General features: G+C 73.7%; 192 protein-coding genes, 1 rRNA gene, 1 pseudogene and 1 riboswitch. Of the genes and pseudogenes, 67 read left to right on the top strand and 127 right to left on the bottom strand.

What is annotated here, in order from left to right; genetic code table 11:
- Both AB0O09_RS09195 and AB0O09_RS09190 read left to right on the top strand, forming a co-directional pair.
- A pseudogene (locus AB0O09_RS09195) lies at positions 1-333 on the top strand (dolichol-phosphate mannosyltransferase); the annotation flags it as partial.
- Positions 334-425: 92 nt separating this feature from the next.
- The gene (locus tag AB0O09_RS09190) at positions 426-1,469 is read left to right on the top strand and encodes a YhjD/YihY/BrkB family envelope integrity protein (protein ID WP_363540893.1); all 1,044 of its coding nucleotides are present in this window, start codon (positions 426-428) and stop codon (positions 1,467-1,469) included.
- A gap of 93 nt (positions 1,470-1,562) precedes the next feature.
- On the opposite strand, the gene AB0O09_RS09185 is transcribed toward AB0O09_RS09190, so the two are convergent.
- Entirely contained in the window at positions 1,563-4,124 is a 2,562-nt protein-coding gene (locus AB0O09_RS09185) for a hypothetical protein (RefSeq protein ID WP_363540892.1), read from the bottom strand.
- Positions 4,125-4,522: 398 nt separating this feature from the next.
- Between AB0O09_RS09185 and AB0O09_RS09180 the strand changes: the two genes are divergently transcribed.
- The 3 genes from AB0O09_RS09180 to AB0O09_RS09170 all read left to right on the top strand — a co-directional run bounded on the left by AB0O09_RS09180 (position 4,523) and on the right by AB0O09_RS09170 (position 6,677).
- Positions 4,523-5,251 (top strand): GPP34 family phosphoprotein, encoded by a 729-nt coding sequence (locus AB0O09_RS09180; protein ID WP_363540891.1) that lies wholly within the window; start codon positions 4,523-4,525, stop codon positions 5,249-5,251.
- A 356-nt stretch (positions 5,252-5,607) separates the two neighbouring features.
- Positions 5,608-6,471: a helix-turn-helix transcriptional regulator gene (locus tag AB0O09_RS09175; RefSeq protein ID WP_344626387.1), complete on the top strand. Its 864-nt coding sequence runs from the start codon at positions 5,608-5,610 to the stop codon at positions 6,469-6,471.
- On the top strand, positions 6,468-6,677 hold the full coding sequence (locus tag AB0O09_RS09170; RefSeq protein WP_344626388.1) for a DUF397 domain-containing protein: 210 nt from the start codon (positions 6,468-6,470) through the stop codon (positions 6,675-6,677). Before AB0O09_RS09175 ends, AB0O09_RS09170 begins: the two co-directional genes overlap by 4 nt.
- A gap of 32 nt (positions 6,678-6,709) precedes the next feature.
- Here the strand turns inward: AB0O09_RS09170 and AB0O09_RS09165 are convergent, their stop codons facing one another.
- Positions 6,710-7,807, bottom strand: a complete 1,098-nt coding sequence (locus tag AB0O09_RS09165; protein ID WP_363540890.1) for an ADP-ribosylglycohydrolase family protein — start codon at positions 7,805-7,807, stop codon at positions 6,710-6,712.
- A gap of 346 nt (positions 7,808-8,153) precedes the next feature.
- Between AB0O09_RS09165 and AB0O09_RS09160 the strand changes: the two genes are divergently transcribed.
- The 3 genes from AB0O09_RS09160 (at position 8,154) to AB0O09_RS09150 (ending at position 11,270) form a co-directional block, all read left to right on the top strand.
- Positions 8,154-9,377 carry a DUF2092 domain-containing protein gene (locus tag AB0O09_RS09160; RefSeq protein WP_363540889.1) on the top strand — a complete coding sequence of 408 codons (1,224 nt, stop codon included), beginning with the start codon at positions 8,154-8,156 and terminating at the stop codon, positions 9,375-9,377.
- Between the two features lie 98 nt (positions 9,378-9,475).
- A complete protein-coding gene (locus AB0O09_RS09155) occupies positions 9,476-10,402 on the top strand; it encodes an ABC transporter ATP-binding protein (protein ID WP_344626390.1) in 927 nt (308 codons plus the stop codon).
- A complete protein-coding gene (locus tag AB0O09_RS09150; RefSeq protein ID WP_363540887.1) occupies positions 10,389-11,270 on the top strand; it encodes an ABC transporter permease in 882 nt (293 codons plus the stop codon). Before AB0O09_RS09155 ends, AB0O09_RS09150 begins: the two co-directional genes overlap by 14 nt.
- A 36-nt stretch (positions 11,271-11,306) precedes the next feature.
- On the opposite strand, the gene AB0O09_RS09145 is transcribed toward AB0O09_RS09150, so the two are convergent.
- From AB0O09_RS09145 to AB0O09_RS09135, 3 genes are all read right to left on the bottom strand, one after another.
- Positions 11,307-11,747 carry a hypothetical protein gene (locus AB0O09_RS09145; RefSeq protein WP_363540886.1) on the bottom strand — a complete coding sequence of 147 codons (441 nt, stop codon included), beginning with the start codon at positions 11,745-11,747 and terminating at the stop codon, positions 11,307-11,309.
- Between the two features lie 177 nt (positions 11,748-11,924).
- Positions 11,925-12,932 (bottom strand): EamA family transporter RarD, encoded by a 1,008-nt coding sequence (gene rarD / locus AB0O09_RS09140; RefSeq protein ID WP_363540885.1) that lies wholly within the window; start codon positions 12,930-12,932, stop codon positions 11,925-11,927.
- Positions 12,933-13,030: 98 nt separating this feature from the next.
- Positions 13,031-13,831 (bottom strand): TetR/AcrR family transcriptional regulator, encoded by an 801-nt coding sequence (locus AB0O09_RS09135; RefSeq protein ID WP_363540884.1) that lies wholly within the window; start codon positions 13,829-13,831, stop codon positions 13,031-13,033.
- A gap of 69 nt (positions 13,832-13,900) precedes the next feature.
- Between AB0O09_RS09135 and AB0O09_RS09130 the strand changes: the two genes are divergently transcribed.
- The gene (locus AB0O09_RS09130; protein WP_363540883.1) at positions 13,901-14,557 is read left to right on the top strand and encodes a DUF5701 family protein; all 657 of its coding nucleotides are present in this window, start codon (positions 13,901-13,903) and stop codon (positions 14,555-14,557) included.
- A 61-nt stretch (positions 14,558-14,618) separates the two neighbouring features.
- Here the strand turns inward: AB0O09_RS09130 and AB0O09_RS09125 are convergent, their stop codons facing one another.
- From AB0O09_RS09125 to AB0O09_RS09040, 18 genes are all read right to left on the bottom strand, one after another.
- Complete coding sequence (locus AB0O09_RS09125; protein ID WP_363540882.1) at positions 14,619-15,662, bottom strand: 2-oxoacid:ferredoxin oxidoreductase subunit beta; 1,044 nt, start codon at positions 15,660-15,662, stop codon at positions 14,619-14,621.
- A complete protein-coding gene (locus AB0O09_RS09120) occupies positions 15,659-17,629 on the bottom strand; it encodes a 2-oxoacid:acceptor oxidoreductase subunit alpha (RefSeq protein ID WP_363540881.1) in 1,971 nt (656 codons plus the stop codon). Before AB0O09_RS09120 ends, AB0O09_RS09125 begins: the two co-directional genes overlap by 4 nt.
- A gap of 174 nt (positions 17,630-17,803) precedes the next feature.
- Entirely contained in the window at positions 17,804-18,463 is a 660-nt protein-coding gene (locus AB0O09_RS09115) for a response regulator transcription factor (protein WP_363540903.1), read from the bottom strand.
- A 64-nt stretch (positions 18,464-18,527) separates the two neighbouring features.
- Positions 18,528-19,541 (bottom strand): polyprenyl synthetase family protein, encoded by a 1,014-nt coding sequence (locus AB0O09_RS09110; protein WP_363540880.1) that lies wholly within the window; start codon positions 19,539-19,541, stop codon positions 18,528-18,530.
- 269 nt (positions 19,542-19,810) lie between these two features.
- Positions 19,811-21,448, bottom strand: coding sequence for an NADH-quinone oxidoreductase subunit NuoN (nuoN, locus tag AB0O09_RS09105; RefSeq protein ID WP_363540879.1), 1,638 nt, complete (start codon positions 21,446-21,448; stop codon positions 19,811-19,813).
- Positions 21,445-23,061 (bottom strand): NADH-quinone oxidoreductase subunit M, encoded by a 1,617-nt coding sequence (locus AB0O09_RS09100; RefSeq protein WP_363540878.1) that lies wholly within the window; start codon positions 23,059-23,061, stop codon positions 21,445-21,447. The genes nuoN and AB0O09_RS09100 overlap by 4 nt, the downstream gene beginning before the upstream one ends.
- A 46-nt stretch (positions 23,062-23,107) precedes the next feature.
- The gene (gene nuoL, locus AB0O09_RS09095) at positions 23,108-25,006 is read right to left on the bottom strand and encodes an NADH-quinone oxidoreductase subunit L (RefSeq protein ID WP_363540877.1); all 1,899 of its coding nucleotides are present in this window, start codon (positions 25,004-25,006) and stop codon (positions 23,108-23,110) included.
- A 14-nt stretch (positions 25,007-25,020) separates the two neighbouring features.
- Complete coding sequence (gene nuoK, locus AB0O09_RS09090; RefSeq protein WP_030268988.1) at positions 25,021-25,320, bottom strand: NADH-quinone oxidoreductase subunit NuoK; 300 nt, start codon at positions 25,318-25,320, stop codon at positions 25,021-25,023.
- Positions 25,317-26,171, bottom strand: a complete 855-nt coding sequence (locus AB0O09_RS09085) for an NADH-quinone oxidoreductase subunit J (protein ID WP_363540876.1) — start codon at positions 26,169-26,171, stop codon at positions 25,317-25,319. Before AB0O09_RS09085 ends, nuoK begins: the two co-directional genes overlap by 4 nt.
- Positions 26,168-26,770, bottom strand: coding sequence for an NADH-quinone oxidoreductase subunit NuoI (gene nuoI, locus AB0O09_RS09080; RefSeq protein WP_363540874.1), 603 nt, complete (start codon positions 26,768-26,770; stop codon positions 26,168-26,170). Before nuoI ends, AB0O09_RS09085 begins: the two co-directional genes overlap by 4 nt.
- A gap of 6 nt (positions 26,771-26,776) precedes the next feature.
- Positions 26,777-28,123, bottom strand: coding sequence for an NADH-quinone oxidoreductase subunit NuoH (gene nuoH, locus AB0O09_RS09075; protein WP_363540873.1), 1,347 nt, complete (start codon positions 28,121-28,123; stop codon positions 26,777-26,779).
- Positions 28,123-30,585, bottom strand: coding sequence for an NADH-quinone oxidoreductase subunit G (locus AB0O09_RS09070; RefSeq protein ID WP_363540872.1), 2,463 nt, complete (start codon positions 30,583-30,585; stop codon positions 28,123-28,125). Before AB0O09_RS09070 ends, nuoH begins: the two co-directional genes overlap by 1 nt.
- On the bottom strand, positions 30,582-31,940 hold the full coding sequence (gene nuoF / locus AB0O09_RS09065; RefSeq protein WP_344626407.1) for an NADH-quinone oxidoreductase subunit NuoF: 1,359 nt from the start codon (positions 31,938-31,940) through the stop codon (positions 30,582-30,584). Before nuoF ends, AB0O09_RS09070 begins: the two co-directional genes overlap by 4 nt.
- The gene (gene nuoE / locus AB0O09_RS09060; RefSeq protein ID WP_363540871.1) at positions 31,940-32,680 is read right to left on the bottom strand and encodes an NADH-quinone oxidoreductase subunit NuoE; all 741 of its coding nucleotides are present in this window, start codon (positions 32,678-32,680) and stop codon (positions 31,940-31,942) included. Before nuoE ends, nuoF begins: the two co-directional genes overlap by 1 nt.
- On the bottom strand, positions 32,677-34,008 hold the full coding sequence (locus AB0O09_RS09055) for an NADH-quinone oxidoreductase subunit D (protein ID WP_363540870.1): 1,332 nt from the start codon (positions 34,006-34,008) through the stop codon (positions 32,677-32,679). Before AB0O09_RS09055 ends, nuoE begins: the two co-directional genes overlap by 4 nt.
- A complete protein-coding gene (locus tag AB0O09_RS09050; RefSeq protein ID WP_363540869.1) occupies positions 34,008-34,712 on the bottom strand; it encodes an NADH-quinone oxidoreductase subunit C in 705 nt (234 codons plus the stop codon). Before AB0O09_RS09050 ends, AB0O09_RS09055 begins: the two co-directional genes overlap by 1 nt.
- On the bottom strand, positions 34,709-35,263 hold the full coding sequence (locus AB0O09_RS09045) for an NADH-quinone oxidoreductase subunit B (RefSeq protein WP_263104039.1): 555 nt from the start codon (positions 35,261-35,263) through the stop codon (positions 34,709-34,711). Before AB0O09_RS09045 ends, AB0O09_RS09050 begins: the two co-directional genes overlap by 4 nt.
- Before the next feature lie 60 nt (positions 35,264-35,323).
- Complete coding sequence (locus AB0O09_RS09040; protein WP_014137597.1) at positions 35,324-35,683, bottom strand: NADH-quinone oxidoreductase subunit A; 360 nt, start codon at positions 35,681-35,683, stop codon at positions 35,324-35,326.
- A gap of 492 nt (positions 35,684-36,175) precedes the next feature.
- Here AB0O09_RS09040 and AB0O09_RS09035 point away from each other — a divergent pair, with 492 nt between their 5' ends.
- Positions 36,176-36,904: a DUF2278 family protein gene (locus AB0O09_RS09035; RefSeq protein ID WP_363540868.1), complete on the top strand. Its 729-nt coding sequence runs from the start codon at positions 36,176-36,178 to the stop codon at positions 36,902-36,904.
- 73 nt (positions 36,905-36,977) lie between these two features.
- Complete coding sequence (locus tag AB0O09_RS09030) at positions 36,978-37,307, top strand: MazG-like family protein (RefSeq protein WP_363540867.1); 330 nt, start codon at positions 36,978-36,980, stop codon at positions 37,305-37,307.
- Between the two features lie 77 nt (positions 37,308-37,384).
- Here the strand turns inward: AB0O09_RS09030 and AB0O09_RS09025 are convergent, their stop codons facing one another.
- The 8 genes from AB0O09_RS09025 to AB0O09_RS08990 all read right to left on the bottom strand — a co-directional run bounded on the left by AB0O09_RS09025 (position 37,385) and on the right by AB0O09_RS08990 (position 45,454).
- The gene (locus AB0O09_RS09025; RefSeq protein WP_344626414.1) at positions 37,385-37,930 is read right to left on the bottom strand and encodes a DUF1707 and FHA domain-containing protein; all 546 of its coding nucleotides are present in this window, start codon (positions 37,928-37,930) and stop codon (positions 37,385-37,387) included.
- 59 nt (positions 37,931-37,989) lie between these two features.
- Positions 37,990-39,270, bottom strand: coding sequence for a geranylgeranyl reductase family protein (locus tag AB0O09_RS09020; RefSeq protein ID WP_363540902.1), 1,281 nt, complete (start codon positions 39,268-39,270; stop codon positions 37,990-37,992).
- 78 nt (positions 39,271-39,348) lie between these two features.
- The gene (locus tag AB0O09_RS09015; protein ID WP_030268961.1) at positions 39,349-40,041 is read right to left on the bottom strand and encodes a demethylmenaquinone methyltransferase; all 693 of its coding nucleotides are present in this window, start codon (positions 40,039-40,041) and stop codon (positions 39,349-39,351) included.
- A 139-nt stretch (positions 40,042-40,180) separates the two neighbouring features.
- On the bottom strand, positions 40,181-40,759 hold the full coding sequence (locus tag AB0O09_RS09010; RefSeq protein WP_363540866.1) for a hypothetical protein: 579 nt from the start codon (positions 40,757-40,759) through the stop codon (positions 40,181-40,183).
- 179 nt (positions 40,760-40,938) lie between these two features.
- Positions 40,939-41,547, bottom strand: a complete 609-nt coding sequence (locus tag AB0O09_RS09005; protein ID WP_363540865.1) for a hypothetical protein — start codon at positions 41,545-41,547, stop codon at positions 40,939-40,941.
- Positions 41,547-42,761 (bottom strand): cyclic dehypoxanthinyl futalosine synthase, encoded by a 1,215-nt coding sequence (gene mqnC, locus AB0O09_RS09000; RefSeq protein ID WP_363540864.1) that lies wholly within the window; start codon positions 42,759-42,761, stop codon positions 41,547-41,549. Before mqnC ends, AB0O09_RS09005 begins: the two co-directional genes overlap by 1 nt.
- A gap of 134 nt (positions 42,762-42,895) precedes the next feature.
- Positions 42,896-44,497 (bottom strand): serine/threonine-protein kinase, encoded by a 1,602-nt coding sequence (locus AB0O09_RS08995; RefSeq protein ID WP_363540863.1) that lies wholly within the window; start codon positions 44,495-44,497, stop codon positions 42,896-42,898.
- 72 nt (positions 44,498-44,569) lie between these two features.
- On the bottom strand, positions 44,570-45,454 hold the full coding sequence (locus AB0O09_RS08990; RefSeq protein WP_344622487.1) for a menaquinone biosynthesis protein: 885 nt from the start codon (positions 45,452-45,454) through the stop codon (positions 44,570-44,572).
- A 350-nt stretch (positions 45,455-45,804) separates the two neighbouring features.
- Between AB0O09_RS08990 and AB0O09_RS08985 the strand changes: the two genes are divergently transcribed.
- The gene (locus AB0O09_RS08985; protein WP_030268950.1) at positions 45,805-46,008 is read left to right on the top strand and encodes a cold-shock protein; all 204 of its coding nucleotides are present in this window, start codon (positions 45,805-45,807) and stop codon (positions 46,006-46,008) included.
- Positions 46,009-46,364: 356 nt separating this feature from the next.
- Positions 46,365-47,564, top strand: coding sequence for an Ig-like domain-containing protein (locus AB0O09_RS08980; RefSeq protein WP_363540862.1), 1,200 nt, complete (start codon positions 46,365-46,367; stop codon positions 47,562-47,564).
- A 92-nt stretch (positions 47,565-47,656) separates the two neighbouring features.
- Here AB0O09_RS08980 and AB0O09_RS08975 read toward each other — a convergent pair whose 3' ends face one another.
- A complete protein-coding gene (locus AB0O09_RS08975; protein ID WP_363540861.1) occupies positions 47,657-49,711 on the bottom strand; it encodes a glycosyl hydrolase family 28-related protein in 2,055 nt (684 codons plus the stop codon).
- A gap of 249 nt (positions 49,712-49,960) precedes the next feature.
- Positions 49,961-51,268: a dicarboxylate/amino acid:cation symporter gene (locus tag AB0O09_RS08970; RefSeq protein WP_363540860.1), complete on the bottom strand. Its 1,308-nt coding sequence runs from the start codon at positions 51,266-51,268 to the stop codon at positions 49,961-49,963.
- Positions 51,269-51,613: 345 nt separating this feature from the next.
- Here AB0O09_RS08970 and AB0O09_RS08965 point away from each other — a divergent pair, with 345 nt between their 5' ends.
- A complete protein-coding gene (locus AB0O09_RS08965; protein WP_344622491.1) occupies positions 51,614-52,822 on the top strand; it encodes an MFS transporter in 1,209 nt (402 codons plus the stop codon).
- A gap of 51 nt (positions 52,823-52,873) precedes the next feature.
- On the opposite strand, the gene AB0O09_RS08960 is transcribed toward AB0O09_RS08965, so the two are convergent.
- The 5 genes from AB0O09_RS08960 to AB0O09_RS08940 form a co-directional block, all read right to left on the bottom strand.
- Positions 52,874-53,872 carry a LacI family DNA-binding transcriptional regulator gene (locus AB0O09_RS08960; protein ID WP_363540859.1) on the bottom strand — a complete coding sequence of 333 codons (999 nt, stop codon included), beginning with the start codon at positions 53,870-53,872 and terminating at the stop codon, positions 52,874-52,876.
- Between the two features lie 2 nt (positions 53,873-53,874).
- Complete coding sequence (locus tag AB0O09_RS08955) at positions 53,875-54,204, bottom strand: DUF4229 domain-containing protein (RefSeq protein ID WP_363540858.1); 330 nt, start codon at positions 54,202-54,204, stop codon at positions 53,875-53,877.
- Between the two features lie 117 nt (positions 54,205-54,321).
- The gene (locus AB0O09_RS08950; protein WP_363540857.1) at positions 54,322-54,861 is read right to left on the bottom strand and encodes a GNAT family N-acetyltransferase; all 540 of its coding nucleotides are present in this window, start codon (positions 54,859-54,861) and stop codon (positions 54,322-54,324) included.
- A gap of 66 nt (positions 54,862-54,927) precedes the next feature.
- Positions 54,928-56,238 carry an MFS transporter gene (locus tag AB0O09_RS08945; protein ID WP_363540856.1) on the bottom strand — a complete coding sequence of 437 codons (1,311 nt, stop codon included), beginning with the start codon at positions 56,236-56,238 and terminating at the stop codon, positions 54,928-54,930.
- 96 nt (positions 56,239-56,334) lie between these two features.
- On the bottom strand, positions 56,335-57,588 hold the full coding sequence (locus tag AB0O09_RS08940) for an MFS transporter (RefSeq protein WP_363540855.1): 1,254 nt from the start codon (positions 57,586-57,588) through the stop codon (positions 56,335-56,337).
- 86 nt (positions 57,589-57,674) lie between these two features.
- Between AB0O09_RS08940 and AB0O09_RS08935 the strand changes: the two genes are divergently transcribed.
- Complete coding sequence (locus AB0O09_RS08935; protein WP_363540854.1) at positions 57,675-58,751, top strand: helix-turn-helix domain-containing protein; 1,077 nt, start codon at positions 57,675-57,677, stop codon at positions 58,749-58,751.
- A 296-nt stretch (positions 58,752-59,047) separates the two neighbouring features.
- Here AB0O09_RS08935 and AB0O09_RS08930 read toward each other — a convergent pair whose 3' ends face one another.
- Positions 59,048-59,521 carry an ATP-binding protein gene (locus AB0O09_RS08930; RefSeq protein ID WP_363540853.1) on the bottom strand — a complete coding sequence of 158 codons (474 nt, stop codon included), beginning with the start codon at positions 59,519-59,521 and terminating at the stop codon, positions 59,048-59,050.
- A gap of 581 nt (positions 59,522-60,102) precedes the next feature.
- On the opposite strand from AB0O09_RS08930, the gene AB0O09_RS08925 reads away from it, so the two are divergent.
- Together AB0O09_RS08925 and AB0O09_RS08920 are read left to right on the top strand one after the other, a co-directional pair.
- The gene (locus AB0O09_RS08925; protein WP_363540852.1) at positions 60,103-60,738 is read left to right on the top strand and encodes a sigma factor; all 636 of its coding nucleotides are present in this window, start codon (positions 60,103-60,105) and stop codon (positions 60,736-60,738) included.
- The gene (locus AB0O09_RS08920) at positions 60,735-61,847 is read left to right on the top strand and encodes a zf-HC2 domain-containing protein (RefSeq protein WP_363540851.1); all 1,113 of its coding nucleotides are present in this window, start codon (positions 60,735-60,737) and stop codon (positions 61,845-61,847) included. The genes AB0O09_RS08925 and AB0O09_RS08920 overlap by 4 nt, the downstream gene beginning before the upstream one ends.
- A gap of 37 nt (positions 61,848-61,884) precedes the next feature.
- Here the strand turns inward: AB0O09_RS08920 and purU are convergent, their stop codons facing one another.
- Together purU and AB0O09_RS08910 are read right to left on the bottom strand one after the other, a co-directional pair.
- Positions 61,885-62,751, bottom strand: coding sequence for a formyltetrahydrofolate deformylase (gene purU / locus AB0O09_RS08915; RefSeq protein ID WP_344622501.1), 867 nt, complete (start codon positions 62,749-62,751; stop codon positions 61,885-61,887).
- A 109-nt stretch (positions 62,752-62,860) separates the two neighbouring features.
- Positions 62,861-63,298 carry a hypothetical protein gene (locus AB0O09_RS08910; protein ID WP_344622502.1) on the bottom strand — a complete coding sequence of 146 codons (438 nt, stop codon included), beginning with the start codon at positions 63,296-63,298 and terminating at the stop codon, positions 62,861-62,863.
- Positions 63,299-63,562: 264 nt separating this feature from the next.
- On the opposite strand from AB0O09_RS08910, the gene AB0O09_RS08905 reads away from it, so the two are divergent.
- Positions 63,563-64,876 carry an ABC transporter substrate-binding protein gene (locus AB0O09_RS08905; protein WP_363540850.1) on the top strand — a complete coding sequence of 438 codons (1,314 nt, stop codon included), beginning with the start codon at positions 63,563-63,565 and terminating at the stop codon, positions 64,874-64,876.
- A gap of 100 nt (positions 64,877-64,976) precedes the next feature.
- Here the strand turns inward: AB0O09_RS08905 and AB0O09_RS08900 are convergent, their stop codons facing one another.
- The gene (locus tag AB0O09_RS08900) at positions 64,977-66,071 is read right to left on the bottom strand and encodes a hypothetical protein (RefSeq protein ID WP_363540849.1); all 1,095 of its coding nucleotides are present in this window, start codon (positions 66,069-66,071) and stop codon (positions 64,977-64,979) included.
- Positions 66,072-66,346: 275 nt separating this feature from the next.
- A complete protein-coding gene (locus AB0O09_RS08895; RefSeq protein ID WP_363540848.1) occupies positions 66,347-67,723 on the bottom strand; it encodes a transcriptional regulator in 1,377 nt (458 codons plus the stop codon).
- Between the two features lie 314 nt (positions 67,724-68,037).
- On the opposite strand from AB0O09_RS08895, the gene AB0O09_RS08890 reads away from it, so the two are divergent.
- A complete protein-coding gene (locus AB0O09_RS08890) occupies positions 68,038-68,739 on the top strand; it encodes a bifunctional DNA primase/polymerase (RefSeq protein ID WP_363540847.1) in 702 nt (233 codons plus the stop codon).
- Positions 68,740-69,305: 566 nt separating this feature from the next.
- On the opposite strand, the gene AB0O09_RS08885 is transcribed toward AB0O09_RS08890, so the two are convergent.
- Positions 69,306-69,995, bottom strand: a complete 690-nt coding sequence (locus AB0O09_RS08885; protein ID WP_030268918.1) for a metal-dependent transcriptional regulator — start codon at positions 69,993-69,995, stop codon at positions 69,306-69,308.
- Between the two features lie 191 nt (positions 69,996-70,186).
- Here AB0O09_RS08885 and AB0O09_RS08880 point away from each other — a divergent pair, with 191 nt between their 5' ends.
- From AB0O09_RS08880 to AB0O09_RS08870, 3 genes are all read left to right on the top strand, one after another.
- Positions 70,187-70,942 (top strand): SIS domain-containing protein, encoded by a 756-nt coding sequence (locus tag AB0O09_RS08880; RefSeq protein WP_363540901.1) that lies wholly within the window; start codon positions 70,187-70,189, stop codon positions 70,940-70,942.
- Between the two features lie 231 nt (positions 70,943-71,173).
- Positions 71,174-72,145, top strand: a complete 972-nt coding sequence (locus tag AB0O09_RS08875) for a DUF4231 domain-containing protein (protein ID WP_363540845.1) — start codon at positions 71,174-71,176, stop codon at positions 72,143-72,145.
- 14 nt (positions 72,146-72,159) lie between these two features.
- Positions 72,160-73,026 carry an alpha/beta fold hydrolase gene (locus tag AB0O09_RS08870; protein ID WP_363540844.1) on the top strand — a complete coding sequence of 289 codons (867 nt, stop codon included), beginning with the start codon at positions 72,160-72,162 and terminating at the stop codon, positions 73,024-73,026.
- On the opposite strand, the gene AB0O09_RS08865 is transcribed toward AB0O09_RS08870, so the two are convergent.
- The 11 genes from AB0O09_RS08865 to pdxH form a co-directional block, all read right to left on the bottom strand.
- Positions 72,992-73,984 (bottom strand): D-glycerate dehydrogenase, encoded by a 993-nt coding sequence (locus tag AB0O09_RS08865; protein ID WP_363540843.1) that lies wholly within the window; start codon positions 73,982-73,984, stop codon positions 72,992-72,994. The two genes, AB0O09_RS08870 and AB0O09_RS08865, sit on opposite strands and share 35 nt — an antisense overlap.
- 67 nt (positions 73,985-74,051) lie before the next feature.
- On the bottom strand, positions 74,052-77,927 hold the full coding sequence (gene fxsT / locus AB0O09_RS08860; protein ID WP_363540900.1) for an FxSxx-COOH system tetratricopeptide repeat protein: 3,876 nt from the start codon (positions 77,925-77,927) through the stop codon (positions 74,052-74,054).
- 134 nt (positions 77,928-78,061) lie between these two features.
- Complete coding sequence (locus AB0O09_RS08855) at positions 78,062-79,354, bottom strand: TIR-like protein FxsC (RefSeq protein WP_363540842.1); 1,293 nt, start codon at positions 79,352-79,354, stop codon at positions 78,062-78,064.
- A gap of 109 nt (positions 79,355-79,463) precedes the next feature.
- Complete coding sequence (locus AB0O09_RS08850) at positions 79,464-80,252, bottom strand: AAC(3) family N-acetyltransferase (RefSeq protein WP_363540840.1); 789 nt, start codon at positions 80,250-80,252, stop codon at positions 79,464-79,466.
- Positions 80,253-80,413: 161 nt separating this feature from the next.
- Entirely contained in the window at positions 80,414-83,041 is a 2,628-nt protein-coding gene (locus tag AB0O09_RS08845; protein WP_363540839.1) for an SAV_2336 N-terminal domain-related protein, read from the bottom strand.
- On the bottom strand, positions 83,038-84,003 hold the full coding sequence (locus AB0O09_RS08840; RefSeq protein ID WP_363540838.1) for a MoxR family ATPase: 966 nt from the start codon (positions 84,001-84,003) through the stop codon (positions 83,038-83,040). The genes AB0O09_RS08845 and AB0O09_RS08840 overlap by 4 nt, the downstream gene beginning before the upstream one ends.
- A gap of 78 nt (positions 84,004-84,081) precedes the next feature.
- Positions 84,082-86,034, bottom strand: a complete 1,953-nt coding sequence (locus AB0O09_RS08835) for a trypsin-like peptidase domain-containing protein (protein WP_363540899.1) — start codon at positions 86,032-86,034, stop codon at positions 84,082-84,084.
- A gap of 119 nt (positions 86,035-86,153) precedes the next feature.
- The gene (locus tag AB0O09_RS08830; protein ID WP_363540837.1) at positions 86,154-86,597 is read right to left on the bottom strand and encodes a CU044_2847 family protein; all 444 of its coding nucleotides are present in this window, start codon (positions 86,595-86,597) and stop codon (positions 86,154-86,156) included.
- An 84-nt stretch (positions 86,598-86,681) separates the two neighbouring features.
- Entirely contained in the window at positions 86,682-89,084 is a 2,403-nt protein-coding gene (locus AB0O09_RS08825; protein WP_363540836.1) for an FxsB family cyclophane-forming radical SAM/SPASM peptide maturase, read from the bottom strand.
- A gap of 34 nt (positions 89,085-89,118) precedes the next feature.
- On the bottom strand, positions 89,119-89,310 hold the full coding sequence (fxsA, locus tag AB0O09_RS08820; RefSeq protein ID WP_363540835.1) for an FxSxx-COOH cyclophane-containing RiPP peptide: 192 nt from the start codon (positions 89,308-89,310) through the stop codon (positions 89,119-89,121).
- A gap of 410 nt (positions 89,311-89,720) precedes the next feature.
- The gene (gene pdxH / locus AB0O09_RS08815) at positions 89,721-90,344 is read right to left on the bottom strand and encodes a pyridoxamine 5'-phosphate oxidase (RefSeq protein WP_363540898.1); all 624 of its coding nucleotides are present in this window, start codon (positions 90,342-90,344) and stop codon (positions 89,721-89,723) included.
- 399 nt (positions 90,345-90,743) lie between these two features.
- Here pdxH and AB0O09_RS08810 point away from each other — a divergent pair, with 399 nt between their 5' ends.
- Entirely contained in the window at positions 90,744-91,844 is a 1,101-nt protein-coding gene (locus AB0O09_RS08810; protein ID WP_344622513.1) for a citrate synthase 2, read from the top strand.
- Positions 91,845-91,963: 119 nt separating this feature from the next.
- Positions 91,964-93,082 (top strand): phosphoserine transaminase, encoded by a 1,119-nt coding sequence (serC, locus tag AB0O09_RS08805; protein WP_359978173.1) that lies wholly within the window; start codon positions 91,964-91,966, stop codon positions 93,080-93,082.
- A 178-nt stretch (positions 93,083-93,260) separates the two neighbouring features.
- On the opposite strand, the gene AB0O09_RS08800 is transcribed toward serC, so the two are convergent.
- A complete protein-coding gene (locus AB0O09_RS08800; protein WP_363540834.1) occupies positions 93,261-94,115 on the bottom strand; it encodes an AraC family transcriptional regulator in 855 nt (284 codons plus the stop codon).
- A 153-nt stretch (positions 94,116-94,268) separates the two neighbouring features.
- Here AB0O09_RS08800 and AB0O09_RS08795 point away from each other — a divergent pair, with 153 nt between their 5' ends.
- On the top strand, positions 94,269-96,044 hold the full coding sequence (locus AB0O09_RS08795) for a glycoside hydrolase family 35 protein (RefSeq protein ID WP_363540833.1): 1,776 nt from the start codon (positions 94,269-94,271) through the stop codon (positions 96,042-96,044).
- A 74-nt stretch (positions 96,045-96,118) separates the two neighbouring features.
- On the opposite strand, the gene thpR is transcribed toward AB0O09_RS08795, so the two are convergent.
- The 3 genes from thpR to AB0O09_RS08780 form a co-directional block, all read right to left on the bottom strand.
- Entirely contained in the window at positions 96,119-96,712 is a 594-nt protein-coding gene (gene thpR / locus AB0O09_RS08790; RefSeq protein WP_363540832.1) for an RNA 2',3'-cyclic phosphodiesterase, read from the bottom strand.
- A gap of 137 nt (positions 96,713-96,849) precedes the next feature.
- Positions 96,850-98,373: an MFS transporter gene (locus AB0O09_RS08785; RefSeq protein ID WP_363540831.1), complete on the bottom strand. Its 1,524-nt coding sequence runs from the start codon at positions 98,371-98,373 to the stop codon at positions 96,850-96,852.
- Positions 98,374-98,504: 131 nt separating this feature from the next.
- On the bottom strand, positions 98,505-98,939 hold the full coding sequence (locus AB0O09_RS08780) for a MarR family transcriptional regulator (protein ID WP_363540830.1): 435 nt from the start codon (positions 98,937-98,939) through the stop codon (positions 98,505-98,507).
- A 268-nt stretch (positions 98,940-99,207) separates the two neighbouring features.
- Here AB0O09_RS08780 and AB0O09_RS08775 point away from each other — a divergent pair, with 268 nt between their 5' ends.
- Positions 99,208-100,176 carry an MHYT domain-containing protein gene (locus AB0O09_RS08775; RefSeq protein ID WP_363540829.1) on the top strand — a complete coding sequence of 323 codons (969 nt, stop codon included), beginning with the start codon at positions 99,208-99,210 and terminating at the stop codon, positions 100,174-100,176.
- Positions 100,177-100,244: 68 nt separating this feature from the next.
- Here AB0O09_RS08775 and AB0O09_RS08770 read toward each other — a convergent pair whose 3' ends face one another.
- On the bottom strand, positions 100,245-101,936 hold the full coding sequence (locus tag AB0O09_RS08770; protein ID WP_363540828.1) for a hydrogenase maturation protein: 1,692 nt from the start codon (positions 101,934-101,936) through the stop codon (positions 100,245-100,247).
- 390 nt (positions 101,937-102,326) lie between these two features.
- Positions 102,327-103,793 carry an NCS2 family permease gene (locus AB0O09_RS08765; protein WP_363540827.1) on the bottom strand — a complete coding sequence of 489 codons (1,467 nt, stop codon included), beginning with the start codon at positions 103,791-103,793 and terminating at the stop codon, positions 102,327-102,329.
- A gap of 264 nt (positions 103,794-104,057) precedes the next feature.
- On the opposite strand from AB0O09_RS08765, the gene AB0O09_RS08760 reads away from it, so the two are divergent.
- Both AB0O09_RS08760 and AB0O09_RS08755 read left to right on the top strand, forming a co-directional pair.
- Positions 104,058-104,366 (top strand): DUF2530 domain-containing protein, encoded by a 309-nt coding sequence (locus AB0O09_RS08760; protein ID WP_363540826.1) that lies wholly within the window; start codon positions 104,058-104,060, stop codon positions 104,364-104,366.
- Positions 104,367-104,419: 53 nt separating this feature from the next.
- The gene (locus tag AB0O09_RS08755) at positions 104,420-106,849 is read left to right on the top strand and encodes an HAD-IC family P-type ATPase (protein ID WP_363540825.1); all 2,430 of its coding nucleotides are present in this window, start codon (positions 104,420-104,422) and stop codon (positions 106,847-106,849) included.
- A 54-nt stretch (positions 106,850-106,903) separates the two neighbouring features.
- Here AB0O09_RS08755 and AB0O09_RS08750 read toward each other — a convergent pair whose 3' ends face one another.
- Positions 106,904-110,194, bottom strand: a complete 3,291-nt coding sequence (locus AB0O09_RS08750) for a molecular chaperone Hsp90 (RefSeq protein ID WP_363540824.1) — start codon at positions 110,192-110,194, stop codon at positions 106,904-106,906.
- Positions 110,195-110,305: 111 nt separating this feature from the next.
- Complete coding sequence (locus AB0O09_RS08745; RefSeq protein ID WP_344622612.1) at positions 110,306-111,187, bottom strand: DUF3027 domain-containing protein; 882 nt, start codon at positions 111,185-111,187, stop codon at positions 110,306-110,308.
- 507 nt (positions 111,188-111,694) lie between these two features.
- Between AB0O09_RS08745 and AB0O09_RS08740 the strand changes: the two genes are divergently transcribed.
- The 4 genes from AB0O09_RS08740 to AB0O09_RS08725 are packed head-to-tail and all read left to right on the top strand — an operon-like array spanning position 111,695 to position 115,101.
- Positions 111,695-112,978, top strand: coding sequence for an MFS transporter (locus AB0O09_RS08740; RefSeq protein WP_363540823.1), 1,284 nt, complete (start codon positions 111,695-111,697; stop codon positions 112,976-112,978).
- A 60-nt stretch (positions 112,979-113,038) separates the two neighbouring features.
- Positions 113,039-113,557, top strand: a complete 519-nt coding sequence (locus tag AB0O09_RS08735) for a hypothetical protein (RefSeq protein ID WP_344622527.1) — start codon at positions 113,039-113,041, stop codon at positions 113,555-113,557.
- Positions 113,558-113,567: 10 nt separating this feature from the next.
- Positions 113,568-114,266, top strand: coding sequence for a futalosine hydrolase (locus AB0O09_RS08730; protein ID WP_363540822.1), 699 nt, complete (start codon positions 113,568-113,570; stop codon positions 114,264-114,266).
- A complete protein-coding gene (locus AB0O09_RS08725; protein ID WP_359978196.1) occupies positions 114,259-115,101 on the top strand; it encodes a 1,4-dihydroxy-6-naphthoate synthase in 843 nt (280 codons plus the stop codon). Before AB0O09_RS08730 ends, AB0O09_RS08725 begins: the two co-directional genes overlap by 8 nt.
- A 30-nt stretch (positions 115,102-115,131) precedes the next feature.
- Here the strand turns inward: AB0O09_RS08725 and AB0O09_RS08720 are convergent, their stop codons facing one another.
- Positions 115,132-115,515: a cold-shock protein gene (locus tag AB0O09_RS08720; RefSeq protein WP_363540821.1), complete on the bottom strand. Its 384-nt coding sequence runs from the start codon at positions 115,513-115,515 to the stop codon at positions 115,132-115,134.
- 375 nt (positions 115,516-115,890) lie between these two features.
- Between AB0O09_RS08720 and AB0O09_RS08715 the strand changes: the two genes are divergently transcribed.
- A complete protein-coding gene (locus AB0O09_RS08715) occupies positions 115,891-116,493 on the top strand; it encodes an HAD hydrolase-like protein (protein ID WP_363540820.1) in 603 nt (200 codons plus the stop codon).
- Positions 116,494-116,633: 140 nt separating this feature from the next.
- Here the strand turns inward: AB0O09_RS08715 and AB0O09_RS08710 are convergent, their stop codons facing one another.
- A complete protein-coding gene (locus AB0O09_RS08710) occupies positions 116,634-116,864 on the bottom strand; it encodes a hypothetical protein (protein WP_344622531.1) in 231 nt (76 codons plus the stop codon).
- A 157-nt stretch (positions 116,865-117,021) separates the two neighbouring features.
- Here AB0O09_RS08710 and AB0O09_RS08705 point away from each other — a divergent pair, with 157 nt between their 5' ends.
- Positions 117,022-118,155, top strand: a complete 1,134-nt coding sequence (locus AB0O09_RS08705; RefSeq protein ID WP_363540819.1) for an alpha/beta hydrolase-fold protein — start codon at positions 117,022-117,024, stop codon at positions 118,153-118,155.
- Positions 118,156-118,220: 65 nt separating this feature from the next.
- Complete coding sequence (locus AB0O09_RS08700) at positions 118,221-119,252, top strand: iron-siderophore ABC transporter substrate-binding protein (protein ID WP_363540818.1); 1,032 nt, start codon at positions 118,221-118,223, stop codon at positions 119,250-119,252.
- Positions 119,253-119,268: 16 nt separating this feature from the next.
- On the opposite strand, the gene AB0O09_RS08695 is transcribed toward AB0O09_RS08700, so the two are convergent.
- Positions 119,269-120,183: a hypothetical protein gene (locus tag AB0O09_RS08695; RefSeq protein WP_363540817.1), complete on the bottom strand. Its 915-nt coding sequence runs from the start codon at positions 120,181-120,183 to the stop codon at positions 119,269-119,271.
- Between the two features lie 182 nt (positions 120,184-120,365).
- Here AB0O09_RS08695 and AB0O09_RS08690 point away from each other — a divergent pair, with 182 nt between their 5' ends.
- Entirely contained in the window at positions 120,366-122,900 is a 2,535-nt protein-coding gene (locus AB0O09_RS08690) for a helicase C-terminal domain-containing protein (protein ID WP_363540816.1), read from the top strand.
- Positions 122,901-122,909: 9 nt separating this feature from the next.
- Here the strand turns inward: AB0O09_RS08690 and AB0O09_RS08685 are convergent, their stop codons facing one another.
- On the bottom strand, positions 122,910-123,182 hold the full coding sequence (locus AB0O09_RS08685; RefSeq protein WP_030268854.1) for a hypothetical protein: 273 nt from the start codon (positions 123,180-123,182) through the stop codon (positions 122,910-122,912).
- Positions 123,183-123,278: 96 nt separating this feature from the next.
- On the opposite strand from AB0O09_RS08685, the gene AB0O09_RS08680 reads away from it, so the two are divergent.
- Positions 123,279-124,913 carry a DNA repair helicase XPB gene (locus AB0O09_RS08680; RefSeq protein WP_363540815.1) on the top strand — a complete coding sequence of 545 codons (1,635 nt, stop codon included), beginning with the start codon at positions 123,279-123,281 and terminating at the stop codon, positions 124,911-124,913.
- A gap of 70 nt (positions 124,914-124,983) precedes the next feature.
- Here the strand turns inward: AB0O09_RS08680 and AB0O09_RS08675 are convergent, their stop codons facing one another.
- Positions 124,984-125,151, bottom strand: a complete 168-nt coding sequence (locus AB0O09_RS08675; RefSeq protein WP_344622538.1) for a hypothetical protein — start codon at positions 125,149-125,151, stop codon at positions 124,984-124,986.
- 342 nt (positions 125,152-125,493) lie between these two features.
- Here AB0O09_RS08675 and AB0O09_RS08670 point away from each other — a divergent pair, with 342 nt between their 5' ends.
- Positions 125,494-127,560: an AAA family ATPase gene (locus AB0O09_RS08670; RefSeq protein WP_363540814.1), complete on the top strand. Its 2,067-nt coding sequence runs from the start codon at positions 125,494-125,496 to the stop codon at positions 127,558-127,560.
- A 74-nt stretch (positions 127,561-127,634) separates the two neighbouring features.
- Here the strand turns inward: AB0O09_RS08670 and AB0O09_RS08665 are convergent, their stop codons facing one another.
- The 3 genes from AB0O09_RS08665 to AB0O09_RS08655 are packed head-to-tail and all read right to left on the bottom strand — an operon-like array spanning position 127,635 to position 129,670.
- Positions 127,635-128,321, bottom strand: coding sequence for a copper homeostasis protein CutC (locus tag AB0O09_RS08665; RefSeq protein WP_363540813.1), 687 nt, complete (start codon positions 128,319-128,321; stop codon positions 127,635-127,637).
- A gap of 54 nt (positions 128,322-128,375) precedes the next feature.
- Positions 128,376-129,314 (bottom strand): hypothetical protein, encoded by a 939-nt coding sequence (locus AB0O09_RS08660; RefSeq protein ID WP_363540812.1) that lies wholly within the window; start codon positions 129,312-129,314, stop codon positions 128,376-128,378.
- Entirely contained in the window at positions 129,311-129,670 is a 360-nt protein-coding gene (locus tag AB0O09_RS08655) for a PadR family transcriptional regulator (protein WP_363540811.1), read from the bottom strand. Before AB0O09_RS08655 ends, AB0O09_RS08660 begins: the two co-directional genes overlap by 4 nt.
- A 76-nt stretch (positions 129,671-129,746) precedes the next feature.
- Here AB0O09_RS08655 and AB0O09_RS08650 point away from each other — a divergent pair, with 76 nt between their 5' ends.
- Positions 129,747-130,376 (top strand): hypothetical protein, encoded by a 630-nt coding sequence (locus AB0O09_RS08650; protein WP_363540810.1) that lies wholly within the window; start codon positions 129,747-129,749, stop codon positions 130,374-130,376.
- On the opposite strand, the gene AB0O09_RS08645 is transcribed toward AB0O09_RS08650, so the two are convergent.
- From AB0O09_RS08645 to thrC, 7 genes are all read right to left on the bottom strand, one after another.
- A complete protein-coding gene (locus AB0O09_RS08645) occupies positions 130,357-130,626 on the bottom strand; it encodes a DUF4031 domain-containing protein (protein ID WP_363540809.1) in 270 nt (89 codons plus the stop codon). The genes AB0O09_RS08650 and AB0O09_RS08645 overlap by 20 nt on opposite strands.
- Positions 130,623-130,982, bottom strand: coding sequence for a hypothetical protein (locus AB0O09_RS08640; RefSeq protein WP_363540808.1), 360 nt, complete (start codon positions 130,980-130,982; stop codon positions 130,623-130,625). The genes AB0O09_RS08645 and AB0O09_RS08640 overlap by 4 nt, the downstream gene beginning before the upstream one ends.
- A gap of 19 nt (positions 130,983-131,001) precedes the next feature.
- Positions 131,002-131,574 (bottom strand): Uma2 family endonuclease, encoded by a 573-nt coding sequence (locus AB0O09_RS08635; protein WP_363540897.1) that lies wholly within the window; start codon positions 131,572-131,574, stop codon positions 131,002-131,004.
- Between the two features lie 198 nt (positions 131,575-131,772).
- The gene (gene groL / locus AB0O09_RS08630; RefSeq protein WP_363540807.1) at positions 131,773-133,395 is read right to left on the bottom strand and encodes a chaperonin GroEL; all 1,623 of its coding nucleotides are present in this window, start codon (positions 133,393-133,395) and stop codon (positions 131,773-131,775) included.
- 318 nt (positions 133,396-133,713) lie between these two features.
- On the bottom strand, positions 133,714-133,920 hold the full coding sequence (locus AB0O09_RS08625) for a cold-shock protein (RefSeq protein ID WP_030235075.1): 207 nt from the start codon (positions 133,918-133,920) through the stop codon (positions 133,714-133,716).
- Between the two features lie 619 nt (positions 133,921-134,539).
- Positions 134,540-134,818, bottom strand: coding sequence for a MoaD/ThiS family protein (locus tag AB0O09_RS08620; protein WP_095873584.1), 279 nt, complete (start codon positions 134,816-134,818; stop codon positions 134,540-134,542).
- A 30-nt stretch (positions 134,819-134,848) separates the two neighbouring features.
- Positions 134,849-136,126 carry a threonine synthase gene (gene thrC / locus AB0O09_RS08615; RefSeq protein ID WP_344622547.1) on the bottom strand — a complete coding sequence of 426 codons (1,278 nt, stop codon included), beginning with the start codon at positions 136,124-136,126 and terminating at the stop codon, positions 134,849-134,851.
- 17 nt (positions 136,127-136,143) lie between these two features.
- Positions 136,144-136,277: riboswitch (SAM riboswitch) on the bottom strand.
- A 137-nt stretch (positions 136,278-136,414) separates the two neighbouring features.
- Here thrC and AB0O09_RS08610 point away from each other — a divergent pair.
- The gene (locus tag AB0O09_RS08610) at positions 136,415-137,419 is read left to right on the top strand and encodes a glucosyl-3-phosphoglycerate synthase (protein WP_363540806.1); all 1,005 of its coding nucleotides are present in this window, start codon (positions 136,415-136,417) and stop codon (positions 137,417-137,419) included.
- Between the two features lie 60 nt (positions 137,420-137,479).
- Positions 137,480-138,949: a trehalose-6-phosphate synthase gene (locus AB0O09_RS08605; protein WP_363540805.1), complete on the top strand. Its 1,470-nt coding sequence runs from the start codon at positions 137,480-137,482 to the stop codon at positions 138,947-138,949.
- A 121-nt stretch (positions 138,950-139,070) separates the two neighbouring features.
- On the opposite strand, the gene otsB is transcribed toward AB0O09_RS08605, so the two are convergent.
- Both otsB and AB0O09_RS08595 read right to left on the bottom strand, forming a co-directional pair.
- Complete coding sequence (otsB, locus tag AB0O09_RS08600; RefSeq protein ID WP_363540804.1) at positions 139,071-139,922, bottom strand: trehalose-phosphatase; 852 nt, start codon at positions 139,920-139,922, stop codon at positions 139,071-139,073.
- A gap of 37 nt (positions 139,923-139,959) precedes the next feature.
- Positions 139,960-140,187 (bottom strand): DUF3263 domain-containing protein, encoded by a 228-nt coding sequence (locus tag AB0O09_RS08595; RefSeq protein ID WP_363540803.1) that lies wholly within the window; start codon positions 140,185-140,187, stop codon positions 139,960-139,962.
- A gap of 93 nt (positions 140,188-140,280) precedes the next feature.
- Here AB0O09_RS08595 and AB0O09_RS08590 point away from each other — a divergent pair, with 93 nt between their 5' ends.
- Positions 140,281-140,622 (top strand): cupin domain-containing protein, encoded by a 342-nt coding sequence (locus AB0O09_RS08590; protein ID WP_363540802.1) that lies wholly within the window; start codon positions 140,281-140,283, stop codon positions 140,620-140,622.
- 31 nt (positions 140,623-140,653) lie between these two features.
- On the opposite strand, the gene AB0O09_RS08585 is transcribed toward AB0O09_RS08590, so the two are convergent.
- Positions 140,654-141,946, bottom strand: a complete 1,293-nt coding sequence (locus tag AB0O09_RS08585; protein ID WP_363540801.1) for an extracellular solute-binding protein — start codon at positions 141,944-141,946, stop codon at positions 140,654-140,656.
- 154 nt (positions 141,947-142,100) lie between these two features.
- Entirely contained in the window at positions 142,101-142,895 is a 795-nt protein-coding gene (locus AB0O09_RS08580; RefSeq protein ID WP_344622553.1) for a DeoR/GlpR family DNA-binding transcription regulator, read from the bottom strand.
- Between the two features lie 234 nt (positions 142,896-143,129).
- On the opposite strand from AB0O09_RS08580, the gene AB0O09_RS08575 reads away from it, so the two are divergent.
- The 4 genes from AB0O09_RS08575 to AB0O09_RS08560 all read left to right on the top strand — a co-directional run bounded on the left by AB0O09_RS08575 (position 143,130) and on the right by AB0O09_RS08560 (position 147,227).
- Positions 143,130-144,062: a sugar isomerase gene (locus AB0O09_RS08575; protein WP_363540800.1), complete on the top strand. Its 933-nt coding sequence runs from the start codon at positions 143,130-143,132 to the stop codon at positions 144,060-144,062.
- Between the two features lie 132 nt (positions 144,063-144,194).
- Entirely contained in the window at positions 144,195-145,127 is a 933-nt protein-coding gene (locus tag AB0O09_RS08570; RefSeq protein WP_344622555.1) for an ROK family protein, read from the top strand.
- A complete protein-coding gene (nagA, locus tag AB0O09_RS08565; RefSeq protein WP_344622556.1) occupies positions 145,124-146,299 on the top strand; it encodes an N-acetylglucosamine-6-phosphate deacetylase in 1,176 nt (391 codons plus the stop codon). The genes AB0O09_RS08570 and nagA overlap by 4 nt, the downstream gene beginning before the upstream one ends.
- A gap of 64 nt (positions 146,300-146,363) precedes the next feature.
- Entirely contained in the window at positions 146,364-147,227 is an 864-nt protein-coding gene (locus tag AB0O09_RS08560) for a class II fructose-bisphosphate aldolase (protein ID WP_363540799.1), read from the top strand.
- On the opposite strand, the gene AB0O09_RS08555 is transcribed toward AB0O09_RS08560, so the two are convergent.
- Together AB0O09_RS08555 and AB0O09_RS08550 are read right to left on the bottom strand one after the other, a co-directional pair.
- On the bottom strand, positions 147,205-148,119 hold the full coding sequence (locus tag AB0O09_RS08555; RefSeq protein WP_363540798.1) for a hypothetical protein: 915 nt from the start codon (positions 148,117-148,119) through the stop codon (positions 147,205-147,207). The genes AB0O09_RS08560 and AB0O09_RS08555 overlap by 23 nt on opposite strands.
- Before the next feature lie 92 nt (positions 148,120-148,211).
- Complete coding sequence (locus AB0O09_RS08550) at positions 148,212-150,008, bottom strand: diguanylate cyclase (RefSeq protein WP_363540797.1); 1,797 nt, start codon at positions 150,006-150,008, stop codon at positions 148,212-148,214.
- A 280-nt stretch (positions 150,009-150,288) separates the two neighbouring features.
- Here AB0O09_RS08550 and AB0O09_RS08545 point away from each other — a divergent pair, with 280 nt between their 5' ends.
- A complete protein-coding gene (locus AB0O09_RS08545; RefSeq protein ID WP_363540796.1) occupies positions 150,289-150,816 on the top strand; it encodes a flavin reductase family protein in 528 nt (175 codons plus the stop codon).
- A gap of 36 nt (positions 150,817-150,852) precedes the next feature.
- Here AB0O09_RS08545 and arfB read toward each other — a convergent pair whose 3' ends face one another.
- Complete coding sequence (arfB, locus tag AB0O09_RS08540) at positions 150,853-151,287, bottom strand: alternative ribosome rescue aminoacyl-tRNA hydrolase ArfB (RefSeq protein ID WP_344622561.1); 435 nt, start codon at positions 151,285-151,287, stop codon at positions 150,853-150,855.
- A 149-nt stretch (positions 151,288-151,436) separates the two neighbouring features.
- On the opposite strand from arfB, the gene AB0O09_RS08535 reads away from it, so the two are divergent.
- Together AB0O09_RS08535 and AB0O09_RS08530 are read left to right on the top strand one after the other, a co-directional pair.
- Positions 151,437-151,925, top strand: coding sequence for a hypothetical protein (locus AB0O09_RS08535; RefSeq protein ID WP_363540795.1), 489 nt, complete (start codon positions 151,437-151,439; stop codon positions 151,923-151,925).
- 138 nt (positions 151,926-152,063) lie between these two features.
- Complete coding sequence (locus AB0O09_RS08530) at positions 152,064-152,639, top strand: TerD family protein (RefSeq protein ID WP_030268801.1); 576 nt, start codon at positions 152,064-152,066, stop codon at positions 152,637-152,639.
- A gap of 120 nt (positions 152,640-152,759) precedes the next feature.
- Here the strand turns inward: AB0O09_RS08530 and AB0O09_RS08525 are convergent, their stop codons facing one another.
- Positions 152,760-153,854, bottom strand: a complete 1,095-nt coding sequence (locus tag AB0O09_RS08525) for a hypothetical protein (protein ID WP_363540794.1) — start codon at positions 153,852-153,854, stop codon at positions 152,760-152,762.
- Positions 153,855-154,033: 179 nt separating this feature from the next.
- On the opposite strand from AB0O09_RS08525, the gene AB0O09_RS08520 reads away from it, so the two are divergent.
- Both AB0O09_RS08520 and AB0O09_RS08515 read left to right on the top strand, forming a co-directional pair.
- Entirely contained in the window at positions 154,034-154,303 is a 270-nt protein-coding gene (locus AB0O09_RS08520; RefSeq protein WP_363540793.1) for a hypothetical protein, read from the top strand.
- Position 154,304: 1 nt separating this feature from the next.
- Positions 154,305-155,861: an alpha/beta hydrolase gene (locus tag AB0O09_RS08515; RefSeq protein WP_363540792.1), complete on the top strand. Its 1,557-nt coding sequence runs from the start codon at positions 154,305-154,307 to the stop codon at positions 155,859-155,861.
- A 46-nt stretch (positions 155,862-155,907) separates the two neighbouring features.
- On the opposite strand, the gene AB0O09_RS08510 is transcribed toward AB0O09_RS08515, so the two are convergent.
- The 6 genes from AB0O09_RS08510 to AB0O09_RS08485 form a co-directional block, all read right to left on the bottom strand.
- Complete coding sequence (locus tag AB0O09_RS08510) at positions 155,908-156,402, bottom strand: DUF3180 domain-containing protein (protein WP_363540791.1); 495 nt, start codon at positions 156,400-156,402, stop codon at positions 155,908-155,910.
- 158 nt (positions 156,403-156,560) lie between these two features.
- A complete protein-coding gene (gene folK, locus AB0O09_RS08505; protein WP_363540790.1) occupies positions 156,561-157,160 on the bottom strand; it encodes a 2-amino-4-hydroxy-6-hydroxymethyldihydropteridine diphosphokinase in 600 nt (199 codons plus the stop codon).
- A 40-nt stretch (positions 157,161-157,200) separates the two neighbouring features.
- Positions 157,201-157,560, bottom strand: a complete 360-nt coding sequence (folB, locus tag AB0O09_RS08500; protein WP_095875504.1) for a dihydroneopterin aldolase — start codon at positions 157,558-157,560, stop codon at positions 157,201-157,203.
- A 206-nt stretch (positions 157,561-157,766) separates the two neighbouring features.
- Positions 157,767-158,243: a nuclear transport factor 2 family protein gene (locus AB0O09_RS08495; protein ID WP_344622615.1), complete on the bottom strand. Its 477-nt coding sequence runs from the start codon at positions 158,241-158,243 to the stop codon at positions 157,767-157,769.
- 73 nt (positions 158,244-158,316) lie between these two features.
- A complete protein-coding gene (gene folP / locus AB0O09_RS08490) occupies positions 158,317-159,171 on the bottom strand; it encodes a dihydropteroate synthase (RefSeq protein ID WP_363540789.1) in 855 nt (284 codons plus the stop codon).
- Positions 159,172-159,290: 119 nt separating this feature from the next.
- Complete coding sequence (locus AB0O09_RS08485; protein WP_363540788.1) at positions 159,291-161,147, bottom strand: phosphatidylglycerol lysyltransferase domain-containing protein; 1,857 nt, start codon at positions 161,145-161,147, stop codon at positions 159,291-159,293.
- A gap of 438 nt (positions 161,148-161,585) precedes the next feature.
- Between AB0O09_RS08485 and AB0O09_RS08480 the strand changes: the two genes are divergently transcribed.
- Entirely contained in the window at positions 161,586-162,770 is a 1,185-nt protein-coding gene (locus AB0O09_RS08480; protein ID WP_363540787.1) for an alpha/beta hydrolase-fold protein, read from the top strand.
- Between the two features lie 48 nt (positions 162,771-162,818).
- On the opposite strand, the gene folE is transcribed toward AB0O09_RS08480, so the two are convergent.
- The 6 genes from folE to dacB form a co-directional block, all read right to left on the bottom strand.
- Positions 162,819-163,424, bottom strand: a complete 606-nt coding sequence (gene folE / locus AB0O09_RS08475) for a GTP cyclohydrolase I FolE (protein ID WP_363540786.1) — start codon at positions 163,422-163,424, stop codon at positions 162,819-162,821.
- A gap of 126 nt (positions 163,425-163,550) precedes the next feature.
- Positions 163,551-165,593: an ATP-dependent zinc metalloprotease FtsH gene (ftsH, locus tag AB0O09_RS08470; protein ID WP_344622572.1), complete on the bottom strand. Its 2,043-nt coding sequence runs from the start codon at positions 165,591-165,593 to the stop codon at positions 163,551-163,553.
- A gap of 218 nt (positions 165,594-165,811) precedes the next feature.
- Entirely contained in the window at positions 165,812-166,366 is a 555-nt protein-coding gene (hpt, locus tag AB0O09_RS08465) for a hypoxanthine phosphoribosyltransferase (protein WP_030268775.1), read from the bottom strand.
- Between the two features lie 61 nt (positions 166,367-166,427).
- Complete coding sequence (gene tilS, locus AB0O09_RS08460) at positions 166,428-167,549, bottom strand: tRNA lysidine(34) synthetase TilS (protein ID WP_363540785.1); 1,122 nt, start codon at positions 167,547-167,549, stop codon at positions 166,428-166,430.
- A 235-nt stretch (positions 167,550-167,784) separates the two neighbouring features.
- Complete coding sequence (locus AB0O09_RS08455; RefSeq protein ID WP_363540784.1) at positions 167,785-168,951, bottom strand: zinc-dependent metalloprotease; 1,167 nt, start codon at positions 168,949-168,951, stop codon at positions 167,785-167,787.
- A 77-nt stretch (positions 168,952-169,028) separates the two neighbouring features.
- Positions 169,029-170,552 carry a D-alanyl-D-alanine carboxypeptidase/D-alanyl-D-alanine-endopeptidase gene (gene dacB, locus AB0O09_RS08450; protein ID WP_363540783.1) on the bottom strand — a complete coding sequence of 508 codons (1,524 nt, stop codon included), beginning with the start codon at positions 170,550-170,552 and terminating at the stop codon, positions 169,029-169,031.
- Between the two features lie 74 nt (positions 170,553-170,626).
- Here dacB and AB0O09_RS08445 point away from each other — a divergent pair, with 74 nt between their 5' ends.
- Positions 170,627-171,118, top strand: a complete 492-nt coding sequence (locus AB0O09_RS08445) for an inorganic diphosphatase (RefSeq protein ID WP_363540782.1) — start codon at positions 170,627-170,629, stop codon at positions 171,116-171,118.
- A gap of 95 nt (positions 171,119-171,213) precedes the next feature.
- Here AB0O09_RS08445 and AB0O09_RS08440 read toward each other — a convergent pair whose 3' ends face one another.
- From AB0O09_RS08440 to AB0O09_RS08430, 3 genes are all read right to left on the bottom strand, one after another.
- Positions 171,214-171,429 (bottom strand): dodecin, encoded by a 216-nt coding sequence (locus tag AB0O09_RS08440; RefSeq protein ID WP_263104140.1) that lies wholly within the window; start codon positions 171,427-171,429, stop codon positions 171,214-171,216.
- A gap of 197 nt (positions 171,430-171,626) precedes the next feature.
- Entirely contained in the window at positions 171,627-172,577 is a 951-nt protein-coding gene (locus AB0O09_RS08435; RefSeq protein ID WP_363540781.1) for an asparaginase, read from the bottom strand.
- A gap of 56 nt (positions 172,578-172,633) precedes the next feature.
- The gene (locus AB0O09_RS08430; protein ID WP_363540780.1) at positions 172,634-173,143 is read right to left on the bottom strand and encodes an ABC transporter substrate-binding protein; all 510 of its coding nucleotides are present in this window, start codon (positions 173,141-173,143) and stop codon (positions 172,634-172,636) included.
- Between the two features lie 336 nt (positions 173,144-173,479).
- Between AB0O09_RS08430 and dtd the strand changes: the two genes are divergently transcribed.
- Positions 173,480-173,911 carry a D-aminoacyl-tRNA deacylase gene (gene dtd / locus AB0O09_RS08425; protein WP_030268761.1) on the top strand — a complete coding sequence of 144 codons (432 nt, stop codon included), beginning with the start codon at positions 173,480-173,482 and terminating at the stop codon, positions 173,909-173,911.
- Between the two features lie 27 nt (positions 173,912-173,938).
- Here the strand turns inward: dtd and AB0O09_RS08420 are convergent, their stop codons facing one another.
- The 3 genes from AB0O09_RS08420 to AB0O09_RS08410 form a co-directional block, all read right to left on the bottom strand.
- A complete protein-coding gene (locus AB0O09_RS08420; protein ID WP_363540779.1) occupies positions 173,939-174,913 on the bottom strand; it encodes a folate-binding protein in 975 nt (324 codons plus the stop codon).
- A 10-nt stretch (positions 174,914-174,923) separates the two neighbouring features.
- Positions 174,924-175,373: a Fur family transcriptional regulator gene (locus AB0O09_RS08415; protein ID WP_344622580.1), complete on the bottom strand. Its 450-nt coding sequence runs from the start codon at positions 175,371-175,373 to the stop codon at positions 174,924-174,926.
- A 110-nt stretch (positions 175,374-175,483) separates the two neighbouring features.
- Positions 175,484-176,068, bottom strand: a complete 585-nt coding sequence (locus AB0O09_RS08410) for an FABP family protein (protein WP_363540778.1) — start codon at positions 176,066-176,068, stop codon at positions 175,484-175,486.
- Positions 176,069-176,347: 279 nt separating this feature from the next.
- Between AB0O09_RS08410 and AB0O09_RS08405 the strand changes: the two genes are divergently transcribed.
- The gene (locus tag AB0O09_RS08405; RefSeq protein ID WP_359979011.1) at positions 176,348-176,710 is read left to right on the top strand and encodes a DsrE family protein; all 363 of its coding nucleotides are present in this window, start codon (positions 176,348-176,350) and stop codon (positions 176,708-176,710) included.
- Here AB0O09_RS08405 and AB0O09_RS08400 read toward each other — a convergent pair.
- The 6 genes from AB0O09_RS08400 to AB0O09_RS08375 form a co-directional block, all read right to left on the bottom strand.
- Positions 176,704-176,976 carry a DUF3099 domain-containing protein gene (locus AB0O09_RS08400; protein ID WP_344622583.1) on the bottom strand — a complete coding sequence of 91 codons (273 nt, stop codon included), beginning with the start codon at positions 176,974-176,976 and terminating at the stop codon, positions 176,704-176,706. The two genes, AB0O09_RS08405 and AB0O09_RS08400, sit on opposite strands and share 7 nt — an antisense overlap.
- Before the next feature lie 62 nt (positions 176,977-177,038).
- On the bottom strand, positions 177,039-177,329 hold the full coding sequence (locus tag AB0O09_RS08395; RefSeq protein ID WP_030268750.1) for a DUF1416 domain-containing protein: 291 nt from the start codon (positions 177,327-177,329) through the stop codon (positions 177,039-177,041).
- A 35-nt stretch (positions 177,330-177,364) separates the two neighbouring features.
- A complete protein-coding gene (locus AB0O09_RS08390) occupies positions 177,365-178,201 on the bottom strand; it encodes a sulfurtransferase (protein ID WP_363540777.1) in 837 nt (278 codons plus the stop codon).
- Positions 178,202-178,416: 215 nt separating this feature from the next.
- Positions 178,417-178,497 (bottom strand): putative leader peptide, encoded by an 81-nt coding sequence (locus tag AB0O09_RS08385; RefSeq protein WP_350637490.1) that lies wholly within the window; start codon positions 178,495-178,497, stop codon positions 178,417-178,419.
- 241 nt (positions 178,498-178,738) lie between these two features.
- Positions 178,739-179,428, bottom strand: coding sequence for a DUF2993 domain-containing protein (locus AB0O09_RS08380; RefSeq protein ID WP_344622585.1), 690 nt, complete (start codon positions 179,426-179,428; stop codon positions 178,739-178,741).
- Positions 179,429-179,515: 87 nt separating this feature from the next.
- A complete protein-coding gene (locus tag AB0O09_RS08375) occupies positions 179,516-179,827 on the bottom strand; it encodes a MoaD/ThiS family protein (protein WP_344622586.1) in 312 nt (103 codons plus the stop codon).
- A gap of 658 nt (positions 179,828-180,485) precedes the next feature.
- Between AB0O09_RS08375 and AB0O09_RS08370 the strand changes: the two genes are divergently transcribed.
- The 5 genes from AB0O09_RS08370 to AB0O09_RS08350 all read left to right on the top strand — a co-directional run bounded on the left by AB0O09_RS08370 (position 180,486) and on the right by AB0O09_RS08350 (position 186,090).
- Positions 180,486-181,220, top strand: a complete 735-nt coding sequence (locus tag AB0O09_RS08370; protein WP_363540776.1) for a response regulator transcription factor — start codon at positions 180,486-180,488, stop codon at positions 181,218-181,220.
- 166 nt (positions 181,221-181,386) lie between these two features.
- On the top strand, positions 181,387-182,421 hold the full coding sequence (locus AB0O09_RS08365) for a LacI family DNA-binding transcriptional regulator (RefSeq protein WP_363540775.1): 1,035 nt from the start codon (positions 181,387-181,389) through the stop codon (positions 182,419-182,421).
- Between the two features lie 107 nt (positions 182,422-182,528).
- Entirely contained in the window at positions 182,529-183,716 is a 1,188-nt protein-coding gene (locus AB0O09_RS08360) for a trypsin-like peptidase domain-containing protein (RefSeq protein WP_363540774.1), read from the top strand.
- 92 nt (positions 183,717-183,808) lie between these two features.
- Positions 183,809-184,585 carry a response regulator transcription factor gene (locus AB0O09_RS08355; protein ID WP_344622590.1) on the top strand — a complete coding sequence of 259 codons (777 nt, stop codon included), beginning with the start codon at positions 183,809-183,811 and terminating at the stop codon, positions 184,583-184,585.
- Positions 184,586-184,644: 59 nt separating this feature from the next.
- Positions 184,645-186,090, top strand: a complete 1,446-nt coding sequence (locus AB0O09_RS08350) for a HAMP domain-containing sensor histidine kinase (protein WP_363540773.1) — start codon at positions 184,645-184,647, stop codon at positions 186,088-186,090.
- A gap of 79 nt (positions 186,091-186,169) precedes the next feature.
- On the opposite strand, the gene AB0O09_RS08345 is transcribed toward AB0O09_RS08350, so the two are convergent.
- Positions 186,170-187,975 carry a bifunctional metallophosphatase/5'-nucleotidase gene (locus tag AB0O09_RS08345; protein ID WP_363540772.1) on the bottom strand — a complete coding sequence of 602 codons (1,806 nt, stop codon included), beginning with the start codon at positions 187,973-187,975 and terminating at the stop codon, positions 186,170-186,172.
- A gap of 187 nt (positions 187,976-188,162) precedes the next feature.
- Between AB0O09_RS08345 and AB0O09_RS08340 the strand changes: the two genes are divergently transcribed.
- Positions 188,163-188,606 (top strand): hypothetical protein, encoded by a 444-nt coding sequence (locus AB0O09_RS08340; RefSeq protein ID WP_363540771.1) that lies wholly within the window; start codon positions 188,163-188,165, stop codon positions 188,604-188,606.
- Between the two features lie 27 nt (positions 188,607-188,633).
- Here AB0O09_RS08340 and AB0O09_RS08335 read toward each other — a convergent pair whose 3' ends face one another.
- The 5 genes from AB0O09_RS08335 to AB0O09_RS08315 form a co-directional block, all read right to left on the bottom strand.
- Positions 188,634-189,944 carry an ATP-binding protein gene (locus tag AB0O09_RS08335; protein WP_363540896.1) on the bottom strand — a complete coding sequence of 437 codons (1,311 nt, stop codon included), beginning with the start codon at positions 189,942-189,944 and terminating at the stop codon, positions 188,634-188,636.
- A gap of 49 nt (positions 189,945-189,993) precedes the next feature.
- The gene (locus tag AB0O09_RS08330) at positions 189,994-191,568 is read right to left on the bottom strand and encodes an SCO6880 family protein (protein ID WP_363540770.1); all 1,575 of its coding nucleotides are present in this window, start codon (positions 191,566-191,568) and stop codon (positions 189,994-189,996) included.
- A gap of 3 nt (positions 191,569-191,571) precedes the next feature.
- Positions 191,572-192,840, bottom strand: a complete 1,269-nt coding sequence (locus AB0O09_RS08325; RefSeq protein ID WP_363540769.1) for a hypothetical protein — start codon at positions 192,838-192,840, stop codon at positions 191,572-191,574.
- On the bottom strand, positions 192,830-193,654 hold the full coding sequence (locus AB0O09_RS08320; RefSeq protein ID WP_363540768.1) for a hypothetical protein: 825 nt from the start codon (positions 193,652-193,654) through the stop codon (positions 192,830-192,832). The genes AB0O09_RS08325 and AB0O09_RS08320 overlap by 11 nt, the downstream gene beginning before the upstream one ends.
- A gap of 112 nt (positions 193,655-193,766) precedes the next feature.
- Entirely contained in the window at positions 193,767-194,117 is a 351-nt protein-coding gene (locus AB0O09_RS08315) for a hypothetical protein (protein ID WP_263104159.1), read from the bottom strand.
- A 249-nt stretch (positions 194,118-194,366) separates the two neighbouring features.
- Here AB0O09_RS08315 and AB0O09_RS08310 point away from each other — a divergent pair, with 249 nt between their 5' ends.
- Both AB0O09_RS08310 and AB0O09_RS08305 read left to right on the top strand, forming a co-directional pair.
- A complete protein-coding gene (locus AB0O09_RS08310) occupies positions 194,367-195,416 on the top strand; it encodes a bifunctional lytic transglycosylase/C40 family peptidase (RefSeq protein WP_363540767.1) in 1,050 nt (349 codons plus the stop codon).
- Positions 195,417-195,616: 200 nt separating this feature from the next.
- The gene (locus AB0O09_RS08305; protein ID WP_363540766.1) at positions 195,617-196,330 is read left to right on the top strand and encodes a phosphatase PAP2 family protein; all 714 of its coding nucleotides are present in this window, start codon (positions 195,617-195,619) and stop codon (positions 196,328-196,330) included.
- Between the two features lie 27 nt (positions 196,331-196,357).
- On the opposite strand, the gene AB0O09_RS08300 is transcribed toward AB0O09_RS08305, so the two are convergent.
- Complete coding sequence (locus AB0O09_RS08300; protein WP_363540904.1) at positions 196,358-196,540, bottom strand: hypothetical protein; 183 nt, start codon at positions 196,538-196,540, stop codon at positions 196,358-196,360.
- 158 nt (positions 196,541-196,698) lie between these two features.
- On the opposite strand from AB0O09_RS08300, the gene AB0O09_RS08295 reads away from it, so the two are divergent.
- Both AB0O09_RS08295 and AB0O09_RS08290 read left to right on the top strand, forming a co-directional pair.
- Positions 196,699-197,541, top strand: coding sequence for a hypothetical protein (locus AB0O09_RS08295; protein ID WP_363540765.1), 843 nt, complete (start codon positions 196,699-196,701; stop codon positions 197,539-197,541).
- 161 nt (positions 197,542-197,702) lie between these two features.
- Positions 197,703-197,900, top strand: a complete 198-nt coding sequence (locus AB0O09_RS08290) for a hypothetical protein (protein ID WP_359979038.1) — start codon at positions 197,703-197,705, stop codon at positions 197,898-197,900.
- Between the two features lie 96 nt (positions 197,901-197,996).
- Here AB0O09_RS08290 and AB0O09_RS08285 read toward each other — a convergent pair whose 3' ends face one another.
- Entirely contained in the window at positions 197,997-198,404 is a 408-nt protein-coding gene (locus AB0O09_RS08285; RefSeq protein ID WP_363540764.1) for a metal-sensitive transcriptional regulator, read from the bottom strand.
- Positions 198,405-198,635: 231 nt separating this feature from the next.
- On the opposite strand from AB0O09_RS08285, the gene AB0O09_RS08280 reads away from it, so the two are divergent.
- Complete coding sequence (locus tag AB0O09_RS08280) at positions 198,636-199,256, top strand: DUF47 family protein (RefSeq protein ID WP_363540763.1); 621 nt, start codon at positions 198,636-198,638, stop codon at positions 199,254-199,256.
- A gap of 5 nt (positions 199,257-199,261) precedes the next feature.
- Positions 199,262-200,257: an inorganic phosphate transporter gene (locus tag AB0O09_RS08275; RefSeq protein WP_363540762.1), complete on the top strand. Its 996-nt coding sequence runs from the start codon at positions 199,262-199,264 to the stop codon at positions 200,255-200,257.
- 132 nt (positions 200,258-200,389) lie between these two features.
- Here AB0O09_RS08275 and pstB read toward each other — a convergent pair whose 3' ends face one another.
- From pstB to rrf, 9 genes are all read right to left on the bottom strand, one after another.
- Entirely contained in the window at positions 200,390-201,166 is a 777-nt protein-coding gene (pstB, locus tag AB0O09_RS08270) for a phosphate ABC transporter ATP-binding protein PstB (RefSeq protein WP_363540761.1), read from the bottom strand.
- Positions 201,167-201,202: 36 nt separating this feature from the next.
- Positions 201,203-202,276 (bottom strand): phosphate ABC transporter permease PstA, encoded by a 1,074-nt coding sequence (gene pstA, locus AB0O09_RS08265; RefSeq protein ID WP_363540760.1) that lies wholly within the window; start codon positions 202,274-202,276, stop codon positions 201,203-201,205.
- The gene (gene pstC / locus AB0O09_RS08260) at positions 202,273-203,256 is read right to left on the bottom strand and encodes a phosphate ABC transporter permease subunit PstC (RefSeq protein WP_363540759.1); all 984 of its coding nucleotides are present in this window, start codon (positions 203,254-203,256) and stop codon (positions 202,273-202,275) included. The genes pstA and pstC overlap by 4 nt, the downstream gene beginning before the upstream one ends.
- Positions 203,257-203,402: 146 nt before the next feature.
- Positions 203,403-204,539, bottom strand: a complete 1,137-nt coding sequence (gene pstS / locus AB0O09_RS08255; protein WP_363540758.1) for a phosphate ABC transporter substrate-binding protein PstS — start codon at positions 204,537-204,539, stop codon at positions 203,403-203,405.
- A 307-nt stretch (positions 204,540-204,846) separates the two neighbouring features.
- On the bottom strand, positions 204,847-205,302 hold the full coding sequence (locus AB0O09_RS08250; RefSeq protein WP_363540895.1) for an NUDIX hydrolase: 456 nt from the start codon (positions 205,300-205,302) through the stop codon (positions 204,847-204,849).
- Positions 205,303-205,379: 77 nt separating this feature from the next.
- Positions 205,380-206,429, bottom strand: a complete 1,050-nt coding sequence (locus AB0O09_RS08245; RefSeq protein WP_363540757.1) for a CHAD domain-containing protein — start codon at positions 206,427-206,429, stop codon at positions 205,380-205,382.
- Between the two features lie 95 nt (positions 206,430-206,524).
- Complete coding sequence (locus tag AB0O09_RS08240; RefSeq protein ID WP_363540756.1) at positions 206,525-208,951, bottom strand: RNA degradosome polyphosphate kinase; 2,427 nt, start codon at positions 208,949-208,951, stop codon at positions 206,525-206,527.
- Between the two features lie 264 nt (positions 208,952-209,215).
- Positions 209,216-210,130 (bottom strand): mycothiol synthase, encoded by a 915-nt coding sequence (gene mshD / locus AB0O09_RS08235; protein WP_363540894.1) that lies wholly within the window; start codon positions 210,128-210,130, stop codon positions 209,216-209,218.
- A gap of 143 nt (positions 210,131-210,273) precedes the next feature.
- A 5S ribosomal RNA gene (gene rrf / locus AB0O09_RS08230) occupies positions 210,274-210,349 on the bottom strand; the annotation flags it as partial.

Genomic DNA, 210,349 nt, shown 5'->3' with positions numbered 1-210,349 from the left:
GTCACCGGCGGCTACCGCGCCTTCCGCAAGGAGACCCTCCTCGGCCTCGGCATGGACGAGGTCGCCTCCGCCGGCTACTGCTTCCAGGTCGACCTCGCCTGGCGCGCCGTCCGCAACGGCTTCAAGGTCGCCGAGGTCCCCATCACCTTCGTCGAACGCGAACACGGCAACTCCAAGATGAGCCGCAACATCGTCGCCGAAGCCCTCTGGCGCGTCACCACCTGGGGCATCGGCTCCCGCATCGACAAGATCACCGGCGCGGTCTCCGGCGGAGCGAAGAACGCGGGCGGGAGCGCGGGCGGGAGCGCGCGCAGCAAGGCGGACGCGAACTAGGTTCCCGCCCGTCGGAGCGGGTGCGGGGCACCACCGGCGGGGCGAGCATGGGGCTGGGTCACGCAGGGTGCCCGCTCGCGGAGGGAGCCGGTGTGGCAGCGTCGCAGCAACCGGGGATGCGGGCCAGGGCGGCCGAGAAGGCCAGGTCGCTCAAGGCGGTACCCGACCGCGTGCCGCTGATCGGCCGCGCACTGCACCAGGTCGTCCGGGTCAATCTGCTGGACTGCGCCACCCGTCTGGCCGCACAGGCCTTCCTGAGTGCGCTGCCCGCGCTGATGGCACTGGCGGTGTTCGCCCCGGCCTCGATCAAGGAGGGCGTGGTCTCCTCGCTCCGCGAGCAGCTCGGCCTGAAGGGGGCGGCGCAGCAGCAGGTGGCGCAGTTCCTGGACACCGGGCACGACGACGGGGTCTCGCAGAGCTTCGGCGCGGTGGGCGTGATCATCACCCTGCTGTCCGCGACCGCGCTGAGCCGCGCCGTGCAGCGGGTGTGCGAACGCTGCTGGGAGCTGCCGAAGGCCTCGCACCGGATCACCGCCTGGCGCTGGCTGACCTGGCTGTTGGTGTGGCTGGTCGTGCTGGTGTTCCAGCACGCGCTGCACGACGGCTTCGGCGCGGGTCTGTGGTTGGGCATCCCGCTGACCTTCGTGATGGACGCCGCGCTCTGGTGGTGGACGCAGCACCTGCTGCTCGCCGGGCGGATCGCCTGGCGGCTGCTGCTGCCGGGCGCGCTGCTGTGCGGGGTGGCCGTGGTGGGGGTGAACGCGGCGGCCGCGGTGTACCTGCCGCACGCGGTGACGCAGAGCGTCAGCCGGTTCGGCCCGTACGGGGTGGTGTTCACGCTGCTGTCCTGGCTGATCGTGATGTTCACCGCGGTGACGTTCGCGATCGCGCTGGGCCGGGTGCTGACGCAGGAGCCGGGGGTGGCGGCGCTGCTGGGCGTCGAGCCGACCGCCCCGCCGGGGTCCCTGGCGGGCATCGGGACGGCGGGAGCACCGGCGGGCGCGGGGTCGGCCGGAGGGGCCGACACAACGGGTACGACGGGTACGGCGGGAACGGCCGGAGCCGGGCCGGGGGCCGCGGGGGAACAGAACGGCGGCTCCCCGCCGGGCTCCGCGGCGGGCCCGGCCCCCGGTTGAGGCGCCGGACACGACGAGGCCCCGCCGTTCCCGCCACGAGGGCGGGGACGGTGGGGCCTCGGTTCCGGTCCGCGGGTGTCCGGTCCGCAGGTGTCAGAGGATGCGGGTCAGCCTCGACAGGATGGACGGCGGGGCCAGGTCGCCCTGCAGGGTGACGGGCACCTCGATCCGGCCCTCGCCCTCGCCCGCGGAGAGGGTGCCGACCTGGGTGCCTGCCTTCACGGTGTGGCCGAGCTTGGTGGCGTCCAGGGTCAGCGTGGCGGTGATGCCTGACCAGCCGGCGACGGTGAGCTCCTTGGCCGCGACGATCGGCACCGAGCCGCCGAGGCCGTCCTCGACCCGGCCCACGACCTGGCCCTGCTTGGCGAGGGTCTCGCCCCGGAGGCCGTTCTGCACCGACTTGATGATCTTCAGGCTGGGCGCCTGGGCGACCTTGGCCAGGTCGACGCCGGCGACGGCCGGCTGCCGCAGGGTGACGCCGATGATCGTCCGCTTGGTGCCGCCGATCTCCTTGACCGCGGCCCACATCAGCGCGGACTGCGCCGCGGTGGAGGAGCCCGTCTTCACGCCGATGACGCTGCCGCGCTCGGTGAAGACCAGGTCGTTGGTGTTCGGGATGCGCACGTTGTTGTACCGCATCTCCGGCTCGGCGACGATCTGCCGGAAGACGTCGTCCTGCATGGCCTTCTCGGCCAGCTTGAGCTGGTCGGTCGCGGTGCTCTTGGTGTCGTCGTTGTATCCGGCCGGGTCGGCGTAGGTGGTGCTGCCCATGCCGAGCTTGGCGGCCTCGGCGTTCATCTTGGCGACGAAGGCCTCCTCCGAACCGGCGTCCCACCGCGCCAACAGCCGGGCGACGTTGTTGGCCGAGGGCAGCATCAGCAGCTCCAGCGCCTGGTACTGGCTGAGCTCCTGTCCCTCGGTCAGCTGGGCGCGCGACTGGTCCTTGTCGGTGGACTCGGTGGCGGCCGCCTTGTCGACCTTGATCTTCGGGCCGCTCTCGCCCTTCTTGAGCGGGTGCGCCTTGAGGATCAGGTAGGCGTTCATCACCTTGGTGACGCTGGCGATGGACACCGGCGTCTGCTCGCCGGAGGTGCCGACGGTGCCGACCCCGATCACCGCGGCGGCGGACTGGCCCTTGGCCGGCCAGTCCACGGCGAGCTGGTCGCCCTGGAAGGTGAAACCGGTGGGCAGGCCGAGCTTGGTCTCCGGGTCCGGGAGCGGGCGCAGCAGTTGGACGACCACCAGGATGCCGAGCACGAAGGCGAGGAAGACGCTCCAGATCGCCGTCCGCTTGGCGGCGCGGCGCAGCGGGCTGGCCGGGCGGGCGCTGAGGGTGGCGAGCACCTCCATCGCCTCGATGGTGTTCTCCGGCAGCGGGACGGGCGCCGGCGCGGGGGCCGGGTCCGGCGCGGACAGCGGAGGCGGCGGCGGGGGCGGGGTCGGGGTCGGCCGGGACTCCGGACGTGCCGGGGCGGGGCGGGGCTCCGGCTCGGCCGCAGGGGCCGGGGCCGGGGCCGGGCTGCCGGCCGGCTTGCGGGTGTCCTTGAGGGCGGCACCGGCCACCTCGCGGCTGTCCCGCATGGCGAGGCGCGGGTCGGTGGACTTCCCCGAGGGCTTGTCGGGGTCCTCGGCCGGGGCAGCGGGAGAGGCGCCGGCGGGCGTACGGGCCTCGGGAGGCAGGCGGAGCGCGCGGGTCGCGTTGTCGACGGGGAGGCGCAGCGCGCGGGTGGCGTTGTCGACGGGGGCGGCGGCCTCCGGGCCCTTCGCGGGCTCCTTCCCGCTCTCGCCCTCGGCCGCACCGGCGTCGGTGCCGGCCTTGGTGTCGGTGCCGGCCTCGGTGTTGGTGTCGCCGTCGGTGTCGGTGTCCTTGTCGGCGGCCGGGGCAGCGGGCTTCGCGGCGGCGGTCTTCTCGCCGGCGGTCTTCTCGCCGGTGGCCGGCACCGACGGGGCGTCGGCGGCCTTGCGGGCCTCGGCGGGGAGCCGGAGCACGGTGGTGGCGTCCGGGGCGGGCGTCGCCGCGGACGCCTTCCCGGCGGCGCTCTTCTCCGCACCGTTCTTGTCGGCGCCGTTCTTGTCGGCGCCGTTCTTGTCGGCGCCGCTCTTCTCGGCGGGCTTGCGGGTCGCGTCGGCGGGGAGCCTCAGCATGGTGGTCACGTCGCTCGGCGGCTGGTCACCGGCCCCGGCAACCTCGGCGGCCTTGGCGGAGCCGGCGGCGGGGGCGGGGGCCTTCCGGACCTCCGGGGGGAGACGCAGTGCGGTGGTGGCGTTGTCCACCGGCAGCCGGAGCGTGGTGGTGGCCTTGTCCCCGGCCGGGAGGCGGAGGTGGACGGTGGAGCCGCCCGCAGCGGCCGCCGCGACGGCGACCTCCTCGTCGGAGTCGGAGTCGGAGTCCGAGTCGGAGTCGGCGTCACTGTCCGCGTCGGTGTCCGCGTCCGCGTCGTCGGCGGTCGCGCCGGCGTCCTCTGCTTCCCCGTCGGACACCGCTTCCCCGTCGGACGCTTCGTCGCCCTCGGACGCTGCGTCGCCGTCCTCGTCCTCCGGCCGGTCGGCCGCGGCGTCACCGGCGTCCGGCTCCGCAGCCTCCGGCTCGGCGGTGGCCGCGGGCTCGGTCCGGTCCGCGGACTCGGGAGCCTTCGCCGGCTCGGTGCTGCGCACCGGTGCGGTCCCCTCCTTCGTCGCCGAACCCTCGGCCGCCCCGTCGCGCCGCTCTGTGTCGGGGGACTCGCCCACTGACCCTCTCCTCCTCGTCCGCCCGGCGGACCGGCTGCCCGCCTCGGCCGGCGGGCCGAGGGCCGCGCCGATCCTTCATTTTTTCCTACGGGTTCTCGTCCCGTCGGGATGTCTGTACAGTCTCCGCCACCGGTGGCGCGTCAGTCGCGCACACCCCGCCCGACCGGCCGTTTTTCTGCCCGTCCGGGCCCGTCCCCGGCTCAGACGCCGGGCCGCGGGGCACCGGTTCCAGCCTGCCGTGCCAAGGTCACGATTCGGAGGCGTACTCGACAAGCCTGTGTGAGAGGCGTCACGCTGTCTGTCATCCACGCGGGGAGGCTTGGATGGGCAGGAGCCGCAGAACAATTCCCGAGGAGCTGTTGCTGCTCGCACTGGACCCGGCCACGGGTACCACTGCGCAGCCCCAGACCCTCGACCTCGGACTCGCCGGGGCACAGCTGGTCGAGCTGTCCCTGGCCGGACGCATCGCCCCGGACGGGGACCGGATCGCCGTGGTTCTCGCACGGCCGACCGGTGATCCGACCCTCGACCACGCCCTGGAACTGCTGCGACGGCGCGGCAGTGCGGTCCGGGCGTCGCACTGGATCGGCGGGCCCCGGTTGGGCCTTCGGCAGACGTACCTGGCGCACCTGGAGCGCTGCGGCATGGTGACCGCCGTGCCGGGCCAGATGTGCGGAGTGCTGCCGACGACGCGTTACCAGGCGTCGGACGACTGCACCAACGCCGCGATCAAGCAGCGTCTGGACACCGCGATCCGCACCGGCGTGCCGCCGGACCCGCGGACGGCCGCGCTGGCCGCGCTGGCGCACGCGGTGGGTCTGGGCAAGCACCTCTATCCCGGCAACGAGGGCCGCTCCTCGCGGTCCCGGCTGCGGGACCTGATCCGCTACGACCCGCTCGGCGGGATGGTGGCGCACGCGGTGATGGACGTGCAGAACGGTCTGCCGGCCCAGCAGAACCGCGGTGCGGCCCCGGCGGCGGGCGGGCGTCCTGCGCCGGCGAGGCCGGCCGCGGGCGGGCACCCGGTCGCCACCCGGGTGGGCGCGCGTTGATCGGCCCGCGCCGTAGGTGAGTGCGTGAGGGGCGGCCCGTCCGGCAGTCTTCCTGCCGGACGGGCCGCCCCTCCGCGTGTCACCCGCCGTCCGGGCGTTCGGGGCGCCGTGGCGGGGTAGGAGTGCGGACACCGCGCGGGGGCGGGCTTTTACCGCGCGCGACGACCAAGTGCAAGGCATGCCATCCCGATTACACACTTTTCCGATGATCTGTTCTAGTCCGCTGGGAGGATTCGCCCGCATGGAGCAGAGACAAGATGGCATGCTCTCCACGTCAGGGGGGGTTGGTACCAATTTCCACACTGTTCCGAGGTGCAGCGCTGCCGTCTGTGCCAGAGGTCCGGCCGGAGGTCGATGTGTCCGCCAGCGTCAATCCCACCGTGCGCCGCCGCAGGCTCGGCGCCGAACTCCGGCGCCTGCGCGAGCTCAAGGGCATGACCGCGGAGGAGGTGGCGGGCCGCCTGATGGTCTCCCAGTCGAAGATCAGCCGGCTGGAGAACGGTCGGCGCAGCATCAGCCAACGTGACGTCAGGGACCTGTGCGACGTGTACGAGGTTGCCGACGAGCGGGTCCGCGCCGGGCTGATGGAGATGGCCCGCGAGTCCCGCCAGCGCGGCTGGTGGCACGAGTTCGGCGACATCCCGTACAGCGTCTACATCGGTCTGGAGGCGGAGGCCTCCTCGATCCGGGCGTACGAGTCCTCGTTCGTGCCGGGGCTGCTGCAGACCCGGGAGTACGCGGCGGCCGTGGTCGCCGGCACCTTCCCGGACTACGACGCCCAGGCGGTGCAGCGCCGGGTCGAGGTCCGGATGAAGCGTCAGCTGCGGATAGACGGCGACAGCGAGGACCGGCTCGGCAGCCTGTGGGTCGTCATAGACGAGGCGGTGCTGCGCCGCGAGGTCGGCAGCCGGGCGGTCATGGCGGACCAGCTGTGCCAGCTGCTGGCGCTCAGCGAGCGGCCGTACATCAACCTGCAGGTGATCCCGTTCAGCCACGGGGCGCATCCGGGCATGAGCGGCACATTCTCCCTGATGGAGTTCCCCGAGTCTGCCGATTCGACCGTTGTCTACTTCGAAGGGGTGACGAGCGATCTCTACCTGGAGAAGGAGGCCGACGTGCGCCGCTATACCAATCTGTATGACCACCTGCGGGCCGCGGCGCTCAGTGTCGCGGACAGTCGGTCACTGATGCACACCATTGCAGAGGGGTTCAAGCAATGACCACCACGTCCACGACCAATCTGACCTGGCGCAAGAGCAGCCACAGCGGCGGCAACGGCGCCTGTGTGGAGATCGCCGTCCCGGACACCCGCTCGATCGCGGTACGCGACTCCAAGGACCCGGAGGGCCCCCGACTGGAGTTCTCGAACGCCGCTTGGGCCGCCTTCACCACGGCCGTCGCGGCGGGTGCCTTCGGCGAGGTCTGACGGCGGTGCCGCGACGCGCTACCCGGCGGTCCTCACCCGACCGGGTAGCGCTCCGCCCAGCCCGCGGTGCCGTGCAGTTCGGGCCCGTGCACCAGTTCCAGCGCGAAGTCGTCCGCCATCTCCAGGATCGTGCCGCGTCCCTCCAGCTCCGCCACCAGATCGGCGGGCAGCGCCGTCTCCCCGTGCAGCGCGCCCAGCAGGTTCCCGCAGATCGACCCGGTGGAGTCGCTGTCTCCGGAGTGGTTGACGGCCAGCAGCAGCCCGGACCGCACGTCCTCCGCCACCAGCGCGCAGTAGACGCCGATGGCCAGTGCCTCCTCCGCGACCCAGCCCTCGCCGAGCGCCTCGACCCGCTCCGCGGTGGGCTCGCCGGCCCGGACGGCGTCCAGGGCGGCCCGCAGGGCCGCGGTGGTCTCCTCGTGCGCGGGCCGCTCGGAGAGCAGCGCCAGTGCGAGGTGCACGCCCTCCTCCGGGGTGCCGCCGCGGGCCACCGTGTGGACGATCACCGCGAAGGCGCCGGCCGCCAGGTAGCCGGTCGGGTGGCCGTGCGTCAGGACGGAGCACTCCACCGCGAGCTGGAAGACCAGTCCCGGGTCCCAGGCGGTCAGCAGGCCGAACGGCGCCGCCCGCATGACCGTGCCGCAGCCCTTGGAGTGCGGGTTGCGGGGCGCCTCGACGGTGCCCAGCCGCTCGGCGTCGGGCCCGGAGAGCCCGGTGAGGCAGGCCTGGCCGGGCGCCCGCTGGGCGTAGAGCCACTCCTGGCGGCCCAGCCAGCCGAGGTCTCCCCGGCGCTCGTCCGGGCCCCAGTCCTGCTGGGTGGCGTACCAGCGCCGGTAGGCCTTGTGGACGTCGGTCGGCGGGTGCCAGGTGCCGGCGTCCCGGCCGATGTGCGCGCGGATCAGGCCGTCCAGGGTGAACAGGCTCATCTGGGTGTCGTCGGTGACCGCGCCGCGCCGCCCGTACGCGGGCACGTAGCCGGTCACGCCGAGCGGTCCGTGCGCGGAGCGGATCTTCTCCAGGGAGTCGAACTCGACCCCGGCCCCGAGCGCGTCGCCGACCGCCCCGCCGAGCAGGCAGCCCCGGACCCGACTGCGGAAGTCCTGCTGCTGCGCACGTGACCACAGGGGCATCACGGGTCTTCGCCTTTCGTCCGGGGCGGGCCAGCGGCCGCGGCGGGCCGGGAGCCTGCACTGTATTCGAAGAACCGTACGGGCAGGCGCCGGGGTGGCGGACCTCCACGCCGCCGGCACCCGCAGCTTCCGGCCGTCCCGTGTCCGTCCCGCGGCCGCGCAGGGTCCCTGCCGCGCGCCACCGCGGACGGGCTACGACCGGGGACCGGTCCGACCCTGAGACCGCCTCAGGGTCGGGTGCGACGACGGGCGTACCCGGATCCAGCCCTGCGGGGCGATGCCCGGACGTCCCGCAGCGCCTCTAATGGAAGGGCAAGCAAGCGACGACTCGGAGGGGTTGAACGAGATGGCGGAGCAGGAGCAGGGGGCGCCGAACCGGTCCGGCCGCAGGACGCTGGTGCGGGTGGCCGTTCCGGTCGCGGTGGTGGCGGCGGTGGCCGCCGGTGTCGGCCTGGTGCCGGCGCTGGCCAGCGACTCCGGCCCGAACCTGCCGTCGGTGACGGCGGAGCAGCTGGTGGCGAAGGCGCTGGGTTCGGACACCGAGGCGCTCTCCGGCACCGTCCAGATGAAGGCCGACCTGGGGGTCCCGTCCCAGCTGCTCGGCGCGGCGGGCGGGTTCGCGCAGGGCGCGGGCGGCTCCGGTGCGCCCGGCGGTTCCTCGGGTTCCGGCGGCGCGCAGCCGCAGGCGAAGCTGGCGGAGCTGCTGGCCGGCCAGCACACCCTGCAGGTCGCGGTGGACGGCCCGGACCGGCAGCGGATCGGTCTGGTGGAGGACCTGGCCGGCTACGAGCTGGTGCACAACGGCACGGACGTCTGGGCGTGGGACAGCTCCTCCAACGAGGCCGTGCACCTGACGGCTCCGCAGGGCGCCGCCGGGAAGCGGTCCGAGCGGCCGTCGGTGGCTCCGGTGACCCCGCAGGACGCGGCGAAGCGGTTCCTGGCCTTCGCCTCGGGCAGCACGACGGTCGCGGTGGACGGCACCATGACGGTCGCCGGCCGGGACGCGTACCGGCTGACGCTGACCCCGAAGGGGCAGGGCTCGACGATCGCCCGGGTGCGGATCGCGGTGGACGCGGAGCACGGGGTGCCGCTCTCGGTGCAGGCGACGGCCGCCTCCGGCGGTCCGGTGCTGGACGTGCACTACAGCAAGGTGTCGTTCGACCGGCCGGCCGCCTCGGTCTTCGCCTTCACCCCGCCGAAGGGCGCCAAGGTGACGGAGCACCGGGCCGGCGACGGGCCGGCCGGGCACGGCCTGCCGGACGGCACGTCGCTCGGCAAGCCGTCCGGGAAGCCGGCCGGCGGCGCGCCGGACGTGCAGGTGACGGGCGAGGGCTGGACGACCGTGGTGTCGACCCGGCTGCCGCTCGACGAGGTGTCCGGGCAGGGCGGCCACGGCGCCAAGGGCGGGCCGCAGGGCGCGCTGTCCCTGGTGAAGGCGTTCGGCAAGCCGGTCGGCGGCGGCACGCTGATCGGCACCAAGGTGGTGAACGTCCTGGTGACGGACGACGGCCGGGTGTTCGCCGGCGCGGTGACGCTGCCGGTGCTGCAGCACGCGGCCGGGGTGAAGTAGCCGTGGCCGGCGCCCCTTCTGCGGAGCGGTCGGGCCCGGCGGAGCGGTCGGGGGGTCGGGCCTTCGCGGGCCCGGCCCCCGCCGGCGCGTCCGGGGACGTGATCCGCACCCGCGGCCTGACCAAGCGCTTCGGCGACCGGACGGCGGTGGACGGGCTGGACCTGGTGGTGCCGCGCGGCAGCGTGTTCGGCTTCCTCGGCCCGAACGGCTCCGGCAAGACGACGACGATCCGGATGCTGATGGGCCTGATCGCGCCGTCGGCGGGGTCGGCGTCGGTGCTGGGGGCGCCGATGCCGCAGTCGGTCGGCGCGGTGCTGCCCCGGGTGGGGGCGCTGATCGAGGGCCCGGCGCTGTACGGGTTCCTGTCCGGGCGGGCCAACCTGGTGCGCTTCGACGCGGCCGATCCGACCGCCGATCCGCGGACGAGGGAGCAGCGGGTGGCCTCCGCGCTGGAGCGGGTCGGGCTGTCGGCCGCGGCGGGCCGCAAGGCGCGCGGCTACTCGCTGGGGATGAAGCAGCGGCTCGGGCTGGCGGCGGCGCTGCTGCGGCCGCGGGAGCTGCTGGTGCTGGACGAGCCGACCAACGGCCTGGACCCGCAGGGCATGCGGGAGATCCGCGCACTGGTGCGGGAGCTGGCGGCGGACGGCACGACGGTGTTCCTCTCCTCGCACCTGCTGGACGAGATCGAGCAGGTCTGCACGCACGCCGCGGTGATGTCGCGCGGCCGGCTGGTGGTGCAGGGCACGGTGGCCGAGCTGGCCGCCCGGGCGCAGGGCCGCCTGGTCGTGCGGACGGCCGACGTCGAGGAGGCCGTCCGGGTGCTGAAGGAGCACGGGGTGACGGACCTGCGGCCGGCCGACGGGTCGGTGGACGGTCTCCCGCCGGAGGGCGAGGACGCGCTGCCGGCGGTGTGCGCGGCCCTCGTCGGTGCAGGGGTGCGGGTGCGCGGCTTCGCGGTGGAGCGGGGCACGCTGGAGGACGCCTTCGTGGCGCTGACCGGGGAGGGTTTCGATGTCGCGGGCTGAGACGGTGCCGCAGGGTGCCGCGGTGGCGGCGGGCCGGCCCCGGGCGGGAGCGGCGGGGTACGCGGCGCTGTTCACCAGTGAGCTGGCGATGACCTTCCGCCGGGCGCGGACGATCGCGATGCTGGGCGTCCTGGCGACGCTGCCGGTGCTGATCGGCGTCGTGGTGCGGGTGCACACCGGCGGCAGCCGCGGCGAGGGGCCGGCGTTCGTCGCCCAGGTGACCCAGAACGGGCTTTTCCTGGTCTTTACGGCCTTGGCCGTCACTTTGCCCGTCTTCCTGCCGATGACGGTGGGCGTGGTGGCGGGGGACGCGATCGCCGGCGAGGCGGCCACCGGGACGCTGCGCTACCTGCTGGTCGCGCCGGCCGGGCGGACGCGGCTGCTGGCGGCGAAGTTCACCGCGGCGCTGGTGTTCTGCCTGGCGGCCACCGGGGTGGTGGCCCTGTCGGCGCTGGCCACCGGGGCGGCGCTGTTCCCGCTGGGTGAGGTGACGCTGCTGTCGGGGGACGCGATCGGGGTCGGCGAGGCGCTGCTGCGGGCGGTGCTGGTGGCCGGGGTGGTCGCGCTGTCGCTGGCCGGGCTGGTGGCGGTCGGCCTGTTCGTGTCGACGCTGACGGGCAGTGGCATCGCCGCGATGGCGACCACGGTGGTGCTGGTCATCACGGTGCAGATCCTGGACGGCTTCCCGCAGTTGCACGCGGTGCAGCCGTTCCTGTTCACCCACCGGTGGCTGAGCTTCTCGGACCTGCTGCGCGAGCGCATGTACTGGGACGGCGTGCTGGAGAACCTGGGGCTGCAGGCGGTCTACGTGGCGGTGTTCGGCTCGGCGGCGTGGGCGCGCTTCACCGGGCGGGACGTCACGGTCTGATCCGGCCGGCCCGGCCGGATCGGGGCCGACGGCCCGTCAGCGGACGGGGACCATCCGGGAGGCGGCGGCCGCGCAGGCCAGCACCGGCAGCTGGGCGGGGGCGATCAGGAAGAGCGGCGACCACTCGGGGCAGACCAGGCGGACGCCGGCGGTCAGGCCGTACAGCCGGGCGCGGTGGGAGCCCTTGAGGTCGACCCGGTCGAGCCGGTACGGGCCGTCGAGGGTTATCGCGGGGCGGCCGTGGCGCTGCCACTCGATGCGGACGGTGCCGCCGCTGGGGGTGCCGGTGACCAGCAGGTCGCCGCTCTCGGCGGCGTCGAGCTCCCGTCGGACGGCGGGCAGGCGCAGGGCCGCGCCGCGGGCGAGGAGGTCGTCGGCGGCGTCGCGCAGCGTCTGGGCGGCGCGTCCTGGACCCGTGGCGACACGGCGGAACGGCCGGGCGAGCTGCCCTGTGAGTTGACCCGTGAGGTGGACCATCACAACCCTCCTGTGGCCGTGCGGGCGCCCGCACAGAACGGGGTTTCCGTCGGCCGGCGGCGGTGGCACCCCGGACGTTAGCAGTCCGAGACCTGGGTTGAGGAGATCCGGCGGGGACTTCTTCACAGCGGGATTCCCGGTGCGAACGACCCCTGCGCGGAGAGCGTTCGGGCGGTCTCAGCGGGTGACGGCCGAGGCCGTTCCGGGGGTGGTTCCGGGGGCCTCGGGGACGCCGTCCGCGGGCAGTGCGGCGGCTGCCGCGGCCGCTGCGGCGAGGGCGGCCCGGTCGGCCCGGATCCGGCGCAGCGCGTCGAAGGTGAGGACGGCGAGGGCGGCCCAGACGAGGGCGAAGCCGGCCCAGCGGGCGGGCGGCATCGACTCGTGGAAGACGGCGATCCCGATGAGGAACTGGAAGACCGGTGCGAGGTACTGCAGCAGGCCGAGGGTGGTGAGCGGGACGCGGACGGCGGCGGCGCCGAAGCACAGCAGCGGGACGGCGGTGATGAGGCCGCTGATCATGAGCAGCCCGGAGTGCGCCCAGGCGGAGCTGCCGTCGACGGCGTGGCCGAAGCTGCCCTCACCGCGCACCTGCAGCCAGATCAGGAAGCCGAGGGCGAAGGGGAACATCGCGGCGCTCTCGAGCGCGAAGCCCTCCATACCGCCGAGGGCGACCTTCTTCTTCAGCAGGCCGTAGGTGGCGAAGCTGAGGGCGAGGGTGAGGGCGATCCACGGGGGCCGGCCGTAGCCGACGGCGAGGACGACGACGGCGAGGACGCCGATCCCGACGGCGGCCCACTGGGCGCGGCGCAGCCGTTCGCGCAGCAGCAGGACGCCGAAGGCGATGGTGACGAGCGGGTTGATGAAGTAGCCGAGGCTGGTCTCGACGACGTGGCCGGAGTTGACGCCCCAGATGTAGACGCCCCAGTTGACGGAGACCACCGCGGCGGCCAGGCCGACCATGGCGAGGCGGCGGGGCTGGGCGAGCAGCGGGCGGATCCACGCCCAGCGGCGCTGGACGAGCAGCATCAGGAGCACGGCGGCGAGCGACCAGACCATCCGGTTGGCGAGGATGTCGACGGCTCCGGCGGGCTCCAGCAGGGGCCAGAAGAGCGGGAAGAGACCCCACATGCCGTAGGCGGCGGCGCCGTACCAGAATCCGCGGCCGGTGTCGTGCTCGTCCTTCATGCCGCTCCGTCCCTCACGCGCGCAAGTACCGGGTCGACGGTAGCGGCGGAAGCGGAAGATGTCACGCCCGTATCCACACTTTGGTCATGACAGTTGCCTTACGCACCCGGTTCCGGGCCGGGGCCTCCCCCGCGGCGGCCCGCGGGGTCGAGCGCGGCCAGCCCGTCGAGCACCCGTGGCAGGCCGAAGGCGTAGGCGTGGGCCGCGCTGGAGGCGGCGCCGTGGGCCTCGCCGGCCGCGGTGCCGATCCGGGCGGCGGTCGGGAAGCGCCCGGGGTCGAAGACCTTGGCGAGCAGGTCGGCGTTGCCGGCCCACCACTGCTCGTCGCTCATCGCGCTCTCCTGCTCGGCGGCCCGCTCGTCGGCGGCGGCCCGGGCACAGCTGTGCACGAAGCCGAGCACGAAGGAGAGGGCGGCGTCCGTCTCGACGTCGCCGAGGCCGAGCCCTTCGAGGGCGCACAGCTCGTACTCGTACTTGGCCATCAGGCCGGGGCCGAGCGGGGGGCGGCCGGTGGCGACCTCCGCGACCCAGGGGTGGGCGGCGAACAGGGCGGCGTTGTCGTCGGCGACGGCGGCCGTCCGGGCCCGCCAGCCGCCGTCGGCGGGGGTGCGGCGGGGCATGGCGGCGTAGACGGTGTCGAGCATGAGGTCGAGGAGTTCGGCCTTGCCCGGCACGTAGGTGTAGAGCGCCATCGGGGAGAGGCCGAGCCGCTGGGCGACGGCGCGCATGGTGACGGCGGCGACGCCCTCGGCGTCGGCGAGGGCGATCGCGGCGGCGGCGATCTCGGGCACCGTCCTGGCCTGCCGGGGGCCGCGGCGGCCGGGCCGCTCCTCACCCCCGCCCCAGAGCAGCGCGAGGGTGCGCGCCGGATCTCCTGCACTGCTGCGGTCGCTCGACATGGCCGGAATTCTCCCACCGCTTTTCTCCGTACTATGTATAGTGTACGCCGTACGGAGAATGGGAGGCGCATGACTGCGTTCGACGGAGAGTTCGACGGAGAGTTCGACGGCAGGGTCGACGGAGAGTTCGACCGACAGGTGCGGCGGCTGACCGCCCTGGGCTACCCGGCCCTGGCCGGACTGCCGGAGGAGGGCTTCACCGCCCTGCTGGAGCCGCTGCGCGCGGCCGCCGGCCCCGGCGCACCGCCGGAGGGCGGCCGGGTGCCGTTCGTCCTGGTGGTGACCGGGGAGGTGGTGCCGATCGAGGAGGTGGTACCGCTGACCACGCTCGCCGGCCGCACGCGCCCGGGGGTCGTGGACCGGCACTACCCCGAGGGCGACCTCGCCCGCTTCACCCCGACCGTGGCGCTGCCGAACGGCCGGGCCTACCTGCTGCTGGACGTCGACCGCGGCGAGGAGTTCTGCGGCGCCGTTCCGCGGGAGGCGATGGCCGTGGTCGCCGACCGCGGCCGCACCCCGCTGACGATCGAGGAGGGCCTCGCCCTGGTCGTCCAGTATCCGGAGCTGCTCGCCACCAACAAGTGCTTCTCGCTCGGCGCCTCGCGCTGCGGCGACCGCCGGGTGCCCGCGCTGTGGATCAGCAAGGGCGCCCCCAAGCTCGGCTGGTGCTGGGAGGGCAACCCGCACAGCTGGCTCGGCATGGCCTCCGCGGGCGGCCGGGCCTGAGGCCGGACGGGCGCACCGCGGGCCCCGGGGGTGCACCCCCGGGGCCCGCGCCGACGTGCGGTCAGACCACCGTCCAGGTGTCGTTGCCGGTGAGCAGGGCGCCCAGGTCGCCGGGGCCGCGGTCGGCGGCGGCCCGCTCCAGCTGTTCGGCCATCAGGTCGTCGTAGACCGGCCGCTCGACGGAGCGCAGCACCCCGATCGGGGTGTGGTGCAGGGTGTCGGCGTCGGCGAGCCGGGTGAGGGCGAAGGCGGTGGCGGGGCCGGGGGTGTGCGCGTCGTGGACGAGCACCTCGGCCTCGTTCTGGGGGGTGACGGTGCGGACGGCGAGTTCGCCGCCGGGGCCGCGGAAGACGCCCTGGTCGGTGCCGAAGCGGATCGGCCGGCCGTGTTCGAGGCGGATCAGCGCCTCGTCGCGGGTGCCGGGCTCCTTGAGGACCTCGAAGGCGCCGTCGTTGAAGATGTTGCAGTTCTGGTAGATCTCCACGAGGGCGGTGCCCTGGTGCTCGGCGGCGGCGCGCAGCACGGACTGCAGGTGCTGGCGGTCGGAGTCGATGGTGCGGGCGACGAAGGTGGCCTCGGCGCCGATCGCCAGCGAGAGCGGGTTGAACGGCGCGTCCAGGGAGCCCATCGGCGTGGACTTGGTGATCTTCCCGACCTCGCTGGTGGGCGAGTACTGGCCCTTGGTGAGGCCGTAGATCCGGTTGTTGAACAGCAGGATCTTCAGGTTGACGTTGCGCCGCAGGGCGTGGATCAGGTGGTTGCCGCCGATGGAGAGCGCGTCGCCGTCGCCGGTGACCACCCAGACGCTGAGGTCGCGCCGGGAGGTGGCGAGGCCGGTGGCGATCGCCGGCGCTCTGCCGTGGATGGAGTGCATCCCGTAGGTGTTCATGTAGTACGGGAAGCGCGAGGAGCAGCCGATGCCGGAGACGAAGACGGTGTTCTCGCGGCGGACGCCGAGTTCGGGCATGAAGGACTGGACGGCGGCGAGGATCGCGTAGTCGCCGCAGCCGGGGCACCAGCGGACTTCCTGGTCGGTCTTGAAGTCCTTGGCGCTCTGCGGGCCGTCGGCCTTGGGCACCAGGGAGAGCGATCGGAATTCGGTCATCGCTGGTCCTCCGCGTCGAGGGTGCCGATCGCCGCGTGCAGCACATCGGCCAACTGGGCGGCCTTGAAAGGAAGTCCGCGGACCTGGTTGTAGGACTGGGCGTCCACGAGGTACTTGGCGCGCAGCAGCAGCGCGAGCTGGCCGAGGTTCATCTCGGGGACGATGACCTTGTCGTAGCCGCGCAGCACCTGGCCCAGGTTGGCCGGGAAGGGGTTGAGGTGGCGCAGGTGGGCCTGGGCGATGCGGCCGCCGTCGGCGCGGACCCGGCGCACGGCGGCGGTGATCGGCCCGTAGGTGGAGCCCCAGCCGAGGACCAGGACCCGGGCGTCGCCGTGCGGGTCGTCGACGTCCAGCGGCGGGACCTCGATGCCGTCGATCTTGGCCTGCCGGGTGCGGACCATGAAGTCGTGGTTGGCCGGGTCGTAGGAGATGTTGCCGGTGCCGTCCTGCTTCTCGATGCCGCCGATCCGGTGCTCCAGGCCGGGGGTGCCGGGCACCGCCCAGGGGCGGGCCAGGGTGCGCGGGTCGCGCTTGTAGGGCCAGAAGGCGCGGCTGCCGTCGGGCAGTTCGTGGTTCGGCTCGGTGGCGAAGTCGACGGCGAGGTCGGGCAGTTCGTCGACGGCGGGGATGCGCCAGGGTTCGGAGCCGTTGGCGAGGTAGCCGTCGGAGAGCAGGAAGACCGGGGTGCGGTAGGTCAGCGCGATCCGGGCCGCCTCCAGGGCGGCGGTGAAGCACTCGGCGGGGGTGGCGGGGGCGACGACGGGCACGGGTGCCTCGCCGTTGCGGCCGAACATCGCCTGCAGCAGGTCGGCCTGCTCGGTCTTGGTGGGCAGGCCGGTGGACGGGCCGCCGCGCTGGATGTCCACGACCAGCAGCGGCAGTTCGAGGGAGACGGCCAGGCCGATGGTCTCCGACTTGAGGGCGACGCCGGGGCCGGAGGTGGTGGTGACGCCGAGCGCGCCGCCGAAGGCCGCGCCGAGGGCGGCGCCGATGCCGGCGATCTCGTCCTCGGCCTGGAAGGTCCGCACGCCGAAGTTCTTGTGCTTGGACAGCTCGTGCAGGATGTCCGAGGCCGGGGTGATCGGGTAGGACCCGAGGAACAGCGGCAGGCCGGAGCGTGTCGAGGCGGCGATCAGGCCGTAGGAGAGCGCCAGGTTGCCGGAGATGTTGCGGTAGGTGCCCGAGGGCAGTGCGGCCGGGGCGATCTCGTAGGAGACCGCGAAGTCCTCGGTGGTCTCGCCGAAGTTCCAGCCGGCGCGGAAGGCCAGGATGTTGGCCTCGGCGATGTCCGGTTTCTTGGCGAACTTCTGCCGCAGGAAGGTCTCGGTGCCCTTGGTCGGGCGGTGGTACATCCAGGAGAGCAGGCCGAGCGCGAACATGTTCTTGGCGCGTTCGGCGTCCTTGCGGGCCAGGCCGCTCTCCTTGAGCGCCTCCAGCGTCAGGGTGGTCAGCGGCACCTTGTGCAGCCGGAAGGCGTCCAGCGAGCCGTCGGCGAGCGGGTCGGCGGCGTAGCCGACCTTCGCCAGGGCGCGCTTGGTGAACTCGTCGGTGTTGACGATGATCTCGGCGCCGTGCGGCACGTCGGGCAGGTTGGCCTTGAGCGCGGCCGGGTTCATCGCCACCAGCACGTTGGGGGCGTCGCCGGGGGTCAGGATGTCGTGGTCGGCGAAGTGCAGTTGGAAGCTGGAGACGCCCGGCAGGGTGCCGGCGGGTGCCCGGATCTCGGCCGGGAAGTTCGGCAGGGTGGAGAGGTCGTTGCCGAAGGACGCCGTCTCCGAGGTGAAGCGGTCACCGGTGAGCTGCATGCCGTCGCCGGAGTCCCCGGCGAACCGGATGATCACCCGGTCGAGCCGCTGGGTGGGCTTGACGGGACGCCCCTGCCTGGCCGAGGGAGGCGCCGAGCCGGCCCGGCCCTCGCCCCCGTCCGAGCCGTCCACTGCCTCTGACTGATCGACCTGACTGGTCACTGCCGCGGACCTCCTCGTGGGCGCCAGCCGCGGGCGTGAGCCGTGTGCCCCGTCCGCCTGGTGCACCACTCGCATCCTAAGGCGGACCGGGATCACCGGACCGGAACTCGGGCACGTGGAGTCGCTCGATGCGCCATCTTCGATCGACGGGCAACCGGGAGCGGACGGGTGCGGTCAGGAGTTCAGGTAGGTGAGCACCGCGAGCACCCGGCGGTGGTCCTCGGGGCTCTGGCCGAGGCCGAGCTTGAGGAAGATGTTGCTGACGTGCTTCTCCACGGCGCCGTCGGAGACCACCAGCTTCCGGGCGATCGCCGCGTTGGTGCGGCCCTCGGCCATCAGCCCGAGCACCTCGCGCTCGCGCGGCGTGAGGCCCTCCAGGACGTCCCCGCGGCGGCTGCGGATGAGCAGCTGCTGGACGACCTCCGGGTCGAGCGCGGTGCCGCCGCCGGCCACCCGGACGACCGCGTCCACGAACTCACGGACCTCCGCGACCCGGTCCTTCAGCAGGTAGCCCACACCGCGGGTGGAACCGGCCAGCAGCTCGCCGGCGTACTGCTCCTCGACGTACTGGGACAGCACCAGCACACCCAGCCCCGGGTACAGCCCGCGCAGGGTGACGCAGGCGCGCACGCCCTCGTCGGTATGGGTGGGGGGCATCCGCACGTCGGCCACGACCACGTCCGGCAGGGCCTCGGCCTGCGCGAGGTCGTGGACGGTCTTCAGCAGCGCCTCGCCGTCGCCGACGCCGGCGACCACCTCCAGCCCCCGGTCGGTGAGCAGCCTGGTGAGGCCCTCCCGCAGCAGGACGGAATCCTCGGCGATCACGACGCGCAGCATTGGTGACGAGCCCCCTTCGACACGGTGGGCCGCCCCCGTGACCGGCCCTCCCACCCGAAACTCACATGGTACGGATCGCGACCGCGTCGCAGAGCCCCTGCAGGGCGGCCTTGGCCGGGCACTCCGGCAGCGGGTCGAGCAGCGCGCGGGCCTCCTCGGCGTACCGCAGGGTCTCCCGGCGGGCGCGCTCCAGGGCGGGGTGGCGGCGCAGCAGGCGCAGCGCCTCGCCGTGCAGCTCGTCGTCCTCGGCAAGGTCGCGGTCCAGGAGCTCGCGCAGCCGCAGGTCGGCGGGGTCGTCCTCGTCCACCGGGGTCTGCTTCAGCAGCAGCACCGGCAGGGTGGGGACGCCCTCGCGCAGGTCGGTGCCCGGGGTCTTGCCGGACTCGTGGCTGTCGCTGGCGATGTCGAGCACGTCGTCGGCGAGCTGGAAGGCGGTGCCCATGCGCTCGCCGTACTGGGTGAGGATGTCGACCATCCACGGCTCGGCGCCGGACATCAGGGCGCCGAAGCGGCAGGAGACGGCGACCAGCGAGCCGGTCTTGCCGGCGATGACGTCCAGGTAGTGCTGCAGCGGGTCGTCGGCCGGACGGGGGCCGGCGGTCTCCAGGATCTGGCCGGTGACGAGGCGCTCGAAGGCGTCGGCCTGGATCCGGACGGCCTCCGGGCCGAGGTCGGCGAGGACCTGGGAGGCCCGGGAGAAGAGGAAGTCGCCGGTGAGGATGGCGACCGAGTTGTCCCAGCGGGAGTTGGCGCTGGGGGCGCCGCGGCGGACGGGGGCCTCGTCCATGACGTCGTCGTGGTACAGCGTGGCGAGGTGGGTGAGCTCGACGACGACCGCGGCCGGCACCACGCCGGGCGCGTACGGGTCGCCGAACTGGGCGGCGAGCATGACCAGCAGCGGGCGGAAGCGCTTGCCGCCGGCCTCGATGAGGTGGCTGGCGGTGACGGTGATGAACGGAACCTCGCTCTTCACCGCCTCGGCGAGCGCGGTCTCGACCGCGTCCATCCCGGTCTGGACGTCACGGGTCAGATCGCGGTCCTGCACGCTCAGCCCGAAGGGCCCCACGACGGTCACGAAGACCACTCCTGTCCCTGGTCGTTCCCAGCGGCCTGGTCCCCCTGGTCGCCGCCTCTGCGCGTACTGCTGCACGCACTAGGCAGCGTATCCGGTCACGAGTGGATCACAGCACGGGCATGTCCCCAAGCAGCGCGTCGGGGTGCTGGGAAGGGCCGTCCGGAAGTCCGTCCGGGCGCCCGGACGAACGCGGGCGGGCACGGACGCGCCCGGCCCCCGCCGAGCGGCGGGGGCCGGGCGTCGGTTGCCGGGCGGAGGGGCCGGGCGGCCTAGCGGACGAAGAGCGAGGCCTTCGACGCCAGGTCGAGGAAGTACTGCGGCAGCAGGCCGAGGCCGAGGGTGACCAGCACGCCGACGCCGATGGCGGTGGCGGTGAGCGGGCTGGGCACGGCCACCGAGGGGCCCTGCGGCTGCGGGTCGGAGAAGAACATCAGCACGATGACGCGGATGTAGAAGAACGCCGCGACGGCCGAGCTGAGCACGCCGACGATCACCAGCGGGGTGGCGCCGCCGGCCGCCGCGGCCTGGAAGACCGCGAACTTGCCGGTGAAGCCGCTGGTCAGCGGGATGCCGGCGAAGGCCAGCAGGAACAGTGCGAAGACCGCCGCGACCAGCGGGGAGCGCCGGCCGAGGCCGGCCCAGCTGGACAGGTGGGTGGCCTCGCCCTTGGAGTCCCGCACCAGGGTGACCACGGCGAAGGCGCCGAGCGTCACGAAGGAGTAGGCCAGCAGGTAGAAGAGGACGGCGCTCAGGCCCTGCCGGTTGGTGGCGATCACGCCGGTGAGGATGAAGCCGGCGTGGGCGATCGAGGAGTAGGCGAGCAGCCGCTTCACGTCCTGCTGGGTGACCGCCAGGATCGCGCCCGCCACCATGGTGAGGATCGCGACGCCCCACATGACCGGCCGCCAGTCCCACTTCAGGCCGGGGAAGGCCACGTAGAAGAGGCGCAGGAACGCACCGAAGGCGGCGGTCTTGGTGGCCGCGGCCATGAAGCCGGTGACCGGGGTCGGGGCGCCCTGGTAGACGTCCGGGGTCCAGGCGTGGAACGGCACGGCGCCGACCTTGAACAGCAGGCCGACGGCCAGCATGGCCAGGCCGATCAGCAGCAGCGCGTCGTTCTGGGTGGTGACGGTGAGCGCCGGGGTGACCGGGGCGACCCCGGAGACCACGTCGGCGATGTCGCCGAGCTGGACGCTGCCCGCGTAGCCGTACAGCAGGGCGGTGCCGAAGAGGAAGAACGCCGAGGCGAAGGCACCGAGCAGGAAGTACTTGAGCGCCGCCTCCTGGGAGAGCAGCCGGCGCCGCCGGGCGAGACCGCACAGCAGGTAGAGCGGGAGGGAGAGCACCTCCAGCGCCACGAACATGGTCAGCAGGTCGTTGGCGGCGGGGAAGAGCAGCATGCCGCCGACGGCGAAGAGGGTGAGCGGGAAGACCTCGGTGGTGGTGAAGCCGGCCCGGGTGGCCTCGCGCTCCTGGTCGCCGCCGGGGACGGCGCCGCCCTGGGCGGTGAAGGAGTCGACGCCGTGCCCATTGAGGCGCGGCTCCAGCCGGCGCTCGGCGTAGGTGAGGACGGCCATCACCGCGGTCAGCAGGATGACGCCCTGCAGGAAGAGCGCCGGGCCGTCGATCGCGACGGAGCCCATCGCGAGCAGGCCGGCCTGCGTGGTCGCGTGGCCCTGGGCGGCCAGCACGACCACCGCGGCGAAGGCGCCGACGAGGCCGAGCAGCGAGACGCCGATCTGGACGCCGTAGCGGGCCCGGCGGGGCACGAAGGCCTCGGCGAGGATGCCCACGACCGCGGCGGCGAAGACGATCAGCATCGGGGAGAGCTGGCCGTACTCGATGTGCGGGGCGGGGATGCTCGCGCTGTTGCCGCCCGCGGCGGCGAGCCACAGGGTGGGGCTCATTCGTGCTCACCTCCGGTGGTGGCGGCGACCGGGTGGGCCGGTGCCGGGTCGGTCTGGTGGACCTGGGAGAGCGTGGCGTCCACGGCCGGGTTCACCATGTCGGTGAGCGGCTTGGGGTACACGCCGAGCAGCAGGGTGAGCGCCACCAGCGGTGCCACGACGGCGAGTTCGCGGACCTTGAGGTCCGGCATGCCCTCCATCCGGGGCTTCACCGGGCCGGTCATGGTGCGCTGGTACAGCAGCAGGGCGTACAGCGCGGCCAGCACGATGCCGAAGGTGGCGGCGATGCCGATGGCCGGGTACCGGCTGAACGTGCCGACCAGCACCAGGAACTCGCTGACGAACGGCGCCATGCCGGGCAGCGACAGGGTGGCGAGTCCGCCGATCAGGAAGGTGCCGGCGAGCACCGGGGCGACCTTCTGCACGCCGCCGTAGTCGGCGATCAGGCGCGAGCCGCGGCGGGAGATCAGGAAGCCGGCGACGAGCATCCACGCGGCGGTGGAGATGCCGTGGTTGACCATGTAGAGGGTGGCTCCGGTCTGGCCCTGGCTGGTCAGCGCGAAGATGCCCATGATGATGAAGCCGAAGTGCGAGATGGAGGCGTAGGCCACCAGCCGCTTGATGTCCTTCTGGCCGACGGCCACCAGGGCGCCGTAGACGATGCCGATCAGCGAGAGCACGAGGATCGCCGGGGCGAAGGTCTTGGAGGCGTCGGGGAAGAGGCCGAGGCAGTACCGCAGCATCGCGAAGGTGCCGACCTTGTCGACGACCGCGGTGATCAGGACGGCCGTTCCGGCGGTGGACTCGCCCATCGCGTTCGGCAGCCAGGTGTGCAGCGGCCAGAGCGGCGCCTTCACCGCGAAGGCGAAGAAGAAGCCGAGGAAGAGCGCCTTCTCCGCGGTCGGGTCGATGGCCAGCTTGCCGTCGGCGATCGCGCCCGTGAGCGTCGGCAGGTCGAAGGTGGCGAGGTCCTGGTCGGCGGCGACGACGTACAGCCCGATCACCGCGGCCAGCATGACCAGGCCGCCGAGCAGGTTGTACAGCAGGAACTTCACCGCGGCGTAGGAGCGCTGCTTCCCGGCGTCGGGCCCGCCGGCCCGGTCGCCGAAGCCGCCGATCAGGAAGTACATCGGGATCAGCATGGCTTCGAAGAAGACGTAGAAGACGAAGACGTCGGTGGCCAGGAAGGACACCAGCACCATCGCCTCGACCGCCAGGATCAGGGCGAAGAAGCCCTGGGTGCGGCGCTTGGCCTCGAAGCTGCCCTCGGGGGCGGGGGCCGGGTCGGGGTCGTGCCAGGAGGCGAGCATCACCAGCGGCACCAGGACGGCGGTGAGCAGGACGAGGACGGCGCCGATGCCGTCCACGCCGAGCGAGAAGGAGATGCCGAAGGAGCGGATCCAGCTGTGGGACTCGGTCAGCTGGTAGCGGGGGCCGCCCGGTTCGAACCGGGCGGCGACGACGGCGGTCAGCGCGAGGGTGGCCGCCGAGACGGCCAGGGCCACGGCCTTGGTGGTGCGCCGGCGGGCCTCGCTGTTGCCCGCCGGCAGCGCGGCGGTGACCACCGCGCCCGCGGCGGGCACGGCACAGGTCGCGGTCAGCAGGTAGCTCATGGCCGGCCTCCCCGCAGAGCCTCAGCAGTCATGGTGTGACCTTCCATCAGACCGACCTCATGAGCAGGGTGGTGGCGACCAGCACGAGCGTGCCGCCGAACATGGAGAGCGCGTACGTGCGGACGTAGCCCGTCTGCACCCGCCGCAGCCGGCTGGAGACGCCGCCGATGGTGGCGGCGAGGCCGTTGACGAAGCCGTCCAGGCCGCGGCTGTCGAACCAGACCAGGGTCGCGGCGAGCGCCGAGCCGGGACGGACCAGGACGGCGTGGTTGAAGTCGTCCTGGAGCAGGTCGCGGCGGGCGGCCCGGGTGAGCGCGGAGCCCACCGGCGGGGTGACCGGGATCCGGCTGCGGCCGTACATCGCGTAGGCCAGGCCGACGCCGGCCAGCATGCAGACGGTGGTGAGCACGGTGACGGCGGCCGCCGGGATCGGCGGGTGGCCCTCCTCGAAACCGGTGACCGGCTCCAGCCACTTCAGGAAGGCGTCGCCGTAGGTGAACAGCGCACCGGCGAAGACCGAGCCGACCGCGAGGACCACCATCGGCAGCGTCATGACCTTGGGCGACTCGTGCGGGTGCGGCTCCTCGCCGGTCTCCGGGTCGGCCTGCCAGCGCTTCTCGCCGAAGAAGGTCATCATCATCACCCGGGTCATGTAGAACGCGGTGACGGCCGCGCCGACCAGGGCGCACAGGCCGAGGATCCAGCCCTCCGTGCCGCCCTTGGAGAACGCCGCCTCGATGATCTTGTCCTTGGAGAAGAAGCCGGACAGGCCGGGGAAGCCGATGATCGCCAGGTAGCCGAGGCCGAAGGTGGCGAAGGTGATCGGCATGTACTTCCGCAGGCCCCCGTAGTGGCGCATGTTCACCTCGTCGTTCATGCCGTGCATGACCGATCCGGCGCCGAGGAAGAGCCCGGCCTTGAAGAAGCCGTGGGTGACCAGGTGCATGATCGCGAAGACGTAGCCGACCGGGCCGAGGCCCGCCGCCAGCACCATGTAGCCGATCTGCGACATCGTCGAGCCGGCCAGCGCCTTCTTGATGTCGTCCTTGGCGCAACCGACGATCGCACCGAAGAGCAGGGTGACCGCGCCGACGACCGTCACCACGAGCTGGGCGTCGGGCGCCAGGTTGAAGATGTCCGCCGAGCGCACGATCAGGTAGACGCCGGCGGTCACCATGGTCGCCGCGTGGATCAGTGCGGAGACCGGGGTCGGGCCCTCCATGGCGTCGCCGAGCCAGGACTGCAGCGGCACCTGGGCGGACTTGCCGCACGCGGCGAGCAGCAGCATCAGCGCGATCGCGGTGAGCTTGCCCTCGCTCGCGCCGTCGGCGGCCCCGAAGACCGGGCCGAAGGCGAAGGAGCCGAACTCGACGAACATCAGCATGATCGCGATCGACAGCCCGAGGTCGCCGACGCGGTTGACGATGAAGGCCTTCTTGGCGGCCGTCGCCGCGCTCGGCTTGTGCTGCCAGAAGCCGATCAGCAGGTACGAGGCGAGGCCCACGCCCTCCCAGCCGACGTACAGCAGCAGGTAGTTGTCGGCCAGCACCAGCAGCAGCATGGCGGCCAGGAACAGGTTGAGGTAGCCGAAGAACCGGCGGCGGCGCTCGTCGTGCGCCATGTAGCCCGTCGAGTACACGTGGATCAGCGTGCCGACGCCGGTGATCAGCAGGACGAAGGTCATGGACAACTGGTCGAGCTGGAAGGCGACGTCGGCCTGGAAGCCGTTCACCGGGATCCAGCTGTAGAGGAATTCGCGGACGGGGCGCTGGTCGGTGGGCCGGCCGAGCATCTCGGCGAAGAGGACCAGGCCGATCACGAAGGACGCGGCCGCCGCGAGGGTGCCGAGCCAGTGGCCGAACCGGTCGAGCGCGCGCCCGCCGAGCAGCAGCAGGGCGGCGCCGGCCAGCGGGACCGCGACCAGCAGCGGAATGAGTGAGTTCACCGTGGGCCCTCCGCCTACAGCTTCATCAGGTTGCTGTCGTCGACCGAGGCGGTGTGCCTGGTCCGGAAGATGCTCACGATGATGGCGAGGCCGACCACGACCTCCGCCGCCGCGACCACCATGGTGAAGAAGGCGATGATCTGGCCGTCCAGGTTGCCGTGCATCCGGGAGAAGGTGACCAGCGCCAGGTTCGAGGCGTTGAGCATCAGCTCGACGCACATGAACAGCACGATCGCGTTCCGCCGGATCAGCACACCGGACGCGCCGATGGTGAACAACAGGGCGGAGAGGTAGAGGTAGTTGACCGGGTTCACGCCTCGTCCTCCTTCTTCTCCTTCGTCGGCACCGTCTCCAGCGCGGCGCGCTGCTCGGGCGTCGCCGGGCGGGCGGAGGACGGGCGGCCCAGCCAGTCGGCGGTGGACTCCTCCAGCTCCGCCATCCGCTGCAGCATCTCCTGGCTGACGTCGCGGATCTGGCCGCGCTCGCGCAGGGTGCCCATCACCGAGTCCTCGGCGACGGTGCCGTCCGGCAGCAGGCCGGGGACGTCGACCGCGTTGTGCCGGGCGTAGACGCCGGGCGCGGGCATCGGCGGCACCTGCAGGTTGTCCTTGACCCGCTGGGCGGCCAGCTCGCGCTGGGTCTTCGGCTTCTGCACGTACTCGCGGTGGGTCAGCACCATCGCGCCGATCGCCGCGGTGATCAGCAGGGCGCCGGTGACCTCGAAGGCCCACACGTACTTGGTGAAGATCAGCCGGGCCAGGCCCTGCACGTTGCCCTCGGCGTTGGCCCCGGAGAGGCCGGTGAAGCTGTGCAGCTTCGCGTTGGCGAGGCCGGCGATCAGCAGCACGCCGAAGCCGAGCCCGCAGAGCACCGCGGCGAACCGCTGGCCCTTGAGCTGCTCCTTCAGCGAGTCCGCGCTGGTGACGCCGACCAGCATGACCACGAACAGGAAGAGCATCATGATCGCGCCGGTGTAGACGACGATCTGCACCACGCCCAGGAACACCGCGCCCTGGGCCATGTAGCAGACCGCCAGCGCCAGCATCGTCGCCGCCAGGCAGAGCGCGCTGTGCACCGCCTTCTTCATCAGCAGCATGCCGAGCGCACCGCCGACGGCGATCACCGCGAGGACCCAGAACTGGACGGCCTCTCCGGTGGAGGTCATGGCTGCACCTCCTTCTCGTGCTGGTGCCGCTCCTGCTGCACGGTGCCGGGCGCGGCCTGGGTGATCTCGCCCCGGTAGTAGGCCTGTTCGTCGGCCCCGGGGTAGATGGCGTGCGGACTGTCGACCATGCCCTCGGTGAGGCCGACGAGCAGCTGCTCCTTGGTGAAGATCAGGTCGGCCCGGGTGGAGTCGGCGAGCTCGTACTCGTTGGTCATGGTGAGCGCGCGGGTCGGGCAGGCCTCGATGCACAGCCCGCAGAGGATGCAGCGGGCGTAGTTGATCTGGTAGACCGCGCCGTACCGCTCGCCGGGCGAGTAGCGCTCGTCGTCCCGGTTGTCGGCGCCCTCGACGTAGATGGCGTCGGCCGGGCAGGCCCAGGCGCACAGCTCGCAGCCGACGCACTTCTCCAGGCCGTCGGGGTGCCGGTTCAGCTGGTGGCGGCCGTGGAAGCGCGGGGCGGTGGGCTTCTTCTGCTCCGGGTACTGCTCGGTGAGCCGCTTCTTGAACATGGCCTTGAAGGTCACGCCGAAGCCGGCGGCCGGGCCGAGGATCGACGGCCTGGCTGTCGCGTCGTGCCCTGAGGTGTCGTCGGATGACACGTCGGCTCAGCTCCCTTCGGTGTGGTCGGCCCCGTTGAGGGCGTCCTGGAGTTGCGGGGCGCGGCTGCGCCGACGCGGGACGGGCGGCAGTTCCTGGCCGGGCAGCGGAGGCACCGGGTAGCCGCCGGCCATCGGGTCGAACGCGGCGGGCGGGGCGGGCTCGGCCGCCGCGGGCTTCTTCCGCATCAGGTCCCAGACCAGGGCCAGCAGCAGGACTGCGGCGATCGGGGCTCCGACGTACAGCACCACGTTGGCGAAGTCGTAGCCCTCGTTGCGCAGCGCCCGGACGCTGGCCACCATCACCAGCCAGACCAGCGAGACCGGGATGAGGACCTTCCAGCCCAGCTTCATGAACTGGTCGTAGCGCAGGCGGGGCAGCGTGCCGCGGAGCCAGATGAAGAAGAAGAGCAGCAGCTGGATCTTGACGATGATCCAGAGCATCGGCCACCAGCCGTGGTTGGCCCCCTCCCAGAAGGTCGAGATCGGCCACGGGGCGCGCCAGCCGCCGAGGAAGAGCGTCGAGGCGACGGCCGAGACGGTCACCATGTTGACGTACTCGGCGAGCATGAACATCGCGAACTTCAGCGAGGAGTACTCGGTGTTGAAGCCGCCGACCAGCTCGCCCTCGGCCTCCGGGAGGTCGAACGGCGCCCGGTTGGTCTCGCCGACCATCGCGACGATGTAGACGATGAACGACACCGGCAGCAGCACCGCGAACCAGGTCGGCTGCTGGGACGCGACGATCTCCGAGGTCGACATCGAGCCCGAGTAGATGAAGACCGCGGCGAAGGACAGGCCCATCGCGATCTCGTAGCTGATCATCTGGGCGGAGGAGCGGATGCCGCCGAGCAGCGGGTAGGTCGAGCCGGAGGACCAGCCGGCCAGCACGATGCCGTAGATGCCGACGGAGGCGGTCGCCAGGATGTAGAGCAGGGCGATCGGCAGGTCGGTGAGCTGCAGCGGGGTGCGGGTGCCGAAGATCGACACCTGGTCGTCGGCCGGCCCGAAGGGGATCACCGCGAAGGCCATGAACGCCGGGATCGCGCTGACGATCGGGGCGAGGATGTAGACCGCCTTGTCCGCCCCGGTGACGACCAGGTCCTCCTTGAGGGCCAGCTTCACGCCGTCGGCGAGCGACTGGAGCATGCCCCAGGGGCCGTGCCGGTTGGGGCCGATCCGCAGCTGCATCCAGGCGACGACCTTGCGCTCCCACACGATCGCGATCAGCACGGTGCCGACCAGGAACGCGAAGACGAAGACCGCCTTGAGCAGCACCAGCCACCAGGGGTCGCGGCCGAAGAAGACGAGCGTGTCGTAGGCGGCGAGCATCTGGGGCTCGGCGAGGGTTCGCATCACGCCTCCTGTGCCGGTGCGATGGTGACCAGGTGGCCGACGGTGGTGCCCAGGGCGCGGTGCGCGCCGCCGGGGGTGGAGTTGAGGGGCAGCCAGACGGTGCGGTCGGGCATGTCCTCGGTGACCTCCAGCGGCAGGACGACCGAGCCGGCCGGTCCGGTGACCCGCAGCGCGGCTGCGGCGCCGATCTCGGCGGCGGTGGCCGCGGAGAGCCGGGCGACGGCCGGGTGCCGGGTGCCGGCGAGGTGCTCGTCGCCCTCCTGGAGGGTGCCGTTGTCGAGCAGCAACCGGTGGCCCGCCAGCACGGCCTGGCCGGTGGCCGGGCGGGGCAGCGGCGCCGGGTGCGCGGAGGGGGCGGCCGGGCGGTCGCCCGTCCACGGGGTGAAGCCGTCGAGCTCGCGGCGGGCCGCGGTGACGTCCGGCAGGCCGAGCGGCCGGCCGAGCGCGTCGGCCAGCATGTGCAGCACCCGCACGTCCGGGTGCAGGTGGCGCTGCATCAGCTGGTCGGCCTTGAGCGCGGGCTCGAACAGCCGGACCCGGCCCTCCCAGTCGAGGAAGGTGCCGGCCTTCTCGGCGACCGCGGCGACCGGCAGCACCACGTCGGCGTGCGCGGTGACGGCGGAGGGCCGCAGCTCCAGCGAGACCACGAACGCGGCCCGGGCGAGCGCCTCCTCGGCGAGCGCCGGGTCGGCGAGGTCCTCGACGCCGACGCCGCCGACCAGCAGCGCGTCCAGGTCGCCGGCCGCGGTGGCGGCGAGGATCTGGTCGGTGTCGCGGCCGAGCCGGGACGGCAGGTCGGGCACGCCCCACGCGGCGGCGGCCTCGGCGCGGGCGGCGAGCACGGTGACCGGGCGGCCGCCGGGCAGCAGGCCGGGCAGCGCGCCGGCCTCGACGGCGCCGCGCTCACCGGCCCGGCGCGGCACCCAGGCGAGCGAGGCTCCGGTGGCGTGCGCGAGCCGCAGGGCGGCGGTGAGGCCGCCGACGGTGGTGGCGAGCCGCTCGCCGACGAGGATCACCGAGCCGGGCGAGCGCAGCGCGTCGGCGGCCCGGCCGGCGTCGTCGGCGAGCACCTCGTCGCCGCCGAGGGCGGCCAGCCACTCGGCCTCGGTGCCGGGGGCGGCGGGCAGCAGCGCGCCGCGCAGCTTGCCGAGGCCGCGGGTGGCGTGCGAGGCGATCGCGTAGACGCGCTGGCCCTTGTCGCGGACGGCCTTGCGCAGCCGCAGGAAGACGATCGGCGACTCCTCCTCGGGCTCCAGGCCCGCGAGCAGGACGGCCGGGGCGTCCTCCAGCTGCCGGTAGGTGGGGCCGGTGCCGTCCAGGTCGGTGCCGCGGCCGGCGACGGCGGCGGCCAGGAAGTCCGCCTCCTCGCTGCTGTGCGGGCGGGCCCGGAAGTCCACGTCGTTGGTGCCGAGCACCAGGCGGGCGAACTTGGCGTAGGCGTAGGCGTCCTCGACGGTGACCCGGCCGCCGGCGAGCACGCCGGTGCGGGCGCCGCGCAGGCCCTCGGCGGCCCGGGCGAGCGCCTCGGGCCAGGAGGCGGGGGCGAGTTCGCCGTCCTCGCCGCGGACCAGCGGGGTGGCGATCCGGTCGCGCTGCTGGGCGTAGCGGAAGGCGAAGCGGCCCTTGTCGCAGCTCCACTCCTCGTTGACCTGCGGCTCCTCGCCGGCGAGGCGGCGCATGACCTTGCCGCGGCGGTGGTCGGTGCGCAGCGAGCAGCCGGAGGAGCAGTGTTCGCAGACGCTCGGTGAGGAGACCAGGTCGAACGGGCGGGAGCGGAAGCGGTAGGCGGCGGAGGTGAGTGCGCCGACCGGGCAGATCTGGATGGTGTTGCCGGAGAAGTAGGAGCGGAAGTCGTCGCCCTCGCCGGTGCCGACCTGCTGGAGGGCGCCGCGTTCGACGAGGTCGATGAAGGGGTCTCCGGCGATCTGCTGGGAGAAGCGGGTGCAGCGGGCGCAGAGCACGCAGCGTTCGCGGTCGAGCAGGACCTGGGTGGAGATCGGGACGGGCTTGGGGTACGTCCGCTTGACGCCGTCGAACCGGGTGTCGGCGTCGCCGGTGGACATCGCCTGGTTCTGCAGCGGGCACTCGCCGCCCTTGTCGCAGACCGGGCAGTCCAGCGGGTGGTTGATGAGCAGCAGCTCCATCACGCCGCGCTGCGCCTTCTCGGCGACGGGCGAGCTGAGCTGGGTGCGGACGACCATGCCCTCGGCGACGGGGATGGTGCAGGAGGCGACCGGCTTGCGCTGGCCCTCGATCTCGACGATGCACTGGCGGCAGGCGCCGGCCGGGTCGAGCAGCGGGTGGTCGCAGAAGCGCGGGATCTGGGTGCCGATCTGCTCGGCGGCGCGGATGACCAGGGTGCCCTTGGGCACCTGGACCTCGACGCCGTCGATGGTGAGCGTGACGAGGTCGGTGGCCGTGGACGAACCCGCGGCGGAGTCGCCGGTCGTTGCAGTGGTCACGCGTGCACCTCCCTCTCGGTGGCGGACTCGTGGGCGTGGTGCCGGCCTGCCCAGACGGTGGAGGCGGCGGGGTCGAGCGGGCAGCGCCGCTCGGTGAGGTGCTGCTCGTACTCCTCGCGGAAGTACTGGAGCGAGGAGACGATCGGGCTGGCGGCGCCGTCGCCGAGGGCGCAGAAGGACTTGCCGTTGATGTTGTCGGCGATGTCGAGGAGCTTCTCCAGGTCGCCGCTCTCGCCCTGGCCGGCCTCGATCCGCTTGAGCAGCTGGACGAGCCAGTAGGTGCCCTCGCGGCAGGGGGTGCACTTGCCGCAGGACTCGTGGGCGTAGAACTCCGTCCAGCGGGTGACGGCGCGCACCACGCAGGTGGTCTCGTCGAAGACCTGGAGGGCCTTGGTGCCGAGCATGGAGCCGGCGGCGCCGACGCCCTCGTAGTCGAGCGGGACGTCGAGGTGCTGGTCGGTGAACATCGGGGTGGAGGAGCCGCCCGGGGTCCAGAACTTGAGGCGGTGGCCGGCCCGGATGCCGCCGCTGATCTCCAGCAGCTGGCGCAGCGTGATGCCGAGCGGTGCCTCGTACTGGCCGGGGTTGGTGACGTGCCCGGACAGCGAGTAGAGGGTGAAGCCGGGGGACTTCTCGGTGCCGAGGCCCTTGAACCACTCCTTGCCGCGGCTGAGGATCGGCGGCACGGAGGCGATCGACTCGACGTTGTTCACCACGGTCGGGCAGGCGTAGAGGCCGGCGATCGCGGGGAACGGCGGACGGAGCCGGGGCTGGCCGCGGCGGCCCTCCAGGGAGTCGAGGAGGGCGGTCTCCTCGCCGCAGATGTAGGCGCCGGCGCCGGCGTGCACGGTGATGTCGAGGTCGATGCCGGAGCCGAGGACGTCCTTGCCGAGGTAGCCGGCCTCGTAGGCCTCGGCGACGGCGGCCTGCAGCCGGCGCAGCACCGGGACGACCTCGCCGCGCAGGTAGACGAAGGCGTGGCTGCAGCGGATCGCGTAGGAGGCGATCACCATGCCCTCGATCAGCGAGTGCGGGTTGGCGAAGAGCAGCGGGATGTCCTTGCAGGTGCCCGGCTCGGACTCGTCCGCGTTGACGACGAGGTAGTGCGGCTTGCCGTCGTTCTGCGGGATGAACTGCCACTTCATGCCGGTGGGGAAGCCGGCGCCGCCGCGGCCGCGCAGTCCGGCGTCCTTGACGAGGGCGATGACGTCGTCGGGCGGCATGGCGAGGGCGTTGCGCAGGCCGGTGTAGCCGTCGTGGCGGAGGTAGGTCTCCAGCGTCCACGGGCGGTCGTCGTCCCAGCTGGCGGAGAGGACCGGCGTCAGGAGCTTCTCGGCCGGTTCGGCGGAGGTCATCACGCTTCGGTCCCTTCGTGGCGGGGGGCGACCACCTTGGTGCCCGGGGTGCCGGGCAGTGCCTCGCCCTTGGCGAGCTTGAGGCCCGCGAGGGAGGGGGTGCCGCCGGCGCCGGACTCGTCGACGGCGCCGGGGCGCTCGTCGGGGAAGCCGGCGAGGATGCGGGCGGTCTCCTTGAAGGAGCAGAGCTTGGCGCCGCGGGTGGGGTGGACCTCCCGGCCGGCGCGCAGGTCGTCGACGAGCTGCTTGGCGCTCTCGGGGGTCTGGTTGTCGAAGAACTCCCAGTTGACCATCACCACGGGGGCGTAGTCGCAGGCGGCGTTGCACTCGATGTGCTCGATGGAGATCTTGCCGTCGTCGGTGGTCTGGTTGTTCTCGATGCCGAGGTGCTGCTTGAGCTCGTCGAAGATCTGGTCGCCGCCGAGGACGGCGCACAGGGTGTTGGTGCAGACGCCGACGTGGTGCTCGCCGGCCGGCCGGCGGCGGTACATGGTGTAGAAGGTGGCGACCGCGGTGACCTCCGCGGTGGTGAGGTCGAGCTGTTCGGCGCAGAAGCGGATGCCCGTCGGGGTGACGCAGCCCTCCTCGGCCTGGACGAGGTGGAGCAGCGGCAGCAGCGCGGAGCGGGCGACCGGGTAGCGGCCGATCAGTTCGCGGGCGTCGGCGGCGAGCCGCTCGTGGACGTCCTGCGGGTACGGCTTGGCCGGCAGTGCCGGCAGTCCGAGTTCGACGTTGGTCACCGGTCCACGCCTCCCATCACCGGGTCGATCCCGGCCACCGCGACGATGACGTCGGCGACCTGGCCGCCCTCGCACATCGCCGCCATCGTCTGCAGGTTGGTGAACGAGGGGTCGCGGAAGTGGACCCGGTAGGGCCGGGTGCCTCCGTCGCTGACCACGTGCACCCCGAGTTCACCCTTGGCCGACTCGACGGCCGCGTAGGCCTGGCCGACGGGCACCCGGAAGCCCTCGGTGACCAGCTTGAAGTGGTGGATCAGGGCCTCCATCGAGGTGCCCATGATCTTCCGGATGTGGTCGAGGGAGTTGCCCATGCCGTCGGGGCCGACGGCGAGCTGGGCGGGCCAGGCGATCTTCTTGTCGCCGACCATGACCGGGCCGGGCTTCAGCCGGTCGAGGCACTGCTCGACGATCCGCAGGGACTGCTTCATCTCCTCCAGCCGGATCAGGAACCGGCCGTAGGAGTCCGCGGTGTCGGCGGTGGCGACCTCGAAGTCGTAGTCCTCGTAGCCGCAGTAGGGGTCGGTCTTGCGCAGGTCGTGCGGCAGGCCGGTGGCGCGCAGGATCGGGCCGGTGGCGCCGAGGGCGAGGCAGCCGGCCAGGTCGAGGTGGCCGACGTCGACCAGGCGGGCCTTGAACACCGGGTTGGTGGTGGCGAGTTTGTCGTACTCGTGCATCCGGGAGCGGAACAGCGCGACCGCTTCGCGGATCTTGTCGACGGCGCCGGGCGGGAGGTCCTGGGCGAGGCCGCCGGGGCGGATGTAGGCGTGGTTCATCCGCAGGCCGGTGACCAGCTCGAAGACGTCCAGGATGAGTTCGCGGTCGCGGAAGCCGTAGATCATCAGCGTGGTGGAGCCGATCTCCATGCCGCCGGTGGCGAGCGCCACGAGGTGCGAGGAGATGCGGTTGAGCTCCATCATGAGGACACGGACCACGTTGGCGCGGTCGGGGACGTCGTCGGTGATGCCGAGCAGCTTCTCGACGGCCAGGCAGTAGGCGGTCTCGTTGAACAGCGGCGTCAGGTAGTCCATGCGGGTCACGAAGGTGGTGCCCTGGACCCAGGTCCTGAACTCCATGTTCTTCTCGATGCCGGTGTGGAGGTAGCCGATGCCGCAGCGGGCCTCCGTCACCGTCTCGCCGTCGATCTCCAGGATCAGCCGCAGCACGCCGTGGGTGGAGGGGTGCTGGGGGCCCATGTTGACGATGATCCGCTCGTCGTCGGCGCGGGCGACGGCCTCGACGACCTCGCCCCAGTCGCCGCCGGTGACGGTGAAGACGCGCCCTTCGGTGGTCTCGCGGGCGCCGGCCTCTTCGTAGTGGTGAGTGGTCATCAGCTGTACGACCTCCGCTGGTCGGGCGCCGGGATCTGGGCGCCCTTGTACTCGACGGGGATGCCGCCGAGCGGGTAGTCCTTGCGCTGCGGGTGGCCCAGCCAGTCGTCCGGCATCATGATCCGGGTGAGGGCGGGGTGGCCGTCGAAGACCAGGCCGAAGAAGTCGTAGGTCTCGCGCTCGTGCCAGTCGTTGGTCGGGTAGACGCTGACGACGGACGGGATGTGCGGGTCGGTGTCCGGTGCGGTGACCTCCAGCCGGATCAGCCGGGTGTGGGTGATCGACCGCAGGTGGTAGACGGCGTGCAGCTCGCGGCCCTTGTCGGCCGGGTAGTGGACGCCGCTCACGCCGAGGCAGAGCTCGAAGCGGAGCGCCGGGTCGTCGCGCAGGGTGCGGGCAGCCTTCAGCAGGTGCTCGCGGGCGACGTGGAAGGTGAGTTCGCCGCGGTCGACGACGGTCTTCTCGACCACCTCGGCCACGTCGAGGCCCTGCTCCTCCAGGGCGCCCTCGAACTCGTCGGCGACCTCGTCGAACCAGCCGCCGTAGGGGCGGGTGCTCGCGGGCGGCAGCGCGACGGGGCGGGTGAGGCCGCCGAAGCCGGAGGTGTCGCCGGTGCCCTGGGCGCCGAACATGCCCTGGCGCTTGCCGATCACCTCGACGGGGATCTCCTTGCGGGTGGCGGGCACGCCGTTCTGCTCGGTCATCGCAGCAGCCCCCGCATCTCGCTGACCGGGGTGGCCTGCAGCGCGACCTGCTCGGCCTGCTCCTCGGCGCGGCGGCGGTTCACGCCGAGCTTCTCGTGCTGGATCTTCTCGTGCAGCTTGAGGATCGCGTCCATCAGCATCTCCGGGCGGGGCGGGCAGCCCGGCAGGTAGATGTCGACCGGGACGATGTGGTCCACGCCCTGGACGATCGCGTAGTTGTTGAACATGCCGCCGGAGGAGGCGCACACGCCCATCGAGATGACCCACTTCGGGTTGGCCATCTGGTCGTAGACCTGGCGCAGCACCGGGGCCATCTTCTGGCTGACCCGGCCGGCCACGATCATCAGGTCGGCCTGCCGCGGGGAGCCGCGGAACACCTCCATGCCGAACCGGGCCAGGTCGTAGCGGCCGGCGCCGGTCGTCATCATCTCGATCGCGCAGCAGGCCAGGCCGAAGGTGGCGGGGAAGAGCGACGCCTTCCGCACCCACCCTGCGGCGGCCTCCACGCTGGTGAGCAGGAAGCCGCTCGGCAGCTTCTCCTCGATACCCATCAGATCCCTCTCAATGCCCTCGAGTCCGGTGGCTTGTCCGCCCGTTCACAAAGTCAGCGGTCAGTCCCACTCCAGACCGCCACGGCGCCAGACGTAGGCGTACGCGACGAAGACGGTGGCGATGAACAGGAGCATCTCGACCAGCCCGAAGATCCCGAGGGCGTCGAAGCTGACCGCCCACGGGTAGAGGAAGACGATCTCGATGTCGAAGACGATGAAGAGCATCGCCGTCAGGTAGTACTTGATCGGGAACCGCCCGCCGCCCACCGGCTGCGGGGTCGGCTCGATACCGCACTCGTACGCCTCCAACTTGGCCCGGTTGTAGCGCTTCGGGCCGGTGAGCGAGGCCATCACGACGGAGCCGACCGCGAACGCCGCCGCGATGGCACCGAGTACGAGGATCGGCGCGTAGGCATTCATAGCCCCCGCTCCCTCCGTCCAGTCGTCCTTGACTGCAGATAGGAACTGCCGGGTCACGCTGGGGTGATCCGGTGATCCGAACCATGAGATCAACCCCATGTGAGGCAGTTCACAAAGCCTGGATCGAGCGCATCCTATGCCCGTCGGCTTGTGATCTGCGACACGCGGTTCTGAACGATCTTTGTGATCTGCGCCACCTCGCAAACGACCATCAACCGACCGAAGCCACGGCCCATCCACGCAATGGAGGCAAATGGTCACAAACAGTCGCATTCACTTCTGAAGCGACTGGTCAGAGGCTTGCGCCTATATCAATCATGCTGCCGCCGGAGCAAATTTCTGAGCACTCCGTCGGGCGTGATATAGGCACCTCACCCGCCCGGGTGCGGGGGCGGTGCGGTCGATTGACCTTTCTTTCACAAGCTCACGAATGCCCGTCGCGCACCCGTTCAGCGGCTGGCCGCCCGGCCCGGCGCCCGCCACCCTTGGTCCATGCCCCTCCCCCGGTACGGCGTGGCCGCCGGCACCTTCCACGACTTCACCCGCGACCCCTCGCACGACTTCGGCCACTGGTACCACGGCCACCTCACCCTGACGACGCCCGAAGGCCCGTACCACGCGGCCCTCGACGTGGACTCGCCGGACGACAACGGGGTCGCCTACCGGGTCGTGGACGGCCTCACCACCGCCGACGTCGCGGCCGTCCGCGCCCTGCCCGACGGCTTCCACCCGCTCGCCTCCACCCCGGCCTCCGGCGCCCTCGACTACGTGCGCAGCCCGCAGCTGCAGGACGCCGCCTGGCTCGCCGCCCCCGCCGCACTCGCCCGCAGGCTGCGGCGGCTCGTCGCCCGCCCCGCCCCCGGGGCCGCCGCCTTCGGCCCCGACCTCCTCGACCGGCTCGCCGGACCGCTGCCCGGGCGGACCTTCCCCTGGGTGCCCAGCGACGGCGACAACGCGCTCGACGTGCTGCAGCCGTACCTCCACGCGGCGAGCCGGATCTACGTCTTCGGCCAGCGCTTCGACGGCGGCGCGGGCGGGCCCGGCGTGCACGACGTCCACCTCAACCAGGGCGACCCGTACGGCAGTCAGTGGTGGCCCGACAACGGCACCTGGCAGGACGGCGCCGTGGTCTGCGAGCACCCCTCGGGCACGGTCGCGGTCTGGCAGATCAAGTTCGACACCCAGGTCCTCACCACCGACGACGCCGGGCACCCCCGCTGAGGCCCTGCCCGGGGCGGCCGGGCTCCCGTACGGTGGAGGACCGTCCGTCCACCGCCGCACAGGAGCCGCCCGCATGGAGACCAGCAGCTGGGACAGCATCGACCGCCTGGTGGGCTGGCTGGACGGGGCGAGCACGCTGCCCGCCGGGGAGGAGAGGCTGCTGCGGCTGCTCAAGCTCACCGAGGAGGTCGGCGAGGTGGGGCAGGCGGTGATCGGCGCGACCGGGCAGAACCCGCGCAAGGGCGTCACGCACGGCTGGGAGGACGTCCAGGCCGAACTGTGCGACGTGGTGGTCAGCGCCCTGGTCGCCCTGCGCACCCTGACCCCGGACGCCCGCACCGTCTTCGAGGACCGCCTCGCCCGCATCGAGGCCCGCTCCCTGGCGGTTCACCGGGAGGGCTAGCGCCGCAGGGGCAGCAGGCCAGGGGCAGCAGGCCAGGGGCGGCACGCAAGGGGCAGTACCCCGGGGGCGCGTGGGGGTTACCCGCCGGTGAGGCGGAAGGCGGTGCGGCCGAAGCCGACCTGGTCGCCCGGGGAGACCCGGACCGGGCCGGTCACCCGGCGGCCGTTGACGAAGGTGCCGTTGGCCGAGCCGAGGTCGTGCAGCACCCAGCCGCCGTCCTGGTAGCGGAGTTCGGCGTGGGTGCGGGACACGGTCGAGTCCGACAGCCGCAGGCCGCTGCCGTGGTTGCGGCCGATCAGCAGCGGCTGCGGTCCGGGCTGCGGCAGGCCGAGTTCGGGCAGCTGCTGGTTGCGCCAGGTGCGCCGCAGCCGGACGTGGAAGGCGGAGACGCCGCCGACCGCGCGCAGCACGATGCGGGAGACCGGCCCGCCGGTGGGCAGGCCGGCCAGTGCCTGGTCGATCTCGGCGCGGGTGCGGGCGACCAGCACCAGCTCCATCCGCCGCATGAAGGTGTCGTGGGACAGCCGACCGTTGCCGACCCCGTCGCGCAGCGCTCCGAGCGCCCGCTCGCGGTCGGCCTCGGACGGCCGGGCCACCTCTGCCCCGAACTCTGCTGACGCCATGGAAGGGATTGTCCGACCAGCGGAAGTTCCCTGTCCAGCGGCGCTGCGCGGCCGGGCCGTCAGGCGCGGGGCGCGACCTTGGTGAGGCCGTTGATGATGCGGTCCATGGCGTCGCCGCCCTGCGGGTCCGTCAGGTTGGCGAGCAGCTTCAGCAGGAACTTCATCAGGACGGGGTGGGTGAGGCCGCGTTCGGCCGCGGTCTGCATGATCTTCGGGTGGCCGAGCAGCTTCACGAAGACCCGGCCCATCGAGTAGTAGCCGCCGTAGACCTCCTTGAGGATCTGCGGGTAGCGCTGCAGGGCGCGCTCGCGGCCGGCGTCGGTGACCCGGGCCGTCGCCTGGACGATGACGCCCGCGGCGATCTGGCCGGACTCCATGGCGTAGGCGATGCCCTCGCCGTTGAACGGGTTGACCATGCCGGCGGCGTCGCCGACCAGCAGCAGTCCGCGGGTGTAGTGCGGCTGCCGGTTGAAGGCCATCGGCAGGGCGGCACCGCGGATCGGGTCGGTCATGTTCTCGGGGGTGTAGCCCCACTCCTCGGGCATGCTCGCGCACCAGCTCTTCAGCACCTCGCGCCAGTTGAGGTCGCCGAAGGCGGGCGAGGAGTCGAGGATGCCGAGGCCGACGTTGCTGGTGCCGTCGCCCATGCCGAAGATCCAGCCGTAGCCGGGCAGCAGCTTGCGCTGGCCGTGCCGGGTGTCCCAGAGCTCCAGCCAGGACTCCAGGTAGTCGTCGTCGTGCCGGGGCGAGGTGAAGTACGTCCGGTAGGCGACGCCCATCGGGCGGTCCTCGCGGCGGTGCAGGCCCATCGCGACCGACAGCCGGGTGGAGTTGCCGTCCGCGGCGACGACCAGCGGGGCGCGGAAGACGACCGGGCGCTTCTCGTCGCCGAGCTTGGCGGTGACGCCGGTGATCCGGCCGGTGCGCTCGTCCAGCACCGGGCCGGTGACGTTGCAGTTCTCGTACAGCCGGGCGCCGGCCTTGGAGGCCTGACGGGCCAGCAGCTCGTCGAAGTCGGCGCGCTTGCGGACGAGGCCGTAGTCCGGGAAGGCGGAGAGCTCCGGCCAGTCGAGCTCCAGCCGGACGCCGCCGCCGATGATCCGCAGGCCCTTGTTGTGCAGCCAGCCGTTCCCGGTGGAGACGTCGATGCCCATGTCGACGAGCTGCTTGGTGGCGCGCGGGGTCAGGCCGTCGCCGCAGACCTTCTCCCGCGGGAACTCGGTCTTCTCCAGCAGCAGGACGTCCAGTCCGGCCTGCGCCAGGTAGTACGCGGTGGTGGAGCCGGCCGGGCCCGCGCCGACCACGATGACGTCGGCGGTGGCCTCGACGGTGCCGCTCAGGTCGATGGCGGTCTCGGACACGGGCACACTCCTGCGCTGGAACGACGGACGGCTGGCTGGACTGAGTGTAGCCAGCGCTTACGCGCGGAAACCCCGGTGCAGGGCCACGATGCCGCCGGTGAGGTTGCGCCAGGCGACCTTCGACCAGCCGGCCTGCTGCAGCTTGGCGGCCAGCTCGGGCTGGTCGGGCCAGGAGCGGATGGACTCGGCGAGGTAGACGTAGGCGTCCGGGTTGCTGCTGACGGCGGAGGCGACCGGCGGCAGGGCGCGCATCAGGTACTCGGTGTAGACCGTGCGGAAGGGCGTCCAGGTCGGCGTGGAGAACTCGCAGATGACGATCTTTCCGCCGGGCTTGGTGACCCGGTGCATCTCGCGCAGCGCCGCGTCGGTGTCCTGCACGTTGCGCAGCGCGAAGGAGATGGTGACGGCGTCGAAGGTGGCGTCGGCGAAGGGCAGCTTGGTCGCGTCGCCCGCGGTCATCGCCAGCTCCGGGTGGCGCTGCTTGCCCTCGGCGAGCATGCCGGTGGAGAAGTCGCAGGGCACCACCTTGGCGCCGGCCTCGGCGAACGGCAGCGAGGAGGTGCCGGTGCCGGCCCCCAGGTCGAGGACCAGCTGGCCGGGCTCGGCCGCGACCGCATCGGCGACCGCCCGCCGCCAGGCCCGGGCCTGGCCGAGCGAGAGCACGTCGTTGGTGCGGTCGTACTTGGCCGCGACGTCGTCGAACATGGCGGCGACTTCGTGGGGCTGCTTGTCCAGGGAGGCTCGGGTCACGCCCCCATTGTTCACCCTGGTGGCACCGGTCCGGGCAACGGGTGCACGTCGGAGTGCCGTGCCCCCGGCGGCGGCCGGGTGCTTCGCGGCGGAACGGACCGGCACGGGGCCCGCCGGGTGCCGTCGGCGCGCCTCGGGGTCACCCCTGGGGCCGGCCCCGGCGGCCGCCCTTGCGGCGGCGGCGGGACCGCTTGCCGTGGGTGAGGGCGGGCATGCCCTCGGCGGCCAGCACCACGGTGGTGCGGACCCGGGCGCCGCCCTCACGGGCCGGGCGGGTGCGGCGGTGGCGCAGGATGCGGACCAGGCACAGCCCGAGGAGGAGCAGGGCGACCGGCACGCTGGTGCGGGCCAGGGTGATGCCGACCGGCTGCGGGTAGCGGTTGCCGCAGACCCGGACGGCGGCCGGGTCGTCCGCGGCGTGCTCCAGGCAGACCCGGTCGCCGACCACGGCGCCCTCCGGCAGCCACAGGTCGGCGGCGCTGAGGCGGCGGCCCTCGGCGGTGTAGACGACCTCGCTGTAGCTGCCGCTGCCGCCGGGCAGCTGGGTGACGGTGCCCTGGACGCGGACGGGGTTGGCGGTGATCCGGTCGGCCTGGTCGGCCTGCCGCCATCCGAGCAGGCACATGCCGAGGGCGAGCACGGCGCTCAGCACGGCCCCGAGGTACCAGCCGCGGCCCAGCCGGGGGGCTGGCTGGTGGGGGGCGGTGGCGGGTCGCATCGGTCCTGTCCTGGCGGCCGGGGCCCGGTGGGGGCCCGGTGGTGAGGGGCGCCCCCGGGACGGTGCCTGAGGGGCTGTCCGGGATCGTAGCCGCTGGCGGTGCCTCAGGTCACGGCGGGATGTGTGCGGTTTGTACGACCTTTGCCGGGGCGTGGCACTGCGGGAGGGACGGCGGCGCGTCAGCGGCCGCGGTAGAGCAGCCGTCCGCCGAGCACGGTGGCCAGGCAGCAGCCGGCGCCGGAGCGTTCCAGTTCGGCGGCCGAGCCGGCGGCGAAGACGGCGAAGTCGGCCGGGCCGCCCGCCCGCAGCGGGCGGTGGACGGCCTCGGCGAGGCTGCGGCCGGCGAGCGGGTCGAGCCCGCCGTCGGCGCCGTCGCCGGGGACGGCGGCCAGCCCGGAGCGGGCCACCGCGGTGCGCACGGCGGGGTGGGCGAAGGGCCCCGCGACGGCGGTGGTGCCGTGGCCGAGCATCCGCTGCAGGCCGCGCCGGGCGGAGCCGCCGCGCCGTTCGTCGGACACGTCGAGGACGAGCGGCCCGGCACCGAGCTCCTCGCGCGGGTCGGGGTGGTAGCGCCGCTCCAGCTGGCAGGCCCCGTACGGGTTGAGCAGGCCGGGCACGAGCAGGCCCGGCCACTCGCGCTGCCGGGCGGCGGCGTCCGGCCGGTCGGCGTAGGGGCCGACCCAGGCGACCAGGGCGCCGTCGACCAGCACCGCGCCGTCGGCGGTCGCCGGGGCCGCGGGGGCGGCCGGGTCGGCGATCAGCAGGGCGGCGCGGTGCAGGGTCAGCATCAGTTGGCCGAGAGGATCTTCAGCTCGGGGTGGGCGGTGCCGCCCTCGATCGCGGTGGAGGCGATGTGCGAGGCGACCCGGGGGTCGACCGGGTCGTTCGCCGGGTCGTCGAGCACGCGCAGGTGCTGGTAGGTGGTGGAGCGCTGCGCGGGGGTGCGGCCGGCCGCCCGGATGAGGTGGATCAGCTCGGTGAGGTTGGAGCGGTGCTTGGCGCCGGCCGCGGAGACGACGTTCTCCTCCAGCATCACGGAGCCGAGGTCGTCGGCGCCGTAGTGCAGCGAGAGCTGGCCGGCCTCCTTGCCGGTGGTGAGCCAGGAGCCCTGGATGTGGGCGACGTTGTCGAGGAAGAGCCGGGCGACGGCGATCATCCGCAGGTACTCGAAGACGGTGGCCTGGGTGCGGCCCTTCAAGTGGTTGTTCTGCGGCTGGTAGGTGTACGGGATGAAGGCGCGGAAGCCGCCGGTGCGGTCCTGCACGTCGCGGATCATCCGCAGGTGCTCGATCCGCTCGGCGTTGGTCTCGCCGGTGCCCATCAGCATGGTGGAGGTGGACTCCACGCCGAGGCCGTGCGCGGCCTCCATGATCTCCAGCCAGCGCTCGCCGGACTCCTTGAGCGGGGCGATCGCCTTGCGGGGACGCTCCGGCAGCAGTTCGGCGCCGGCGCCGGCGAAGGAGTCCAGGCCCGCCCGGTGGATCCGGGTGATGGCCTCCTCGATCGTCACTCCGGAGATCCGGGCCATGTGCTCGACCTCGGAGGCGCCCAGCGAGTGGATGACCAGCTCGGGGAACTCGCCCTTGATCGCGGAGAAGGCCCGCTCGTAGTACTCCACGCCGTAGTCGGGGTGGTGGCCGCCCTGGAACATGATCTGGGTGCCGCCCAGCTCGACCGTCTCCGCGCAGCGGCGCAGGATCTCGTCGAGGTCGCGCGACCAGCCCCTGTCGCTCTTCGGCGGGACGTAGAAGGCGCAGAACTTGCAGGCCGTCACGCAGACGTTGGTGTAGTTGATGTTCCGTTCGATGATGTACGTCGCGATGTGCTCGACGCCGGCGTAGCGGCGGCGGCGCACGGCGTCCGCGGCGGCACCGAGGGCGTGCAGCGGCGCGGAGCGGTAGAGCTCCAGCGCCTCCTCGGGGGTGATCCGGCCGCCCGCGGCCGCACGGTCGAGGACGGCCTGCAGGTCGGCGGCGGGGGAGTCGAGGGTCTGCTCGGACACCTTGCGGGCCTACTTTCTTTCCAACGGCGGGCTGTCCGACGGCGGCACCGGCGGGCGGCGGGGCGTCTCCGGGACGGGAGGACGCCCGGACGGCAGGACCGAACCAGCCTACGCCAGCCCTTTTCTGCGGCCCGTCACCCCTGCTTGGCCAGGTCGCCGGAGGGGTCCATGCCGAGCGGCGCGCCGCTCACCTGCAGGTGCAGCGAACCGCCGCCCGCCGGGGTGTAGGTCTGCTTCTCGGGTTCGCCGGTGCACCGCGGGTCGTTGCCCACCGGGCGCTCCTGCAGCTCGATCCGGTCGGCGGAGGCCGTGAGCAGGGTGAGTTCGCCGCGGCAGACGGTGTCGCTGAAGGCGGACGCGTTGCTGGTGCGGCCGACCACCTCGCCGACCTTGCCCCGGCCGAACTCGACCCGGAAGGTGCTGGGCAGGCCGCCAACGCGGGTGGTGATGGTGCCCTGCCAGGTCCCGAGGTAGCCGGCCGGGAGGGTGCCGGAGCCGCTGGCCCAGGCGGCCGGGGAGGACGGCGCCCCGGCCGGGGAGGACGGCTGCCCGCCGCTCGCGCCGCCGGTGTCGGCGGGTCTGCTGGTGGCGGCGTCCTGGCTGCCGCGGTCCGGCTCCCGGGAGCCGGACCGCGCCGCCCACAGGCCGCCGCCCGCGGCGAGCACCGCCAGCACGGCGAGCGGCACCGCCCAGCGGCGGCGCGGGCGGGCGGCTGCGGGCCGGTCGAGGGTGGTCGGGGTGCGGTCGTAGGGCGGGCCGGGCGGGCCTGACGCGCCTGACGGCGGGCCGGGCGGGGGCCCGGGGGCGGGGGCCGCGGCGGGGGCGGCCGGCCCGTCCGGGTCGTGCGCCTCCAGGTCGAGCAGTTCGACGGCGCTGCGGGCGACGGCGGCGGAGACGGCGGGCGGCAGCCAGTCCCCGGCGGCGGGGGACGCGGCGGGGGCCAGCAGGGCGCGCAGCGCGGCCGGGGTGGGCCGGTCGGCGGCGTCCTTGCGGAGGCAGGCCAGGACGGCCTCGCGCAGCGGGCCGGTGATCCCGCCGAGGTCGGGCTCCTCGTGCAGGACGCGGTAGAGCAGGACGGCGGCGCTGACGCCCTCGCCGAAGGGGGCGGTGCCGGTGGCGGCGAAGGCGAGCACGGCGCCGAGCGAGAAGACGTCCCCGGCGGGGCCGGCCGCCTCGCCGGCGGCCTGTTCGGGCGAGAGGTAGCCGGGCGAGCCGACCACGTACCCGGAGCGGGTGAGGGCGGTGGCGGCGTCCAGGGCGCGGGCGATGCCGAAGTCGATCAGGCGCGGGCCGTCCAGGGCGAGCAGCACGTTGGACGGCTTGACGTCGCGGTGCACCAGGCCGAGGGCGTGCACCTGTTCCAGGGCCTCGGCGAGGGCGGCACCGAGGGTGTGCACGGCCGGGACGGGCAGCGGTCCGTGCCGGCGGACGGCGGCGTCCAGCGAGGGCCCGGCGACGTAGCCGCTGGCCACCCAGGGGTGGTCGCCCTCGGTGTCGGCGTCCAGCACCGGGGCCGTCCAGCGGCCGCCGACCAGCCGGGCGGCCGCGACCTCCTGGCGGAACCTGGCCCGGAACTCGGGGTCGTCGGCGAGTTCGCCGCGCACCACCTTGACCGCGACCGTCCGGCCGCCGGCCGTGCGGCCCAGGTAGACCCGTCCCATGCCGCCCGCGCCGAGCCGGCGCAGCAGCCGGTACGAGCCGACCCGTGCCGGGTCCGAAGCACCCAGTGGTTCCATCCGCCCCCGCCTCCCGTCGGGCCCGGTGGGCCCCGCCGGACAGTACCAACCGGGGCCACCGCACGCCCGGTGTTACCCGGCGGCGGGCACGGACTCCAGCAGGCGCACCGTCACGTCCGCGGCGAAGCCGCTGTCGTGGGCCACCCGGCGGGCGAACTCGGCGATGCCGGCGAGCTGGCGGCCGCCGAGCGAGTAGTCCAGGGCCTCGGTGAAGTACCGCTCCAGCAGCGGCGCTTCGAAGGACTCCCAGCGGGCGGCCTGCTCGGCGACCTTTCCGGCCTCGGTGAGGGAGAGGTCGCGGGACTCCAGGAAGGCGCGGTGCACGGCGGCGACGGTGCCGGGCTGCTGCTCGGCGTAGTCGCGGCGGGCGGCCCAGACGGCGAAGACGAAGGGCAGGCCCGTCCACTCCTTCCACATGGCGCCGAGGTCGTGGACGGCGAGGCCCTGGCTGGGGGCCTGTTCCAGGGAGGCGCGCAGGGCGGGGTCGCCGATGAGGACGGCGGCGTCGGCGCGGGCGAGCATCGCGTCGAGGTCGGGCGGGCTGGAGAAGTACTCGGGCCGGACGCCCTCGCGCTCCTCCAGCAGCAGACGGGCGAGCCGGACGGAGGTGCGGCTGGTGGAGCCGAGGGCGACCGGGCGGCCGTCGAGGTCGGCGAGCGGGACCTTGCTGACGATCACGCAGGACATCACCGGGCCGTCGCTGCCCACGGCGATGTCGGGCAGCACGACCAGGTCCTCGGCGTGCCGCAGGTATTCGACGCAGGTGATCGGGCCGATGTCGAGGTCGCCGGCGACCAGGCGGTCGCTGAGCTTCTCGGGGGTGTCCCTGGTGAGGTCGAGATCGAGGAGGTTGCCGGTCCGCGCGAGCCCCCAGTAGAGGGGCAAACAGTTGAGGAACTGAATATGTCCGACCCGGGGCCTTACCGCCGCCGAGCTGCCCGCTTCGCTACCGGTCACCGTGCGCTCCCTCTGATGTTCGTACTCTCCCCGCAGCGTATGCCTGCCGCGTTCAGGTCCCGACACCAGGCGGGCGACACACCGGCGCGCCCTTCGGTCACCCCTGGTCGGGGTCGCGCCCGCGTGCTAACGTCTCTTCCAGTTGCAGTTTGATTCCCCTTGCAGTACTTGAAGCCTGCGGAGCATGTAACCGCAGGCTTTTCGTAGTTTTTCAGCAGTTTCAGCGCAATTGAGCATTGATTGAGCACTGTGCGAAAAACTCCGGACCATACCGGAGGCAGGGCGATCAGCGCAGCGGACCGGAGGTCACACGGTGTGGCCTCCAATACGTCCCTCGCAAGGAGAACGGCATGGCTCAGGGAACCGTCAAGTGGTTCAACGCTGAGAAGGGCTTCGGCTTCATCGCCCAGGAGGGCGGCGGCCCCGACGTCTTCGTCCACTACTCCGCCATCAACTCGACCGGCTTCCGGTCGCTCGAGGAGAACCAGGCGGTCACCTTCGACGTCACCCAGGGCCCGAAGGGCCCGCAGGCGGAGAACGTCACCGCAGTCTGACGATCCTCTGATGATCTGATCGCTCCGGACCTCCGGGTCCGCCGGTGGCCACCCGGGCCGCCACACGAGCACGAAGCGCAGTACCAAGGGGGCCCGCCACGTCGTGGCGGGCCCCCTGCCTGTTCCGGCCCCGCTCCGCCCCGGCCCCGGCCGCGCGGTCCCGGGCGCCGGGACCCGCACGGACGGGCCCACCCGCCCGTGCGGGAGCACTGCTCCGTCAGCCACCGGGCATCGCTCGATCGGGTGATCCTCGCCACGCTGCCGGGGCTGTTGTCGATTCGTGACCGGACGGTCTCCGCGGTGCGAAACTGCCGGGGCCCTTCGCGCGTCTATCGAAGGGAACACGGCGAAGGGGTATGGCAGTGAAGCGGGCGGCAGGCAGGGTCGTGGCGGCAGCGGTGCTCGGTGGGGCTCTGGTGCTCACCACCGCGTGCAGCAGCAGCGGCGGTGGGGGCTCGTCCTCGGGCGCCGACAAGCAGGAGCAGAAGAAGTCCCAGGCCCAGCTGACCATCGAGCCGGCCAACGGCGCCACCAAGGTGAAGCCGTCCGGCGCGCTCAAGGTCGCGGTGGCGAACGGCAAGCTCACCACGGTCAAGGTGACGGGCAAGGACGGCAAGGAGGTCCCGGGCACGATCACCCCCGACGGCCTCGGCTGGACGCCCGCGCAGAACCTCGCCGTCTCCACCGAGTACAAGGTGACCGCCCAGGCCGCGGACGCCGCCGGCGTGGCCGCCACCTCGGAGAGCAGCTTCACCACCCTGACGCCCGCCAAGGGCGCCGGCCCGTACGACAACATCTCGGACAAGCAGACGTACGGCGTCGGCATGATCGTCTCGCTGAGCTTCAAGAAGGCCGTCGAGAACAAGGCGGCCGTCGAGAAGGCCGTCACCTTCGAGGCGTCCGACGGCACCGTGGTCAAGCCGCACTGGTTCGGCAACAACCGGGTGGACTTCCGCCCGGAGCAGTTCTGGAAGCCGCAGACCAAGGTCACCGTGCACTACCGGCTGAAGAGCGTCGAGACCTCCCCGGACGTGTACGGCGAGGTCGACAGCGACCAGAGCTTCACCATCGGCCGCTCCCGGGTCAGCGTCGCCGACGCCTCCACCCACCAGATGGTGGTCAAGGAGGACGGCAAGCCGGACGCCACCATCCCGATCAGCGCCGGCGCCAGCTCGCCCGCCTCGCAGAACACGTTCAACGGCACGATGGTGGTCATGGCCAAGGAGGGGACGACCGTCATGGACTCCTCCACCGTGGTCAACCACGAGGGCCCGGCCTACAAGGTCGAGATGCCGCACGCCCTGCGGCTCACCCCCACCGGCACCTACGTGCACGGCAAGTACGCCCCGGGCGTCTTCGGCCGCACCAACACCAGCCACGGCTGCATCGGCCTGGAGGACACCTCCGCCAAGGACGGCTCGCCGGGCTCGTCCGCCGGCCAGTTCTACGACGCCGCGATCGTCGGCGACCCGGTCACCGTGCAGAACTCGGTCGGCCAGCAGGTCCGGCCGGACAACGGCCTGAGCGGCTGGAACATCAGCTGGGACAAGTGGTGACGCGCTGACCCGAACGCCGTCGGGGCGTCCGTCCGGAGGGGGGATCCGGACGGGCGCCCCGATGTCGTCTCAGGGGTGGTTCCCGCGCTCCGTCACCAGGCGGACGGCGCCGGCGGGGCGACCACCGGCGGGCGGTCGTCGCAGGTGACGGTGTTGGGCAGCTCCCAGGGGGCGAGCCAGGCGCCGGTGGTGCCGCCGCCGTCGTTGCCGCCGAGGTCGGTCACCGAGAACTCGGAGCCGGCCGGGGTGAAGTGGAAGCTGCCGCAGTTGTTCACGCCGACCGCTCCGACGTTGCGGGCGTCCACGTTCTCGAAGTCGGCGGAGCCGGCCGCCCGGGCGCTGAGCACCGAGGTGCCGGTGCCGTCGACCCGGATGTCCTTGAAGTGCAGGCCGGTGACCTCGTAGAGGTCCTTGACCGGCCAGTCGGCCACCACCATCACCGCGTTGTAGGTGCTGTCGAGGAAGTGGTCGCCGGTCACCCGGACGTCCGCGGCGATGTCCTTCTCCAGCGCGTAGAACCAGATCGCGCCGAGGCCGATCTTCCAGTTCAGCTCGTGGGTGCCGGAGCGGACGGTGGTGTTGTCGGTGATCCACAGGTGCCCGGCGAACGGCTCGGCGCCGAACCGGGAGCCGACGTGGATCGCGCTGCCCTCGCGGACCGGGTCGGCGACCAGGTTCCCGGAGACGGTGTTGTCGATGCCGCCGTAGATCGCGATGCCGTTGGCCAGCACCGGCGACTGTACGGTGTTGTGGTCGAAGGTGTTGCGGGCGTCCGCGGTCTTCTCGGACCACATGGCGAGGCCGTCGTCGCCGGTGTTGCGGACGAGGTTGTGGGAGACCACCGAGTCGGTGACGCCGGTGTGGAAGTTCAGGCCGTCGGCGATCTGGTCGGTGATCACGTTGCGGGTCACCTCGATGTTCTTCATCGGCCCGTCGAACCAGAGGCCCACCTTGGTGTGGTGGATGTACAGGCCCTCGATCACCGAGTCGCTCATCGCGCCGCCGATGCCGTTCACCTGGTCGGTGTCGATCCGCTCGCGGACGTCGCCCTCGATCGCGAAGCCGGACAGGTGGACGTTGCGGCTGCCGCCCGCGGCGGCGTCCTTGCCGTAGAAGCCGACGCCGGTGTGCACGGAACCGTCCGCAGCCGGGGTCCCCAGCGAGACCTGGTGCCCCTTGACGATCGTGTACCAGCTGCCGGCGCCCTCGATCGTCACGTCGTCGACCACGATGTGCCGGTTGACCTGGTAGGTACCCGGCGGCAGGTAGACCGGCAGGTGGACCCGGCGGGCGAAGGCGATCGCCCGGTCCAGGGCGTCCGCGGAGTCGCGGCGGCCCGTCGGGTCGGCGCCGAAGGCGAGCACGTCGGCGGCGGCGAGGTTCACGTGCGGGGCGGCGACGAGCTCGGAGTCGAGCAGGTCGACCACCGTCCAGGCGGCCTTGCTGCCCTGCGGCACCGTCAGCCGCACGGTCTCGCCCGCCTTGTGGGTGCGGCCGAGCAGCAGGCGCTGCTCGTCGTAGAAGTGGGTGGGCCGGAAGGGCTCGGCGATCTCCGGGGCCGGGGTGGTGGCGCTCGGCACGCAGGAGCACTCGGTGATCCACCAGTCCGGGTGCAGCAGCCCGGCCTGCGGGTCGTTGCTGAACGGGTACTGGTTGTAGAGCCAGGAGTACTGCGAGGTCAGCGTCATGGTGCTGTGCTTGCGGCCGTTCACCGCGACGTCCAGCGGCGCGGTGGTGCCGCCGCCGCCCGGGGCGTCCGGGATGCTGTAGCGCACGGTGATCGCGTTGGCCGCGGCGGGCAGGGTGAACTCGACGTACTGGCCGGGCGTCAGCTTCACCGCGGACCGGCCCGAGGCCTCCGAGGGCAGGGTGTAGGCGGTGCGGTCCGGGCCGATCACCGTGCCGGTGCTCCGCGCGTTCTCGGCCTCCTGCTCGGCCGCGCCCAGGTCGGCGCCGCGGCCCGCGACCAGTGCGGGTGCCAGGCCCGCCCGCGTCACCACGGCCCCGGCGGCGGGCTTCCCGGTGTCGGCGGCGGCCGGCCCGGCGTAACCGACGGTGGCCGCGGTCACCGCCGCCAGCACGGCCGCGGCACGTCGCGACGGCCCGCCGGCCCGGCGCGTCGCAGCTCCTCTGATGCTCCGTGACATCGCTTGCTCGTTTCTCTCGGGGTGGTGGCGGCCGTGGTCGCCCGCGGCGGAGCGTAGGGCTGCGGCACTCCGCCCCACAAGAGGAGTGCAAGCAATTTTCGATGATCTGTTGATTTGATGCAGGACATGGGATCAATCCTTGCAACCTTGCGCGGCCGCACGAGCACGCCGAGAGGGCGCCCCGGGCAGGCCGAGGCCCCTCCCCCGGTGCGGGGAAGGGGCCTGGGCGAAGGCGGGCGGTGTTCGGCGTCAGGCCGCGGCGGCCACCGGCTCGGCGGACCGGGCGGGCTCCGGCTCGGTCAGCAGGTCACCGGTGGGGTTGTCGTACGCCGTGCGGTCCAGGGTCTTCTCGCGGGCCGCGACCAGGATCGGCACGACCGCCTGGCCGGCCACGTTGGTGGCGGTGCGGACCATGTCGAGGATCGGGTCGATCGCCAGCAGCAGTCCGACGCCCTCCAGCGGCAGGCCGACCGTCGACAGGGTGAGGGTCAGCATGACGATCGCGCCGGTCAGGCCGGCCGTCGCGGCGGAGCCGATCACCGAGACGAAGGCGATCAGCAGGTAGTCGCCGATGCCGAGGTGGATGCCGTACACCTGGGCCACGAAGATCGCGGCCAGCGAGGGGTAGATCGCGGCGCAGCCGTCCATCTTGGTCGTGGCCCCGAACGGAACGGCGAACGACGCGTACTCGCCCGGGACGCCGAGGCGCTCGGTGACCCGGCGGGTGACCGGCAGGGTGCCGACCGAGGAGCGGGAGACGAAGGCCAGCTGGATGGCCGGCCAGGCGCCGCGGAAGAAGTGCACCGGGTTGAGGCCGCCGGCGAAGCGCAGCAGCAGCGGGTACACGGCAAACAGCACGATCGCGCAGCCGATGTAGACGTCGGCGGTGAGCGTGGCGAACGGGGCGAGCAGGTCCCAGCCGTACTTGGCGACGGACTTGCCGATCAGGCCGAGGGTGCCGAGCGGCGCCAGTCTGATGACCCACCAGAGCGCGGTCTGGGTGAGGTCGAGGACGGACTCGGCGAGCCGGCGGACGGGCTCGGCCTTCTCGCCGATCTTCAGCACGGCGGCGCCGGTGACGACGCCGAGGAAGACGATCTGGAGGACGTTCACCTCGACGAACGAGGTGGCGATGTTCGTCGGGACGATGCCGGTGAGGAAGTCCACCCAGCTGCCGGCCTCCTCCGGGGCCTTGAGGCCCTCGGTGGAGAGTCCGGCGCCGCGGCCGGGGTCGGTGAGCAGGCCGAGGCCGAGGCCGACCGCGACCGCGATCAGCGAGGTGGCGAGGAACCAGAGGAGGGTGCGGACGGCGAGCCGGGCGGCGTTGGCGACGTTCCGCAGGTTGGCGACGCTGACCACGATGGCGGTGAAGACCAGCGGCGGGACGGCCAGCTTCAACAGCTGGACGAAGGTCCTGCCGATGGTGTCGAGGGTGGTGGTGAGCCAGGCGACGTCGCCGGCGCGGGCGATCCAGCCGAGCAGCAGGCCGAGGGCGAGGCCTCCGGCGATCTGCGCCCAGAAGGGCGTGCGGCGGACTGCGGACAGGGGTCCGGGCATGGGGATGCGACTCCGGGGGTCGGGCGGCAGACGGGGGAGGTCGGACACGGCGGCACGCACGGGGCCCGTCCGGGCGGGGGCCGCGGAGGAACCGTCAGGAGAGGCGTGCCGCCCCGGTACAGCCGCAGGCGCGGCGGGCGCGCGGGCAGGCGCAGCGGCGGACGGGCGGGGTGCCCGGTCCGTCCTGGAGTGCGCCTGCGGTGGTCATGGCCGGAACGTTAGCAGTAAACATTTGAGATGTTCAAAGTATTGGTTTGAGCTATGGCCACGAACCGGCCAGACCGGACGGGGGCCGGCCCCGCCACGGATTGACCGGGCGGAGCGGTTATACGTATAACTTCAGGTATGGGCTACATCGCGCTGCTCCGCGCCCCGCACGTCACCCGGCTGCTCCTCGGCACCCTGCTCGGCCGGCTCCCCGCCGGCATGACCGGCCTGGTGATCGCCCTCGCCCTGCGCGAGGCCGGCGCGCCGTACAGCCGGATCGGCCTCGCCACCGCCGCCTACGCCGTCTCCGCCGCGATCGGCGGCCCGGTGCTCGGACGGATCGTCGACCGCACCGGCCAGCCCCGGGTGCTGCTCACCACGGCCCTGGTCGCCGGCCTCGGCTACGCCCTGCTCGCCCTCGCCCCCGGCTCCGCGGTCGCCGCACCGGCCGGCGCCGCGCTCGCCGGGCTCGCCATGCCGCCGCTCGAACCCTGCCTGCGGGCCCTGTGGCCCTCCGTGGTGGAGGAGGAGCAGCTCGACACCGCGTACGCCTTCGACTCCGCCTCCCAGCAGATCCTCTACGTGGCCGGTCCGCTCGCGGTGGCCGGGATCGCCGCCGGCTTCGGTCCGTCCACGGCCCTGTGGACGGCGGCCGCGCTCGGCCTGCTCGGCTCGCTGGTCGTCGCCACCGCCGCACCCGCCCGGGCCTGGCGGGCGCCCGCCCGCAGCGCCTCCGCCGGGCTCCTCGGACCGCTGCGCTCCCCCGGCCTCGTCCTGCTGCTGATCGGCCTGGCCGGCGCCGGCTGGACGGTCGGCGCCCAGAGCGTGCTGTTCATCGCCTACGCCGAGCAGCACCCCGGCGCACTGCCCGGCGGGGCCGGCCTGATGCTGGCCCTCGCGGCCCTCGGCGGCCTGCTCGGCGCGCTCGGCTACGGCGCCGTCCGCTGGCGGAGCACCACCGCCACCCGCACCTGGGTGATCGCGCTGCTGATGGCGGCCTCCTACCTGCCGCTGCTCGCGCTGCCCGGGCCGTGGGCGATGGCCGGGCTGTCGCTGCTCTCCGGGATCGGTCTGGCGCCGCTGCTGGCGGCCGCGTTCGTGCTGATCGCCGAACTGGCGCCGACCGGGACGGTCACCGAGGCCTTCGCCTGGCTGATCACGCTGTTCGCGACCGGCAACGCGGCGGGCTACGCGGTGTCCGGCGCCCTGGTCGAGGGCTCGCTGCTGCGGGTCGCGGTGTGCGCGGCGGCCGGGATCGGGGTCGGCGGGGTGCTGCTGTTCGCCTGCCGCGGATGGTTCCGGCCTGCCGCGGCCGACGCCCCGGCCCGCACGGTCCTGGCGGCCTGACGGGCCCTCACGCCGCCCCGCCCGGTGCGGGTGCACCGGGCGGGGCGGCGGTCAGGCCGGGCGGGTGGAGGCGCGGACGACCAGGGTGGTGGGGAGCGGCGGGACGGCGCTGACCGGTTCGCCGGCGAGCAGCGCGGCGAGGGCGGCGACGCCGGTGCGGCCGAGTTCCTCGCCGGGCAGGTCGACGGTGGTGAGCGGCGGGACGAGCAGGCCGGCCACCGGGATGTTGTCGATGCCGACCACCGACACGTCCTCGGGGATCCGCAGGCCCAGTTCGGCGGCGGCCTGGTACAGGCCGGAGGCGACCACGTCGTCGTCGCAGATCACCGCGGCCGGCCGGTCGGGCCGCTCCAGCAGCGTACGGGCGACCGCGCGGGCGGCCTCGGCGCCCTCGTTCAGGCTGACCCCGGCCTCGACGACCTCCAGGTCCGCGGCGGCGGCCTCGAAGCCGGCCTGGCGGGTGCGGAAGGTGTGCGCGGACAGGGTGGAGCGCAGATGGCCGATCCGGCGGTGGCCGCGGGCGGCGAGGTGTTCCACCGCGGCCCGCATGCCGGCCGCGACGTCGAGCTCGACGGTCGGGCGGCCCGGGCTGCGGGCCGGGTCGGCGTCGAGGAAGACCGCGGGGGTGTCGGCGGGGAGTTCACCGAGCTGGCTGTCGTCCGGCGAGCAGATCAGCAGGCCGTCGAAGCGGCCGGCGGTGGCGGCCTCGGCGAGGGTGGCGCCGTCCCAGCCGGAGGAGACGACCACGGCGAGGCCGCGTCGGTGGGCCTCCTCGTGGACACCGGAGAGCACCCGGCCGAAGAAGGGGCCGAGCAGGTTGGGCACCGCGAGCATCACCATGCCGCTGCGGCCGAGCCGCAGTTGGCGGCCGGCGGCCTGCGGCTGGTAGCCGAGGGTGCGGGCGGCCTCGCGGACGCGCTCGCGGGTGGCGTCGGAGACGCGGTGGCCGCCGGCACCGGAGAACACCAGGGAGACGGTGGCCTGCGAGACGCCGGCCAGCCGGGCCACGTCCCGCCCGGTGGGGCGGCGCGGCGGCGCGGGTTCGGCCAAGGTCAGTCCCGGACGGCGGCGCGGGCAGCGTCGTCGGCCGCGTCCTCCTCGGCGTTCTGGTCGGCGATCCGCTGCGCGGTGCGGGTGCGCATGCCGCCGACCTTGTCGACGATCTGCTCGGACATCGCGTCGCGCTGCTTGCTGAGCACGACGTAGCTGATCGGGGCGGACGCCAGGAGCGCGAGCAGGATGAGGAAGACGACACCGCTGCTGCCGGCGACCGGGATCACGCCGAAGCGGCCGAGCAGCACGGCCACCAGCAGGCAGCCGAGGAAGATACTCGCCCGCAGGGAGGTGTAGCGGAGCGTGGCGTGCGGCTTGCGGCTGCTCACGGATGGCGTCCTTCGCGGCTGGGGTACGACGGGTGGCGCGGGCGGGCCGCCAGGGGCGGCCTTCGCCGGGTGCCGGTCTCCCAGTGAAGCATGCCGGACGCCGGCGCCCGCACGGGGTCAGCCGATGTCGGGGCGGAGGTCCAGCCACATGGTGACGTCGTCCCGGTCGTCGCCGGGCCCGACCCGGATCGCCCCGGGCACCCGGCCGACCTCCCGGTAGCCGGAGCGGCCGTAGAAGGCCTCCAGTCCCTGGCCGCCGCGCAGGGTGAGCCGGAGCCCGGCGAGGCCCTCGGCGCGGGCGGTGCGCTCGGCCTCGGCGAGCAGGTCGGCGCCGTAGCCGCGGCCCTGCAGCCCGGGGTGGACCATGACCCGCTGGAGCATCCGCCAGTGGTCCATGAGGTCGAAGCGCACGGAGGTGAGGAAGAGGGCGGCGGCGAGCCGGCCGGTCGTGCGCTCCCGGCCGATCAGCAGCCGGTCGGGCCCGGCCGGGCGGAGCCCGGCGAACTGCTCCTCCGCGGTGGGCCGCACCCGGTCGGCGGTGACCGGGGGGACGAAGCCGACCGCGCCTCCGGCGTTGCTGACGTCTGTCCACAGCGCCACGAGCTCGTCGCGCAGCCCGGGGGTGAGGGCGGGGTCCAGCGCGAAGGACAGCGTCATAGTCGAAGAGGCTATCCGCTCCTTACGGCTGCCGCTCCTCGCTCCTCACGACGGTCGGCCGCGTCCTCAGGCGGCCGCGGCGACCGGCGCACCGCCCGTCCGGGCACCGCCGCGCAGGGCCAGGCAGAGCACCACGGCGACGGCGCACAGCCCGCCCGCCGCGTACCAGGCGAGGTCGTAGTCGCCGAACCGGTCGCGGACGACGCCGGCCAGCCCGGCGACCACGGCGGCGCCGATCTGGTGGGCCGCGAGCACCCAGCCGAAGACGATCGGCGCGTCGGCCCCGAAGTGGCGGCGGCAGAGCGCCACGGTGGGCGGCACGGTGGCCACCCAGTCCAGCCCGTAGAAGATCACGAAGGCCAGGATCGGGGGCTGCAGGGAGTGGCCGAACAGCTGCGGCAGGAAGAGCAGCGACAGACCGCGCAGGCCGTAGTAGACGACCAGCAGCCGCCGGGAGTCGAAGCGGTCGGTGAACCAGCCGCTGGCGATGGTGCCGGCCACGTCGAAGACGCCGACCAGGGCGAGCAGGCTCGCGCCGGTGGTCACCGGCATCCCGTGGTCGTGCGCGGCCGGGATGAAGTGCGTGCCGACCAGGCCGGCGGTGGTCGCACCGCAGATCGCGAAGGAGCCGGCCAGCAGCCAGAAGGCCCGCGACCGGGCGGCCTCCCGCAGCACCCGCAGCGAGCGGGCCAACGCGCTGCCGTCGGTCACCGGCTCGGGCGGCTGCTCGGTGGCGCCGTACGGGAGCAGGCCGACGTCGGCCGGACGCTCGCGCATCAGCAGCAGGACGGGCACCGCGACGGCGGTCGCCGCCAGCGAGACCACGACGACCGCGGTGCGCCAGCCCTGGTGCTCGACCAGCGCGGCGAGCACCGGCATGAAGACCAGGTTGCCGGCCGCCCCGGCGGCGGTCAGCACACCGGTGACCAGTCCCTGCCGGGCCTGGAACCAGCGGCCGGTGACGGTGGTGGCGAAGGCACCGGCCATCGACCCGCTGCCGAGGCCGACCAGCACGCCCCAGCAGAGGATCAGCTGCCAGCTCTCCGTCATCAGGACGGTGAGGCCGGCGCCGGTGGCGATGGTCAGCAGGGCGCTGACCACGATCAGGCGGATGCCGAAGCGGTCCATCAGCGCCGCGGCGAACGGCGCGGTCAGGCCGTACAGCGTGAGGTTGACCGAGACGGCGCTGCCGATGGTGGCGTGCGACCAGCCGAACTCGGCGTTCAGGGCGTCCATCATCAGGCCGGGCGCGGAGCGGAAGCCGGCCGAGCCGAGCAGGACGACCAGGGCGACGCCGGCCACCACCCAGGCGTAGTGCAGGCGGGGCGGGCGGGCGCCGGCGGGGGCGGCGGGTCTGCGGGTGCTCAGATCGGTCACCGGACGAGTGTCCCGGGCGGGGACGGCCGCGAACGAGTGGCCTGACCGCCAGCTTTCGTCAGGATCGGGCCAAACGGCCGGCCGCCCCGCCCCGGCTCAGCGGTCGGCCACCCGGCGCAGGTTCCGGATCGGCCGGACGAGCAGCAGCGTGGCGACCACCAGCACCGCGACCGCCGCACCCGTGAACAGCACCGCCCGCGGGCCGAAGGCCCCGGAGGCGGGGCCGGCCAGGGCGGAGCCGACCGGCGCCATGCAGACCGACCCGGCGACCTCGTAGGCGTGGATCCGGTTGAGCACCTCGGCCGGCACCTGGGTCTGCACGCTGGTGGCCCACATGACGCTCCAGAAGGTGGCGCCGACGCCGGTGACCAGGAAGCACACCGCGAGCACCGGCACGGGCAGCCCGAGGGCGATGCCGAGCGGGGTGAGCGGGAAGGCCAGCATCGCCAGCGCCCCGCCGCGCAGCGGGTGCTGCGGCCGGACGCGGATGGCGAGCAGTCCGCCGAGCACGGTGCCGGCCCCGAAGACGGCGTTCAGCACGCCGTACGCCGTGGAGCCGTGCGCGGGGACGATCAGGCCGGCGGCGATCGGCTGCAGCGGGCCGAAGCAGATCGCGCTGTGGAAGAACCAGATCACGATGACGCCCCACATCCAGGTGCGGGCGCGGAACTCGTGCCAGCCCTCGACCAGGTTCCGCCAGAGGCTGTCGCCGGGCGGCGGCGCCGGCGCCGGGCCGAGCCGCAGGGCGAGCAGGCAGCCGGCGCTCAGGGCGTAGGCGCAGGCGGCGACCACCATCACCCAGCCGGTGGCGGCGGCCCCCGCCAGCAGGCCGGCCACCGCCGGACCGAGCAGGACGGTGAGTGCCTCGGAGGTGCGCAGCACCCCGTTGGCGCCGTGCACGTCGCGGGCGGTCAGCGGGACGGTGGAGGCGGCGCCGGGCTGGAACATCGCGGCGGCGGTGCCGGCCACCGCGAGCAGGGCGTACAGCTGCCAGAGCCGGTCGACGCCGGTGAAGAACAGCCAGGCCATCAGCACCCGGGTGGTCAGGTTGAGCAGGTCGGCGGCGATCATCAGCCGGCGCGCGGTGAAGCGGTCGGCGAGCACCCCGCCGATCAGCACCAGGCCGGCGAAGGGGGCCATCAGGAAGGCCATGGCGTAGCCGACGCTGCCGAGCGGGTGGCCGGCGCCGATCAGGCCGGCCGCGACGGCGACCGGGAGCATGGCGTCGCTGAGCAGGCCGGAGCTGCGGGCGGTGAAGTAGAGCCGGAAGTTGCGGGTCCAGATGGCCGGTCCGGCATCCGGTGCGGGGGCGGTGACGGCCGGGGCGGGCGCGGGTCTCAGTTCGGGCACGACAGCAGTTTTGGTCCAGACCACTTCCGCGGGCCAGTGGTTTCCGGGTCACAATGTGGCACCGCCCCGCGCGAAGGGAGACCAGGATGGCAGGGGCCGCGCGGCAGCACCGGGTTGCGGTGCTCGCACTGGACCGGGTGATCGCCTTCGAACTGGCCATCCCGGCAAGGATCTTCGAGTCGGCCAAGGGCCCGGACGGCCTCCCGCTGTACCGGGTGGCCACCTGCACCGTGGACGGCGGGCCGGTCGCCACCAGCACCGACTTCCGGGTCGCGGTCGACCACGGCCCCGAACTCCTCGCCGAGGCCGACACCGTGGTCGTCCCGGCGCAGCAGGACGGCCCCGGCGACGTGGTGAACGGTGTCCTCGACCCGCGGATCGCCGCCGCCCTGGCGGTGATCCGCCCCGGCACCCGGCTGGTGTCGATCTGCACCGGCGCCTTCGTGCTGGCCGCGGCCGGCCTGCTCGACGGCCGCCCGGCCACCACCCACTGGGCGTACACCGAGCGCTTCGCCCGGATGTTCCCGCGGGTGCGGCTGGACCCGGACGTGCTCTTCACCGACGACGGCGACGTGCTGACCTCCGGCGGGGTCGCCGCGGGCGTCGACGTCTGCCTGCACCTGGTGCGCCGCGACCACGGCAGCGCGGTCGCCAACGCGGTGGCCAGGACCTGCCTGGTGCCGCCGTGGCGGGAGGGCGGGCAGAAGCAGTACGTGGCGACGCCCGGGCCCGATCCGCTGCAGGGCGGGTCCGGCACGGCCGCCGTCCGCGCCTGGGCGCTGGAGCACCTGGACCGGCCGCTGCCGCTGGGCGAACTGGCCGCCCGGGCGGGCACCAGCGTGCGGACCTTCACCCGGCGCTTCCGCGAGGAGACCGGGAGCAGCCCGGGCGAGTGGCTGGCGCTGCAGCGCACCGACCTGGCCCGGCGGCTGCTGGAGGAGACCGACCTGTCGGTGGACCAGGTGGCCCGGCGGGCCGGGTTCGGCACCGCGGCCTCGATGAGGCTGCACCTGCGCGGCCGGCTCGACGTCGCGCCGAGCGCCTACCGGCGGACCTTCCGCACCACGGAACCCGCGCCGCGCCGCTCGCCGGACGGTGCCCCGCCGCGCACGCCCCGAGCACGGCACGCCGGGACACCGCCCGAGCGGACGCGCGAGCCCTGAACCCGCGCGCCTGCGCTCCGCACTCGCCGAGGAGGCCTGCGGGCGGTCGGCAGCCGGTCCCCCTGATGTGCTGGCACCACCCGGGCTCCCCTCGGCGTCCCCTCGCGACGGAGCTGCACCCAAGCGTGATCAGTCGGATACGTCACGTCAATGGCTTGTCGTAAATTCGGCGAGGTTGCGGCGCATCGGCCGGAATGCGGAGCACGGCCGGGCCGGTGCGGACGGCCCGTGCGCTCCGGGTGCACCGGTGCGCACGGCGGTCCCGGGCGGGGGCGCGGCCCGCGGACGCCGGGCGGTCAGAGCTGCCGGACGAGTGCGTCGAAGACGGGCACCGCGGCCGGGACGGGCGCCTCGGCGGCCGGGTCGATCTCGCACCAGACCCGCTTGCCGGAGCCCTCCGGGTACCAGCCCCAGCGCACGCAGAGCAGCTCGACCAGCTCCAGGCCGCGGCCGTTGGTGGCGTCCCGGCCGGCGTGCCTCGGGGCGGGCGCCGTCCGGCTGGCATCGGCGACCTCGACCCGCACCGGCGATGAGGCGGCGTCAGGCGACGCGGCGTCGGCCACCGGCATGGTGAGTCTCAGCACGGCCGGACAGCCGGTGTGCACCACGGCGTTGGTGACGAGTTCGGAGACGACCAGCACCAGGGTCTCGGCGATCGGCGCGTCCGGGTCGAGCCCGTGCCCCTGAAGCCTGGTCCGTACCCACCGGCGCGCCCTGCCGACCTCCGCCGGGTCCGCCTGGACCGCCAGCTGCACCTGAAGTACCTGCACCGCTCCACCACCCGCACTCGGTAATCGGCCACCCACACCCTGCCGCCCGGCCCGGGCGGCAGCGCCTTCATCACACCGGTCGGCCGGCCGCGCTCGGCCGGTCTGCCTGGTCGGATTACCCATGGCTTCGACACGAATACGCCTCAGGATGATTCGACCGGGTGGTCGCAGCAAGCGCTTCGGGCATATTCCAGCGATCGGGGGACAGCTCGGTGCATACTGTCCCGCTCACCCTGACGAGCGTCGCACCGACGATCGTCCGGCCGGGTCGGGGCCTGTGCACGAGCACAACGACGGTACCGCCAGAGCGGCCGTCCGGGGCGCCCGCCACGAGCGAACCACCCTTCCCACATCTGTCCGAACCGGCCGTCGCCGCCGGGGTACCGGCAGGATCTGACGGGGTGAAACTTCCCGTCCCCTCATTTCCGCATTTCACCCGGCGGGTGCGCGGTCTTGGATACCGTGGTCGCAGGCATGGCCCGTCGGCCGGCGTGCCCGGGCGGGCGCGGTGCGGCCGGCGCCGGCGACACGCCGGGGAGAGCGGGGAGGGACACCCTCGTGAGCAGAGAGCGCGGCACCGCATGAGCAGTTCCGACGAACGTCTCGCGCTCCGCCTCGTCCGCGGCGAGGAGACGGCGCTCGGCGAGCTGTACGACCGGTTCGCGCCGCTCGTGCACGGCCTCGCGCTGCGCGTCCTCGACGACCAGGACGCCGCCGAACAGCTCACCCGCGACGTCTTCGCCCAGGTCTGGACGGACCCGGACCGCTGGCACCCCGAACAGGGCACCCTGCGCTCCTGGCTGGGCCGGCTCACCCACCGCGGCGCGGTGGCGCGGCTGCGCGAGGGCTGCGGCGACGAGCACGAGATCGCCGCCCGGTCCGCCGCCGCCGGCGCCCACCACGCCGTCGCCTCGCTGCCCGACCCGCTGCGCGAGGCCATCGCCCCCGGCCACCACGAGGGCCGCACCTACCGGGACACCGCCCGCCGGCTCGGGATCGGCGAGAGCGCGGCCAAGCACCGGATGCGGCTCGGCCTGCAACTGGTGGCCGGCGAACTCGCGGCCTCCCACGACGTGGCCCGCGACGGCCGCCACGGCGGCGTCCGCGGCGGCGTCCGCGGCGCCGTCCGCACGGGCAGCCACGCGGACGCCCTGGACGGCGCCCGCCCGGAGCCGGTCCCGGAGCCCGTACCGGCGGCCGGACGGCCGGGGCCGTGACGGCGCCCGGGCGGCACGAGGCGCTGCGCTCCCTGCTGGGGGCGTGGGCGCTCGGGGCCTGCCCGCGGGAGGAGGCCGCCGAGGTCGACCGGCACCTCGCCGGCTGCCCGGAGTGCGCCGAGGAGGCGGCCCGGCTGAGCCGTGCCGCCGCCGAACTCACCCCCGACGAACCGCTCGACCTCTCGGCGACGCTGCGCCGCCAGGTGCTCGACTGGTGCCTGGCCCGCCGCCCGGCGGAGCTGCCGATCCCGGCCTGGGCGGCCCCGTACGCCGCGGAGAGCGCCAAGCTGGACGCCCTGCTGAGCGACCTCGGCCCGGCCGAGTGGCAGGAGGTCGCCGAACTGCCGTGGCACGGCGGGGTGCAGCGCTGGCGGGCGGCCGAGGTGATCTGCCACCTGACCGCGGTGGACGGCTACCTCGCCCGCACGGTCGGCCTGCCCGACCCGCTGGGCGGTGCCCGTCCGCCGATGGTCGGGCGGCGTCCGCCGACGCCCCGGGTGCCCGGGCAGGGCGGGCCCGCCGACGTGCTGGACCGCACCCTGGCCCTGATCACCGCGGCCGGCGGCGACGACCCGGAGCAGGTGCGCCTGCGCTGGCGGGGGCAGAGCCGGGAGCTGCTGCGGGCCGCCTCGGCGGGCGGCGGCGACGGCGGCGCTCCGGTGGACTACGGCTTCGCCGTGTTGCCGCTGCGCGACGCCTTCCTGGACCGCGCCTTCGAGTGCTGGATCCACGGCGACGACATCGCCCGCGCGGTGGACTACCCCTATCCGCCGCCCGCCCCGGCGCACCTGCACCGGCTGATCGACCTCGGGGCGCGGATACTCCCCCGGCTGTTCGCCGCCCGCCGGGCGCAGCCCGTCCCGGCCGGCTCGCCGGGACGCTCGCTGCGGCTGGTCATCGACGGGCCGGCGGCCGGCGAGTGGCTGATCCCGCTGGACGGGCGCGGCGGGGTCGCCGAACCGGTCGCGGAGATGGCGTTGGACGGCCTGGAGTTCTGCTACCTGGCTGCGGCCCACCGCGACCCGGACCTGATCCCGGTCGGGCGGGAGGGCGACCGGGAGGCGATCCGGCAGGTGCTGCACGCACTGCCGCTGCTCTCCCGGCCCTGACGGGCGCCGGGGCCGCGGGCCGGGCGCCCGGGCGGGCTCAGGCGAAGACGACCGTGCGGCTGCCGTTGAGCAGGACCCGCCGCTCGCTGTGCCACTTGACGGCCCGGGCGAGCGCCTGGCACTCGACGTCCCGGCCGATCGCGACGAGCTGCTCCGGGGTCACGTCGTGGGTCACCCGGGCCACCTCCTGCTCGATGATCGGGCCCTCGTCGAGGTCGGCGGTGACGTAGTGCGCGGTGGCGCCGATCAGCTTCACCCCGCGGGTGTGCGCCTGGTGGTACGGCTTGGCGCCCTTGAAGCTCGGCAGGAAGGAGTGGTGGATGTTGATCACCCGGCCGGAGAGCTCCTTGCAGAGGTCGTCCGAGAGCACCTGCATGTAGCGGGCGAGCACCACCAGGTCGACGTTCTCCTCGGCGACCAGGTCCAGCAGCCGGCGCTCGGCCTCGGCCTTGGTGTCCCGGGTGACCGGGACGTGGTGGAACGGGATCCCGTAGGACTCGGTGAGCTCGCGGAAGTCCGTGTGGTTGGAGACCACGGCGGCGATCTCCACCGGGAGGGCGCCGATCCGGGTGCGGAAGAGCAGGTCGTTCAGGCAGTGGCCGAACTTCGACACCATGAGCACGACACGCATCCGCTCGGCGGTCGAGTGGATGTGCCAGTCCATGTGGAAGGAGGCGCCCACGGCGGCGAAGCTGGCCCGCAGCTTCTCCGCGGTGACCTGCCCGGCGGCGGAGAAGTGCACCCGCATGAAGAACAGCCCGCTGTCGGCGTCGCCGAACTGCTGGCTGTCGATGATGTTGCACCCGGTCATGAAGAGGTAGCTGGAGACCGCGTGCACGATCCCCTGCTTGTCCGGACAGGACAGCGTGAGGACGTACTGGGCGCCGGCCTTCTGCTCTTCCACGTGCGGGTTCCTCCACTCGCTCACGACGGACGGCCAAGCGTGTCACATTCCGGACGCCCGGCGCGCCGCTGACCGGACTGCGGGACGCCGCCGCGCGCCGGGCGGCCGGTCAGGCCGCCTGCGTCATGATCCGCAGCACCTCCAGGCTGCGCGGCGGGGTGTCCGGGTCCTCGCCGTCGTTGACCGCGAACAGGACGTGGGCCTCCCGGGCGGCCGCGACCGCCTCGGGCCACAGCTGGTGCCCGAGGTAGGAGACGGCGGGGGCGTCCGCACCGACCTGGTGCAGCACCCGCAGGACCCGGAGCACCGCGGCGTCCAGGGCGGCGGCCTCGGCGGCGTCCCGGACGACGGTGCCGATGTACTTCTCGGCGGACCAGCGGTCCAGCCAGCTGTCCTCGACCAGGCGGTAGACGGCGTCGGTGACGTCGCCGTAGCCGTCCAGGCCGGCCAGCCAGGTGTGCTGCTGGAAGGACGGGTCGGAGAGCATGTGGAGCGCCGAGCGGATGCGGGCCCGCCAGCGCCACCACGGGAGATCGTTGAGCGGCATGCGGCCCATCGTGCTGGAGCGGCGGCCGCCGCGAGAAGAGGTGTTGGCGGACCGATACGAAGAATCTGTGGAGTCGGACATCGTGCCTCGATCGTACGTGCCGCCGCCGACCGCCGGGTCTACACGCGTCACCCCCCGGAGTTCCGCCCCCGTTGGCCTCGCGTTCGCTTTTCGTCCCTCTCGGCGTGCGAACCGAGGTCAAGGCTTGATTTCGGCCGAATCACAGTGCGGCCGTGGGTGTGTACCCGGGAGGGGAGAGTCACCATGAGGCGGAACGGATCGCCCGACGACCATCGGCCCGCCGGCCGGCAGAGCACCGGACTCCGGCGGACCCGCCGCAGAGCGGGCGTCCTGGCCGCGGCGGCGGCCCTCGTCCCCGCGGTCTTCGCCACCTCCGCCTGCGGCGGACCGGCGGACGCCGCCTCCGCCTCGGGCGACCTGACCGTGATGACCTGGGCGCCCTCCGGCACGGGCTCGGCGGACCGGCCCGGCATGACCGCGCTCGCCGAGGCGATCGGGCGCGAGATCAACGCCAAGGGGGGCCTGCACGGCCGCACGCTGCGCGTGCTGACCTGCAACGAGCACAACACCGCCGACGGCGTCACCGCCTGCGCCCGGCAGGCGATCGACGCGAAGGCCGTCGCGGTGGTCGGCTCCTACAGCCAGTACGGCGGCAGCTTCGTCTCCACGCTGGAGCAGGCCGGCATCCCCTACCTGGGCGGCTACGGCCTGTCGACGCCGGAGTTCAGCAGCCCGCTGTCCTACCCGGTGGCCGGTGGCACGCCCGCGCTGATCGCCGGCAGCGGCCGCCAGCTGGTCGAGGCGGGCTGCAAGTCGGTCGCGCTGATCCGCCCGGACACCCGGGCCGGCGACACCCTGGTCGGCTACCTGGACGCCGCGCTGCGGCCCGCCGGGATCCGGCTGACCGACGTCAAGGCGCCCGAGCGGTCCAACGACTACACGCCGATCGCCCAGAAGGCCATCGGCGACGACCGGAACGGCAACTGCGTCACGGTCGCGCTCGGCCCCGAGCCGACCTCCAACCTGCTCGACCCGTTCCGCCGGCTCGGCCCCAAGCACACCGTGCTGGCCTCGGTGATCGGCAGCTTCCAGCAGTCCGTGGTGGACTCCACCGGCGGCGACGGCGGGCCGCTCGGCGGCGCCTACGCCACCGGCTGGTTCCCGCCCGAGTCCTCGCCCGTGTGGGACGCGCTGCGCGGCACCGTCCGCAGCTACGGCAGCGGCGACACCGCGATCGACGTCGCCGACCCCGGCGTGCAGACCACCTGGGTCGCCTACGAGGTGCTGCGGGCCGCCGCCAACCGGGTCGAGGCCGGCAAGCCGCTCACCGCCAAGACGCTGCGCGGCGTGCTGGACGGCGGCGACCCGATCGAGACCAACGGCGCCACCCCGCCGCTCAGCTGGGGCATGACCAACATGCTCGCCAGCGCGGACTCGCCGCGGCTGGTGAACACCTCGGTCACCTTCCAGCACGTGCAGGGCGGCCGCCTGGTCGAGCAGCACAAGGGCTTCGTCGACGTCCGCTGGGTGCTCGCCGGGGGCAAGGCCCCGTCCTGACGGCGGCGGGCACCCCGGCGGACGGCGAGGGGCGGACGGGATCACTCCCGTCCGCCCCTCGGCGTTCTGCGGCCTGCGGCCTCCGGCCGCGGCCCGCGGCTCAGAGCTCCGTCTTGTCCTTGTTCGGCAGCCCGGCCTGGCCCGCGATCGCGTTCCACAGCGAGGAGGCCTTCTCCTTCGCCCCGGTCGCCGTGCCACTGGCCTCGGTGGCCGTCTTCAGGTGCTGATTGTTCTTGATCGCCGCCGGGTCGCAGCCCGCCGCGGCGTCGCCCGCCCAGGCCGCGTACTCGGTGTCCGCGGTGGCCGAGGCCTGCCAGGCCCGCTGCAGCTGGGAGGTCAGCTCCGCGCCGCCGGCCAGCTTGTCGACCTTCAGCGCGCCGAGCTTGGTCACCAGGCCCTGCCGCTGCGCGGCCGCGTCGGTCAGCGCCGCCCGCGACTCCGGCAGCTTGTCGCACCTGCCGACGGCCGCCACCGCGCCGACCACGGCCTGACGGCTGGCACTGGCGGTGCCCAGCAGGTCGGAGAGCGCCTTGGCCTGCTCCTTGGCCTCCGGGGTCATGCCACCGGTGCCGGCGGTCGCCGGGGCGCCGCTGGACGCCCTGGCCACCGGCGTCGTCCCGGTGCCGGACGGGTCGTCGTCGCCACCGCTCATCAGCACCGCGACGAGGATGCCCGCCGCCGCGCAGCCCGCGATCACACCACCGATGACGATCTTGTTGGACGGCCGGTCGGAGCGGGCGGCCGCCCGGCCGCCCGGCTCGCCGTGGCCGGGGACGGCCGGCGGCGCGGCCGGGGCCCCGGGGAAGGACTGGCCTCCGAAGGTCTGCTGGCCGCCGTAGCCGGGCTGCGGCACGGCCTGCTGCGGCTGCGCCTCCGCCGGGAAGCCCCCGCCGAAGGTCTGGCCGCCGTACGGCTGCTGCTGCCCGCCGAAGGCCTGCTGGCCGCCGTAGGACTGCCCGCCGTAGCCGGGCTGACCCGGCGTCGCCTGACCCGACGTCTGCGGGGCCCCGCCGACCGAGGGGTCCGTGGTCGGGTACGGCGGCAGGTACTGCGTCTCCGGCGCGTGCTCGACCGGGGCCGCGGGCTGGGCGGCGCCGGGCGGCGGCCCCCAGTACTCGGGGCCGCCCTGGCCCGGCACCGGCGGTGCGGCCTGCGGCACCGGCTGCTGGACGGGCGGCGCCTGCTGTGCGGGCACGCCCGGCTGACCCTGCTCCCCTCCGGACTCCGGCCTGAACAGATCGTCCAGATTGAAGTCGCTGGAGGAATGGGAGTGGGAGAAGCGGCGCTGGCTCAACGCGATTCCTCACCTGTGCCGCGCGCTCGCTGACGGCGGACCACAACTGCTCGACGACCTGGGTAACGCTGCATAGCACGCCCACGCTACCCGGTCACCTGCACGGGTGACTACGCAGGGAGGGCGTTCCTCACCCGCTCCTCACGAAGCGAGGGGGCCCGCCGCCCCCTCCGCCGCTACGCCGCCTCCCCCGCCAGCCTCGCCTGGAACTCCCGGACGACCCGGTGCTCCCGGTACGGCTCCAGCCTGCTGCGGAAGTCGTGCAGGTACTCCACCCCGCGGTTCGAGCGCAGACCGCTCAGCAGCCGCACGGCCTGCGTGCCCGTCTCGCAGGCCCGCTCGACCTCGCGCTGCTGCAACTGCGCCGTCGCCAGCAGGACGAGGTCCACCGCGCGCCGGCGCACCCGGCTCACCGGATGCAGTTCCAGCGCGGTGCGGGCGTACGCCTCCGCCTTCGCGCCCTGTTCGAGGTCCCGGTGGCAGTGCGCGAGCTCGTCGGCGAGGTAGGCCTCGTCGAAGTGCACGATCCAGTCCGGGTCGTCCGCCGGGTTGCGGTGCGTCATCGCCTCCTGGGCCTTGGCCGCCACCGCCTCGCAGGACCGGGCGTCGCCGAGCAGTGCGTGGCCGCGCGCCTCGGCGGCGTAGAACATCGCCATCGCGGTCGGGGTGGCGACCGCACGGGCGCCCTCCTGGGCGGCCCGGGCGAGCTGGGCGATCTCCCGCGGGTTGCCGAGGGTGGCCGCCAGGTGGCTCATGGAGGCGGCGAGCACGTAGCCGCCGTAGCCGCGGTCGTCGGCCGCCTGGGCCAGCCGCAGCGCCTGGATGTAGTAGCGCTGGGCCAGCCCCGGCTGACCGGTGTCGACCGCCATGTAGCCGGCCAGCTCGGTCAGCCGCGCGACGGCGGCGAAGAGCTGACGTCCCGTCTCGTCCCGGTAGCCGCCGGAGAGCAGGTTGGACACCACGCTGTTGAGGTAGTGCACCACGACCGGGCGGACGTGGCCGCTGCCGAAGCGGTGGTCCAGCTCGACCAGCATCTGGGTGGTGGCCCGGACGGCGGCGACGTCGGTCGGGCCGACCCGGGTGGCGCCGGCCCGGGCGACCACCGGGTCCGGCGGGGTGATCAGCCAGTCCCGGCTGGGCTCCACCAGGGCGGAGGCCGCCACCGCGGCCCCGGCCAGGAAGTCCCGCCGGCCGACGTCGCTGCGCCAGAGCTCGCAGACCTGCTCCAGCGCGGCGTTCAGGTTGGGTGCGAACTGCAGGCCCACGGCGGAGCTGAGGCCCTTGCCGTCGGCCATGCCGATCTCGTCCACGGTGACACCGCGGCCGAGCTTGCGGCCGAGCGCCTCGGCGATGACGGCGGGCGCCTGGCCGCGCGGCTGCTGGCCGCGGAGCCAGCGGGCCACCGAGGTCTTGTCGTAGCGCAGGTCCAGGCCGTGCTCCGCGCCGCAGAGGTTGACCCGGCGGGCCAGGCCCGCGTTCGAGCAGCCCGCCTCCTGGATCAGCTGCTGCAAGCGCTCGTTGGGCTCTCGTGCGACGAGTGGTCTCGCGGCCATGGACTTCGCCTCCCCAACGCCCCCGGCCCTGACCGCGGGGCGACGATTCTGCTGCTGGTGCGTGCGCCGGCGGCGGGAGCGCGACCTGCCCCCGGCCGGCAACCCGGCGACACCAGCGGAATACCCAGGGTGACGCATCCACTCCCCACGCGCCCTGATGAATGCCCCTGTGCGCCCCCATTGCGCCCGTTACCGCCCCCGGAACGGCGGTCGACACGACGGCCGGCTCACCGTCGAGGGTGACATCGGCGGCGCCCTGCTGACCACCCGCCGTCCGACCGTAACCGCCTTCACGCACGGTAGTTGAGCACCACGTGGACAACAGCCCAGGAGCCCGTGAGCAGGGTCCGCCCCCGCTCCTCATCGAAGCCGTCAGTTACGCGGAGGACCGCCACTGGGAGGTCGTCCCCGGCACGTGGCTGGTCGACGGCGACGGACCGGCGCACTGCTCGTGCGGCGACCTCCGGTGCGCGCTGCCGGGCGCCCACCCGGCGGAGGAGGACTGGCGCCGCCGGGCCAGCGCGGGCCCGGGCGTGGTGCGCCGCTGGTGGACGGAGCGCCCCGAGGCCTCCGTCCTGCTGCCCACCGGGAGCTCCTTCGACGTGCTGGACGTACCGGAGGTGGCGGGCTGCCTGGCGCTGGCCCGGATGGAGCGGATGGGGCTCCAGCTCGGCCCGGTGGTGGCCGTCCCGGCGGTGGCCGGGCGGGCCGGCCGCCGGCTGCACTTCCTGGTGCTGCCCGGGGTGGCGGCCAAGGTCCCGGAGATGCTCCGCAAGCTGGGCTGGGCACCCGGCCGGCTCGACCTGGTGGCCCGCGGCGAGGGCGACCACGTGGTGGCGCCGCCGTCCCGGATCGGCCCCTACGGCTTCGCCCAGTGGGCGCGCCCGCCGTCCGCGATGAACCGCTGGCTCCCGGACGCCGCCGAACTGATCAATCCGCTCGCCTACGCCTGCGGACGGGAGGCCCTGCAGCCGCTCCGGCCGCAGCCGGGGCCGGCCGTGGCGGCCGTCCGCTGAACCGGGCCTGACGGGAATTCACCCGTCCGCCGATCGCCGCCCTGCTCCTATCGGGTGAGGGCGGGAACCGCGCGACACCCTCGCGCGCATCCGGCGGGCCCCGCCCCTCACAGGGGGCGGGGCCCGCCTGACGCGTCTGCGCCCTGAGGCGGGGGTGTACCCGCTGGTCAGCGCGGCAAGCCTGCTCGTTCGGGTGACAACTCTCAAGGATTGGCGGGACCTGCCGAGGGGAGAAATTCCGGCGGGAGGACGCACGGCGGCAGCACGAGAGGGGGCACGGACCCGGGGGGCCGGGAGGGGCGTTCGGTCGGGGAAGCCGGACGCGGGGAAGGGGGATCGGGGGCTGCGGCACCGTCCCAGCTCGGGGTGGCCGGTGCCGTGGTCGTTCGGGGAACAGGGAGGGAGCAGGGAGGGAACCGAGGGGGACGGGTGGGGCGCGACAGGGGCCCGGTGCCGGGGAGCACCGGGCCCCTGACGCGGTGAGGAACCGCGGGCACGCCGAAGGCCGGCCCGGCGCACGGGGCGCGGCCGGGTCGCGGACCGGAGCCCGGGAACGGGCCCGGGGTCTAGGCCTGGGCGACGAAGACGTGGGCGGCGATGTCCTTGCCGAGTTCGGCCGCGCCCTCGCCGGCGCCGACCAGGACGCCGCCGGCGGCCGGGGCGACCTGGACGGTGGCGCCCGGACGGACACCGGCGCGGCGCAGGGTGCGCATCAGCTCCTCGTCGGTCTGGATCGGCTCGCCGATCCGGCGGACGACCACGCTGGCGCTGCCGCTGCCGGCCACCGAGTCGAGGGTGAGCAGGGCCGCGTCGAAGCCCTCCCCCTCGGCCTTGGTGTCGCCGAGCTCGTCCAGTCCGGGGATCGGGTTGCCGTACGGGGACTGGGTCGGGTGGCCGAGCATGGCGAGCACCTTGCGCTCGACCGTCTCGCTCATCACGTGCTCCCAGCGACAGGCCTCCTCGTGGACCTGCTCCCACTCCAGGCCGATCACGTCGACCAGCAGGCACTCGGCGATCCGGTGCTTGCGCATGACGCGGACGGCGAGCCGGCGGCCCTCCTCGGTGAGTTCCAGGTGGCGGTCGCCCGCGACCCGCAGGAGGCCGTCACGCTCCATCCGCCCGACGGTCTGGCTGACCGTGGGACCGCTCTGCTCCAGGCGCTCCGCGATGCGGGCGCGCATCGGGGTGATGCCCTCCTCCTCCAGTTCGAGGATGGTGCGGAGGTACATCTCCGTGGTGTCGATCAGGCCAGACATCGCCGCTGGTCTCCGTTCTTCGGTGTCCTCACCGCCAATTCTGGCGTACCGCAGTGTCAACAGGAGCCGGTCGTGGTACATGCCCGGCTCTTTTCATCGCTGTTGACAGCGGACCGCCGCAGGCAGCACCGTGCTCGCCGTATCTTCCTCCATGAGCGGTCTGGACCACCGGGCCCCGCACAGATTCGGAGATTTCGATGACCGACCTGGTCGGGCAGTACTTCGACGCCGCCGTGGCCCATCTGGAGCGGGTCCGCCGCGAGGAGGCGGCCTCGATCGGGGCCGCGGCCGAGCTGCTCGCCGACGCGGTCGCGGAGGGTCGCCGGATCTTCGCGTTCGGTGCCGGGCACTCCTCGCTGGCCGCCCAGGACGTGGTGTACCGGGCCGGCGGCCTGGTGGTGGTCAACCTGCTGAACGTGCCGGGGATGACCGGGGTGAACGTGATGCCGGCGCCGCTGGGCAGTGCGCTGGAGCGGGTCTCCGGGCTGGCCACCGCCACCCTGGACCTCACCCCGGCGACCGCCGGCGACCTGCTGTTCGTGATCTCGCTCTCCGGCCGTCAGGTGATGCCGGTCGAGCTGGCCCGGCACGCCCGCGAGCGCGGGATGAACGTGGTCGGGGTGACCTCGCTCGCCTACCCGGAGGCGGTCTCCTCCCACCACCCGTCCGGGACGTACCTCAAGGACAACTGCGACGTGGTGCTGGACAACAAGATCGCGGTCGGCGACGGGGAGCTGTCCTGCGCGGGGGCACGGACGAGCTTCGGCCCGGTCTCCACGATCGTGACCAGCGCGCTGATGCAGGCCGTCGTGGTCTCGGCGGTCGGCCGGCTGACCGAGCGGGGGATCACCCCGCCGCTGTTCCGGTCCGGCAACGTGGACGGCGGGACGGAGTGGAACGCCAAGGTCATGGCGGACAACCGGGAGCGCATCTACTACGCCTTCTGACGGCCCGTCGGCCCCGGTCCGGTGGTCGGACCGGGGCTGTCCGCGGCCGGTCCGCGGCCGGTCCGTGGCCGGTCCGGGCACGGCTTCTGTCCGAACTGTGCCTGTCCGTCCGGGACGGTCCGCACCCATACTGGCCGTTCCCCAGGCGTACCGCGTGGGCGGGCGGGGCAGAACAGCTGCTGCCGGGGGCTGTTCGGGCTGCTGGGGTTCGAGCGACGGTGGGGGGCCGACATGACGACGGGACCGGCACGTTCGATCGGCTGGGTGCGCGAGGAGGACCTGCTGCCCGAGCTGTTCTGGGCCGCCGACTCCTCCTCGTTGCAGGGCCAGCGGCGGGCCGTGCTGCTCGCCCGGTGGGAGCTGGTGCTGCTGGTCGGTGCCGCCGCGACCGGATCGGCCGACGGCACCGGATGGGCCTGGGTCGCCGCCGCCGCGTACCTGTGCACCGTGCTGATGGCCGCGCTGGTCAGCGTGCAGAACCCGCAGGGCCTCTGGTACGAGGGCCGGGCGGTCGCCGAGTCGGTGAAGACGCTGTCCTGGAAGTACGCGGTGCGCGCCGACTCCTACCGGCCGCCGCCCAAGAAGCTGCCGGACGCCGAGCGGCTCTACGCGATCCAGCTGGACGGCATCCTCGGCGAGTTCGAGACCGACCGGGTGATCCCGCAGATGGCCCGGGTCCGGACGGAGCTGCAGGGCTGGCGGGCGCCGGCCCGGCACCCGCAGATCACCGAGAAGATGGAGCAGCTGCGCGGGCAGCCGCTCACCGTGCGCCGGGACATCTACCTGCGCGAGCGGGTGCACGCCCAGCGCACCTGGTACCAGAACAAGGCCCGGCAGTGCGCCAACGCGGGCCGGTGGGCCGGGCGGCTGGGGATCGCCCTGCCGATGCTCGGCCTGGTGCTGGCGGTGCTGCGGGCGCTCGGCTGGTTCAGCTACGACGCGCTGGGCACGGTCTCCGCGGTGGCCGCCTCGGTGGCCGCCTGGGCCCAGCTGCGGCAGTACCGGCCGCAGGCGGCCGCCTATTCGCTGGCCGCGTCCGAACTCGTCCTGGTGGAGCGCCAGCTGGACCAGCTCCGGCCGGACTCCGAGGACGCCGAGGAGACCTGGGCCCGGCTGGCCCGGGACGCCGAGGACGCCATCTCACGGGAACACACCACCTGGCAGGCCCGCCGCGAGGTGCGCAGCCTGGACGTGCCCAACTGACCTGGAGGAACTGCGTGGTACGACGACTGGTCGAGGCCGAGGGGGGGCGGAGGCTGGCGGTCGAGACCACCGGTGATCCGTACGGGAAGCCGGTGTTCCTGCTGCACGGCACGCCGGGCAGCAGGGTGGGGCCCGTGCCGCGCAGCAGTGTGTTGGCACGGCTCGGGATGCGGCTGATCTCCTTCGACCGGCCGGGTTACGGCGAGTCGACCCGCCGGCCGGGCCGGCTGGTGGCCGCGGCGGCCGAGGACGTGGTGGCGATCGCGGACGCCTTCGGGCTGGACGGCTTCGCGGTGCTCGGCCGGTCCGGCGGCGGGCCGCACGCGCTGGCCTGCGCGGCGCTGCTGCCGGAGCGGGTGGCCCGGGTGGCCGCGCTGGTGAGCCTGGCGCCTCGGCACGCCGAGGGGCTGGACTGGTACGGCGGGATGACGGCGTCCAACGTGCGGGAGTACACGGACGTGGAGCGCGGCGAGGAGTACTTCGTCGACGCCTTCCAGGCCCGGTCGAAGCTGATCCGGGACAACCCGCACGAGCTGATCAACGGCCTGGTTCCGGAACTGCCGCCGACGGACCGGGTGCTGGTGACGGACGCGGGGATCCGGCGGATGCTGCTGGCGACCTATCAGGAGGCTTTCCGGCACGGCGCGGACGGCTGGATCGACGACGTACTGGCCTTCACCGCCCCGTGGGGCTTCGAGGTCTCCGAGATCCGGGTGCCGACCCGGCTCTGGCACGGCGCGGACGACCAGTTCTCGCCGGTCGACCACTCCCGCTGGCTGGCGGACCACATCCCCGGGGCCGACCTCTACCTGGAGCCGGGTGCGGCGCACTTCGGTGCGCTCAAGGTCATGACGGAGGCGCTGAAGTGGGCGGCGGGCTGACCCGGGTCGGCGGTTCGGCCCCGGCCAGCACGGCCAGCACGTTGTCGACGGCCAGGTCTCCCATGGCCTGCCGGGTGCGGACGGTGGCGCTGCCGAGGTGCGGGGCGAGCACGGCGCGCTCCTGGGCGAGCAGTGCGGCCGGGACGGCGGGCTCGTGCTCGAAGTTGTCGACGGCGGCGGCGAACAGGTGCCCGGAGGCGAGGGCCGCGGCCACCGCTTCCTCGTCGACCACCCCGGCGGTCATGCTGACCAGGACGGCTCCGGCGGGCATCCGCGCGATCCGCTCGGCGTCGACCAGGTGGCGGGTGGCGGCGGTCAGCGGGGCGGTGACCACCAGGACGGGGGAGCTCGCCAGCAGGTCGTCGAGCGGCAGGTGGCGGGCGCCCCGTTCGAGGTCGGCGGGGAGCCGGTTGCGGTTGTGGTAGCCGACCGGCATGCCGAAGCCGGCGGCCCGCCGGGCGACGGCCTGCCCGATCCGGCCCATGCCGAGGATGCCGAGCGGGGTGCCGGAGAGCTCCACGCCGAGCAGGAAGGTCGGCGCCCAGGCCCAGGGCCGGCCGGAGCGCAGCAGCCGCTCGCCCTCGCCGAGCCGGCGGGTGGCGGCGAGCAGCAGGGCCCAGGCCATGTCGGCGGTGGACTCGGTGAGCACGCCGGGGGTGTGGGAGACGGCGACGCCGCGGGCGGCGCAGGCGGCGTGGTCGATGTTGTGGGTGCCGACCGCGTGGTTCGCCACCAGCCGCAGGCCGGGGCCGGCCGCGTCGAGGAGCTCGGTGTCGACGGTGTCGTCGAGGGTGGTGAGCAGCGCGGTGCAGCCGGCCGCGGCGGCGAGCAGGTCGGCGCGGGGCAGCGGTTCCTCGCTGTCGTGGTGCACGACCTCGCAGGCGGCGGCGAGCCGGTCCAGTACGCCGGGGGCGAGCCGGCGGGTGACGAGGACCCTGGGTGCGGTGGTGTCGGTCATCAGGCCCGCAGGCTACACCGCGGTCGGCCCCGCCCCCGGGGACCGGCGGGGGCGGGTCGGCCTGCGGTCAGAGCGGCTGGGGTTCGAGGTCGCGGTTGATCCGCTGCCAGCCGCGGGCGGAGACGATCGTCGGGTGGTCGTCGCCGAACAGCTCGACCAGGGCGGAGATCGACTGCCGCCGCAGGGCTTCGGCCTCGTCCTGGCGGCCGGCGGCGCGCAGGGTGATGGCGAGGTTGAGCGAGCACACGACCGCGTCGGGGTGGTCGGGGCCGTAGCGGTTCTGCAGCCCGGCGTAGGCGGCGCGCCCGAGTTCTTCGGCCCTGGTGAGCTGGTGGTCGTCGCCGTAGGCGTTGGCGAGGTTGATGGTGGCGTTGAGGGTGTAGGGGTGGTCCGGGGCGAGGGACCGGGCGAGTCCGCTGACGGCCTCGTCGTTGTGCCGGATGGCGCCCGGCAGGTCGCCGCTGCCGCGGAGGTAGATGGCGAGGTTGTTCTGGCAGACCTGGGTGAAGGGGTGCTGGTCGCCCAGCTGCCGGCGGTAGCCCTCGTAGGCGGCGGCGGCGATGTCGCGGGCGGTCTCCTTGTCGCCCGCGGCGCTGTGGTCGGCGGCGAGGTTGAGCCGGCAGGCCAGGGCCTCGGCGTTCTCCTCGCCGTACCGCTCGACGTAGCGCTCGTAGGTCTGCTCGGTGAGCCGGCGGGCCTCGCGGACCTCGCCGGCGCGGCGGAGCGAGACGGCGAGCGACTTGGCGCAGCGCAGGTTCTCCGGGGCGTCGGGCTGGAGGATCGCGTCGAGGCTCTCGGTGACCTCGCGCAGCATGTCGACGGAGCCCTTGTAGTCGCCCATCTCGCGCAGGTCGCGGGCGAGGTTGGACTTGCTGGACAGCGTGTACGGGTGGTTCGGGCCGAGGACGGCGACCCGGCGGTCGTAGGTCTCCTGGTCGAGGTCGCGGGCGAACTGGGTGTTGCCGACGAGCCGGTGGTCGATGGCGAGGTTGTTGGCGGCGGTCAGGGTGCGCGGGTTGTCGTCGCCGAACAGGTCGCGGAACTGGTTGTGGGTGTCGGTGTCGAGGATCAGCGCCTCCTGGAAGCGTCCGAGGGCGCGCAGGTCGGCGGCGAGCGAACCGGCGGTCATCAGGGTGAAGGCGTTGTGGTCACCGAGCAGTTCCTTCTGGCCGGCCAGGGTGGCCCGGTCGAGCTCCAGGGCCTCGGCGAACGCTCCCTGGGAGCGCAGCACGTTGGCGAGCTGGAAGTTGAGGCTGAGGATCTGCCGGCGCAGGAAGCGCCGCTCGGCCGCGTTGGTCTCCACCTCGTAGCGGGCCGCCCAGGAGTCGCCGAGGGTCCGGGCGAGGGCCATGGCGCGGTCGAGGTCGACGCGCTTCCACAGGTAGCGGACGCGGTCGATGAGCATCTCGCGGGTTTCGCGCTCGCCACAGTCCTGGGCCCGGGAGGGCAGCAGGTGGGGCCAGATCTTCTCGAAGGCGGGCCAGTTGGCGGGGTCGTCGGTGTCGCCGAGGGCGGGCCGGGCGCTGACGAGGATGCGGTGCACGTCGTGCATGGCATCCTCCCGCTCGGCCTCGGTCATGCCGCTGCGGACGACGGCCTGGACGAGGCGGTGCACCTGGAAGCTGTTGCTGGCGGCGTCGGTCTTGGCGAGGGCGTAGCGGCTGACGGCCTGGATGACCTTGCCGAGCATGAAGCTGTCGGTGAGGTCCTCGTCGTAGGGGGCGAGGGACCTGGTCATCTGGTCGTTGTAGAAGAGGGTGAGCGAGATCGGCTCCGGCGCGAAGAAGGCGCAGAGCTGGAGGAGTCGGACGGCCGCCGGGGACTGCTCGCGCAGCCGGGCGATGGAGACGTTCCAGGTGGCGCCGACCGGGGTGGGGTAGTCGACCGGGGTGTCGCCGGCGGCGAGTGCCTTGGTGGCCTCGGCCTGCAGTTGGGCGACGTAGGTGTCGACCGGGGTGCGGGTGGTCTCCAGCCAGGCGGCGGCGACCTCGACGGCGAGCGGCAGGTCGCCGACGGCGTCGGCGACCCGGTCGGCGTCCTGCCGGGAGAGGCCGCGCACCCGGCGGCGCAGGTGGTCGATGCTCTCGCCGCGGGTGAAAACGTCGACGCCGAGCACCCCGGCCTGTCCGGACCAGCCCTGGTTGCGCGAGGTGATGAGGATGTGGCCGGAGCCGCCGGGGAAGTAGCGGCGGACCTCGGACGGCTCGTCGGCGTTGTCGAAGATCAGCAGCCAGCGGGCGGTGGGCGTGCCGCGGCGCAGCGCCTCGCGGGCGGCCTCGGCGGCCTCGTTGACGCTCTCGCCGACGCGCAGGCCCAGCCGGTCGGCCAGTTCGGCGAGGTCGTGCACGACGGACTCGGCCTGCTCCGCGTCGATCCACCAGACCAGGTCGTAGTGCGACATGTAGCGGTGGGCGTACTCCAGGGCGACCTGGGTCTTGCCGACGCCGCCGAGGCCGTAGAGGGTCTGCGGGGTGGGCAGCACGGCGGTGGGGCCGCCGACCAGCTGTTCGCGCAGGTCGTCGAGGACCTTGGCGCGCCCGGTGAACGAGGGGTTGCGCTGCGGCACCGACCAGTAGGTGGGGCGGGTGCCGGGGAAGCGCGGGCTGCCGGGGCTGCGTTCGGTGGGCACCGGATCGGTGTGGCCGACGGCGCGCAGCAGGGTGAGGGCGGCCTGGATCTCGTCGCGGCCGACGAGGTCGACGGGGTTGCGGTTGTTGAACGGCGCGGTGAGCCGGACGTCACCGACGCGGACGGGGATGACCTGGCGGCGGGTGCCGGCCGGGTCGCCGCCGACGGTGCGCTCCCACAGCGCCTGGGCCTGCGGCGAGACGAGGTAGGCGGAGGAGAGTACGGCGACCGTGCGGAAGGCCGAGTCGATGCCCTGCTCGGTGGAGGAGCGCGGGTCGGAGCCGACGCCGAGGTCGCGGGAGACGACCCGGAAGCCGGCGTCGGTGAGCACGGCAGCGATCCAGTCGGCCCAGACGCGGTCCTCGGCGACGTAGCTGAGGTACAGGTCGGCGGGGGCCGTGGGCCGTCGGCGGATGAACGCGTCGAGGTTGCGGAGCCGTTCGAGTTCGTCCATCGGCGGCAGGGCGGTGACCCGGTTGCGGGTGATGGCCGCGGTGAGCCGTTCGCAGGCGGAGAGCAGTGAGGCCGGCTGGCCGGGCGCGTCGCCGAACGGGGCGAGGATCTCCTCGTACGAGTAGAACGGGCGGTAGGGGATCTCCACGGAGGCCCAGTAGTGGGCGAGTTCGGGCTCGGCGAGGCCGGAGGGGAGGCCGGAGAAGCGGATCCGGGCGTGCGCGCGGCCGGCGTCGGCCTTCTCCTTCTCGTTCTCGTCGATGCGCATGGGCACCGGCAGGATGCGGATGCCGCGGTCGCCGAACCGTCCGTCGACGGTGTGCGCGATGCGGGCGGCGCCGTCGATGCTCTGGTCGCTCAGGGTGAAGCAGACGACCAGTTCGTCGGGCATCTCGACGGTGCAGATGTCCGCGGTGTCGGTGAGGCCGGTCCGGCTGTCGATCAGGACGTAGTCGTAGTGGTGCTTCATGTCCTGGCGCAGCGACTGCAGGAAGCGCTGGCCGTTGTAGCGCTCGTAGAAGTCGTCCCAGTCGATCCGGTTGGCGGAGTAGTCCCGGTTGACCTGGCCGGCCGGCACGTAGTCGAGGCCGCCGGTGCCGGGGAAGCTCCAGGAGAGCGAGATGGCGTGCGGGTGGATGCGGGCGAAGTCCTCGTGCCAGTCGAGGGCGCGCTCGACGGGGCGGCGGGCCTCGTCGTAGTAGTCCGCGAAGAGGTCCATCATGCCGGTGGTGCCGTCGACGGCGGCCTGGTCGAGGAAGGGGTGGAAGAACCGGCCGAGGCCGGGTGCCTCCAGGTCCCAGTCGACGGTGAGCACCCGGAAGCCGTTGGCGGCGAGTATCCAGGCGGTGTTGGCGAGCGCCATGGTGCGGCCGGTGCCGCCCTTGTACGAGTAGAACGTGATGATCCGGCCCTGGCGGCCCTCGTCCGTCCTCGGCTCCGCCGCGGCGTCGGGTGCCGTGTACCGATGGTGCGTGGCGGCCCGGGTCTGGCTGTCGGTCATGGCTGTCCTCCCCCTGGCGCGGCCCTTCCGGTGCCTCCGCCGTCCTCGGCGTGCTGTGCTGGCTCGGCCTGGTCCCGCAGGCTCGGTCTGCGCGGGCCCGGCGGGTGGGCGGCGGGCTCGTTGCGGCGGACGAAACCTTCGTTGGCGCGGACGAGGGCCCGTTGCAGGGCCTGCCGGAAGGCTTCCAGGGTGGTCGGGGGTCCGGCTCCGCGCAGGGTCGGCCGACCGCCGCCCAGTACCTCGTTGCTGAGCCGGGTGAGTTCGCCGTCGCGGGCCGCGGACTCCTCGTCCGCGCCGTTCCACGGTTCGAGGGTGCTGACCCAGGCGAGGCCGCGCCGGTCGAGCCGGGCCACCTTCTCCCGGCGGCGGTCGTCGTACAGGGCCCAGCGGTCGACCAGCACGACGGAGGGGGCGGTGGGTTCGGCTCCGCCGAGCAGCGCCGTTGCCTCGTTCTCGAATTCGTGGACGGTCGCCCGGAAGTCCATGTCCCGGGCGCACTCGACGGCGTCCTCGGCGAGGGGTCTGCGGGACTCCTGCCGGTAGGGCTGCCAGTCGGTGCGCAGCGCGCCGTAGTACTCGGCGCTGCGGCCGGGCGGCAGTTCGTCGCGCCGGTAGGAGTAGACCGCGATCCGTACCGCGTTCGGGCGTTCCTGCTCGCCGAAGGCGCTGGGTTGCGCCTCGAAGTCGGCCGGCCGCCCGACCGGGATGATCGTCTGCTCCGCGACGTCGACGATCCGCTGGGCGAGCCGGTGCACGGCGAGCTCGTACTGGGGCCGGTACGCGGTGAGCTTCATCAGCGCGTACAGCCCCTCGGTGGCGTAGTCGGGGCCGAAGCTCGCGTGGTTGAACTGGAGTTTGCTGGCGCAGCGGGGCAGCGTGTAGTGGCCCATCGCCACCCAGAGGACGGGGACGATGCCGCTGGTCTCCTCACTGTCCTGGCGTTTGCGGTAGACCGGGCGTTGGCTGAAAAGATGCCATTCCTGACCGCACGCATGGCTTTTGAAATACCTCGGCGAGTACAGCGGCACGAAGACCCGGCAGCTGGCGAGCTCCTTGGTGAGCCGGTCGGCCCAGAACTGCCCCTGGTGCATGGACTGGTCCATGAACCCGACGGGAACGCCGTCGGGCACGTCGGTCAGTTCGGTGATCGCCTCGCAGAGGTCCTCGAAGAGTTTGGCCACCCAGTGGTTGGGGTCACCGGCCCGGCTGGTGACGCGTGGTGTGTGTGCATAACTGAGGAAGAAGTACGGCCTTACGGCGGCCTCGCCCCGTCCCCCCAGGCCGTTCACATGTGCCTCCCCCGAGACCCGTCACCTGACCCCCGCACGGGATTGCCAGTCTAGGAAGGTGTTCTTCCCCATGGAATAGGGCCGCAACTCACGACACATCAGAACTCGGTCAACTCTGGCTCTTCAGCAGCCACTCGGTCGCCAGGTCGACGGTCTCGGCGATGGGCATCAGCACGCACCCGGCGTCCCCGAAGGGTCCCCGCTCCACGCCGGGGATGCCGTCGACGATCTCGGCGGCCATCCGCTCGAAGTGCGCGGTCTCCAGCCGGGGCGCCTCGAACCGCGCCCACGTGCGGCGCCCGTCCGCGCCGGTGACGACCGTGGCGTAGTGCTGCAGCGGCGGGTCGGGCCGGCGGTACTCGGCGAGGTGGAAGACCGTGCAGCAGGACCACGGCACGCTGATCAGCAGCACCCTGGCGCCCGCCTTGTAGAGGCGGTTCACCGGGGAGCGCTCGCCCAGGTGGCAGTCGAGGTCGTGGTCGGCGGTGAGCTCCTCGGCCATCGGGCCGACGGCGGTGAAGGAGGTCTGCGGGTGGTTGCTGCGGACGGCGCCCCGCAGCAGTCTGATCTCCTCGGCGACCCGGCCCATGGTGGGCGAGGCCGGGGTGCGCTCGCGGTCGAAGGCCTTCATGCCGTCGACGAACCGGCGCAGTTCGTCGCCGGAGAGCCCTGCCGTGGCCGCCTTGTGCAGCGGGGAGGTGCGCGAGTTCTCCGGTGTCGCGGTGTAGGCGACGAGGGTGCCGCCCTCGCCGAGCGCCTCGCGCAGGGCGGCGACGATCGTCCGGGTGCGGTCCCGGACCGGGCCGACGGCGCGGGCGGAGGACTGGACGAGCAGTACCTCCCCCTCGCGGACGCCGAGAGCGCGCAGATGTCCCGTCAGCTCCCGCTGGGAGTACAACCCGGTCTCCGTCCTCCGTGGCGAGTCACGGACCAAGGCTAGTGCTGATTCGGCGTCATAAACCCACTCGGAACGAAGGGATCACCACCGATCCCGCTTCGACCAGCCGCGTTCATCTCCGGATCCGGGAAAAGTCACCCGGACGGAAGCGTCCGTTCGGCTCACCCGTCGTCCTCCAGTTCGAGTACGGCGTTCCGCGCCCAGCGGGTGTACGGGTCGTCGTGACCGAGGACGCTCTCCAACTCCGGGAGCAGCTCCCGCAGCCGGCCCAGGCCCTCCTCCCGGTCGCCCAGGCGTGCCGTCCAGTAGGCGTGGTCGCCCCGGCAATTGAGGAAGGTCGGGTGCTCGGGAATCAGCCACCGGCCGAGTTCACCGAGCAGCTCGCCGAGCAGCTCGACCGCGCCCTCCGCGTCGCCCGACTCCCCCGTCCACTGCGCAAGTCGGCGCCGGAACTCGTAGGGCGTCTCGTGCGCGGGACCGAATGCGGCGGTGAGGCGCGGCAGGACGGCGGAGATCATGCGGAGCGCGGCGGCCGGGTCCCCGGCGACGCCCGTCCAATGGCCGATCTCCGCCTCGGTGGCCAGGGTGAGCTGGTCGTCGGGACCGAACGTCCGACGGACGGCGGGGAGCAGCTCCTGCCAGAGCCGCAGTGCCGTGTCGGTCCCACCGCTCCGGCCCGTCAGCGAGGCGAGGTTGGCCCGGGTGCGCAGCGTCTCCCGGTGATCCGCCCCGCGCACCCGCAGCTGTCGGGGCAGCAGGTCTGCGAACACGTCCACGGCCGCGTCCCAGGAGCCGCCGTGGGCGAGCCAGAATCCGATCCTGGCACGGCTGTGGAGGCAGTCCGGGTGGTCGCGGCCGAGCAGCCGCTCCTGGTCGGTCAGCAGCTCGCGGTAGCCGTCGGCGGCCTGCGTCCACTCCCCCGACCGGCCGGTCCATTCGGCGATCGCCGCCCGCAGGCGGAGCATCCGGGGATGGTCCGGGCCGAGGCGTCCGTCGAGGTCGGCGTGCAGCTGACGGAGGAGCCGCCGGGCGTTGTGCGGTGCCCCTGCCTCGCCGATCCACTCGGCGAGGTCGAACCGCCCGGCCAGCACCTCGGGACGGCCGGGGCCGTGGGCGGCGAGCAGCCGCTCCAGCACCTCCTCGCCGCGGGCCACCGCCTCGGACCACCGGCCGGCGGCGACGTCGGCGGCCAGCTGCGGGTCGTGCCCGGCCAGCGCGCCGAACGGCAGGTCGGCGACCGGTCCGCCGTCCGCCGCCGGCGCGAAGCGGGCGAGGAGCGGGGCGCCGGCCCCGGCGAACGCAACCGCGCCGGGCGGCAGCCCCCGGGTGCCGGCCGTGTCGGCGAGGAGCGCCGGCGCGTACCGGCCCTGCGGCTCCTGGTGGTGCATCACCTCGCCGACCAGCGCAGCGGTGTCCAGGGCGGCCCGGGCGGGCAGCGAGTCGAGCAGCAGCTCGCGCACACCGGCCCGGAAGTCGTACCGTCGCGGCCCGCCGGCCTCGTCCACCCCCTCCACCGGGCTGCGCCGCAGGAGGCCGCCGAGCATCACCTCGGCCAGCTGGGCGGGGGCCGCCCGGCCGCGCAGCACGGCGCGCTGCACCAGGCGCATCACCGGCAGGGTGAGCGGGCTCACCGCGGCCAGGTGGCCGGCCAGCAGGAACGCCTCCGGCGAGGCCGCGGCACGGAAGAGCGCCAGCCGGGCGGCCATGTCCGGGGCCGGCCCGGCAGCCTCGGGATGCGGCCCGGGGGGCGCGGCCACCCGGGGGGCGCCGGCCTCGGCGACCCTCAGCACCGCTGTGCCGCCGGCGACCAGGGCGGTCCAGGCCGCGAGGTGGGCGGGCCCGAGTTCCAGGACGGGCACCGGGACCCCGCCGGGCGGTGCCAGGTCGAGCGGCAGCAGCGGGTCCGTCGCCCGCCAGCCGGTGTTGGGGCCGCCGGGCCGGTCCGCCTGCAGCCGACGGGCGGAGGTGGGCAGTCCCGTTCCCGGCCACAGGCGCTGCGGCAGCGGCTGCAGGACGGCCGTGGGGCAGCTCCGGGCCCAGGCGGACAGCAGCGGGTCCATCCGCCCGTCCCGCCATGCGGTGCCAACGGTGTCGGACAGCACCAGGACCATGCCCCGGCCGTCGGCCGGCAGGCCGCTGCGGGGTGCCGCCAGGGCCGTGGAGCTGCCGAACGGACGGGGCTTCAGCCGCGGGCCGTCGGGATGGCGGGTGTCGAGGCCGTGGCAGCGCATCCGGCGGAAGAGCCCGGCTCCGGCGAACAGCGCCCGCAGCTCGCCGGCGAGATCCGTCCAGAGTTCCATCGACAGTCCGTCGTCGACGACCAGGGTGAGGTCGAGCCAGCGCTCCCGCCGGGGGCGCAGGGCCAGGTCGGGCCGTCCGGTCTCGGCGACGAGGTCGGCGGTGGCCTGCTCGTCCGGTTCCTCGTCCCGCAGCGACGGGACCGTTCTGCGCAGCGGCCGCAGGGCCCGGACGATCCGGCGCTGGCCGGGCAGGGCGCGGGCGGAGCGGACGAGGACGGGGGTCGCGGCCACGCCCGCGGCGACCGTTCCGGCGGCCGCGTAGACGTCGCTGCCGCTCGGCGGCGGTGCCGGCGGCTGTTCCCCGTCCGGTCCGGGCGGGGGCAGCCGGGACGGCGGCGGGGGCGGCACGTCCGACACGGCGGGCCGGGCGGCCGGCGGGCCGATCCGCTCGGCCAGCCACAGCACCTCGGCGAGCTCCCGGGCGGTCGCGTCGATGCCGGCCGCCGCGAGGGCTTCGCCGAGCCGGTCCGGGCCGGGGCGCCCGTTCATCCGGGCAGCCCGCCCTCGTCCAGCGAGCGCAGGACGGCGGCGTCGAGGTGCGCACGGTCGAGGTCGGCGCCGCCGAGCCTCAGGTGGACGGCGTTCAGGAGTTGGTCGGTGGCCAGCACGGCCCGGCCGGTGTTCCGGCGGTCGAGGAAGGACTCGATCAGGTCCTCGGCGACCGCCAGGCCCTCCGCCCCGAGGTGGGCGCCGACGATCTCGCGCAGCCGGTCGCCGGTCGGCGGCTTGAGGTCGAGCCTGATGCAGCGGCGCAGGAAGGCCGGCGGGAAGTCGCGCTCGCCGTTGCTGGTGAGCACCGTGACCGGGAACTCCGTGCAGGCCACCCTGCCGTGGCGGACGGTGTGCCGGTCGAGCGAGCCCTCCACCATGACCTGGACCTCCGCCCGGTCGGGCCCGAGCCGGGCGAGTTCGGGGATGTGGAACTCGCCCTCCTCGAACACCACCAGGAGGTCGTTGGGCAGGTCGATGTCCCCCTTGTCGAGCTCGTCGACCAGCAGCACGCGCGGGCGGCCCGGGACGCCGGTGGCCAGCGCGGTGCCGAGCGGCCCGAGCCGGACGTAGTCGCCGATGCCGGGGGCGTCCCCGGACCGGCCTGCGGTTCCGGCGTCCCGGAGCCGGCCGACCGCGTCATAGCGGTACAGCCCGTCGGCGAGCACCGTCCGGCTGTTGACGTCCCAGCGCAGCGGTGCGTCGAGGCCGAGCTCGTGGGCGACGGAGTGGGCGAGCGAGGACTTGCCGGTGCCGGGAGGGCCGGTGACCAGCAGCGGCCGCCGCAGGTGCAGGGCGGCGTTCACGACGTCCGCCTCCTCCGGGCCGATGTGGTACTCGGCACCGCGGGCCGCCGTGCCACCGCCGAAACGCCGCCACGGAGGGGGCGGCGGCAGGGTCGCGGAGCGGCGCACCCGGTCGCCGCGGTAGAGGCGCCAGTCGCTGGTCTCGTCGGTCATCATGGCCTTTCTTCCTGCTCGCGGGCGGTGGCACGGGTGTGGGCGGCGGATCGGCCGGGTGGCTTCGGGGCGGCGGCGGGCTCAGGCGGGGTCGCCGAGGGGCAGGACGGGGGGCAGGCCGTCGGGGCCGTCGTAGACCAGGGCGAGGTGCCGGCCCGGTCCTCCGTCGGTGGCCCCGAGCCGGGCCTCGTACACCGCGCGCGGCAGTTGGGCGGCCGTCAGCCCGGAGGCCAGCTCGCGCAGGAAGCGCGGTGCGTCCCGGCCGGCCGCGGGTCGCGGCCAGACCACGGCCGGCACGCCGACCGCGAGCGCTATGGCGCGCAGCACCGAGGTGTCCGCCGGGGGGCCGCACAGCGCCACACCGGCCACCGGCCTCGGCCTGCCGCGTTCCTGGACGGCCGGATCCCGTCGTTCCTGGGCGAGGACCGGGCCGGTGTGGCGGACCTGCCAGCGGTAGCGCAGTTCGGGCCAGTACTCGGGTCGGCGGAGCTCGGGGCAGCGCAGCACCACCTGGAAGTCCTCGCCGAGTACGCCCGGGAAGAGCTCGTCCGGCCGGTACACCCACCGGTCGACGTCCAGGTCCAGCTGGTCCCGCTGGACGAACACCTCGACGGTGGGCAGCGTGCCGGGGACGCTGCCCCGGACGGCCTCGGCGAGGAAGTCGGCGAGCAGCTCCTGAACGAGGGAACGGGCGACGGGTATGTCGTGGCAGATCCGGCGGCGGACGGTGCCGTCCGCGGCGCGTTCCTGGAGGATCGCGCCGAAGGCGTCCGCCGTGCCCGTCCGCCAGAGCTGGAGCTGCACGACCGGTGCCGGGCGGCCCCGCCCCGGCGACGCTGCCCGCGCGGTCTCGGCCGCCAGGGTGCGCCGCTCGGCGAGCGCGGCCGCCACGCCGAGCCTGGCGGCGACCGCGTCGTTCCAGTCGCGCAGGCCGTCCGCGGCGGGGCCTGCGGCCTCCCGGGCGGCGGCCTCGACCACCCGGAGGAGGCTCGGGAGCGACCCCTGCCGCGGGCGGTAGCCCTCGAGGTGGGCGACCAGGGCGGGCCAGTCGAGGTCCTCCCAGAGCGGGCCGAGCGGCAGGGCCCGGGCGGCCAGGGCGCTGGGGCGGCCGGGGTGGTCGGCGAGCAGTTCCAGCAGCTGGTGGTACTCCCGTGCCGTCAGCAGCTCGTCCGGGGCGGCCAGCACGGCCCGGGCCTGGAGCAGGGCCCGCTCCTCGGGGGCGGTGACCCAGGCGGCCAGGACGGCCGCCAGGGTGGCGGTGCCGTGGCTGTGGGCCGATGCCGTGCGGACGAACCACTCCGGGGCCGGCGCCCCGCCCTCCGGCCGCTGCCGCGAACCGAGTTCGCCGAGCAGTCCGGCGGCCGCGTCGAGGCGGGCGGCGGCCGTCGGGAGGATCCGCCGCACCGCGTCGAGCAGGTGGTCCCGGTGGGCGTCCGGCGGTGTCCGGTCGCCGGCGGAGGGTGCGGCGACGGCGAGCCAGGGGATCCGCGCGGTGATGGCCTGGGCCGGAATGGCGAAGGCCCGCTCGCCGCGGCGGCTCACCACGAGGCCGACGACGCGCTGCTGCTCGCGGTCCCACAGCGGGCTCCCGCTGAACCCCTCGATCAGGTTCTGTGAGGAGACGGGCGTGTCGAGGACGAGCCAGCGGTCGGTGACCCCCTGCACGAGGACGGCGGCGACGCTGCTCGCGGCTCCGCTGCCGAACCAGGCGAAGGCGGACGGGCCGAGCCGGTGGTCGCCCAGGCCGGGGCCGGTCGGGCCGTCGGGGACAGGATCGAGCAGTCGGAGCACGGCGAGGTCGTCGGCCCATTCGATGTCGCCCGCGACGGCGGGTTCGTCGGTACTGCGGCGGGGCGGGAACCAGTGTTCGAGCGCCACCCGCAGCCGGATCGGTGCCCCGCGGCCGGGCAGTGCGGCCTGCAGTCCCACCACGGCGCCGTCGGCCTCGTCGGGCAGCTGCTGCTCGAACGTGTGACGGTCGAGCGCCAGGTTGACCACGTGCGCGCAGGTGATGACGCGGTCGCCGGCCACCAGCAGGCCGCCGCCGCTCGCCTTGCGGCGGGCAGCGCTGTAGAGCGCGACGTGGGAACTCTTGACGGCCCTGTCCGGGTCGCCGCCCGGGGTGGGGGGCCAGACCGGACCGGCTGCTGCGGTCAGGACCCGGTTCCTTCCGGAGCGGCGGCGGGGAGTGCTTCGTCGGGCGCGGAGACCTGCGCGGGCACGGCGGCGGGCGACCCTCCCGTCTTCCAGGTGGCCCGGACGGTCAGGGCGGCCTCCGCCCCTGCGGACACGATCCCCAGGCGGAGGTCCTTGCTGAGCTTCACCCCGAACTCGACCTCGACCTCCTGGGGCGGCCGCGCCGCGGACCAGACGGCCCCGTGCACCAGGTCGAGCACACCGCCGAGCGGCTGCAACGCGTCGCGCAGCGCCTGGCCGGTGGTCCGGGTCGCGTCCCGGAAGCGCCCCACGGCGACGACCTCCCCGGCTCCGGCGGGCAGGTCGGCGTCTTCCGCGCCGGGGCCCTGCGGTTCCAGGTCGAAGACCTCCAGCAGGACGGAAGTGCCGTCCCCCAACACCACTTCAGTGAATCCGGCCATGCCCCTCACTGTGCCACCGGCCGCCCGCCGCGGCCGGTGGTTCCGGCATTTCTCCCCCGCCCGGGAGCAATCGCCGACCGGTAGTCAGGCCCTTTCGGGCGCGGCGGCCCTGGCCTCCCATGCGGTCAGGGCGGCGACGGCCTCGGCCCGGGCCGCGGCCTCGGCCGAGCTGCCGACCGCCACCTCCAGCCATGGTGCGACGGCACGCCGCATGCCGTCGGCGAGGCGCTCGCCGAGCTTCGTGAGCGAGCCGGAGGCGGCCAGGGTCTCGACCGCAGTGGCGGTGTGCGAGCGCCAGAGCGCGAACTGGAGCCGGGCCCGGTCTGCGGCCGCACCGGCCAGCCCGTCGTACGTCCGGACCCGGGTGCCCCAGAACTCGGTCACCGCGAGGTGTGCGTAGGTACCCTGCAGCAGCCCCTCCAGCGGCCGGGGGTCGGGCCGCCACGGAGCGTGGTAGAGCCGCACGTCCTCGGGGTCGAAGAGCTCGTGCCGGTCGAGCACGGCGCCCAGCTTGACGTGCTGGAACTCGTGGACGAGCAACAGCGCCAGGATCGGCGCGGTGGTCGGGCGGGCGATGCCGACTGCACCGAACGCCTGTCGGGCTGCGGCGCTGACGTCCCCGCCGTCCGGACCGGGACGCAGCGGGGTGACGGTGCCGAGCCCGGCCGCGAGACCGGGCGCGTACCCGGGCAGGTCACGGCCGATCAGCTCCCATGCCTCCCTCAGGCCGCCCGTCCAGCCGAGCAGCTCGTCGTCGGAGAGGCGTTCGGCGACCGGCCACTGGTGGCTGTCGCGTTGCGGGTCGGTGTCCTCCAGGGCGACCGTCCAGCCGGGCAGGGCGACCCGGCGGACGGGCTGCCAGGCGGCGCCGTCCGGGGTGTCCCACCCGACGGTCACGCCGCGGACGGCGAAGCCCTCGGCGGTGGCGGTGAGCCGGGCCTCGCCCCCACCGCCGACGAGGAGCCTGCCGAGGGTCGGCAGGTGCACGGCGCCGCCGCGGACGGGGACCGGGAGGTCCACCTCGACGCGTGCGCGCAGTGCCGCGGCGGCGGCGAGTTCGGCCAGGCCGCCGAGGTCTGCGCCGCGTTCGCCGCGCAGGCAGCGGGCCGCCCAGGCCCGGGCGTACGGATGGGCGAGGACGGCGTCCAGGGCGTGCGGGGCGCGGCCGTCCAGTTCGGTGAGCAGCTGCCAGGCGTCCGGACGGCCGTCGGCGAGCGCGGCGACCATCCGCCGGGTGATCCCGAGCTGGGCGGCGGCGAGGGCGGTGACGGTGGCGCGGTCCCCGTACCCCGAGGCCAGCTGGTCGAACTGTTCGTCCGTCAGGTCCGCCTCGGGGGGCACGGCCTGGGCGGGCACGGTGGTGGCCGGACCGATCCGGTCGCGGACGGTGGTGATCAGGCGCATCAGGTCTCCACAGAAGACCGAGGGGTTGACGAAGCCGCTGCCGCCGGTGCGCCAGCGGTGTGCGTAGAGGCCGCCGCCGCAGGAGCGGACGACGGGGCAGCCGCGGCACTGCTCGGCCAAACCGGCGAGGCCGGACTGCCGTTCGCGCATGCCCGGGTGGTCGGCGACCTGGTCCAGGGTGTGCTCGAACACGGTGAAGCCGGTGGCCGGGGCGCCGTCGTAGGCGGTCTTGAGACTGTCGGCCTGCTCGAAGCTGCCGTCGGTCTCGACGACGACGAGGTCGGCGGGGTCGAGGCCGAGGGACTCGGTCAGGCTGGAGCGGCCGCGCAGGGTGCGGTGGATCGAGTCGAAGATCCGCACCGGCACCGGGCGGCCGTCGGCATCCCACCGCTCGTGGATCGCCAGCAGCCAGTCGGCGTAAGGGGTCGCGCCGAGGCGCTCGGGCCGGGGCGGCGGCGTGTCCCAGGTGGCGTGCGGCAGCAGGAAGTCGATCCGCGGCGGCGCCTCGGCGAGAAGCGCCTCGTACACGGCGATCGGGTCGTTCTCGACGTCGATCGTGCAGAGCAGCCCGGCGTAGAGGTGCCGGTACTCGGGGCGGCGCAGCAGGCCCAGGGCCTTGAGGACCTTGGCGTGGCTGGAGCGGCCGTCGGCGAAGCGGCGGTGCCTGTCGTTGGCGGCCAGGTCGCCGTCCAGGGAGACGCCGACCTTGATCCCGTACTCGGCGAAGAGGTCGAGGAACGTGGTGCTCAGCAGCACCGCGTTGGTGTGGATCCGCAGGTCGAGGGCGCATCCTTCCGGGAGCGCCCGGTGCAGTTCCTCGGCGGCCCTGCGCAGCAGCGCCGGTCCCGCCAGCAGGGGTTCCCCGCCGTGCAGCACCACGTGCACGGCGGGCAGGGAGTGGGCCCGCGCATGGTCACCGATCCGGTCGGCCGTGGCGGCCAGCACCTCCGCGCCCGCTGCCCTGGGGAGGCCGCGCCAGCTGGAATCCGCGTGCTCGTAGACGTAGCAGTGGTCGCATGCCAGATCGCAGCGACTGTGCACCTTGAGCACGAACTGGCTGAAGGAGAAGGGGTGTTGTCCCATGACGGTCGGTCGGTAGGCGGCGCGGGACCCTGACTCAGATCGACGACTGGAAGGCGGCCACCGGAACCTGCCGGGCTGAGACGTCGGGAAGCGCCCGCTCCAGCTGGGCGACCAGTTCGTCGGCATCGAGGGCGGCAAGTTCGGCGAGGGAGGCACGACCGGGTGCTGAGTCGGCCCGATTGTCCGTCAGCTCGATCGTAGCCGCGGAGGAGAGAGAGGTCGGCATGATGGGCGCCTTCTGGTGAAAGAAAAGTGACTGACAGTCATGGGTGCCGTCATCATGGCGTGGGCTGTCAAGGCTGCCGACCGCTGTAGCACGACACCTGCGCGCAGCCTATATCCAGCCGATCCCGGACGACTGCTCAGCTCGCGCACCGACTCGGCGCAGCAGGCGCCCGACTTGCGCGGACCGGAGGATTGCTGTCGGGCGGCGGGCGAGGGCCCCTCGGCATCCCTGGACGGGTCCTGGCTGGTCAGGGGCGGCCGGGCACCACCGGATCGTTTCGGCGATGCGGGCCGCCGGGCCGGCGGGGCCGGACAGAGGCCTTCCACACCGTAATCCAAACTTCACCCGTCCGGCGGTTTCAGACGCGCCGCGGGCATGTCCGACCGGCACATGCCCGCCGGAGAGGGGGATCAGGGGCACAGTCGCTCGACGCGCCAGCCATCACCCTCCGCGACGAAGATCAGGCGGTCGTGGAGGCGGTTCTCGCGGCCCTGCCAGAACTCGACCGTCTCCGGGACGACGCGGTAGCCGCCCCAGAAGGGGGGCACCGGCACGCCCTCGCCCTCGGGGTAGCGGGCGGCGAGGTCGGCGTACCGCTGCTCCAGGACCTCGCGGCCGGCGACCGGGCTGGACTGCTCGCTGGCCCAGGCACCGAGCTGGGAGCCGTGCGGGCGGGTGCGGAAGTAGGCGGCGGTCTCGTCCCGGCCGACCTTCTCGACCCGACCGCAGACGATCACCTGGCGGGCCAGTTCGATCCACGGGAAGAGCAGCGAGGCCCGCGGGTTGACGGCGAGTTCGGCGCCCTTGCGCGAGCCGTAGTTGGTGTAGAAGACGAAGCCGCGGAGGTCGTACCCCTTGAGCAGCACGGTGCGCGAGCTGGGCCGGCCGGCCGCGTCCGCGGTGGAGACCACCATGGCGTTGGGCTCGGCGACGCCCGCCTCGTCCGCCTCGTGGAACCACGTGGTGAACTGGGTCACCGGGTCGGCGGCCAGGTCGCCCTCGGACAGTCCCTCGTGCTGGTAGTGCTTGCGCATGACGGCGAGGTCCGGGCCCGGCCGGGGTTCGGCCGGCGTGGTCAGGGCAGTCGGGGGTCGTTCCGCGGTAGGCACGGCAACATCATCCCGTACGACAAGCGTTGCGGGCTGCTACGTCCCGGCAAACCCCGGGGGGAGTTAAGGTGTCACGCCACCGCTTGGGCGGGGGCCGCCCCGGGAACCGTCCGGTATGGACCGGTTTTCTCCCGGGTGTCCGCCGATGACGCCGGGCGCCCGCACCGTCGGGCGTCGCCTGGGGCAAACATCACCGTCGTGGTGTATGGCGCAATGCACGCCGTGCCTGCCAGGCTGACACCGAGTGCCAACCACCCACGGTCACCCGGCCCGTCGCACCACTCGCCGCGGCGCGCCGGATCGGATCACTGAAGGAGCCGTCTGATGTCCGACTTCGTACCCGGGCTCGAAGGTGTCGTCGCCTTCGAGAGCGAGATCGCCGAACCCGACCGTGAGGGCGGCGCCCTGCGCTACCGCGGCGTGGACATCGACGACCTGGTGGGCCACGTCTCCTTCGGCCACGTCTGGGGCCTGCTGGTCGACGGCAAGTTCAACCCCGGCCTGCCCGCCGCCGAGCCGTTCCCGATCCCGGTGCACTCCGGCGACATCCGGGTGGACGTGCAGTCCGCCCTCGCCATGCTCGCCCCGGTCTGGGGCCTCAAGCCGCTGCTCGACATCTCCGCCGACCAGGCCCGCGACGACCTCGCCCGGGCCGCCGTGATGGCGCTGTCGTACGTCGCCCAGTCCGCCCGCGGCCAGGGCCTGCCGATGGTGCCGCAGCGCGAGATCGACAAGGCCGAGACGGTCGTCGAGCGGTTCATGATCCGCTGGCGCGGCGAGCCCGACCCGCGCCACGTCAAGGCCGTCGACGCCTACTGGACGTCCGCCGCCGAGCACGGCATGAACGCCTCCACCTTCACCGCCCGCGTCATCGCCTCCACCGGCGCCGACGTCGCGGCCGCGCTCTCCGGCGCGGTCGGCGCGATGTCCGGCCCGCTGCACGGCGGCGCCCCGTCCCGCGTGCTCGGCATGATCGAGGAGATCGAGCGCACCGGCGACGCGGCCGGCTACGTCAAGAAGGCGCTGGACAAGGGCGAGCGCCTGATGGGCTTCGGCCACCGCGTCTACCGCGCCGAGGACCCGCGCGCCCGCGTGCTGCGCCGCACCGCCAAGGAGCTCGGCGCGCCGCGCTTCGAGATCGCCGAGGCGCTGGAGAAGGCCGCGCTGGAGGAGCTGCACAACCGCCGCCCCGACCGCGTGCTCGCCACCAACGTGGAGTTCTGGGCCGCGATCATGCTGGACTTCGCCGAGGTCCCGGCGCACATGTTCACCTCGATGTTCACCTGTGCCCGCACCGCCGGCTGGTCGGCGCACATCCTGGAGCAGAAGCGCACCGGTCGCCTCGTGCGCCCCTCCGCGCGCTACATCGGCCCGGGCCCGCGCAGCCCGCGCGAGATCGAGGGCTACGACTCGATCGCGCACTGACGCCTCGCTCTTTCGGGCGGGTCCGGGCGTGCCCGGACCCGCCCGTTCCGTGGGTGGATCACATCTCAGCGGGCGGACGACCGCCCCCACGGCACCACCCGGGGCAGTAGGCTGCCGCCGTGGCCCAGATCCAGATCCCCGCTGACATCAAGCCCGCCGACGGCCGCTTCGGCTGCGGCCCGTCCAAGGTGCGCCCCGAGGCCCTGAGTGCCCTCGCCGCCACCGGAACCTCCCTGCTGGGTACCTCCCACCGCCAGGCCCCGGTCAAGAACGTGGTCAAGCGCGTGCGCGAGGGCGTGAGCAGCCTGTTCTCCCTCCCCGAGGGCTACCAGGTGGTGCTCGGCAACGGCGGCTCCACCGCCTTCTGGGACATCGCCGCCTTCGGTCTGGTGCGCGAGAAGTCCCAGCACCTGAACTTCGGCGAGTTCTCGTCCAAGTTCGCCTCCTCGGTGAAGGCGGCCCCGTGGCTGTCCGAGCCGTCGGTGATCAAGACCGAGCCGGGCACCCACCCGCTGCCGGTCGCCGAGGCGGGCGTGGACGTCTACGCGCTGACCCACAACGAGACCTCCACCGGTGTCGCCATGCCGATCCGCCGTCCCGAGGGCGCGGACGCCGGCTCGCTGGTCCTGGTCGACGCCACCTCGGGCGCCGGCGGCCTGCCGGTCGACATCACCGAGACCGACGTCTACTACTTCGCCCCGCAGAAGTCCTTCGCCAGCGAGGGCGGCCTCTGGCTGGCCACCTTCTCGCCGGCCGCGCTGGAGCGCGCCGCGGAGATCGCCGGCTCCGGCCGCTACATCCCGCCGTTCTTCGACCTGCCGACGGCGATCGACAACTCGTCGAAGGACCAGACGTACAACACCCCGGCGATCAGCACGCTCTTCCTGCTCGCCGAGCAGCTGGAGTGGCTGAACGGCAACGGCGGCCTGGAGTGGGCGGTGGCCCGTACCGCGGAGTCCTCCTCGATCCTGTACTCCTGGGCCGAGAAGTCCTCCTTCGCGCAGCCGTTCGTCGCCAAGGCCGAGGAGCGCTCGCAGGTCGTCGGCACCATCGACTTCGACGACTCGATCGACGCCGCGGCGATCGCCAAGGCGCTGCGCGCCAACGGCATCGTCGACACCGAGCCCTACCGCAAGCTGGGCCGCAACCAGCTGCGGATCGCGATGTTCCCGGCCGTGGAGCCGTCGGACGTCCAGGCGCTCACCGCCTGCATCGACTACGTGGTCGACCGGCTCTGAGGTCCGCGGACGCACCGAAGGGCCACCGCCTCCGGGCGGTGGCCCTTCGCCGTCCGGTGCCGGGCGGGCCCGGCTCCGGTCACTTGCCCACGAGCGAGCTGACGACCACCACCACGAGCAGCAGCACCAGCGCGCCGGTCACGATCCGCATGCGAGTCTTCGGGTCCACGCTTCGAGGTTAGTCGGTCGCCGCCCCGGCCCCGGCACTGCCCCGTGGCGGGAGCTCCCCCCGCTGCTCGCGCTCCCGGAAGACCGAGGGGGCGACGCCGACCCGGCGGGTGAACAGCCGGGTGAAGTACGCCGGGTCCTCGTAGCCCACCCGGCGGGCCACCGCCGCCACCGGCAGCTCCCCGGCGGCGAGCAGCAGCTTGGCCTCGCTGAGCCGCACCGCCAGCAGGTACTCCTTCGGTCCGGTCTCGCCCACCGCGCGGACGGCCCGGCGCAGCCCGGCCACCGTCAGCCCCGCCCGGCGGGCGTGCTCGGCCACCGGCAGCGGCAGGAAGGCGTCCCGGCGCAGCGCCTCCAGCACGGTCCCGCCGCGCGGGTCCAGGTCGGCCCGCTGGCGGTGCAGCTCGACCAGCAGCTCGTGGACCGCGGCGGCGGCCTCGGTGTCCACCAGCGGTCCGCCGCGGCGGCACGCGCCGGCGATCCGGGCGATCACCCGCTGGGCGCGGTCCGCGGCGAGCAGCGGCACCACCGGCTCGTCCGGCAGCAGGCCCAGCTCGGCGTAACCGGCCAGGGCCGGGCCGGTGAAGTCGACGAAGGACTCCGACCAGCCGCCGGCGTCCGGCGCGTAGTGGTGCGGCACGCCCGGCCGCAGCCAGACCACCGCGGGGGCGGTCACCGGGCGGCGGGAGCCGTCCGGCACGGCGTACCAGCCGCGGCCGGCGGTGACCACCACGGCCACCCAGCGGTCCAGGGTGCGCGGCCCGACCACCGGCAGCCGGCCGCGCTGCATGCCGACGCCCAGGCAGGCGAGCCCGGTGGCCAGCTGCGCCGGACCGGGGGTCAGGTAGTGCCACCAGCGCTGCACGGCTCACCTCCGGGAACGGGCGGTCGGGGAACGGCCGGGCGGCCGTCGGGGGACGGGGGACGGGGACCGCAGGCGACGGTCGGGGACGACAGTCCAACACCCGCCCGGGGTTTGTCCATGGCCGCGGCCGGGTCGCCCCGGCAGGCTGGGGGCATGCTGACCTACGACTCCGCGGGCTTCCGGCTGGACGGGCGCCCGCTGCGCATCCTGTCCGGCGCCGTGCACCACTTCCGCACCCGTCCCGAGCAGTGGCCCGCCCGGCTGGCCGCCGTCCGCGCGATGGGCCTGAACACCGTCGAGACGTACGTCGCCTGGAACCTGCACGAGCCGGCGCCGGGCCGGTACGAGCGGACGGCGGAACTCGGCACCTTCCTCGACGAGGCGGCCCGGCAGGGGCTGTGGGCGATCGTCCGGCCGGGCCCGTACATCTGCGCCGAGTGGGACAACGGCGGGCTGCCCGGCTGGCTGACCGCACGGGTCGGACGGCGGGCGCGGACGTCCGACCCGGAGTACCTGGCGACCGTGGACGCCTTCCTCGACGAGCTGATGCCCGGCGTGGTCTCCCGGCAGGTCGACCGGGGCGGGAACGTGTTGATGGTGCAGGTCGAGAACGAGTACGGCTCCTTCGGCAGCGACACCGGCTACCTGCGGCACCTCGCGGACGGCCTGCTGCGGCGCGGCGTCACCGTCCCGCTGTTCACCTCCGACGGACCGGAGGACCACATGCTCACCGGCGGGACGCTGCCCGGCGTGCTCGCCACCGTGAACTTCGGCTCCGCCCCGGAGGACGGCTTCGCGGCACTGCGCCGGCACCGGCCCGAGGACCCGCCGTTCTGCATGGAGTTCTGGAACGGCTGGTTCGACCACTGGGGCCGCCCGCACCACACCCGCGACGCGCAGGACGCCGCCGACACCCTGCGCCGCATCCTCGCCGCCGGCGCCTCGGTCAACCTCTACATGGCGCACGGCGGCACCAACTTCGGCACCGGCGCGGGCGCCAACCACGCCGACCCGCCGTTCAACTCCACCGCCTGGACCCACTCGCCCTACCAACCGGTCACCACCTCCTACGACTACGACGCGCCCCTGGACGAGCGCGGCGCACCGACCGCGAAGTACGCGCTCTTCCGCGAGGTGCTGGCCGACTTCGCCGCGGCCCACCCCGACGAGGCGCGCTTCCTCGACGACCGGGAACCGGCACTGCCCGAGCTGCCGCCGGTGCTGGAGGCACCGCCCGTCGCCCTCACCGAATCGGCCGCACTGCCGTTCGGCCCGGCCGTCCACGCGCCGGTGCCGCCGCGCTTCGAGGAACTCGGACTGGAACACGGCCTCGTCCGCTACACCACCCGGGTGCCGGCCGGCCGGCCGGACCTGCCGCTCACCGTCGAAGGGCTGCGGGACCGGGCCGTGCTCCGGGTGGACGGCGCCCGGGTGGCCGACCTGGAACGCGGCGTGGCCCGGCCGGAGCTCGCGGTGCCGGGCGGCGTCGCGGTCGAGCTGCTGGCGGAATCGCTCGGCCGGGTCAACTACGGGCCGCTGGTGGGCGAGACCAAGGGCGTCGACGGCGTCCGGCACGAACGGCAGTACCTGCACGGGTGGCGGGCCGAACCGCTGCGGCTCGACCCGCTGCCGCCGGCGGACTTCGGGCCGGAACCGGCGGACGGGACGGGGGACGCGGCACGCCTCGTCCGCGGGGTGCTCGACCTGACGGACACCGGGGACGCGTTCCTCGCGGTGCCGGGGGGCGTGCGTGGCTACCTCTGGGTCAACGGATTCCTGCTGGGCCGCTACGACGCCCGGGGCCCGCAGACCACGCTCTACTGCCCGCAGCCCCTCCTCCGCCCCGGCCGCAACGAGCTCACCCTCCTCGAACTCGGCGACGCCCACCCCCGCACGATCGAACTCCGCCCCGCCCCCGCCCTGGGCTGAACGGGGAAACTCCCAGAGGCGCAAGAAGCCCGCGCAATCCCCGGTAGGGGCAACCCCCAGGGGCGCGTGGGGCTCTATTCCGCTTGCCAGTGGGCGAGGGGCCAGGTGGTGAGGGTGCGGTAGTGGGAGGGGCCGAAGCCGGTCTCGCTGAGGACGAGGTGGATCTCCCCCGCCTCCCACTCCAGCCCGCGGAACCCGTCCAGCCCCGCCGCGAGGTGCTGCAGCTCGGCCGCGGCGACCCGCTGCTCCGCCCGCCGACGCCCGCGGCCGGACCCCGCGCGGGCGAGCGTGAGGTGGGGGTGGAAGCCGTACTGGTCGGTCTCCACGCCGACCTCGCCGACGGCACCCCGGACGGCCTCGGCGAGCCGCCGCAGTGCCCAGACCTCGCCGTCCACGCCGGCCCAGAGCACCCGGTCGCCGAAGGTGCCGCCGCCGGCGATGCGGAGCCGGTGGGCGCCGTTCTCGCCGGCCGTGCGGGCGAGGACGGCCTCCAGGGCGGGCACCTCGGTGACCGGGATCTCGCCCAGGAAGGCCAGGGTGAGGTGCCAGCCGTCGACCCCGCTCCACCGCAGCCGGTCCGCGCCGGGTAGTTCGCGGAGCGCGGCCGCGGCGTCGACCAGTTCCTGGACCGCCTCGCTCGGCGGGTTGACCGCCACAAAGAGCCTCATGGGCCCCATCTTCCCCGTCGGCCCTCCCGGTCGGAGCCCTTCCGCCGGACTGATCGGAACCGGGGGCTCCGAGGACGGTGACGACCGTGACGGCGGCCCGGCCGGCCCCGGTGGACGGGGGCCGGCCGGGCCGGGCCTCAGCAGGCGGTGGCCAGGTCCTTCTTGGGCAGGGTGCGCGGCACCACCGCGACCACCCGGCGGCCGGCACCCGGGTGCAGGTCGACCCGGACCTTCAGGTCGGCGGCGCGGGCCAGCACCACGGCGATCACGGCCGCGGCGGCGGCCGAGACCAGGCCGCAGGCGAGCAGGCCGAGCCGGGGCCCGTAGGCGGCGGTGACCCAGCCGACGAGCGGGGCGCCGATCGGGGTGCCGCCGGTGAAGACCAGCACCAGCAGACCCATCACCCGGCCGCGCACGGCGGGGTCGGTGCCCAGCTGGAGCGCCGAGTTGACCGAGGTGTTGAAGGTCAGGCCGAAGACGCCGATCAGGGTGAGCAGCGCGGCGAAGGTCCAGTAGCCGGGGGCGAGCGCGGCCAGCACCTCCAGCGTGCCGAAGGCGACCGCCGCTCCGACCAGCCGGCGCAGCCTGGGGGCGCCGCGGCGGGCGGCGAGCAGGGCGCCCGCCAGCGAGCCGACGGCCATCGCGGTGTTCAGCAGCCCGTACTCGCCGGCGCCGACCTTGAAGGTGTCGTAGGCGAAGCCGGAGAGCAGCGTCGGGAAGTTGAAGCCGAAGGTGCCGATGAACCCGGCCAGCACCATCGGCCAGAGCAGCTCGGGCCGCTCGCGGACGTAGCGCAGGCCCTCGCGCAGCTGGCCGCGCTGCCGGGCGACCGGGGTGGAGGGGCGCAGCTCGCTCTCGCGCATGGCGAGCAGGCCGCCGAGGACGGCGGCGAAGGAGAGCGCGTTGACCGCGAAGGCCCAGCCGCTGCCGACCGCGGCGATCAGCAGGCCGGCGACGGCCGGTCCGACCAGCCGGGCGGTCTGGAAGTTGGCGGCGTTCAGGCTGACCGCGTTGGCGAGGTCCTTGGCGGGCACCATCTCGCTGACGAAGGCCTGCCGGGTCGGGTTGTCGACGACGGTGACCAGGCCGAGCAGCAGCGCGAAGACGTAGACGTACCCGGCCGTGACGGCGCCGGTGACGGTGAGCACGGCCAGCCCGGCGGCGAGCAGGCCCATCGCGCCCTGGGTGGCGAGCAGCAGCCGGCGCTTGGGCAGCCGGTCGGCGAGCACCCCGCCCCACAGGCCCAGCAGCAGCATCGGCAGGAACTGCATGGCGGTGGTCACGCCGACCGCGAAGGGGCTGCCGGTGAGGCTCAGCACCAGCCAGTCCTGGGCGATGCGCTGCATCCAGGTGCCGGTGTTGGAGACGACCTGGCCGGCGAAGTAGTACCGGTAGTTGCGGATCCGGAGGGAGGAGAACATCCCTCCGGGCCGGGTGAAGCGGGCCCCGGTGGGGCCGTCCCCCGCTCGGGTGGCGGCGGGGGCGGATGCGGCGGGGGTGACCGCCGCGGGGCGTTCGTCGGGGTCGTCGTCGCCGGTGCCGGGCAGGCCCACGGGGGCGGGCGCCTGGCTCTCGGCGGTGGCAGCGCGGTCGGCTGCGGGGTCTGCGGCGAGGTCGTCGGTGCGGGTGGCGGCGGCGCTGGCTGCGGCCGGCGGTGTCAAGGTGGTCTCCCCTCGGGGCGCGGCGACGGGCAGGTTCGTCGCCGCGCGGCTGTTCTCTCGGATGTGTCCTGCGGTGATGCGGTGCTCCTTCGTTCGGTTGCCGTGAGACGTCGTGCCGGTCGGGGTGCGCGTCAGAGGTGGGCGAGTTTGTAGAGGGCCGGTGCCGCTGCGCGGATCAGCGTCCACTCCTCCTCGCTCAGCCCTTCGACCAGTTCGGCCAGCCAGGCGTTCCGCCGGCGTCGGCTCTCCGTGAGGATCGCCTCGGCCTGCTCGGTGCTGCTGACGACCACCTGGCGGCGGTCGTCCGGGTGCGGCTCGCGCCGCACCAGCCCCTTCTCCTCCAGCATCGCGATGATCCGCGTCATCGACGGAGGCTGGACGTGCTCGCGGCGGGCGAGCTCGCCGGGGGTGGCCTTGCCGCAGCGTGCCAGGGTGCCGAGGACCCCCATTTCGGTGGGGCTCAGCGACTCCTCGACACGCTGGTGTCTCAGCCGGCGGGCAAGGCGCATCGTGGACGACCGCAGCTGGCTGACGGCTGCGAGATCGTCCTCGGACATCTCGGGCATGGTCCTTAGCCTATGTCATTACTCTCGCTAAGGAAAATCCTTTACCGTCGGCGTCGCCGCAGCACCCGCCACGGTGCGAAGACCGGCGGGACATCGTGTCGACCTCCGGTGACAAGATCTTGGGCCAAACGTGAAGTACCGCCACTGACCTGCGAGTTCACTGAATCTCCCGGCGTTGCCCACGAGCGGAGCGGGTCGCTAGGGTTCGGACTTGTCAGGAACACAGCACGCCGGCACTGTGCACCCCTACTCCGCCCCGGGAGTCCTCTTGGGTCACATCCACCACGCTGTCTACGGCTGGGTGACACCGGCGTTCTCGTACCTCGTCGCATGTCTCGGCGCCCTGGTGGCGCTGCGCAGCACCCGCTGGGCGCTGATCACCGAAGGCCGATCGCGGCGCAACTGGCTGCTGCTCGGCACGATCTCCCTCGGCGGCGGCATCTGGAGCATGCACTTCGTCGCCATGCTCGGCTTCGCCGTGAGCGGCGTCGAGATCCATTACGACGTCCCGCTGACCCTGGTCAGCCTGCTGGTCGCCATCGGCTTCGTCGGCATCGGCATCTTCACCGTGGGCCAGAGCACCCACCGGCGCACCGCCCTGCTGGTGGGCGGCGTCGCCACCGGGCTCGGCGTGGCCGCCATGCACTACCTGGGCATGGCCGCGATGCGGCTGCCCGGCCGGATCGGCTACGACCCGGTGCTGGTCGGCGCCTCGATCGGCATCGCCGTCCTCGCCGCCACGGCGGCGCTCTGGGCCGCCCTCAACATCCGGGGCACCGCGGCGGTGCTGGCCGCCTCCCCGGTGATGGGCGTGGCCGTGTGCGCCATGCACTACACCGGCATGATGGCGGTCTCCGTCCGGCTCTCGGACACCGAGCACGCCCCGCCCGGCCCGGTCGCGCTGCAGTTCGTCTTCCCGCTCGCGGTCGGCTTCGGCACGTACGTCTTCATCAGCGCGCTGGCCTTCGCGGTGGCGCCGAGCAAGCACCGCCCGGTGGTGACCGGGCCGGCCGCACCGCTGCCGCCCCGTCCCGCCGCCGCGCGGCGCGCGCCGGACGACTGGCCGCAGTGGCCGCTGCGGGACGGCGGGGTCGGGCCGGACCTGTTCGCCCCGGGTGCCGGGCAGACCGCGCAGAGCGGCCGCCGCCGGGCCCGTCCGGCGCAGTCCGCGCCGGTGAGCGGCCGGGTCGTGCCCGCCTGGTCGGGTCCGCAGGCCGACGGGCAGTCGCCGTACTGAGCGCGCAGCACCCACGGCCCGGGGCCGGTCCGCCACGGGGGCGGGCCGGCCCCCGGCCGTTCGCCGGGTCAGCCGCGCAGGTGCTCCGGGGTCGCGGCCGGGCAGACCTTGTGCACGAAGTCGCGGCGCAGCCGGTGGTACGGCTCGTCGGGGGCGGTGAAGTTGCGCCGCATCCGGGCCAGCTCCTCGGCGCGGTAGGCGGAGAGCGGCTTGGCGGCCTCGTCGGCGGCCCGGCGGCGCTTCTTCTCCAGCAGCCGGGCGCCCAGCTCGGGCGCGTCGGCGAGCGCGGCGGCCTCCCGTTCGACCCAGCGGCGGAACTCGGCGGCGCTGCCGCGGCGCGCCCGGTCGACCAGTCCGACCGCCTCGGCCTCCCGGGCGCCGACCGGCAGCGCGGCCGTGGTGAGCCGGTGGGCGGTCTCCTCGCCGACCCGGCGGGGCAGCGTGTACGTCCAGTACTCGGAGCCGTACAGGCCCATCAGCCGGTAGTGCGGGTTGAGCACGGCGGAGGCCCGGCACCAGACCTCGTCCGCGGCGACGGCCAGCATCAGGCCGCCGGCCGCGGCGTTGCCGGCCAGGGCCGCGACGGTGAGCTTGTCGGTGGTGGTCAGGACCGCCTCGACCAGGTCGTCCATGGCGTTGATGTTCTGCCAGGACTCCTCGGCGGGGTCGGCGGCCGCCTCGATGGTGTTGAGGTGGATGCCGTTGGAGAAGAAGTCCCGGGCCGGGCCGAGCACCAGCACCGCGGTGGGCCGGGCGCAGGCCTCCCGGTAGGCGGCGAGCAGCCGGCGGCACTGCCCGGTGCTCATCGCCCCGCCGGGGAAGGCGAACTCCAGGTACCCGACGCCGGCCTCCTCGCGGTAGCGCAGCTCGGACCAGGTGCGGCGGCGGGCGGCGTCGGAGGGGGTGACGGGCACCTCGGGCACGCCGTCGAGGAGGCTGCCGAGCACCTGCGCGGCGGGCAGCTTGAAGGTGGCCGGGCCGCCGGGGGTGCGGCGCGGACGCAGCTGCGGGATCCAGACGGCGCCGTCGGTGGTGGCCCGGCAGATCGCGCCCTCGCGGGTGGCGAGGACGGCGCCGGGGGCGCCGCGCAGCAGGTCCTCGGGGTGGCCGCCGTGCAGGAAGTGCTCGCGGCCGTACAGCTCGTCGAGGACGCCGGGCTGGGAGTCGCCGGAGCGCAGCTTGCGCAGCACGGTGGCGGTGTCGTCGGCGGCCCAGTCGATCCGCCGGTACTCCTGGGCGTGGTACGGCCGCGGCCTCCCGCGGACGTCCCAGCGGGCGTAGTCGAGCGGCTCGGGTTCGAACCAGCCGCTCCCGTACCGCTCGACGGCGAGCAGCACGGCCTCCACGGCGGCGTCGGCCACCTCGGTGCGGTACGCCTCGCTCTTGCCGCAGGCGGGCAGGGTGAAGGGGACGGACGCCCAGATCGGCCCGGCGTCCATCTCGGCGACGGCCTGCAGGACGGTCACGCCCCACTCCTCGGCGCCCTCGTGGATGGCCCAGTCGAGCGAGGACGGCCCGCGGTCGCCCTTGGGGCCGGGGTGGACGATCAGGACGGGGAGCCTGCGCCAGACGTCCTCCGGCACCGCCCGGGTCAGCATGGGCGCGAGGACGAGGTCGGGTCCGAACCGTCCGACGGCGGCGCGGACGGGCTCGTCACCGAGGGCGAGCTCGACGGCCACGGTGTGGCCCCGGTCGCGCAGCTCGGTGTGGACGCGCTGGGTGAGGCTGTTGAACGCGCTGGCGACCAGCAGGATGCGCAAGGTGGCCCTCCGACGACATGTCACGGTGGTGGGGGTGTCCCGGCCGGTCGGCTCCGGATGCCGCAGATGCCTACCCGGGAGCGCTGCCGGCGTCACCGGATCCGCTCCCCGGGGTGGGCCGGACGGGCCGCCGCCGGGCGGGGTCGGGCCATCCAAGCATGGTCATGCACACGTAAGTTGCCAGATCGGGGCGGGTCGACGACCCCTGCACAACACCCGCCCGGAACGGCCGACCCCTCCCTCGAATCGACGCCGGATCGCCACCCGTACGCCCCCCGAGTGCGCCGGTCCGCTCCCCCGGGCCGGCGCGGTGCGCACGCCGCCGGCGCCGGGAACGCGAAGGGCCCTCCCCCCGGGGATCCGGAGGGAGGGCCCGTACGGCGGCGCCGGTCAGAGCAGGCCGAGCGCCGGCATCAGGTAGTAGAAGGCGAAGACCGCGGACACCGCGTACATCGCCGCGGGCACCTCGCGGCCGCGGCCGGCCGCCAGGCGCAGCACGCAGAAGGCGATGAAGCCCATGCCCAGGCCGTTGGTGATCGAGTAGGTGAACGGCATCAGGACGATGGTCAGGAACGCCGGGATCGCGATGGTGTGGTCGGCCCAGTCGATCTCCTTGATCGAGTTGGCCAGGATCAGGAAGCCGACCGCGACCAGCGCCGGGGTGGCGGCCTGCGCAGGCACCATGGTGGCCACCGGGGTCAGGAACAGCGCGAACAGGAACAGCACGCCGGTGACGACCGAGGCGAAGCCCGTCCGGGCGCCCTCGCCGACGCCCGCGGTGGACTCCACGTAGCAGGTGTTGGCCGAGCAGGAGGTGGCGCCGCCGGCCGCGGTGGCGATGCCGTCCACCATGAGGATCTTGTTGATGCCCGGCAGGTCGCCCTTCTCGTCGAGCAGGTGCGCCTCGTCGGCGACGCCGAGGATGGTGCCCATCGCGTCGAAGAAGCAGGACATCAGCACGGTGAAGACGAACAGCACACCGGTGAGCGCACCGGCGTGGTGGAAGCCGCCGACCAGGTCGACCTCGCCGATCAGGCCGAAGTCCGGGGCGGCGACCGGGCTGCCCGGCCAGGTCGGGACGGTCAGGCCCCAGCCCTGCCCGAGGCCGACGACCTGCTCGATCACCAGGGCGGCGACGGTGGCGACGACGATGCCGATGAGGATCGCGCCGGGCACCTTGCGGACCAGCAGCACCAGGGTGAGCAGCAGGCCGAGCACGAAGACCAGCACCGGCCAGCCGAGCAGGTGGCCGCTGCCGCCGAGCTGCAGCGGGACGGTGGTGTGCGCGGCGTCCGGGATCCGGCTGACGAAGCCGGCGTCGACCAGGCCGATCAGGGCGATGAACAGGCCGATGCCGATCGCGATGGCCTTGCGCAGGCCGAGCGGCACGGCGTTCATCACACGCTCGCGCAGGCCGGTGGCGACCAGCAGCAGGATCGCGAAGCCGGCCAGCACGACCATGCCCATCGCCTCGGCCCAGGTCATCCGGGGGGCGAGCTGGAGGGCGACGATGCTGTTGACGCCGAGGCCGGCCGCGAGTGCGATCGGCACGTTGCCGATGACGCCCATCAGCAGGGTGGTGAGGCCCGCGGTGAGCGCGGTGGCGGTGACCAGCTGCCCGCTGTCGAGGTGCGCGCCGGTCATGTCCGTGGCGTTGGCCAGGATGATCGGGTTCAGCACCAGGATGTAGGCCATGGTGAAGAAGGTGGCGACGCCGCCGCGGATCTCCCGGGGCAGCGTGGAGCCGCGTTCGGTGATCCGGAAGAAGCGGTCGAGCACACCGGTGGGGGGCTGCGGTGCGGCGGAGGGCGCGGACGGCGCGTCGAGCGCGGACGTCGGCTGGGCCTGCGGAGACATGCGGGGTCCTCGTCGGGTGGGGGCACGGACGGGGGTGGTGACGGCGGGACCCGGGGCTGCACTGACCCGGTCCACCGGCGGCCTGCCGGACGGGCGAGATGACGCGCGTAGCAGCAACCGGAAGCCCAAGTATGAGTTTTCGCTCGTTCGCACGCCATCTTCGCGCGTAGAAGAAGGCCCTTACGGCCATCCACCCGCAGAATCGGTCGTCGGGCGCCCGCCACCCCTGCACCGGAGGCTCCTCGTCCCCGTACCCTAGGGGCCATGTCCAAGACCCCGCTGCGCCCCTCGCCCCCACCGCTGGAGGCCAACGACGTCGCCATCGTCGGCGGCGGCACGGCGCTGTGGTTCGTCGCCTTCCTCGCCCTGCTGCCCTTCAAGGGCACCCTGGAGCAGCACGGCCACGGCACCTGGCCGTGGATCTGCCTCTCCGGCGGCCTGCTCGGTCTGATCGGCCTCTGGTACTGCCGCGCCCGCCGGGACGCCATCCGCCGCGCCCGGGCCGCCGAGGCCGCGACCGGGGCCGGGACGGGCGCGGAGAGCCCCGAGGGCCCCGCCACTCGTCTGGACTGACCACCCCCTCGGCGGAGCGGCACCGGCCCGGGGCCCCACCTAGAGTCGGACCCATGACGCATCCCGCGGAGGGCACGGCCGAGGCAGGACACCCGGGGCCGTCCGGGCGTCGGGGCGGGCTGACGGCGGCCGAGGTCGCCGAGCGGGTCGCCCGCGGACAGGTCAACGACGTCCCGGTGCGCTCCAGCCGCTCCGTCCGCGAGATCGTCCGGGCCAACGTCCTCACCCGCTTCAACGCCATCATCGGCGTGATGTTCGCGATCATCCTGGTGGTCGGCCCGATCCAGGACGGCCTGTTCGGCCTGGTCATCGTGGCCAACACGGCGATCGGCATCGTCCAGGAGCTGCGGGCCAAGCGCACCCTCGACAGCCTCGCGCTGATCGGCGAGGCCAAGCCGCAGGTCCGCCGGGACGGTGCCGCGCTGGCCGTGGCCACCTCCGCGGTCGTGCTCGACGACACCGTGCTGCTCGGCACCGGCGACAAGGTCGTCGTCGACGGCACCGTCACCGAGGCCGACGGCCTGGAGATCGACGAGTCGCTGCTCACCGGCGAACCCGACTCCGTCCTCAAGCGCCCCGGCGACCAGGTCATGTCCGGCAGCTTCGTCGTCGCCGGCGCGGGCGCGTTCACCGCCACCAAGGTCGGCCGGGAGGCCTACGCCGCCCGGCTCTCCGAGGAGGCCGCCAAGTTCACCCTCGTCCGCTCCGAGCTGCGCAGCGGCATCGACGAGATCCTCAAGTTCATCACCTGGCTGCTGGTGCCGACCGCGCTCGGCCTGATCGTCAGCCAGCTCGCGGTGGAGCGCAACGACTGGCAGGAGGCCGTCCGCCGGATGGTGGCCGGGATCGTGCCGATGGTGCCCGAGGGCCTGGTGCTGCTGACCTCGGTCGCCTTCGCGATCGGCGTGATCCGCCTCGGCCGCCGCCAGTGCCTGGTGCAGGAGCTGCCCGCGATCGAGGGGCTCGCCCGGGTCGACACCGTCTGCCTGGACAAGACCGGCACCCTCACCGAGGGCGGGATGGACCTGCTGGAGCTGCGGCCGCTCGCCGACGGCCGGGCCCGGCACGGCGCACCGGAGACCCTCCGCGAGGCGCTCGGCGCGCTCGGCACCGCGGACGCCCGCCCCAACGCCTCCATGCAGGCCGTCATCGAGGCCTACGGCCCCCCGCCGGACGGCCGCTGGCGGGTGGTCGAGTCCGTGCCGTTCTCGTCCGCCCGCAAGTGGAGCGCGGCCCGGCTCGCCGAACCGCAGGGCGGCGAGGGCAGTTGGCTGCTCGGCGCCCCCGACGTCCTGCTGCCGGCCGGGCACCCGGCGCTGGCCGAGTCCGACGGGCTCGGCGCCCGCGGGCTGCGGGTGCTGCTCCTCGGCCGCTCACCCGTGCCGCTGGACGACCCCGACCCGGCGGCCGGGCTGGAGCCGCTCGCCCTGGTGGTGCTCCGGCAGCGGCTGCGCGCGGACGCCGCCGACACCCTGCGCTACTTCGAGCGGCAGCGGGTCCGGGCCAAGGTGATCTCCGGCGACGCCGCGGTGGCGGTCGGCGCGGTCGCCGGCCACCTCGGCCTGCCCGGCGCCGACCGGCCGGTGGACGCCCGCACCCTCCCGCACGACGACCAGGCCGCGTTCGCCGACGCCGCCGACGTGGCGTCCGTCTTCGGGCGGGTCACCCCGCAGCAGAAGCGCGACCTGGTCGGCGCGCTGCAGTCCCGCGGGCACACCGTGGCGATGACCGGCGACGGCGTCAACGACGTGCTGGCGCTGAAGGACGCCGACATCGGCGTCGCCATGGGCACCGGCAGCGACGCCACCCGCGCGGTCGCCCAGATCGTGCTGCTCGACGACTCCTTCGCCACCCTGCCCTCGGTGGTCGCCGAGGGCCGCCGGGTGATCGGCAACATCGAGCGGGTGGCCACCCTCTTCCTGGTGAAGACCGTCTACTCGGTACTGCTCGCCCTGCTGGTCGTCTTCACCCACGTGCCGTACCCGTTCCTGCCCCGGCACTCCACCGTGCTCTCCACCCTCACCATCGGCGTGCCGGCCTTCTTCCTCGCGCTGGCGCCCAACAACGAGCGGGCCAGGACGGGCTTCGTCCGGCGGGTGCTGCGGTTCGCCGTCCCCGGCGGGGTGATCGCCGGCGCCGCCACCTTCACCTCGTACATGCTCGCCCGGGCCGACGACGGCACCGACCTGAAGGCGGACACCAGCGTGGCGACGCTGACGCTCTTCCTGGTGGCGATGTGGGTGCTGGCGATCGTCGCCCGGCCGTACTCCTGGTGGCGGATCCTGCTGATCGCGGCGATGGGCGGGGCGTTCGCGCTGGTGCTGACGGTGCCCTGGCTCTCCGACTTCTTCCAGCTCGAACTGGCCGGTGTCCGCGACCCCTGGACCGGGGTCCTGATCGCCGGGATCGCGGGCGTGCTGCTGGAGATCAGCTGGCGGGTGATCGTGCTCCGCTCCGAGCCCGCCGAGAACGGCGTGGACTGAGGCCCGTCCGGGCCGGCCGGGACCCGCGGGCGCGGGCCCCGGCACGGGGCGCGGTCAGGACTCGTAGTCGCGGGCGTTCAGCAGCTCGTAGGCGCGGTCCGGCTCGGCCAGCGCGGCGAGGACCTCGAACCGGCGGTGCCACTGGCCGACCGACCAGGCGAGGCCGGCCGCCAGGCCCTCCGGGGTGGCCGCGTGCAGCAGGCCCGGCACCGGCGGCACCTCGAACTCGTCGTCCTCGTCGCCCGCCTCGGCGTCCTCCGGGGCGTACGGCACCTCCGGCGTGCCGGCGGCCGCGTCCCAGCGCCAGTCGACGTGCGCCTCCCCGCCGTCCGGGCCGACCACCAGCAGCTCCTCGTGCTCCTCGTAGGCGGTCGGGCAGCCCGGCAGCAGCTCGCGGACCACGGCCGGCACCCGGTGCAGCACGCCGTCGGAGAGCACCCGGCCGCCCGCCACCTCGCTGGCCAGCGACACGTTCAGCCGCTCGGCGAGGGCCGCGGCCAGCTCCGGGGCGACCGGCAGCACCGGGTGGTCGTGCAGCAGCTCGACCAGGTCCGGCGCGTCGGCGACGACCGCCTGCGCGGCGTCCACGACCACCGTGGTGTCGGGGCGGCGGCCGGTCTCCGGATCCAGCGGGGCGAGCGCCCGGACGACGTCCAGCGGCTCGACCCGCCCGGCCGGCAGCGCGGCGAGCTGGGTGTGGATGCCGTGCAGCTGGCGGTGGGTCACGTCGGAGGCGTCGTCCACCAGGCGGTCGAGCAGCTCCTCCGGGCCGTGCGGCTCGGCGAGCAGCGCGGCCAGCGTGGTGCGCACCCCGAGGGCGTGCAGGAACTGCTCGTCCAGGTCGGTGCGGGCCTCGTCGTACAGGCCGCGCAGCAGCGGGTCGGCGCCGGCCGCGCGCAGGCCGGCGGGCTCCCGGCCGTCCAGCACCGGGTGGTCGCGCAGCCACCACGCCGTGTACGGCGGCAGGTCGACGTAGCGGCCGTCCGGCAGCAGGGTGCGCACCGGGTTCACCACGGCGTCCCGGTACGGCGGGCGGGCGAGCACCTTCAGCGCCTGCGGCCAGGCCGCGTCGTCGACCAGGTCGAGGTCGCGGACGGCGAGCAGCTCGGCGGCGACCGGCGGCACGCCGATCTCCCCGCTGTCGTCGGCGTGCAGCGCCTCCAGGGTGTCCTCGCACCACTCGGCGAGGCCGTCCGGGGCCTCGTCGACCAGGCCCGTGGGGGAGCCGCCGGCGGCCCGGTCGGCGGGCACCGTCGGGTCGAGCCGCTCCAGGTCGTCCGGGTCGAGCACCACGTCCTCGGCGCGGACCAGCACGAAGCCGGCCAGTGCACCGGCGGCGGCCAGCACGTCCGGGCCCCAGCGCTCCAGCAGGTCGTCGTCGACGTAGGCGGCGTCGCCCTCCCGGGCCAGGTCGGCGAACGGGGAGTCCGGGATGATCAGCTCGCCGGCCCGGGTCAGCTCGCCCTCGTCGTCCGGGAGCGCCAGGCGGGCCAGCCACGGGTGGTCGCCCGGGCCGGCCTCGGCGGCCTTCACCAGTGCGAGCACCGCGTCGGCCAGGTCGACCGCGGCGTCGAAGTCGTCCTCGCCGACCTCCAGCGAGCGGGCGACGGCGGCCCGCACCTCCGGGGTGTCCAGCACGCCGGCCGGGGTCGCCGTCACGGCGCCGAGCTTGGCCAGCAGCGGGTGGGCGGCCTCCGGGTGGGCGAGCCGCAGGTCGAGCAGGCCGAGCGCCTCGGCCAGCGAGTCGGGGTACCCCTCGTAGCCGGCCCAGTCCGCCGGGTCGGAGGGCAGCAGGACCCGGCGCGGGCCGGTCACCGTCCGGCCGTCGGCCAGCGGAACCGGCAGGGCGCCCAGCGCCTCCGGGTCGGCCCCGGCCAGCGCCGCGTACAGGTTGCGCCACCAGGCGGGCTCCCGGTCCAGGCCGCCGAGCTGGTCGACCACCTCGGCCAGCGGCACCCGGCGGACGTCCAGCGCCCGCAGCTCGGGGCGGCGCTCCAGGCCGGCCGGCAGCAGGCCGGGGAAGATCGGCGCCAGCGCGGACACCACCGAGCCGTCCGCGCCCTCCAGCAGCGTCGCGTCGCGCGGCCGCAGCGCCGGAGTGCCCTCCTCGACCGGGCCCGGGTGCGGCAGGAACGGCGTGCCGGGCAGCCGGTCCAGGATCGCCGCGCGCAGCGCGTTGTCCAGCGCGCCGTGGCCGAGGCGGCCGGGCACCAGGGAGAGCGAGCCGAGGTCCGCCCCGCGGGCCCTCAGCAGCTCGGCGTAGGCGTCCGCGGCGCGTTCGGTGAGGAAGTCGGTGAGCGGGCCGGGGGCGACGTGGCGGCGGGTGGAGTCCAGCGGGTAGCCGGCGATCAGCAGCGCGGGCACGCCGAGCGGCTCGTCGCTGGGCGTCGGCGCGTGCACCACCGCGGTGGTCCGCAGCGGCTGCGGCACGCCGGTGTCGGAGACCGGCACCGCCCAGACCACCGACCAGTACGGGCGGGCGCGCTCCTCGGTCGTCCGGTCGGCCAGCAGCGGGGCGGCGACGGTGCCCTCGGCGCCGACCGTCTGCCAGACGGTGGCCCGGTCCCCGTCGGTGATGGTGACGGTGGTGATGCCGTCCGGACGCGGGGCGTCCGCGGACCGGGTCAGCGTGCGGACGCCCTCCGGCGTCTCCACCACGATCTCGGCGAGGCCTGGCAGGGTCAGCAGCAGCGCGTCGTCGATCTCGGCGAGCAGACGGCGGGTCAGGTCCTCGGCGGCGGCGTCCCGCAGCGGCAGCACCACCACCGTGTCGTAGCCGTCCGGGGCGGACCCCTCGGCGGGGAACGGCAGGCGCAGCAGCGGGACGTGGCCCTCGCGGCGGCGCAGCTCCTCGGCGAGCTGCGGGCGGGCGCCGACCAGCGCGGAGGCCTCGGACAGCGACCAGCGGACGGACCCGTGCGTGGACAGCACCGCGGGCTCGTCGGCGACCGCCAGCACGGCCGAGAAGCCGACGCCGAAGCGGCCGACGGTGGGGACGTCCTCGGGGCGCTTGGCCGAGGCGCGGAGGGTGGAGAGCGACTCCACCGCGGTGGCGTCCAGCGGGGCGCCGGTGTTGGCGGCGGCCAGCACGCCGTCGCGGAGGATCAGCCGCAGCCGGCCCGGGGCGGTGCCGTTGCGGGCGGCGGCGTCGGCGGCGTTCTGGGCGAGCTCGACGATCAGGCGGTCGCGGTAGCCGCCGAGGGCGAGTTCCTCCTCGGCGTTGGCGTCCTCCCGGAAGCGTGCGGGCGCGGCCGTCCACGCGTCCAGGACGCGGTGGCGCAGGCCAGCCGTGTCGAAGACGTCCGCCGCCTGCCCGTCCGTACCGCCGATGATCCGAGGCTCCACTGGCCCTGCCGCCTTCCGCCGTCCGCACCCTGCGTACGTCCGCATTCTCCCCTGCCGGACGGACAGTTCCGACCGCAGGGGACGGCGCACGCGGGGCGGGTGCCCGCTCCGTCAGGAGTGGCCGAGCTCCTCGGCGGGGGCGTCGGGCTCGACGGAGCCGCCGGTGCGGTCGGGGTGGAGGGTGAGCGGCTCGACGACGGTCTCGTCGAGGATCAGCTCGGAGGGGGTGGGCGGGGCGGGCAGCACCGCGGCCTCGGAGTGGCCGCCGCAGCCGTACCCGAAGGCGACGACCTGGCCGTCGGCGGGGCCGAACTCGTTGCCGCACACGCCGAACGCCTGGCCGAGCGAGCCGCCGATCGGGATCAGGAAGCCGCAGGTGTCGCAGTTGGCCGGGGCGGCCTGCGCCATCGGCGTCTGCGGGCCGAAGGCGGAGTCCCAGCGTTCCGCGGCGAGGTGCAGGCCGAGCCGGGAGAGCACCCGGGGCCGGGCGAGGCCGAGCTCCTCGGCGACGGCGCCGATCCGGGCACGGGCCGGGGCGGGCTGGACGTGCGGATCGGTGAGGACGACGTCCTCCTCCGCGGCCTCGCTCATCGCGGAGTTGGGGGCGGGCTCGTCCTCGCCGCTCCAGCCGGGCTCCAGCCGGAGGTCGTCGGCGCCGGTGGGCAGCAGGTCGCCGGGGCCCATGTCGCCGGGGCGCAGGCGCTCGCTCCACGGCACCCACTGCGGGGCGAGGACGGCGTCGTCGCCGGGCAGCAGGACGACCTCGTCGAGGGTGACGTTCTTGGCGCGCGGTGCACGGGCCACGGTGACCGCCCAGTGCCAGCCGCGGTAGGCGGCGTCGAGGCACTCGAAGGTGTGGGTGACCACGCGGTCGGCCTCGGCGCGGACGCCGAGGTGGGCGCCGACGGTCTCCGGTCCGACCATCTCGACGGCGGCCTGGCGGGCGAGTTCGACGGCTTCGGCACAGAGCCGGTCGGGGGTACGGCTTCGCATCGCAGCGCTCACGGCGTCGATTCTCTCCCAGTCCTGTTGTCCGGCGGCGGTCCCGCGCACGGCCGGGGCCGTCCGGGGGCGGTGCCCCGCCCGCCGAAGCTGTACGAGGGGCACTTCTTATTCTGCGCGACCCGGGTCCGTCCCCGGCACCGGCCGCGCCGCCCCGCCCGGTCCGTCCCAACCCCGTGCGCGTAGTGCAGGCTACCCGCCGGTCGGCGTCCGGGCACAGTCCGGGGCCGCGCGCGGCGCTCCGCGGAAGCCGCACCGGGTCAACAGTCGTACGGTCGCTGATTCTCGGGCAGGATGGCGTATGTGGCGGACGAGACCCCCTCGCAGCACGGCGTGGACGCTCCGCAGCCGGAGGGTCCCTCGGGGGTGAGGGCTGTGCCGCCGCAGGATCCGGACACCGGTGCCGGAGCTGCCGGGGAGCAGACGCCGCCGAAGGCCGGCAGACCGAAGAACGCACTGGTCAGGGGAGCTTCCGCGGCGGGTGTGCGGACCGGCCGGATGGTGCACGGCACCGGCCGGCGGATCCGGCGGGCGACGTCGGCGGAGGGCGCCGGCGAGTCGGGGCTGGCGAAGCTGATCGAGCTGCACGCGCTGAACTCCTTCGGCGACATGCTCATCACCGTCGCGCTGGCCTCCACCATCTTCTTCTCGGTGCCGACCGGCGAGGCCCGCGGCCGGGTGGCGCTCTACCTGCTGATCACCATGGCGCCGTTCGCGCTGCTGGCACCGGTGATCGGTCCGCTGCTGGACAAGCTGCCGCACGGCCGCCGTTCGGCGATGGCGATGTCGATGCTGGCCCGGGCGATCCTGGCCTGGACGATGGCCGGGTCGATCGCCGGAGGGGGGATCGCCCTCTATCCCGAAGCGCTGGGCGTGCTGGTCGCCTCGAAGTCGTACGGGGTGGTGCGCAGCGTGGTGGTGCCGCGGCTGCTGCCGCCGCAGTTGTCGCTGGTGAAGGCGAACTCCCGGGTGACGCTGGCCGGCCTGCTGGCGACGATGGTCGCGGCCGGGGTGGGCGGGCTGCTGCACCTGGCCGGTCCGGGGTGGCCGCTGCGCGGCGCGTTCCTGGTCTTCGTGATCGGCACGCTGATGGCGTTTCACCTGCCGCACAAGGTGGACTCGGCCAAGGGCGAGCAGCGTGCGGTGATGCACGCCGAGGGGCACGGCGCCCGGTCGTCGAAGGCGATCCTGCGGACGGTCGGCCCGTCGGTGATCCTGGCGCTGCGGGCGGTGTCCTCGCTGCGGTGGCTGGTGGGCTTCCTGGTGATGTTCCTGGCGTTCCTGGTCCGCAAGGAGCCGGTGAGCGGGGTGCCGGAGACGGCGGCGCTGGGCATCGTGGCCGCGTCGGCGGGGGTGGGCAACGCGCTGGGGTCGGTGTTCGGCTCCTGGCTGAAGACCCGTGGCTCGGAGGCGACGGTCGCCGCGATGCTGCTGCTGGCGGCGCTGGCCTCGGCCGCGGCGGCGATCTGGTACAGCCTGCTGACGATCGCCGTGGTGGCGGCGGCCTCGGGCATGGCGGCCTCGCTGGGGAAGCTGGCGCTGGACGCGGTGATCCAGCGGGACGTGCCGGAGGCGGTGCGGACGTCCGCCTTCGCGCGGTCGGAGACGCTCCTTCAGCTGTGCTGGGTCGCGGGCGGCGTGGTCGGCATCTCGCTGCCGCTGAACGCGACGCTGGGCCTGGCGCTGGCGGCGGCGGTGATGACGGTGATGCTGCTGTGGACGCTGCGCTCGCTGTTCAAGGTGGGGTTGCGCGGGACGGCCACTCGGCCACGGGTGGCATAGCCGCGGCGACTCGGCCACCCCCGCGTCGCGTGATCGCGAAAGCCCGGTAGCCTCTTGCCCATGAGCCTCAGCACCCGTGCAATCGCCGCCATCGGCGCCGTGGTCGTGATCGGCGCCGGCACGGTCGGCATCTCCATCGCGCACGCTGCCGACCAGGGCAAGCCCGACGAGCACGTCGTGACCCTGACGGTCGGCCGTTCGTCGATCACCTCGGCGCCGTTCTGCTACAACGACGGCAAGGCGCTGCCGCAGGACGTCCTCGCCAAGTGCCAGGTGGACGCGAAGAAGGCCCGCGAGGCCAACACGCTGCCGTCGACCGACGTGCAGGCCAGCGACCGGATCGGCGTGGGTGTGCCGCCGTCCGTCGCGGACCGCGGCTGGTTCGCCTTCACCGACGGCGGCGCCCAGGGCCAGACCCCGCTCGCGCAGGACACCCGCGGCACCACCTGGTCCGGCTCGGTGGCGGCCTCGCAGGTGCTGAACTCCTCGGGCACCACCACCGTGACGGTCGTCGAGGCCGACCAGAAGACCCAGGAGATCCTGGGCATCTGGTACTTCGACATGAAGACCCAGGACTGACCCTCCGGCGATGAGCCCCAGGTACGACGACGAGCAGTCCGGCCGCCCGGCCGGGCTGCTCGTCGTCGTCGCCGTGCAGGCCGAGGCCGACGCGGTGCTGCGCGGGCTCGCACGCGCCGGGGCGCCGGGCGTGCCGGTCGAGGTGCTGGCCGGCGGGGTCGGCCCGGCCGCGGCGGCCGCGGCGACGGCGGCGGCCCTGGCCACCGGCCGGTTCCGGCTGGTGGTGTCGGCCGGCATCGCGGGCGGCTTCGCCCCGCACGCGCCGGTCGGCGCGACGGTGGTCGCCTCGGAGATCCTGGCGGCCGACCTCGGCGCCGAGACCCCGGAGGGCTTCCGGGACGTCACCGAGCTGGGCTTCGGCAGCGTGCGGCACCGGCCCGCACCGGGCGCGGTCGCCCTGGCGGCGAAGGCCCTGGACGCCGTGACGGGCCCGGTGCTCACCGTCTCCACGGTGACCGGCAGCGCGGAGCGGGCCGCCGCGCTGGCGGCCCGTCATCCCGGTGCGGCCGCGGAGGCGATGGAGGGCTTCGGCGTGGCCGAGGCCGCCGCCCGGTCCGGCCTGCCCGTCCTGGAGATCAGGACCGTGTCCAACCCCGTCGGCCCGCGCGACCGCGCCGCCTGGCGGATCGGCGAGGCGCTCGGGGCCCTGGAGCGGGCCTTCGCGGCGCTGCCGTACCCCGAACTGCTCCAGGAGGCCGCTGATGGCTGAGCCGCTGCGGGTCGCGTACTCGCCGTGCCCCAACGACACCTTCGTCTTCCACGCCTGGGCGCACGGCCTGGTGCCCGGCGCCGACGCGCCCGAAGTGCTGTTCGCCGACATCGACGTCACCAACGGCATGGCCGAGCGCGGCGAGCTCGACCTGCTGAAGATCAGCTACGGGCAGCTGCCCTGGGTGCTGGAGGAGTACGCGCTGCTGCCCTGCGGCGGGGCGCTGGGGCGCGGCTGCGGCCCGCTGGTGCTGACCCGGGAGCCGGACGCCGACCTGACGGGCGGCACGGTGGCGGTGCCGAGCGAGCGCTCGACGGCCTACCTGCTGTTCCGGCTCTGGGCCGCGAAGGCCGTGCCCGGCGGCTTCGGGAGGATCGTCGTGATGCCCTTCCACGAGATCATGCCCGCGGTGCGGGACGGCCGGGTGGACGCCGGACTGGTGATCCACGAGGCCCGCTTCACGTACGGGCGGTACGGGCTGCACCGCCTCGCCGACATGGGCGAGGCCTGGGAGCGGGAGACCGGGCTGCCGATCCCGCTCGGCGCGATCGTGGCCCGGCGCTCGCTCGGCGCCGACCGGCTGAAGGAGCTCGCCGACACCCTGCGCGCCTCGGTGCGGGCCGCCTGGGACGCCCCGGAGGACTCCCGGGCGTACGTGCTGGAGCACGCGCAGGAGATGGACCCGGCGGTGGCCGACCAGCACATCGGCCTCTACGTCAACGCGTTCACCGAGGACCTCGGCGCGGAGGGGTATGCGGCGGTCGAGACGCTGCTCACCCGGGCCGCCGCGGAGGGGCTGGTGCCCTCGGTCGACCCGGGTGCGCTGCGCTTCTGAGGTCCTGACGCCCTGGTGCGGGCGGTCCGGTCAGACGTCGAACTGGTCCGCGACCGCCCGCAGCAGCACGGCGAGCTTCTGGCCGGCCGGCTTGGCCGGGTAGCGGCCGCGCTGCAGGCCCGGCAGGACGGCGTCCAGCGTGGTGATCAGGTCCTGCACGATCGGCGCCATGTCGTCGGGGCTGCGGCGCTGGGCGGCGGCGACCGACGGCAGGGCGTCGAGCAGCGTGACGCCCATCGCCTGGTCGCCGCGGTGGCCCGCGACGATCCCGAACTCGACGCGCTGGCCCGGCCTCAGCGTGGTGACCCCGGCGGGCAGCGCCTTGGTGTGGACGAAGACGTCGCCCCCGTCGTCGCGCGACAGGAAGCCGAATCCCTTCGTCTCGTTGAACCACTTGACCTGGCCGGTGGGCATCTCGAACTGTCCTCGTTGTGAGTGTGGGCGGGACCGGCGGTGGCCGGATCCCGTCGGGTGGACGGCGAGCCGACCACCCTACGCGGGCGGTCGGCGACGCTCAGCGGATTAATGATCCCTCAGCCGCTCACTCCCGAGCGGCACGTCCGGACGGGGGCACGGCCCGGCAGGGACGCGGCGCGGCGCGATCCACAGGCAGACACCCCCCGGAGACGAAGCGGGGTGATCGACCACCCCGTGCGATGGCTGCATACCCGGCCGGGCCCGCGGTCGAAACTTTGGGTCCCCGGGGAACTGCGGGCAGTGACGGAGAGCACGTGGCAGGGGGTCCGCACCGCGGCCGGAGGACGGCCGACACGGCCTAGGCTGGCGGGCATGGCTCTCACCGTCGGCTTCGACCTCGACATGACGCTGCTGGACACCCGGCCCGGGATCAAGGCCACCTACGACGCGCTCGCCGCCGAGACCGGCACCTGGATCGACAGCGAGCTGGCGGTCAGCCGGCTCGGGCCGCCGCTGCTGCACGAGCTCGCCAACTGGTTCCCGGCCGAGCGGCTGGACGCGGTCGCCGACCGCTACCGAGAGATGTACCGGGAGCACGCCGTGGCCGCGACCCTGGTGCTGCCCGGCGCCCGGGAGGCGGTCGCCGCCGTCCGGGCCCGCGGCGGCCGGGTCGCGGTGATCACCGGCAAGTACGAGCGGAACGCGCGGCTGCACCTGGAGCACTCCGGTCTGGAGGCGGACGTCCTGGTCGGCGACCTGTGGGCGGAGACCAAGGGCGACGCGCTGCGCGAGCACGGCGCCGGCATCTACGTGGGCGACCACCTCGGCGACATCGTCGGCGCCCGGGCGGCGGGCGCCGTCGCGGTCGCGGTGGCCACCGGGCCGTGCACCGCCGAGGAGCTCCGCGCGGCCGGCGCGGACGCCGTCCTAGACGACCTCACGGCCTTCCCGGCCTGGCTGGCGGACGCCCTGTAGGGACGGCGGCCACGGGGCGCCCGGCCGACGGGTCCGGGGGCGCGGAACTGCTCCCACGTGCCCGTGAGGCACCCGTGAGCCCTTGAGCACGGGCCCCGGCCGCGTCGGCCCCCGCCGCGTCAGTCCCGGCCCCCGCCGCGTCAGTCCCGGGCGCGACGGCGTTCGGCGCGGGCGGTGGCGAGCAGGCCGGCCAGCGACAGCAGGAAGCCGAGCGGCATCAGCATGCAGATCCAGTAGGCCGCGGTGGGCAGCCTGGTCAGGTCGAAGAACAGCGGGACGAAGGTGACCAGGGTCGCCACCGCGCCGACGGCGAACACGATCGCCCCGGCGCGGACCAGGGCGTCGCCACGGTCGGCGGTCTGCTTGCTCACAGCGGGCTCCTCACAGCACGGACCCCATCAGTCTCCCAGCACTCCGCCCCCCGCCGTTCGGCGGGGGACGATTCACCCTGCGCGCCGAGTCCTCCCAGGAATCTCCCAGCGATCCTTGACACTGAGACCGGAATCGGGGCTTACGGGGGAGCGGAGAATGGGACTCACCAGCCACAAAGTGCTGGCGCTGTCCGCACTGGTGGCGGTGGCGGCGATCGCGGGCACGGTCTGGCTCTGGCCACGGCTGGCCGAGCGGACGTGGGCTGCCGTACTGGGGCGGATCGGCACCATCGTCGGCACGCAGCTGGCGGTGATGTGCACCCTCGGCCTGCTGGCCAACAACTACTTCGCCTTCTACAGCAGCTGGGACGACCTGCTGGGCACCGGTGACCAGGGCCCGGTGACGATCCAGAACCGGCTGGACGGACGGGCGCACGGGGTGCAGCGGCTGTCCGCGGAGAACGTCCGCGGCACCAACACCGTCGGCCGGGACGCGGCGCAGGTCGGCAAACTGGAGCGGATCCGCATCCCCGGCGCCTCCACCGGCCTGGCCACCGACGGCTACGTGTACCTGCCGCCGCAGTACTTCCAGCCGGAGTACAAGGACAAGCGCTTCCCCGCCGCGATCGCCATCACCGGCTTCCCCGGCGACGCCAAGAACCTGATCACCAAGCTGAACTACCCCGGCACCGAGCTGCAGCTGATCCGCGAGGGCAGGATGAAGCCGACGGTGCTGGTGCTGATGCGGCCCTCACCGGCGATGCCGCGGGACACCGAGTGCGAGGACGTGCCGGGCGGTCCGAAGGCGGCGACCTACTTCACCGCCGACGTGCCCGCCGCGATCCGGGCCGCCTACCGGGTGGCCGACGGCCCCGGCAGCTTCGGTGCGATCGGCAACTCCACCGGCGGCTACTGCGCCCTCAAGCTGGCGCTGCGCAGCCCGGACGTGTTCTCCGCCGCGGTCTCCCTCTCCGGGTACTACAAGGCGGCCGAGGACGCCACGACCGGGGACCTCTTCGGCGGCGACGCCCACCGCCGCGAGGACGCCGACCTGACCTGGCGGCTCACCCACCGGCCCCGGCCTGCGGTCTCGCTGCTCGTCGGCGGCAGCCGCGAGGGCGACGGCGACTACTACGACAGCACCGAGAAGTTCGTCGCCGCCGCCAAGGGCGGGCAGACGAAGGTCTCCTCGATCACCCTGGCCACCGGCGGCCACAACTTCAACACCTGGTCGCGCATGCTCCCCGCCTCGCTGGGCTGGCTGGGCGAACACCTCACCGACCCGCGCTGATCCCGGCCGCGGCTGGGTGACGGCTCCTCAGAAGGATCGGGCATTCCGTTCATAATCGGACGCACATGCCCGACCTCCGGGAGGTCCCGATGCCCCACCGGCCGACCCGCCGGGCGGTCCTGACCGCGATCGCCGCGAGCGTCGGCACCGCCGTGGCCGGGTGCACCCGGCCCGCCGTCCGCGGTGCCGCCCCCGCCGCGTCCGGCGCCGAGGGCTCGGCGACCGGCAGCCCCGTCCCGCGGCCCACCCCGAGCACCACGGTGACCACCGCGACCGGGCCGGTCACCGTACCGGGCGGCCCGATCCGCGTGGTGGTGCTCGGCACCCCCGAGCTGGACTCGGCGATGACCCTCGGCATCACCCCGGTCGGCGCCACCCGCTCCGCGCTCGACCAGGGCCTGCCGGACTACTGGCCGGCCTCCCGCCTCGGCGGCATCGCCTACGTCGGCGACACCGGCAGCCCCGACCCGGAGCGGATCCGCGCGGTCGAGCCGCAGGTCGTCCTCGGCAGCCAGGCCCGGGACGGCGCCCGGCTGGCCGAGCTGCAGCGGATCGCCCCGACCGTGTTCAGCCGCGCGCCCGGCCCGCCCTGGAAGGACAACTTCCAGCTGCACGCCCAGACGCTGGGCCGCCGGGAGCAGGCCGCCGCCGTCACCGCCGAGTACCGCCGGCACACCGAGCGCGCCACCAGGGCGATCCGGGACGCCGGGTCGGGCGGCCGCCGGATCAGCGTGCTGCGCTTCGTCGAGGGCCCACCGCCGGGCATCCGCACCTACGGGCGGCAGAGCTGGCTCGGCAGCGTCCTCGCCGACGTCGGCCTCGGGCGCCCCGACGCGCAGAACACCGACCAGGACGAGATCGACCTACCGCTCGACCAGCTCGCCCGCGCCGACGCCGACTTCCTCTTCTACGCCACCTACGGCGACCCGGAGCGGGCCGGGACGACGGCGGTGCTGCGCAGCCCGGCCTGGCTCGCGCTGGGCGCCGTCCGGGCGCACCGGGCCTTCCCGGTGGAGGACGGGCTGTGGTTCCAGGGCGTCGGCTACACCGGGGCCAACCTGGTGCTCGGCGAGCTGCAGCGCTTCCTCGGCGGCTGAGCGCCGCGGCGGCCGGTCAGCCGGCCGCCTTGCGGCGGCGCAGCGTCACCACGAGGAGGGCGGCCGCGGTGATCACGGCGGCGGCCCGGAGCACGTCGGGGGCGGCCGTCCAGACCGCGTGGTTCATCGCCGCGCCCTCGGCGAGCGGCTGCCCCCAGCGGCCCTTGGTGCGGCCCCAGTACCAGACCGCGGAGCCGAACATGGTGGCCAGCGGGATGCCGAGCACCACGGTCTTGCGGGCGAGGTCGGAGAACTGCCGGGAGAGGTAGGCGGCGCCCCAGCCGAGCAGCATCGCCAGCAGCTGCCCGGTCGCGGCGCCGGCCAGCAGGGCGGCCGCGGCGAACAGCAGCAGCGGGGAGGGGCGGCGGCCGGCGAGCAGGCCGTCCTTCCCGGCCGGGTCCGCCTTCGGGGCGGCGCCGGCGGCGGGGTCCGCGCCTCCGGCTCCCCCGGCGTCCCCGGCGTCCTTGCGGCCGCGGCCCTTGCGGAGCCTGACCCGGGCCGGGGCGGCGGGTGCCTCCGGTGCCGGGGCGACGGCCGCCGCCGCGGCCTCGGCCTCGGCGCGCGGGGCGGGGAGGTCGGCCGTCCGATGGCCGAGCAGGTCGACGCCGTCCGGGTACTGCACCACCTCCCAGCCGGGGAGGTTGAGCCCGCCGCCGGGGCCGCCGGGGAGCAGGCCGTCCGCGGGGCCGGCCGGTGCGGCCCGCGGCGGCTCCGCGGCGGGCGTGCCGTCGGCGGCGTAGACGCTCTGCTCGTCGGCCGGGCCCGCGGTCGCGGCCGGGGTGTCGTCGGCGGCCGGACGCGGCGGGCCGATCACCCGCCACGGCTGCTCGGACCGCCACCATTCGCCGCCGGCCCGGCGGCCGCCCCCGCCGCCCCGTCCGGCGCCGTCCGCCGTTCCGTCCGTCCCGCCGTCCGCCCCGACGTCCGCCATGTCCCGCACCCCACTCGCTCACCGGCCCGCCCACCGCTGACGGTACCGACTGGCGGGCCGCGCGGGCGAGAGGCGCCGCCGTCGCCGGACACCGGCCGCCCGCCGTCGTGCTCCGGCCCTCCCCGGACCGGGCGCCGTTCGGCACTGGGCCCGGGTGAGGAGGGCGGACTAGTCTGGGTCGGATGACCACCCAGCAGAGCGGACCGTCCCGCGCCCGGGCCGCCGCCGCACCCCGCACGCTCGCCGAGGAGCTCCGCGCCAGCAGCGACGAGGCCCTCTCCGGGCTGCTGCGCGCACGGCCCGACCTGCTGAACCCGGTGCCCGGGGACCTGACCCAGCTCTCCGCGCGGCTCTCCAGCCGGGCCTCGGCGCTGCGCGCGCTGGAACGCCTCGACCGGTTCACCCTGCAGGTCGCCGAGGCGCTCGCCGCCGCACCGGACGCCACCGGCGACACCGTCGTCCGCAACCTGCTGGCCGGCCCGGCCCGGGTGAAGCCGCACCCCGGCGCCGATCCGGTGGACCGCGCCGCCGTCACCGCCGCCCTGCCCGGGGCGCTGGAGACGCTCCGGGCCCGGGCGCTGCTGTGGGGGCCCGACTCGGCGCTGCGCCTGGTGCTGGCCGTCCGGGAGGCCCTGGCGCCGAGCGCGGCCAACCCGGGCCGGACGGGGCTCGGCCCGACGGTGTCGGAGGCCACCGTCGGCATGTCGCCGGCCCGGCTGCAGGAGCTGCTGGCCGGGGCCGGGCTGCCGGCCACGCCCGACCCGGTGACCGCGGTGGCCGCCCTGGCCGGGCTGTTCGCCGACCGCAAGCGCTGCGCGGCGCTGCTGGAGCAGGCGCCGCCGCCCGCGCTCGCCCTGCTGGACCGGCTGGTCTGGGGCCCGCCGACCGGCACCCTGCCGGACGCGGCCCGCCCGGTCACCGCCGAGCAGGCGCACACCCCGCTGGAGTGGCTGCTCGCCCGCGGCATGCTGCTGCCGTCCGGCCCCGGCTCGGTGGTGCTGCCCCGCGAGCTCGCCCTGCACCTGCGCGGCGGGCGCAGCCACCGCGCGGTGGAGCCGGCGCCGCCGGTCGTGGAGTCCGCCGCCGACCGGGACCCGGCCACGGTGGAGGCGACCGCGGCCGGGCAGGCGTACACCGCGGTGCGGACCGTCGAGGAGCTGTTGGAGGGCTGGGGGCTGCAGCCGCCGCCCACCCTGCGGGCCGGCGGGCTCGGTGTCCGCGACCTCAAGCGGACCGCGCTCGCCCTGGACTGCTCGGAGCAGGTCGCCGCGTTCTGGCTGGAACTCGCCTACGGCGCCGGGCTGCTCGCCCCCGACGGCGAGGCGGACGAGCACTGGGCGCCCACCCCGGCGTACGACGGCTGGTTGCAGGACTCGGTCGCCGAGCGGTGGGAGGTGCTCGTCCGGGGCTGGACGGCCGCCACCCGGGTGGCCGGGCTGACCGGCAGCCCGGACGCCAAGGGCAGGCCGCGGGCGGCCCTCGGCCCGGAGCTCGACCGCACCCTGGCGCCGTCCGTCCGCCGGGCCGTGCTGGAGCTGCTGGCCGAACTGCCGCCGGGCGGCACGGCCGGGGCCGAGCGGCTGCTGCCGGCGCTGCGCTGGCAGCGCCCGCTGCGCGGCGGCGCCACCGGGCCGGACGGCCGCGACCTGCGCGAGCACCTCACCGACTGGACGCTGCAGGAGGCCGAGCTGCTCGGCATCACCGGCCGCGGCGCGCTGTGCGCGGCCGCCCGGGCGCTGCTGGCGGGCGGCGACCCGGCGGCCGTGCTGGACCCGCTGCTGCCGAAGCCGCTGGACCACGTGATCCTGCAGCCCGATCTGACGGCGATCGCGCCCGGGCCGCTGCTCACCCCGCTCTCCCAGGCGCTGGCGCTCTGCGCGGACATCGAGTCCAAGGGCGGGGCGACGGTGTACCGGTTCACCTCGGAATCCGTGCGGCGGGCGCTGGACGCCGGCCGCACGGCGTCCGACCTGCACGCCTTCCTCGCGCAGCACTCGCGGACCCCGGTGCCGCAGCCGCTCGACTACCTGATCGACGACGTGGCCCGACGGCACGGCGTGCTGCGGGTCGGGGCGGCCTCCTCGTACCTGCGCTGCGACGACCCGCAGCTGCTGAACGAGGTGCTGGCGGACCGCCGTGCCGCGGAGCTGCGGCTGCGGCTGCTGGCGCCGACGGTGCTGGCCGCGCAGGCACCGCCGGACACGCTGCTCGCGGTGCTCCGGGGGATGGGCTACGCGCCGGCCGCGGAGTCGGCCGAGGGCGATGTGCTGATCACCCGTCCGGACAGCCGGCGGACCCCGCCGCGCAGTGCGCCCGTGCCGGTGCCGGACGGGCCGCCGCGCCCCGACGACGCGCTGCTCGGCGCGGCGGTGAAGGCGATCAGGGCCGGCGACCGGGCGGCCACCGCCGTCCGCCGGGAGACGGTGGCCGGACCGGCCGCGCTCCTGCCGCAGTCCGGTCCGGCCCGCACCGACCTGCGGCAGCTGCCGCGCACCGCGGCCGCCGACACGCTGGCCGCGCTGCAGACCGCGGTGCTGCTCGGCGAGCGGATGTGGATCGGCTACATCAACGCCGAGGGCATCGCCTCCCAGCGGGTGGTCGACCCGGTGAAGGTGGAGGGCGGCTTCGTCACCGCGTACGACCACCACGCGGACGAGGTGCGGACCTTCGCCCTGCACCGGATCACCGGGGTGGCCGAGGTCGACGACCAGGCCTGACGGCCCGGGTCAGTGGCCCTGGGCGGCCTTGGCGTCCTGCTCGGCCTTCTGCTGCTTGGCCTGCTCCACGAAGGACTGCGGGTCGGGGATCTTGGGCTGCACCCCGGTCAGCAGTCCGGTCGCGGTGAACGCGGTGGCGCCCAGCAGGCCGCCGGGCTGGCCCATGTCGGCGACCTGGTCGAGGCCGGGCTCGGCGGCCTGCGCGGGGCTCGCGCCGAGGACGGTGGCGAAGGCCGCGCCGGAGAGGGCGAGGCCGGCGAGGAGGCGGTTCGGCTTGTTCATGCCCTGACCAACGAGGCTGCGGCCGCCCGGTCACCCGGCACCGCCCGGGTGCGGGACACTGGAAAGTCTGCGACACGACCACGGAGGGTTGCCCGCGTGAACGACGGACCGCTCATCGTCCAGAGCGACAAGACGCTTCTGCTGGAGATCGACCACCCGAGGGCGGCGGACTGCCGGCGCGTCATCGCCCCGTTCGCCGAGCTGGAGCGCGCCCCGGAGCACGTGCACACCTACCGGGTGACCCCGCTCGGCCTGTGGAACGCCCGGGCGGCCGGCCACGACGCCGAGCAGGTGGTGGACGCGCTGGTCAGCCACTCCCGCTACCCGGTGCCGCACGCCCTGCTGGTGGACATCGCCGACACCATGGCCCGCTACGGCCGGCTGCAGCTGCAGAAGCACCCGGTGCACGGCCTCGTCCTGTCCACCACCGACCGGCCGGTGCTGGAGGAGGTGCTCCGCTCCAAGAAGATCGCCCCGCTGGTCGGCACCCGGCTCGACCCGGACACCGTGGTCGTGCACCCCTCGGAGCGCGGCCAGATCAAGCAGGTGCTGCTGAAGCTCGGCTGGCCCGCCGAGGACCACGCCGGCTACGTGGACGGCGAGGCCCACCCGATCCACCTGGAGGAGGACGGCTGGCAGCTGCGCCCGTACCAGAAGCAGGCGGTCGAGGGCTTCTGGCACGGCGGCAGCGGCGTGGTGGTGCTGCCCTGCGGCGCGGGCAAGACGCTGGTCGGCGCGGCGGCGATGGCGGAGGCCAAGTCGACCACGCTGATCCTGGTGACCAACACCGTCTCGGCCCGGCAGTGGAAGCACGAGCTGGTGAAGCGCACCTCGCTGACCGAGGACGAGATCGGCGAGTACAGCGGCACCCGCAAGGAGATCCGGCCGGTCACCATCGCCACGTACCAGGTGATGACCACCCGCCGGAAGGGCGTCTACCCGCACCTGGAGCTGTTCGACGCCCGCAACTGGGGCCTGGTGGTGTACGACGAGGTGCACCTGCTGCCGGCCCCGGTGTTCAAGTTCACCGCGGACCTGCAGGCCCGCCGCCGCCTCGGCCTGACGGCGACGCTGGTGCGCGAGGACGGCCGCGAGGGCGACGTGTTCTCGCTGATCGGCCCCAAGCGCTTCGACGCGCCGTGGAAGGAGATCGAGGCGCAGGGCTACATCGCGCCCGCGGACTGCGTCGAGGTGCGGGTGACGCTCTCCGACTCGGAGCGGCTGGCGTACGCGACCGCCGAGCCGGAGGAGCGGTACCGGTTCTGCTCGACCACGGCGACCAAGCGGCGGGTGGTGGAGTCGCTGGTCCGCAAGCACGAGAAGGACCAGACGCTGATCATCGGTCAGTACATCGACCAGCTGGACGAGTTGGGCGAGGTGCTCGGCGCGCCGGTGATCAAGGGCGAGACGACCAACGCGCAGCGCGAGAAGCTGTTCGAAGCGTTCCGGAACAAGGAGATCTCCGTGCTGGTGGTCTCCAAGGTGGCGAACTTCTCGATCGACCTGCCGGAGGCCACCGTGGCCATCCAGGTGTCGGGGACGTTCGGCTCCCGCCAGGAGGAGGCGCAGCGGCTCGGCCGGGTGCTGCGGCCCAAGGCGGACGGGCACATGGCGCACTTCTACTCGGTCGTCGCCCGGGACACCGTGGACCAGGACTTCGCGGCGCACCGGCAGCGCTTCCTGGCCGAGCAGGGCTACGCGTACCGGATCGTCGACGCGGACGACGTCTGAGGCGTACGGGCCCGGCCGGCGGCCGGGCTCGGGGCCGGGCTCGGGGTCGGGCTCGGGGTCGGGCGCGCGGTCAGTAGGAGACGCCGTCGCGGCCGAGGAAGACCACCCGGGCGGCGGTGTCGAGCATGATGCCGACGTTGCGGACGGCCTTCGCCACCGGGCCGCGGTGGCGGTGGTCGTCCTGGTCGGGGCGGTCGGCGGAGCGGCGGTCTGCTGCGTGCTGTGTTCTGTTCCTCATGCTTCCACCGTAGGTTTTCGGCCATTCGGGCGCATCGGCCCGAAGTCCGTTTCCGCGGGCCTCGGACGTCGTCCTCCAGGCGTAGGGCGACCCCGAGGATCGGCGGTGGCAACCCTGAGACCGGCCTTGGGCCGGAAGTGTGCGAAATGTTTGGTGCGGCCGCCGGGAGCGGTCTATGATCGCCGGTCTGCCCCCTCCCGAACCGCGGTGCCCCGTCGTGCGGCAGCCGGGGGAGGTCCGGCCGGTCGGCAACCGGCCGGTGTTCCTCTGCCGTGAGCTACCACCATGAGTCCGCTGCCCCCGCGCCTGCGTGCGCGGGCGGGGCAGCCGGGAAGGTTCGCCGTGCACTCCCCCACCACCGACGCCGCTGCCGCCGGCACCGATCCGCTGCAGCGCGAGCGGGACCACCTGGCCTCCTCGCGCGCCGCCCTGCGCGCCATGCGCGAGGACGTCGAGTCGCTGGACCTCCGCGACGTGACCGGCACCTGGGTGTCGGCCGCCGTACTGCACAACCAGATCCAGCAGCGGATCGCCGCGCTCGCCGACCTGGCGCACACCCCGCTGTTCTTCGGCCGCCTCGACTACCTGCACGCGATCAGCGAGGAACTCGCGGAGGGCGGCACCGGCGAGCGGTTCTACATCGGCCGCCGGCACGTGCACGACGCCGACGGCGACCCGATGGTGATCGACTGGCGGGCGCCGGTCTCGCAGCCGTTCTACCGCGCCAGCCGCAAGGACCCGATGGACGTCGAGCGGCGCCGCCGGTTCGGTTACACGGCGGGCGAACTGACGGCGTACGAGGACGAGCACCTCACCGACCCGGCCGAGGGCGACACCCGCTCGGCGCTGCTCGCGGCGGAGATCGAGAAGCCGCGCGTCGGCCCGATGCGCGACATCGTCGCCACCATCCAGCCGGAGCAGGACGAGATCGTCCGCGCCGACGTCTCGGGCACGGTCTGCGTCCAGGGCGCCCCGGGCACCGGCAAGACCGCCGTCGGCCTGCACCGTGTCGCCTACCTGCTGTACGCGCACCGGGAGCGCCTCGCCCGCACCGGCACGCTGGTGATCGGCCCGAACGACTCCTTCCTGCAGTACATCGAGCAGGTGCTGCCCGCGCTCGGCGAGCTGGACGTCGCCCAGGCGACCGTGCAGCAGCTGGTCGGGCACGTGGAGGTGCGCGGCGAGGACTCCGCCGCGGCCGCCCTGGTGAAGGGCGACGCGCGGATGGCGGAGGTGCTGAAGCGGGCGGTCCGCTCGGGCATCACGCTGCCGACCGAGCCGTGCGTGGTCGTCCGCGGCGCCCGGCGCTGGCGCGTCCCGGCGTACGAACTCACCGGGATCATCGAGGAGCTGCAGGGCCGGGAGATCCGCTACGGGGCCGCCGCCGAGGCGCTGCCGCAGCGGATCGCGCACGCCGTCCTGGTGAAGATGGAGCAGTCCGGGGAGGCGCCGGACGACCGGGTGCAGGACGCGGTGGCCCGCAACACCGCGGTCAAGGCCGTGGTGAAGGCCTGCTGGCCGCCGGCCGACCCGGTGAAGCTGGTGCACCGGCTGCTCTCGGACGCCGACTTCCTCGCCCGCTGCGCGGACGGCCTGCTGACCGAGGAGGAACAGCGGACGATCCTCTGGGAGAAGCCCGCCCGTTCGCCGAGGACCGCCCGCTGGTCGGCGGCCGACGCGGTGCTCGTGGACGAGGCCACCGACCTGGTGCAGCGCACCCCCTCGCTCGGCCACGTGGTGCTCGACGAGGCGCAGGACCTCTCGCCGATGCAGTACCGCGCGGTGGGCCGGCGCTGCTCGACCGGTTCGGCGACCGTCCTCGGCGACCTCGCCCAGGGCACCACCCCGTGGGCGACCGCCGACTGGCCGGAGGCGCTGCGCCACCTCGGCAAGTCGGACGCGCACATCGAGGAGCTCACCCAGGGCTTCCGGGTGCCGGAGGAGGTCATCGCGTACGCCTCGCGGCTGCTGCCCGCCATCGCACCGGGGCTGGCGCCGGCGTCCTCGGTCCGCGAGGCGCCCGGGTCGCTGACGGTCCGTCGGGTGACCGGCGACCACGTCACGGAGGTGGTGGCGGCCTGCCGGGCCGCGCTCGGCCACGAGGGCTCGACCGGTCTGATCGCCGCGGACGCCCGGATCCCGCTGTTCGCCGAGGCGCTGGCCGAGGCCGGCCTGCCGTTCGTCGAGCCGGGTGTGGAGACCACCGCGGAGGCCCGGCTGACCCTGGTGCCGGCCTCGCTGGCCAAGGGTCTGGAGTACGACTACGTGGTGCTCGACGAGCCCGCCGAGGTGGTGGCCGGCGAGCCCGACGAGCGGACGGGGCTGCGCCGGCTGTACGTGGCGCTCACCCGGGCGGTCTCCGGACTGCAGGTGCTGCACTCGGCTCCGTTGCCGGACCGGCTGGTCTGACCGCGCGGGCACCGGACGCCCGGCACCGGGTGTCCGGCGTCGGGCGTCAGGCCTCAGGCGTCAGGCGTCAGGCGTCAGGCGTCGGCCAGGGTGCGCCAGGCGGCCACCTTGGCCGGGTCGACAGGGGTCGTCCAGCCGTCCACCCGGGCGGCGCCGCCGATGTGGAAGGCGTCGAACCCGGCCGCCTTGAGGCCCGGCACGTGGTCGGCCCGCAGGCCGCCGCCGACCAGGATCCGCTGGGTGTAGCCGGGCTCGCCGTCCTTGGCGAGCTCGCCCTCCAGGACGCCCTGGCCGGCGTCGACACCGGCCGGGGCGCCCGAGGTGAGGAAGGTGTCCAGGCCGGGCAGTGCGGAGACCGCGGCCCGGACGCCCGCCCGGTCGGCGCTGTGGTCGAGTGCGCGGTGGAAGGTCCACGGGCAGCCGGCCACGGCCTCGGCGACGGCCGCGGTGGCGGCCAGGTCGACCTCGCCCTGCGGGTCGAGGAAGCCGAAGACGAACTCCTCGGCCCCCTCGGCGCGCAGCGCTGACGTCCGGGCGAGCAGGTCGTCCAGGTCACCGGGGGTGAAGCCGTCGCGGATGCGCAGCATCACGCGCAGCGGCAGGGAGACCGCCGCCCGGATCCCGGCGAAGTCGGCCACCGACGGGGTGAGCCCGTCCGCGGCCATGTCGGTGACCAGCTCGAGCCGGTCTGCGCCGCCGGACTCGGCGGCCCGGGCGTCCTGGGCGGTCAGCGCGATGACTTCGACAATTGGTCTAGACATATGCGTACCCTGCCACATGGGGGGCCCGCCGGGCGAGCCCCCCTCCCCGTTCGCTCAGCCGACGGCCGGCGGCAGCTCCGCGGAACGGCCTCGGCGGACCAGCAGGGCGACGGACGCGGCCACGCCCGCGGCGGCGGCGAGCACCAGCTCCGACGAGCGCAGATCGCCGAACACCACGGACAGCTGCCCGAGGGTCTCGCCCGCCATCGCGGGCACCAGCGCCAGGACGACGGCGACCGGCAGGACGCGGCCGCGGGAGGCGGTCGCCAGACCGAGCGCGATCAGCGCCGCGGAGAGCAGCGGCGGCAGCAGGAACGCCTCCGGGCCGCCGTGCAGGAGGGGGCTGAACTCGGAGTACAGCTCCAGCGAGGCGGCGGCGAGGGCCGCGGCGCCGAGCATGCGGCGCACGGACGGCCGGGGCAGCAGGTCGGGCGGCGCGGCCGGCAGCAGGGCGGACCAGATCAGCGGCGGCAGCAGGGTCGCCCCCAGCCACACGACCGTGGCGGCGTCGAACCGGGGGTGGGCCGGGCTCAGCGCGTGGCCGATCCGCAGGTACGCCAGCCCGGCGACGCCGAGGACCACCGGCAGCACCAGCAACCGGGCGGCGGCCCACCGGCCGGCGAGGCCCGCGGCGGCGGCCGCGAGCTGGCCGACGGCGACGAGCAGGAACAGCCACCTGTCGTCGCCGGGCACGGGCGCCCCCCACCTGTTCTCCAGCACCAGCATCAGGAAGTCGGGGACGGCCGTCCCGATCCCCGCCGCGAGGACCAGCGGTGCGGCGGTGGCCAGTAAACGCCCGCCGGGGGCGGCCGAGGTCAGCCCGGTCCGCAGCCGCAGGCCGTACCCGGCTATGCCGGCCAGTTCGCGGGCGGCGGCGAGGCGCCCGGCGCCGGCCGTGGTGTCCGCGTAGACGGCGGCGAGTTCGGGGCCGCGCTCCGTGCGGTAGGCGGCGGGGTACAGCCGCATCGCGGCGGTGAACGGACGTGTCGTCATGCGAAGGCCACCCTGACCCTCGGGTTCGGCTTCGGGGCGGCGGCGGCCATCCGGCGCTCCGCCTCGGCCGCCACGGCGCGCAGCCGCGCGGCCTCGGCGGCCAGCACCTGCCGGCCGGCGCCGGTGAGCGCGTAGCTGCGGCGGGCCCGGCCGTCCACCACCTCCTCGCGGTCGACCTCGATCAGTCCCTGCTGGAGCAGCCGGTCGAGGGCGCCGTAGAGGGTGCCGGTGCGCATCCGGACCCGACCGCCGGAGATGGCGTCGATCTCCTGGATCAGGGCGTAGCCGTGCCGGGGCGCGTCCGCCAGCGCGGTGAGCAGGAGCAGCGTGGGCTCCTGCATGCTTCGTTCCGTCATGTCGACTACATATACCGGTCACCGACATATGGTGTCCGGCGAACCGTCGAATCCGGTCCGGAGCAGAATGGACGTCATGACCGATGCGCTGCTCGACCGTTGGAACGAACTGCTGCGCCGCTGCGGGGCGGCGGTGGACCCGGAGCCGTACGGGCGGGACCTGCTGACCCGCTGGTCGGAGCCGCAGCGCAAGTACCACACGGTGGAGCACCTGGCCGCCGTCCTCGGCCACGTGGACACGCTGGCCGAGCGGGCGCAGGACGCCGACGCGGTGCGGCTGGCCGCCTGGTTCCACGACGCGGTCTACCGCCCGGACCGCTCGGAGAACGAGGAGCGCAGCGCCCGACTGGCCGTCCGGGCACTGCGCGAGGCCGGGCTGGCCGAGGACCTGGTCGCCGAGACGGCCCGGCTGGTGCGGCTGACGGCGGGTCACGGCTGCGAGCCGGGCGACCGGAACGGCGAGGTGCTCTGCGACGCCGACCTCGCGGTCCTCGGATCCGGCCCGGAGCGGTACGCGGCCTACACGGCGGCGGTGCGCGAGGAGTACGCCTTCGTCCCCGAGGAGGCCTTCCGGGCCGGGCGGGCGGCGATCCTGCGGCAGCTGCTGGAGCTGCCCGCGCTCTACCGCACGCCCGAGGCGCTGGCCCGGTTCGACGCCGCCGCCCGGGCCAACCTCGCGGCGGAGCTCAGGAGCCTGGAGAGCTGACCTTGCGGCGGCGCAGGCCGGCCGCGGTGAGCCGGGCGACCAGCTCCTTGCTGCCGACCGGCTCGGCGCCGAGCGCGACGGCCTGCTCGTACCGGTCGGCCGGGATGTCGTAGTGGTCGCGCTCGAACCCGCGCGCGGGCACGCCGAGGCGCGCGGCGAAGTCGTGCAGTTCTTCGAGGCTGACGTCGCTCACCAGGTGCGACCAGTACCTGCCGTGGCCGGGCCAGGTCGGCGGGTCCACCAGGATCACGAGAGCTCCCCGACCGCAGCCACCACCACGCCGCGCTTGCCGCACACCCAGTGCGGGTCCGGGCCGAGTTCCGGCTCCACGCTCAGCGCGTGCAGGTCGTCGTCCTCGGCGGCGCAGGCCGCACACAGCGGCCAGCGCCCGTACGCCTCCAGCAGGGCGTCCTGGACGTCCTGGGCGACCAGCCCGAGGACGAACCCGGTGCCGTCGGGCCACTGCTCCAGCCACCACCGCCGGTGCGTCACCGCCTCCTCCACCAGGGACACCACCGTCGCGTCCGCCACGTCCCGGGCGGTCAGGTCGGCGAGGATCAGCGCACGGGCGCCGTGCAGGGCGGCTTCGATCTCAGGACTGGCCATCCGCCCATTCTCCCGCAGCTCACTTGTCGGCCGGGAAGCCCTCCGTCGCCAACGCGATCGCGAACGGTTCGGGCAGCTCGACCGGCTGCCCGAACGGCGTGCGGACACCCCGTTGGTACCGCCCCTGGTCCGGCTCGGAGAACAGGGTGACCGTGGGCCCCTCCTCGTCGAACCGGTCGACCAGCAGGAAGAGCGGGACGGGGGCGTGGCCGTACGCCCAGAGCTTCTTCGTGCGGTCGAGCCGGGCGGTGCGCTTCGAGGTGATCTCCACCGCCATCAGCAGGCCGGCCGCGTCGATCGACGCCTCCTGTGCCACCATGCGTGTCTTGTCCACCACCACCAGATCGGGCACGTACAGCTTCTCCAGCGGAACGATCTCCGTCCCCAGGGTCTGGTAGACGCCCACCTCGCGCGGCAGGCATTCGAGCAGCGCCTGGTGAACCTCACCGGCAATCACGTTGTGGCCCACGTTGGGCGGCGGCACCAAGCGGATCTCCCCCTCGTCGATCTCCGCGCGCCAGCCCTCGGGGACGTCCAGCTCCAGCCAGGTGTTCAGCAGGTAGTCCCACTGACGCCCCGGCTCGACCGACATCGCAGCCACCGCCGACCTCCTGTCTCCCGTTCGACGCTCGTGGTCGTCACCGTACGGATCGTCCGAGGTGCCCCATCCGGTCATGGGCCCAGCGTCCCACGAAGGAGTGAGCGGCGGGGGGAATGCCGCGAGGGCGGCCTCCCCGTGTGGGGAGACCGCCCTCGCGGAGCGTTCCGGGCTTGCCGATCCTCGGGAGGATCAGAAGTCCATGTCACCGCCCGGCATGCCGCCGCCGGCGGCCGCGGAGGCCTTCTCCGGCTTGTCGGCGATGACGGCCTCGGTGGTGAGGAAGAGCGCCGCGATGGAGGCGGCGTTCTGCAGCGCGGAGCGGGTGACCTTGGCCGGGTCGATGATGCCCGCGGCGATGAGGTCGACGTACTCGTTGCTGGCGGCGTTCAGGCCGTGGCCGGCGGGGAGGTTGCGCACCTTCTCCACCACGACGCCGCCCTCGAGGCCGGCGTTGGTCGCGATCTGCTTGATCGGGGCCTCGAGCGCCACGCGGACGATGTTGGCACCGGTGGCCTCGTCGCCCTCCAGCTCCAGCTTGTCGAAGGCGACACCGGCCTGCAGCAGCGCGACGCCACCACCGGCGACGATGCCCTCCTCGACGGCGGCCTTCGCGTTGCGGACGGCGTCCTCGATGCGGTGCTTGCGCTCCTTGAGCTCCACCTCGGTGGCCGCGCCGGCCTTGATGACGGCCACGCCGCCGGCCAGCTTGGCGAGGCGCTCCTGGAGCTTCTCGCGGTCGTAGTCCGAGTCGCTGTTCTCGATCTCGGCGCGGATCTGGTTCACGCGACCGGCAACCTGCTCGCTGTCGCCGCCACCGTCGACGATGGTGGTCTCGTCCTTGGTGATGACCACCTTGCGGGCGGTGCCCAGCAGGTCGAGGCCCGCGTTCTCCAGCTTGAGGCCGACCTCCTCGGAGATGACCGTGCCGCCGGTGAGGATGGCGATGTCGCCGAGCATGGCCTTGCGGCGGTCGCCGAAGCCCGGGGCCTTGACGGCGACGGACTTGAAGGTGCCGCGGATCTTGTTCACGACCAGGGTCGACAGGGCCTCGCCCTCGACGTCCTCGGCGATGATGACGAGCGGCTTGCCGCTCTGCATGACCTTCTCGAGCAGCGGGAGGAGGTCCTTGACCGAGGAGATCTTGGAGTTGGCGATGAGGATGTACGGGTCCTCGAAGCTGGTCTCCATGCGCTCCAGGTCGGTGGCGAAGTACGCGGAGATGTAGCCCTTGTCGAAGCGCATGCCCTCGGTGAGCTCGAGCTCCAGGCCGAAGGTGTTGCTCTCCTCGACGGTGATGACGCCTTCCTTGCCGACCTTGTCCATCGCCTCGGCGATGAGCTCGCCGATCTGGGTGTCGGCGGCCGAGATGGAGGCGGTGGAGGCGATCTGCTCCTTGGTCTCCACGTCCTTGGCCTGGGCGAGCAGCTGGTCGGAGACGGCCGTGACGGCCTTCTCGATGCCGCGCTTCAGGGCCATCGGGTTGGCGCCGGCGGCGACGTTGCGCAGACCCTCGCGGACGAGCGCCTGGGCGAGCACGGTGGCGGTGGTGGTGCCGTCACCCGCGACGTCGTCGGTCTTCTTGGCGACCTCCTTGACGAGCTCCGCGCCGATCTTCTCGTACGGGTCCTCGAGCTCGATCTCCTTGGCGATGGAGACACCGTCGTTGGTGATCGTGGGGGCGCCCCACTTCTTCTCAAGGACGACGTTGCGGCCCTTGGGGCCGAGCGTGACCTTGACGGCGTCGGCAAGCTGGTTCATGCCGCGCTCAAGGCCGCGGCGAGCTTCCTCATCAAAAGCGATGATCTTGGCCATCTGAAGTGGTCCTCCGGGACACGGTCGACTGCTCGGACCAGAGGTGCCCGCGACGGACGGCCCTGTGAGCGGGGGTCCTTTCCCCTACCGCTCGCCGGGGCCTCACCGACCCGGTCCGCTTGTCACTCTCAAGCTGTGAGTGCTAACGCCAATGATTAGCACTCGCCGGTGGCGAGTGCAAGCCCGTTCGCCGTGTCCCGTGGCGCGGCCGCACCGGTTCCGGACACGGCACAGGCCCGTACGACGTGTCGTACGGGCCTGTCGCGAAGAATCGCCGACCAGCTCGTGACGAGCCGAGGGCTCCGCAGGTTTCGAAGGTCAGCCCGCGGCGGCACGAACCATGTCCGCCTGCGGCCCCTTCTGCCCCTGGGAGATCTCGAACTCGACCCGCTGGCCCTCTTCGAGGGTGCGGTAGCCGTCCATCTGGATCGCGCTGTAGTGGACGAACACGTCCGCACCACCGTCGACCGCGATGAAGCCGTAGCCCTTCTCCGCGTTGAACCACTTGACGGTGCCCTGAGCCATTCCGAACTCCCCTTGTGCTGTGCTGGCCATTCACGGGTCCGCAGTCTTTGCGGGCCCAGGTCCGGTGGGCCTGCCCGAGGGAACCCCCCCTGGGCACGGCCCTGCACGCCGCAGACCACCGCCCGAGGCCCTTCCCGAGCCCGGCGGACGGGTGAATGCGTCGACCGCGGCTGAATGTATCCGGACAGGAGCCCTGTGCAACAGGCCCAACTTCGGGGAAATCGGCAGCCATGACAAGGGATATGACGGGATGAAAGCCGCAGATCTCGGCATTTCACGCCGGACATAACGGGCAGAAAACGACATATAGCCGCATGAATTCTGACACTTGCCTGACAGGTTCGTCCCCGTGCCGTCCGTGGCCCGTCTCAGCGGGCGGACGTCCCCGCGACCGGTTCCGGAGCCTTGCGCACACGATCCGACCGGCCGGGCCGGGGCGTGCAATTCCGGGTATTGGCGCTGATCAGGGCGGGCGGCGCGGAGGGGAGTACTGCCACCGCCCCGAACTCTACTCCCCGTCAGGCGGTCGAATTGCACCCGGCACGGCGAGAGCCGCCGCCGGGACCGGAACGCGATTTTCCGGTCCCGGCGGCGGCTCTCCGCGGGAAGAATGCGGGGCTCAGCAGCCGCCGGCCACCGCGGGGATGATCGACACCGTGGCGCCGTCCTTGATCGCGGTCTCCAGGCCCTCGGCGAAGCGGACGTCGTCGTCGTTCACGTAGACGTTCACGAACCGACGGAGCTTGCCGGCGTCGTCCAGGATGCGCGCGGAGATGCCGGTGTGGTTCTGCTCCAGGTCCGCGACGACGGCGGCCAGGGTGTCGCCCTCGGCGGTGACCTCGGCCGCACCGCCGGTGTAGGTGCGCAGGATGGTCGGGATGCGGACGGTGGCGCTCATGGGTGCTCCTTGGCGGAAGGGGTGGGCTGCTCAGGCGAGGCCGGCGGCGCGGAAGGACTCCAGCGTCGGGCGGATGGTGGCGGTCAGTCCGGCGTCGGCGACCGCGTCGAGGGTCTTCAGGCCGTCACCGGTGTTGATGGCGACGGTCTCCTTCGACGGGTCCAACTGCCCGGTCTCGACCAGCTTCTTGAGGACGCCGACGGTCACGCCGCCCGCGGTCTCCGCGAAGATGCCCTCGGTGCGCGCCAGCAGCTTGATGGCGGCCACCACCTCGGCGTCGGTGACGTCCTCGACCGCGCCGCCGGTGCGGCGGGCGATGTCGAGCACGTACGGGCCGTCGGCCGGGTTGCCGATCGCCAGCGACTTGGCGATGGTGTTCGGCTTCACCGGCCGGATCACGTCGTGGCCGGCCTTGAAGGCGGCGGACACCGGGGAGCAGCCCTCGGCCTGGGCGCCGAAGACCTTGTACGGCCGGTCCTCGACCAGGCCGAGCTTGATCAGCTCCTGCAGGCCCTTGTCGATCTTGGTGAGCTGGGAGCCCGAGGCGATCGGGATCACGATCTGCTCCGGCAGCCGCCAGCCGAGCTGCTCGCAGATCTCGTAGGCCAGCGTCTTGGAGCCCTCGCCGTAGTACGGGCGGAGGTTGACGTTGACGAAGCCCCAGCCCTCGCCGGCCGGGTCGCCGATCAGCTCGGAGCAGAAGCGGTTCACGTCGTCGTAGTTGCCGTCGATGCCGACCAGGGCGCCGCCGTACACACCGGCCATGACGATCTTGCCCTGCTCCAGGTCGTGCGGGATGAACACGCAGGACTTGAACCCGGCCCGGGCCGCGGCGGCACCGACCGCGCCGGCCAGGTTGCCGGTGGAGGAGCAGGAGAGCGTGGTGAAGTCGAAGGCGCGGGCGGCCTCGATCGCACAGGCCACCACGCGGTCCTTGAAGGAGTGCGTGGGGTTGCCGGAGTCGTCCTTGACGTGCAGCTGGGCGGTGAAGCCGAGCTCGCGGCCCAGGTTGTCCGCCTTGACCAGCGGGGTCCAGCCGGGGTTGAGGTTGGGCTTGCCGGCCACGTCGGCGGGCACCGGCAGCAGCGGGGCGTAGCGCCAGATGCTGGCCGGGCCGGCCTCGATGCGCTTGCGGAGCTCCGCGGCGTCGTAGCCGCCGAAGTCGTAGGCGATCTCCAGCGGGCCGAAGCACTCCAGGCACGCGAAGCTCGGGCCGAGCGGGAAGCGGGTGCCGCACTCGCGACAGGAAAGCGCTGCGGCCGGACCGAGGTCGACGGTGGCAGCGGATGCAGGGGTAGCGGTAGCCATGGTGGCGGAGGCCTCTCTCCTCATCTTCCCCGCGGCGCGGTTGCGCCACAGGCCGGAATTGGCACCTGTCCCGCGGGGGGCCTGCGACCGCCGCTGCGAGAAGGTTGCCGGGACGTCGACGGGCCGTTCCCTCAGTCCCTCTGGATGAGCTCTGTGAAGTTGTGTGTTGTTCGCTGCGGTGACCCCGGCGTGCGAAGGCTCGACCGCAGTACGAAGACTGTATCCGAAGGCCCCGGCGCCGAGAGGCGGCGTCCGATCCGCGAGATGGAAGTTACGAGGAGCGAGACCGTGACCGAGCAGCCCCGTCCCGACGTCCTCCCCGAGGTCGCGTCCTGGCTGCGTCGCCGCTCCTGGGCGGCGGCGGACTACCCGGTGGAGCGGCTGCTCGTCGCCAAGCGGGCGGCGGGGAGCGCCGGAACGGTCAGCGTGGTGCTGCCCGCCCTCGACGAGGAACCCACCGTCGGGGAGATCGTCACCACCGTCCGCCGCGAGTTGATGGAACGTCACCCGCTGGTCGACGAGCTGGTGGTGGTGGACTCCGGCTCGGTCGACCGGACGGCCGAGACCGCCCGGTCGGCGGGCGCCCGGGTGGTCCACCGGGACGACATCCTGCCCCGGCTGCCGGCCGCCCCCGGCAAGGGCGAGGTGCTCTGGCGGTCGCTGCTGGCGACCTCCGGCGCGATCGTCTGCTTCGTCGACGCCGACCTGCGCGAGTTCGACCCGGCCTTCGTCACCGGGATCGTCGGTCCGCTGCTCACCGACCCCGCGCTGCAGCTGGTCAAGGCGATGTACGACCGGCCGCTGGAGACCGCGGGCGCGGTGGTGCCGGCCGGCGGCGGGCGGGTCACCGAGCTCGTCGCCCGACCGCTGATCAACCTGCACTGGCCGCAGCTGTCCGGCTTCGTCCAACCGCTCGGCGGCGAGTACGCGGCCCGCCGCACCCTGTTGGAACGGCTGCCCTTCCCGACCGGGTACGGGGTGGAGCTCGGCCTGCTGGTGGACGCCCTGGAGGAGGTCGGGCTGGACGCGCTGGCCCAGGTCGACGTGGGTGTCCGGCACCACCGCCACCAGGACGGCCAGGCCCTCGGGCGGATGGCCGCCACGATCTACCGGACGGCCCTGGAACGGCTCGACCGCACCCACCGGCTGAAGGCCGGCGAGGACCTCGTGCACCCGCTGCTCACCCAGTTCAGCCGCGACCCGGGCACCCGGGGCTTCACCGCCCACACCCACGAGGTGACCGCGCTGGAGCGCCCGCCGATGCGCACGGTGCCGGAGTACACCGCGCGCTGAGCGGGGCCCGCGGGGCCGCCGAATGGTTTGCCGGACCGGTCGCGCGGCAAGCTAGGGGATATGGCCGATCTCGCGTTCGAACGTACGCAGCAGTCCGGCGCCGCCCCCGTTCTGGTGGCCTCGAACCGCGGCCCGGTGTCCTTCAGCAGCGGGGACGACGGCGCGCTCACCCTGAAGAGAGGCGGCGGCGGCCTGGTGTCCGGGCTCTCCGCGATCGACGACCCCTCGGCGGTCTGGGTCTGCGCCGCCCTCGGCGACGCCGACCGGACGGCCGCCCGGCAGGCGCCGGACGGCCGGCTCGACCTCGCCGGCCACGACGTCGGCGGACAGGCCGTCCGGATGCTGGACATCGAGCCCGGCACCTTCGCCCGCGCCTACAACGGCATCGCCAACTCCACCCTGTGGTTCGTCCACCACCTGCTGTACGACACCCCGGTCTCGCCGGTCTTCGACGACCGGTTCCGCCGCGAGTGGGAGTCCTACACCGCGTACAACACCGCCTTCGCCGAGGCGCTCGCCGCCGAGGCCGCACCGGGCGCCGCCGTGCTGGTGCAGGACTACCACCTCTCGCTCGCCCCGGCGCTGCTCCGCACGCTCCGCCCGGACCTGCGGATCGGGCACTTCTCGCACACCCCGTGGGCCCCGCCCGAGTACTACCGGCTGCTGCCCGACGACGTCGCCGCCGAGGTGCTCACCGGCATCCTCGGGGCCGACCGGGCCGGCTTCCTCACCGAACGCTGGGCGCTCGCCTTCGCCGACTGCTGCGAGGCCGTGCTCGGCGCCGAGGTGGACCGCGCGGCCCGCACCGTCACCCACGCCGGGCGCACCACCCGGCTCGGCGTGCACGGGCTCGGCGCCGACGCCGACTTCCTGCGCGAACGCGCGCACCGGCCGGACGTGGACGCCCGGCTGGCCGCCCTCCGCGAGGCGGTGGGCGACCGGAGGACGATCGTGCGGGTCGACCGCACCGAGCTCAGCAAGAACATCGTCCGCGGGCTGCTCGCCTACCGGCACCTGTTGCGCAGCCGCCCCGAGTGGCTGGACCGGGTGGTGCACATCGCCTTCGCCTACCCGTCCCGGCACGACCTGCCCGAGTACCGGGAGTACACCGCGGCGGTGCAGCGGATCGCCCGCGAGATCAACGACGAGTTCGCCACCCCCGACTGGCAGCCGCTGATCCTGCACGTCAACGACGACTTCCCGCGGTCGCTGGCCGCCTACCGGCTGGCCGACGTCGCCCTGGTCAACCCGATCCGGGACGGCATGAACCTGGTCGCCAAGGAGGTCCCGGTGGTCTCCGACGCGGGCTGCGCGCTGGTGCTGTCCCGGGAGGCCGGTGCCTTCGCCGAGCTCGCCGAGGACTCGATCACCGTCAACCCGTACGACGTGATCGCCACCGCGGAGGCGCTCCACCGGGGGCTGACCATGCCCGCGGAGGAACGCACCGACCGCACCAAGCGGCTCGCCGCCGCGGCCACCGCCCTGCCCCCGCAGCAGTGGTTCCTCGACCAGCTCAACGCCCTCGGCTGAACCCCGTGAGGGGCGCGGGGAACCGCGCGGTCCGGGATCAAGCACCACGACGGTACGGGCCGAGCCCTGACCCGCACGGTCGCCCCGTCCCGATCGCGCGGTCCCCGCGCCCCTCCGGGGTTCAGCCCAGTTCCGCGGCGAGGGCCGCGAGCAGGTCGACCAGGCCGGCCGGGCCCGGGACGACCAGGTCCGCCCGGTCGGCGAGCTCCCGCACGGGGGCCTCCCCGGTGGTCGGCCCGCTGCACACCAGCAGGCCGGGCAGGCCCTCGCCGCGGCGCTTCTCGACGGCGGCGAAGGCCGCGAGGTCGCCCAGGTCGTCGCCGGCGTAGAGCACCGTGCGGGCCGCGTGCTCGGCGAGGAACCCCTCCAGGGCGGCGCCCTTGTCGACGCCGGGCGGCCGCAGTTCCAGGACGAACCGGCCGGGTTCGACGACCAGTCCGTGCGCGGCCGCGAACGCGGCCAGCGGGGTGCGCAGCCGGTCCATCGCGGGCTGCGGTTCGGCGGTGCGGCGGGTGTGCACGGCGAGGGCGCGGCCCTTGTCCTCCGTCCAGGTGCCCTCGGGGGCGCCTTCGCGGGCCAGCAGGGCGGGCAGCTCGGCGCGGGCCGCGGCCACGCCGGCCGGCGGCTCGGGGGCGGTGAGCGCCCCGGTGTGCGCGTCCCAGCGCTCGGCGCCGTACTGCCCGAGGACGGTCAGGTGCTCCAGTCCGGGGACGCCGTCGAAGCCGCCGTAGGCCACCGCGTCGGCGGCGGGCCGGCCGGTGACCACGGCGACGGCGCCGACCCGGGGTGCGAGCGCGGAGAGCACGGCGGCGGCCCGGGGGTGGGCGCGGGCGGCGGTGGGGTCGGCGACGATCGGTGCCAGGGTGCCGTCGAAGTCGAGGGCCACCACGGCCTCGCCGGGTGCGGCCAGCAGCGCCGCCAGGCCGTCCCGCCCGGCGGCCGTGCTCGGAGTGAACTGCTCAGGAATGCCCATGTCCGGGACGGTACCCAGGCTCGGGCGCCGGACACCGTCAGCGTTCGGCGCGCCGCCGTTCGCGGATCCGGCGCAGCCGGTTGACCAGCACCGGGTCGGCGGCCAGCGCCGCCGGGTTGTCCAGCAGGGCGTTGAGCAGCTGGTAGTAGCGGGTCGCGGAGATGTCGAGCTCGGCGCGGATCGCCCGTTCCTTGGCGCCGGCCGTGCGCCAGGGCCGGGCTTCCAGGGCGAGCACCGCGCGGTCCCGCTCGGTCAGGGCGGCCATCGTCCACCTCCTCTTACGAGGTGTCATTCTGCCCGCCCGGTGCGACACACTCTGCCCGCCCGGCCGTCGGCCCGGCCCGGCTAGCGTCGGTCCATGACCTTCGCACTGCACGTCCCCGACGCCGAGCTCGAACCCGAGCCGCTCGAACCCGACCGGATCGTCGCCGGCACGCCCGAGGTGACCGGGAAGGTGCTGTGGTCCTCGCCGGACGGCCGGCAGCTGCGCGGCCTGTGGCAGATCACGCCGGGCACGGTGACCGACACCGAGGCGGACGAGCTGTTCGTGGTGGTGAGCGGCCGGGCGACGATCGAGGTCGAGGGCGGCCCCGTCCTGGAGGTGGGCCCGGGCGACGCGGCCGTGCTGCGCGCGGGCGACCGCACCACCTGGACGGTGCACGAGACGCTCCGCAAGGCGTACGCGATCACCCTGCCCTGAGGTCGGCTCCGGCCGGGGCCGCGGCCGGCCCTCAGCGCCGGCTGCGGCCCGCCTCGGCGGCCGCGGCGGCCTGCAGGGCGGCGAGCGCGTCGTTGCCGTCGCGCTTCACCGCGGCGCCGACCTGCTGCTTGACCAGGCCGCTGACCTTGTCCCAGGACGGGTCGCCGTAGGGGTAGAAGTTGGCGGTCGGCAGGGCGTTGAGGAATTCGGCGAGGTCCCGGTGGCGGCCGCTGCCGGTCATCGCGGTGCGGGTCTCCTGGGTGACGGGCAGCAGGTTGTACTGCTCGTCGAAGGCGAGCTGGTTGTCGGTGCGGTAGAGGAACCCGAGGAACTTCTTGAGCTCGGTGCGGTGGCCGTTGGCCTTGAAGGCCATCATCCAGTCGGCGACGCCGAAGGTGGCGGGCTTGACGGTGGCGTCCTTGCGCGGGATCGCCGCCGTACCGTAGTCGATCTTCGCGGCAACGGCCTTGGCGACCAGTCCGGGGTGGCCGTTGAGCATCGCGACCTTGCCGGCGGCGAAGTCGTTGAAGGCGGTCTTGCGGTCGGTCGCGGCCGGGTCGGCGTAGGTGAGGTGCTTCTCGACCAGGTTGGTGCGCAGCCAGGCGAAGGTGGCCCTGTTCTGCGGGGAGTCGAAGGTGTAGTTGCCGGCGTTGTCGGCGAGGCCGCCGCCCCCGCCCATGGCCCAGATCATGGATTCGGCCTGGGCCTCCTCGGGTCCGAGCGGCAGCGCGTACGGGGTGACGCCGGGCACCTTGGCCTTGATCAGTTCGGCGTCGCGGCGGAGTTCGTCCCAGGTGGTGGGCGGGGCGGTGATGCCGGCCTTGGCGAAAACGGTCTTGTTGTAGAAGAAGACCCGGGTCGAGGCCACGAACGGGATGCCGTACTGGCTGCCGAGCACCTGGCCGGCCCGGGAGAACGCGTCGATCATGCCGGCCTGGGTGTCGATGGAGAGGACGTCGGTGGCCGGGTAGAGCCGGTCGGCGGCGACCTGGTCGGCGAAACCGCCGGTCTGCACGAGGTCCGGGGTGCGGCCGGAGGCGATCAGGCTCGCGACCCGCTTGTCGATGTCGTTCCAGCTCTGCAGGTCGAGTTCGACCTTGATGCCGGGGTTGGCCTCCTCGAAGCGGCCGATCACGTCGCCCCAGAAGTGCGAGGTGCTGTTGGCCTCGCTGTCGCCGTAGTCGGCGGCGACCAGGCGCAGCGTGACGTCGCCGTCGGCGTCGCCGGAGCCGAAGGCGCCGCACCCGGTGGCGAGGACGAGGACAAGTGCGGGCGCCAGGACGCGACCGGCGCGGAGCGGGTTCGTGCGGGTGAGGGTGTTCACGCGGGGACCGCCTTCGGGAGGGGAAGCTGCGCCACCCTCCCAAGCACCCGCGCATGTGGTCCAGACCTGTTCGCGCGGTAGTTATCGAAGTGTCAGACGTCGTTGCACCGGCTGCAATCGGAACCGGGCGAATCCGGACAGTCCGGCCGCGCGTTCAGACGGTGACCACCTGGACGCCGGCCTCCGTGAAGGCCCGCGTCAGCTCCTGGTCGGCGCCGGAGTCGGTGACCAGGGTGTCGATCGCGTCCAGGCCGCAGATCCGGGCGAAGGCGCGGCGGCCGAGCTTGGAGGAGTCCGCGGCGACGACGACCCGGCGGGCGCGCTCGGCGAGCAGCCGGTTCACCCCGGCCTCGCCCTCGTGGTGGGCGGTCGCGCCGTGCTCGACGTCGATCGCGTCGACGCCCAGCACCGTGACGTCCAGCGCGAGTTCGGCGAGCATCAGGCCGGCCAGCGGGCCGATCAGCTCGTAGGACTGCGGCCGGGCGACGCCGCCGGTGACCACGATCTTGACCTGCGGACGGACGGTCAGTTCGTTGGCGATGTTGAGCGCGTTGGTGACCACGGTGAGGCCCTGGCCGGCGCCGCCCTCGGGGGATTCGGTGAGCTCGGGCCGGACGGCGAGCGCCCGGGCGACCTCGGTGGTGGTGGTGCCGCCGTTCAGGCCGACCACCTCGCCGGGGGCGACCAGGCCCGCGACCGCGGCACCGATCCGCTGCTTGGCGTCGGCGTGCCGGGCGGTCTTGTAGCGCAGCGGCAGGTCGTAGGAGACGTGGTGGGCGACGGCGCCGCCGCGGGTGCGGGTGACCATCTGCTGGCGGGCGAGCTGGTCGAGGTCGCGGCGGATGGTCGCGGCGGAGACCTGCAGGGCCTCGGCGGCCTCCTCGACCTCCAGCCGTCCGTGCTCGGCCAGCAGCTCCAGCAGTGCGTTCCACCGCTCGTACCTGGACACCCCGCGCCGCCCTCCCGACCACGTCCGACCGCGTCCGACCGCTGCGCGCACCTGCGCGAAGCCTGCACAGCTTTGCACACCGGTGGTGCGGCGCGCCCGGTCGGCGGCCGGTTTCCACCGCTCCGCGGCGCGCACCGTTGCGCATTGCTGCGCGAAAGAGCTATAAATCAATCATCTTCACGCAGTTCCTGCAGTTCCTGTCCGATCCGGCGCATCTGCCCGAGGAGCCGCCCCATGCCCCTGCCCTCCCTCACCGCCGAGGAGCTGGCCACCCAGCCCGCCGACTGGCGCACGGCGGCGGCCCTGGCCGCCGAGTCGTCCGCCGCCCTGCCGCAGCGCGGGGAGCGGGTGGCCGTGGTCGGCTGCGGCACGTCCTGGTTCATGGCCCAGGCGTACGCCGCGCTGCGCGAGGCCGGCGGCCACGGCGAGACGGACGCCTTCGCCGCCTCCGAGTTCCCGGCCGGCCGCGGCTACGACCGGATGCTGGCGATCACCCGCTCCGGCACCACCACCGAGGTGCTGGACCTGCTCCGGCGGGCGAAGGCGCCGACCACCGCGATCACCGCGGACACCTCGCAGCCGGTCACCGCGCTCGCCGGGGCCGTGGTCGACCTCGGTTTCGCCGACGAGCGTTCGGTGGTGCAGACCCGGTTCGCCACCACGGCCCTGGCGCTGCTCCGGGCCCACCTGGAGACCGAGGGCGCACTGCCCGCCGGGGTCCGCACGGTGGCCCGCGCCGCCGAGGACGCGCGCGCCGCGGTCGAGGACGCGCTGCCGGCGGGGCTGGTCGACTGCGAGCAGTTCTCCTTCCTCGGCACCGGCTGGACGGCGGGCCTGGCCCAGGAGGCGGCGCTCAAGATGCGCGAGGCCTCGCTCTCCTGGACGGAGGCCTACCCGGCGATGGAGTACCGGCACGGGCCGATCAGCATCGCCGCACCCGGCCGCGCGGTGGTCGCCTTCGGCGCGCTGCCCGCCGGGCTGGCCGCGCAGGTCGGCGCGACCGGTGCGCTGCTGGTGGCCGGCTCGGGGCCGGACGGCATCGACCCGATGGCCGACCTCGTCCGGGCGCAGCGCCTCGCCCTGGCGGTCGCCGCGGCCCGCGGACTGGACCCGGACCGGCCCCGGAACCTGACCCGGTCGGTGGTACTGGCCCCGGACGGGGCATGAGAAGGGTGGTGGGCCGGGAAGGAGCAAACCTCTCAGCTGCGGCGCAATGGCGACAAACGTCACCGTCATGGACCAGACCAATCACGCAACTGGACTAGACCTCTCGGACCGGCTCAAGGGAGACTGTCCCCCGTGAAGCACGTCATCGCACTCGATGTGGGCGGCACCGGCATGAAAGCCGCGCTGCTCGCCCAGGACGGCTCAGTGCTGCTCGAAGCACGGAGGCCGACCGGGCGGGAGCACGGCACGGACGCCGTCGTCACCGCCATCCTCGACTTCGCCGCCGAACTGGCGGACGAGGGCCGCACCCGTCTCGGGAGCGCTCCCGTCGCCGCCGGAGTCGCGGTGCCGGGGACGATCGACGAGAAGAACGGGATCGCGGTCTTCTCCGCCAACCTCGGCTGGCGCGACCTGCCGCTGCGCAAGCTCCTCGGCGAGCGGCTCGGCGGCCTGCCCGTCGCCCTCGGCCACGACGTCCGCACAGGCGGACTGGCCGAGGGGCGGATCGGCGCCGGCCGCGGCGTGGACCGCTTCCTGTTCGTCGCGCTGGGCACCGGCATCGCCGGCGCCATCGGCATCGACGGCCGGATCGAGGCGGGCGCGCACGGCTACGGCGGCGAGATCGGCCACGTGGTGGTCCGCCCCGGCGGACCGGCCTGCGGCTGCGGCGCCCGCGGCTGCCTGGAGACCCTGGCCTCGGCCTCCGCGGTCTCCCGGGCCTGGGCCGACGCCTGCGGCGACCCGGACGCGGACGCGGCGGCCTGCGCGGCCGCCGTCGAGGCCGGCGACCCGCGGGCGGCCGAGGTCTGGCGGACCGCCGTGGACGCCCTCGCGGACGGCATCGTGCTGGCACAGAGCCTGCTCGACCCGTCCACGGTGATCGTCGGCGGCGGGCTGGCCGAGGCCGGTGACACGCTCTTCACACCGCTGCGTACGGCGGTCTCCGAGCGGCTGACCTTCCAGATGCCCCCCGTGGTCGTCCCGGCCGAGCTCAGAGACACCGCCGCTTCCCTGGGAGCGGGTCTGCTCGCCTGGGACCTGCTCTCCACGGAGGTGACCGCGTGACCGCGGACCGCATTGCCCTGGCCGGCGCCCGACTCGTCCTCCCCGGCGGCGTCGTCGAGAACGGCCGGATCACCGTCGAGGGCCCGCGCATCGCGGCCCTGGGCGGCGAGCCGGACCTCGCCGACGTCGACCTCACCGGGTACACGGTCGTTCCCGGCTTCGTCGACCTGCACGTGCACGGCGGCGGCGGCGCCTCGTACGCCGCCGGCGACGCCGAGCAGGCGCTCGTCGCGGCGCGCACCCACCTGGCGCACGGCACCACCACCACGGTCGCCTCCACCGTCACCGGCGAGATCGACGAGGTCTGCCGGCAGGCGGCCGTCCTCTCCGAGCTGGTCGAGGACGGCGTGCTGGCCGGCGTGCACTTCGAGGGCCCGTTCATCTCGCCGGGCCGCTGCGGTGCACACGACCCGGCGCTGCTGCGCGACCCGGACCCGGCGGTCGTCCGCAAGGTGGTGGACGCCGCCCGCGGCACCGCCCGCATGGTCACCCTGGCCCCGGAGCTGCCCGGCGGTCTGGAGTCCGTGCGGATGCTCGCGGACCTCGGCGTGATCGCCGCGGTCGGCCACACCGACTCCGACTACGCGAAGACCCTGGAGGCCATCGAGGCGGGCGCGACCGTCGCCACCCACCTCTTCAACGCGATGCCCGCCATCGGCCACCGCGCCCCCGGCCCGATCGTCGCCCTGCTGGAGGACGAGCGGGTCACCGTCGAGCTGATCAACGACGGCGTCCACCTGCACCCCTCGGTGCTGGACCTCGCCTACGGCACCGCCGGCTCCGGCCGGGTCGCGCTGATCACCGACGCGATGGGCGCGGCCGGCATGGGCGACGGCCTCTACCCGCTCGGGCCGCTGGAGGTCCGGGTGGAGAACGGGGTCGCGCGGCTGGTCGAGGGCGGCTCCATCGCCGGCTCCACCCTCACCCTCGACGTGGCGTTCCGGCGCTCCGTCACCGTCAACGGCCTGAGCCTCGGCCAGGCCGTCGAGTCCCTGTCCACCGTTCCGGCCCGGCTGCTCGGCCTGGCGGACTCGGTCGGGTCGCTGGAGACCGGCAAGTACGCCGACCTCGTCGTCCTCGACTCGCTCACGTACGACCTCGTCGCGGTGATGCGCCGCGGCGAGTGGATCACCGGCGCGGACCGCCTCGCCAGGACCGTCTCCTCGGTCTGATCCCCCGTCCCACGGGGGTGAGTGGCGGCACTGCGTCCCGTCACTCACCCCCTGGGGGACACCCATGCCCATTGCCGCCACCGCCGATCTGCTCGCCCGGGCGACGGCCGACCGCCGCGGCCTGCCCGCCTTCAACGTGATCAGCCTGGAGCACGCCCAGGCCGTCGCCGAGGGCGCCGAACGCGCCGGTACCGCCGCGGTGCTGCAGATCAGTCAGAACGCCGTCCGCCACCACGGCGGCCGGGTGCTGCCGCTGGCCCGCGCCTGCGCCGAGATCGCCGCGGCCGCCGGGGTGCCGCTCTCGCTCCACCTCGACCACGTCGAGGACCTCGACCTGCTGCACGCCGCACCGGCGGCCGGCTTCTCCTCCGTCATGTACGACGCCTCCCGGCTGCCGCACGACGACAACGTCAAGTCGACCGCCGAGGCCGTCTCCTGGGCGCACCGGCACGGGCTGCACCTGGAGGCCGAACTCGGCCGGATCGGCGGCAAGGAGGGCGAGCCGCCGCTCTCCCCGCACGACCCGGGCGCCCGGACGGACCCGGCGGAGGCCGCCCACTACGTCGAGGACACCGGGGTGGACGCGCTGGCCGTCGCGGTCGGCAGCTCGCACGCGATGACCACCCGCACCGCCGTCCTGGACCACGCGCTGATCGGCCGCCTGGCCGCAGCCGTCCCGGTGCCGCTGGTGCTGCACGGCAGCTCCGGGGTCCCCGACGGGGAGCTGTCCGCGGGCATCGCCGCCGGTCTGGTGAAGATCAACATCGGGACGGCGCTCAACACCGCCTTCACCCGGGCCGTCCGCGAGCACCTCGCCGCGGACGGGCGGGTCACCGACCCGCGCCGCTACCTCGCGGACGGGCGCGCGGCGGCCGCCGCCGCGGTCGCCCGCCTCGCCGCCGTCGTCAGTTCTTCGGGTACTCGCTGACCGACATGTCGGTCAGCGCGACCTGGTCGAGCAGGATGCTGCCGCTGCCGGCCGGGAGGGTCACCGTCAGGGTGTTCGTCCCGGCCACCAGCTGCGGCCATATGTTGGTGCTGTACCAGGCGCGGTTCGCGTCCGAATTGCCCTTGGAGTAGTTCTTGAAGGTCACTCCGCCGGGGTGGTCCTTGCCGTTGACGGTGACCTGCGCGGGCGTGTCCGAGCCGGTGTTGTTGAAGTGCAGCCAGAACTTGGTCTGGCCGGCCTGCTGGGCGGTCACCGTCCAGGTCACCGTCGAGCCGCCCTGCAGGGTCAGGTAGCTGCCGTCGGCGGAGACCGCGCCCTTCACGCTGCTCGCCGCCGGGGCGTTCTGCGCCTGCAGCTTGGACGCGTCGGAGACCGGCTTGCCGTCCGGCGTCGGGCTCGCCGACGCGGTGGGCGAGGCCGGGGCGCCCGTCGAGGCCTGCGCGGAGGCCGCCGTCGGGTTCGGCGCGGCCTTGTCCTTCTTGCCCGGGTCGCCGGTGGAGAGCGCGATGCCCACACCGATCGCCACGGCGGCGATCACGGCCACCGCACCGATCACCGCGCCCTTGCCGCGGCCCGAACCCTGCCGGTCCTCGCCCGGCTGCGGGCGGGAGCGCTCGGCGTACCGGCTCTGCTGCGGCGGCAGCGGCGTGGTCTGCGAGGCCTGACCGAACGACGGCTGCGGCGGGTAGGGCTGCTGGGGGCGGGCCGCCGCCTGCTGGCCGTACTGCGCGCGGCCGACCTCCATCGGTCGGCTGTACGAGCTGCGGGGCTGGGTGGGCGCGGCGGAGCCGTCGGCCGGGCGGTAGAGGTAGGCGAACGGGTCGTCGTCGCCCGCGCCCTCGGGCGCGCCGTTGCTGCCGTCCGTGGTCACGGTGCACACTCCCCGGGCAGATGATGGACGCTCGTACCAGCGGCACCCTACCTGCCGGGGCCCACCGCGGGGAAAGCCGATCAAGGGATGTGCTAACCGGCGCGACGGTGGGAACGCTCCCCCCGCGTTCCCCTCACCGAACCTCCACGCGCCCGCTTCTCGTCGTACATCCGCTCGTCGGCGGCGTGCAGCACCTCTTCGATCGACATGCCGCAGCCCGCCCAGCCGATGCCGAGGCTGACACCGACCCGCATCGCCCGGTTGTCGATCCGCATCGGCGGGATGATCGCGTTCCGCAGCCGGCCGGCGAGGTCCTTCGCCTCCTCGCGGCCGATGCCGTCGGCCAGCACCACGAACTCGTCGCCGCCGAGCCGGGCGACGGTGTCCCCCTCGCGGACGGCCTGCTGCAGCCGCCGCGCCACCTCGATCAACACCGCGTCGCCCGCGTTGTGGCCGAACCGGTCGTTGATGGACTTGAAGCCGTCCAGGTCGCAGAAGAGCACCGCCAGGCCCTTGTCCGGCGTGCCCGGCGCGCGGTGTGCCCCGTGCCCGCCGTTCCACGGCTCCGGGCCGTCGGGCTGCTCGGTGGGCACCACGGTGTGCACGTGGGCCGGGTCGTGGTCGAAGCGGCTGAGCACCTCGCCCGCGGCGAAGGCCTCCAGGTCGCGGTCGAAGGCCGGGTCGGAGGTGCCGTAGCCGTGCGCCAGCGCGGTCGGGCCGCCGGGGCCGTCGTAGGCGGTGTGCGCGCTGTAGGAGAACTCGGGGTGGGCGAAGGCCGGGCCGTGCCCGGCGGCCGCGGCGGGCGGCAGGCTGCACAGCCGGCGGCCGAGGCGGGTGCGCAGCTCGGCGCCGTTCGGCAGGCCGGTCAGCGCGTCGTGGCTGGCCCGGTGGGCCAGCTGCAGCTCGTGGCGCTTGCGGTCCTCGATGTCCTCGACGTGGGTCAGCAGGAAGCTCGGGCCCTCGCCGGCGTCCGCCACCACCGAGTTGCGCAGGCAGACCCACTGGTAGCCGCCGTCCCGGCGGGAGAGCCGCAGCTCGGCGCGGCCGCCCTCGGCACTGGTGCGCTGCAGCAGGGCGAGGTCCTCCGGGTGGACGAGGTCGGCGAAGCTCTGCCGGCGCAGCGTCGCCCGGGGGCGGCCGAGCAGCCGGCACAGCGCGTCGTTGACCCGGGTGAGCTGGCCGCGCGCGGCGCCGTGCAGCTCGGTGATGGCCATCCCGCTGGGCGCGTACTCGAAGGCCTGACGGAAGCTCTCCTCGCTGGCCCGCAGTGCCTGCTGCTCCTTCTCCAGCCGGGCGAGCGCGCGCTGCATCTCGGCGCGCAGCCTGGCGTTGCCGATCGCGATGGAGGCCTGCAGGGAGAACATCTCCAGGGCCTCGCGCGTCCAGGCGCCGGGCCGCTTGCCGCTGCGCGGCCGGTCGACCGAGAGCACCCCGAGCAGGTCGCCGCCGGCGCTGTACATCGGCGCGAAGAGGAAGTCGCGGGGGTGCCAGTCGTTGGCGTAGACCGGCAGCGGGCCGTCGCCCGTCCAGGTCGGCACGTCGGTGCCGATCGCCCAGCCCCGGTCGTACGGCAGGAAGCGCAGCGTCCCCCAGTGGTCGCTGACGCTGAGCATGCGGTCCCAGGACTCCCGGGAGCCGACCTGGCCGAGCAGCACCGCCGGGCCGCCCACCCCGCTCTCCTCGACCTCCCAGACCGCCGCCACCACCAGGTCGCCGTCGGGTCGGACGAGGCTCACCGCGGCCGCGTCGAACCCGAGCCCGTGCACGGCGCCCTCCACCACGGCCTGCAGCGTGCCGGCCAGGCTGCGGGCAGCGTTGAGGTCCGCCACGACCCGGTGCAAGGTGCGGAGGGTCGCGAGGCGGACGTAGGGCTCCGACTCGGCTTCCATGCGGGGGCTCCCCGGCTGCTTCGGATTGGCGGTGGTGGTTATCGTCCGATTGCCAGAAGAACTGAATCACAGCGAGCACAGCGATAGGCACGCTCGGTCAGCAATAGGCCGTCACTTGTGACTCAAATCACATCACTTGCCCGTGCCCACTCCGCTCCGGGCAGCCACGAACCATGACGAACCCGGACAACGGGCCGCGACAGGGCGGCCCGTACCGGCCCCCGGTCCTACGACCAGGGCCCGATTCCGCTCCGCGCGGGCGCGGACTACCGTGCGGTACGTGCACACCTCCTCGCAACCCTCGCCCATCCGTACGGCCGGCCCCGACGAGTTCCGGGCCGCCCTCTCGCAGCTCGCCTCGGGCGTCGCCCTGGTGACCGCCAACGACCCGGAGGACGGCGAGGACGCGGGCATGACGGCGACCTCGTTCCTGTCGGTGTCGCTGGAGCCGCCACTGGTGCTGGTCTCGGTCCGCGAGGACTCCCGGATGGACGACGTGCTCACCCGCGCCGAGACCTGGGCCGTCTCCCTGCTCGCCGAGGAGCAGCGCACCGCCGCCTCCCGGTTCGCCATGAAGGGCCGGCTCAGCGACCGGCTGCTCTTCGCCGACACCCCGCACCGCCGCGGGGAACACAGCGGCGCCCCGCTGATCGAGGGCGCACTGGCGACCGTGGAGTGCCGCACCGAGCAGCGGGTGACCGCGGGCGACCACGTCCTGGTGATCGGCCGGGTGCTGGAGGCCCGGGTGCAGCAGCCCGGCGCCAAGCCGCTGCTGTACTTCCGCGGCGACTACCGCAAGCTCGCCTGAGCCACCGCCCCCGCCGGCCCGCGGCCCGACGCAGCGTCAGTCCGCCGGTCGGACCCGGGACCGGCCCTGCTTCAGCTGCGCGCGGTGCCGCTTGTTCTCCAACCGGCGCTCGACCATGCCGCGGCTCGGCCGGGTCGCCCGGCGCGCCTTCGGCGGCGGCGCGGTCGCCTCGCCGAGCAGCGCGGCCAGCCGCGCGGCGGCGGTCTCCCGGTTGCGCCACTGCGAACGGTGCTCGGAGGCCCGCACGACCAGCACCCGGCCGTCCACCAGGCGGTGGGCGAGGCGCTCCAGGGCGCGCTCCTTCCACACCGGGGGCAGGGCGGCCGACGCCGCCAGGTCGTAGCGCAGCTCGACCTGGGTGTCGGAGGTGTTCACGTGCTGGCCGCCGGGACCGGAGGAACGCGAGAAGCGCCAGACGAGCTCGGCGTCGGGGACGACCACCGACCCCCGTACGCGGATGGGCTCGGACATGCGTCCATCATCCCGCTCCGCCGCCCCGAGGTCACGCGGTTAACCGCACGGAAGGGGAGCGGCTCCAGCGGCGCGTGGGGGCACCTGGCGGCTGCCCCCCGAGGTCGCCGCCCTCCGGGGGCACTGCCCGTTCCTGCGAGAATGAGGCGGTGATCGAGCTCGGGTACTCCCTGTCCAACCGCTTCCCCGACCCGCCGCAGACCGACTACCGGCAGGCCCCCGTGCGGAGCCTGCGGTACGACCTGTTCTGCGGCGACGTCTACCTGGAGGTGGACGGCGGGGCCGTGGAGACCCGCTGGGGCTGGGTGCCGGTGCTGGACTTCGCCTGGGCGCTGTGCGACATCGCCGAGCAGCTGGACGAGGACCCGCAGGGCAGCCGCTCCGCCGCCGTGCGGACCGCCGACCTCGACTTCACCCAGAACACCGAGCTGCTGCGGTTCGCCCGCCGGTTCGGCTGGGTGGAGGTCACCGCGACCTGGCTGCGGGACGCCGAGCCGCTGGTGGTGCGCCACGCGGACCTCCGTCGCGAGGCCCGCGACTTCCTGCAGGACGTGCTGGCCGATCTGACGGACCTGCACGAGGGCCTGGCCGACAATCCGAACATCTGGTCGGTGCAGGGCCGCTTCCCCCGGATCTGACCGGCGCTCCGCCGGCCCCGCGCGCCCGCGGCACGCCGCTGAGCGACGGTTCGTACGAGAAATTCGGCCGGGCCTGGAACCATGGCCCCCGCGAGCAGCGTTCTTCCGAACAAAAGCGACCGAAGGGACACACACACCATGCCCGTGAGCCTCTCCAAGGGTGGCAACGTCTCGCTGACCAAGGAGGCCCCCGGCCTGGCCGCCATCACCGTCGGCCTCGGTTGGGACGTCCGCACCACCACCGGTGCGGAGTTCGACCTCGACGCCAGCGCGATCGTGCTGAACAACGACGGCAAGGTGTACTCCGACCGTCACTTCGTCTTCTTCAACAACACCGCCACCCCGGACAACACGGTCGTCCACACCGGTGACAACCGGACGGGCGAGGGCGCCGGCGACGACGAGCAGATCAACGTCAACCTGGCCGCCCTGCCGGCCGACGTCACCCGGATCACCTTCCCGGTCTCGATCTACGACGCGGTCAGCCGCGGCCAGAGCTTCGGCCAGGTCCGCAACGCCTACATCCGCGTGCTCAACCAGGCCGGCGGCGCCGAGATCGCCCGCTACGACCTGTCGGAGGACGCCGCCACCGAGACCGCCATGATCTTCGGCGAGCTCTACCGCAACGGCGCCGAGTGGAAGTTCCGCGCCATCGGCCAGGGCTACGCCTCGGGCCTGGTCGGCATCGCGCAGGACTTCGGCGTCAACGTCTGACGCGCCGGCAGCCTGCCGGTCCGTCAACCTCCGGCGCGCCACGAACGGGCGATGCCCGGGAATCCAGCGGATTCCCGGGCATCGCCCGTTCCACGTTCGTGCCGGTGCCTGCGCCTGCCGTCAGGAGCGTCCGGCGCGCAGCTCGGGGAGCTGCAGCATCTCGGTGTCCTCGTGCGGCGTCAGGTCGACCACCTCGGGGCGGCCGTGCTCGGCGTCCGCCACCGGGGCCGGCTCCGTCCGGGCCGGCTCCACCGGGGGGGCCTGCTCGGCCGAAGGCGCCTGCTCCACGAGGAGGGCCTCCGCCGCGGGGGCCGCGTAGCGGACGCTCTCGGCCAGCGCCTCGTCGCCGACGACGTCGGCCAGGTCGGCCAGGTCGCCGACGGCGGGCGCCGGGGCGGCGGCCCGCAGTGCCGCGGCGGTGGCGGGCCGGCCGAAGAAGCTGAATCCGGGGCCCCGCCCGGCCGCCCGGACGCGAGCGGCGGACACGACGGTGCCGGTGCGGGGGCGCAGCGCGGGCGGTGCGGTGAGCGGCCGGTCGGCAGCCGGCCCGGGGGCCGGCACGACGGCCGCCGGGGCGGTCTCCCGGGCCTTCGGGCGGGCGACGGGCACCGGCTCGGGCATCCGCGGCCGGAGCTCCAGCTGAGCCCGTGCCTCGCCCTCGCGGCGGCGCGCCTCCGCCTCGTTGCCGACGCGCTCCAGGTGGCGCAGCGCGGCGGCGGCCCGCACGTACGCGGCCGGGCTGGCCGGGTGCTTGGGGCGGGCGGCCTCCAGGGCGCGCTTGGCGGCCTCGGCCTCGCGCATGGCCTGCTCGGCGACCGCGACGGCGCGCTCGCGCAGCAGACGGGCGATCTCGGTCTCGGCCTTGGCGAGCCGGGACTTCTCGGCGGTCAGCCGGCGGCCGAAGCGGGTGGCCCGCTCCTCGGCGACCTCGGCCGCGTACTCGGCCTCGGCGAGCTGCTCCTCGAACCGCTCCTCCAGGCGCAGCCGCCTGGTCGCGGCGAGCTGCAGGGCGGCGCGGGCCGCGCGGTCGCGCTGGCGCAGCAGGAGGCCGAGCCCGACGGCCGCGACCACGGCGGCGACGCCGACGGAACGCGCCACCACCGGATCCGGTGTGGCCACCAACGCGGCCACGGCGGCGAGCACGAGCACACCGATGGCGACAGGTGGCGCGTAGCGGCCGAGGACGGAGGAATGACGGTGGCGTCCACGAGACATGCCAAGAAACTAGCGTGCGAATCGGGGCCCTGTCAGCCTCGCCACTCATTCGGCTCTTGACAGCCCGTCGGAAATACTCGGCGCTCCGGTGCGATCACGGGCCGTTACCATGGCGGGCGTCATTCCGACCGTTGAGCGAGGCGCCCGTGTCCCCCGGTTTCCGTGTGCACCCAGGAGAGTTGACCGCGGCCGGGCAGGCCGCCCGGCGGACCGCGGAGCAGCTGCGCGCCGATGCCCGTGCGGTGCTCGGCCCGGCCGACGCGGCGGCCGCGGCGCTGCCGGGCTGGCGGACGGCCGCCGCGCTGCGGGACTGCGCCGACGCGTGGCACCGGCTGTTCGAGCGGCTGGCGGACGACCTCGGCACGATCGGCGCCGATCTGGTGCGGACGGCCGACGGCTACACCGCCGCCGACGAGTCCGTCCGTCGCAACCTCACCCCGGCGGGCTGAGGTGGACGCCGCCGCGCTGGCCGCCGCCCGGCCGGCCGAACTGCCGGCCGCCGCGGCCGCGTACGGTGCCCTGGCCGCCGCGCTGGAGGGGCACCACCAGGCGTGGGCCCGGCAGACCGCGGGCCGGGTGCACGGCTCCGGCTGGCAGGGCCGGGCCGCCGAGCTGGCGGGTGCCGCGGTCGACCGGGCCACCGGCCGGCTGCAGGCGGCCTGGGTGGAGCTGACGCTCGTCCAGGAGACGCTGCGTCAGGCGGCGGAGGCCTTCGCGGTGGCGCAGGCGGCGCTGCCGGGCGATCCCGCGGGTGCGGTCGCGGCGGCGGAGCGGGCGGACGCCGCGGCTGCCCAGCGGCTGACGGCACTGGCCGCGGCGGCGCGGGACGGCCGGGCGCTGACGCCGGCCGCGGCGGTGGCGGGCCTCGGCCGGCTGTCAGACCCGCGGGAGCCGCTGAACGCCGCGCTGCGGGCGCTGCTGCCGCCGCCCGGCGCCGGCCCCGGTGAGGTCGCCGCCTGGTGGCGCGGTCTGGCGCCGGGCGCCCGTGCGGCCCTGACGGAGGGTCGACCGGACCTGGTCGGTGCCCTGGACGGGCTGCCCGCCCGCGACCGGGACCGCGCCAACCGGCTGCAGCTGTCCCGGCTGCTGGAGCACCCGGACGTGCTGTCCGGCCCGCTGCGGGAGGGCCTGCGGGCGGTCGCCGCCCGGCTGGCGGAGGGCGATCCGGCGGGCGGCGACCTGCTGCTGCTCGCGCTCGGTGCACAGGGCCAGGGCCGGGCCGTCCTCGGGTACGGCGACCCGGACACCGCGGACGACGTGGCGGTGTACGTGCCGGGCTTCGGCACCGAGCTGGCCGCCGCGGGTCGCGGGGACGCCGAGCGGGCGGAGCGGATCCGCACCGCGGCGGCCCGCTGCGGGGGCGGCCGGACGACGGCGGCGATGGTGTGGCTGGGCTACGACGCCCCGCCGAACGAGGGGCTGAGCCTGCGCTCCGCCGAGGTGGCGGGCGACGCCCGGGCGAAGGCCGGCGCGGCCGACCTGAACCGCTTCCTGGGCGGGCTGCGGGCGGCCCGGCCGGGGGAGCCGGCGCACGTCACCGCGGTCGGGCACAGCTACGGTTCGCTGGTCGTCGGGCTCGCCGCCCGGCAGGACGGCACCGGGATGGACGACGTGGTGCTGGTGGGCAGTCCCGGGGCCGGGGTGGACCGGGCGGACGGACTGAAGGTGGGCGCCGGCCACGTGTACGTCGGGGTGGCCGAGCACGATCCGGTCGGCCGGCTGCCGGCCGGTTCCGGGGTGGCCGGCGGGATGCTGCTGGGCGGCCCGGCCGCGGCGGCGCTCGGGCAGGCGGTCGGCCCGGACGAGCTGTGGTTCGGCCGGGACCCGGCGGACGCCGGCTTCGGTGCGCACCGCTTCGAGGTGGCACCGGGCGATCCCGAGCACCCGTTCGCCAGCCACTCCGCGTACTTCGACGCGGCACCGGACGGGCCGTCCGCCTCGCTGGAGAACATCGGCCGGGTGGTCGCCGGGCGGGGCGCGGAGACCACCGCGGTGCCGCCGCGCTGAACCCCGCGCCGGGGTCCGGAGCGGCCGGACCCCGGAAGGGGCGGGGTCAGCGCGGGGAGGGCTCGGCCGGGTGGTGCCGGCCGTTGTCGTGGTCCTCGGGCAGCCGGAGGATGTGCTGCAGCCAGAGCGCGGCGGCCATCACGGCGGCGCCGGCCAGGACGGCGAAGCCGGCGGTGACCGCCTGCGACTTGCGGGCGGCGATGTCGAGCTGCTCCAGCAGGTAGACCCCGGTGCCGGCGTAGATGCCGGTGACCACCGCGGAGACCAGTGCACTGGCCTGCGCGAGCACCAGGGCGCGGGCGGCGTGCAGCGGGTCCACGCCCTTGGCGTCCGGCTGCCGCTCGCGGACCGCCTTCAGCCGGGAGCGCAGCGAGATCGCGGTGGCGAGCAGCACCACGGCGACCGCCGCGAGCACCAGCGGTGCCGCGGCCGGGACACCGGGCAGACTGCCCAGCGACCCCCAGAGTTTGGCCCCGGACCAGGAGAGCACCCCCGCCACGGCGGTGATGCCGAGCAGCAGGCGCAGACGGAGCGGCTTCACGCGGACGATGTCCTTCCCGGCGGAGGCGACGGACTGCTGTCCCTGACGGACCGTCGCGGTGCGGCGGTGCGTGCCCACCGTACCGGGCCGTCGCGCGCCACCTGTACGGACGGCCCGGCGGGCGGGGAAGTTCCCGCCCGCCGGGCCGTGCGGCGGTCCTACTCGGGCAGGCGCAGCTGCAGGTCGGCGCGGCGGCGGACGCCCTGGGCGTCCTCGCCGCCGAGCTCCTTCAGGAGGTCGGCGACCTGGCCGCGGCCGGGTACCTCGGCCGCGGGGTCGGCGTCCAGCCAGGGGGCGAGCACGAAGGCGCGCTCGTGGGCGCGCGGGTGCGGCAGCAGCAGGTGCGGGTCGTCGCTGAGGACGCCCTCCACGGCGAGGATGTCGACGTCGAGGGTGCGCGGGCCCCAGCGGACCTCGCGGACCCGCCCGAACGCGTCCTCGACGGCGTTGCCGCGCTCCAGCAGCGACTCGGCGGGCAGCGTGGTGCGCAGCAGCACCACGGCGTTGAAGTAGGACGGCTGGTCGGCGGGGCCGCCGACGGCGTCCGTCTCGAACACTCCGGAGACCGCGGTCACCTTGATGCCCGGGGTGTCTGCGAGGGCGTCGACGGCTCCCTGGAGGGTCTCCAGGCGGTTGCCGAGGTTGGCGCCGAGGGCGATCGCGGCGTGGCGGACGGTCTGCAGGGTGGAGTCGGCACTGTCCACCCGGCGCTCCAGGTCGAACGTGGTCGGCGAGGCGGTCGGGTCACTGGTGCTCATCGGGTTCCCTCTGCGGCTCGGGGGCGGGGCAGCCGGCACGTCATGCGCGGCCCCGGTGGATGGTGACGGTCACGTCGTCGAACGGGACGGTGATCGGGGCGTCCGGCTTGTGCACGGTGACCTCGACCTCCTGGACGGGCTCGTGCTTGAGGCACTGGTCGGCGATGCGCTGGGCGAGCGTCTCGATCAGGTCGACGGGGTCGCCGGCGATCACCGCGGTGACCTCCTCGGCGATCACGCCGTAGTGGGCGGTCTTGGTGAGGTCGTCGCCCGCCGCGGCCGGCCGGGTGTCCAGGAAGAGCACGAGGTCGACGACGAAGGTCTGGCCCTCGATGCGCTCCCGTTCGAAGACGCCGTGGTGGCCGCGGGCACGCAGGCCCCGCAGGGTGACGCGGTCCAGCAAACGAATCACTGCTCCCAGAAGACGGCCCCGACCGAGGACAGGGCGAAGGCGGGCACCGTCGCCCGCCGTCCCTCGAATCTACCTCCGGGTGTCCGCGGTCCAGACCGTCTACCCGGCAGGGCGGGGCGCCACGCGCGCCGGATCGGCGATTGACGTGAACGTTTCGTGCCGTTCCGGCGACGCTGCGGGGCCCTCCTCCGGGGTCAGTCCTCGTCCTCGTCGTCTCCGCTGGTCAGAACGGGTGAGCCGTGGTGCGACCAGATCCGCCAGCCGTCCTGGGTGCGGCGGAAGAGGTTGGTGGAGACGACCTTGCCGCCGACCAGCGGGCCGAGTTCGCCCTCCTCCTCGGCCTCGCCGCCGGAGAGGATGTTCTCGGTGCAGGTGACGAGGGCCACATCGCCCTGCACCTCGCACTCGACGTCGGTCAGGAAGAACTGGATGTACTCGGTGTTGGCCATGATCAGCATGTACGAGCGGGTCACCTGGGCCCGCCCGCGCAGCACCGGCCAGCCCGGGTGGACGCAGACCACGCCGGTCTTGTCGTCGGCGTCCCCGGCGCCCAGCCAGATGGCCTCGACGGCCTCCAGGTCGCCGTTCTCCAGTGCCTCGTAGAGCGCCTGGTTCGCCGCCAGGACGGCCTCGCGGTCCACTTCCAGGGCCGCCGCCCGGTCGCCGCTCATCGCGCCGTCTCCGATCGGCGGGCCGGCCTCGTCGTCGTCCCGCACTGTGCCTCCTGCCGGGCTCCTGCCACGCCTACCCCCTTCGGGCGGCCTGCTGCCAGGCCGCGACCACTCGTACGGCGTCCGCCGTGCCGGCCACGTCGTGCACCCGGACGGCCCAGGCGCCGGCCCGGGCGGAGAGCACGGAGACCGCCGCGGTGGCGTCGTCCCGCTGCCTCGCCGGGCGCAGCTCCCCGGTTTCCGGGTTGGCGAGCAGCGTACCCAGGAAGCGCTTGCGCGAAGCGGCGACGAGCACGGGGCGGCCGAGCGCGGTCAGCGCGTCGAGCCGGCCGAGCAGGGCCCAGTTGTGCTCGGAGGTCTTGGCGAAGCCGAGGCCGGGGTCGAGGACGAGCTGCTCCTCCTTGACGCCGGCGGCCAGCAGGGCGGCCACCCGGGCGGTGAGTTCGGCGGTGACGTCGGCGACCACGTCGTCGTAGACGGCGAGGGAGTCCATGTCGGCGGACTGGCCGCGCCAGTGCATCACCACGAAGGGCGCGCCGGTGGCGGCGACCACCTCGGCCATCCCGGGGTCGGCGAGGCCGCCGGAGACGTCGTTGACCAGCCGGGCGCCGGCCTCCACCGCGGCGGCGGCGACGTTCGCCCGCATGGTGTCCACCGAGACGACCGCGCCGGCGGCGGCGAGCTCACGGACGACGGGGACGACCCGGCGCAGCTCCTCCTCCTCGGTGACCCGCCGGGCGCCGGGCCGGGTGGACTCGCCGCCGACGTCGATCAGGTCGGCGCCCTGGGCGGTGAGCCGCAGGCCGTGCGCCACCGCCGCGGCCGGATCGAGCCACAGGCCGCCGTCCGAGAAGGAGTCGGGGGTGACGTTCACCACCCCCATCACGGCGCAGCGGTCGAGGGTCGGGAGGCCGGGCAGGTTGTCCATGGGGCCATTATCGAGCCACCCGGCGGCCGGATCGGGCCGCCGGAACGCGCCCGCGGCGGGCACCGGGGTCCGGTGCCCGCCGCGGGCGGGTGGTGCGGGCCGAGCCGCGCGGCCGTCGGTCAGGCGGCCTCGGTGACCGCGGCCAGCCTGGCCTGGTCGGGCTCGGGCATGAGGCCCTGGCGCTGCTTGGCGCGGCCCAGGCGCGGCATGCCGAGGGTGATGAAGGCCTCCGCCTGCATCGCCGCGAAGCCGATCCGCGGGAGGTCCCGGGTCTGCTTGTAGACGAGGAAGCGGGGCTCCCACTCCGGCTGGAACTTGGCGTTGAACTTGTACAGCGACTCGATCTGGAACCAGCGGGAGAGGAACACCAGCAGGCCGCGCCAGGCGCGCAGCACCGGGCCCGCGCCGATCCGCTCGCCGCGGGCGAGGGCGGAGCGGAACATCGCGAAGTTCAGCGAGACCCGCTTGACGCCCATGGCGGGGACGGCCTGCAGGGCGGCGACGATGAGCAGCTCGTTGAGGCCGGGGTCGGCCTCGCGGTCGCGGCGCATCAGCTCCAGCGAGATGCCGTCGGGGCCCCAGGGCACGAAGTGCAGCACCGCCTTGAGGTCGCTGCCGGGCGCGCCGGCCGGCTCGCCCTCGGCCGGGGCCTTGTGGGCGGTGACGACGACGCAGCGGTCGTCGGTCGGGTCGCCGAAGCGGCCGAGCGCCATGGAGAAGCCGCGCTCGGTGTCGGTACCGCGCCAACGGCAGGCGGCGTCGGCGATCTGCCGGCGCTCCTCCAGGGTGAGGTCGCCGACCCGGCGGACCTGGCAGGAGTAGCCGTTGCGCTCGATCCGCTTGACCATCTGGCGGACGTTGCGCATGGCGCGGCCGGAGAGCGAGAAGGTGGCGGTGTCGACGATCGCCTCGTCGCCGAGTTCCAGCGCGTCGAGGCCGGCCTCGCGCGTCCAGACCTCGCCGCCGACCTCGCTGCAGCCCATCACCGCGGGGACCCAGGCGTGCTCGCGGGCCTCCGCCATGAAGACCTTGATCGCGCCGGGCCAGGCCTCGACGTCGCCGACCGGGTCGCCGGAGGCGAGCATCACGCCGGAGACGACGCGGTAGGAGATGGCGGCCTTGCCGGAGGGCGAGAAGAGGACGCTCTTGTCGCGGCGGAGCGCGAAGTAGCCGAGCGAGTCGCGGGTGCCGTGGCGGGCGAGCAGCTCGCGGACCTTGACCTCGTCCTCGACGGTGAGCTCCGGCTCGGGCTTCTCCGGGCGCAGCAGCAGGTAGGCCGAGGTGAAGGCGGTCAGCAGGCCGAGCGCGCCGAGCGAGTAGGCGACCAGGTCGGAGATCCGGTCGGAGCCGTAGCGGATCGGGCCGTCGAAGCCGAAGAGGCCGTAGACCGCCTCCTGCAGGCGCTGGACCGTCGACGGGTCGCCGATCTCCGACTTCGGGTGGACGCTCACGATCAGCAGGCCGAGCAGGACGCTGAAGACGCCCATGACGACCAGGTTGGCGAGCGCGCGCCAGCGGGTGCGCGGGTCGGCCTTGGCGTAGAACTCGCGGCGGTGCACCAGGATCACCGCGAACAGCACCAGGGAGATCACGGCGGGGCCGGTCTGGTGCCAGCGCAGCAGGTGCAGGGCCGCGCCCACGGGCAGCAGGACGACGACCGCGCGCCAGGCCCGCCGCTTGCGGCGGCGCAGGGCGTGGGCGAGGAGCACCAGCAGGACGCCGACCATGAGCGTGCCCGCCGCGGCGAGCGTGGTGGTCGCGCCGGGCAGCTGCCCGGCGAAGGTGTGCATCCGGGTGTGGCGGAGCTTCGGGAAGACGGCGCTGCAGATGTCGAGCAGGCCGATCAGCAGGCAGGCGTAGCCGACCACGCCCGGAAGCCAGGCACGGGGGACGGCCGCGGCCTGGGTGCGCAGCGTCTGCAGCCCGCCTCGGCGGGGCTGCTCGGTCGACGGCTCAACGGACACGGGAACGCTCATGGAAGTTCAGCGTAGGGGCTGATCCGGCTCGTCCTGTCACTCCGAAGTAGGAGTTGTGATGGACCTTCATGACTATTCCTTGATCGGGCAATCCGCTGGTCAAGAAGGCCCCGCCGGCGGGCATGCCGGTCGGGCGCCTCCCGGGCCGAGGGGGAGCCTGGGGACGGGTGGTGGACCGCTCCCGGGCCCGGTCCGGCAGGGGACCGGGCGACCGGACGGCGGTCGCGGGGACGGCGCGCAGCGGCCGTCACGACGGGGACGGTGGTTCACGCACTGCACTCGGTGGACGCCGCATTCTAGGGCCTCGGTTGCACCCGGATCAGCACCCCGGGCGGCGTCGGGATCCGACGCCCGGTCAGGCTAGCCCCGGTGGCCCGGGGTGGTGGGCGAACGCACGATGAACCCTGGCCCCACCCCTGCCCGACGGAAGGCGCCGCCATGGAACTGACCAGCAGGTCGCTGGTGTACTCGCTGGTCGCGACGGCGGTCGCGGGCCTGGCCGCCACCCTCTGGCTGTGGCCCCGGCTGGCCCGCCAGCGGCCGCTGCCGGTGCTGGGGCGCCTGGGCCTGCTGACGGTGGTTCAGGCCTCGGTGCTGGGGGTGCTGGCGCTGGCGGTCAACAACACCTACAGCTTCTACACCTCGTGGAACGACCTGCTGCACCCGGGCGGGGCCGCCCTGGCGCTGACCAGCTCGGAGCACGCCAGGGGCGCCGCGCCGGACTCCCAGAAGCTGGTCGAGCCGACCTCCGAGGGCGGGCTGGAGACGGTGAAGGACGTGCTGCCGGCGGGCAGGCCGGAGGAGGTCGGGCGGGTCGACTCGGTGAAGGTGACGGGCACCGAGTCGGGGCTGTCCGACCAGGTCTTCGTCTACCTGCCGCCGGAGTACTTCGTTCCGAAGTACGCCCGCGAACGGTTCCCGGTGATGCTGGCGATCGGCGGCTACCCCGGCCCGTCGCTGCACCTGGTGGAGGGGCTGCGGGTGCCGCAGACGGTGTCGGAGCTGGAGCAGGCCGGCCGGATGTCGCCGACGATCGTGGTGATGGCCCGGCCGACGGTGGCGCCGCCGCGGAACACCGAGTGCGTGGACGTGGCCGGCGGCCCGCGGTCGGAGACCTGGTTCACCAAGGACGTCCCGACGGCGATCAGGTCCGCCTACCGGGCGAGCCACTCCCCCGCCTCCTGGGGGGTGTTCGGCTACTCGACCGGGGGGAGCTGCGCGCTGCGGATGGCGATGCGCAGTCCGGACGCCTTCCCGAACGCGGCCGCCCTGCACGCGGACTACCAGGTGCCGAACGACCGCTGGACGGACGGCGACCTCTTCCGGGGCGACGCGCAGGCCGCCTCGCAGTCGGACCTGAACTGGCGGCTGAAGAACCTGCCGGCGCCGCACGCCTCGCTGCTGGTGGTCAGCACCAGGACGGAGGACAACTACCAGGCGACCCAGCAGTTCCTGGCCACCGCCCAGCAGGTCGCGGCGAACAACCCCGACTTCACCGTGGACTCGCTCTTCCTGGACGACGGCGGTCACAGCTTCGAGACCTGGCGCCGGGAGCTCCCCGCGGCCCTGGAGTGGATGAGCGACCGGCTGGCGCCGCCACCGGACCGCGAGCCGCGGCAGTAGCGCGGCCCGCCCCGGGGCGGGCCGCGCGGGGTGCTACGGGGCCGGGTGCTACGGGGCGGCGATCAGGCTCATCGCCTCGGCGCGGGTGGCCGGGTCGCGGAGCTGGCCGCGGACGGCCGAGGTGATGGTCTTGGCGCCGGGCTTGCGGATGCCGCGCATCGACATGCACATGTGCTCGCACTCGATGACGACGATCGCGCCGCGGGGCTCCAGGATGGTCATCAGGGCGTCGGCGACCTGGCTGGTCAGCCGCTCCTGGACCTGCGGGCGGCGGGCGTAGACGTCGACCAGGCGGGCCAGCTTCGACAGACCGGTGATCTTGCCGGTGGTGGCCGGGATGTACCCGACGTGCGCGACGCCGCGGAAGGGCACCAGGTGGTGCTCGCAGGTCGAGAAGACCTCGATGTCCTTCACCAGCACCATCTCGTCGTGGCCGATGTCGAAGGTGGTGGTGAGCACGTCCTCCGGCTGCTGCCAGAGCCCCGCGAATATCTCCTTGTAGGCGCGGGCCACCCGGGCCGGCGTCTCCAGCAGGCCCTCGCGGTCCGGGTCCTCGCCCACGGCGATCAGCAGCTCGCGCACCGCGTTCTCGGCGCGCTTCTGGTCGAAGTGCCCGACGGCGGGCTCACCGTCGAGAGTCACCGGGTCGATCATGCGGGCCTCGCTTGCCTCATTGCCAGTGGGTGGTCGTTCGTCGGGCACCGGGCCCGGCAGCACGAATGCCGCGCCTCCAGGGTACAAACCCCGGTGGCGCGGCATTCATTCCGTACGGGCGGCCGCTCAGCTCTCGGTGGAGCCCTCGGCGGGCGGCAGCTTCATGACGTCCACCGGGGCGGCCTCGTGGGAGGAGGCGACGCCGTTGGTCAGCGCCAGCTCCTTCGGGGACTGCACCGGCGGGCGGGTGGAGGGGGTGCGGCGGGAGGAGCCCGTCCACGCGGGGCGGGCGGGGCGCTTCACGATCGTGGAGAAGATCTCGGCGATCTGCTCCTTGTTCAGCGTCTCCTTCTCCAGCAGCTCCAGCACGAGGTTGTCGAGCACGTCGCGGTTCTCGACCAGGATCTCCCAGGCCTCGTTGTGCGCGTTCTCGATGAGCTTCTTGACCTCCTCGTCCACCAGCCCGGCGATCTCCTCGGAGTAGTCGCGCTGGTGGGCCATCTCGCGGCCGAGGAACGGCTCGGAGTCGCTGGAGCCGAACTTGATCGCGCCGAGGCGCTCGCTCATGCCGTACTGGGTGACCATCGCGCGGGCCGTGGCGGTGGCCTTCTCGATGTCGTTGGACGCGCCGGTGGTCGGGTCGTGGAAGACCAGCTCCTCCGCGGCGCGGCCGCCCAGCATGTAGGCCAGCTGGTCGAGCATCTCGTTGCGGGTGGTCGAGTACTTGTCCTCGTCCGGGAGCACCATCGTGTAGCCCAGGGCACGGCCGCGGGACAGGATGGTGATCTTGTGGACCGGGTCCGCGTTCGGCGAGGCCGCCGCGACCAGGGCGTGGCCACCCTCGTGGTACGCGGTGATCTTCTTCTCGCGGTCGGACATGATCCGGGTCCGCTTCTGCGGGCCGGCCACGACGCGGTCGATGGCCTCGTCGAGGACGAGGTTGTCGATCAGCTTCTTGTCCGAGCGGGCGGTCAGCAGGGCCGCCTCGTTGAGGACGTTGGAGAGGTCCGCGCCGGTGAAGCCGGGGGTGCGCTTGGCGACGGCCGAGAGGTCGACGTCGGGCGCGATCGGCTTGCCCTTCTGGTGCACCTTGAGGATGTCCAGGCGGCCCTGGAGGTCGGGGCGCTCGACGGCGATCTGCCGGTCGAAGCGGCCCGGGCGCAGCAGCGCCGGGTCCAGGATGTCCGGACGGTTGGTGGCGGCGATCAGGATGACGCCGCCCTTGACGTCGAAGCCGTCCATCTCGACGAGCAGCTGGTTCAGCGTCTGCTCGCGCTCGTCGTGGCCGCCGCCGAGGCCCGCACCGCGGTGCCGGCCGACGGCGTCGATCTCGTCGACGAAGATGATCGCCGGGGCGTTCGCCTTGGCCTGCTCGAACAGGTCGCGCACCCGGGAGGCACCGACACCGACGAACATCTCGACGAAGTCGGAACCGGAGATGGAGTAGAACGGCACGCCCGCCTCGCCGGCCACGGCACGGGCCAGCAGGGTCTTGCCGGTGCCGGGCGGGCCGTACAGCAGCACGCCCTTGGGGATCTTGGCGCCGACGGCCTGGAACTTCGACGGCTCCTGCAGGAACTCCTTGATCTCCTGGAGCTCCTCCACCGCCTCGTCCGCGCCCGCGACGTCCGAGAACGTGGTCTTCGGGGTGTCCTTGGTGAGCAGCTTGGCCTTGGACTTGCCGAACTGCATGACCCGGGAGCCGCCACCCTGCATCTGGTTCATCAGGAACAGGAAGACGAGGACGATGATGACGATCGGCAGCATCGACAGCAGCAGGCTGACGAAGGTCGACTGTCGCTCCGGGGTGACGGTGTAGTTGTTGGGCAGCTGGCCGTTCTTGTACGACTGCTGGAGCGTGTCGGCGATGGCGTTCGCCTGGCCGTCCGAGACGTACGAGGCCTGGAACTTGCTGCCGCTGGGGGCCTTGCCGTTGGCCTTGGCCGGCAGCTGCTGGCCGTCCTTCAGCTCGATCTTGATCAGGTTCGAGTCACCGGTGGTGAGCTGCGCCTGCTTGACCTGGTTGCTGTTGATCGCCGCAATGACCTGGCCAGTGTCCGCCGTCTTGTAGCCGCTCGAGTCCGAGACGACCTGCATCAACACGATGACGGCGAGGACGGCCAGCACGATCCACATGATCGGCGCACGGAAGTATCGCTTGACGTCCATCCATGCGGGGCGTCGCCGCCCCGTCCCTCCTGCCACTCGACGGCGCTGCGCGGCCTCGGCCGCGGCGCATCCGGTATCTGCTCATGAGAAGAGCGGTTCATTGGACCGTACCGCAGTACCACCCGCACGCGGCGGGAGCACGACGGCACGACGTATTTTCCTACCTCGGCACAACGGGTGGGAACGGTGTGCTGTTCCCACCCGTCGCCCGGACGGCGTCAGCCGCCGTAGACGTGCGGCGCCAGCGTGCCGATGAACGGCAGGTTGCGCAGCTTCTCGGCGTAGTCGAGGCCGTAGCCGACCACGAACTCGTTGGGGATGTCGAAGCCGACGTACTTGACGTCGATCTCCACCTTGGCGGCGTCCGGCTTGCGCAGCAGGGTGCACACCTCGAGCGAGGCGGGGCGGCGCGAGCCGAGGTTGCCGAGCAGCCAGGACAGCGTCAGACCGGAGTCGATGATGTCCTCGACGATCAGCACGTCCCGGCCGGCGATGTCGGTGTCGAGGTCCTTGAGGATCCGCACCACGCCGGAGGACTTGGTGCCCATCCCGTAGGAGGAGACGGCCATCCAGTCCATGGTCACCTGGGAGTGCAGCGTCCGGGCGAGGTCGGCCATCACCATGACGGCGCCCTTGAGCACGCCGACCAGCAGCAGGTCCTTCCCGGCGTAGTCCCGGTCGATCCGCTCGGCCAGCTCAAGCAGCTTGGCGTCGATCTCGTCCTTGCTGATGAGCACCTTCGCCAGGTCGGCGCCCATGTCGTTCTGATCCACCGGGGATACGTCCTCAAACGTTCGGGGTCTGTGTCGGCGGCGGCTACGCGACCGGATGCCGCTAGTCGCTCTGCCGCCGAAACACCAGCGTGCCACACCGGCGGGTCGCTTCGACCCCCCCGGGTAGGTGCAGCGGCCCCTGGCCGCGCCAGCCGGTGACCAGCAGATCGACGCTCTCCAGGTGCCGGGCGAACAGGTCGCCGGCCGGGCAGCCCGCGCGCAGCGCGGCCCGGCGCAGCACCCGGCGGCGGACCGCGGGCGGCAGTTCGGCGAGCCGGCCGACGTCCAGGGAGCCTTCGGCCGTCCGGAGGTCGCGCTCGGCGAGGGCGGCCCACTGGTCGAGCGCGTCGGCGTCGTCGCGGAACAGCCGGGCGGTGCGGGCGAGCGCCTCGACCACGCCGCCGCCGAGGTGCTTCTCCAGCACCGGCAGCACCTCGTGGCGGACCCGGGCGCGGGTGTAGGCCGGGTCGGAGTTGTGCGGGTCGTCCCAGATCGGGATGGACTGCGCCGAGCAGGCCTGGCGGGTGGCGGCGCGGTCGAGTTCGAGCAGCGGCCGGCGGTAGCGGCCCTTCTGGGCGGGCATGCCGGCCAGCGAGCGGGCACCGGAGCCGCGGGCGAGGCCGAGCAGGACGGTCTCGGCCTGGTCGTCGCGGGTGTGGCCGAGCAGGACGGCGAGCGCGCCGTGGCGGTCGGCGGCGGCGTCGAGGGCGGCGTAGCGGGCGTCCCTGGCGGCGTTCTCCGGGCCGCCGTCGCGGCCGACCCGGACGGGGACGGCCTCCACCGGGTCGAGGCCGAGTTCGCGCAGCCGGACGGCGACCTGCTCGGCGCGCTCGGCGGAACCGGCCTGCAGGCCGTGGTCGACGGTGACGGCGCCCACCCGCAGGCCGAGCTTGGGGGCCTCGAAGGCGGTGGCGGTCGCCAGGGCCATCGAGTCGGCGCCGCCGCTGACGGCGACCAGCACGAGCGGCGAGCCGGGGGCGGCGGGGGTGCGCGGCAGCCCGGAGGGGTGGCGGCGGGCGTTGCCGATCAGGGTGGTGGCGCCGGCCGGCACGAGCGCGGCGGCGGGCCGGCTCTGCGGGGCGCGGACCGGTGCGGCGACGGGGACGCCGGCCTCGGCCGCGAGGTCGGCGAGGGTGCGGCGGACGGCGAGGCGTATCGCCGCGACGGCGGGGTGTGGGCCCACGGGGTGCACTCCTTGACGGAGAGGGGGAGGGACGGCGGCCGGCCCGGGCGGCGGGGCGGGGAACCTCGCACGCTCACGGTCACCGGGCGCTCACAGATGGTCGCAGAAAGCGGCCCGCTGCCAGGCCGTGCACGCCAGCGCGGGGTCCACGGTCCCACGTACGGGTGAATGGAAAAACGTTCATTCGGCCGCCGTCGGCCCGGGTTGGGCAGGTGTGCGGTCGCCGGCGGACGGGTCAGCGGGCCACCCGGGCGACCCAGGCGGCCGGGTCGTGGATCTCCTCCTTGGTCGGCAGGGTGTTCGGCGACGTCCAGATCCGGTTGAAGCCGGCCATGCCGACCCGGTCCACCACGCCGCGGACGAAGACCGCGCCGTCCTGGTACTGGCGCAGCTTGGCGTCCATGCCGAGCAGCCTGCGCAGCACCAGGTCCAGCCGGCTGGCACCGCGGTCGCGGCGGCGCTGGAACTTCTCCCGGATCTCGGCGACGCTCGGCACCACCGCGGGGCCGACGCCGTCCATGACCACGTCGGCGTGGCCCTCCAGCAGCGACATCACCGCGGTCAGCCGGCCCAGGACCTCGCGCTGGCCGGGCGACTGGACGGCCTCCAGCAGGGTCTGCGGGCCCGAGCCGTCGCCGCGCCCGCCGAGGCCCGGGAAGCCGTCCGCGACGACCTCGCGGGCCCGCTCCAGCAGCGCGCCGGGGTCGATGTCGGTCTGCGCCAGGAAGGACTGCACCTCGGACTGGATGTGGTCGCGCAGCCACGGCACCGCGCTGAACTGGGTGCGGTGGGTCTCCTCGTGCAGGCAGACCCAGAGCCGGAAGTCGTGCGGGTCCACGTCCAGCTCCCGCTCGACCTGGACGATGTTCGGCGCGACCAGCAGCAGCCGGCCCGGGCCGGGCGGCTCGGGGCCGCGGCGCGGCTTGTCGAAGAGCCCGGCGGGGCTGTCCGGCGCCGCCGGCGGCTCGGCGGGCGCGAAGGTCTCGTACTGGCCGAGCACCTTGGTGGACAGGAAGGCCAGCAGCGCGCCGACCTCGATGCCGGTGGCCTTCTCGCCGATGCTGCCGAACACCTGGGAGCCGGCGCTCTCGCTGCGGCGGGCCTGGAGGCGGTCCACCAGCGGCTGGACGATGGTGCGGAAGCCCGCGACGTTGGCACGCACCCAGCCGGGCCGGTCGACCACCAGCACCGGGGTGGCCTCGGCGTCGGACAGCCGGGCGGGCCGGAGCCCGGTGTAGCCGCGCACGTGCTCCTCGGCCTCCAGGGCGTGCCGGCGAAGTTCGGCGACCACCTTGACGGCCTCCTCGCGAGTCACCTCCGGGCCCGGCCTGGCCAGCCGGGTGGCGGTCGCGACCGCGAGGTTCCAGTCGACCATTCCTGCTCCGCCGCTCGCGCTCGTCATGCCCTCACCGTACGTGCTCCGGGGCGGTGGAGGGAGGGAACCTGCCGTGCCGGTGCCGGGGTGCCGCGGCGGGCGGGTCAGCGGCAGCCGCAGGCGGCGATCCTGGCGACGATCCGGTCGACCGCGCCGCGGGCGTCGCCCCCGTTCGTCCGGCTCATCAGTGCGAAGACCAGCACCCGGCCGTCGGCGTCGACGACGGTGCCGGCCAGGGTGGCCACGCCCGAGAGGGTGCCGGTCTTGGCCCGGACGACGCCGGCCGCCCCGGCGGCGCCGGAGCGGGCGCCGAACCGGTTGACCAGGGTGCCGGTGAACCCGGCGACCGGCAGGCCGGTCAGCACCGGGCGCAGCTCGGGGTGGTCGGGGGCGGCGGCCCGGGCGAGCAGTTCGGTGAGGGTGATCGGCGGGATCAGGTTCTTGCTGCTGAGGCCGCTGCCGTCGTTGAGCACCACGCCCGCCGTCGGGACGGCGAGCGCCGTGAGCGCCTGGAGGGTGGCGGCGGAGGCGCCCTCGAAGCTCGCCGGCTTCCCGGCGGCGATCGCGACCTGCCGGGCGACGGCCTCGGCGAGGGTGTTGTCGGAGGTGGTGAGCAGCCGCTCGACGAGCCGCGGGACGCTCGGCGACCGGACCTCGGCGATCGCGGCGGCGCCGGCCGGGGCGGTGGTCCGCGCGGGGGTGCCGTCGACGGCCACGCCCTCGGCGCGCAGCCGGTCGGCGAAGGCCCCGGCGGCCTGCCCGGCGGGGTCGAAGACCCGGGCGGGGGCCTCGTCGGGGGACTTCGGGTCGATCCGGCCCTCGTCGACCATCAGCGGGGTGACGGCGGCGATGTTGGTGGCGTCGTGCTCGGGGTGGAGCAGCGGGCCGGTGTAGAGCGAGGTGTCGTAGCCGAGCCGGACGGTGGTGGTGCCGGCGGCCTTGAGGGCCGCCGCGGTGCGGGCGGCGAGGTCGGCGAGCGAGGCCGGGGCGGTGTCGGCGTCCACCGGCTGGCCGCCGACACGGACCTGGTCGGCGGGGAGCACGGTGAGGGTCGGGTCGCCGCCGCCGACGAGGGTGATGCTGCCGGGGTCGCTGCCGCGGACGACGGTGGTGGCGATCCGGGTGGTCGGCGGGATCAGCGCGAGCGCGGCGACGGCGGTGGCGAGCTTGGTGGTGGAGGCGGGGGTGGCCGGGGTGTTCTCCCCGGAGCCGTACAGCAGCGTGCCGGTGGTGGCGTCGGCGACCGCGAGGTTCAGCGCGGCGAGGGCGCCGTCGTGGACGGCCGGGTCGAGGGAGCGGTGCACGCCGTCGCCGGTGGGCACGCCGGCGGCGTCCGCGGCGGCGGCGAGCACCGGGCCCTTCACCGGGGCGCTGCGGTGCCGGCGGGCCGTGCCCTTGCCCGGCCCGGAATCGTTCTTCCTGTCGTCGGCGCCGGTGCCCCGGCGGTGGGCGCCGTCGGCGCCGTCGGCGCCGTCGTCCGAGCGGTGCCGGTCCTGCCGGCCGGCGGCCGGGCCGGGATCGGCCGCCGCGGTGGGTGCGGCGAGCGGTCCGGCGACCGCGAGCACCGTCGCGACGGCTCCGGCGGCGACGGCCCGGCGACCCCTCCACACCCGTGCACGCGCGTTCACCGACCGGCCCCTTTCCCGAGCACTCCCTGCCGTGCGAGACACTGGATTCTGTCAGTTTCTACCTTGGAGGAACCTTGGAGTTCGACGTCCTGATCGAGATCCCGAAGGGCTCGCGCAACAAGTACGAGGTCGACCACGAGACCGGTCGTCTGCGCCTTGACCGCATGCTCTTCACCTCGACCCGCTACCCGGCCGACTACGGCTACGTCGAGGGCACGCTCGGCGAGGACGGCGACCCGCTGGACGCGCTGGTCATCCTGGACGAGCCGACCTTCCCGGGCTGCCTGATCAAGTGCCGCGCCATCGGCATGTTCCACATGACCGACGAGGCCGGCGGCGACGACAAGCTGCTCTGCGTCCCGGCGACCGACCCGCGCTGGGAGCACCTGCGGGACATCCACCACGTCTCGGAGTTCGACCGCCTGGAGATCCAGCACTTCTTCGAGGTCTACAAGGACCTGGAGCCCGGCAAGTCGGTGGAGGGCGCCAACTGGGTCGGCCGCGCCGAGGCCGAGGCCGAGATCACGGCCTCGATCAAGCGCCTGGAGGAGCAGGGCGGCCACTGAGCCGTCCCTCCCCTCGGTTCTCCGGGGTGACGCGAGGGCCGGGGCGGGCAGCACATGTGCTGTCCGCCCCGGCCCTCGTGCGTCCGCGGGCGGTGTCAGTCCGCGTCGTCCAGCCGGAAGCCGACCTTCAGTCCGACCTGGTAGTGCTCGATCCGGCCGTCCACGAGGTGTCCGCGGACCTGGGTCACCTCGAACCAGTCCAGGTTCCGCAGGGTGCGGGACGCCCGGTCGATGCCGTTGCGGATCGCCTGGTCGATGCCCTCGGCGGAGGAGCCGACGATCTCGGTGACTCGGTAGACGTGGTCGGTCATGGCGCATCTCCCAGCGGTGGGTGACGAGGGACGGTGTGCGGGCCCTCGTCCACCGTGCCGCAGGACGCCGCGGCCCGCGCGCCGAGCGGGCGCCTGCGGGCCGCGGCGCGGCCGCCCGGGGGACGCCCGGGCGACCGCTGCGTCGGTGTGGTGCTGTGCGGTGCCGTGCTGTGCGGTGCCGTGCCGGTGCGGGGGATTCAGAACGCGGCGCGGACCTCGCCCACCACCGCGCCGCCGCCGTGCAGCGGCTCGGCGCCGATCCGGTCCAGCACCTCGTGCTCGACGCCGAGGCGGCGCAGCGCGGCGGCGAGCACCGGCCCGCGGGCCCGCTCGGCACCGTCGTCGATCTTGAAGGCGAGCGCCCGGCCGTCGGCCAGCGCGACCACCTGGACGGCTTCGGCGCCCATCTTGGAGAGCGTGCCGGGCACCGCCCGCATCAGCCAGGTGTCGGCGCGGCGGGTGCCGGCCACGTACTCGGGGTGGGCGCGCATCGCGTCGGCGACGCGGCGCTGCGGGGTGCCGGGGTCGGAGAGCACCAGCGAGCGGTAGCCGCGGGCCAGGCCGGTCAGCGAGACGGCGAGCAGCGGGGCGCCGCAGCCGTCGGTGCCGACGTGCGCGACGCGCTCGCCGGTGGCCTCCTCCAGGGCCTCGCGGGCCAGCACCTGGATCGGGTGGGCGGCGTCGAGGTACGCGGCGGTGTCCCAGCCGTTGGCGGCGCTGGCGGCCAGCCAGCCGGCGTGCTTGCCGGAGCAGTCCATCATGATCGGCGCGGCGCTGCCGCCGGAGCGCAGCAGCAGCTCGGCCTCGACCCGGTCGAGCGGGAGGTCCGCCGGGGTGCGCAGGGCCTCCTCGGTGAGGCCGGCGGCGGCGAGCACGGCGCGGACGGCGTCGCGGTGGAAGTCCTCCGCGGAGTGGCTGGACGCGGCCAGGGCGAGCGCCTCGCCGTCCAGGGCGAGGCCGGCCCGCAGGGTGGCCACCGCTTGGAAGGGCTTGGCGGTGGAGCGCGGGAAGACCGGCGCCTCGGGTGCGCCGAGCGCGTACTCGACCGAGCCGTCGGCGGCGAGCATCACCAGGGAGCCGCGGTGGCGGCCCTCGACGAAGCCGGAGCGTATGACCTCGGCGAGGGCGGGCAGGGCGGACTGGGGCATGGAGACTCCTGACGGCGAGTGCACTGGGTGAGGGTGGCCCGGCCGCCGCCCGCTCCTCAGCCTCCCGTGAGCAGGTCGTCGACCCGTGCTTCCCCTTCACGGTACCTGCGGGTGATTTCCGCACTGCAGTCGTCCGCCGTCCGCTGCAGCACCTGGCGCCGGCCGGAGACCTCGCGCTCGTGCCGCGAGAGCCGCTCGACGGCGGACAGCAGGGCGGAGGTGGGGCGTGCCGCGAGGTCGGCGAGCCGGACGTCGCCCATCAGTGCGTCGGCCTCGCGGCGGTACTCGGCGCCGCGGGGCGGGCCGAGCGTCACGTGCCGGGCCGGGCGGCGGACGGGGGAGGGCAGGTCGGCCAGGATCGCCGGCAGCCGGTCGAGCAGGTCGGCGGAGGGCTGCGGGGCGAGGTCGTGCGGCACCCGGCGGCGGGCGAGCTCGGCCCGCAGGATGTCCATCCGGCCCTGCAGCAGGCGGCGGAGGTACGAGAGGTCGGCCTCCTGCTCCTGTGCGTCCCGCCGGAGCGTCCGTAGCTGGTCCAGGCCCAGCCCGCCGATGTCGCTCGCGTCCATCCACCACCTGCCGTTGTTCCTGCGTCCCGGGCCGTGCTGCCCGTACCCGAACACGACCGGCCGCCCCGGGGAGTTCCCTGCGGGCGCCGGTGCCACCCGCTCGGGCTAGCGGCGCCGGGGACCTGGTCGGTCCACGGGCCGTGCGTGGGCGGCGTCGGACAGCGTGCCACCCCGGCGGGCGGCCGCGCACCGCCCGGCACCCGAACGGCCCCCCTGGCGAACCGCCATGGCTGGTACGACAATTGGCGTCCGCTCGCTGACCTGCGCCGACCTCGGCGCACGCGCGCGCCACCCGGCGCACGCCGAGGCGCCGCGCGCCTCCGGCAGAATGGCGGCATGCGAGCAGTGGTGCAGCGGGTGTCGGAGGCGGCCGTCCGGGTGGACGGCGAGTGCGTGGGCGCGATCGAGGGGCCGGGCCTGTGCGTGCTGGTCGGCGCGACCCACGAGGACACCCCGGCGAAGGCCGCCCAGCTGGCCCGCAAGCTGTGGACGCTGCGGCTCTTCCCCGGCTCCCCCGAGCTCTCCTGCGAGGAGCTGGGCGCACCGCTGCTGGTGATCAGTCAGTTCACGCTGTACGGCGACGCCCGGAAGGGCCGCCGGCCCACCTGGAACGCCGCCGCGCCCGGCCCGGTCGCCGAGCCGCTGGTGGACGCGGTGGTGGCCGAGCTGCGGGCGCTGGGCGCCAAGGTGGAGACCGGGCGGTTCGGGGCGGACATGAAGGTGTCGCTGGTGAACGACGGGCCGTTCACCGTGCTGCTGGAGGTCTGAGCCCCTCCGGCCGCGGTGGGGGCGCCCCTACTGCGGGACGATCACGTCCTGGGTGCCGGGCACGCCGTCGGCGAGCAGCACCGCGTCCACCGGGACGTTCCGCTTGACCAGCGCCATGGCGATCGGCCCGAGTTCCCAGTGCCGGGCCGAGGAGGTCACGAAGCCGAGCGCACGGCCGTCCTCGCCGTCCGAGGCCAGCCGGACCTGGGCGCCGTGCTGCGGCAGCTTCTCCTCGGTGCCGTCGAGGTGCAGGAAGACCAGCCGGCGCGGCGGGCGGCCGAGGTTGTGCACCCGGGCGACCGTCTCCTGGCCGCGGTAGCAGCCCTTCTGCAGGTGGACGGCGGTGGCCAGCCAGTCGACCTCGTGCGGGATGGTGCGGTGGTCGGTCTCGAAGCCGAGCCGCGGCCGGTGGTCCTCGATCCGCAGCGCCTCGTACGCCCAGACGCCGGCCGCCGGCCCGTAACCGGCCGTCAGCTCCTCCAGCTCGGACCGCGGCACGAACAGCTCGCGTCCGTACGGGAGTTCCCGGACGGCCGCGGCGCCCTCCGCGGACGCGGCGGAGCCGGCCGGCAGGTGCACCACGGCGAGGTCGGCGGTCGCGTCGGCGATCTCCACCCGGTAGAAGAACTTCATGCTCTCCAGGTAGGCGATCAGCGCCGGCGCGGTGCCGGGCTCGACGTGCACCCAGGTGGTCCCGCCGTCGTCGACCAGGTAGAGGGCGTGCTCGACGTGCCCGTTCGGGGAGAGGATCAGGGCGTCCGCGGCCTGCTGCGGGGGCAGCGCGCTGACGTGCTGGGTGAGCAGCAGGTGCAGCCAGGAGAGCCGGTCGGCACCGCTGACGGTGACCACCCCGCGGTGCGAGAGGTCGACGAAGCCGCGGCCGGCGGCGAGCTCGCGCTGTTCCCGGAAGAAGTCGCCGTAGTGGGCGGCGACGCCCTCGTCGGGTCCCTCGGCGGGGACGGCGCCGGGCAGGTCGAGCAGCGGGCTCTTGGTTCCGGTCATACCGGCCAGCTTACGACTGCGTGCCGCCGCGCTTTTCGGTGCAGTCGGCGCAGCGGCCGAAGATCGCGAAGTGCTTGAGGTCGGTGTCGAAGCCGTGCTCGGCACGCAGGCTCTCGATCAGCGGGGCGGCGATCGCGGTGTCGGTCTCGGTGACCTTGTCGCAGTCCCGGCAGACCAGGTGCAGGTGGGTGTGGCGGCCGGCCAGGTGGTAGGTCGGGGCGCCGTGGCCGAGGTGCGCGTGGGAGACCAGGCCGAGTTCCTCCAGCAGCTCCAGCGTCCGGTAGACGGTGGAGATGTTGACCCCGCTGGCGGTCTTGCGGACGTGGCCGAGGATCTCGTCCGGGGTGGCGTGGTCCAGCACGTCGACCGCCTCCAGGACGAGCTGGCGCTGCGGGGTCAGCCGGTAGCCGCGCTGCCGCAGGTCGCTCTTCCAGTCGGTGGGGGTTTCGGTGTTCGCCACGGTAGGTCCCTGCCCGTTGGAGGTGATGGGACAAGTGTAGGGACCGACCCCGGGGTCGGTCCCTACCTCGTGCGGTCCCGCGGACCGGGCCGGGCGGGCCCGGCGGCCGGTCAGCGGAAGAACGCGATGCCGTCGTCCGGCAGGTCGTTGATGTCCTGGATCAGCTTCGCCGGGCTCAGCACCTTCTTGAGCTGCGCGGACATGTACGGCCGCAGCGGAACCTCGGGGGCGGCCTTCTCGCCGACCCAGAGGAGCTCCTCCTTGACCATGCCGTACAGGCGCTTGCCGCCCGTGTAGGCCGGGGCGCCCTCGATCCGGGCGACCGCGTCGGTGGCGAGGTCGATCTGCGGCTTGCCGTCGTGCAGCTTGCCGTACCAGATCTCCACGGTACCGTCGTCGCGGACGGACGAGACCTCGATCTCGCGCTCACCGGACGTGCCGTGCTGGTTGCTGGTGATCCGCCAGAAGGAGTGCTCGTTCTCCAGCGGACGGACCTTCTCGCCCTGTTCGTCCAGGACCCAGGTGCGGGAACGGAACTCCAGGAACGGCCGGCCGTCGTGCCGGAAGACGACCTCCTGGCCGAAGTTGCACTTCTCGGTGCCCGGGAAGTCGTGGACGCCGGCGCCCTCCCACGTACCGAGGAGGAAGGCCAGCGGGACGACGTCACGGTGGAGGTCGGAAGGGATCTCGATCATTTTCCTGCTGCTGTCGTCGGAGTCTGCTGACTCCACACGTTACGGCAGTCGGGCGGCGTCAGCGCTGGCCCTGGTAGAGCTTCATCACCGAGAAGATGGCGAACCAGGTGATCAGGACGGCCATCAGCGCGAGCAGACTGTCGAAGAAGATTTCCAGACCGGACACGAGGCGCTCCATTGCGGGCGGGCGGACAGATAGACGAATGACGTCGCGAGTCTATCGGCCGCCCTCCGGCCGGTCTCGGTGAGCCCCGCCACGCCGTCGATAGTCTGGGCGGCATGTCGAAGAAGCTGGTCATCAAGGTCACGGCCGGGGCGGACGCGCCGGAGCGCTGCTCGCAGGCCTTCACGGTGGCGGCGGTCGCGGTCGCCAGTGGGGTCGAGGTGTCGCTCTGGCTGACCGGGGAGTCGTCCTGGTTCGCGCTGCCGGGCCGGGCGGCCGAGTTCGAGCTGCCGCACGCCGCGCCGCTGCCGGAGCTGCTGGAGTCGGTCCTCGCGGCGGGCACGGTGACGCTGTGCACCCAGTGCGCGGCGCGCCGGGACATCGGCGAGAAGGACACCGTCGAGGGGGTCCGGATCGCGGGCGCCCAGGTCTTCCTGAGCGAGATCATGGCCGACGGGGTACAGGCGCTGGTCTACTGACGCGGCTCGTGGTCGGGGCGGTCCCGGTCGTGGCCGGGCCGGTCCCACCGCGGGTCGTCCCAGCGCGGGTCGTTCCACCAGTCGTCGTCCGGGTCGCGCTTGTTGGCGAAGACCGCGGCGAGCGGCGGGATGACCATGGCGAACAGGCACATCCCGACCGCGGCGGGCACGGACCAGAGCCGCACGACGCCCCAGGCCAGGACGAACATGCCGAGGCAGACGCCCATCATGACGAAGTAGCGGACGTGCCGCCGGTGTGCCTGCACACCTCCAGGGTATGGCCGTGGCCCCCTGCTCGGCAGGGGGCCACGGCACCGGTCGTCGGCGGTCAGACCGCGATCGCGACCTCGGTGAACTCGCCCTGGGCGGCCACGACCTGGCGGTCGACGGTCGCACCCGGCACCAGCGCACGCAGCGTCCAGGTGCCCGGACGGGCGAAGAAGCGGAACTGTCCGGTCGCCGAGGTGGGCACCTCGGCGGTGAACTCGCCGCCCTCGTCGAGCAGCCGCACGTAGCCGTTGACCGGCTCGCCGTCGCGGGTCACCGAACCCTGGATGATCGTCTCGCTCGCCACGTCAACTCCTGCCAGGTCCGGGCCGCCGGCCTTCGCACCGCACATGTCTTGTCTTCCCTTCCTACGGTTCGAGCCGGGGCTCAGTTGCTGCCGAGCTCGATCGGCACGCCGACGAGGCTGCCGTACTCGGTCCAGGAGCCGTCGTAGTTCTTCACGTTCGGCTGGTCGAGCAGCTCGTGCAGCACGAACCAGGTGAGCGCGGAGCGCTCGCCGATGCGGCAGTAGGCGATGGTGTCCTTGGCCAGGTCCACGCCCTCCTGCTGGTAGAGCGCACGCAGCTCGTCGTCGCTCTTGAAGGTGCCGTCGTCGTTGGCGTTCTTGGCCCACGGGATGTTCTTGGCGCTCGGGACGTGGCCCGGACGCTGCGACTGCTCCTGCGGGAGGTGGGCCGGGGCGAGCAGCTTGCCGGAGAACTCGTCGGGCGAGCGCACGTCGACCAGGTTGAGGTTGCCGATCGCGTTGACCACGTCGTCGCGGAAGGCGCGGATCGAGCTGTCGACGGCCTTCGCCTTGTACTCGGTCGCGGCGCGCTCGGGCACCTCGACGACCAGCTCGCGGGAGTCGAGCTCCCACTTCTTGCGGCCGCCGTCCAGCAGACGGACGTCGCCGTGGCCGTACAGCTTGAAGTACCAGTAGGCGTACGAGGCGAACCAGTTGTTGTTGCCGCCGTAGAGCACCACGGTCTGGTCGTTGGCGATGCCCTTGGCGCTGAGCAGCGCCTCGAAGCCGGCCTGGTCGATGAAGTCGCGGCGCACCGGGTCCTGGAGGTCGGTCTTCCAGTCGATGCGGACGGCGTTGCGGATGTGGTTCTTCTCGTAGGCGGAGGTGTCCTCGTCGACCTCGACGATGACGACCTTCGGGTCGTCCAGGCGGGCCTGGACCCAGTCGGCGTCGACCAGGACGTCGCTGCGGCTCATGGTGATGTCTCCATCCGGGGGCGGTTGGCGGAAGGCTGCTGTGGGTGCCCGCGGGCCCGGGTTCCGACCGGGTGTCCACAGTTCGGACACCGCAGGTCGTGGGCCTGACGGGCGGTTCGGGTCAGAGGTGCCGGGGGCCGGCGGTCCGGGAGCGGGCCGCACGGGGCCGGCATGCGGGGCGGGCGGGGCCTGACGGGCTGGTCAGAGCTGCCCGGTCAGCGCATTCGACACAGGCAGGTGGACACGCGGCACAGGTCTACCGCCCGCCGCTTCGTGAGATCCGCCTGTCGCTTCATGCCGACGATGCTAGGGACACCGCGGGCTCGCTGTCATCAGCGTGTCGAATAATGAGACCAGATGGCCCGAATGCTGGGATTTGCCGATTTACCGCCCCTGCGGCCAGCACGAATGCCGCCCCGGCACGACCGGAACGGGGCCCGGGGCATCGGCGCAAACGGCATTGCTGGACAGCGCGTCTCGCAGTGCGGGACGGGAGGGGTGGGGGAACGGGGCGGCGGCGGCGCCTCGACCGGCGGATCAGCCGATCACGCGGACGTTCTCGCCCTGGAAGGTGAGCTGGAGGCCGTCCGGCTGCGGCACGGCGCCGGAGAGGTTCAGGCCGGCCGGCAGCTCGGTGAGGGTGAAGCTGCGCGCGCCCAGCTTCCCGCCGAGCGCGCCGTTCAGCACCGATGCCATGCCGGTGAGCTTGAAGCCGTCCGCGGTGATGGTGTTGCCCGAGCTGTGCACGTCGCCCTGGCCGACGGACACGCCCATCAACGAGGCCTTGACCTTGCCGGGGCCGCCGTACGACAGCTCCAGGCGGTCGGCGCCCGGCACGCCCGACTGCGGCGCCGCCAGCCGGGCCGCGTCGGCGTAGCTGATCAGCCCGGTGCCGCTGCCGTGGCGGACGGTGGCGCTGCGGTAGTCGTCGCCGACGGACACCCCGGACAGCCGGGCGCTGAAGGAGCGCAGCGCCACCTGCTGGCTGCCGTTGCCGACCGTCATGCCCTCGCCGGAGAGCCGGACGTCGTCGAACTCCTTGGCGAGGGCCTGGGTGAGGAACGGGAAGCCGTCGATGTGCACGGCCGGGCGCTGGGCCATCCGGCCGCTGCCCGCCAGCCGGTCGGCGGCCTCGTCCTCGGCGACGCCCACGGCCACCCGGTCCGCGCCGACCAGCAGCCCGGCCAGGGCCGCCAGGCCGATCGTCGCCTTCAGCCAGCCGCGCATCATGTCTCCCGGTGGTCGCTCCGTGTCGCCGTGCCGTCCGGAGTGCTACGACGATCGGCCGACCCGTGCGGTTCCTGACGGCCGGACTCAGCCGCCGGCGAACGGCGGGAGCACCTCGACGGTGCCGCCCTCGGTGAGTGCGACCCCGGCGCGGTCGCGGGTGCCGACCTGCTCGCCGTCGACCAGGAACGAGCAGTGCCCGAGCACCTGGAGCAGCCGGGGCCGGTCGGCGTGCCGCTCGTGCACCGCGGCCAGCGCCTCGGCGAGCGTGGCGGCCTCGTACGGCTCCTCGGCGGTGCCCGCCTCGGCCTTGGCGGCGGCCCAGTAGCGGATCGTCCCGGTCACCCGTGCGGCGGCCGGGGCCACTCCCCCGGGTGAAGCAGCGGCGGTGGTGCCCATGGCAAGCCCTCCTCGTCGTCCCTCGCCCGGTGCAGCGGCCCGGCTCCGTCCGCCGGCCCGCCCACGCCAAGGTGTACACGTACGGTGCGGCCGGTGCTGCACCCATGATGGACCGGACGGCCGCCGGGACGTCAACGCCCCGGCCCGGACGGGCGGACGGCGGGCCTCCGCGAGGGCCGGGGGCGCACGCCGCGTGATCCAGCACTCGCCGCGCGCCCCTCCCGGAGCTGGGCGTGGTCGGCTATTCTCGAGGCGTAAGGGATCCGGGCAGAGTCGCCCCCGGGTCCTTTTGTGCTTTCAGGACGCCAGTACGGACGTTCTTGCGAACGGCGCACCACCCGCGCCGGAGGCGGGAACACCCCGAGGACAACGGCACGACGGAGTGCCCGCGGCCCGACGGGGCGTCAGGACCGGCGCCGGGCCTCACCCGGCGCGGGAGCAGACCGGAAGGTTCGCGGATGGGCAGGGCAGGAACGGTACGCCGGGGGTCGCGGGACCCCTCGCGTCCGCACCGCTGTGCCGTGCGCACCCGCGAATCCACCGGAGCTCCCCCCGGACGCCCTGCGAGCGCATCCTCCACCTTCACCGCCGCCGCGCCGCCCGGCCCCCGCCGCAGGCGCAACGCGACCGCGACGACCCGGAAAGGGGACTACCGGGTATGAGTTCTCTCCTCCTGCTGACCAACGCCCTGCAGCCGTCCGCCGAGGTGCTGCCCGCACTGGGCCTGCTCCTGCACAACGTCCGGGTCGCTCCGGCCGAGGGATCGGCCCTGGTCGACACCCCGAGCGCCGACGTGATCCTGGTCGACGGCCGGCGCGACCTGCCCCAGATCCGGAGCCTGTGCCAGCTGCTGCGCTCCACCGGCATCGGCTGCCCGCTGGTGCTGATCGTCACCGAGGGCGGCCTGGCCGCGGTGACCGCCGAGTGGGGCATCGACGACGTGCTGCTCGACACCGCGGGGCCGGCCGAGGTCGAGGCCCGGATCCGGCTCGCCATGGGCCGGCTCCAGGTCACCGCCGACGACTCCCCGATGGAGATCCGCAACGGCGACCTGTCGGTCGACGAGGCCACCTACTCGGCCAAGCTCAAGGGCCGGGTGCTGGACCTCACCTTCAAGGAGTTCGAGCTCCTCAAGTACCTCGCGCAGCACCCCGGCCGGGTCTTCACCCGCGCCCAGCTGCTGCAGGAGGTCTGGGGCTACGACTACTTCGGCGGCACCCGCACGGTCGACGTCCACGTCCGGCGGCTGCGGGCCAAGCTCGGCGTCGAGCACGAGCAGCTGATCGGCACCGTCCGCAACGTCGGCTACCGGTTCGTCGTCCCGGACAAGGCGGACAAGGGCGGCGACCGGTCCGGCGCCGAGCAGCACGCCGCCGCCGTCCAGGAGGCCTGAGCCCGCGGGCGGCGGCCGGCACCCGCGTCCGGCCGTCGCCCGCGAGGCCCCCGGTGTCCGGCTTGTCCGGATAGGGGCGGGGTGCACCCTCCCGCGGCCGACAGGTGACCCTCCGGTACGTGAGACTCCTCCTACCGTCCCCCTGCCACCCGCGTAGACTCCCTCCGTGGCCAAGGTGACGCGCGACGATGTAGCCCGACTGGCTGGGACCTCGACCGCGGTCGTCAGCTACGTGATCAACAACGGACCCCGACCGGTCGCCCCGGCGACCCGCGAGAAGGTCCTCGCGGCGATCGAGCAGCTCGGCTACCGGCCGAACAGCGTCGCCCAGGCGATGGCCTCGCGCCGCACCAACCTGATCGGGATGGTCGTCCCCGACGCCCGGCAGCCCTTCTTCGCCGAGATGGCGCACGCGGTCGAACGCGCCGCCTCCGAGCGCGGCAAGCTCGTGCTGATCGGCAACTCCGACTACGTGGACGACCGCGAGGTCCACTACGTGCGGGCCTTCCTCGGCATGCGGGTCGCCGGACTGATCCTGGTCAGCCAGGGCCCCTCGCAGCGGGCCGCCGAGGAGTTCGCCGCGATGGAGGGCGCCAAGGTCGTGCTGCTGCACCGCCGGCCCGAGGCGATCGACGACGTCGCCGTGGTCACCGACGACGTCGGCGGCTCCGAGCTCGCCGTCCGCCACCTCCTGGAGGTGCACGGCCACCCGTACGTGGTCTGCTTCGGCGGCCCCGTCGAGTCCCCCGCCCCCGGCGACCCGGTCATCGACCACGTCGAGGGCTGGCAGCGCGCCATGGCCGCGCACGGCCTGCCGGCCGAGCCGCACCTGGTCGACGCGCCGTTCCACCGCTACGGCGCCTACGAGGTCGCCCTGGAGCTGCTGCGCTCCCCGAACCGGCCGCCGGCGATCTTCTGCTCCACCGACGACCAGGCGATCGGCGTGCTGCGGGCCGCCCGCGAGGTGGGCCTGAAGGTGCCGGAGGACCTCGCCGTCGCCGGTTTCGACGACGTGCCCGAGGCCGCCCTCGCCGACCCGCCGCTCACCACCGTCGCCTCCGACCGCGACGCGATGGCCCGTGCCGCGGTCGACCTGGTGCTCGACGACTCGCTGATGGTGCCCGGCTCGGACACCGAGCGGGTGCGCAAGTTCGAATCGCGCCTGGTCGTGCGGCGTTCCTGCGGCTGCAACGGCCGGTAGCCCGCACCTGCGGCCTGACCAGGCTTTATGAGAACCTGACGGGCTTCTCGGACCGTTCTGAGCGCGTTCTCATCAAGCCTTCATCCGCCGGGCGGAGCGTGGTCGTCATGAGCGACCCGTACCGCAGCAGCGAGGACCCGTACCGCACCGCCGACGGCCACCTGGTGTGGCCCGGCGCGCACCCCGCTCGGCCGGCCCACGAGCCGACCGCGCACCCGGCCGACGCCCACCAGGAGCCCGTGCCCGGACCCGCCGGACACACCGCCGACGGCGGGCAGCTCCCGCCGCCGTACACCGCCGCCTTCGCGGACCCGCCCGAGCCGCCCGTACCGCCCGAGGGCCCCGGCGCCGCCGCGGCGGCCGGCTCCGGCGGCCACGCCCGGCGCGGCTTCCTGCGCGGCCGGCTCGCCCTGGCCGCGGCCGTCGCCGCGGTGGCCGCCGTGCTCGGCGGGGTCGCCGGCGGCGTGGTCACCAAGGCCGGCGGGACCACCGCCGCGGCCACCAGCACGGTGGTCAGCCCGGTCGCCGCCAGGTCCGACGGCACCGCCGACGTCACCGCGATCGCCGGCGCGGTCTCCCCCAGCGTCGTCCAGATCACCGTGCAGGACGGCAGCGGCACCGCCACCGGCACCGGCGTCGTGCTCACCGCCAAGGGCCAGATCCTCACCAACTACCACGTCATAGCGGGCGCGGTGGACGGCGGGCGGATGACCGTCACCTTCAAGGACGGCAGCACCGCCGAGGCCACCGTCACCGGCACCGACAAGTCCCTGGACGTCGCCGTGATCACCGCCTCCGGCGTCAGCGGGCTCACCCCCGCCGTCCTCGGCGACTCCTCCGCCGTGCGGGTCGGCGACCCGGTCGTCGCCATCGGCAACCCCGAGGGCCTCACCGGCACCGTCACCTCCGGCATCATCAGCGCCGAGAACCGCGAGGTCACCGTCCAGGTCGACGAGGGCACCACCCGCGGCAACGGCGGCTTCGGCTTCCCGCAGCTGCCCGGCTACCAGGGCGGCTCCGGCTCCAACGGCTCCAACGGCTCCGGCAGCTCCGGTGATTCCGCCACGTACAAGGCGCTGCAGACCGACGCCGCGCTCAACCCCGGCAACTCCGGCGGCCCGCTGATCAACGCCAACGGCCAGGTCATCGGCATCAACTCGGCCATGTACTCGGCGAGCGGCTCCAACTCCACCGCCGACTCCAGCAGCGCCGGCAGCGTCGGACTCGGCTTCGCCATCCCGATCGACACCGTCAAGCAGGTCCTGTCGGACATGCAGTCCGGCCGGAACCTGTGACCGCACACCCCCCGCACCCGGGCGCCTCCCGCAGGACAATGGCAGCACCCCCGCAGCACCGCCCCCACGAGAGCCAGAAAGGGCCCCAGCCCATGACTCCCCCCGCCGACGACCGCACCCCTGCCGAGACCGCCGGCCCCGGCCCCGCGCGGCTCCTCGTGGTCGACGACGAGCCCGCCCTGCGGGACGCCCTGGAGAGCAGCCTCGCCTTCGAGGGATACGAGGTCACCACCGCCACCGACGGCTTCGAAGCACTGGAGGCCGTCGAACGCGACCGGCCCGACCTGGTGCTGCTCGACATCATGATGCCGCGGATGGACGGCCTCACCGCCGTCCGCCGGATGCGCTCGCGCGGCGACACCGCGCCCGTGCTGATGCTCACCGCCCGTGACGCCGTCGGCGACCGCGTCACCGGCCTCGACGTCGGCGCCGACGACTACCTCGCCAAGCCCTTCGAGCTCGACGAACTGCTCGCCCGGGTCCGCGCCCTGCTCCGCCGCAGCGCCCTCGCCAGCGAGGCCGCCGCCCGCGCGGCCGCCGCCGAGGACGACGGCGAGGTGCTCTCCTTCGCCGACCTGCGGATGAACACCGCCACCCGCGAGGTCACCCGCGGCGGCAAGCCGATCGAGCTCACCCGGACGGAGTTCATGCTGCTGGAGATGTTCCTCGCCCACCCGCGGCAGGTGCTGACCCGGGAACAGATCCTCAAGGCCGTCTGGGGCTTCGACTTCGAACCGTCGTCCAACTCGCTCGACGTCTACGTCATGTACCTGCGGCGCAAGACCGAGCACGGCGGCATGCCCCGGCTCATCCAGACCGTGCGCGGCGTCGGCTACGCGCTGCGGCCCGCCAGCGGCGCGGCGGCGTGAAGGCGGTCGGCCGGCTCACGGGGTGGTTCCGCGGCCGTTCGCTGCGGAGCAGGCTGGCCATGCTCACCGCCGCCGCGGTCGCCGTGGCGATCGCGCTGTCGGCACTGCTGTGCTGGTTCTTCGTCAAGGACCAGCTCTACCGGCAGGTCCGCGCCAACCTCTCCGGGGCGCCGTACGACTTCCGGACCATCGCGAACGGGCAGCTGGCCGGCGACACCCTCCCGAGCTGCGGCAGCACGCCGCAGCAGGCGCTGACCAAGTCGCAGGCCGCCAACGCCGTCTTCGCCGCCACCCACCCCAACCGGGGCGGGCCCGAGCACGGCGGGCCGAACCGCTGGGACAACCAGCTGGTGACCACGGCCGGTGTGGTCTGCCTGCCGCTCGGGGCCACCAAGGCCATTCAGACCGACCCGGGCGACAAGTCGATCCTGAACGAGCCGGACAACACGGCGCACTACCGGGACGGCGCCTTCGTCAGCGGCAAGGCCGCCGTGGTCCGGGTGACGAAGGTCTACATCGTGCCATCCCAGGAACCGGCGATCATGCTGACCGCGCAGGACGTCACCGCCGTCCAGGACTCGCTGCAGCACCTCGCGCTCGTCCTCGCCGGCGTCGCCGCGGTCGGCGTGGTCGGTGCGGGGTTCACCGGCCGGATCGTGGCCAGGTCGGCGCTCAAGCCGGTGGACCAGCTGACGGACGCGGTGGAGCACATCGCCCGCACGGAGGAGGTCGGGACGACCATCCCCGTCAACGGGAGCGACGAGATCGCGCGGCTGTCGACCTCGTTCAACTCGATGTCCACCGCCCTGCTCAACTCCCGCGAGCGGCAGACCCGGCTGATCGCCGACGCCGGGCACGAACTGCGCACCCCGCTCACCTCGCTGCGCACCAACGTCGACCTGCTGATCCGCAGCGACGACACCGGGCGGCCGCTGCCGCCGGCGACCCGCAGCAAGCTGCTCGGCAACATGAAGGCGCAGATGCAGGAGCTCACCCTGCTGATCGGCGACCTGCTGCAGCTGTCCCGGCCGGACTCGCCGAAGCCGGGTCAGAACCTCGCCGTGGTCGCCCTGCACGAGATCGCCGGGCGCGCGGTGGAGCGGGCCCGGCTTCGCGGGCCGGGACTGGCCTTCGACGTGTCGGTGCATCCCTGGTACGTGCACGGGGACGCGGCGGCGCTGGAGCGGGCGGTGATCAACCTGCTGGACAACGCGGTGAAGTACAGCCCGCCGGGCGGCACCGTGGACGTGGCGCTGACGGACGGCCGGCTGACCGTCCGGGACCACGGGCCGGGCATCCCACAGGACGAGCTGCCGTACGTCTTCGACCGGTTCTGGCGCTCGCCGTCCTCGCGGCAGCTGCCCGGGTCGGGCCTGGGGCTGTCGATCGTGGCGCAGACCGTCCGGGACACCGGGGGAGAGGTGACGCTCGGCCCCGCCGCGGACGGCGGCCCGGGTGCGCTGGCGACCCTGCAACTGCCCGGGCAGCCGACCCCTCCTCGGTAGCGGGCACGGGACGCGGACGGGCGGAGGGCGGGGCACCCCCTCAGGTGCCCCGCCCTCCGCGGCTCGTGCCGGTGCGGCGTCAGTCCTTGTCGGTGCCGTCGCCGACCAGGGAGATCCGGTCGCGGGCCGGCGGGGCCAGCGGCTTGGCGGCGGAGCTGTTCGCGCCCAGGTAGGCGTTGAACAGGTCCAGGTCGGACGGGCCGACCAGGGTGTTGGTGCCGGAGGTGAAGGCCGGGAAGCCGTCACCGCCGCCCGCCAGGAACTCGTTCGCGGCGACCCGGTAGGACGCGGCCGGGTCGATCGCGGTGCCGTTCAGCTTGATCGAGGAGACGACCACCCGGGCGGCGCCGGTCTTGGTCATGTCCAGGGTGTAGGTGAGGCCCTTGGAGACCTGCAGGATCTTCGGCGCGGCGTCGTTCAGGCCGCTGACCTGCTGCTGCAGCAGCTCGACGACCTTGGCGCCGGTGAGCGTCTTGACCTGCATCATGTTGGTGAACGGCTGGACGGTGAACGCCTCGCCGTAGGTCACCACGCCGTCGCCCTCGGCCGCGGAGGCCTTGTAGACCAGGTCCGAGCGGATGCCGCCGGGATTCATGAAGGCGATCTGCGCGCCGCCCTTGTCGGCGGGTGCCGTGCCGGCCAGCTGGGCGTCGGCGATGACGTCGCCGAGCGGCTTCTCGAGGTCGGCGGAGCCGCGCCCGTTGATGTCCGCGGAGATGTAGCCGACCGGGCGGTTGGCGATCGGCGCGGCCAGCTTGTTGTAGGTGTCGATCAGCTTGGTCATGTCCGGCGCCTTGGCCACGGTGCGGCGCACCACGTGGTTGGCGGCGGTGACCGACGGGCGGACGACGGCGCCCGTGCGCTTGTCGATCTGCAGGTTGATCTCGGTGTACAGGCGGCCGAAGGAGGCGGCGCTGGTGACCGAGCGCGGCACGCCGTTCTTGTCCGGGATGGCGCAGGCGTACGCGTTGTGGGTGTGGCCGGTGACGATCGCGCCGACCGCGGGGTCGATGTTCTTCGCGATGTCGACGATCGGGCCGGAGACGCCGGCGCCGCCCGCACCGCAGTCGTAGTTGTACGTGGTGGAGGCCGGGTAGCCGCCCTCGTGGATCAGGGCGACGATCGCGTTCACGCCCTTGCGCTTCAGCACGGCCGTGTACTTGTTGATCGTCTCGACCTCGTCGCCGAACTTGAGGCCCTTGACCCCGGCGGCGGTGACGATGTTCGGCGTGCCCTCCAGGGTGACGCCGATGAAGCCGACCTTCTCGCCGTGCACGTCGGCGATCCAGTACGGGTCGAGGATCGGGCGGCCGGTCTTCTCGTTGGTGACGTTGGCCGCCAGGTACTGGAAGTCGGCGCCCTTGAACTTGCGGCCCTTGGTGTAGCAGCCGTCGGTCGGGTGGCAGCCGCCGTCCTGCAGGCGCAGCAGTTCCTTGGAGCCCTCGTCGAACTCGTGGTTGCCCACGCTGGTGACGTCGAGGCCGAGCTTGTTCATCGCCTCGATGGTCGGCTCGTCGTGGAACAGGCCCGACAGCAGGGGGCTCGCGCCGACGATGTCACCGGCGGCGACGGTCAGGGTGTTGCGGTGGCCCTTGCGGGCGTCGCGCAGTGCGGTGGCCAGGTACTCCACACCGCCGGCCGGGGTGGAGACCACCTGGCCGGTCGCCGGGTCGACCTCCTTGACGGTGCCGGAGGAGCCGGCCGGGGGCTCGAGGTTGCCGTGGAAGTCGTTGATGGCGAGGAGCTGGAGGTCCTCGACCTTCGGCTTGTGGTGGCCGTGCGCCTCGGCGACGCTCGGCACGAGCAGCGTGCCGAGCAGGCCCGCGGCCGCGGCCGCGGCGAGCGCCGTACGGCGGTATCTGCCGGTCTGACCGGATGTGGACATGAGGGTACCCCGTACCGTCTGGGGCCCGGCGGGGGCCGGGGCCATGGTGGCATGACCAGTGAAGCCTAGGGTCAACGCGCGTAGCTGTCAGGTCTTCTGACGTAACGAGAGGGTTTCCACCAGCTGACACGTTGTTGAGCACGCGTACTCAGGCGGCGCCTGCCGCAGCGGCCGTAGCGTCACCGTCATGGAGAGCCCCGCCCGCCCCCGTCCCGCGAGCCTGACCGCCTGGTGGCTGCTGACCGCCTCCTCGGTGCTCTGGTTCACCGCCGCACTCGGCACCGCGGCGTACGCGGCCCTGGTGCTGCAGCCGTTCGCCGCACCCCGCGACGCCTCCGGGTACGCGGACGGCGAGGAGCAGTTCGTCCGCATGATCGAGACCGGGCCCGCGCTGTTCTGCGGCCTGACCTTCCTGCTGCCGGCCGGACTCGCGCTGTTCGCCTCGGGCCGGTACGCCCCCCGGGGCGACCGCGGTGCGGCGACGCTCGCGGCCGGGTACGGGTGCGCGCACGCCCTGGCCGCGGGGCTGCTGTCCTCGTGGGGGCCGTGGCAGACCGGCGCCGCCTGGCTGCTGACCGCCGCCGCGGCGACCGGCGTGCTGGCGGCCGGTGCCGCCGAAGGCCTCCGGTGAGCTCCGGCGGCCGGCGCCGCCGGGCGGTCAGATCATCGGTTCGGAGGCGAGCTGCTGCTCGGCCCGCTGGCGCTCCGCGACGGCGTCCTCGGTCATCGCCCGGTCCGTGTAGACGAGCGGCCGCTCGGACTCGGTGATGATGTGCTTGACCACCTGGACGTTGCCGTTGACGTCCCAGACCGCGATGCCGGGCGACAGGGTCGGAATGATCTCCACCGCCCAGCGCGGCAGGCCCAGCACCCGGCCGGTGGCTCTCGCCTCCTCGGCCTTCTGCATGTAGATCGTGCGGGTGGAGGCCATCTTCAGGATCGCGGAGGCCTCCTTCGCGGCCGCGCCGTCCACCACGTCCGACAGGTGGTGGACCACCGCCACGAAGGACAGGCCGAGACGACGGCCGAACTTCAGCAGGCGCTGGAAGAGCTGCGCCACGAACGGGCTGTTGATGATGTGCCAGGCCTCTTCGACCAGGAAGATCCGCTTCACCCGGTCCGGCCGCAGCCAGGTGTGCTCCAGCCAGACCCCGACGATCGCCATCAGGATCGGCATCGCGATCGAGTTCCGGTCGATGTGCGACAGGTCGAAGACGATCAGCGGCGCGTCCAGGTCGATGCCGGCCGTGGTCGGGCCGTCGAACATGCCGCGCAGGTCGCCGTCGACCAGCCGGTCCAGCACCAGCGCCACGTCCAGGCCCCAGGACTGCACGTCGCCGACGGCCACCCCCAGCGACTCCACCGAGGAGAGGTCGGGGTTGCGCAGGGTGGAGATGATGTCGTCCAGCACCGGCTGGCGGTCCTTCACCGTGGCGTGCACGTGGGCGTGCGCGGCCTTCAGCGCGAAACCGGCCCGCTCCTCCAGCCCTCGCCCCATCGCCACCTCGATGATGGTGCGCAGCAGTGACAGCTGGCCGGTGGTGGTGATCGACGGGTCGAGCGGATTGAGCTTCACCCCGCCGTCCCGGGCCGCCATCGGGTCGAGCCGGATGGACTTTATGCCGAGCGCGTTGGCGATCAGGTTCCACTCGCCGACGCCGTCCTCGCCCTGCGCGTCCAGCACCACCACCTGCCGGTCGCGGAACCGCAGCTGGCGCAGCACGTACGTCTTCTCCAGCGCCGACTTGCCGTTGCCGGACTCGCCGAGCACCAGCCAGTGCGGCGCCGGCAGCTGCTGGCCGTACAGCTGGAACGGGTCGTAGACGTAGCCCTTGCCGCTGTACACCTCGCGGCCGATGATGACGCCCGAGTCGCCCAGGCCCGGCGCGGCGGTCGGCAGGTAGACCGCCTGCGCCTGGCCGGTGGAGGTGCGGACGGGCAGACGGGTGGTCTCCACCTTGCCGAACATCAGGCTGGTGAAGGCGTCGGTGAGGTTGCCGAGCACGGGGTCCCCTCCCTCAGCGGCGGATGCCGGTCGCGAACGGCAGCGTGTTGACGAACGCCCGGTGGTGCTCGCGGTCGCACCACTCCAGCTTGAGGTAGCTCTTGCCGGCCGAGGCGCGGATGGTCCGCTTGTCGCGGGCCAGCGCCTCGGGGGTGCGGGCCGAGACCGTGATGTACCCGACCAGGTTGACGCCGGCCGCGCCGGAGGCGAGGTCGTCGCCGCGCTGGTCGACCCGGCCGGTGTGCGCCAGGTCGCGCGGGTCGACGGTGCGGTTCATCTTGGCCGCGCGGTTGGCCTCGGCCTCGTCGTTGGTCTTCTCGGTGAGCATCCGCTCGATGGCGACGTCGGTCGGCTCCAGGTCCATGGTGACGGCGACCGTGCGGATCACGTCCGGGGTGTGCACCAGCAGCGGCGCCAGGAAGTTCACGCCGACCGGGGTCAGCGGCCACTCCTTGACCCAGGCGGTGGCGTGGCACCACGGCTCGCGGGTCGCCGACTCGCGGGTCTTCGCCTGCAGGAACTGCGGGTGGGTGGCGTCCAGCTCGGCCGGCCAGGCGTTGCGCCGGCTCATCGCCTGGATGTGGTCGATCGGGTGGTCCGGGTCGTACATCGAGTGCACCAGCGAGGCCAGCCGGGCCTGGCCCAGCGGCTGCCGGACCCGGATGTCCGCCTCCGCCAGCCGGGCGCAGATGTCGGTCAGCTCACGGGCCATCACCGTCGCCAGGCCCTCGTCGTCGCGCTGCCGCCGGCCGTCCGCCGTCCGTCCCATGGCGTGCGCCTCGGCCGCCAGGTCGCGGGTGTAGTGCATGCAGGCCACCAGGTACGCGCGGTGCTGCTCGGACGAGGTCGACACCATCGACTGCAGCTGGTCGTACGACTCCTTGAGCCAGCGCGGCGCCTCGTCGTCCCCGCGGCGCTCCACGTCCTTGGCGTGCGCGTCCGGGTCCGCGGGCAGCGTCCGGGCCAGGATCTGCAGGCGGGTCACGAAGCCGTCGCCGTTCGCCACGTGCTTGAGCAGCGTGCCGAACCGGTCGACCAGCGCCTCCTGGTCCTCCGAGTCGCGCAGGCCGACGCCCGGGCCCTCGATCTCGATCGCGGCGGTGACCGTCCGGCGCTCCAGGTGCATCAGCACCCCGACCTCGTCCGGCCCGAACGGCGCGGACAGCCAGCGCAGCCGGCCCACCCCGGGCGGCGGCCCGACCTCCACCTCGCGGCCGTCCAGCCGGGTGCCCGCGTCGATCACCTCGGACTTCCAGACCGCCCGGCCGCTGCGCACCGTCCGCCGGTACGTCCGGTTGATCTCCACCCACTTGTAGAAGGTGCGGCGGCGGTACGGCACGTACACGGCCATGATCGCCAACAGCGGGAAGCCCACCAGGCCGGCGATCCGCAGCGGCAGGACCGGCATCAGCAGACCCCACATCATGCCGAGGAACGCGCCGAAGATGATCAGCACGATCTCGCCGGACTCGCGGTTGCGCCCGATCGGCGCGTTCGGCCGGGACTTGCCGATGAGGTAGGTGCGGCGCTGGTGCACGTACGGCTGGGCGTACTGGGCGCCGAACTGGCCGAGCGGTTCGCTGCTCACCCGTCACCCTCCCTTCGTGGGGTTGTTGATCGGGGCGGGGGCCGGAACGGACGGCGGGGCGGGCGGCGCCGCGGCGCGGCCGGCGTGCGCGGCGATGCCCGGCGCGATGCCGGAGCCGCCCGCGCCGGAGGAGGCGTTGGCCGCCTGCGGGCCGCCGCGCGAACCGTGCGCCGAGATGCCCTGCTTGACCAGGTTCGCCGGGCCGTTGATCATCGCCGAGCCGGCGGAGACCGCACTCGCCCGGGCGCGCCGCACCTGCTGGAGCTCGTCGCCGAAGCCGGGCACGAAGCGGTAGACGGCCGCACTGGAGAAGATCGACAGGAAGAGGATCGCGAGGCCGGAGAGCACCCGGGCGAAGTCGTCGTCGGCCCCGGCCCCGGTGGCGACCGCGCCGGCCAGGCCCAGGATGATCACGATGATCGGCTTCGCCAGGTCCACCGCCAGCATCAGGCCGGCCCAGCGGCGGACGTGCTTCCACAGCTGCTTGTCCACCAGGCCCGCGTACACGGCGGTGCCGAGCAGCGCGCCCACGTACAGCATCGCGGCCCGGATCAGCAGCTCGATCCAGAGCACGGCGGCGGCCAGCACGGCCACCAGCGACACGATGATCAGGATCAGCGGACCGCCGCCGAGCGAGCCCTTCTCCAGGGTGTCCGCGAAGCCGCCCAGGTAGGTGCCGGTGTCCGACTTGGTGCCGGCCGAGATCGCCGCCGTCAGGCCGTCCGTCGCCGAGACCACCGTGTAGAGGATCAGCGGGGTGAACGCCGAGGCCACCACCGTCAGCCACAGGAAGCCGATCGCCTCCGAGAACGCCTGCGTCAGCGGGGCACCGCGCACCGCCCGCTTGGTCACCGCCAGCAGCCACAGCACCAGCGTGATGACCGTCGAACCGGCGAACACCACCGCGTACTGCTGCAGGAAGGCGGCGTTGGTGAAGTCCACCTGCGTCGTGCCGTCGATCGCCCCCGACAGCTTGCGCACCACCCAGGCGGCGGCCTGCGCACAGCCCTTGGCCAGCGACCCGAGGGGGTCGGTGACGGTGCCGAGGCCGCCGCCGCCGCCGACCACCGTGGTGCCGGGCGGGGCGCAGACCTTGTCGGCCCCGGCCACCGGGAGGTCGACCTTGCAGGACGGGCTGGGAGTGGGGGACGGCGTGGGGTCGGCGAACACCCGGGCGGCCGTCGTCACGGCTGCCACCTGGACGGCCAACAGTGCCGTACCCACCGTGCCCGCCCGTGCCAGGAGTCGTCTCGTCGATCCGTCAGCGGGCATAGCGGAAGCCTCCGAACTGCTGGACGGCACCGGTGATCTCCTCGGCGGTCGCGGCCTGCTGGTCGCCGGGTACGGGGGCCGGACCGGCCTGGCGGCTGAAATCGGTGAGCTTCCAGTCGCTGCCCGTCCAGCGCATGGTGAGGGTGAGCGTGTACCAGTTCTCCGCCACGGGCCTGGTGGAGCCCTGTCCTGCCAGGCCGAGGAGCCCGGTGCACCACACCTCCACCTTCGTCGCCGTGTCGGCGTAGTTGGTGGTGCGGGTGCCGACGGGGACGGTGCGGCTGACGAAGGTGAGGCCCTTGGGGGCCCGGCCCTCGGCGTCGAGGCCGAAGCGGCCGTTGTTCTCGGCGGTGAAGGCGGCGTCGAGCCGTTGCTGGATCGCGGCGGCGACGGTGGGGTCGGAGACGGTGTCGACGACGGTGTGGCGGCTCGCGGTCCGGAACATCTCCGCGGAGCCGAGGGCGGTCGCGTAGTTGGCCGCGGCCGACTGGGCGCCCTGGTCGGTGTGCGGGAAGCCGTTGGCGATGCCGTTGGCGGTGGTGTCGACGGGCTTGGTGCCGCTCGGTGCGGTGGCGGCCGCACCGGCCTGGGCGCCGTCCCCGGAACCGGGGGCGGCGGTGCCGCTGCCGGCGCTGCCCGGGTCGGGCCTGCCGCGGTTGGCGACGGAGACGGCGATCACCAGCAGGGTGACCACGAGCAGGACGGTCAGCAGGGTCCGGACGGGACGCGGCTGACGTGCGGTCACCTGGTGGGAGGGCTGTTCGCCGACCGGCAGCCGCGTACGGGTGTGCGGCTGGTCGTCGGACAACGGCACGGCGGCCCTCCTGGTGCTGGGAGCCCCGCGGGGCCCCGGTGACGCGAACACGACTGTGCCGGCAGAGTCGCATGGCCGCTCTGCCGGGATGACTATCTGATCCGTACGATCGTCAGATCGCCATGCCGTAGACAATGGTGAACAGGGTGCCCAGCGATCCGATGATGAACACGCCGGTCAGTCCCGCGATGATCAGTCCCTTACCCTGCTCGGCACTGAACGTGTCACGCATCGCGGTGGCGCCGATGCGCTGCTTGGCGGCCCCCCAGACCGCGATGGCGAGGCAGGCCAGGATGGCGACCGCCATCACGACCTCGACCATCACCCGCGCCTCGGACCCGAGGCTGGCGAACGGTCCCCAGTCCGGGGCGATGCCGCCGATGATGGTGTCGATGTTGGCCTTCTTGGGTGGGTCCTCGGCCAGGTAGCCGACCACCTTGCTGTCCACGCTGCTCAGGTTCATTCCATCTCACCGCCCGATCAGGCAAATTCAAGGCCCCGGAACACGGCTTCGCGAAGGGGCAGGACCTATTCTTGGCCAGATCTGATGTCGACTTGGCTATATCTCGCGGATTGGTCGTGAGGCGCGGGACACGTACGACAGGATGTCCACCGTACGAAGGATACCGCTCACTCTTCGTATCTGTGCTGATTGCGCTGAGCAATGCCTTCCGGAACACTCGCAACTGACGCCACGTCGGGGATGGTGCTGATGGTACTCCGCAGAGCGGGCACGGCGGCCGCCGCTGCAGCGGTCGTGGCGGTCGGTTTCGTCGGAATCGTCACGGTCGGGACCTTCGCCGCGAGCGGCACGGCCCGGTCGGGCACCAACCACCTCTCGATCTCGTCGGGCACGGTGCCGACCACGTACCGGCCGCTGATCGAGAAATGGGGCACCCTCTGCCCCGAGATCTCACCCCCGATGCTCGCGGCACAGCTGTACCAGGAGAGCGGATTCGACCCGACCGCCAAGAGCCCGGCCAAGGCGTACGGCATGGCGCAGTTCCTGGAGGGCACCTGGGCCACCTACGGGGTGGACGCCAACGGCGACGGCCGGCGCGACATCTGGGACCCGGCGGACGCCATCGCCTCGGCCGCCACCTACGACTGCGCGCTGGCCAAGGACGTCTCCAACGTGCCCGGCGACCGGCAGGCGAACATGCTGGCCGCCTACAACGCCGGCCCGTACGCGGTGATAAAGGCCGGCGGGGTCCCGGGCTACCGGGAGACCCAGGGCTACGTGAAGAACATCCAGTCGCTGGCCAGGAGCTTCACCGCGCCGGCCCCGCAGACCGCGGTCGGGCTCTCCCAGCAGGCCGCGGGCGCGATCTACTTCGCGCAGACCAAGCTCGGCACGCCGTACCTGTGGGGCGGCGAGGGCCTGCCCTCGCAGCAGGGGCGCTTCGACTGCTCGGGCCTCACCCAGGCCGCGTTCGAGAGCGTCGGCATCGCCCTGCCCCGGGTGGCCAACGACCAGTGGTACGCCGGCGAGCACCCCTCCAGGGACCAACTCCGCCCGGGTGACCTGGTGTTCTTCGCGAACGACCTGAACGATCCGCGGTCCATCCACCACGTCGGGATCTACGTCGGCGGCGGCTACATGATCGACGCCCCGCACACCGGCGCGGTGATCCGCTACGACACCATCGACCAACGCGACTACATCGGCGCCACCCGGGTCACCCCGGACGGTGCCGCGGCTCTGCCCGTCCGCAACGCCGACGGTACGATCAGCGGCGGCCAGGGCCCGAAGCAGAGCTGAGCCGCCGGACCGCCCCGGGTGTGGGCGGACGGTGGACGGCGAGTCAATTTTCCGTGACGCGCGATCTCCGCGGAACCCTCCGGCCTGCTCAGAACGTTGTTGCTCCGTACCGGACCATGCCCCGGCCACGACCTGCCGGGACGGGGGACGCAGGCGGTGCAACCGGGCCGGTGCACCGGACACAGAGAGGGAGGTGCGGCGTGTCGACGCTGCTCGCCGACACGGGCAACCCCGACCTGGGCCTGCTCCGCGCGATCAACGGGCTGGCCGTCTCGGCCCCGGGGTGGCTGGACTCCGCGGTCTCGTGGATCGGCGAGTACGGCATCCTGCTCGGCCTGGCCGCGGTCTGCCTGACGGCCTGGCTGCAGGCCCGCCGCCGGCCGGACGCCCCGGTGGCGGTGGCCGGCCTGCTGTGGGCGCCGCTGGCGGTGGCGATCGCCGAGCTGGCGAACCTGCCGATCTCGGCGATCGTGGACCGGCCGCGCCCCTTCGTGGACCACCCCGAGCTGGAGGTCCTGGTGGAGGGCAAGGAGGGCACCCTCTCCTTCGTCAGCGACCACTCGGCGATGTCGATGGGCATCGCCGTCGCCCTGCTGCTGGTGAACCGCAGGCTGGGCCTGGTCGCGGGCGCGCTGGCCCTGCTGCAGGGCTTCTGCCGGATGTACATGGGCGTGCACTACCCGACGGACGTGATCGGCGGTTTCGCCCTGGCCACCGCCGTGGTGCTGCTGCTGGCGCCGCTGGCGATGGCGGTGCTGGTGCCGTTCTGCCACGCGCTCACCAGGACGGCGGCCGCGCCGCTGGTGGTCGCCCGCAGGCCGGCCCGCGGGGGTGCCGGGGACGGCCGCAGCCGTCGGCGGCGCGAGCCCGCCGCGGTCGAGCAGCCGGCTCCGGAGTCCGACCTGGCGGCCTGAGCCCCGCTCCGGCCCTCCGCCGGGCGGTCAGGCGGTGCCGTCGCGCCGGTGTTCGTCGGCGTCCCGTCGGGCGCGGTCGCGGGAGCGCCGCCCCGGGGCGAACCAGCCGCAGCTGCAGCTGGCGAAGCAGAACGATCCGCGTTCCTGGAGAGCCACCAGGTGGGCGTTGGGCGGGGCCGGCACGGACTCCGCCGGGACGTCGCTGGACACGTGCTTCACCGTAACGCGTCGACCGGGGGCGCGCGGACGATTCCGTACGCCGGGACGGCCGTAACCCTTGCGGGCCGGGCTCGTTGGGCCCTGGATAGCTCTGCCCATCCGGGGTGGCTGCTTGCCGGGCATCGGTGCCCGAGGGGGTTGTGTCGATCGTGAAGAAGCTGAAGCCCGTCCGCACCGCCGCGGCGGCGGCGCTGCTGGCCGCCGTCCTGTCCGCCTGCTCGGGCGGGGGCGCCGAGCCGCGGGGCGGCTCGGCGGACGTGCTCTCCGCCGACCCCCTGACCGCGGTGCGCTCCGCGGCCGACATCACCGGCCGGACGGGCTCGGCCCGCACCACCACCGAGCTGGTCACCGAGTCGGCGGAGAAGAAGGCCGTGTTCAACGGCACCGGCGGCTACGACTACGTGAAGCGGATCGGCACGCTGGAGATCGACGTGCCGCCCGGCGCGGCCACCACCGGCACGATCAAGGAGATCGTCCTGCCGGGCACGGTCTACCTGCAGAACAGCGGTGCCAAGGTCCCGGCCGGCAAGTGGGTCCGGCTGGACGTCCGCCAGCTCCCCGACGGCAACCTGGTCAGCAGCGGAGCCACGGACCCGGCCAGCGCCGCCGGTGCGCTGCGCGGCGCGGAGTCGGCCGAGCTGGTCGGCACCGAGACGGTCGACGGCACCGAGCTCAAGCACTACAAGGGCACCCTGGACCTCGCCAAGGCGGCCGAGGCCACCGGCGGCCGGGGCGCGGACGGCCTGCGGATGGCCGCGCAGACCTTCACGGCGAAGCAGGTGCCGTACGAGGTGTGGCTGGACGCCCAGGGGCGGGTGCACAAGGTGGTGGAGACCTTCGCCTTCGCCGGGGTGGCGGGCTCCAAGGAGGCGAAGGACCAGGTGAAGGTGGTCTCGACCACCTCGCTGGCCGATTTCGGCACCCCCGTCCGGGCGGCCGAGCCGTCCTCCGCCGACATCTACTCGCCGAAGGCCTCGGCACCTGCGAAGTGACGGCTCCGGGGGCCTGCAGCCAGGTTCCGGCCACGGGTCCTAGTGCCTGTGGCCGCAGAGATGACCCGTCCGTGCCATACGGCGGGGCGCCGCTCCTCCTTACCCTGGAGGACGGGGTACCGCCGTCCTGGCCGGGAGGCGGCGCTGGAGGGGTGGTGCAGGTGGCATCCTCGGACGGCCGCGCGGGCGGCCACGACAAGACCGCGCTCGACGAGATCGAGCTGGCCGGCGAGCTCATGATCGCCGCATCGACCAGTTCCGACGAGAAACTGGCCACCGAGCAGATCGACCGGGTGCTGCTCGACCGGGTGCCGGCGGCGCCGCGGCAGGACGGCGCCGAACGGTCGCCCGCCGGCTGACGGCGGTGCCGGGGCCGCGTCGCGCGGGTCGGGGCGGCGGCCGTCGTTCCCGCCGCCCGTGCCCGCGCTGACCGGTGTTCAGCGGGTGACCCGCGCTCAGGTGCGCAGCAGCCGGGAGATGGCGGCGGTGGCCTCGGCGACCTTGCCGTCGAGTTCGGCGCCGCCCTGCTCGGCGGCTGCGGCCACGCAGTGCCGCAGGTGCTCCTCCAGCAGCGAGAGGGCGAAGGACTGCAGCGCCTTGGTGCCCGCGGAGACCTGGGTGAGGATGTCGATGCAGTAGACGTCCTCGTCGACCATGCGCTGCAGGCCGCGGATCTGGCCCTCGATCCGGCGCAGCCGCTTGAGGTGCTCGTTCTTCTGGGCGCTGTAGCCGTGCGGACCGCCGTGCGGGTGCGCCGCGCCGGCCTCGGCGGTGACGTCGTCGCCGCCGGCCGCGGTGTCGGGGGTGCCGGCCGCGGCCCCGGGGGTCCCGGTGTCCTCGGTGCGCGTCTGAATCGTGGTCATCCGGCCCGCCTCTGTCTCCCTGGTCGCCGTCCCTGGACCTCCAGTGTCCAACACGGGAGGCTCCCCGCATGTTCCGCCGTCCGGGCGGGGAACGGATCTCCTCGTGCACGGCGGGGGCAATCCGGCCGGGGTTCCGCCAGACTGGGGAACCGCGCCAACACCCCGTTTGCACACCCGGGACGGCGAACGCCTAGAGTCGTTCAGTCCCTACCCCGCACATCGGAGATTTCCGTGCGTTTTAGCCTGACCCCGAAGGAGACGAGCTTCTACGACATGTTCGCCGCCGCGGCGGAGAACCTCGTCGTCGGGTCGAAGCTCCTGCTGGAACTGCTGGGATCAGACGTGTCGGCCCGCGCGGAGATCGTCGAGCGCATGCGCGCCGCCGAGCACGCCGGCGACGACACCACCCATGCGATCTTCCACCAGCTGAACTCCTCCTTCATCACGCCCTTCGACCGCGAGGACATCTACAGCCTCGCCGGTTCGCTGGACGACATCATGGACTTCATGGAGGAGGCGGTCGACCTGGTCGTCCTCTACGACATCGAGTCCCTGCCGAAGGGTGTCGAGCAGCAGATCGAGGTGCTGGCGCGGGCCGCCGAGCTGACCGCGGAGGCGATGCCGAACCTGCGGTCGATGAAGAACCTCACCGAGTACTGGATCGAGGTCAACCGGCTGGAGAACCAGGCCGACCAGATCCACCGCAAGCTGCTGGCCCACCTGTTCTCCGGCCAGTACGACGCGATCGAGGTGCTGAAGCTGAAGCAGGTCGTCGACGTCCTGGAGGAGGCCGCCGACGCCTTCGAGCACGTGGCGAACACGGTGGAGACCATCGCGGTCAAGGAGTCCTGACCTCCGTGGACACGGCAGCACTCATCGTCGTCATCGGCGTGGCCTTCTTCTTCACCTACACCAACGGCTTCCACGACTCGGCGAACGCGATCGCCACCTCGGTCTCCACCCGGGCGCTGACCCCGCGGGCGGCGCTGGCGATGGCCGCGGTCATGAACCTGGCCGGCGCCTTCCTCGGTTCGGGGGTGGCGCACACCGTCTCCAGCGGCATCATCGAGACGCCCACGGGCAGCCAGGGCATGGCGATCCTCTTCGCCGCACTGGTCGGCGCGATCACCTGGAACCTGGTCACCTGGTACTTCGGCCTCCCCTCGTCCTCCTCGCACGCCCTGTTCGGCGGCCTGGTGGGTGCGGCGCTGGCCGGCGGCACCGCGGTGATCTGGAGCGGCGTCGTCGACAAGATCATCATCCCGATGGTGGTCTCGCCGGTGGTCGGCCTCGTTGGCGGCTTCCTGGTCATGCTGGGCATCCTGTGGATCTTCCGCCGGGCCAACCCGCACCGCGCCAAGCGCAACTTCCGGGTCGCGCAGACCGCCTCGGCCGCCGCCATGGCCCTGGCCCACGGTCTGCAGGACGCCCAGAAGACCATGGGCATCGTGGTGATGGCGCTCACCATCTCGGGCCACCAGACCACCGGCGACATCCCGATCTGGGTGAAGGTGTCCTGCGCGACCATGCTGTCGCTGGGCACCTACGCGGGCGGCTGGCGGATCATGCGGACCCTCGGCCGCAAGATCATCGAGCTGGACCCGCCGCAGGGCTTCGCCTCCGAGGCCACGGCGTCGACCGTCATGTACATCACGTCGTTCGTCTACGCGGCGCCGATCTCCACCACCCACGTGATCACCTCGGCGATCATGGGTGTGGGTGCCACCAAGCGGATCCGCGCGGTCCGCTGGGGCGTTGCCAAGAACATCGTGCTCGGCTGGTTCATCACCATGCCGGCGGCCGCCCTGGTGGCCGCCGCGATGTACGGCGTCGTGGACCTGCTCTTCCTCTGATCCCCGACGAGCCCGCCCGGAAGGGTGCAGGGCCCGCCCCCACATCACGGGGGCGGGCCCTGCGTACTTCGCGGCGGCACCGCCATGCAGCACCGCGAAGTAGTCGGTGGGGCTCCGGGGAGCCCGGCCCGGTCAGCCGAAGCGGCCCGAGATGTAGTCCTCGGTCGCCTGGACGGACGGGTTGGAGAAGATCCGCTGGGTGTCGTCCAGCTCGATCAGCTTGCCCGGCTGGCCGACGCCGGCCAGGTTGAAGAAGGCGGTGCGGTCGGAGACGCGGGCCGCCTGCTGCATGTTGTGGGTCACGATGACGATCGTGTACTGGGACTTCAGCTCGCCGATCAGGTCCTCGATGGCGAGGGTGGAGATCGGGTCGAGGGCGGAGCAGGGCTCGTCCATCAGCAGGACCTGGGGCTCGACCGCGATGGCGCGGGCGATGCACAGGCGCTGCTGCTGACCGCCGGAGAGGCCGGCGCCGGGCTTGTTCAGCCGGTCCTTGACCTCGTTCCAGAGGTTGGCGCCCTTGAGGGACTTCTCCACCACGCCGTCCAGCACGGACTTCTTCCGCACGCCGGCGAGCTTGAGGCCGGCCACCACGTTGTCGTAGATCGACATGGTGGGGAAGGGGTTCGGCCGCTGGAACACCATGCCGACCGAGCGGCGCACGGCGACCGGGTCGACGTTGGAGGCGTACAGGTTCTCGTCGTCCAGCATCACCTTGCCCTCGACGCGGGCACCGGGGATGACCTCGTGCATGCGGTTGAGGGTGCGCAGGAAGGTGGACTTGCCGCAGCCGGACGGGCCGATGAAGGCCGTCACGGAGCGGGGCTCGATGGTCATCGAGATGTCCTCGATGGCGCGGGTGGCTCCGTAGTAGGCGGACAGTCCGCTGACGTCGATGCGCTTGGCCATGGTCTTTCTCTTCTCTCGTCTCGTACGTCAGTCGGGTCAGCGTCCGCCCTTGGGCGAGCGCCAGCGTGCGATGCCCCGCGCGATGAGGTTGAGCCCCATCACGAAGAAGATCAGCACCAGCGCGGCGCCCCAGGCGCGGGCGTAGCCGAAGTCGTTGTTGACCATCGAGTACTGCTGCCAGATGTAGAGCGGCAGCGACTGCTGCGGTCCGTTGAAGGGGTCGCCGTTGATGGCGTCGGCGCCGAAGACCAGCATCATGACCGGCGCGGTCTCGCCGGTGATGCGGGCGACGGCCAGCATCACACCGGTGGTGATGCCGCCGATCGCGGTCGGCAGCACGATGCGCAGGATGGTCTTCCACTTCGGCACGCCCAGCGCGTACGAGGCCTCCCGCAGCTCGTTCGGGACGAGCTTGAGCATCTCCTCGGTGGAGCGCACGACGACCGGCATCATCAGGATGGCCAGCGCGAGGCTGCCGGAGAAGCCCGAGTAGTCGAAGCCGAGCAGGATGTTCCAGAGCGAGAGGATGAACAGACCGGCGACGATCGACGGCACACCCGTCATGACGTCGACGAAGAAGGTGACCCACTTGGCGAGCCGGCCGCGGCCGTACTCCACCAGGTAGACCGCGGTCAGCAGACCGATCGGGGCGGCGATCAGGGTCGCCAGCAGGACCTGCTCCAGGGTGCCGATCAGCGCGTGGTAGATGCCGCCGCCGGGGCCGGAGGAGATCACGTTCTTCATGGAGTGGGTCAGGAAGTCGCCGTCGAGCACTTCCAGGCCCTGCTGCACGGTGTAGAAGGTCAGCGCGACCAGCGGGACGACGGCCAGGATGAAGGCGACCCAGACCACCGCGGTGGCGAGCCGGTCCTTGGCCTGGCGGCGGCCCTCGACGCGGGCAGAGAGCGCGTAGCTCAGCACCACGAAGAGCGCGGCGGCGATCATGCCCCACTGCAGGTGGCTGGAGAGTCCGGCGCCGGCGCCGACGGCGCAGCCGAGGCCGATCGAGAGCAGCGCCACGCCGGCCGGCGCCCACTTGGGGAGCCGCGCGGTGGTCAGGCTGCGGCGCAGCTGCGGAGCCGAGTCCGCAATGGTGGTTGCGGTGCTCATGCGTTGGCCCCCGAGTACTCCTTGCGGCGCGCGATGATCAGTCGGGCGGCGCCGTTCACCAGCAGGGTGATCACGAAGAGGACCAGGCCGGAGGCCATGAGGGCGTCACGGCCGAACGGCTGGGCCTCGTTGAACTTGAGCGCGATGTTCTGCGCGAAGGTGCCGCCGCCGGGGTCGAGGACGTGCAGCGAGAGCACGCTGTTGGCGGAGAGCACGATGGCGACGGCGATGGTCTCGCCGAGCGCGCGGCCGAGGCCGAGCATCGAGGCGGAGATGATGCCGGGGCGGCCGAAGGGCAGCACGGCGGTGCGGATCATCTCCCAGCGGGTGGCGCCGAGGGCGAGGGCCGCCTCCTCGTGCATGCGCGGGACCTGTCGGAAGACCTCGCGGCTGACCGCGGTGATGATCGGCAGGACCATGATCGCCAGCAGGATGCCGACGGTGAAGAGGTTGCGCGGGGTGACGCCGGCCTGGGTCTGGTCGAAGAGGTACGTCCAGCCGAGGTACTGGTCCATCCACGCGGTCAGGCCGTCCATGTGCGGGACGAGGAACAGCACGCCCCACAGGCCGTAGACGATGCTGGGCACCGCGGCGAGCAGGTCGACCAGGTAGGCGAAGGGCTGTGCGATGCGGCGCGGTGCGTAGTGCGAGATGAACAGCGCGATGCCGACGGCGACCGGTACGGCGATCACCATGGCGATCAGCGCGCTGACGATGGTGCCGAACGCGAGGACGGCGATGCCGAAGACCGGCTTGGGCGCGTCCGGGTTCCACTCGAAGGTGGTGAGGAAGTTGCCCTCGTCCTTGGACAGCGCGATGCCCGAGCGGTAGGCGAGGAAGCCTGCGATCGCGGCCATGATGACCAGCAGCAGGATGCCCGACCCTCGGGAGAGGTTGAAGAAGATGCTGTCGCCGAGCCGGCTGTCGCTCCGGCTCCGGCGGGCCCTGCCCCGTGCGGCGGCAGGGGGGGATGAAGTCATGATCGTCTACTCCGGTCTGACGGTGCTGCCCCCGTGGGGGACGGCACCTGGCGGCGGTGCCCCGGACGTGTGGTGCTCGTGGTGTGGTGCTTCCGGCGGGGCGGCCCGTCCCCCCTATGAGGGCCGCCCCGCCGGTGGTGCGGGGGTCAGGCCAGGGTCGGGATGACGGCCTGGACCTTGGAGGAGAGCTCCTTCGGCAGCGGGACGTAGCCCTTGGCGCCGATGGCCTGCTGGCCGGCGTCGCTGACGGTGTAGGTCAGGAAGGACTTCAGGGTGTCGAGGCTCTCGGCCTTGTTGCCCTTGTCGCAGACGATCTCGTAGGTGACCAGGACGATCGGGTAGGCGCCCTCGTCCTTGGTCGCGTAGTCGAGGCTCAGGGCCAGGTCGCTGCCGGTGCCGGCGATCTTCGCCTTGGAGAAGGTGGTGGCGGCGTTCTCGGCGGTCGCGTCGACCGGCTTGGAGGCGCCGGTGTTGATGGCGGCGCTCTTCAGGCTGTTGGTCTGGGCGTAGGAGAGCTCGACGTAGCTGATCGAGTTCTTGACCTGCTTGACCTGCGCGGAGACGCCGGCCGAGCCGTTGGCGGACTGGCCGCCCTTGCCCGCCCAGGTCTTGCTGGCCGGGTAGGTCCAGGCGCCGCCGGAGGCCTTGGCCAGGTAGCCGGTCAGGTTGGCGGTGGTGCCCGAGTCGTCCGAGCGGTGGATGGCCTGGATCGGCGCGTCCGGCAGGGTGACGCCCGGGTTCAGCGCGGCGATCGCCGGGTCGTTCCACTTGGTGATCTGCGAGTCGAAGATCTTCGCGATGGTCGGGCCGTCGAGGACGAGCTTGTCGACGTTCTCGACGTTGAAGACGACCGAGATCAGGCCGCCGACCATCGGCAGGTTGATGCCCTGGCCGCCGGTGCAGACCTGCTTCGAGGCGTCGACCTCGGCGGGCTTGAGGGCCGAGTCGGAGCCGGCGAAGGCGACCTTGCCCTGGTTGAACTGCTGCACGCCAGCGCCGGAGCCGCCGCCGCCGTAGGTGATGGTCGAGCCGGAGCAGGCGGAGCCGAAGGCGGCCTTCCAGACGTCGATCGCGTTGGTCTGGGCGGTCGAACCCGCACCCAGCAGCTGCCCGCCCTTGCCGCAGGCGATCTGGGCGGCGGGGGCCGCACCGGAGGCCGCGGCGCTGCTGCCCGAGCTGCTGGTCGAGTTGTCGTCCGTACCGCAGGCCGCGAGCGACAGCGTGCCGACGAGCGCCATGGCACCGATGGCGAGGGCCTTGGAGCCGTTCCGCTGGAGCTTCACTGGGTGTCCCTTTCTGAGGCAAACCCTGCGTCCTGACGAGCTCGTCGATGGCTCGATCAGCGCGGGTTTCGCTGTGGTCCGGGGCCCGTTCGGCCCTCCGGTGGTCCCGAAGGTAGGCCGGGCAGGTGACGCGTCAGGCGGTCGCAAATGAACGGATGGTGAACCTCGAACGGCTGGCGGGAAACCGAGGTCGGTAGTAACGGTTGCGTCACGGTGAGGGCGCGGTGAGATCACCCGGGACGGCCCCGCCGGGGCACTGCTGACCTGCGGCGGAACACGGCCGCGGGGTGCGCCGGGCAGCGCCCGTTCAGGCCCGTGCGCCGCCCAGCAGGACGAGCAGCGCGTCCACCAGGGCACGGTCCCGGACGTGCGTGAGACGGGCCTTCGCCTTCTTCGGGGGAAGCCATTCCAGCCGGTCGACCTCGCGCCCGGGGGTGAACGCACCACCGGTCGGCACCGCAGCCCAGTAGCGCACCTCCTTGGGCCGGCCGTCGACCAGGTAGTGCTGCGCGGGCAGCTCCTGGCCCAGGACGCAGTGCATCCCGGTCTCCTCGCGCAGCTCGCGCAGCGCCGCCGCCTGCCAGCCCTCGCCGGGTTCGAGCTTGCCCTTGGGCAGGCTCCAGTCGTCGTACTTCGGCCGGTGGATCACGGCGATCCTCGGCTTCTTCAGGCCCCGGCCGTCCTTCTTCGGCCCGCCGGGCACCCAGAGCACCCCGCCGGCGGCCAGCACGGTCGGCCCGTAGCCGGGCACGGCGGCCCGCATGGCGGGGGCGCCGCCGCGCCGGGACCGCCCGGCGAGCCGGACGCGGAAGGGATTGGCAGCGCGGTGCTGCGCTGCGGTCAGACGGTCGCCCATTCGTGCCATCCGTGGTGCGGGAGCTTCGGCCACTGGTGGCCGAAGGCGTACCGGGCCGCCTCCACCTCCAGTCGCTGATCAGCATGCACCACGCCGAGCACGTACGCGGTCGCCGGCGTGATCCGCGGCGTACGGGCCGCGGTGGAGGCGGTGGCGGCGGCGTCCGAGGCGTCCCGGTGGCGGTCGAGCACCGCGTCCAGCCGGTCCAGCTCGACGGTCGGCGCCCCGCACACCTCCAGCGCGTAGCGGGCCCGCTTCGCCAGCACCCGGACGCGGTGCCAGGGCTCGTCGTCCGCCGCCAGCAGCGCGTCGGCGTCGGAGGGGGAGGCGCTGCGGGCCGCGGGCAGCACCGCGAGCCGGTGCAGGCCGTCACCGCCGTACGGCTCCGCCGCGCGGGCCAGCGGCAGCCGCTCGGCCGCCGCGGCGAGTGCGCCGAGCGCCCCGGCGGCGTGCTGCACCAGTGCGCCGCCGCCCCGCCCGGCCACCTCGTCCAGCAGCGGCACCTCGCCGCTCAGCAGCGTCATCCGGTCGGCCAGCGCGTGCAGCCGCGCCGTCCGCAGTTCCTGCAGCAGCGCGGTGTGCGTCCTCGTCCGGGCGAGGGTGAGCTGCCGCTCCAGCAGCGCACGGGCCTTGGGCGCGCCGGCGTGCCCGGCCAGCATGCCGGGCGACTCGGAGCCGGTGTCGCTCAGCGAGTCCAGCGCGGCGAGCAGCCGGGCCGACCGGCGGCGGTAGCCGGGCTCCCGGCCGAGCAGGTCGAGCAGCCAGGCCAGCTCCGTCCGCAGCTCACCGGTCCAGCCGGGTTCGAAGGCGGCGCCGAAGGTGTGCAGGGCACCGCCGATCCGCCGGACGGCGCGCAGGAGGTCGTCCGCGCCCGCCGCCGAGGCCGGGAGCGAGCCCGGTCTCGACCCGGCCTCGCCCACCGCCTGCGGCAGGGCGCGCAGGAACGCGCCGGCCTGGGTGGTGAGGTAGCCGGAGAGGACTTCCCCCGCGGACGCGCTCGGCGCCGCCGGGGCCGTCATCGGCGAATCGGTCATGACAAGGACTCCCCCATGTGGTCGTCCCGGGCCGCCGCGGCCGCCGTCCCGGCCACCGCCGGAACCGGGGGCGCGGGCGGCGGCCCGGGCAGTGGTCAGCGGCCCGCGGTCGCGTTCCGGTGGCGCTTGCGCGAGGCGATGAACAGGTCCTGGACGTGCTGCAGCGGCCTGCCCTCGGCGTCGGTCGAGTGCCGCGTCCAGCTCCCGTCGGCACCGAGGTGCCAGGACTCGGTCTCGTCGGAGACCCCGAGGTCGAGCAGCCCGGACAGCTCCGCCCGGTGCGCCGGGTCGGAGACCCGCACCAGCGCCTCGATCCGGCGGTCCAGGTTGCGGTGCATCATGTCCGCGCTGCCGAACCACACCTCGGGCTCGCCGCCGTTGCCGAACACGAAGATCCGCGAGTGCTCCAGGAACCGGCCGAGCACGCTGCGCACCCGGACGTTCTCGCTCAGCCCGGCGACGCCGGGGCGGATCGCGCAGATGCCGCGCACCCACACCTCCACCGGCACGCCGGCCTGCGAGGCCCGGTACAGCGCGTCGATCACCGCCTCGTCGACGATCGAGTTGACCTTGATCTTCACGTACGCCGGACGGCCGGCCCGGTGGTGCGCGATCTCCCCGTGGATCCGCGAGACCAGGCCGTCCCGCAGCCCGCGCGGCGCGGTCAGCAGGCGCCGGTAGGACTCGCGGCGCGAGTACCCGGACAGCCGGTTGAAGAGGTCCGAGAGGTCCGCGCCGACCTGCGGGTCCGCGGTCAGCAGACCGAGGTCCTCGTAGAGCCGGGCGGTCTTCGGGTGGTAGTTGCCGGTGCCGACGTGCGCGTAGCGGCGGAGCGTCTCGCCCTCCTGCCGGACCACCAGGGACAGCTTGCAGTGCGTCTTCAGCCCGATCAGGCCGTACACCACGTGGCAGCCGGACTCCTCCAGCTTGCGGGCCCACTTGATGTTGGCCTGCTCGTCGAAGCGGGCCTTGATCTCCACCAGGACGAGGACCTGCTTGCCGGACTCGGCCGCGTCGATCAGCGCGTCGACGATCGGCGAGTCACCGGAGGTCCGGTACAGCGTCTGCTTGATCGCCAGCACGTGCGGGTCGGCCGCGGCCTGCTCCAGGAAGGCCTGCACCGAGGTGGAGAAGCTGTCGTACGGGTGGTGCAGCAGCACGTCCCGCTCGCGCATCGCGGCGAAGATGTCCGGCTGGGACGCCGACTCCACGTCGGTCAGCCCGCGCGCGGTGCCCGCGACGAACTTCGGGTACTTCAGCTCCGGCCGGTCCAGGTCGGAGATGCCGAACAGCCCGGTCAGGTCGAGCGGCCCGGGCAGCGGGAACACCTCGGATTCGCTGACGTTCAGCTCGCGCACCAGCAGGTCGAGGATGTACGGGTCGATCGACTCCTCGACCTCCAGGCGGACGGGCGGGCCGAAGCGCCGCCGCATGAGCTCCTTCTCCAGCGCCTTGAGGATGTTCTCGGCGTCGTCCTCCTCGACCTCCAGGTCCTCGTTGCGGGTCACCCGGAAGGCGTGGTGGGCGAGCACCTCCATGCCCGGGAAGAGCTCCTCCAGGTGCGCCCCCATCACGTCCTCCAGCGGAACGTACCGCTGCGGCGACGCCTCCAGGAAGCGGGACAGCGACTGCGGCACCTTCACCCGGGCGAAGTGCTTGTGCCCGGAGACCGGGTTCCGCACCACGACGGCCAGGTTCAGGCTGAGGCCGGATATGTACGGGAAGGGGTGCGCCGGGTCCACGGCCAGCGGCGTCAGCACCGGGAAGATCTGCTGGCGGAAGAGCGTGTGCAGCCGGGCCTGCTCCTTCTCCAGGAGCTCGGGCCAGCGGACCACCTCGATGCCCTCGGCGGCCAGGTCGGGCAGCACCTCGTGCTGGAAGGACGCCGCGTGGCGGGCCATCAGCTCGCGCGCGCGCCGCCAGATCAGGTCCAGCACCTCGCGCGGCTGCAGTCCGGAGGCGCTCCTGGTGGCCACACCGGTGGCGATCCGGCGCTTGAGGCCGGCGACCCGGACCATGAAGAACTCGTCCAGGTTGCTGGCGAAGATCGCGAGGAACTTGGCCCGCTCCAGCAGCGGGATGTCCGGGTCCTCGGCGAGTTCCAGCACCCGCTCGTTGAACGCCAGCCAGCTCCGCTCGCGGTCGAGGAATCGTCCCTCCGGGAGGGCACCGAACTCGGTCTCGACGTCGGCGAGCGCGGAGTGCACCCCGCCCGTGGAGCTGGCCGTCGCCGACCGGGGCGCGATCCGGGCGGTCGCCGGCTCGTCGTTCACCGGCACGCCGAGGCCGTTGGTGATCGCGCTCGGCAGCGCGGCCGGGACGGCCGGTGCGGGCTCCGCCGCGGCCGCCCGGGCCGCGGCGGTCCGCGGACGGGTCTCGCCCGCCGTCGTGGACCTGCCGGCCGCCTTGGGGACGCGGGCGCGGCTCTTGGACGCCTGCTTGGCTGCCTGCTTGGAGCCCGCACCGGAGGCGGGGCCGGGGGCCGCACCGGACGAGGCGGAGACGGGGCCAGGGATGGTCATCGGTGCCAGCTCCTCATGCAGGGCGAAGTCCCGGGCGCACGTACCGCGGTCGTCAGCCGTGCTCGCGGCGGCGTACGTGTGCATGGCGTACGCAGCGTCCTCGTCCCGCCACTCCGGTGCCCACCCGCCGGGAGCGGCCGAGCGGAGCCGAGCCGGTCGGCGGGCGGAGCGCGGACGAGGCACTACGGGCGTCATCCTGTGATCTTCGCGGCGTCAATTGAATCCACGGTAAACACCGGATGGCCAGGAGGAAAGCTGAGTCGGTCACCCCTGTGGGCCGGAACCACCGGCCGGGCCGGCCTCCTGGACGCGGTACATCAGGTCCACCTCGTGGACGGTGAAGCCCAACCGTTCATATACCCGCACCGCCGCCGGATTGTCAGCGTCCACATAAAGAAGGACGGCCGGCACCCCGCGGTCCCGGATCAGGTGACGCAGGCCCGCCGCGGTGAGCGCCCGGCCGAGGCCGCTGCCCTGCTCGCCCGGGGCCACCCCGACCACGTACACCTCGCCCAGGCCGTCGGGGTGCACCTTCGTCCAGTGGAAGCCGACCGGCTCGCCGTCACGGACGGCGAGGAAGAAGCCGGCCGGATCGAACCAGGGCTCGGCGAGCCGGTCCGCGAGGTCCACCTCCGTCCAGGCGCCCTGTTCGGGGTGGTGTGCGAAGGCCAGCGCGTTCAGCGCCAGCCAGGCCCGGTCGTCCTCACCCGGACGGAAGGTGCGGAGCTCCACGCCCTCCGGGAGCACCGGCTCGGGCACTTCCTGTCCGGCGGGCCGGCGCATCTGCCGCAGCTCCCGGACGAGCTCGCCGCCGAACCGCTCCGCCAGCCGGGCCGCACCGGGGTGGCCCCCGTGCGCCCAGCAGTCCACCGCCTTGGCCGGTGCGAGCTCCGCGAGGACCGCCTCGGCCAGCCGGCCGCCGAGTCCGCGGCGCCGCAGCTCGGGGTGGACGGCCAGCTCCGCCGTCGCCGAACTCCCGTCGCCGGCGACCTCCAGCTGCGCGTACCCCGCCGGACGGCCGTTCAGCGTCTGCAGCAGGTGCCGCACGCCCGGACGACCCGCGTTCACCCGGAGCCGCAGCCGGCCCGCCTCCGAGACCGCCTCCCGGCCGTCGTCGACGGAGGCCGCCGTCAGCACGGACTTCGCAAGGAAGAGATCCTCGGCGGTCAGCTCGGACATGACACGGATGCTCTCGCCGGAGGGCGGCGTCGTGGTGGTCTCCATAGGGCGACCCTACGTCGCCGTCGCACACCGGCCGTGCCGAACCCGGAAATGCGAGAAGCCCCGCCCGGGGTCCCCGGGCGGGGCTTCTCAGAAGAATTGTTCGGCGGCGTCCTACTCTCCCACAGGGTCCCCCCTGCAGTACCATCGGCGCTACGAGGCTTAGCTTCCGGGTTC

The organism is Kitasatospora sp. NPDC093679 (genome assembly GCF_040683455.1).
GTDB lineage: Bacteria > Actinomycetota > Actinomycetes > Streptomycetales > Streptomycetaceae > Kitasatospora > Kitasatospora arboriphila.
Note: the sequence above shows the minus strand (reverse complement) of the source record. Positions and strands in the feature narration are given on the sequence as shown.

Coding starts and splice junctions, on each gene's coding strand:
- AB0O09_RS09180 (WP_363540891.1), top strand. CDS start 4,523: ATGGGCAGGAGCCGCAGAACAATTCCCGAGGAGCTGTTGCTGCTCGCA.
- AB0O09_RS09170 (WP_344626388.1), top strand. CDS start 6,468: ATGACCACCACGTCCACGACCAATCTGACCTGGCGCAAGAGCAGCCAC.
- AB0O09_RS09165 (WP_363540890.1), bottom strand. CDS start 7,807: ATGCCCCTGTGGTCACGTGCGCAGCAGCAGGACTTCCGCAGTCGGGTC.
- AB0O09_RS09160 (WP_363540889.1), top strand. CDS start 8,154: ATGGCGGAGCAGGAGCAGGGGGCGCCGAACCGGTCCGGCCGCAGGACG.
- AB0O09_RS09150 (WP_363540887.1), top strand. CDS start 10,389: ATGTCGCGGGCTGAGACGGTGCCGCAGGGTGCCGCGGTGGCGGCGGGC.
- AB0O09_RS09145 (WP_363540886.1), bottom strand. CDS start 11,747: ATGGTCCACCTCACGGGTCAACTCACAGGGCAGCTCGCCCGGCCGTTC.
- rarD (WP_363540885.1), bottom strand. CDS start 12,932: ATGAAGGACGAGCACGACACCGGCCGCGGATTCTGGTACGGCGCCGCC.
- AB0O09_RS09135 (WP_363540884.1), bottom strand. CDS start 13,831: ATGTCGAGCGACCGCAGCAGTGCAGGAGATCCGGCGCGCACCCTCGCG.
- AB0O09_RS09130 (WP_363540883.1), top strand. CDS start 13,901: ATGACTGCGTTCGACGGAGAGTTCGACGGAGAGTTCGACGGCAGGGTC.
- AB0O09_RS09125 (WP_363540882.1), bottom strand. CDS start 15,662: ATGACCGAATTCCGATCGCTCTCCCTGGTGCCCAAGGCCGACGGCCCG.
- nuoN (WP_363540879.1), bottom strand. CDS start 21,448: ATGAGCCCCACCCTGTGGCTCGCCGCCGCGGGCGGCAACAGCGCGAGC.
- AB0O09_RS09100 (WP_363540878.1), bottom strand. CDS start 23,061: ATGAGCTACCTGCTGACCGCGACCTGTGCCGTGCCCGCCGCGGGCGCG.
- AB0O09_RS09085 (WP_363540876.1), bottom strand. CDS start 26,171: ATGACCTCCACCGGAGAGGCCGTCCAGTTCTGGGTCCTCGCGGTGATC.
- nuoH (WP_363540873.1), bottom strand. CDS start 28,123: ATGCGAACCCTCGCCGAGCCCCAGATGCTCGCCGCCTACGACACGCTC.
- nuoF (WP_344626407.1), bottom strand. CDS start 31,940: ATGACCTCCGCCGAACCGGCCGAGAAGCTCCTGACGCCGGTCCTCTCC.
- AB0O09_RS09055 (WP_363540870.1), bottom strand. CDS start 34,008: ATGACCACTCACCACTACGAAGAGGCCGGCGCCCGCGAGACCACCGAA.
- AB0O09_RS09050 (WP_363540869.1), bottom strand. CDS start 34,712: ATGACCGAGCAGAACGGCGTGCCCGCCACCCGCAAGGAGATCCCCGTC.
- AB0O09_RS09045 (WP_263104039.1), bottom strand. CDS start 35,263: ATGGGTATCGAGGAGAAGCTGCCGAGCGGCTTCCTGCTCACCAGCGTG.
- AB0O09_RS09040 (WP_014137597.1), bottom strand. CDS start 35,683: ATGAATGCCTACGCGCCGATCCTCGTACTCGGTGCCATCGCGGCGGCG.
- AB0O09_RS09035 (WP_363540868.1), top strand. CDS start 36,176: ATGCCCCTCCCCCGGTACGGCGTGGCCGCCGGCACCTTCCACGACTTC.
- AB0O09_RS09030 (WP_363540867.1), top strand. CDS start 36,978: ATGGAGACCAGCAGCTGGGACAGCATCGACCGCCTGGTGGGCTGGCTG.
- AB0O09_RS09025 (WP_344626414.1), bottom strand. CDS start 37,930: ATGGCGTCAGCAGAGTTCGGGGCAGAGGTGGCCCGGCCGTCCGAGGCC.
- AB0O09_RS09010 (WP_363540866.1), bottom strand. CDS start 40,759: ATGCGACCCGCCACCGCCCCCCACCAGCCAGCCCCCCGGCTGGGCCGC.
- AB0O09_RS09005 (WP_363540865.1), bottom strand. CDS start 41,547: ATGCTGACCCTGCACCGCGCCGCCCTGCTGATCGCCGACCCGGCCGCC.
- AB0O09_RS08995 (WP_363540863.1), bottom strand. CDS start 44,497: ATGGAACCACTGGGTGCTTCGGACCCGGCACGGGTCGGCTCGTACCGG.
- AB0O09_RS08985 (WP_030268950.1), top strand. CDS start 45,805: ATGGCTCAGGGAACCGTCAAGTGGTTCAACGCTGAGAAGGGCTTCGGC.
- AB0O09_RS08980 (WP_363540862.1), top strand. CDS start 46,365: ATGGCAGTGAAGCGGGCGGCAGGCAGGGTCGTGGCGGCAGCGGTGCTC.
- AB0O09_RS08975 (WP_363540861.1), bottom strand. CDS start 49,711: ATGTCACGGAGCATCAGAGGAGCTGCGACGCGCCGGGCCGGCGGGCCG.
- AB0O09_RS08970 (WP_363540860.1), bottom strand. CDS start 51,268: ATGCCCGGACCCCTGTCCGCAGTCCGCCGCACGCCCTTCTGGGCGCAG.
- AB0O09_RS08965 (WP_344622491.1), top strand. CDS start 51,614: ATGGGCTACATCGCGCTGCTCCGCGCCCCGCACGTCACCCGGCTGCTC.
- AB0O09_RS08950 (WP_363540857.1), bottom strand. CDS start 54,861: ATGACGCTGTCCTTCGCGCTGGACCCCGCCCTCACCCCCGGGCTGCGC.
- AB0O09_RS08935 (WP_363540854.1), top strand. CDS start 57,675: ATGGCAGGGGCCGCGCGGCAGCACCGGGTTGCGGTGCTCGCACTGGAC.
- AB0O09_RS08925 (WP_363540852.1), top strand. CDS start 60,103: ATGAGCAGTTCCGACGAACGTCTCGCGCTCCGCCTCGTCCGCGGCGAG.
- AB0O09_RS08910 (WP_344622502.1), bottom strand. CDS start 63,298: ATGCCGCTCAACGATCTCCCGTGGTGGCGCTGGCGGGCCCGCATCCGC.
- AB0O09_RS08905 (WP_363540850.1), top strand. CDS start 63,563: ATGAGGCGGAACGGATCGCCCGACGACCATCGGCCCGCCGGCCGGCAG.
- AB0O09_RS08895 (WP_363540848.1), bottom strand. CDS start 67,723: ATGGCCGCGAGACCACTCGTCGCACGAGAGCCCAACGAGCGCTTGCAG.
- AB0O09_RS08885 (WP_030268918.1), bottom strand. CDS start 69,995: ATGTCTGGCCTGATCGACACCACGGAGATGTACCTCCGCACCATCCTC.
- AB0O09_RS08875 (WP_363540845.1), top strand. CDS start 71,174: ATGACGACGGGACCGGCACGTTCGATCGGCTGGGTGCGCGAGGAGGAC.
- AB0O09_RS08865 (WP_363540843.1), bottom strand. CDS start 73,984: ATGACCGACACCACCGCACCCAGGGTCCTCGTCACCCGCCGGCTCGCC.
- fxsT (WP_363540900.1), bottom strand. CDS start 77,927: ATGGCGCTCGCCAACACCGCCTGGATACTCGCCGCCAACGGCTTCCGG.
- AB0O09_RS08845 (WP_363540839.1), bottom strand. CDS start 83,041: ATGAACGGGCGCCCCGGCCCGGACCGGCTCGGCGAAGCCCTCGCGGCG.
- AB0O09_RS08840 (WP_363540838.1), bottom strand. CDS start 84,003: ATGATGACCGACGAGACCAGCGACTGGCGCCTCTACCGCGGCGACCGG.
- AB0O09_RS08830 (WP_363540837.1), bottom strand. CDS start 86,597: ATGGCCGGATTCACTGAAGTGGTGTTGGGGGACGGCACTTCCGTCCTG.
- AB0O09_RS08825 (WP_363540836.1), bottom strand. CDS start 89,084: ATGGGACAACACCCCTTCTCCTTCAGCCAGTTCGTGCTCAAGGTGCAC.
- fxsA (WP_363540835.1), bottom strand. CDS start 89,310: ATGCCGACCTCTCTCTCCTCCGCGGCTACGATCGAGCTGACGGACAAT.
- pdxH (WP_363540898.1), bottom strand. CDS start 90,344: ATGCGCAAGCACTACCAGCACGAGGGACTGTCCGAGGGCGACCTGGCC.
- AB0O09_RS08810 (WP_344622513.1), top strand. CDS start 90,744: ATGTCCGACTTCGTACCCGGGCTCGAAGGTGTCGTCGCCTTCGAGAGC.
- AB0O09_RS08795 (WP_363540833.1), top strand. CDS start 94,269: ATGCTGACCTACGACTCCGCGGGCTTCCGGCTGGACGGGCGCCCGCTG.
- thpR (WP_363540832.1), bottom strand. CDS start 96,712: ATGAGGCTCTTTGTGGCGGTCAACCCGCCGAGCGAGGCGGTCCAGGAA.
- AB0O09_RS08780 (WP_363540830.1), bottom strand. CDS start 98,939: ATGCCCGAGATGTCCGAGGACGATCTCGCAGCCGTCAGCCAGCTGCGG.
- AB0O09_RS08765 (WP_363540827.1), bottom strand. CDS start 103,793: ATGTCTCCGCAGGCCCAGCCGACGTCCGCGCTCGACGCGCCGTCCGCG.
- AB0O09_RS08760 (WP_363540826.1), top strand. CDS start 104,058: ATGTCCAAGACCCCGCTGCGCCCCTCGCCCCCACCGCTGGAGGCCAAC.
- AB0O09_RS08755 (WP_363540825.1), top strand. CDS start 104,420: ATGACGCATCCCGCGGAGGGCACGGCCGAGGCAGGACACCCGGGGCCG.
- AB0O09_RS08745 (WP_344622612.1), bottom strand. CDS start 111,187: ATGCGAAGCCGTACCCCCGACCGGCTCTGTGCCGAAGCCGTCGAACTC.
- AB0O09_RS08740 (WP_363540823.1), top strand. CDS start 111,695: ATGGTGCACGGCACCGGCCGGCGGATCCGGCGGGCGACGTCGGCGGAG.
- AB0O09_RS08735 (WP_344622527.1), top strand. CDS start 113,039: ATGAGCCTCAGCACCCGTGCAATCGCCGCCATCGGCGCCGTGGTCGTG.
- AB0O09_RS08730 (WP_363540822.1), top strand. CDS start 113,568: ATGAGCCCCAGGTACGACGACGAGCAGTCCGGCCGCCCGGCCGGGCTG.
- AB0O09_RS08725 (WP_359978196.1), top strand. CDS start 114,259: ATGGCTGAGCCGCTGCGGGTCGCGTACTCGCCGTGCCCCAACGACACC.
- AB0O09_RS08720 (WP_363540821.1), bottom strand. CDS start 115,515: ATGCCCACCGGCCAGGTCAAGTGGTTCAACGAGACGAAGGGATTCGGC.
- AB0O09_RS08715 (WP_363540820.1), top strand. CDS start 115,891: ATGGCTCTCACCGTCGGCTTCGACCTCGACATGACGCTGCTGGACACC.
- AB0O09_RS08705 (WP_363540819.1), top strand. CDS start 117,022: ATGGGACTCACCAGCCACAAAGTGCTGGCGCTGTCCGCACTGGTGGCG.
- AB0O09_RS08700 (WP_363540818.1), top strand. CDS start 118,221: ATGCCCGACCTCCGGGAGGTCCCGATGCCCCACCGGCCGACCCGCCGG.
- AB0O09_RS08695 (WP_363540817.1), bottom strand. CDS start 120,183: ATGGCGGACGTCGGGGCGGACGGCGGGACGGACGGAACGGCGGACGGC.
- AB0O09_RS08690 (WP_363540816.1), top strand. CDS start 120,366: ATGACCACCCAGCAGAGCGGACCGTCCCGCGCCCGGGCCGCCGCCGCA.
- AB0O09_RS08685 (WP_030268854.1), bottom strand. CDS start 123,182: ATGAACAAGCCGAACCGCCTCCTCGCCGGCCTCGCCCTCTCCGGCGCG.
- AB0O09_RS08675 (WP_344622538.1), bottom strand. CDS start 125,151: ATGAGGAACAGAACACAGCACGCAGCAGACCGCCGCTCCGCCGACCGC.
- AB0O09_RS08665 (WP_363540813.1), bottom strand. CDS start 128,321: ATGTCTAGACCAATTGTCGAAGTCATCGCGCTGACCGCCCAGGACGCC.
- AB0O09_RS08660 (WP_363540812.1), bottom strand. CDS start 129,314: ATGACGACACGTCCGTTCACCGCCGCGATGCGGCTGTACCCCGCCGCC.
- AB0O09_RS08655 (WP_363540811.1), bottom strand. CDS start 129,670: ATGACGGAACGAAGCATGCAGGAGCCCACGCTGCTCCTGCTCACCGCG.
- AB0O09_RS08650 (WP_363540810.1), top strand. CDS start 129,747: ATGACCGATGCGCTGCTCGACCGTTGGAACGAACTGCTGCGCCGCTGC.
- AB0O09_RS08640 (WP_363540808.1), bottom strand. CDS start 130,982: ATGGCCAGTCCTGAGATCGAAGCCGCCCTGCACGGCGCCCGTGCGCTG.
- AB0O09_RS08635 (WP_363540897.1), bottom strand. CDS start 131,574: ATGTCGGTCGAGCCGGGGCGTCAGTGGGACTACCTGCTGAACACCTGG.
- groL (WP_363540807.1), bottom strand. CDS start 133,395: ATGGCCAAGATCATCGCTTTTGATGAGGAAGCTCGCCGCGGCCTTGAG.
- AB0O09_RS08625 (WP_030235075.1), bottom strand. CDS start 133,920: ATGGCTCAGGGCACCGTCAAGTGGTTCAACGCGGAGAAGGGCTACGGC.
- AB0O09_RS08620 (WP_095873584.1), bottom strand. CDS start 134,818: ATGAGCGCCACCGTCCGCATCCCGACCATCCTGCGCACCTACACCGGC.
- thrC (WP_344622547.1), bottom strand. CDS start 136,126: ATGGCTACCGCTACCCCTGCATCCGCTGCCACCGTCGACCTCGGTCCG.
- AB0O09_RS08605 (WP_363540805.1), top strand. CDS start 137,480: ATGGCCGATCTCGCGTTCGAACGTACGCAGCAGTCCGGCGCCGCCCCC.
- otsB (WP_363540804.1), bottom strand. CDS start 139,922: ATGGGCATTCCTGAGCAGTTCACTCCGAGCACGGCCGCCGGGCGGGAC.
- AB0O09_RS08595 (WP_363540803.1), bottom strand. CDS start 140,187: ATGGCCGCCCTGACCGAGCGGGACCGCGCGGTGCTCGCCCTGGAAGCC.
- AB0O09_RS08590 (WP_363540802.1), top strand. CDS start 140,281: ATGACCTTCGCACTGCACGTCCCCGACGCCGAGCTCGAACCCGAGCCG.
- AB0O09_RS08575 (WP_363540800.1), top strand. CDS start 143,130: ATGCCCCTGCCCTCCCTCACCGCCGAGGAGCTGGCCACCCAGCCCGCC.
- AB0O09_RS08560 (WP_363540799.1), top strand. CDS start 146,364: ATGCCCATTGCCGCCACCGCCGATCTGCTCGCCCGGGCGACGGCCGAC.
- AB0O09_RS08550 (WP_363540797.1), bottom strand. CDS start 150,008: ATGGAAGCCGAGTCGGAGCCCTACGTCCGCCTCGCGACCCTCCGCACC.
- arfB (WP_344622561.1), bottom strand. CDS start 151,287: ATGTCCGAGCCCATCCGCGTACGGGGGTCGGTGGTCGTCCCCGACGCC.
- AB0O09_RS08530 (WP_030268801.1), top strand. CDS start 152,064: ATGCCCGTGAGCCTCTCCAAGGGTGGCAACGTCTCGCTGACCAAGGAG.
- AB0O09_RS08525 (WP_363540794.1), bottom strand. CDS start 153,854: ATGTCTCGTGGACGCCACCGTCATTCCTCCGTCCTCGGCCGCTACGCG.
- folK (WP_363540790.1), bottom strand. CDS start 157,160: ATGAGCACCAGTGACCCGACCGCCTCGCCGACCACGTTCGACCTGGAG.
- AB0O09_RS08495 (WP_344622615.1), bottom strand. CDS start 158,243: ATGAGCGGCGACCGGGCGGCGGCCCTGGAAGTGGACCGCGAGGCCGTC.
- folP (WP_363540789.1), bottom strand. CDS start 159,171: ATGGACAACCTGCCCGGCCTCCCGACCCTCGACCGCTGCGCCGTGATG.
- AB0O09_RS08485 (WP_363540788.1), bottom strand. CDS start 161,147: ATGAGCGTTCCCGTGTCCGTTGAGCCGTCGACCGAGCAGCCCCGCCGA.
- AB0O09_RS08480 (WP_363540787.1), top strand. CDS start 161,586: ATGGAACTGACCAGCAGGTCGCTGGTGTACTCGCTGGTCGCGACGGCG.
- folE (WP_363540786.1), bottom strand. CDS start 163,424: ATGATCGACCCGGTGACTCTCGACGGTGAGCCCGCCGTCGGGCACTTC.
- ftsH (WP_344622572.1), bottom strand. CDS start 165,593: ATGGACGTCAAGCGATACTTCCGTGCGCCGATCATGTGGATCGTGCTG.
- AB0O09_RS08455 (WP_363540784.1), bottom strand. CDS start 168,951: ATGACGAGCGCGAGCGGCGGAGCAGGAATGGTCGACTGGAACCTCGCG.
- AB0O09_RS08440 (WP_263104140.1), bottom strand. CDS start 171,429: ATGACCGACCACGTCTACCGAGTCACCGAGATCGTCGGCTCCTCCGCC.
- AB0O09_RS08435 (WP_363540781.1), bottom strand. CDS start 172,577: ATGCCCCAGTCCGCCCTGCCCGCCCTCGCCGAGGTCATACGCTCCGGC.
- AB0O09_RS08430 (WP_363540780.1), bottom strand. CDS start 173,143: ATGGACGCGAGCGACATCGGCGGGCTGGGCCTGGACCAGCTACGGACG.
- dtd (WP_030268761.1), top strand. CDS start 173,480: ATGCGAGCAGTGGTGCAGCGGGTGTCGGAGGCGGCCGTCCGGGTGGAC.
- AB0O09_RS08420 (WP_363540779.1), bottom strand. CDS start 174,913: ATGACCGGAACCAAGAGCCCGCTGCTCGACCTGCCCGGCGCCGTCCCC.
- AB0O09_RS08410 (WP_363540778.1), bottom strand. CDS start 176,068: ATGATCGAGATCCCTTCCGACCTCCACCGTGACGTCGTCCCGCTGGCC.
- AB0O09_RS08405 (WP_359979011.1), top strand. CDS start 176,348: ATGTCGAAGAAGCTGGTCATCAAGGTCACGGCCGGGGCGGACGCGCCG.
- AB0O09_RS08395 (WP_030268750.1), bottom strand. CDS start 177,329: ATGTGCGGTGCGAAGGCCGGCGGCCCGGACCTGGCAGGAGTTGACGTG.
- AB0O09_RS08390 (WP_363540777.1), bottom strand. CDS start 178,201: ATGAGCCGCAGCGACGTCCTGGTCGACGCCGACTGGGTCCAGGCCCGC.
- AB0O09_RS08385 (WP_350637490.1), bottom strand. CDS start 178,497: ATGAAGCGACAGGCGGATCTCACGAAGCGGCGGGCGGTAGACCTGTGC.
- AB0O09_RS08380 (WP_344622585.1), bottom strand. CDS start 179,428: ATGCGCGGCTGGCTGAAGGCGACGATCGGCCTGGCGGCCCTGGCCGGG.
- AB0O09_RS08375 (WP_344622586.1), bottom strand. CDS start 179,827: ATGGGCACCACCGCCGCTGCTTCACCCGGGGGAGTGGCCCCGGCCGCC.
- AB0O09_RS08370 (WP_363540776.1), top strand. CDS start 180,486: ATGAGTTCTCTCCTCCTGCTGACCAACGCCCTGCAGCCGTCCGCCGAG.
- AB0O09_RS08360 (WP_363540774.1), top strand. CDS start 182,529: ATGAGCGACCCGTACCGCAGCAGCGAGGACCCGTACCGCACCGCCGAC.
- AB0O09_RS08355 (WP_344622590.1), top strand. CDS start 183,809: ATGACTCCCCCCGCCGACGACCGCACCCCTGCCGAGACCGCCGGCCCC.
- AB0O09_RS08350 (WP_363540773.1), top strand. CDS start 184,645: ATGCTCACCGCCGCCGCGGTCGCCGTGGCGATCGCGCTGTCGGCACTG.
- AB0O09_RS08345 (WP_363540772.1), bottom strand. CDS start 187,975: ATGTCCACATCCGGTCAGACCGGCAGATACCGCCGTACGGCGCTCGCC.
- AB0O09_RS08340 (WP_363540771.1), top strand. CDS start 188,163: ATGGAGAGCCCCGCCCGCCCCCGTCCCGCGAGCCTGACCGCCTGGTGG.
- AB0O09_RS08335 (WP_363540896.1), bottom strand. CDS start 189,944: ATGTTCGGCAAGGTGGAGACCACCCGTCTGCCCGTCCGCACCTCCACC.
- AB0O09_RS08325 (WP_363540769.1), bottom strand. CDS start 192,840: ATGCCCGCTGACGGATCGACGAGACGACTCCTGGCACGGGCGGGCACG.
- AB0O09_RS08315 (WP_263104159.1), bottom strand. CDS start 194,117: ATGAACCTGAGCAGCGTGGACAGCAAGGTGGTCGGCTACCTGGCCGAG.
- AB0O09_RS08310 (WP_363540767.1), top strand. CDS start 194,367: ATGGTACTCCGCAGAGCGGGCACGGCGGCCGCCGCTGCAGCGGTCGTG.
- AB0O09_RS08285 (WP_363540764.1), bottom strand. CDS start 198,404: ATGACCACGATTCAGACGCGCACCGAGGACACCGGGACCCCCGGGGCC.
- pstB (WP_363540761.1), bottom strand. CDS start 201,166: ATGGCCAAGCGCATCGACGTCAGCGGACTGTCCGCCTACTACGGAGCC.
- pstA (WP_363540760.1), bottom strand. CDS start 202,276: ATGAGCACCGCAACCACCATTGCGGACTCGGCTCCGCAGCTGCGCCGC.
- pstC (WP_363540759.1), bottom strand. CDS start 203,256: ATGACTTCATCCCCCCCTGCCGCCGCACGGGGCAGGGCCCGCCGGAGC.
- AB0O09_RS08250 (WP_363540895.1), bottom strand. CDS start 205,302: ATGCGGGCCGCCGTGCCCGGCTACGGGCCGACCGTGCTGGCCGCCGGC.
- AB0O09_RS08245 (WP_363540757.1), bottom strand. CDS start 206,429: ATGACCGATTCGCCGATGACGGCCCCGGCGGCGCCGAGCGCGTCCGCG.
- AB0O09_RS08240 (WP_363540756.1), bottom strand. CDS start 208,951: ATGACCATCCCTGGCCCCGTCTCCGCCTCGTCCGGTGCGGCCCCCGGC.
- mshD (WP_363540894.1), bottom strand. CDS start 210,130: ATGTCCGAGCTGACCGCCGAGGATCTCTTCCTTGCGAAGTCCGTGCTG.